General features: G+C 60.1%; 201 protein-coding genes, 1 tRNA gene, 5 pseudogenes and 1 riboswitch (2 of these 208 only partly in view). Of the genes and pseudogenes, 113 read left to right on the forward strand and 94 right to left on the reverse strand.

Features of this window, described 5'->3' with window-relative positions; translation table 11 throughout:
- Together ACA062_RS30505 and ACA062_RS30510 are read right to left on the reverse strand one after the other, a co-directional pair.
- Positions 1-89, reverse strand: the beginning of a protein-coding gene (locus tag ACA062_RS30505) for a response regulator (RefSeq protein ID WP_497454288.1). 565 nt of this gene lie to the left of the window's left edge; 89 of the gene's 654 nt are visible here — the first part of the coding sequence; it begins with the start codon at positions 87-89; the stop codon falls past the left edge of the window.
- Between the two features lie 146 nt (positions 90-235).
- A complete protein-coding gene (locus ACA062_RS30510; protein WP_497454289.1) occupies positions 236-2,632 on the reverse strand; it encodes a PAS domain-containing sensor histidine kinase in 2,397 nt (798 codons plus the stop codon).
- Between the two features lie 70 nt (positions 2,633-2,702).
- Here ACA062_RS30510 and ACA062_RS30515 point away from each other — a divergent pair, with 70 nt between their 5' ends.
- Positions 2,703-3,695: an alpha/beta hydrolase family protein gene (locus ACA062_RS30515; RefSeq protein ID WP_497454290.1), complete on the forward strand. Its 993-nt coding sequence runs from the start codon at positions 2,703-2,705 to the stop codon at positions 3,693-3,695.
- A 137-nt stretch (positions 3,696-3,832) separates the two neighbouring features.
- On the opposite strand, the gene ACA062_RS30520 is transcribed toward ACA062_RS30515, so the two are convergent.
- From ACA062_RS30520 to ACA062_RS30530, 3 genes are read right to left on the reverse strand one after another with little or no spacing between them, the layout of a single operon-like run.
- Entirely contained in the window at positions 3,833-4,600 is a 768-nt protein-coding gene (locus ACA062_RS30520) for a DnaJ domain-containing protein (RefSeq protein WP_497454291.1), read from the reverse strand.
- 1 nt (position 4,601) lies between these two features.
- Positions 4,602-5,273 (reverse strand): N-acetylmuramate alpha-1-phosphate uridylyltransferase MurU, encoded by a 672-nt coding sequence (gene murU, locus ACA062_RS30525; protein ID WP_497454292.1) that lies wholly within the window; start codon positions 5,271-5,273, stop codon positions 4,602-4,604.
- On the reverse strand, positions 5,270-6,289 hold the full coding sequence (locus ACA062_RS30530) for an aminoglycoside phosphotransferase family protein (RefSeq protein ID WP_497454293.1): 1,020 nt from the start codon (positions 6,287-6,289) through the stop codon (positions 5,270-5,272). Before ACA062_RS30530 ends, murU begins: the two co-directional genes overlap by 4 nt.
- A 130-nt stretch (positions 6,290-6,419) precedes the next feature.
- On the opposite strand from ACA062_RS30530, the gene ACA062_RS30535 reads away from it, so the two are divergent.
- From ACA062_RS30535 to ACA062_RS30585, 11 genes are all read left to right on the forward strand, one after another.
- Positions 6,420-9,218 carry an LPS-assembly protein LptD gene (locus ACA062_RS30535; RefSeq protein ID WP_497454294.1) on the forward strand — a complete coding sequence of 933 codons (2,799 nt, stop codon included), beginning with the start codon at positions 6,420-6,422 and terminating at the stop codon, positions 9,216-9,218.
- Positions 9,199-10,515, forward strand: coding sequence for a peptidylprolyl isomerase SurA (surA, locus tag ACA062_RS30540; protein ID WP_497454295.1), 1,317 nt, complete (start codon positions 9,199-9,201; stop codon positions 10,513-10,515). The genes ACA062_RS30535 and surA overlap by 20 nt, the downstream gene beginning before the upstream one ends.
- The gene (gene pdxA / locus ACA062_RS30545; RefSeq protein ID WP_497454296.1) at positions 10,512-11,501 is read left to right on the forward strand and encodes a 4-hydroxythreonine-4-phosphate dehydrogenase PdxA; all 990 of its coding nucleotides are present in this window, start codon (positions 10,512-10,514) and stop codon (positions 11,499-11,501) included. The genes surA and pdxA overlap by 4 nt, the downstream gene beginning before the upstream one ends.
- Entirely contained in the window at positions 11,498-12,316 is an 819-nt protein-coding gene (gene rsmA, locus ACA062_RS30550; protein WP_497454297.1) for a 16S rRNA (adenine(1518)-N(6)/adenine(1519)-N(6))-dimethyltransferase RsmA, read from the forward strand. Before pdxA ends, rsmA begins: the two co-directional genes overlap by 4 nt.
- A gap of 123 nt (positions 12,317-12,439) precedes the next feature.
- Positions 12,440-12,820, forward strand: coding sequence for a Co2+/Mg2+ efflux facilitator ApaG/CorD (apaG, locus tag ACA062_RS30555; RefSeq protein WP_497454298.1), 381 nt, complete (start codon positions 12,440-12,442; stop codon positions 12,818-12,820).
- Complete coding sequence (locus ACA062_RS30560) at positions 12,820-13,704, forward strand: symmetrical bis(5'-nucleosyl)-tetraphosphatase (RefSeq protein ID WP_497454299.1); 885 nt, start codon at positions 12,820-12,822, stop codon at positions 13,702-13,704. Before apaG ends, ACA062_RS30560 begins: the two co-directional genes overlap by 1 nt.
- 33 nt (positions 13,705-13,737) lie before the next feature.
- Complete coding sequence (glpE, locus tag ACA062_RS30565) at positions 13,738-14,067, forward strand: thiosulfate sulfurtransferase GlpE (protein WP_497454300.1); 330 nt, start codon at positions 13,738-13,740, stop codon at positions 14,065-14,067.
- A gap of 297 nt (positions 14,068-14,364) precedes the next feature.
- The gene (locus tag ACA062_RS30570) at positions 14,365-16,287 is read left to right on the forward strand and encodes a PrkA family serine protein kinase (protein WP_045059965.1); all 1,923 of its coding nucleotides are present in this window, start codon (positions 14,365-14,367) and stop codon (positions 16,285-16,287) included.
- Between the two features lie 201 nt (positions 16,288-16,488).
- Entirely contained in the window at positions 16,489-17,760 is a 1,272-nt protein-coding gene (locus ACA062_RS30575) for a YeaH/YhbH family protein (protein ID WP_128873970.1), read from the forward strand.
- Positions 17,757-19,319: a SpoVR family protein gene (locus ACA062_RS30580; protein ID WP_497454301.1), complete on the forward strand. Its 1,563-nt coding sequence runs from the start codon at positions 17,757-17,759 to the stop codon at positions 19,317-19,319. Before ACA062_RS30575 ends, ACA062_RS30580 begins: the two co-directional genes overlap by 4 nt.
- Positions 19,320-19,382: 63 nt before the next feature.
- Positions 19,383-20,612, forward strand: a complete 1,230-nt coding sequence (locus ACA062_RS30585; RefSeq protein ID WP_497454302.1) for a multifunctional CCA addition/repair protein — start codon at positions 19,383-19,385, stop codon at positions 20,610-20,612.
- A gap of 105 nt (positions 20,613-20,717) precedes the next feature.
- Here the strand turns inward: ACA062_RS30585 and folK are convergent, their stop codons facing one another.
- Positions 20,718-21,236: a 2-amino-4-hydroxy-6-hydroxymethyldihydropteridine diphosphokinase gene (gene folK, locus ACA062_RS30590; protein WP_497454303.1), complete on the reverse strand. Its 519-nt coding sequence runs from the start codon at positions 21,234-21,236 to the stop codon at positions 20,718-20,720.
- Positions 21,227-21,583, reverse strand: coding sequence for a dihydroneopterin aldolase (gene folB, locus ACA062_RS30595; protein ID WP_497454304.1), 357 nt, complete (start codon positions 21,581-21,583; stop codon positions 21,227-21,229). The genes folK and folB overlap by 10 nt, the downstream gene beginning before the upstream one ends.
- Positions 21,584-21,657: 74 nt before the next feature.
- Here folB and plsY point away from each other — a divergent pair, with 74 nt between their 5' ends.
- Positions 21,658-22,227 carry a glycerol-3-phosphate 1-O-acyltransferase PlsY gene (gene plsY, locus ACA062_RS30600; protein ID WP_150765319.1) on the forward strand — a complete coding sequence of 190 codons (570 nt, stop codon included), beginning with the start codon at positions 21,658-21,660 and terminating at the stop codon, positions 22,225-22,227.
- A 22-nt stretch (positions 22,228-22,249) separates the two neighbouring features.
- On the opposite strand, the gene tsaD is transcribed toward plsY, so the two are convergent.
- Entirely contained in the window at positions 22,250-23,275 is a 1,026-nt protein-coding gene (gene tsaD, locus ACA062_RS30605) for a tRNA (adenosine(37)-N6)-threonylcarbamoyltransferase complex transferase subunit TsaD (protein ID WP_497454305.1), read from the reverse strand.
- A 199-nt stretch (positions 23,276-23,474) separates the two neighbouring features.
- On the opposite strand from tsaD, the gene rpsU reads away from it, so the two are divergent.
- The 5 genes from rpsU (at position 23,475) to ACA062_RS30630 (ending at position 32,018) form a co-directional block, all read left to right on the forward strand.
- Positions 23,475-23,690: a 30S ribosomal protein S21 gene (rpsU, locus tag ACA062_RS30610; protein WP_002551877.1), complete on the forward strand. Its 216-nt coding sequence runs from the start codon at positions 23,475-23,477 to the stop codon at positions 23,688-23,690.
- Between the two features lie 481 nt (positions 23,691-24,171).
- Positions 24,172-26,139: a DNA primase gene (dnaG, locus tag ACA062_RS30615; protein WP_497454306.1), complete on the forward strand. Its 1,968-nt coding sequence runs from the start codon at positions 24,172-24,174 to the stop codon at positions 26,137-26,139.
- Positions 26,140-26,206: 67 nt separating this feature from the next.
- Positions 26,207-28,057 (forward strand): RNA polymerase sigma factor RpoD, encoded by a 1,851-nt coding sequence (gene rpoD, locus ACA062_RS30620; RefSeq protein ID WP_497454307.1) that lies wholly within the window; start codon positions 26,207-26,209, stop codon positions 28,055-28,057.
- A gap of 122 nt (positions 28,058-28,179) precedes the next feature.
- Positions 28,180-31,926: a bifunctional diguanylate cyclase/phosphodiesterase gene (locus ACA062_RS30625; RefSeq protein ID WP_497454308.1), complete on the forward strand. Its 3,747-nt coding sequence runs from the start codon at positions 28,180-28,182 to the stop codon at positions 31,924-31,926.
- A gap of 15 nt (positions 31,927-31,941) precedes the next feature.
- Positions 31,942-32,018: transfer RNA gene (locus ACA062_RS30630), tRNA-Ile, on the forward strand.
- A gap of 72 nt (positions 32,019-32,090) precedes the next feature.
- On the opposite strand, the gene ACA062_RS30635 is transcribed toward ACA062_RS30630, so the two are convergent.
- Positions 32,091-32,396 (reverse strand): XRE family transcriptional regulator, encoded by a 306-nt coding sequence (locus ACA062_RS30635; RefSeq protein WP_497457515.1) that lies wholly within the window; start codon positions 32,394-32,396, stop codon positions 32,091-32,093.
- On the reverse strand, positions 32,389-32,754 hold the full coding sequence (locus ACA062_RS30640; RefSeq protein ID WP_497454309.1) for a type II toxin-antitoxin system RelE/ParE family toxin: 366 nt from the start codon (positions 32,752-32,754) through the stop codon (positions 32,389-32,391). The genes ACA062_RS30635 and ACA062_RS30640 overlap by 8 nt, the downstream gene beginning before the upstream one ends.
- 109 nt (positions 32,755-32,863) lie before the next feature.
- On the opposite strand from ACA062_RS30640, the pseudogene ACA062_RS30645 reads away from it, so the two are divergent.
- A pseudogene (locus ACA062_RS30645) lies at positions 32,864-32,956 on the forward strand (DUF3077 domain-containing protein); the annotation flags it as partial.
- An 81-nt stretch (positions 32,957-33,037) separates the two neighbouring features.
- On the opposite strand, the gene ACA062_RS30650 reads toward ACA062_RS30645, so the two are convergent.
- Positions 33,038-33,685 carry a peptidase M41 gene (locus ACA062_RS30650; protein ID WP_497454310.1) on the reverse strand — a complete coding sequence of 216 codons (648 nt, stop codon included), beginning with the start codon at positions 33,683-33,685 and terminating at the stop codon, positions 33,038-33,040.
- A gap of 148 nt (positions 33,686-33,833) precedes the next feature.
- Complete coding sequence (locus tag ACA062_RS30655; protein ID WP_497454311.1) at positions 33,834-36,188, reverse strand: glucose/quinate/shikimate family membrane-bound PQQ-dependent dehydrogenase; 2,355 nt, start codon at positions 36,186-36,188, stop codon at positions 33,834-33,836.
- Between the two features lie 175 nt (positions 36,189-36,363).
- Here ACA062_RS30655 and ACA062_RS30660 point away from each other — a divergent pair, with 175 nt between their 5' ends.
- The 10 genes from ACA062_RS30660 to ACA062_RS30705 all read left to right on the forward strand — a co-directional run bounded on the left by ACA062_RS30660 (position 36,364) and on the right by ACA062_RS30705 (position 47,385).
- On the forward strand, positions 36,364-36,825 hold the full coding sequence (locus ACA062_RS30660; protein WP_138969331.1) for an Lrp/AsnC family transcriptional regulator: 462 nt from the start codon (positions 36,364-36,366) through the stop codon (positions 36,823-36,825).
- Between the two features lie 231 nt (positions 36,826-37,056).
- Positions 37,057-38,739 (forward strand): flavin monoamine oxidase family protein, encoded by a 1,683-nt coding sequence (locus ACA062_RS30665; protein WP_497454312.1) that lies wholly within the window; start codon positions 37,057-37,059, stop codon positions 38,737-38,739.
- Between the two features lie 12 nt (positions 38,740-38,751).
- Positions 38,752-39,546: a carbon-nitrogen hydrolase family protein gene (locus ACA062_RS30670; RefSeq protein WP_497454313.1), complete on the forward strand. Its 795-nt coding sequence runs from the start codon at positions 38,752-38,754 to the stop codon at positions 39,544-39,546.
- A gap of 105 nt (positions 39,547-39,651) precedes the next feature.
- A complete protein-coding gene (gene pqqF, locus ACA062_RS30675) occupies positions 39,652-42,084 on the forward strand; it encodes a pyrroloquinoline quinone biosynthesis protein PqqF (RefSeq protein WP_497454314.1) in 2,433 nt (810 codons plus the stop codon).
- 156 nt (positions 42,085-42,240) lie between these two features.
- Entirely contained in the window at positions 42,241-42,315 is a 75-nt protein-coding gene (gene pqqA / locus ACA062_RS30680) for a pyrroloquinoline quinone precursor peptide PqqA (RefSeq protein ID WP_009045898.1), read from the forward strand.
- Positions 42,316-42,402: 87 nt separating this feature from the next.
- Positions 42,403-43,314, forward strand: coding sequence for a pyrroloquinoline quinone biosynthesis protein PqqB (gene pqqB / locus ACA062_RS30685; RefSeq protein ID WP_497454315.1), 912 nt, complete (start codon positions 42,403-42,405; stop codon positions 43,312-43,314).
- Between the two features lie 110 nt (positions 43,315-43,424).
- Complete coding sequence (gene pqqC / locus ACA062_RS30690; protein ID WP_150765304.1) at positions 43,425-44,177, forward strand: pyrroloquinoline-quinone synthase PqqC; 753 nt, start codon at positions 43,425-43,427, stop codon at positions 44,175-44,177.
- Positions 44,174-44,449 carry a pyrroloquinoline quinone biosynthesis peptide chaperone PqqD gene (pqqD, locus tag ACA062_RS30695; RefSeq protein WP_213940226.1) on the forward strand — a complete coding sequence of 92 codons (276 nt, stop codon included), beginning with the start codon at positions 44,174-44,176 and terminating at the stop codon, positions 44,447-44,449. Before pqqC ends, pqqD begins: the two co-directional genes overlap by 4 nt.
- 16 nt (positions 44,450-44,465) lie before the next feature.
- On the forward strand, positions 44,466-45,596 hold the full coding sequence (gene pqqE / locus ACA062_RS30700; RefSeq protein ID WP_497457516.1) for a pyrroloquinoline quinone biosynthesis protein PqqE: 1,131 nt from the start codon (positions 44,466-44,468) through the stop codon (positions 45,594-45,596).
- Positions 45,562-47,385: a S9 family peptidase gene (locus ACA062_RS30705; protein WP_497454316.1), complete on the forward strand. Its 1,824-nt coding sequence runs from the start codon at positions 45,562-45,564 to the stop codon at positions 47,383-47,385. The genes pqqE and ACA062_RS30705 overlap by 35 nt, the downstream gene beginning before the upstream one ends.
- 199 nt (positions 47,386-47,584) lie before the next feature.
- Here ACA062_RS30705 and ACA062_RS30710 read toward each other — a convergent pair whose 3' ends face one another.
- Positions 47,585-47,743, reverse strand: a complete 159-nt coding sequence (locus ACA062_RS30710) for a YqaE/Pmp3 family membrane protein (protein WP_007904205.1) — start codon at positions 47,741-47,743, stop codon at positions 47,585-47,587.
- A 204-nt stretch (positions 47,744-47,947) separates the two neighbouring features.
- Positions 47,948-49,231, reverse strand: coding sequence for an aspartate aminotransferase family protein (locus ACA062_RS30715; protein WP_497454317.1), 1,284 nt, complete (start codon positions 49,229-49,231; stop codon positions 47,948-47,950).
- A gap of 169 nt (positions 49,232-49,400) precedes the next feature.
- Here ACA062_RS30715 and ACA062_RS30720 point away from each other — a divergent pair, with 169 nt between their 5' ends.
- Complete coding sequence (locus ACA062_RS30720; protein ID WP_497454318.1) at positions 49,401-50,324, forward strand: LysR family transcriptional regulator; 924 nt, start codon at positions 49,401-49,403, stop codon at positions 50,322-50,324.
- 231 nt (positions 50,325-50,555) lie between these two features.
- Here ACA062_RS30720 and ACA062_RS30725 read toward each other — a convergent pair whose 3' ends face one another.
- From ACA062_RS30725 to bioB, 8 genes are all read right to left on the reverse strand, one after another.
- Entirely contained in the window at positions 50,556-52,334 is a 1,779-nt protein-coding gene (locus tag ACA062_RS30725; protein WP_497454319.1) for an acyl-CoA dehydrogenase C-terminal domain-containing protein, read from the reverse strand.
- A gap of 259 nt (positions 52,335-52,593) precedes the next feature.
- Positions 52,594-54,390, reverse strand: coding sequence for an acyl-CoA dehydrogenase C-terminal domain-containing protein (locus ACA062_RS30730; protein WP_497454320.1), 1,797 nt, complete (start codon positions 54,388-54,390; stop codon positions 52,594-52,596).
- Positions 54,391-54,655: 265 nt separating this feature from the next.
- Positions 54,656-56,461, reverse strand: coding sequence for a phenylacyl-CoA dehydrogenase (locus ACA062_RS30735; protein WP_497454321.1), 1,806 nt, complete (start codon positions 56,459-56,461; stop codon positions 54,656-54,658).
- A 551-nt stretch (positions 56,462-57,012) separates the two neighbouring features.
- On the reverse strand, positions 57,013-57,693 hold the full coding sequence (bioD, locus tag ACA062_RS30740) for a dethiobiotin synthase (RefSeq protein WP_497454322.1): 681 nt from the start codon (positions 57,691-57,693) through the stop codon (positions 57,013-57,015).
- Positions 57,690-58,502: a malonyl-ACP O-methyltransferase BioC gene (gene bioC / locus ACA062_RS30745; protein ID WP_497454323.1), complete on the reverse strand. Its 813-nt coding sequence runs from the start codon at positions 58,500-58,502 to the stop codon at positions 57,690-57,692. The genes bioD and bioC overlap by 4 nt, the downstream gene beginning before the upstream one ends.
- On the reverse strand, positions 58,495-59,226 hold the full coding sequence (locus ACA062_RS30750) for an alpha/beta fold hydrolase (RefSeq protein ID WP_497454324.1): 732 nt from the start codon (positions 59,224-59,226) through the stop codon (positions 58,495-58,497). The genes bioC and ACA062_RS30750 overlap by 8 nt, the downstream gene beginning before the upstream one ends.
- On the reverse strand, positions 59,219-60,397 hold the full coding sequence (gene bioF / locus ACA062_RS30755) for an 8-amino-7-oxononanoate synthase (RefSeq protein WP_497454325.1): 1,179 nt from the start codon (positions 60,395-60,397) through the stop codon (positions 59,219-59,221). Before bioF ends, ACA062_RS30750 begins: the two co-directional genes overlap by 8 nt.
- Before the next feature lie 172 nt (positions 60,398-60,569).
- Positions 60,570-61,625: a biotin synthase BioB gene (gene bioB, locus ACA062_RS30760; RefSeq protein ID WP_497454326.1), complete on the reverse strand. Its 1,056-nt coding sequence runs from the start codon at positions 61,623-61,625 to the stop codon at positions 60,570-60,572.
- A 92-nt stretch (positions 61,626-61,717) separates the two neighbouring features.
- On the opposite strand from bioB, the gene ACA062_RS30765 reads away from it, so the two are divergent.
- From ACA062_RS30765 to rarD, 8 genes are all read left to right on the forward strand, one after another.
- Positions 61,718-62,452 carry a ComF family protein gene (locus ACA062_RS30765; protein ID WP_497454327.1) on the forward strand — a complete coding sequence of 245 codons (735 nt, stop codon included), beginning with the start codon at positions 61,718-61,720 and terminating at the stop codon, positions 62,450-62,452.
- 190 nt (positions 62,453-62,642) lie between these two features.
- On the forward strand, positions 62,643-62,780 hold the full coding sequence (locus ACA062_RS30770; protein WP_497454328.1) for a hypothetical protein: 138 nt from the start codon (positions 62,643-62,645) through the stop codon (positions 62,778-62,780).
- A 62-nt stretch (positions 62,781-62,842) separates the two neighbouring features.
- Positions 62,843-63,340, forward strand: coding sequence for a glycine-rich domain-containing protein (locus tag ACA062_RS30775; protein WP_497454329.1), 498 nt, complete (start codon positions 62,843-62,845; stop codon positions 63,338-63,340).
- Positions 63,330-64,634: an MATE family efflux transporter gene (locus tag ACA062_RS30780; protein WP_497454330.1), complete on the forward strand. Its 1,305-nt coding sequence runs from the start codon at positions 63,330-63,332 to the stop codon at positions 64,632-64,634. Before ACA062_RS30775 ends, ACA062_RS30780 begins: the two co-directional genes overlap by 11 nt.
- Before the next feature lie 108 nt (positions 64,635-64,742).
- Positions 64,743-65,507, forward strand: a complete 765-nt coding sequence (locus ACA062_RS30785; protein WP_497454331.1) for a TOBE domain-containing protein — start codon at positions 64,743-64,745, stop codon at positions 65,505-65,507.
- A gap of 58 nt (positions 65,508-65,565) precedes the next feature.
- Positions 65,566-67,467, forward strand: a complete 1,902-nt coding sequence (locus tag ACA062_RS30790) for a PhoX family protein (RefSeq protein ID WP_497454332.1) — start codon at positions 65,566-65,568, stop codon at positions 67,465-67,467.
- A gap of 194 nt (positions 67,468-67,661) precedes the next feature.
- Positions 67,662-68,636 (forward strand): serine/threonine protein kinase, encoded by a 975-nt coding sequence (locus ACA062_RS30795; RefSeq protein ID WP_064680141.1) that lies wholly within the window; start codon positions 67,662-67,664, stop codon positions 68,634-68,636.
- A 186-nt stretch (positions 68,637-68,822) separates the two neighbouring features.
- Positions 68,823-69,710 (forward strand): EamA family transporter RarD, encoded by an 888-nt coding sequence (gene rarD / locus ACA062_RS30800; protein ID WP_497454333.1) that lies wholly within the window; start codon positions 68,823-68,825, stop codon positions 69,708-69,710.
- Positions 69,711-69,924: 214 nt separating this feature from the next.
- On the opposite strand, the gene ACA062_RS30805 is transcribed toward rarD, so the two are convergent.
- Positions 69,925-70,443 carry a glycine cleavage system transcriptional repressor gene (locus ACA062_RS30805; RefSeq protein WP_497454334.1) on the reverse strand — a complete coding sequence of 173 codons (519 nt, stop codon included), beginning with the start codon at positions 70,441-70,443 and terminating at the stop codon, positions 69,925-69,927.
- 559 nt (positions 70,444-71,002) lie between these two features.
- On the opposite strand from ACA062_RS30805, the gene ACA062_RS30810 reads away from it, so the two are divergent.
- Positions 71,003-73,180, forward strand: coding sequence for a malate synthase G (locus ACA062_RS30810; RefSeq protein ID WP_497454335.1), 2,178 nt, complete (start codon positions 71,003-71,005; stop codon positions 73,178-73,180).
- Positions 73,181-73,349: 169 nt separating this feature from the next.
- Here the strand turns inward: ACA062_RS30810 and ACA062_RS30815 are convergent, their stop codons facing one another.
- Positions 73,350-73,796 (reverse strand): response regulator, encoded by a 447-nt coding sequence (locus ACA062_RS30815; RefSeq protein ID WP_497454336.1) that lies wholly within the window; start codon positions 73,794-73,796, stop codon positions 73,350-73,352.
- Between the two features lie 251 nt (positions 73,797-74,047).
- On the opposite strand from ACA062_RS30815, the gene ACA062_RS30820 reads away from it, so the two are divergent.
- The 9 genes from ACA062_RS30820 to ACA062_RS30860 all read left to right on the forward strand — a co-directional run bounded on the left by ACA062_RS30820 (position 74,048) and on the right by ACA062_RS30860 (position 84,466).
- A complete protein-coding gene (locus tag ACA062_RS30820; RefSeq protein WP_497454337.1) occupies positions 74,048-75,988 on the forward strand; it encodes a putative nucleotidyltransferase substrate binding domain-containing protein in 1,941 nt (646 codons plus the stop codon).
- On the forward strand, positions 75,985-76,692 hold the full coding sequence (locus ACA062_RS30825; protein WP_497454338.1) for a 3'-5' exonuclease: 708 nt from the start codon (positions 75,985-75,987) through the stop codon (positions 76,690-76,692). The genes ACA062_RS30820 and ACA062_RS30825 overlap by 4 nt, the downstream gene beginning before the upstream one ends.
- A 251-nt stretch (positions 76,693-76,943) precedes the next feature.
- The gene (locus ACA062_RS30830) at positions 76,944-77,462 is read left to right on the forward strand and encodes an RNA polymerase sigma factor (RefSeq protein WP_497454339.1); all 519 of its coding nucleotides are present in this window, start codon (positions 76,944-76,946) and stop codon (positions 77,460-77,462) included.
- Entirely contained in the window at positions 77,459-78,430 is a 972-nt protein-coding gene (locus ACA062_RS30835) for a FecR domain-containing protein (RefSeq protein ID WP_497454340.1), read from the forward strand. Before ACA062_RS30830 ends, ACA062_RS30835 begins: the two co-directional genes overlap by 4 nt.
- A 217-nt stretch (positions 78,431-78,647) precedes the next feature.
- Positions 78,648-81,077 carry a TonB-dependent siderophore receptor gene (locus ACA062_RS30840; protein ID WP_497454341.1) on the forward strand — a complete coding sequence of 810 codons (2,430 nt, stop codon included), beginning with the start codon at positions 78,648-78,650 and terminating at the stop codon, positions 81,075-81,077.
- 72 nt (positions 81,078-81,149) lie between these two features.
- Positions 81,150-82,280 carry a PepSY-associated TM helix domain-containing protein gene (locus ACA062_RS30845; RefSeq protein ID WP_497454342.1) on the forward strand — a complete coding sequence of 377 codons (1,131 nt, stop codon included), beginning with the start codon at positions 81,150-81,152 and terminating at the stop codon, positions 82,278-82,280.
- Positions 82,277-82,456, forward strand: coding sequence for a hypothetical protein (locus tag ACA062_RS30850; protein ID WP_497454343.1), 180 nt, complete (start codon positions 82,277-82,279; stop codon positions 82,454-82,456). The genes ACA062_RS30845 and ACA062_RS30850 overlap by 4 nt, the downstream gene beginning before the upstream one ends.
- 262 nt (positions 82,457-82,718) lie before the next feature.
- Positions 82,719-83,348 (forward strand): glutathione S-transferase, encoded by a 630-nt coding sequence (locus ACA062_RS30855; protein ID WP_497454344.1) that lies wholly within the window; start codon positions 82,719-82,721, stop codon positions 83,346-83,348.
- Positions 83,349-83,452: 104 nt separating this feature from the next.
- Positions 83,453-84,466 (forward strand): RHS repeat-associated core domain-containing protein, encoded by a 1,014-nt coding sequence (locus tag ACA062_RS30860; protein ID WP_497454345.1) that lies wholly within the window; start codon positions 83,453-83,455, stop codon positions 84,464-84,466.
- A gap of 261 nt (positions 84,467-84,727) precedes the next feature.
- Here ACA062_RS30860 and ACA062_RS30865 read toward each other — a convergent pair whose 3' ends face one another.
- From ACA062_RS30865 to creB, 4 genes and pseudogenes are all read right to left on the reverse strand, one after another.
- Complete coding sequence (locus tag ACA062_RS30865; RefSeq protein WP_497454346.1) at positions 84,728-85,090, reverse strand: DUF6124 family protein; 363 nt, start codon at positions 85,088-85,090, stop codon at positions 84,728-84,730.
- A 616-nt stretch (positions 85,091-85,706) separates the two neighbouring features.
- Positions 85,707-87,077 carry a cell envelope integrity protein CreD gene (gene creD, locus ACA062_RS30870; protein WP_497454347.1) on the reverse strand — a complete coding sequence of 457 codons (1,371 nt, stop codon included), beginning with the start codon at positions 87,075-87,077 and terminating at the stop codon, positions 85,707-85,709.
- A gap of 203 nt (positions 87,078-87,280) precedes the next feature.
- A pseudogene (gene creC / locus ACA062_RS30875) lies at positions 87,281-88,698 on the reverse strand (two-component system sensor histidine kinase CreC).
- Positions 88,698-89,378: a two-component system response regulator CreB gene (gene creB / locus ACA062_RS30880; RefSeq protein WP_497454348.1), complete on the reverse strand. Its 681-nt coding sequence runs from the start codon at positions 89,376-89,378 to the stop codon at positions 88,698-88,700. The pseudogene creC and the gene creB overlap by 1 nt, the downstream one beginning before the upstream one ends.
- A gap of 170 nt (positions 89,379-89,548) precedes the next feature.
- Here creB and ACA062_RS30885 point away from each other — a divergent pair, with 170 nt between their 5' ends.
- Positions 89,549-90,391, forward strand: coding sequence for an RHS repeat-associated core domain-containing protein (locus ACA062_RS30885; protein WP_497454349.1), 843 nt, complete (start codon positions 89,549-89,551; stop codon positions 90,389-90,391).
- An 82-nt stretch (positions 90,392-90,473) separates the two neighbouring features.
- On the opposite strand, the gene rloA2 is transcribed toward ACA062_RS30885, so the two are convergent.
- The gene (rloA2, locus tag ACA062_RS30890) at positions 90,474-90,980 is read right to left on the reverse strand and encodes a retropepsin-like aspartic peptidase RloA2 (RefSeq protein WP_497454350.1); all 507 of its coding nucleotides are present in this window, start codon (positions 90,978-90,980) and stop codon (positions 90,474-90,476) included.
- Positions 90,981-91,209: 229 nt separating this feature from the next.
- Here rloA2 and yihG point away from each other — a divergent pair, with 229 nt between their 5' ends.
- Positions 91,210-92,097 (forward strand): 1-acylglycerol-3-phosphate O-acyltransferase, YihG family, encoded by an 888-nt coding sequence (gene yihG / locus ACA062_RS30895; protein WP_497454351.1) that lies wholly within the window; start codon positions 91,210-91,212, stop codon positions 92,095-92,097.
- Position 92,098: 1 nt separating this feature from the next.
- Here the strand turns inward: yihG and ACA062_RS30900 are convergent, their stop codons facing one another.
- The 8 genes from ACA062_RS30900 to glyA form a co-directional block, all read right to left on the reverse strand.
- Positions 92,099-92,653 carry a DUF2780 domain-containing protein gene (locus tag ACA062_RS30900; RefSeq protein WP_497454352.1) on the reverse strand — a complete coding sequence of 185 codons (555 nt, stop codon included), beginning with the start codon at positions 92,651-92,653 and terminating at the stop codon, positions 92,099-92,101.
- A 305-nt stretch (positions 92,654-92,958) separates the two neighbouring features.
- Positions 92,959-94,158 (reverse strand): formaldehyde dehydrogenase, glutathione-independent, encoded by a 1,200-nt coding sequence (gene fdhA, locus ACA062_RS30905; RefSeq protein WP_007947729.1) that lies wholly within the window; start codon positions 94,156-94,158, stop codon positions 92,959-92,961.
- A gap of 220 nt (positions 94,159-94,378) precedes the next feature.
- Complete coding sequence (gene purU, locus ACA062_RS30910; protein ID WP_064680161.1) at positions 94,379-95,236, reverse strand: formyltetrahydrofolate deformylase; 858 nt, start codon at positions 95,234-95,236, stop codon at positions 94,379-94,381.
- Between the two features lie 140 nt (positions 95,237-95,376).
- Positions 95,377-96,009, reverse strand: coding sequence for a sarcosine oxidase subunit gamma (locus tag ACA062_RS30915; protein ID WP_497454353.1), 633 nt, complete (start codon positions 96,007-96,009; stop codon positions 95,377-95,379).
- A 133-nt stretch (positions 96,010-96,142) separates the two neighbouring features.
- Entirely contained in the window at positions 96,143-99,160 is a 3,018-nt protein-coding gene (locus ACA062_RS30920; protein WP_497454354.1) for a sarcosine oxidase subunit alpha, read from the reverse strand.
- Complete coding sequence (locus tag ACA062_RS30925; RefSeq protein WP_008147095.1) at positions 99,157-99,486, reverse strand: sarcosine oxidase subunit delta; 330 nt, start codon at positions 99,484-99,486, stop codon at positions 99,157-99,159. The genes ACA062_RS30920 and ACA062_RS30925 overlap by 4 nt, the downstream gene beginning before the upstream one ends.
- A gap of 14 nt (positions 99,487-99,500) precedes the next feature.
- Entirely contained in the window at positions 99,501-100,751 is a 1,251-nt protein-coding gene (locus ACA062_RS30930; protein ID WP_007947735.1) for a sarcosine oxidase subunit beta, read from the reverse strand.
- Between the two features lie 23 nt (positions 100,752-100,774).
- Positions 100,775-102,028: a serine hydroxymethyltransferase gene (glyA, locus tag ACA062_RS30935; protein ID WP_497454355.1), complete on the reverse strand. Its 1,254-nt coding sequence runs from the start codon at positions 102,026-102,028 to the stop codon at positions 100,775-100,777.
- Positions 102,029-102,508: 480 nt separating this feature from the next.
- On the opposite strand from glyA, the gene ACA062_RS30940 reads away from it, so the two are divergent.
- Together ACA062_RS30940 and ACA062_RS30945 are read left to right on the forward strand one after the other, a co-directional pair.
- Complete coding sequence (locus ACA062_RS30940) at positions 102,509-104,704, forward strand: hypothetical protein (protein ID WP_497454356.1); 2,196 nt, start codon at positions 102,509-102,511, stop codon at positions 104,702-104,704.
- 24 nt (positions 104,705-104,728) lie between these two features.
- Entirely contained in the window at positions 104,729-105,760 is a 1,032-nt protein-coding gene (locus tag ACA062_RS30945; RefSeq protein ID WP_497454357.1) for an NAD(P)/FAD-dependent oxidoreductase, read from the forward strand.
- A 29-nt stretch (positions 105,761-105,789) separates the two neighbouring features.
- Here ACA062_RS30945 and ACA062_RS30950 read toward each other — a convergent pair whose 3' ends face one another.
- Complete coding sequence (locus ACA062_RS30950; protein WP_497454358.1) at positions 105,790-106,506, reverse strand: TraX family protein; 717 nt, start codon at positions 106,504-106,506, stop codon at positions 105,790-105,792.
- 123 nt (positions 106,507-106,629) lie between these two features.
- On the opposite strand from ACA062_RS30950, the gene ACA062_RS30955 reads away from it, so the two are divergent.
- Both ACA062_RS30955 and ACA062_RS30960 read left to right on the forward strand, forming a co-directional pair.
- Positions 106,630-107,670 (forward strand): threonine aldolase family protein, encoded by a 1,041-nt coding sequence (locus ACA062_RS30955; protein WP_368993001.1) that lies wholly within the window; start codon positions 106,630-106,632, stop codon positions 107,668-107,670.
- Between the two features lie 290 nt (positions 107,671-107,960).
- Positions 107,961-108,152, forward strand: a complete 192-nt coding sequence (locus ACA062_RS30960; RefSeq protein ID WP_497454359.1) for a hypothetical protein — start codon at positions 107,961-107,963, stop codon at positions 108,150-108,152.
- An 83-nt stretch (positions 108,153-108,235) separates the two neighbouring features.
- On the opposite strand, the gene gbcB is transcribed toward ACA062_RS30960, so the two are convergent.
- The gene (gene gbcB / locus ACA062_RS30965; protein WP_497454360.1) at positions 108,236-109,336 is read right to left on the reverse strand and encodes a glycine betaine monooxygenase reductase subunit; all 1,101 of its coding nucleotides are present in this window, start codon (positions 109,334-109,336) and stop codon (positions 108,236-108,238) included.
- 281 nt (positions 109,337-109,617) lie between these two features.
- Between gbcB and gbca the strand changes: the two genes are divergently transcribed.
- Positions 109,618-110,913 carry a glycine betaine monooxygenase oxygenase subunit gene (gbca, locus tag ACA062_RS30970; RefSeq protein ID WP_497454361.1) on the forward strand — a complete coding sequence of 432 codons (1,296 nt, stop codon included), beginning with the start codon at positions 109,618-109,620 and terminating at the stop codon, positions 110,911-110,913.
- A 123-nt stretch (positions 110,914-111,036) separates the two neighbouring features.
- On the opposite strand, the pseudogene ACA062_RS30975 reads toward gbca, so the two are convergent.
- The 9 genes and pseudogenes from ACA062_RS30975 to ACA062_RS31015 all read right to left on the reverse strand — a co-directional run.
- Positions 111,037-111,165, reverse strand: a pseudogene (locus ACA062_RS30975) (metallophosphoesterase); the annotation flags it as partial.
- Positions 111,166-111,895: 730 nt separating this feature from the next.
- Entirely contained in the window at positions 111,896-112,789 is an 894-nt protein-coding gene (locus ACA062_RS30980; protein ID WP_497454362.1) for an RHS repeat-associated core domain-containing protein, read from the reverse strand.
- A gap of 194 nt (positions 112,790-112,983) precedes the next feature.
- Complete coding sequence (locus ACA062_RS30985; RefSeq protein WP_497454363.1) at positions 112,984-113,550, reverse strand: GNAT family N-acetyltransferase; 567 nt, start codon at positions 113,548-113,550, stop codon at positions 112,984-112,986.
- A gap of 114 nt (positions 113,551-113,664) precedes the next feature.
- A complete protein-coding gene (gene etfB, locus ACA062_RS30990) occupies positions 113,665-114,435 on the reverse strand; it encodes an electron transfer flavoprotein subunit beta (RefSeq protein ID WP_150765263.1) in 771 nt (256 codons plus the stop codon).
- 15 nt (positions 114,436-114,450) lie between these two features.
- Positions 114,451-115,671, reverse strand: coding sequence for an electron transfer flavoprotein subunit alpha (gene etfA, locus ACA062_RS30995; protein WP_497454364.1), 1,221 nt, complete (start codon positions 115,669-115,671; stop codon positions 114,451-114,453).
- Positions 115,671-117,623 carry a dimethylglycine demethylation protein DgcB gene (gene dgcB / locus ACA062_RS31000; protein WP_497454365.1) on the reverse strand — a complete coding sequence of 651 codons (1,953 nt, stop codon included), beginning with the start codon at positions 117,621-117,623 and terminating at the stop codon, positions 115,671-115,673. The genes etfA and dgcB overlap by 1 nt, the downstream gene beginning before the upstream one ends.
- A 165-nt stretch (positions 117,624-117,788) precedes the next feature.
- The gene (gene dgcA / locus ACA062_RS31005; protein WP_497454366.1) at positions 117,789-119,849 is read right to left on the reverse strand and encodes a dimethylglycine demethylation protein DgcA; all 2,061 of its coding nucleotides are present in this window, start codon (positions 119,847-119,849) and stop codon (positions 117,789-117,791) included.
- 15 nt (positions 119,850-119,864) lie between these two features.
- Entirely contained in the window at positions 119,865-120,395 is a 531-nt protein-coding gene (locus ACA062_RS31010; protein ID WP_497454367.1) for a DUF5943 domain-containing protein, read from the reverse strand.
- 78 nt (positions 120,396-120,473) lie between these two features.
- Entirely contained in the window at positions 120,474-121,451 is a 978-nt protein-coding gene (locus tag ACA062_RS31015; RefSeq protein WP_008033250.1) for a dipeptidase, read from the reverse strand.
- 237 nt (positions 121,452-121,688) lie between these two features.
- Between ACA062_RS31015 and ACA062_RS31020 the strand changes: the two genes are divergently transcribed.
- The 3 genes and pseudogenes from ACA062_RS31020 (at position 121,689) to ACA062_RS31030 (ending at position 122,780) form a co-directional block, all read left to right on the forward strand.
- The gene (locus tag ACA062_RS31020; protein WP_497454368.1) at positions 121,689-122,090 is read left to right on the forward strand and encodes a lysozyme inhibitor LprI family protein; all 402 of its coding nucleotides are present in this window, start codon (positions 121,689-121,691) and stop codon (positions 122,088-122,090) included.
- Positions 122,091-122,100: 10 nt separating this feature from the next.
- Positions 122,101-122,331 (forward strand): annotated as a pseudogene (locus ACA062_RS31025) (helix-turn-helix domain-containing protein); the annotation flags it as partial.
- A 32-nt stretch (positions 122,332-122,363) separates the two neighbouring features.
- The gene (locus tag ACA062_RS31030; protein ID WP_497454369.1) at positions 122,364-122,780 is read left to right on the forward strand and encodes a DUF3010 family protein; all 417 of its coding nucleotides are present in this window, start codon (positions 122,364-122,366) and stop codon (positions 122,778-122,780) included.
- A gap of 111 nt (positions 122,781-122,891) precedes the next feature.
- Here ACA062_RS31030 and ACA062_RS31035 read toward each other — a convergent pair whose 3' ends face one another.
- Positions 122,892-123,839 carry a GlxA family transcriptional regulator gene (locus ACA062_RS31035; RefSeq protein WP_497454370.1) on the reverse strand — a complete coding sequence of 316 codons (948 nt, stop codon included), beginning with the start codon at positions 123,837-123,839 and terminating at the stop codon, positions 122,892-122,894.
- Between the two features lie 207 nt (positions 123,840-124,046).
- On the opposite strand from ACA062_RS31035, the gene choX reads away from it, so the two are divergent.
- The 6 genes from choX to ACA062_RS31065 all read left to right on the forward strand — a co-directional run bounded on the left by choX (position 124,047) and on the right by ACA062_RS31065 (position 129,534).
- The gene (gene choX / locus ACA062_RS31040; protein ID WP_497454371.1) at positions 124,047-124,991 is read left to right on the forward strand and encodes a choline ABC transporter substrate-binding protein; all 945 of its coding nucleotides are present in this window, start codon (positions 124,047-124,049) and stop codon (positions 124,989-124,991) included.
- Between the two features lie 74 nt (positions 124,992-125,065).
- Positions 125,066-125,953 (forward strand): 3-dehydrocarnitine:acetyl-CoA trimethylamine transferase CdhC, encoded by an 888-nt coding sequence (gene cdhC / locus ACA062_RS31045; RefSeq protein ID WP_497454372.1) that lies wholly within the window; start codon positions 125,066-125,068, stop codon positions 125,951-125,953.
- 138 nt (positions 125,954-126,091) lie between these two features.
- A complete protein-coding gene (locus tag ACA062_RS31050; protein ID WP_497454373.1) occupies positions 126,092-127,057 on the forward strand; it encodes an L-carnitine dehydrogenase in 966 nt (321 codons plus the stop codon).
- Between the two features lie 153 nt (positions 127,058-127,210).
- The gene (locus ACA062_RS31055; protein ID WP_497454374.1) at positions 127,211-127,687 is read left to right on the forward strand and encodes a thioesterase family protein; all 477 of its coding nucleotides are present in this window, start codon (positions 127,211-127,213) and stop codon (positions 127,685-127,687) included.
- 25 nt (positions 127,688-127,712) lie between these two features.
- The gene (locus ACA062_RS31060; protein ID WP_497454375.1) at positions 127,713-128,876 is read left to right on the forward strand and encodes a gamma-butyrobetaine dioxygenase; all 1,164 of its coding nucleotides are present in this window, start codon (positions 127,713-127,715) and stop codon (positions 128,874-128,876) included.
- 394 nt (positions 128,877-129,270) lie between these two features.
- On the forward strand, positions 129,271-129,534 hold the full coding sequence (locus ACA062_RS31065) for a hypothetical protein (protein WP_038981102.1): 264 nt from the start codon (positions 129,271-129,273) through the stop codon (positions 129,532-129,534).
- 114 nt (positions 129,535-129,648) lie between these two features.
- Here the strand turns inward: ACA062_RS31065 and gbdR are convergent, their stop codons facing one another.
- Positions 129,649-130,752, reverse strand: coding sequence for a choline metabolism transcriptional regulator GbdR (gene gbdR, locus ACA062_RS31070; protein ID WP_497454376.1), 1,104 nt, complete (start codon positions 130,750-130,752; stop codon positions 129,649-129,651).
- Positions 130,753-131,276: 524 nt separating this feature from the next.
- Positions 131,277-132,653, reverse strand: a complete 1,377-nt coding sequence (locus ACA062_RS31075) for an L-serine ammonia-lyase (RefSeq protein ID WP_497454377.1) — start codon at positions 132,651-132,653, stop codon at positions 131,277-131,279.
- 435 nt (positions 132,654-133,088) lie between these two features.
- On the opposite strand from ACA062_RS31075, the gene ACA062_RS31080 reads away from it, so the two are divergent.
- From ACA062_RS31080 to ACA062_RS31140, 13 genes are all read left to right on the forward strand, one after another.
- A complete protein-coding gene (locus ACA062_RS31080; RefSeq protein WP_497454378.1) occupies positions 133,089-134,039 on the forward strand; it encodes a choline ABC transporter substrate-binding protein in 951 nt (316 codons plus the stop codon).
- 77 nt (positions 134,040-134,116) lie between these two features.
- Positions 134,117-134,962 (forward strand): choline ABC transporter permease subunit, encoded by an 846-nt coding sequence (gene choW, locus ACA062_RS31085; protein WP_497454379.1) that lies wholly within the window; start codon positions 134,117-134,119, stop codon positions 134,960-134,962.
- A complete protein-coding gene (gene choV, locus ACA062_RS31090; RefSeq protein ID WP_283181978.1) occupies positions 134,959-136,137 on the forward strand; it encodes a choline ABC transporter ATP-binding protein in 1,179 nt (392 codons plus the stop codon). Before choW ends, choV begins: the two co-directional genes overlap by 4 nt.
- 182 nt (positions 136,138-136,319) lie before the next feature.
- Positions 136,320-136,913 carry a transcriptional regulator BetI gene (betI, locus tag ACA062_RS31095; protein ID WP_497454380.1) on the forward strand — a complete coding sequence of 198 codons (594 nt, stop codon included), beginning with the start codon at positions 136,320-136,322 and terminating at the stop codon, positions 136,911-136,913.
- A gap of 111 nt (positions 136,914-137,024) precedes the next feature.
- A complete protein-coding gene (gene betB / locus ACA062_RS31100) occupies positions 137,025-138,497 on the forward strand; it encodes a betaine-aldehyde dehydrogenase (RefSeq protein ID WP_497454381.1) in 1,473 nt (490 codons plus the stop codon).
- A 176-nt stretch (positions 138,498-138,673) separates the two neighbouring features.
- Complete coding sequence (betA, locus tag ACA062_RS31105) at positions 138,674-140,377, forward strand: choline dehydrogenase (protein WP_497454382.1); 1,704 nt, start codon at positions 138,674-138,676, stop codon at positions 140,375-140,377.
- A 274-nt stretch (positions 140,378-140,651) separates the two neighbouring features.
- The gene (locus ACA062_RS31110; RefSeq protein WP_497454383.1) at positions 140,652-142,094 is read left to right on the forward strand and encodes a TldD/PmbA family protein; all 1,443 of its coding nucleotides are present in this window, start codon (positions 140,652-140,654) and stop codon (positions 142,092-142,094) included.
- Positions 142,094-143,431: a TldD/PmbA family protein gene (locus tag ACA062_RS31115; protein ID WP_497454384.1), complete on the forward strand. Its 1,338-nt coding sequence runs from the start codon at positions 142,094-142,096 to the stop codon at positions 143,429-143,431. Before ACA062_RS31110 ends, ACA062_RS31115 begins: the two co-directional genes overlap by 1 nt.
- Before the next feature lie 145 nt (positions 143,432-143,576).
- Positions 143,577-145,004, forward strand: a complete 1,428-nt coding sequence (gene mdtD, locus ACA062_RS31120; RefSeq protein ID WP_497454385.1) for a multidrug transporter subunit MdtD — start codon at positions 143,577-143,579, stop codon at positions 145,002-145,004.
- A 262-nt stretch (positions 145,005-145,266) separates the two neighbouring features.
- Positions 145,267-146,604 carry an ATP-dependent RNA helicase DbpA gene (dbpA, locus tag ACA062_RS31125; protein ID WP_497457517.1) on the forward strand — a complete coding sequence of 446 codons (1,338 nt, stop codon included), beginning with the start codon at positions 145,267-145,269 and terminating at the stop codon, positions 146,602-146,604.
- Positions 146,605-146,751: 147 nt separating this feature from the next.
- A complete protein-coding gene (locus ACA062_RS31130; protein ID WP_497454386.1) occupies positions 146,752-147,930 on the forward strand; it encodes a BaiN/RdsA family NAD(P)/FAD-dependent oxidoreductase in 1,179 nt (392 codons plus the stop codon).
- A 239-nt stretch (positions 147,931-148,169) separates the two neighbouring features.
- Positions 148,170-150,353: a YccS family putative transporter gene (gene yccS / locus ACA062_RS31135; protein WP_497454387.1), complete on the forward strand. Its 2,184-nt coding sequence runs from the start codon at positions 148,170-148,172 to the stop codon at positions 150,351-150,353.
- Positions 150,354-150,463: 110 nt separating this feature from the next.
- Positions 150,464-150,916, forward strand: a complete 453-nt coding sequence (locus ACA062_RS31140; RefSeq protein WP_497454388.1) for a GNAT family N-acetyltransferase — start codon at positions 150,464-150,466, stop codon at positions 150,914-150,916.
- Between the two features lie 105 nt (positions 150,917-151,021).
- Here ACA062_RS31140 and ACA062_RS31145 read toward each other — a convergent pair whose 3' ends face one another.
- The 3 genes from ACA062_RS31145 to ACA062_RS31155 all read right to left on the reverse strand — a co-directional run bounded on the left by ACA062_RS31145 (position 151,022) and on the right by ACA062_RS31155 (position 154,083).
- Positions 151,022-151,318: a winged helix-turn-helix domain-containing protein gene (locus ACA062_RS31145; protein ID WP_128874078.1), complete on the reverse strand. Its 297-nt coding sequence runs from the start codon at positions 151,316-151,318 to the stop codon at positions 151,022-151,024.
- A 104-nt stretch (positions 151,319-151,422) separates the two neighbouring features.
- Positions 151,423-151,914, reverse strand: a complete 492-nt coding sequence (locus tag ACA062_RS31150) for a M48 metallopeptidase family protein (RefSeq protein ID WP_497454389.1) — start codon at positions 151,912-151,914, stop codon at positions 151,423-151,425.
- A gap of 45 nt (positions 151,915-151,959) precedes the next feature.
- The gene (locus ACA062_RS31155) at positions 151,960-154,083 is read right to left on the reverse strand and encodes a putative bifunctional diguanylate cyclase/phosphodiesterase (protein WP_497454390.1); all 2,124 of its coding nucleotides are present in this window, start codon (positions 154,081-154,083) and stop codon (positions 151,960-151,962) included.
- Positions 154,084-154,407: 324 nt separating this feature from the next.
- Between ACA062_RS31155 and ACA062_RS31160 the strand changes: the two genes are divergently transcribed.
- A complete protein-coding gene (locus ACA062_RS31160; protein WP_497454391.1) occupies positions 154,408-155,076 on the forward strand; it encodes a polysaccharide lyase family 7 protein in 669 nt (222 codons plus the stop codon).
- A 145-nt stretch (positions 155,077-155,221) separates the two neighbouring features.
- Here ACA062_RS31160 and ACA062_RS31165 read toward each other — a convergent pair whose 3' ends face one another.
- The 7 genes from ACA062_RS31165 to tkt all read right to left on the reverse strand — a co-directional run bounded on the left by ACA062_RS31165 (position 155,222) and on the right by tkt (position 162,485).
- On the reverse strand, positions 155,222-155,629 hold the full coding sequence (locus ACA062_RS31165) for a hypothetical protein (RefSeq protein ID WP_497454392.1): 408 nt from the start codon (positions 155,627-155,629) through the stop codon (positions 155,222-155,224).
- 487 nt (positions 155,630-156,116) lie between these two features.
- Positions 156,117-157,181, reverse strand: coding sequence for a class II fructose-bisphosphate aldolase (fba, locus tag ACA062_RS31170; protein ID WP_497454393.1), 1,065 nt, complete (start codon positions 157,179-157,181; stop codon positions 156,117-156,119).
- 288 nt (positions 157,182-157,469) lie between these two features.
- Positions 157,470-157,802 carry an MliC family protein gene (locus tag ACA062_RS31175; RefSeq protein WP_497454394.1) on the reverse strand — a complete coding sequence of 111 codons (333 nt, stop codon included), beginning with the start codon at positions 157,800-157,802 and terminating at the stop codon, positions 157,470-157,472.
- Between the two features lie 56 nt (positions 157,803-157,858).
- Complete coding sequence (locus ACA062_RS31180; RefSeq protein ID WP_497454395.1) at positions 157,859-158,080, reverse strand: hypothetical protein; 222 nt, start codon at positions 158,078-158,080, stop codon at positions 157,859-157,861.
- A 34-nt stretch (positions 158,081-158,114) separates the two neighbouring features.
- Complete coding sequence (locus tag ACA062_RS31185; protein WP_497454396.1) at positions 158,115-159,278, reverse strand: phosphoglycerate kinase; 1,164 nt, start codon at positions 159,276-159,278, stop codon at positions 158,115-158,117.
- A 16-nt stretch (positions 159,279-159,294) separates the two neighbouring features.
- Positions 159,295-160,347, reverse strand: coding sequence for an erythrose-4-phosphate dehydrogenase (gene epd, locus ACA062_RS31190; RefSeq protein ID WP_497454397.1), 1,053 nt, complete (start codon positions 160,345-160,347; stop codon positions 159,295-159,297).
- A gap of 140 nt (positions 160,348-160,487) precedes the next feature.
- Positions 160,488-162,485 (reverse strand): transketolase, encoded by a 1,998-nt coding sequence (gene tkt / locus ACA062_RS31195; protein ID WP_497454398.1) that lies wholly within the window; start codon positions 162,483-162,485, stop codon positions 160,488-160,490.
- A gap of 273 nt (positions 162,486-162,758) precedes the next feature.
- On the opposite strand from tkt, the gene ACA062_RS31200 reads away from it, so the two are divergent.
- The 4 genes from ACA062_RS31200 (at position 162,759) to ACA062_RS31215 (ending at position 167,379) form a co-directional block, all read left to right on the forward strand.
- Positions 162,759-163,754 carry an ArsR/SmtB family transcription factor gene (locus ACA062_RS31200; RefSeq protein WP_497454399.1) on the forward strand — a complete coding sequence of 332 codons (996 nt, stop codon included), beginning with the start codon at positions 162,759-162,761 and terminating at the stop codon, positions 163,752-163,754.
- 18 nt (positions 163,755-163,772) lie between these two features.
- Positions 163,773-164,963, forward strand: a complete 1,191-nt coding sequence (gene metK / locus ACA062_RS31205; protein WP_064680209.1) for a methionine adenosyltransferase — start codon at positions 163,773-163,775, stop codon at positions 164,961-164,963.
- A 243-nt stretch (positions 164,964-165,206) separates the two neighbouring features.
- Positions 165,207-166,886, forward strand: a complete 1,680-nt coding sequence (gene ligB, locus ACA062_RS31210; protein WP_497454400.1) for an NAD-dependent DNA ligase LigB — start codon at positions 165,207-165,209, stop codon at positions 166,884-166,886.
- 97 nt (positions 166,887-166,983) lie between these two features.
- Complete coding sequence (locus ACA062_RS31215; protein WP_128874089.1) at positions 166,984-167,379, forward strand: DUF1090 domain-containing protein; 396 nt, start codon at positions 166,984-166,986, stop codon at positions 167,377-167,379.
- Between the two features lie 187 nt (positions 167,380-167,566).
- On the opposite strand, the gene ACA062_RS31220 is transcribed toward ACA062_RS31215, so the two are convergent.
- Positions 167,567-168,016 carry a c-type cytochrome gene (locus tag ACA062_RS31220; protein WP_128874090.1) on the reverse strand — a complete coding sequence of 150 codons (450 nt, stop codon included), beginning with the start codon at positions 168,014-168,016 and terminating at the stop codon, positions 167,567-167,569.
- A 128-nt stretch (positions 168,017-168,144) separates the two neighbouring features.
- Between ACA062_RS31220 and mltA the strand changes: the two genes are divergently transcribed.
- Positions 168,145-169,317: a murein transglycosylase A gene (gene mltA / locus ACA062_RS31225; protein ID WP_497454401.1), complete on the forward strand. Its 1,173-nt coding sequence runs from the start codon at positions 168,145-168,147 to the stop codon at positions 169,315-169,317.
- A 106-nt stretch (positions 169,318-169,423) separates the two neighbouring features.
- On the opposite strand, the gene ACA062_RS31230 is transcribed toward mltA, so the two are convergent.
- Together ACA062_RS31230 and ACA062_RS31235 are read right to left on the reverse strand one after the other, a co-directional pair.
- Positions 169,424-169,807 (reverse strand): MAPEG family protein, encoded by a 384-nt coding sequence (locus tag ACA062_RS31230; RefSeq protein ID WP_497454402.1) that lies wholly within the window; start codon positions 169,805-169,807, stop codon positions 169,424-169,426.
- Between the two features lie 56 nt (positions 169,808-169,863).
- A complete protein-coding gene (locus ACA062_RS31235) occupies positions 169,864-170,697 on the reverse strand; it encodes an EamA family transporter (protein WP_497454403.1) in 834 nt (277 codons plus the stop codon).
- 326 nt (positions 170,698-171,023) lie between these two features.
- On the opposite strand from ACA062_RS31235, the gene ACA062_RS31240 reads away from it, so the two are divergent.
- On the forward strand, positions 171,024-172,193 hold the full coding sequence (locus tag ACA062_RS31240; protein WP_497454404.1) for an MFS transporter: 1,170 nt from the start codon (positions 171,024-171,026) through the stop codon (positions 172,191-172,193).
- 183 nt (positions 172,194-172,376) lie between these two features.
- Positions 172,377-173,642 (forward strand): cation:proton antiporter, encoded by a 1,266-nt coding sequence (locus tag ACA062_RS31245; protein ID WP_497454405.1) that lies wholly within the window; start codon positions 172,377-172,379, stop codon positions 173,640-173,642.
- Here ACA062_RS31245 and ACA062_RS31250 read toward each other — a convergent pair whose 3' ends face one another.
- Together ACA062_RS31250 and ACA062_RS31255 are read right to left on the reverse strand one after the other, a co-directional pair.
- A complete protein-coding gene (locus ACA062_RS31250) occupies positions 173,643-174,530 on the reverse strand; it encodes a formate/nitrite transporter family protein (protein WP_497454406.1) in 888 nt (295 codons plus the stop codon).
- Positions 174,531-174,710: 180 nt separating this feature from the next.
- Positions 174,711-175,115 carry an acyl-CoA thioesterase gene (locus tag ACA062_RS31255; RefSeq protein ID WP_497454407.1) on the reverse strand — a complete coding sequence of 135 codons (405 nt, stop codon included), beginning with the start codon at positions 175,113-175,115 and terminating at the stop codon, positions 174,711-174,713.
- A 198-nt stretch (positions 175,116-175,313) separates the two neighbouring features.
- Positions 175,314-175,412, forward strand: a riboswitch (S-adenosyl-L-homocysteine riboswitch).
- 23 nt (positions 175,413-175,435) lie between these two features.
- Here ACA062_RS31255 and ahcY point away from each other — a divergent pair.
- The 5 genes from ahcY to rhlE2 all read left to right on the forward strand — a co-directional run bounded on the left by ahcY (position 175,436) and on the right by rhlE2 (position 182,011).
- Entirely contained in the window at positions 175,436-176,845 is a 1,410-nt protein-coding gene (gene ahcY / locus ACA062_RS31260) for an adenosylhomocysteinase (protein ID WP_497454408.1), read from the forward strand.
- Between the two features lie 154 nt (positions 176,846-176,999).
- A complete protein-coding gene (gene metF / locus ACA062_RS31265; RefSeq protein WP_497454409.1) occupies positions 177,000-177,845 on the forward strand; it encodes a methylenetetrahydrofolate reductase [NAD(P)H] in 846 nt (281 codons plus the stop codon).
- 75 nt (positions 177,846-177,920) lie between these two features.
- Complete coding sequence (locus ACA062_RS31270) at positions 177,921-179,000, forward strand: hypothetical protein (RefSeq protein ID WP_497454410.1); 1,080 nt, start codon at positions 177,921-177,923, stop codon at positions 178,998-179,000.
- Between the two features lie 87 nt (positions 179,001-179,087).
- Positions 179,088-179,903 carry a substrate-binding periplasmic protein gene (locus ACA062_RS31275; RefSeq protein ID WP_497454411.1) on the forward strand — a complete coding sequence of 272 codons (816 nt, stop codon included), beginning with the start codon at positions 179,088-179,090 and terminating at the stop codon, positions 179,901-179,903.
- Positions 179,904-180,124: 221 nt separating this feature from the next.
- Positions 180,125-182,011 (forward strand): RNA helicase RhlE2, encoded by a 1,887-nt coding sequence (gene rhlE2, locus ACA062_RS31280; RefSeq protein ID WP_497454412.1) that lies wholly within the window; start codon positions 180,125-180,127, stop codon positions 182,009-182,011.
- A gap of 276 nt (positions 182,012-182,287) precedes the next feature.
- Here rhlE2 and ACA062_RS31285 read toward each other — a convergent pair whose 3' ends face one another.
- Positions 182,288-182,872, reverse strand: coding sequence for a YceI family protein (locus ACA062_RS31285; RefSeq protein ID WP_497454413.1), 585 nt, complete (start codon positions 182,870-182,872; stop codon positions 182,288-182,290).
- A 32-nt stretch (positions 182,873-182,904) separates the two neighbouring features.
- On the reverse strand, positions 182,905-183,456 hold the full coding sequence (locus tag ACA062_RS31290; RefSeq protein ID WP_497454414.1) for a cytochrome b: 552 nt from the start codon (positions 183,454-183,456) through the stop codon (positions 182,905-182,907).
- A gap of 874 nt (positions 183,457-184,330) precedes the next feature.
- Between ACA062_RS31290 and llpB the strand changes: the two genes are divergently transcribed.
- A complete protein-coding gene (llpB, locus tag ACA062_RS31295) occupies positions 184,331-184,843 on the forward strand; it encodes a lectin-like bacteriocin LlpB (RefSeq protein WP_497454415.1) in 513 nt (170 codons plus the stop codon).
- A gap of 363 nt (positions 184,844-185,206) precedes the next feature.
- Here the strand turns inward: llpB and ACA062_RS31300 are convergent, their stop codons facing one another.
- Positions 185,207-186,958: a flavin monoamine oxidase family protein gene (locus tag ACA062_RS31300; protein WP_497454416.1), complete on the reverse strand. Its 1,752-nt coding sequence runs from the start codon at positions 186,956-186,958 to the stop codon at positions 185,207-185,209.
- Between the two features lie 222 nt (positions 186,959-187,180).
- Here ACA062_RS31300 and ACA062_RS31305 point away from each other — a divergent pair, with 222 nt between their 5' ends.
- Entirely contained in the window at positions 187,181-188,587 is a 1,407-nt protein-coding gene (locus ACA062_RS31305) for an adenosylmethionine--8-amino-7-oxononanoate transaminase (protein ID WP_497454417.1), read from the forward strand.
- Between the two features lie 194 nt (positions 188,588-188,781).
- Positions 188,782-189,501, forward strand: coding sequence for a 16S rRNA (uracil(1498)-N(3))-methyltransferase (locus ACA062_RS31310; protein WP_497454418.1), 720 nt, complete (start codon positions 188,782-188,784; stop codon positions 189,499-189,501).
- A gap of 91 nt (positions 189,502-189,592) precedes the next feature.
- Here the strand turns inward: ACA062_RS31310 and trhA are convergent, their stop codons facing one another.
- Positions 189,593-190,210 (reverse strand): PAQR family membrane homeostasis protein TrhA, encoded by a 618-nt coding sequence (gene trhA / locus ACA062_RS31315; RefSeq protein WP_497454419.1) that lies wholly within the window; start codon positions 190,208-190,210, stop codon positions 189,593-189,595.
- A gap of 258 nt (positions 190,211-190,468) precedes the next feature.
- Here trhA and ACA062_RS31320 point away from each other — a divergent pair, with 258 nt between their 5' ends.
- Positions 190,469-191,383 carry a LysR family transcriptional regulator gene (locus ACA062_RS31320; protein WP_497454420.1) on the forward strand — a complete coding sequence of 305 codons (915 nt, stop codon included), beginning with the start codon at positions 190,469-190,471 and terminating at the stop codon, positions 191,381-191,383.
- Positions 191,384-191,524: 141 nt separating this feature from the next.
- Here the strand turns inward: ACA062_RS31320 and madM are convergent, their stop codons facing one another.
- From madM to pilG, 15 genes are all read right to left on the reverse strand, one after another.
- The gene (madM, locus tag ACA062_RS31325) at positions 191,525-192,289 is read right to left on the reverse strand and encodes a malonate transporter subunit MadM (RefSeq protein ID WP_497454421.1); all 765 of its coding nucleotides are present in this window, start codon (positions 192,287-192,289) and stop codon (positions 191,525-191,527) included.
- Between the two features lies 1 nt (position 192,290).
- Positions 192,291-192,707, reverse strand: a complete 417-nt coding sequence (gene madL / locus ACA062_RS31330; protein WP_497454422.1) for a malonate transporter subunit MadL — start codon at positions 192,705-192,707, stop codon at positions 192,291-192,293.
- Between the two features lie 64 nt (positions 192,708-192,771).
- Positions 192,772-193,683, reverse strand: coding sequence for a malonate decarboxylase subunit epsilon (gene mdcH / locus ACA062_RS31335; protein ID WP_497454423.1), 912 nt, complete (start codon positions 193,681-193,683; stop codon positions 192,772-192,774).
- Positions 193,680-194,300 (reverse strand): malonate decarboxylase holo-ACP synthase, encoded by a 621-nt coding sequence (locus tag ACA062_RS31340; RefSeq protein WP_497454424.1) that lies wholly within the window; start codon positions 194,298-194,300, stop codon positions 193,680-193,682. Before ACA062_RS31340 ends, mdcH begins: the two co-directional genes overlap by 4 nt.
- Positions 194,294-195,097 (reverse strand): biotin-independent malonate decarboxylase subunit gamma, encoded by an 804-nt coding sequence (gene mdcE / locus ACA062_RS31345; RefSeq protein ID WP_497454425.1) that lies wholly within the window; start codon positions 195,095-195,097, stop codon positions 194,294-194,296. Before mdcE ends, ACA062_RS31340 begins: the two co-directional genes overlap by 7 nt.
- A complete protein-coding gene (locus ACA062_RS31350) occupies positions 195,094-195,957 on the reverse strand; it encodes a biotin-independent malonate decarboxylase subunit beta (RefSeq protein WP_497454426.1) in 864 nt (287 codons plus the stop codon). The genes mdcE and ACA062_RS31350 overlap by 4 nt, the downstream gene beginning before the upstream one ends.
- Positions 195,950-196,249, reverse strand: a complete 300-nt coding sequence (locus ACA062_RS31355) for a malonate decarboxylase subunit delta (protein WP_497454427.1) — start codon at positions 196,247-196,249, stop codon at positions 195,950-195,952. The genes ACA062_RS31350 and ACA062_RS31355 overlap by 8 nt, the downstream gene beginning before the upstream one ends.
- On the reverse strand, positions 196,249-197,124 hold the full coding sequence (locus ACA062_RS31360) for a triphosphoribosyl-dephospho-CoA synthase (RefSeq protein WP_497454428.1): 876 nt from the start codon (positions 197,122-197,124) through the stop codon (positions 196,249-196,251). Before ACA062_RS31360 ends, ACA062_RS31355 begins: the two co-directional genes overlap by 1 nt.
- Entirely contained in the window at positions 197,124-198,794 is a 1,671-nt protein-coding gene (gene mdcA, locus ACA062_RS31365; protein ID WP_497454429.1) for a malonate decarboxylase subunit alpha, read from the reverse strand. The genes ACA062_RS31360 and mdcA overlap by 1 nt, the downstream gene beginning before the upstream one ends.
- A gap of 293 nt (positions 198,795-199,087) precedes the next feature.
- Positions 199,088-199,546: a chemotaxis protein CheW gene (locus ACA062_RS31370; protein ID WP_497454430.1), complete on the reverse strand. Its 459-nt coding sequence runs from the start codon at positions 199,544-199,546 to the stop codon at positions 199,088-199,090.
- Positions 199,539-205,304: an Hpt domain-containing protein gene (locus ACA062_RS31375; RefSeq protein WP_497454431.1), complete on the reverse strand. Its 5,766-nt coding sequence runs from the start codon at positions 205,302-205,304 to the stop codon at positions 199,539-199,541. The genes ACA062_RS31370 and ACA062_RS31375 overlap by 8 nt, the downstream gene beginning before the upstream one ends.
- A gap of 49 nt (positions 205,305-205,353) precedes the next feature.
- Positions 205,354-207,411, reverse strand: a complete 2,058-nt coding sequence (locus ACA062_RS31380; protein WP_497454432.1) for a methyl-accepting chemotaxis protein — start codon at positions 207,409-207,411, stop codon at positions 205,354-205,356.
- A gap of 148 nt (positions 207,412-207,559) precedes the next feature.
- A complete protein-coding gene (locus ACA062_RS31385) occupies positions 207,560-208,093 on the reverse strand; it encodes a chemotaxis protein CheW (protein WP_497454433.1) in 534 nt (177 codons plus the stop codon).
- A gap of 10 nt (positions 208,094-208,103) precedes the next feature.
- Positions 208,104-208,469: a twitching motility response regulator PilH gene (gene pilH / locus ACA062_RS31390; protein WP_007897961.1), complete on the reverse strand. Its 366-nt coding sequence runs from the start codon at positions 208,467-208,469 to the stop codon at positions 208,104-208,106.
- 56 nt (positions 208,470-208,525) lie between these two features.
- Complete coding sequence (gene pilG / locus ACA062_RS31395; RefSeq protein WP_128870706.1) at positions 208,526-208,930, reverse strand: twitching motility response regulator PilG; 405 nt, start codon at positions 208,928-208,930, stop codon at positions 208,526-208,528.
- A gap of 366 nt (positions 208,931-209,296) precedes the next feature.
- Here pilG and gshB point away from each other — a divergent pair, with 366 nt between their 5' ends.
- The 7 genes from gshB to ACA062_RS31430 all read left to right on the forward strand — a co-directional run bounded on the left by gshB (position 209,297) and on the right by ACA062_RS31430 (position 215,387).
- Positions 209,297-210,268 carry a glutathione synthase gene (gene gshB / locus ACA062_RS31400; protein WP_497454434.1) on the forward strand — a complete coding sequence of 324 codons (972 nt, stop codon included), beginning with the start codon at positions 209,297-209,299 and terminating at the stop codon, positions 210,266-210,268.
- Positions 210,269-210,374: 106 nt separating this feature from the next.
- Positions 210,375-211,274 carry an energy transducer TonB gene (locus ACA062_RS31405; protein ID WP_497454435.1) on the forward strand — a complete coding sequence of 300 codons (900 nt, stop codon included), beginning with the start codon at positions 210,375-210,377 and terminating at the stop codon, positions 211,272-211,274.
- 191 nt (positions 211,275-211,465) lie between these two features.
- The gene (locus ACA062_RS31410) at positions 211,466-212,038 is read left to right on the forward strand and encodes a YqgE/AlgH family protein (RefSeq protein WP_497454436.1); all 573 of its coding nucleotides are present in this window, start codon (positions 211,466-211,468) and stop codon (positions 212,036-212,038) included.
- Positions 212,038-212,475: a Holliday junction resolvase RuvX gene (gene ruvX / locus ACA062_RS31415; RefSeq protein WP_005792259.1), complete on the forward strand. Its 438-nt coding sequence runs from the start codon at positions 212,038-212,040 to the stop codon at positions 212,473-212,475. The genes ACA062_RS31410 and ruvX overlap by 1 nt, the downstream gene beginning before the upstream one ends.
- Before the next feature lie 108 nt (positions 212,476-212,583).
- Positions 212,584-213,087, forward strand: coding sequence for a bifunctional pyr operon transcriptional regulator/uracil phosphoribosyltransferase PyrR (gene pyrR / locus ACA062_RS31420; RefSeq protein WP_128870702.1), 504 nt, complete (start codon positions 212,584-212,586; stop codon positions 213,085-213,087).
- A 27-nt stretch (positions 213,088-213,114) separates the two neighbouring features.
- Complete coding sequence (locus ACA062_RS31425) at positions 213,115-214,119, forward strand: aspartate carbamoyltransferase catalytic subunit (protein WP_150798557.1); 1,005 nt, start codon at positions 213,115-213,117, stop codon at positions 214,117-214,119.
- On the forward strand, positions 214,116-215,387 hold the full coding sequence (locus ACA062_RS31430; RefSeq protein WP_497454437.1) for a dihydroorotase: 1,272 nt from the start codon (positions 214,116-214,118) through the stop codon (positions 215,385-215,387). Before ACA062_RS31425 ends, ACA062_RS31430 begins: the two co-directional genes overlap by 4 nt.
- A 108-nt stretch (positions 215,388-215,495) precedes the next feature.
- On the opposite strand, the gene ACA062_RS31435 is transcribed toward ACA062_RS31430, so the two are convergent.
- Positions 215,496-215,927, reverse strand: coding sequence for an NINE protein (locus tag ACA062_RS31435; protein WP_150798559.1), 432 nt, complete (start codon positions 215,925-215,927; stop codon positions 215,496-215,498).
- A gap of 251 nt (positions 215,928-216,178) precedes the next feature.
- Here ACA062_RS31435 and ACA062_RS31440 point away from each other — a divergent pair, with 251 nt between their 5' ends.
- A complete protein-coding gene (locus ACA062_RS31440) occupies positions 216,179-216,814 on the forward strand; it encodes a C40 family peptidase (protein WP_497457518.1) in 636 nt (211 codons plus the stop codon).
- Between the two features lie 140 nt (positions 216,815-216,954).
- On the opposite strand, the gene ACA062_RS31445 is transcribed toward ACA062_RS31440, so the two are convergent.
- A complete protein-coding gene (locus ACA062_RS31445) occupies positions 216,955-217,989 on the reverse strand; it encodes a type IV pilus twitching motility protein PilT (protein WP_128873521.1) in 1,035 nt (344 codons plus the stop codon).
- A 57-nt stretch (positions 217,990-218,046) separates the two neighbouring features.
- Here ACA062_RS31445 and ACA062_RS31450 point away from each other — a divergent pair, with 57 nt between their 5' ends.
- From ACA062_RS31450 to ACA062_RS31495, 10 genes and pseudogenes are all read left to right on the forward strand, one after another.
- A complete protein-coding gene (locus tag ACA062_RS31450; RefSeq protein WP_497454438.1) occupies positions 218,047-218,733 on the forward strand; it encodes a YggS family pyridoxal phosphate-dependent enzyme in 687 nt (228 codons plus the stop codon).
- Positions 218,734-218,768: 35 nt separating this feature from the next.
- Positions 218,769-219,587, forward strand: coding sequence for a pyrroline-5-carboxylate reductase (proC, locus tag ACA062_RS31455; protein ID WP_497454439.1), 819 nt, complete (start codon positions 218,769-218,771; stop codon positions 219,585-219,587).
- Positions 219,588-219,611: 24 nt separating this feature from the next.
- A complete protein-coding gene (locus ACA062_RS31460) occupies positions 219,612-220,199 on the forward strand; it encodes a YggT family protein (protein WP_497454440.1) in 588 nt (195 codons plus the stop codon).
- Positions 220,200-220,203: 4 nt separating this feature from the next.
- Positions 220,204-220,305 (forward strand): annotated as a pseudogene (locus ACA062_RS31465) (YggU family protein); the annotation flags it as partial.
- Positions 220,306-220,503: 198 nt separating this feature from the next.
- Complete coding sequence (gene metX, locus ACA062_RS31470) at positions 220,504-221,643, forward strand: homoserine O-succinyltransferase MetX (protein ID WP_497454441.1); 1,140 nt, start codon at positions 220,504-220,506, stop codon at positions 221,641-221,643.
- Between the two features lie 7 nt (positions 221,644-221,650).
- On the forward strand, positions 221,651-222,271 hold the full coding sequence (metW, locus tag ACA062_RS31475; protein WP_497454442.1) for a methionine biosynthesis protein MetW: 621 nt from the start codon (positions 221,651-221,653) through the stop codon (positions 222,269-222,271).
- Between the two features lie 26 nt (positions 222,272-222,297).
- On the forward strand, positions 222,298-222,732 hold the full coding sequence (locus ACA062_RS31480; protein WP_497454443.1) for a DUF4426 domain-containing protein: 435 nt from the start codon (positions 222,298-222,300) through the stop codon (positions 222,730-222,732).
- A complete protein-coding gene (gene rdgB / locus ACA062_RS31485) occupies positions 222,729-223,325 on the forward strand; it encodes an RdgB/HAM1 family non-canonical purine NTP pyrophosphatase (protein ID WP_497454444.1) in 597 nt (198 codons plus the stop codon). The genes ACA062_RS31480 and rdgB overlap by 4 nt, the downstream gene beginning before the upstream one ends.
- Before the next feature lie 68 nt (positions 223,326-223,393).
- Positions 223,394-224,527 carry a radical SAM family heme chaperone HemW gene (gene hemW / locus ACA062_RS31490; protein ID WP_497457519.1) on the forward strand — a complete coding sequence of 378 codons (1,134 nt, stop codon included), beginning with the start codon at positions 223,394-223,396 and terminating at the stop codon, positions 224,525-224,527.
- 9 nt (positions 224,528-224,536) lie between these two features.
- Complete coding sequence (locus ACA062_RS31495; protein ID WP_497454445.1) at positions 224,537-224,860, forward strand: DUF3392 domain-containing protein; 324 nt, start codon at positions 224,537-224,539, stop codon at positions 224,858-224,860.
- 128 nt (positions 224,861-224,988) lie between these two features.
- Here ACA062_RS31495 and trmB read toward each other — a convergent pair whose 3' ends face one another.
- The 4 genes from trmB to ACA062_RS31515 all read right to left on the reverse strand — a co-directional run bounded on the left by trmB (position 224,989) and on the right by ACA062_RS31515 (position 227,333).
- Entirely contained in the window at positions 224,989-225,714 is a 726-nt protein-coding gene (gene trmB, locus ACA062_RS31500; protein WP_149416361.1) for a tRNA (guanosine(46)-N7)-methyltransferase TrmB, read from the reverse strand.
- 9 nt (positions 225,715-225,723) lie between these two features.
- Positions 225,724-226,518, reverse strand: a complete 795-nt coding sequence (locus ACA062_RS31505) for a thiazole synthase (RefSeq protein WP_008068101.1) — start codon at positions 226,516-226,518, stop codon at positions 225,724-225,726.
- A gap of 60 nt (positions 226,519-226,578) precedes the next feature.
- Entirely contained in the window at positions 226,579-226,779 is a 201-nt protein-coding gene (gene thiS, locus ACA062_RS31510; protein ID WP_007897898.1) for a sulfur carrier protein ThiS, read from the reverse strand.
- 182 nt (positions 226,780-226,961) lie between these two features.
- Positions 226,962-227,333, reverse strand: a complete 372-nt coding sequence (locus tag ACA062_RS31515) for a DUF423 domain-containing protein (protein WP_497454446.1) — start codon at positions 227,331-227,333, stop codon at positions 226,962-226,964.
- A 74-nt stretch (positions 227,334-227,407) separates the two neighbouring features.
- On the opposite strand from ACA062_RS31515, the gene mtgA reads away from it, so the two are divergent.
- Positions 227,408-228,130, forward strand: a complete 723-nt coding sequence (gene mtgA / locus ACA062_RS31520; RefSeq protein WP_497454447.1) for a monofunctional biosynthetic peptidoglycan transglycosylase — start codon at positions 227,408-227,410, stop codon at positions 228,128-228,130.
- 173 nt (positions 228,131-228,303) lie between these two features.
- Here mtgA and rpoH read toward each other — a convergent pair whose 3' ends face one another.
- The 3 genes from rpoH to ftsE all read right to left on the reverse strand — a co-directional run.
- Complete coding sequence (gene rpoH, locus ACA062_RS31525; protein ID WP_007897890.1) at positions 228,304-229,158, reverse strand: RNA polymerase sigma factor RpoH; 855 nt, start codon at positions 229,156-229,158, stop codon at positions 228,304-228,306.
- Positions 229,159-229,271: 113 nt separating this feature from the next.
- Positions 229,272-230,294, reverse strand: coding sequence for a permease-like cell division protein FtsX (gene ftsX / locus ACA062_RS31530; RefSeq protein WP_497454448.1), 1,023 nt, complete (start codon positions 230,292-230,294; stop codon positions 229,272-229,274).
- Positions 230,291-230,686: the 3' portion of a cell division ATP-binding protein FtsE gene (gene ftsE, locus ACA062_RS31535; RefSeq protein ID WP_064680267.1), read on the reverse strand. Its footprint extends 276 nt past the window's final position; the window shows 396 of its 672 coding nt (coding positions 277-672); its start codon lies beyond the right edge, outside the window; the stop codon is at positions 230,291-230,293. Before ftsE ends, ftsX begins: the two co-directional genes overlap by 4 nt.

Raw genomic sequence — 230,686 nt, forward strand, 5'->3', positions numbered from 1 at the left:
CCGATCAACTGCTTGATGCCTTCGCGGACGATGGTGTGGTCTTCGGCTACCAGTACACGGATCACGTTCTTCTCCAGATTCAAGATCATTCGTCGGAACGCCGCCCGGAGCAGGCTCGCTCCCACATTGGACTTCGGTGTTCCAGAGATTTGTGCACTTACCGAACCCCTGTGGGAGCGACGGTGCGACGATTCGACCTGCTCGCGAAGACGTCGGCACAGACACCACTTTATCTTCAGGCTTCACCCACCGGCACTCGCACACTCAAGGTCGTGCCTTCCCCCGGCTCACTTTCAAGCGACAGTTGACCGCCCATGATCAACACCCGCTCGCGCATGCCGACCACACCAAAGGATGTCGACCTGCCGGTGGCGGGGACGAATCCTACGCCATCATCACTGACCGTCAGGCACAACTCGTCGCCTTCCAGCGCCAATGTCAGCTCGACAGTATGCGCCCGGGCATGGCGCATGACATTGGTCAGCGCTTCCTGAAGGATCCGGAACAAGCCAATCGCCTTGGCATCACTGAGCACTGGCAGATTGTCCGGCACCTGCACCAGACACGGAATCTGCGTACGCGCCTCGAAACGGCGGGCCTGCCATTCGATGGCCGATGCAATCCCGGCATCGAGAATCGGTGGGCGCAGCGCCGTCGCCACATCGCGCACCAGTTGGAACAACTGAGCGATCAAGCGCTTCATGCTGTTCAAGCGTTCGTTCAGACCGGGATCGAGCTGGGCGTAGGCCAGTTCGCACATGGACGTTTCCAGCTTCAACACGGTCAACATCTGACCCAGCTCGTCATGAACTTCCCGGGCGATGTGCGCCTTTTCCTCCTCCCGCACACTCTCCAGGTGAGCGGACAACTCACGCAATTGTCCCCGGGAGCTGGCCAGTTCCAGCTCGATGCGCTTGCTCTCGCTGATGTCCCAGACAATGCCGTCCCAGACATAGGCACCGTCTTCGAGCCGGCGGGTAATGGCCTTGATCTCCGCCCAGCGTTGCTCGCCCGAACGGGTGAGAATCCGTCCTTGCCACGACCAGTCGCTGTCGGTGTCCAGCGCATGGTCCTGAGTCTGGTGATAGCTGGCCTTATCGTCCGGATGCACCAGACTGCGCAAGCCTTTGTCGCGATGAGCCAGGACGGTCGGCGAGTAACCTACCAGGCTCTCGCTGCCTTCACTGATGTAGGCAAAGTCGATCTGCCCGGTGACCGGCGCACGCTCCAGCCGGAAGACCAGTCCCGGAACATTGGCGGCGATCCCTTGCAGTCGCGCTTCGCTTTCCTGCAGCGCAGCCAGGGCGCGGCGACGTTCGGTGACATCATTGAGGTAAACCACCAGGTATTCGCCGTCGCGAAAACGCAGGAAGCTCAACGAAACATCCGCTGGCAGAATGCTGCCATCGGCGCGCACGCAGTGGGTCTCGAAACTTTGCGGGCCCTCTTCACTGGCCCGGGCGCGCTTCCACAGGTTCAACCAGCGGTCCATGTGCAGACCCGGCTCAAAGTCGATCAACGGTCTGTCGATGATCCCGCCTGCCGGATAGCCCAACATGGTCTCGGCCGCGTGGTTGGCGTAGCGCACACGGCTGTCCCAGTTGACCCAGAGAATGCCGACGGTGCTCTGGTCGATGGAAAACTGCGTAAGGCGCAAGGCTTCTTCGCTGGCAGTACGCAGGGCAATGTCTTCCCGCGCCGCCAATAACCGTTGCTCCAGACTGTGCTGCTGCCGACGTTGCCAGAACACGATGGCCATGCTGCTCAGCATCAGCACGGTCAACAGCAGAGACAGGTTTTGCCAGAAACCCGGCGATTCGGTCAGCCGCGGGTACTTGGGTTGCAGCCATTGACTGTGCAACTGTTCCAGATCCTTGGCCGGGATCGCCCGCAATGCGCTTTCGACGATACCGGCCAGCTCCGGCCAGTCCCGGCGCGTGGCCACCCGCAGCAGTTGCGGCAGGCCAATGTCACCGACCACGACCAGCGCGGCGAACTCGGGCTCGACGGACAGGCGTCCCAGCTGGGCTTCATCGACCACGGCGTAACTGGCTTGCTGATTCGTCAACAGTTGCAGTGCCTGGCGCTCGATCGGTACGCCCTGGAGGTTCAAATGCGGATAATTGCCGCGCAGGTAATCGGCCGTGGCGCTGGGCATGCGCACGGCGACGCGGGTCTGACTGTCGAGTTTTTCCAGCTCCACTGTGCCGGTGCTTTTCTGGTCGCTGACCACCAGCTGCGGTACCCGCATGTACGGATCGGAAAACTGCCAGAGACGCAGACCGCCAGGGGTTTGACTCAGCCCTGGAGCGATATCGATTGCCCCTTCACGCGCAGCGGCTTCCAACTGCGCAAGGTCGGAAAAGTGCCGCCATCTCAGTTCAACCTTGAGTGATTTGGCCAGCCATTGCATCAGCTCGACGTTAATCCCCGACAGGCGCTGCAAGCGGCGATCGTATTGGGCGTAAGGCACTTGCAGCAACAGTCCGACGCGCAATTCACGATGCTCGGCCAGCCATTGCTGCTGGTCCGTGGACAATGGCGTGACGTGCGCTGGAGGCGCGGACGCCGCCCAGCTCAGCGAGGGGAACCACAAACAGCCGATAACCCAAAGGCAGCGAAAACGCATCATAGAAGTCCCACACTGACAAATACTGACCAACCCATTAGGCTGCAGAATCACTTCTGGCCTGGACTATCCGATGCTCCCTGTCTACCGCCTGGCATTGCCAGCATTGTGCCTGTCGCTGATCCTGCCTTGGGCCTTTTCCGTCGAGGCGGCCGATCAGGCTTCCGGTGCCGCGGGAAAAACCGCAGAAAAACCGCTTGAGCGCCCGCCGTTGCCAGAGCGAAGCCAGGAAGACGCGACCGCCCTTGAGCGACAGGTCCCGGTCCAGGAACAGCAACAACTGCAAGCCGGCGCCGATACCTTTCTGGCCCTGTGGAAACCGGCCAATACCGCCAGCCCCAAAGGCGCGGTGATTATCATCCCGGGCGCTGGCGAAACCGTTGACTGGCCGCAAGCAATCGCTCCATTGCGGCGCACATTGCCGGATGCCGGGTGGAGCAGCCTGAGTATCACCTTGCCGGACCCGCAAAGCGATGCCATTGCGCCACGTATCGCTGAAATGCCGCCAACGCTCAAAGCGCCCGAGACCGGCAGCAAGGATGCCACCACCGCCGCGCCCATCGAGCAGGCCGTTGGCGGCGAAGCGGAGGTGGCGGACAAGGCGATCGTCGAAACCACCGAGGAACGGGCCGGGGCTGACGCCGAACGAATCTTCGCCCGCATCGACGCGGCCATTGCCTACGCCGAACAGCAAAGCGCCCGCAGTATCGTTGTCTTGGGTCATGGCACCGGTGCTTACTGGACCGCGCGCTACCTGAGCGAAAAACAGCCCCCGCAGGTCGAAAAACTGGTGATGGTCGCCGCCCGGACGCCAGTTAGCGCGAAACCCGGACTGGCTGAACTCACACCCACATTGAAGCTGCCGACTGCAGACATTTTCTACAGGGATAAGCCGGTGGATCGCAACGCGGCGCTGGAACGTTTGCAGGCGAGCAAACGTTTGAAGGCTTCGGGTTTCAGCCAGGTGTCGCTCAAGGCCTTGCCGGGTGACACCAAGGCTGAGCAAGAGCAATTGGTCCGTCGGGTTCGGGGGTGGTTGAATCCTCAGCCTGCGGAAAACCGATAGACCGAGTCGCCCTCATCGCGGGCAAGCCCGCTCCCACATTGATCTCGGTCGTCCACAGCTTCTGTGTCCCTGAAGATCTAATGTGGGAGCGGGCTTGCTCGCGAAGGCGGCATTACAGACAACAAAACCCTTTCCTTCTAGCGAAAATCCCGCCGCTCACGAATCAATGTGTAGGCCGTATGCAGTTCACGGGTTTTGTCGGTCGCCTCGCGAACCTGCAACGCCGTCGCACCACTGCCGGCGATCTTGTCCGGATGATGGCGGCTGAGCAGGCGTCGATACGCGCGCTTGATCTGCGCCGGCTCGCTGGTGGCGGACACGCCCAATAGCCGCAAAGCCTCTTGATAGGTCACGGCGCCGCTGATCGACGGACGCTTCTGCGGTTCATAGTCGTTGGCCAACGCTTGCACCTGTTGCCGGGTCCAGCCCAGCCAATGACCCCACTGGGCTACCAGCTCAAGCTCACCCACACCGGCGCGGCCATCGGCCCAGATCATCCGCCAACACGCACGCAAGACGCCTTCGGCGGCATGGGGTTGAGCACTCAAGCGGCGCATATGACCGCGCAACCGGTCATGCCCCGACTTCCCGCGATTGAACGCCGCAATTGCACGTCGCTGTGCCGATTCGGTCATTTCCAGCGAGCGCATCTCCTGGCGCGCCTGCTGGATGTGGCCATCCACCACCCGCCCATCGCACTTGGCCAGCCGTCCCAACAACACGAACAACAGTTCATCGTTGCGCAGCGTCGGCCGGCCGCCGAACTTTTCTCGCACATCCGCCCAGCTCTGCAGTTGCAGGCGCCGATCCAGCGCCTGGCCCAGCAAAGCGCCGAGCATGGCCCCCGGAATGCTGGCAATGGCATAGCCCGCTCCGGCTCCGATCAGAGTCCCTGGCCACAGCATCTCAGCGTCTCGCTTCTATCAGAGTGTCCACTTCAGCCAGACGCTCGTGTGTGCCGACATCTACCCAGACTCCGTTCAGGTGCTCGCCGGACACTTGCCCGTCTGCCATGGCGGTGCGCAGCAGCGGCGCAAGCTTGAAAGCCCCTGCCGCGCAACCGGCGAACAGCTGCGGGTGCAGCACCGCGACGCCGCTGTAGGTCAGGGTGGCAGAGCCCGACAGACCGTCACGCACCTGTCCGTCGATCAGATTGAAGTCCCCGGCCGGGTGATGGGCCGGATTATCGGCCAGCACCAGATGAGCCAGCCCGGCAATGGGCCGATGCAACAGGCTGAAGTCGTAATCAGTCCAGATGTCACCGTTGACCACTAAAAAGGCTTCATTCCCCAGCAATGGCAACGCGCGGAAGATCCCGCCGCCGGTTTCGAGCGGCTCACCTTCCGGCGAGTATTGAATACTCACGCCATACTGCGAGCCGTCGCTCAGGTAGTCTTCGATCTGCTGGCCGAGCCAGGCGTGATTGATCACGATCTCGGTAAAACCCGCGGCGGCCAGCGCGCGCAGGTGATACTCGATCAGCGGCACCCCGCCGGCGCGAACCAGCGGTTTTGGCGTGGTCAGGGTCAACGGGCGCATGCGCTCGCCTTTGCCTGCCGCCAGAATCATCGCCTTCATGCATTCGCTCCAGCGCGCAGACTGGCCAGCAATACACCCAGCTCAGCCAATTCGGGACGGCGCGCGACCACGGCTTCCATGTACGCAAAGAAGCGCGGCACATCCCCCAGGTAACGCGGCTTGCCGTCGCGGTGGCAGATCCGGGCGAAGATGCCGATCACTTTCAAGTGGCGTTGCACACCCATCAGGTCGCTGGCGCGCAGGAAATCCTCGACGTCGGGCTGAACCGGGATCCCGAGATCGCCCGCCTGCCGCCAGTAATCTTCCAGCCAGCCGCGTACACGCTCCTCGGGCCAGCTGAGGAACGCATCCTTGAACAGGCAGGTCACGTCGTAAGTCACCGGGCCATAGACCGCATCCTGGAAATCGAGCACCCCCGGATTCGGCTCACTGAGCATCAGGTTGCGCGGCATGTAATCGCGATGCACCAGGACCTTGGGCTGGGCCAGGGCGCTATCGATCAATAACTCGCTGACCTGCTGCCAGAGCATTTGCTGAGCCGGGTCGAACTCGATACCCAGCTCGCACTTCACGTACCATTCGGGAAACAATTCCAGCTCGCGTCGCAACAAGGCCACGTCATAACTCGGCAGCGGTGCGACCATCGGCAACTGCTGAAAAGCCAGCAGCGCTTGCACGGCATCCTTGAACAAGTCGTCGGCATTTTCGCTGTCAATCACGTCCAGATAAGTCTTGTTGCCCAGGTCATTGAGCAACAGAAACCCACGTTCAAGGTCTTCGGCATAGATTTTCGGCACATTTATTCCGGATTTCGCCAGCAGAAAAGCAATATCCACGAAGGGTTTGCAGTTTTCCTTAGGGGGCGGAGCGTCCATCACAACAAAGCTTCTGCCCTCGCCTTCCCAGCGAAAGTAGCGCCGGAAACTCGCGTCGCTACTGGCTGCGGTCAACGTGGCCGGGGGCACGGCTCCCCAGCCTTGTTCTGCAAAGAGGATCGGCAACTGCTCATCGAGCCAAACTTTCAGGTGTTGCAAACGTACATCTTGGTCAGGCATTGCAAGGGTCTCCGACGGCGCTAGCCGTCAAGCGGGTCATGCTTTATTATCCAGCATCTTTTTCAGACCATCGAGAGGCGTGCGGCCCACACCGCGGGCAGATGGCACGCAGGAAGCCCGGACTAATAAGATGGCATTGAAATCCCCCGCGTTTCGTAAAAAATTTCCGTTGTTGGTGACCGGCAGTCTGCTGGCACTGCAACCGTTCGCCACTTCGTTCGTGGCCGCCGCGGAACAGTATGACTGCTCCGTCTCTGCTTCGGGTGCCTGGAACTGTGCACCGAAATCTCCAGCAGCTGCCTTGCCACCGCGCCCCGCCCATGAGGGCAGCCCTGTCAGCGCGGGTGGCGAGACGCCGGCTGACGGCAGTGTCAGTCAAGACACCGGTGCCAAGCCAGTACTGGTGACCGAAGCCAAGGGCCGCGGCCTGAAATCGCGTAGTGAAGACTACAGTCACCTCGACTGGGTTCCACGTGAGAACCTCACGGCAGCGCAACTGGCTGAAACCGGTCCTTACTGCGCGGGTTCCTATGTCGAACCGATTCGTCCTGGCATGAATGACAAGACGGATAAAAGTGACGCGCCAACCTTTATCGGCGCCAAAGCCTCTCGCTATAAGCAGGAGGAGCAGGTCGCTACCCTGGCCGGCGACGTGGTCATGCGTCAGGGCAGCATGCAGGTCGAAGCCGACGAAGCGAATCTCTACCAGGCCGAGAGCCGTGGCGAACTGAGCGGTAACGTGCGCGTTCGCGACAACGGCGCACTGATCGTCGGCGACCACGCCGATGTACAGCTCGACACCGGTGAAGCCAAGGTCGACAACGCCGAATACGTGATGCACAAATCGCGCATTCGCGGCAGCGCGCTGTACGCCAGACGCGCCGAAAACGCGATCATCCGCCTAAAGGATGGTACGTACACCACCTGCGAACCGAACAGCAACGCCTGGCAGCTCAAGGGCAACAACATCACCCTGAACCCGGCCACCGGCTTCGGCACCGCGACCAACGTGACACTGCGGGTCAAGGACATTCCGGTCCTGTACACGCCGTATATCTATTTCCCGATCGATGACCGTCGCCAGTCGGGCTTCCTGCCGCCGACCATCGGTACCGGCAGCGATACCGGCTTCTTGCTGGTCACCCCGTATTACTTCAACCTGGCACCGAACTACGATGCCACGTTGTACCCGCGCTACATGAGCAAGCGCGGCTTGTTGATGGAAGGCGAGTTCCGTTACCTGACCCCGTCCAGCGAAGGTCAGTTCGGCGCCGCGTACCTCAACGACGAGAATGACGATCGCAAGCTGCAGACCGACTACGAAAAAACCCGCTACATGTACAACTGGCAACACAAGGGCGGCCTCGACTCGCGCGTCTTCTCCCAGGTCGACTACACCAAAATCAGCGATCCGTATTACTTCCAGGATCTGCAGACTGACCAGATTGGCGTGAAAAGCTCTGATTACGTGAACCAGCAAGGTTCCGTCAGCTATCGCGGCGACAGTTACACCGCTCGCGTCAACGCCCAGGCTTATCAGCTGGCGACCGTCTCGAATATCACACCGTATGATCGTTTGCCGCAGATCACCTTCGATGGTGCGCTGCCCTACCATCCGGGCGGCCTGGACTTCTCGTATAACACCGAGCTCGTGAGGTTTGACCGGGATCTGAAAACCGGCAACTTCTCGGACGAAAACGGCAATTTAAGCCCGCGCCTGGACACCAACGTCCAAGGCCTGGCACGCGCCACTGGCGACCGTCTCAACCTGGCGCCAGCCGTGAGCCTGCCGCTGGACTGGACGTATGGTTTCGTGAAACCAACGCTCAAGTATCAGTACACGCAGTACCAGCTGGACCTGGACGGTACAGGCAAATCCGAGATTGCCGCGCAGAGCGCAGAACAGGACCGACTCAACGGCACCTTCGACAGCAACCAGAACCGTGGCGTGCCGATTGCCAGCATCGACAGCGGCCTGTACTTCGACCGCAACACCCAATGGTTCGGCAAAAACTACCGCCAGACCCTTGAGCCGCGCCTGTTTTACCTCTACGTTCCGGAAACGGATCAGGAAGACATTCCAGTCTTCGACACCAGCGAGTACACCTTCAATTACGCGTCGCTGTTCCGCGACAATCGTTTCTCCGGCTCCGACCGTGTCGGCGACGAGAACAAACTGTCGCTGGGCATCACCAACCGCTGGATTGAAGACAACGGTTTCGAACGTCAACGCATCAGCGTCGGCCAGGCTCTCTACTTCAAGGATCGCAAGGTCCAGCTGCCCGGCATCGATGCCAATACCCGCAAGGACGCACAGTCGGACGTTTCGCCTTACGCCCTGGAATACGAATACCGCTGGAACCGCGATTGGCGCACCACCGCCGATTACAACTGGGACCCGGACAGCCGCAGCCCTCGCTCGGGCAGCGCGATGTTCCACTACCAGCCTGAAGACAACCCGAACAAGGTTATCAACGCCGGCTATCGCTATCGCAATGACCAGGTCCGTTACGACCAGAACACCGGTCAATGGTCGGTGGGCGGCGGTGACTACGGCACTCCGGGTCAACCTGGCTACGTGAAGGACTACTACAAGATCCAGCAGCACGACTTCTCGGTGATGTGGCCGATCGTGCCGCAATGGAACCTGATCAGCCGCTGGCAATATGACTACAACCGCAACCGTACCCTGGAAGCCTTCGGTGGTTTCGAGTACGACAATTGCTGCTGGAAATTGCGCCTGATCAACCGTTACTGGGTCGACTATGACGAAACCAGTCAGGACGCGCCGGAAAACGAAAAAGGCGACCATGGCATCTTCCTCCAAATCGTTCTGAAGGGACTCGGCGGCCTCACCGGCTCTAAAGTAGAGAGCTTCCTCGACAAAGGCATCCAAGGTTATCGTGAACGTGAAGACCAAGCTTTCTGATTGTCTGCGCCCGCTAATGCTGGGCGCGCTGTTCCTGGGTACCGCGGCCAACGCCTCGGTACAGTCCATCGATAAAGTGGTGGCCATCGTCGACAACGACGTGGTCATGCAGAGCCAATTGGACCAACGGGTCCATGAAGTTCAGCAAACCATCGCCAAGCGCGGTGCTGCGGTACCGCCGGCCAACGTGCTGGATCAGCAGGTGCTCGAGCGTCTGATCGTCGAGAACCTGCAACTGCAGATCGGCGAACGCTCGGGGATCCGCATTACCGATGAAGAGCTGAACCAGGCTGTCGGCACCATTGCCCAGCGCAACAACATGTCCGTGGATCAGTTCCGCGCTGCCCTGACTCGCGACGGCCTGTCTTACGACGAAGCCCGTGACCAGATTCGCCGCGAAATGATCATCAGCCGTGTGCGTCAGCGTCGTGTGGCCGAGCGCATCCAGGTCTCCGAGCAAGAAGTGAAGAACTTCCTGGCGTCGGATCTGGGCAAAATGCAGCTGTCCGAAGAGTTCCGTCTGGCCAACATCCTGATTCCTACGCCGGAAAGCGCCAATTCCGACGCGATTCAGAATGCAGCCAATCAGGCCGACGCGGTCTACCAGCAGCTCAAGCAAGGCGCTGACTTCGGTCAACTGGCAATCGCCAAATCCGCCAGCGAAACCGCACTGGAAGGCGGGGACATGGGCTGGCGTAAAGCCGCTCAACTGCCACCTCCGTTCGATCGCCTGCTCAGCACCATGGCTGTCGGCGACATTACCCAACCGATGCGTACGCCGGGCGGCTTCATCATCCTGAAGATCCTCGACAAGCGTGGCGGCGAGACCCAGGTGCGTGACGAAGTGCATGTGCGTCATATCCTGGTCAAACCCAGCCCGATCCGCGACGAAGAAAAAACCAAGGCCCTGGCCCAGTCGCTCTACACCCGGATCGAAGCGGGAGAAGATTTCGGCGAACTGGCGAAAAACTTCTCGGAAGACCCGGGCTCCGCTCTTAACGGTGGTGACCTGAACTGGATCGACCCGAATGCATTGGTCCCTGAATTCCGCGAAGTGATGGCCAAGACCCCGCAAGGTCAGCTGTCCAAGCCATTCCAGACCCAATATGGCTGGCACGTCCTGGAAGTCCTGGGCCGCCGCGCCACCGACAGCACCAGTCAGGCCCGTGAACAGCAAGCGATGACCGTATTGCGTAACCGCAAATATGACGAAGAGCTGCAAACCTGGCTGCGTCAGATCCGTGACGAAGCGTACGTAGAGATCAAACTCCCTGGTGCAGACCAGGCAACGCAGTGAAACCCAAACGTTTCGCGCTGACACCCGGCGAACCGGCCGGCATAGGTCCTGACCTGTGCCTGCTGCTCGCGTCGCAAGCCCAGCCTCATCCCCTGATTGCCATTACCAGCCGCGACCTGCTCCTTGAGCGGGCCGCGCAGCTGGGCGTGGTGGTCGATCTACTGCCGGTTGCGCCGGACAGCTGGCCGGATGTACCTGCGCCGGCCAATAGCCTGTACGTCTGGGATACTCCGCTCAACGCCAGGGTCACGGCCGGGCAACTGGACAAGGCCAATGCGGCGTTCGTTCTGGAGACCCTCACCCGCGCTGGCCAGGGCTGCCTGGATGGGCATTTTGCCGGCATGATCACCGCCCCCGTCCACAAGGGCGTGATCAACGAATCCGGCATCGCTTTTTCCGGGCACACGGAGTTTCTCGCTGACCTGACCCAGACCGCGCAAGTGGTGATGATGCTCGCTACTCGCGGATTGCGTGTAGCGCTGGTCACCACTCACCTGCCCCTGCGCGAGATTGCCGACGCCATCACGCCGGAGCGCCTGGAACGGGTCACACGAATCCTGCATGCCGATCTGCAAGAAAAATTCGGCATCGCCCGGCCACGCATCCTGGTCTGCGGGCTCAACCCCCATGCCGGCGAAGGCGGACACCTGGGCCATGAAGAAATCGACATCATCGAACCCACATTAGAGCGCTTGCGCGGCGAGGGCATGGACCTTCGCGGCCCCCTCCCCGCCGACACTCTGTTTACCCCAAAATATCTGGAGCACTGCGATGCGGTGCTGGCGATGTACCACGACCAGGGCCTGCCCGTGCTGAAATACAAAGGTTTCGGCGCGGCAGTCAACGTGACCCTCGGCCTGCCGATCATTCGCACCTCGGTCGACCACGGCACCGCCCTGGATCTGGCCGGCAGCGGCAAGATTGACACCGGCAGCCTGCAAGTCGCCCTGGAAACCGCCTACCAGATGGCCGAGACCCGTTTATGACCGAGCATTACCAACACCGGGCGCGCAAGCGTTTCGGCCAGAACTTCCTGCATGATGCTGGCGTTATCGACCGAATCCTGCGCTCCATCCACGCCAAACCCGAAGACCGCCTGCTGGAAATCGGGCCGGGCCAGGGCGCGCTGACTCAAGGCCTGCTCAGCAGTGGTGCCCAGCTCGACGTGGTGGAACTGGACAAGGATCTGATCCCGATCCTCAACCAGCAATTTGCCGGCAAGAGCAACTTCAACCTGCACCAGGGCGACGCACTGAAGTTCGACTTCAACAGCCTTGGCGCGGCACCGAACAGTCTGCGAGTGGTCGGCAACCTGCCGTACAACATCTCTACGCCGCTGATTTTTCACCTCCTGCACAACGCCAGCCTGATCCGCGACATGCACTTCATGCTGCAAAAGGAAGTGGTCGAGCGCATGGCCGCAGGTCCGGGTGGTGGTGATTGGGGTCGGCTATCGATCATGGTTCAGTACCACTGCCGGGTCGAACACCTGTTCAACGTTGGCCCGGGGGCGTTCAATCCACCGCCGAAAGTCGACTCGGCCATCGTGCGCCTGGTGCCTCACGCGGTGCTGCCGCACCCGGCCAAGGATCACAAGCTGCTGGAACGCGTCGTGCGTGAAGCCTTCAATCAACGACGCAAGACCCTGCGCAACACCCTCAAGCTGCTGCTAAGCAATGCCGAAATCGAAGCTGCCGGTGTCGATGGCAGCCTGCGCCCCGAGCAACTCGACCTCGCCGCCTTCGTGCGCCTGGCCGACACGCTGAGCGAACAAGTCCTGAACAAGCCCAGCGCCGACTGACAGGCGATAAGCGTTATCGGGTAGGACACCAGCCTTCATGTCTGGTTTACTACCCGATACTTGGCCTAGACTGAGTTCCATCAGCTACGCCCCGCGTCCCGCTTCGTTTTTAAGGCCTCTTGCATGTCCGATCCTCGTTATCAGGTCGACGTCAGCGTCGTCACTCGCTATCTGGCAGAACAATCGCAACCCGAGCACTCCCGCTTTGCCTTTGCGTACACCATCACCGTGCACAATAACGGCGAGTTACCGGCCAAGCTGTTGTCGCGGCATTGGGTAATCACCGATGGCGACGGGCATGTCGAAGAAGTTCGCGGGGCAGGCGTGGTTGGCCAGCAACCGTTGATCGAGCCAGGCCATAACCACACCTACAGCAGTGGCACGGTCATGACCACCAAGGTCGGCACCATGCAGGGCACTTATCAAATGATTGCCGATGATGGTAAGCATTTCGACGCTGTCATCGCTCCATTCCGCCTGGCGGTGCCCGGAGCCCTGCACTGATGGCGACGTATGCCGTCGGCGACCTCCAAGGCTGCCTTGAGGCCCTGCAATGCCTGCTCAAGCAGGTTACCTTCGACCCAACGAAGGATCGCCTGTGGCTGGTGGGCGACCTGGTCAACCGTGGCCCTCAATCGCTCGAGACCCTGCGTTTTCTCTATGGCATCCGCGAGTCGCTGGTGTGCGTACTCGGCAACCACGACCTGCATTTGCTGGCCGCCGGGCAGAACATCGAACGCCTGAAGAAAGCCGACACCCTACGCGAAATCATCGAAGCACCTGATTGCGCCGAGCTGCTGGACTGGTTGCGCCAGCAAAAACTCATGCACTACGACGAACAACGAAATGTTGCGCTGGTGCATGCCGGCGTTCCGCCGCAATGGTCACTGCGCAAAGCCCTGAAGTGCGCTGCCGAGGTCGAGACCGCCCTGCGCGACGACAACCTGTTTCCAGCCTACCTCGATGGCATGTACGGCAACGATCCGGCGAAATGGGACAACGACCTCAAGGGGATCGCGCGCCTGCGAGTAATCACCAACTATTTCACCCGGATGCGCTTTTGCACCGCCGAGGGCAAGCTTGACCTCAAGAGCAAGGAAGGTCTCGATACTGCGCCGGCAGGGTACAAACCCTGGTTCCAGCACAAGGAACGCAAGACCAAGGGCCTGAAGATCATTTTCGGCCATTGGGCAGCACTCGAGGGTCAATGCAACGAGCCAGGGATTTCAGCCCTCGACACCGGCTGTGTCTGGGGCGGTGCCTTGACGCTCATGAATGTCGACAGCGGCGAACGCCTGTCTTGTAAATGCGACGCGCAGGGGCATGCCGCCGTGCCGCCAGTCGCCCCACGAATGACCGAACCATCGCCAGCCAGCGCCCCGCGCTAGACTGCGCTTTCAGCCGAGCCACAGGAGCCCGCCATGAGCGAATTCAAACGTATCCCCCCGGAACAGGCCCAGGCCCTGCGCGAACAAGGCGCAGTGGTGGTCGATGTTCGCGATCCGCAAACTTATGCCGCGCTGCACATCGCCGGCTCGAAGCATCTGGACAACGTTTCCATCTCGGATTTCATCCGTGCCGCCGACCTCGACGCACCGACCGTAGTGGTCTGCTATCACGGTAACTCCAGCCAGAGCGCCGCCGCTTACCTGATCAGCCAAGGCTTTTCCGACGTCTACAGCATGGATGGCGGATTCGAACTGTGGCGGTCGACTTATCCTGCGGAAACAGCGCAAGGCACTGCCGAATAATTTTTTTGTAATGCGCAAGGCCCCGGCCCCCGCGGGTTAGCGCGGTGGCAGACGAACGGTCTGCCACAACTAATTACGTATCTCGCCTTTACCTCCCAAATAAGCAACTATCCTTAAGCGCAGGCCATCCAAAACAGGGGAGAGCCGGTACACCGGCGCGCGGGTCATCGGGAGTAGCTTTCGGGGCGCTAAGCCTTGAAAGGGTTCTGGGGGGTAAACAGCAACTGCATATCCGGTTGCTGCCAGCATCGACTGACTGATCCGGCGTCGGCTCCACGTATCGAGCGAGGTGACGTCATGAGTATCTTTAGCCACTTCCAACAACGCTTCGAGTCCACACGCCAGGAAGAACTCTCGCTGCAAGAGTATCTTGAACTGTGCAAACAGGACCGCAGTGCCTACGTTTCCGCAGCCGAGCGTCTGTTGCTGGCCATCGGTGAACCGGAGCTGCTCGACACCTCGACCAACTCGAGACTGTCGCGAATCTTTTCCAACAAGGTGATCCGCCGCTATCCGGCCTTTGAAGACTTCCACGGGATGGAAGAATGCATTGACCAGATCGTGTCGTATTTCCGCCATGCCGCTCAGGGCCTGGAAGAAAAGAAACAGATCCTCTACCTGCTCGGCCCCGTCGGTGGCGGCAAATCGTCCCTGGCCGAGAAGCTCAAACAGCTGATCGAGAAAGTGCCCTTCTACGCGATCAAGGGCTCGCCGGTATTCGAATCGCCCCTGGGTCTGTTCAACGCCACTGAAGATGGCGCGATCCTCGAGGAAGACTTCGGCATTCCGCGGCGCTACCTCAACACCATCATGTCGCCATGGGCCACCAAGCGCCTGGCCGAATTCGGCGGGGACATCAGCCAGTTCCGCGTGGTGAAACTGTATCCGTCGATCCTGAACCAGATCGCGGTGGCCAAAACCGAACCGGGCGACGAGAACAACCAGGACATCTCGGCGCTGGTAGGCAAGGTCGATATCCGCAAGCTGGAAGAATTCCCGCAGAACGATGCGGACGCCTACAGCTACTCGGGCGCATTGTGCCGGGCCAACCAGGGCCTGATGGAATTCGTCGAAATGTTCAAGGCACCGATCAAGGTGCTGCACCCATTGCTGACCGCCACACAGGAAGGCAACTACAACAGTACCGAAGGTCTCGGCGCGATTCCGTTCACCGGGATCCTGCTGGCCCACTCCAACGAATCGGAATGGCACACCTTCCGCAACAACAAGAACAACGAAGCCTTCATCGACCGGATCTACATCGTCAAAGTGCCGTACTGCCTGCGGGTCAGCGACGAAGTGAAGATCTACGACAAGCTCCTGTTCAACAGTTCGCTGGCCAAGGCTCACTGCGCGCCTGACACCCTGAAGATGCTCGCCCAGTTCACCGTGCTCTCGCGCCTCAAGGAGCCGGAAAACTCCAATATCTACTCCAAGATGCGGGTGTATGACGGCGAGAACCTCAAGGACACCGATCCCAAGGCCAAGTCGATTCAGGAATACCGCGACAACGCCGGCGTCGACGAAGGCATGAACGGTCTGTCGACCCGCTTTGCGTTCAAGATCCTGTCGAAGGTGTTCAACTTCGATCCGCACGAAATTGCCGCCAACCCGGTGCATTTGCTCTACGTACTGGAACAACAGATCGAACAGGAACAGTTCCAGGCCGAAACCCGCGAACGCTACCTGCGCTTCCTCAAGGAGTACCTGGCACCGCGCTATATCGAATTCATCGGCAAGGAAATCCAGACGGCGTATCTCGAGTCTTACAGCGAGTACGGCCAGAACATCTTCGATCGCTATGTGCTGTATGCAGACTTCTGGATCCAGGACCAGGAATACCGCGATCCGGAAACCGGCGAAATCCTCAACCGCGTCGCGCTGAACGAAGAACTGGAGAAAATCGAAAAACCGGCCGGCATCAGCAATCCGAAGGATTTCCGCAACGAAATCGTCAACTTCGTGCTGCGCGCCCGGGCCAACAACAATGGCAAGAATCCGACCTGGCTCAGCTACGAAAAACTGCGGGTGGTCATCGAGAAGAAAATGTTCTCCAATACCGAGGACCTCCTGCCAGTCATCAGCTTCAACGCCAAGGCCAGTAAAGAGGACCAGCAGAAGCACAACGACTTCGTCACACGGATGGTCGAGCGGGGCTACACCGACAAACAGGTACGACTGCTGTCCGAGTGGTACCTGCGGGTCAGAAAATCACAGTAACCCGCTGCCGGTCAGACCGGTTGTCGTCAGCCAGAGGTCTGTGTACACATTTTCTGTTACACAGGCTTCTGGAAGGTGTTCGAAAGTCGGTAGCGAGGTTCAGGCAGTATCCAAAGCGCTTGGGGGAGCGTGAACATCCCTTGGCACGGTCGATGCTGCATAACCGCTCGCCCCTTTCAGGACAGCTTCTAAGGAGCAGTCATGAGCTATGTGATCGACCGACGTCTCAATGGCAAGAACAAGAGCACGGTGAACCGTCAGCGGTTTCTGCGGCGTTACCGTGATCACATCAAAAAGGCTGTCGAAGAGGCGGTCAGCCGGCGTTCCATTACCGATATGGAACACGGCGAACAAATCAGCATTCCCGGCCGCGATATCGACGAGCCGGTGCTTCACCATGGTCGCGGCGGCAAGCAGACCGTCGTGCACCCGGGCAACAAGGAATTCACCAGCGGCGAGCATATTGCCCGACCACCGGGAGGTGGCGGCGGCAGAGGCCCCGGCAAGGCCGGCAACTCGGGCGAAGGGATGGACGAGTTCGTCTTCCAGATCACCCAGGAGGAATTTCTCGAATTCATGTTCGAGGACCTCGAGCTGCCGAACCTGGTCAAACGCAACCTGACCGGCACCGATACCTTCAAGACCGTTCGTGCCGGTATCAGTAACGAAGGCAATCCGTCGCGGATCAACATTATCCGCACATTGCGCTCGGCCCATGCGCGCAGAATCGCCCTGTCCGGCAGCAGCCGGGCAAAATTGCGCGAAGCCAAGGAAGAACTTCTCCGACTCCAACGGGATGAACCGGACAACTTCGGCGATATTCAGGAAATAGAAGCGGAAATCGAAAAACTCAGTGCGCGCATCCATCGCATTCCGTTTCTCGACACCTTCGACCTCAAGTACAACCTGCTGATCAAACAACCCAACCCGAGTTCCAAGGCGGTCATGTTCTGCCTGATGGACGTATCCGGTTCCATGACCCAGGCGACCAAGGACATCGCCAAGCGATTCTTTATCCTGTTGTACCTGTTTCTCAAGCGCAACTACGACAAGATCGACGTCGTGTTCATCCGCCACCACACCAGCGCCAGGGAAGTGGATGAGGAAGAGTTTTTCTACTCCCGCGAAACCGGCGGCACCATCGTTTCCAGCGCCTTGAAACTGATGCAGGAAATCATGGCGGAACGCTATCCGAGCAACGAATGGAACATTTATGCCGCCCAGGCTTCCGATGGCGACAACTGGAACGACGACTCACCGATCTGCCGCGATATCCTGATCAACCAGATCATGCCGTTCGTGCAGTACTACACTTACGTTGAGATCACCCCACGCGAACACCAGGCCCTGTGGTTCGAATACGAACGCATCGCCGAAGCCTTCTCTGACACTTTTGCCCAGCAACAACTGGTCTCGGCCGGGGATATCTATCCGGTCTTCCGTGAACTCTTCCAGCGCAGGTTAGTGACATGACCGCCAAAGAGCAGAAGCGCCAACCCATATCCACCGGCTCCGAATGGACGTTCGAGCTGATCCAGGCCTACGACAAGGAAATCAGTCGCCTGGCGGCTCGTTATGCCCTGGATACGTACCCCAACCAGATCGAAGTGATCACCGCAGAGCAGATGATGGACGCCTACGCCTCTGTCGGCATGCCGCTGGGCTATCACCATTGGTCCTACGGCAAACACTTCCTCAGCACCGAGAAATCCTACAGTCGCGGCCAGATGGGGCTGGCCTACGAGATCGTGATCAACTCGGACCCGTGCATCGCCTATCTGATGGAAGAAAACACCATCTGCATGCAGGCACTGGTCGTCGCGCATGCCTGCTATGGGCATAACAGCTTCTTCAAGGGCAATTACCTGTTCCGCACCTGGACCGATGCCAGCTCGATCATCGATTACCTGGTGTTCGCCAAGCAGTACATCATGCGGTGCGAAGAGCGCCACGGCATCGACGCGGTAGAAGATTTACTCGATTCCTGCCATGCGCTGATGAACTACGGCGTTGACCGCTACAAACGTCCCTATCCGATTTCGGCCGAGGAAGAACGTCGCCGGCAAAAGGATCGGGAAGAACATCTGCAGAAGCAGATCAATGACCTGTGGCGCACCATTCCTAAAGGCGCGGACAAGTACAGCGACAAGGACGATGCGCGCTTCCCCGCCGAACCTCAGGAAAATATCCTCTACTTCATCGAAAAGCACGCACCCTTGCTGGAGCCCTGGCAGCGGGAAATCGTACGGATCGTGCGCAAGATCGCGCAGTATTTCTATCCACAACGCCAGACCCAGGTGATGAACGAAGGGTGGGCCACCTTCTGGCATTACACGCTGATGAACGACCTGTACGACGAAGGCCTGGTGACCGACGGCTTCATGATGGAGTTTCTGACGTCCCACACCAGCGTGGTCTATCAGCCCGGTTTCGATAGCCCCTACTACAACGGCATCAACCCCTACACCCTGGGCTTTGCCATGTACCGGGACATTCGGCGCATGTGTGAAAACCCTACCGAAGAGGATTACCGCTGGTTTCCGGAAATTGCCGGCACCGACTGGCTGTCAAGCATCAAGTTCGCCATGAGCAGCTTCAAGGATGAGAGTTTCATCCTGCAGTACCTGTCACCCAAGGTGATCCGCGACCTGAAGCTGTTTAGCATTCTCGATGACGACCAGAAAGAAGACCTGCTGGTCCCGGCGATTCACGACGAAGGAGGTTACCGCATCATCCGGGAAACCCTGGCGGCGCAGTACAACCTGGGCAATCGCGAACCCAACGTGCAGATCTACAGCATCGACCGGCGAGGCGACCGTTCCCTGACCTTGCGCCACCAGCAACACGACCGAAAACCGCTGGGCGAGTCCACAGAGGAAGTACTCAAGCACCTGCATCGCCTCTGGGGCTTCGACATTCACCTGGAAACATTGCAAGGCGACCAAGTGATGAAAACCCACCATGTTCCGCCCAGAGGCGAGCACAGCGAAGGAGAATACGGCCGGCTGGATCTGGCAGTCATCCATCTTTGATCCTGTTTCTGCCTCCGGAAGTTCGACGCAAAGGTTATTCTGTCGAGCTAACGGAGGTTTTTTATGCAGATTTATAAAGTCGGTGGCGCCGTTCGCGATCGCCTGCTGGGCAAACCTGTCACCGATATCGATTGGGTCGTGGTAGGCGCCACCACCGAAGAAATGCTCGCCAAGGGCTTTCGCCCGGTGGGCGCGGACTTCCCGGTGTTTCTTCATCCGAAAAGCGGTGAGGAATACGCCCTCGCCCGGACCGAACGCAAAAGCGGGCGCGGTTACGGCGGCTTCACCTTTCACGCCAGCCCTGAAGTCACCCTCGAAGAAGACTTGATCCGTCGCGATCTGACGATCAATGCCATGGCTGAAGACGATCAACAGCATTTGACCGACCCCTACCAGGGTCAGAAAGATCTTGAGGCGCGCCTTTTGCGCCACGTTTCCCCCGCGTTCTCCGAAGATCCACTCAGGGTTCTGCGTGTTGCCCGTTTTGCGGCGCGTTACGCCGAATTGGGTTTCACCGTTGCGCCCGAAACACTGGAACTGATGCGCCAACTCAGTGAGTCGGGCGAACTGCAAGCCTTGACCGCGGAGCGGAGCTGGAAGGAAATTTCTCGTGCACTGCTGGAAGATCAGCCGCAAGTGTTCATTGAGGTGCTGCGCGAGTGCGGCGCGCTCAAGGTGCTGATGCCGGAAGTCGACGCATTGTTCGGCGTACCGCAACCGCAAGCCCATCATCCGGAAATCGACACGGGCGTGCACACTCTGAGCGTGCTTGAGCAAGCAGCGCTGTACAAACAACCGCTGACGGTGCGCTGGGCTTGTCTCCTGCATGACCTGGGCAAAGGATTGACGCCTGAAGAAGAATGGCCCCGCCACATTGCCCATGAGCACAAGGGCTTGAAGTTGATCAAGGCAGTCAACGAACGCTTCAAGGCGCCGAGGGATTGCCAGGAACTGGCGCTGCTGGTGGGCGAATATCATACCCATGGCCATCGCGCCCTGGAGCTGAAAGCGTCGACCTTGCTGGAGTTGCTGCAGCGTTTCGACGTGTACCGTCGACCCCAGCGGTTTGAGGAATTTATCGCGGCGTGCGAGATGGACGCCCGTGGCCGCAAAGGGCTGGAGCAACGAAGTTATCCACAGGCCGATTATTTGCGCAGGGCGGCCACTGCGGCGCGCAGCGTGGCGGTTCAGCCGTTGCTGGAGAAGGGATTCAAGGGACCGGAGCTGGGCGAGGCGATCAAACGCGAACGCCTCAAGGCGCTGAAGGCTTACAAAGAAGCGGCGTCTGCCTGAAAACTATCGCGGGCAAGCCCGCTCCCACAGGTGCGAGTCGTTTGTTGATTATGTAAACGACGCTAACATGTGGGAGCGGGCTTGCCCGCGATGGCGTCATCCGCCTCACAACAAATTTAAAGGCGTCAGCTGCTGACCACGCCACTCAAACGCCACCGGCGCCAACACCTGATCAATCCGCGCCTCACTCCACAACGTCGCAAAGCTCTTGCCGACGCCCGGATGCACGCGATCCGGCGCAATCAGCGACAACGGCCACAACACAAAGGCATTTTTCAGAATCTCGGCCCGCGGCAGCATCAAGCCATCGAAGTTGCCCACCAGATCACCAAACAGCAGCACGTCGATGTCCAGCGGCAAACCCTTGCGGTCCGGCGCGTAACGGCCATTGTCCGCCTCGATGAATTTCAACCGACGGTCCAGCTCCATCAGCGGTAGATCGGTGTAGGCCGAGACCACGAAATTGAAAAACGGTCCGCTTTTGATCCCCACTGGCTGACTTTCGAATACCGCCGAGCAGCGTATATCCACCAGGAAACCCGCCAAGGCTTCCAAGCCAGCCTGCAAATGGGCTTCGCGCTCGATATTGCTGCCGAGCCCGAGATACACCTGAGTCAGCGACATCCGCGCTCGATCTCCACGCCCACACCACCCGTGGCAGCCGGGACTGCACTTGGCTTGGTCAGCTTCAGGCGCACCCAGGTGATATTGAACTCACTCATCAGGACTTCAACCAGGCGCTCGGCAAACGTCTCGACCAGCTGGAACTGCGCCTGCTCGGCAAATGCCTGGATGCGCGACGAAACGCTCGCGTAATCGAGCGCCAGGGTCAGGTCGTCACCGGCAGCGGCCGGGCGATTATCCCAGGCGAAGCTCAGATCAAGTCGCAAGCACTGTCGGATGCCTCGCTCCCAGTCGTAGGCACCAATCACGGTGTCGACTTCCAGGCCCTCGATAAACACTCTGTCCAAGCACTTTTCTCCGCTGCACGACAAGGGCGCAATGCGCCGTTAGAATCAGGGCGTCCTCGCCCGGAATAGTTAGCATGTTTTGGTTACTGGCGACCCTCGCCTACCTGCTCGGCTCTCTGTCCTTTGCCATTTTGCTCAGCCGCCTGACGGGTAACCCCGATCCGCGAATGAGTGGCTCGGGTAATGCCGGCGCCACCAACATGCTGCGCCTGGCCGGCAAAAAGCTCGCCACCCTGACCTTGCTCGGCGACCTCTGCAAGGGCCTGCTGCCCGTGCTGATCGCAGGTGTTGCGGGTCTTTCGCTGCAGGAACAGGCCTGGATCGGCATCTGTGCCGTCATCGGCCACCTGTTCCCGTTGTACTTCCGCTTTCGCGGCGGCAAGGGTGTCGCCACCGCTGCCGGAATGTTACTGGGCCTCTATCCGCCTGCAGCACTGCTGGCGGTCTGCGCCTGGCTGCTGACGTTCTACCTGACCCGCACCAGCTCACTCGCCGCATTGATCGCCACGCCGCTGACCCTGCCATTGCTGGCGTGGCAAGAGCCGGCAGCACTGCTGCCCATGAGCGCGCTCACAGGGCTGATCGTCTGGCGTCATCGCGGCAATCTACGCGACCTGTTTGCCGGGCGCGAACGGCATTTTTAATACCGCACGTGAATACCGCTCATCACAGCGCCGACAACTGCTCCATTGGCCAGCGCGCCTGAACGCTGATCGCCAGGCTTTCGTGCTGGCCAGCCTGCAAGCGCTGGCAACCGGCAAACGCAATCATCGCGCCATTATCCGTACAGAACTCCGGACGGGCATAAAACACATCGCCGCGCATGTCCCCGAGCATTTTCTCCAGAGAAGCGCGCAATGCCTTGTTGGCGCTGACGCCCCCAGCGATCACCAGGCGCTTCATACCCGCCTGCTTCAGGGCACGCTTGCACTTGATGGTCAAAGTCTCCACCACGGCCTGCTGGAACGCCAGCGAGATGTCGCAACGGGCTTGCTCGCTGTCGTCCCCGGCGCTGACGCATTGCTGCCAGGTGTTCAGGGCGAAGGTTTTCAAGCCGCTGAAGCTGAACGCCAGGCCGGGACGGTCACACATCGGACGCGGAAAAGTGAATCGTCCTGCAACCCCTTTCTCCGCCAGACGCGCGATTTCCGGGCCGCCTGGATAATTGAGACCCATCATCTTCGCGGTCTTGTCGAATGCTTCACCGGCAGCATCGTCGAGGGTCTCGCCCAACAACGTGTATTGGCCGATGCCGTCGACCTGAACCAGCTGCGTATGACCGCCCGACACCAACAAAGCGACGAACGGAAACTCCGGCGGTTGCGACTCCAGCATCGGCGCCAGCAAATGGCCTTCCATGTGGTGCACGCCCAAGGCTGGAATGCCCCAGGCAAAGGCCAGCGCCTGGGCGCAGGAAGCGCCCACCAATAGCGCACCGACCAGCCCGGGACCCGCGGTATAAGCGATCGCATCGATCTCGGTCGGCACGCAGTCAGCTTCCGCCAACACCTGACGAATCAAGGGCAGCATGCGTTTGACGTGGTCACGCGAAGCCAGCTCCGGCACCACACCGCCATAGGCTCGATGCAGGTCGATCTGACTGAACAGCGCGTCGGCCAGCAGGCCGCGTTCACTGTCGTAAAGTGCGACACCGGTTTCGTCGCAGGAGGTTTCTAATCCCAGTACTAGCATGGGTTTGCGCCTTGTTTAGGCTGAATTCGAAGGCGCGCATAATAGTCGCCACGTGAGGCCCCGACCAGCGGTTTTCGATCAGAGGCTTTGCATTCCGAGCGATGAGGGGTTAACATCCGCAACCCTTAAAAACCGACGTCTTCAAGTGCTCTTTTGCCACGAGGATGTTGACCCCGGTAATGAATGAAGGTAGCTCTGGATGCCAGCCGTCAAAGTAAAAGAGAACGAACCCTTCGACGTAGCTCTGCGTCGTTTCAAGCGCTCCTGCGAAAAAGCCGGTGTACTGGCTGAAGTTCGTAGCCGCGAATTCTACGAGAAGCCTACTTCTGAGCGTAAACGTAAAGCAGCAGCCGCTGTTAAGCGTCACGCCAAGAAAGTTCAGCGCGAACAGCGCCGCGCCGTTCGTCTGTACTAATACACAGACGTTCGTAGCAAGCTTCTGCCAAGCCCGGCCCTCAGCCGGGCTAATGGCATTTGCGTAATACGCTTGATGCTTCACCGTCAAAGCCGCAGACGCGACCGAGACAAACCTGCTTCACAGCGTCAGACCTGGCTCTTTTGCCAGCGGTGCACGTCTTTTCTGACGAGCCTTTCAAGGCTACTGACGAGCACACCCACTGATTCCTCTCACGACGATCAGCCCAAGGCACCTTCTTGCGTGCCCGCTTATGAGCGATCCGGGGCCATCGACTGGCCGCAGCGGATTTCAGCGCAATATTTTCAAATAGTCGAATACTGATTAGCACTAACGTCAGTGGATTTTCGGCGGATACACTTCCCGACAGCGATTACGCAGACGACACTGGTCGAGCCGTATATTTTGCGCGCCTCGAAAACGACCCGCATTCGACTGCCCTTTGTTTCGGGTCCATTTCAGCGCAGATGACGAGAACGCCATGGCCGGGCTAATTCCCCAGAGCTTCATTGACGACCTTCTGAACCGCACCGACATCGTCGATGTGGTCAGCTCGCGCCTGCAAATGAAAAAGGCCGGCAAGAACTACACCGCCTGCTGCCCTTTTCACAAGGAAAAAACCCCGTCCTTCAGCGTCAGCCCCGACAAACAGTTCTATTACTGCTTCGGCTGCGGCGCTGGCGGCAATGCCCTCGGCTTCATGATGGACCACGACAACCTGGATTTCGTCCAGGCTGTCGAAGAACTGGCCAAAGCCGCCGGCATGGAAATCCCCCGCGAAGAAAGCGGCCGCCCGCACAAACCGCGGCAGCCGACCGATTCGCCGCTGTACCCGCTGCTCACGGCTGCCGCCGACTTTTACCGTCAGGCCCTGAAAAGTCATCCAATGCGCAAAGCCGCCGTGGATTACTTGAAAGGTCGCGGGCTGACCGGCGAAATCGCCCGGGACTTCGGCCTCGGCTTCGCCCCGCCCGGCTGGGACAACCTGTTCAAGCACTTGAGCAGCGACACCCTGCAACAAAAAGCCATGGTCGATGCCGGCCTGCTGATCGAAAACGCCGAAACCGGCAAACGCTATGACCGCTTCCGCGATCGCGTAATGTTTCCGATCCGCGACAGTCGTGGGCGCATCATTGCTTTCGGCGGCCGGGTATTGGGCGACGACAAGCCGAAATACCTGAATTCACCGGAAACCCCGGTATTCCATAAAGGCCAGGAACTCTACGGCCTCTATGAAGCACGCAAGAACAACCGCAACCTCGACGAAATCATCGTCGTCGAAGGCTACATGGACGTTATCGCCCTGGCCCAGCAAGGCTTGCGCAATGCTGTAGCCACCTTGGGGACCGCCACCAGCGAAGAGCATTTGAAGCGACTGTTTCGCGTCGTGCCCAACGTGCTGTTCTGCTTCGACGGCGACCAGGCTGGCCGTAACGCCGCGTGGCGGGCGCTGGAGGCCACCCTTCCCTGCCTGCAAGACGGGCGTCGGGCGCGCTTCCTGTTCCTGCCAGAGGGCGAAGACCCGGATACCCTGGTCCGTTCCGAAGGCACCGACGCTTTCCGCGCGCGAATCAACCAGCATGCCCAGCCATTGGCGGATTATTTCTTCCAGCAGCTGATCGAGGAATCGGACCCGCGCTCACTCGAAGGCAAGGCCCACATGGCCACCCTCGCCGCGCCGCTGATCGACAAAGTCCCGGGCGCCAACCTGCGCATCCTGATGCGTCAGCGGCTGAGCGAAATCACCGGCCTTAGCGGTGAAGCGGTGAGCCAGCTGGTGCAAAGCGCCCCTCAGGAAGCGCCACCGGCGTACGACCCGGGCATCGATTACGACGCCATGCCGGATTACAGCGACTACCATCAGCCGCAGGCACAAGAGATGTATGTGCCGCAGCAGGAGTGGACGCCAAAGAAACCCGGCGCCGGCGGTAAAAAATGGGACAAGAAACCCTGGGACAAGAATGGCAAGCGCGGCGCTGATCGCGATCAACCGCGTGCTCCACGGGTGCCGGCCGCTGTAGAACCGCCAACCCTGGCTGCACTGCGAACGCTACTGCATCACCCGCAACTGGCCGAAAAAGTCGAGGATGCCGGGCACTTTGCCGCCGAAGATCACACCAATACACAATTGCTGGTGGCACTGCTCGAAGCCGTACAGAAGAATCCCAAGCTAAACTCATTTCAGTTGATCGCGCGTTGGCACGGTACCGAGCAAGGACGTTTGCTCAAGGCGCTGGCAGAAAAGGAATGGTTGATTGACGGAGATAACCTTGAACAACAGTTTTTCGACACCATTAATAGCTTGTCCGCCCGCCAACGCGAGCGAAACCTGGAACAACTGCTCAGGAAAGCACGTCAAAGTGAACTGACAGCCGAAGAGAAAAACCAACTGCGCGACCTTTTAAGTCGCAATGTTTCCGCATCAAGCCCGACCTCAACTGGCGCGTGAGGTCATAGCTCAGGTATAATCCTCGGCTTGTTTTTTGCCCGCCAAGACCTTCAGTGGATAGGGTGTTATGTCCGGAAAAGCGCAACAGCAGTCTCGTATCAAAGAGTTGATCACACTTGGTCGTGAGCAGGGCTACCTGACTTACGCGGAGGTCAACGACCACCTGCCGGAGGATATTTCAGATCCGGAACAGGTGGAAGACATCATCCGCATGATCAATGACATGGGGATCAACGTATTCGAGGTTGCGCCAGATAAGGATTCCCTTATGCTGGCCGACGCCGATACCGACGAAGCCGCGGCCGAAGAGGCAGCAGCAGCGTTGGCAGCGGTCGAGACCGACATTGGTCGCACCACCGACCCAGTGCGCATGTACATGCGTGAAATGGGTACGGTAGAGCTCCTCACACGTGAAGGCGAAATTGAAATCGCCAAGCGTATTGAAGAGGGCATCCGCGAAGTGATGGGCGCAATCGCGCACTTCCCTGGCACGGTTGACCATATTCTCTCCGAATACACTCGCGTCACCACCGAAGGTGGCCGCCTGTCCGACGTCCTGAGCGGTTATATCGACCCGGACGACGGCATTGCGCCGCCTGCAGCCGAAGTGCCACCGCCTGTCGATCCGAAAGCCGTGAAAGCGGATGACGACACCGACGACGATGACGCCGAAGCAACGACTGATGACGAAGAAGAAGCCGAAAGCGGTCCGGATCCGGTTATCGCAGCACAGCGTTTTGGCGCTGTCTCCGATCAGATGGAAATCACCCGCAAGGCGCTGAAAAAGCACGGTCGTGGCAACAAGCTGGCAATTGCCGAGCTGGTGCTGCTGGCTGAGCTGTTCATGCCGATCAAACTGGTTCCGAAGCAATTCGAAGGCCTGGTCGAGCGTGTTCGCAGTGCCCTGGATCGCCTGCGTCAGCAAGAGCGCGCGATCATGCAACTGTGCGTGCGTGATGCCCGCATGCCGCGTGCCGACTTCCTGCGCCAGTTCCCGGGCAATGAAGTCGACGAAAGCTGGTCCGACGCACTGGCCAAAGGCAAAAGCAAATACGCTGAAGCCATTGGTCGCCTGCAACCGGACATCATTCGTTGCCAGCAGAAGCTGACCGCGCTGCAAACCGAAACCGGTTTGACGATCGCCGAGATCAAGGACATCAACCGTCGCATGTCGATCGGTGAGGCCAAGGCCCGCCGCGCGAAGAAAGAGATGGTCGAAGCCAACTTGCGTCTGGTGATCTCCATCGCCAAGAAGTACACCAACCGTGGCCTGCAGTTCCTCGATCTGATCCAGGAAGGCAACATCGGTCTGATGAAAGCGGTAGACAAGTTCGAATACCGCCGCGGCTACAAATTCTCGACTTATGCCACCTGGTGGATCCGTCAGGCGATCACTCGCTCGATCGCCGACCAGGCCCGCACCATCCGTATTCCGGTGCACATGATCGAGACGATCAACAAGCTCAACCGTATTTCCCGGCAGATGTTGCAGGAAATGGGTCGCGAACCGACCCCGGAAGAGCTGGGCGAACGCATGGAAATGCCTGAGGACAAGATCCGCAAGGTATTGAAGATCGCTAAAGAGCCGATCTCCATGGAAACCCCGATCGGTGATGACGAAGACTCCCATCTGGGTGACTTCATCGAAGACTCGACCATGCAGTCGCCAATCGATGTTGCTACCGTTGAGAGCCTTAAAGAAGCGACTCGCGAAGTTCTGTCCGGCCTCACTGCCCGTGAAGCCAAGGTTCTGCGCATGCGCTTCGGTATCGACATGAATACCGACCACACCCTCGAGGAGGTTGGCAAGCAGTTCGACGTCACCCGTGAACGGATTCGTCAGATCGAAGCCAAGGCGCTGCGCAAGCTGCGCCACCCGACGAGAAGCGAGCATTTGCGCTCCTTCCTCGACGAGTGATCACAAAACCCCCGGCCCAGGCCGGGGGTTTTGCTTTATGCAGATAAAATTTTCCACGCTTCACTCCCGCCTGATTGCCCGTCTACACTCGACACATTCCCCCGTGCCGCAACGAGACCGCTATGCCCAGACTGCCGACCGTGCTTTTTTTGCTGTCGCTGATAACCTGGACCGCAACGGCTGGCGCGCTGACTCTGACCGACGAAGAACGTAGCTGGCTGGCGGCTCACCCAGACTTGCGCCTGGGCGTCGATGCATCCTGGCCGCCCTTCGAGTTTCGCGACGATCAAGGCCGCTACCAGGGCCTTGCAGCGGACTACATCAACATGATTCGGCAACGCCTGGCCATCAAGCTCACGCCCATCGAGCCGGTCAGCTGGACGGTTGTCCTCAAACAGGCCAAACAAGCGAAGCTGGACCTGCTGCCGGGCATCATGTCGACCCCGGAGCGCCAGAGTTACCTGTCGTTCACCCGTCCCTACCTGGACTTTCCGATTGTCATTCTTGCCCATGTCGGCGGTCCTCAGCCGCGTAAACTGGTAGACCTGTACGGCCTGAAAATCGCCGTAGTGGAAAATTACGCCCCCCATGAGCTGCTGCGCACGCACCACCCCGATCTGAACCTGGTGGCAATGCCCAATGTCAGCTCAGCCTTGCAGGCACTGGCCACCGATGAGGTGGACGCCGTGGTCGGTGATCTCGCCTCCAGCATCTGGAGCCTGCGCCAGCTCAAGCTCGACGGGCTTTATGTCAGCGGCGAGACACCCTATCGCTATCAACTGGCCATGGGCGTGCCCAAGGACAACAAGATGCTGGTGGGCATCCTGGACAAGGTCCTGGCCGATATGACCCCGGAAGAAATCAGCGCAATCCAGGAGCATTGGGTCGGCAACGTCCTCGATCATCGAACGTTCTGGTCCGATTTGCTGGTTTACGGCCTACCCGGATTACTGCTGTTGATCGGCGTGCTGGCGATGGTGATCCGGATCAACCGCCGGCTGAGTTCGGAAATCACCCGCCGGGTCGATCTGGAACAGGAACTGCGCAGCAGCGAATACCACTACCGCGGATTGGTAGAGAGCCTTTCGGCCATCGCCTGGGAAGCAAGGATCACCGACTTCACCTACAGCTACGTATCGCCCCATGCCGAGGATCTGCTCGGCTACCCCTTGTCGCACTGGCTGATTCCAGGCTTCTGGCGCAACATCATCCACCCCGCTGACCTGACCCGCGCCCAGACCTACTGCGATCAGGAAGTCCTGGCCAGGCGCGATCACACCCTCGATTACCGCGTCATCACCGCCGACGGCCGTTGCCTGTGGGTGCGAGACATCGTCAGCCTGATCGAGCACGGCCATGAACCGGTGATGCGCGGGCTGATGATCGACATCAGCGATGCCAAGCGCACCGAAGAAGCGTTGCGCCTGTCGGAACAGAAGTTCGCCTCGGTATTCCAGCAATGCCCGGACATTCTGGTCATCGCGCGGCTTTCGGACGGCTGTTTGCTGGAGGTTAACAAAGCGTTCGAAGAACAGATCGGCATCAGGGCTGAAGACGTCATCGGCCAGACCGCCTCCGACCTGAACATCTGGGGCATCCCCGGCGTCGGGCCGGGCTTGTTGCAGCGGTTGCAGGCCGGCAGCATTCGTAACCTGGAGATGCCCTTTCGCCGTAACAATGGCCAGGTGTTTACCGGCCTGATTTCCGCCGAACCGTTCGACCTCGACACCACCCCTGCGCTGGTGGTCGTCGTGCGCGATATCAGCCAACTCAAGGAAACCCAACAACAGCTGCAAACCTCCGAAGAGAAATTCGCCAAGGCTTTCCATGCCTCCCCGGACGGTTTGCTGCTGTCCCGGCAAAGCGATGGCTTGCTGCTGGAGGTCAACGAAGGGTTTAGTCGCATTACCGGCTTCAACAGCGCGATGTCCGTGGATCGCTCGGCGCTCGAGCTGGGGATCTGGGTCAACCTCAACGAACGCAAACAGATGCTCGACCTGCTGCACCGTGACGGCTTCGTCCGCGACTTCAGCTGCCATATCCGCCGCAGCGACGGCCAGATCCGCCTCTGCGAGGTGTCCAGCCGTCCGCTGCCGATCGGCGACGAAGATTGCATGCTGACCATCGCTCGAGACATCACCGAGCGGCACTTGATGCAGGAGAAGCTGCAACAGGCTGCCACCGTGTTCGAAAGCACCGCCGAAGGGGTGTTGATTACCGACATTCAACAACACATCAGTGCGGTCAACCGCGCGTTTACCGAAATCACCGGCTACAGCGAGAGCGAAGCCTTGGGCCACACCCCTCGCCTGCTCGCCTCGGGCCTGCACGACAGCGCGTTCTATGCAGCCATGTGGCATCAACTGACCGCCGAAGGGCATTGGCAGGGCGAAATTTCCAATCGGCGCAAGAACGGCGAACTCTACCCGAGCTGGCTGACCATCAGTGCGGTGCGCAACCGGGACAAATTCATCACCCACTTTGTGGCCGTATTCGCGGACATTTCCAGCCTCAAGCACGCCCAGGCCAAGCTCGACTACCAGGCGCACCACGACCCGCTGACCGGCCTGCCGAACCGCACCCTGTTCGAGAGCCGGCTGCTGACCGCGCTCAACAACCAACAGGAAAACGGTGGCCAGGGCGCCGTGCTGTTCCTCGACCTGGACCGCTTCAAACACATCAACGACAGCCTGGGGCACCCGGTCGGCGACCTGTTGCTCAAAGGCATCGCCGTGCGCCTCAAGGAACAGTTGCGCGACATCGATACCGTGGCGCGCCTGGGCGGCGACGAATTCATCATCCTGCTCCCCGGCCTGCAGCAACCCAGTGACGCCGACAACATCGCGACCAAGCTGCTCAATTGCTTCAGCGCCCCCTTCCAGGCCGGCGTGCACGAGTTTTTCATCAGCGCCAGCATTGGCACCAGCCTCTATCCCAAAGACGGCTGTGACGTCGCCACCCTGGTCAAGAACGCCGACGCGGCGATGTATCGCTCCAAAGCCAAGGGACGCAATCGGGTCGAAAGCTATACCCGCGACCTCACCGCCCAAGCCAGCGAGCGCGTCGCGCTGGAGCACGAACTGCGGCGCGCCATCGAACGCAATGAACTGTTCCTGCACTATCAGCCGAAGATCAGCCTGGACGACCATCGCCTGGTCGGCGCCGAAGCACTCATTCGCTGGCGCCACCCGACTTTCGGCGATGTGCCGCCGGAGCACTTCATCCCCCTGGCCGAAGAAAACGGCATGATCCTGCAAATCGGCGACTGGGTACTCGAGACCGCCTGCCGGCAGATGTACGAATGGAACCAGGTCTACGAATGCCTCGGCCCACTGTCGGTCAACCTCGCCGGCGCGCAACTGCGCCAGCCGAACCTGCTTGGCCGCATCGAACAATTGCTCAAGGACAACGGCCTCAGACCCGACCTCCTGCAACTGGAAATCACCGAAAACTTCATCATGAGCCAGGCCGAAGAAGCGCTGGCAGTGCTGCACCAACTCAAACACCTGGGCGTGCAACTGGCGATCGACGACTTCGGCACCGGCTACTCGTCCCTGAGCTACCTCAAACGCCTGCCGCTGGACATCCTCAAGATCGACCAGTCCTTCGTCCGCGGCCTGCCGGACGATCCCCACGATGCGGCCATCGTTCGCGCCATTATCGCCTTGGGGCGCAGCATGCAATTCACTGTGATTGCCGAGGGCGTCGAGACCCTCGCGCAGCAACAATTCCTCGCCGCGGAGGGCTGCGAACAGATCCAGGGCTACATCGTCAGCCTGCCCTTGCCACCGGCCGAATTCGCCGCGACGTTTCTTCGTACAGCCATAATGGATTTTTCGGATAGCACAGCCGAGAAACCATCGCTATAATCCGCGACCTACTGAGGGCCTATAGCTCAGTTGGTTAGAGCAGAGGACTCATAATCCTTTGGTCCACGGTTCAAGTCCGTGTGGGCCCACCAAACAAGAAAGCCGCGCAATGCGCGGCTTTTTCGTGTCTGGCTGGTCGGCTTTTGCAGAGGCGTTTTTGTCGCTCAGCTGGCAAAATTTTCGATCTTTACCTGCCCTTCGGGAAAGGTTGCGATGATTTCCAGTTCGCCGCCCATGGCGCGGATGTAGTTGCGTAGCGTGCTGATGTACATATCCGTGCGCCGCTCCATCCTGGAAATTGCCGCCTGATTGACATGTAGTGTCTTGGCCAGGGTGTCCTGGCTCAACGCCTGAGCCTGGCGCAACTCATGTAGCGGCATTTCCGCTCGCAGTTTCTGATACAGGACGTCGACACGCGCTTGAGACTCAGGAGAGCGCCCCGCTACCAAATCAGCAAATTTTTTAGCCATTGTCATTGCCCTCTTTCTTCAACGTTTCCAAGTGCTCGTCGTACAGACGTTCGGCCAGCGGTACATACTCCAGATACCAACGATCCTGACCGCTTTTGTCACCGCCGATCAGCAAAATCGCGCAGCGTCGTGGATCAAAGGCATACAGCACACGGTAAGGCCTGCCAGCGTGTTGCACTCGCAACTCACGCAGGTTGCCATGCCGCGAGCCCTTGATATCGCTGGTGTGCGGAAAACCCAAATGCGGTCCGTCATCGCCCAGCAACATGACCGTAACCTGGACTGAGTCCTGCTCTGCATCATTGAGGCGATCCCACCAGGCCTCGAACTCATCGGTATATTCAACGTCCCACTTCATACAAATATGCCACCAAAGGAATATAACCTCAAAGGAATAAATGTATGAGCGCCAGTGGCCGTCCGACTACCCTGATCCCAGTGACAATTGTTAACGATGATTTCGGCAGAAAGACACTGACTGCCATGCCTGGGCCGCGCACTATCTGACGGCGATGAGCAAAGCGGTGATCGATGATGTCGTGAAAGTGCTGACACGATGACCTGCCCGGACGACGGCGGGTCTGAAGAGTAGCGGCAGCTTCCAAGAGTGCGCCCCGATTTATCGGGGCTTCCCCCTCAGCTTAAGAAACAACACGTAACGATGGGATAGCCTGCACAGGCCGCAGCCGTTCGAGCATTTCCCCCGTCAACACAACCTCATACGTATCCCCCGCCCTACCCCATTGCTCCACCATGACCATGCCGTCCACCAACGCCAATGCCAATTCGGTAATCGTATCGGCCAACGCCTCCACGATTTCTTGAGTCCGCAGCCACACGCGATCAGTGATCTCCTTGAGCTCAGCCGTTATGCGGTCAGACGACGCGGGATCCGTATCGGGGTAGGCGATGTTGCGTAGCAGTTGCTGCAACTCCCTTACTTTTGCGTAATCCTGTTCCGCCCCAAGGCCTCCTTTGAGGATGGTTTTCGCTTTCAGTTTATCGACGAGTTTCCTGGGCGAAGGTGTTGAAGATAATGTCTGCCCCATGGCGCCAGCCAAGAGGACCATCATCCGGGCTTCCAAATACTCTTTCATCGCGTCGACCGACGAAATTGACCGCGCCAGGGTGATGGAAGCGCCCCCTTGATGCCTCAAGTCCATCGTCACTGTCAGGGTCACGCCGCCCGTTGCAAACCCAAAGGCCCGGGCCATGACGTAGTGCCCCATTTCGTGATGTGCAATCTGTAAAGCATGGTCCCGTACAGCGGGAGGCATCTTCTTCGTCATGTGCGTCACCTCGCATCCCTGGATTTCGCATTCGACTACGAGTGAAAGTCGCTGTCCATCCTGGCGTCCCGTTGATGACGTCAGGTCAGTTCGCACAGCCAAAAAAGCCGCGCAATTGCGCGGCTTTTTCGTTCCTTCTATTCAGCCTTTACTTCGGCAACGCGTACGCAATCACATAGTCCCCACGGTCGCTCGACTGACGCGCTCCGCCCACCGTGAGCAGGATGTACTGCTTGCCAGTTTTAGGCGAAACATAAGTCATCGGCCCTGACTGACTGCCCACGGGCAAACGCGACTTCCAGATCTCATTACCATTACCCGTATCGAAAGCACGCAGGTAGAAATCCTGAGTGCCCGCGAAGAACAACAGACCAGACTGGGTGGCCAGTGACGCGCCGAGAGTCGGCATGCCGATCGGGATCGGCAGGTGCATGCGGATGCCCAGCGGGCCGGTGTCCTGCACGGTGCCGACCGGCACCTGCCACATCAGCTTGTGGGTCTTGAGGTCGATGGCGGACATGGTGCCGAACGGTGGTTTCTGGCACGGAATGCCGGCCGCCGAGAGGAAGCGTTCGCGCATGGCGCCGAACGGTGTGCCTTCCTGCGGCACCACGCCCATTTCGATCCCGCTGGCCCCGGCGGCAATCTTGTCGCGCGGGATCATGTAGTTGGCCAGGCCCAGGCGCATGTCGTTGACGAACATGTAGTTCGTGTTCGGATCCACCGAGACGCTGCCCCAGTTCATGCCGCCCAGGGAACCCGGGAACTGCAAGGCACGGTCCATGCCCGGCGGGGTGTAGACGCCTTCGTGGCGCATGCCTTTGAACTGGATGCGGCACATCAACTGGTCAAAGGGCGTGGCGCCCCACATGTCGGATTCGGTGAGTGTCTGATTGCCGATGGACGGCATGTCCACCGAGAACGGCTGGGTCGGTGAGTAGCGTTCGCCAGGCACGTTGCCTTGTGGGACAGGGCGCTCTTCGACGCGGGCGATCGGCACGCCGGTTTCGCGGTTGAGCAGGAAGATCTCGCCCTGTTTGGTGACTTGCGCCAGGGCTGGCTGGGTGCCGCCCTTATCGTCAGGCACGTCGTACAGCAGCGGTTGGGCTGGCAGGTCGAAGTCCCACAGGTCGTGGTGAGTGGTCTGGAAATGCCAGCGCACCTGACCGGTCTTCACGTCGATGGCGACGATGGACGAATTCCATTTGTCATCGAGCGCCGTGCGCTGGCCGCCGAAGAAGTCCGGGGTGGCGTTGCCGGTTGGCAGGTAGACCAGACCGAGCCGGGCATCGTAGGACATGGCTGACCAGACGTTCGGTGTGCCACGGGTGTAGGTTTCGCCGGCTGGCGGACGCTTGGTGGTGTTCGGGTTGCCCGGATCCCAGGCCCACACCAGTTCACCGCTGCGCACGTCGTAGGCACGCACCACACCTGGCGGTTCGCCGGTGGAATAGTTATCGGCCACGCGGCCGCCGATGATCACGACATCCCCTGCCACCAGCGGGGTCGAGGTCTGCTGGTAATAACCAGGCTTCACTTCGCCCATGTCGGTGGTCAGGTCAACCGTGCCCTTGTTGCCAAACTCTTCACATGGCTGGCCGGTTTCGGCATTGAGCGCGATCAGGCGGGCATCGCCGGTCGGCAGAAACAGACGTTTCGTACAGGCAACAGGCTGGCTGTCCGAGGTCGCAGGCGTTTCGGAATAGCCCAGGCCACGGCAGCGCTGCCAGTTGGGCGCGGTACCTTGCGGATCGAACTTCCAGCGCTGGGCGCCGGTGTCGGCATCCAGGGCAAAGACTTTGCCGTAGGCGGTGCAGGTGTAGACCGTGTCGCCGATTTGCAGCGGGGTGTTCTGGTCTTCGGCACCAGCGCCGGTGCTTTGCGGAATGTCGCCGGTGCGGAAGGTCCAGGCCACCTGCAACTTGTCGATGTTGCCTTTGTTGATCTGGTCCAGCGCGGCAAAACGGTTGCCGGCAGTGGTGTTGCCCCAATGCGCCCAGTCTTTCTGCTCAGTGCCCGCAGCGACCGGCGTCACAGCGGGTTCACTGCTGGCCTTGACCACATGGGTCGGCACGAACATGTAGGCCAGCGTTGCAACGACGCCAACGCCCAGAATGCCCGCCAGACCGTAGGCGCCACGGCCTGCAGCCGCGCCGGAGGCACGCACCAGGGTCGGGTAGATCAACGCGACAACCAGCCCGATCACAGCGAAGGTCAGCACCCGCGAAACCAGCGGCCAGTACTCAAAACCGGCGTCCCATACCGCCCAGATCGCCGTCAGGATCAGCGCCAGGCCATACAGCCATGCACCCTGCGGTTTACGCCGGGCGATCATCAGCCCGGACACCAGCATCGCCAGGCCCATCAGCAGGAAGTACGCGCTGCCGCCGAGCGAAATCAGATAGCCACCGCCACCGGCCAAGCCAAGCCCGATCAAGGCGATCAGAACACCCAGCCCCAACAGCAGCCAGTTGCTGCCGCCGGCAGCCCCAGAATAATTCATGTCGAAAATTTTCCCCGTTTGTGACAAGCGCGGAATAATGTACGAACTGGTTACTTATGGCAAATTGTCGCAGGCAAAAATGGCATGAACGGTACTTAGCCTAGATCAAACATCCGGGTGACGAGATGTGCCTGTAACATGCTTGCCCATTGCTGTGTGCCGCTGGAGCCCGACCTTGCCTGACATCCGTCCACCCGCCCTTGACGAAATCGACCGCCAATTGATCGCGGCCCTGCAAATCAATGCCCGCGAAAGCGTGGCCATGCTCGCCCGGCAACTGGGGATTGCCCGCACGACCGTGACCTCGCGGCTGGCGCGACTGGAAAAGGCCAAAGTGATCACCGGTTACGGTGTGCGTTTGGGGCAGCGGCTGGTGGATGGCGGATTGCAGGCGTATGTCGGGATCACGGTGCAGCCACGATCCGGCAAGGAAGTGTTGCGTCGCCTCAGCGCCATGGCGCAGGTGCAGCAGTTGTGTGCGGTGAGTGGCGAATTTGATTATGTGGCGTGGTTGCGCACCGATTCGCCGGAGCAGCTGGATCAGTTGCTGGATCAGATTGGCAGTGTGGAGGGGGTGGAGAAGACGACGACTTCAATCATCTTGAGCAGCAAGATTGATCGGGGGCAGCCGGTTTGAGTTTCTGCCGGCAGAACTTCGGTGTCTGATCGGGCCTCTTCGCGGGCAAGCCCGCTCCCACAAGGACCGCGCCTTGTCATTCTGCATCGCACAGTCGTCGCAATGCGCAAATAACCTGCAAAACGACGACACTTTGCGTCTTATTAACGTGATCTACGCTCTCTAGAATGGCTGTCATCTTTTCCTATACTCAGATGCGCATTCCGCGTCGGGTCGCCAGCAAGGTCAGCCATGAACAACAACAATCGCCATCCTGCAGACGGTAAAAAACCAGTCACCGTTTTTGGTCCGGACTTTCCCTTCGCCTTCGACGACTGGATCGAACACCCGGCCGGCCTGGGCAGCATTCCTGCGCACAATCACGGTGCCGAAGTGGCGATTGTCGGCGCCGGTATCGCCGGCCTGGTGGCGGCTTACGAATTGATGAAGCTGGGCCTCAAGCCAGTCGTCTACGAAGCGTCGAAAATGGGCGGGCGCCTGCGTTCCCAGGCGTTCAACGGCGCCGAAGGCATCATTGCCGAACTCGGTGGCATGCGTTTCCCGGTGTCATCCACCGCGTTTTATCACTACGTCGATAAACTCGGCCTCCAGACCAAACCCTTCCCGAACCCGCTGACCCCAGCGTCGGGCAGCACCGTGATCGATCTGGAAGGCAAAACCCATTACGCCCAGAAGCTGGCGGATCTTCCTGCACTGTTCCAGGAAGTGGCCGACGCCTGGGCCGATGCCCTGGAAGCCGGTTCGCAGTTCTCCGATATCCAGCAGGCGATCCGCGATCGCGACGTGCCACGTCTCAAAGAGCTGTGGAACACCCTGGTGCCGTTGTGGGACGACCGCACCTTCTACGATTTCGTCGCCACCTCCGAAGCCTTCGCCAAGTTGTCGTTCCATCACCGCGAAGTATTCGGCCAGGTCGGTTTCGGCACCGGCGGCTGGGATTCGGACTTCCCCAACTCGATGCTGGAAATCTTCCGCGTGGTGATGACCAACTGCGACGATCACCAGCACCTGGTGGTCGGCGGAGTGGAACAAGTGCCGCTGGGTATCTGGCGTCATGTGCCGGAACGCTGCGTGCACTGGCCCGAGGGCACCAGCCTCAGTTCGTTGCACAGGGGCGCTCCGCGTTCCGGCGTGAAGAAAATTGCCCACGCAGCAAACGGCCGTTTTGCGGTTACCGACAACTACGGCGACACCCGCGAATACGCGGCGGTGCTGACCACCTGCCAGAGCTGGCTGTTGACCACCCAGATCGAGTGCGACGAAACCCTGTTCTCGCAAAAGATGTGGATGGCCCTGGACCGCACCCGCTACATGCAATCGTCGAAAACCTTCGTGATGGTCGATCGGCCGTTCTGGAAGGACAAGGACCCGGAAACCGGCCGCGACCTGATGAGCATGACCCTCACCGATCGCCTGACCCGCGGCACCTATCTTTTCGACAACGGCGACGACAAGCCGGGCGTGATTTGCCTGTCGTACTCATGGATGAGCGACGCGCTGAAAATGCTCCCGCACCCGGTGGAAAAACGCGTGAAGCTGGCGCTGGATGCCTTGAAGAAGATCTACCCGAAAGTCGACATTGCCGCACGGATCATCGGCGACCCGATCACCGTGTCCTGGGAAGCCGACCCGCACTTCCTCGGCGCTTTCAAAGGCGCCCTGCCCGGCCACTACCGCTACAATCAGCGGATGTACGCGCATTTCATGCAGGCCGACATGCCGGCCGAGCAGCGCGGTATTTTCATCGCCGGCGACGACGTTTCGTGGACGCCGGCCTGGGTCGAAGGCGCGGTGCAGACCTCGCTCAATGCGGTGTGGGGCATCATGAAACACTTTGGCGGTGAAACTCACGCCGAGAACCCGGGCCCAGGCGATGTGTTCAACGCGATCGGTCCGATCGCCCTGCCCGAGTAAGAGGAATCCGAAATGCGCGTAGCCCTTTACCAATGCCCACCCTTGCCCCTGGAGGTTGCCGGCAATTTGCAACGCCTGCATCAACTGGCGCTGGAGGCCAAGGGCGCCGACTTGCTGGTGCTGCCGGAGATGTTCCTGACCGGCTACAACATCGGCCTCGATGCGGTCAGCGTGCTGGCGGAGGTGTACAACGGGGAGTCGGCGCAGCAGATCGCGCGCATCGCCAAGACCGCGGGGATTGCCATTTTGTATGGCTATCCCGAGCGCACTGAAGACGGACAGATCTACAACGCCGTGCAATTGATCGACGCCCAGGGCGAACGCCTGTGCAACTACCGCAAGACGCATCTGTTCGGCGATCTCGATCGCTCGATGTTCAGCGCAGGCAAGGATGATTTCCCCCTGGTCGAGCTCAATGGCTGGAAGCTCGGCTTCTTGATCTGTTACGACCTGGAGTTTCCGGAAAACGCCCGGCGCCTGGCCCTGGCCGGTGCCGAGCTGATTCTGGTGCCCACGGCCAACATGATCCCCTACGACTTCATCGCCGATGTCACCGTGCGCGCGCGGGCCTTTGAAAACCAGTGTTATGTGGCCTATGCCAACTACTGCGGACAAGAAGGCGACATCCACTACTGCGGCCAGAGCAGTATCGCCGCGCCGAATGGCAGCCGCATTGCCCAGGCGGGCCTCGATGAGGCACTGATCGTCGGCGAGCTGGATCGCCAGTTGATGGTCGATTCCCGCGCCGCCAATCGCTACCTCCTCGACCGCCGCCCCGAGCTATACAGTGACCTGCACAAGCGCTGATCCACTTGAGGAATGTGCTCGATGAGTTTGCCCAGCCGTGTGGAAATTCATTGAGAACGCCCCCTGATCCGCTAGCATTAGCGCTTCTCTGTTCTGGAAGTGCTCATGCCTGCGCTGAATCACCCCCGCCTTCACACTGAAACCCTGGCCAACGGCCTGCGGGTGACGTTGCGTCATGCTCCCGATTTGAAGCGTTGCGCTGCGGCGTTGCGCGTCGCCGCGGGCAGCCATGATGTGCCGCTGGCCTGGCCTGGCCTGGCGCACTTTCTTGAACACCTGTTGTTCCTCGGTACCGAGCGTTTTCCTGCAGGCCAAGGCCTGATGGCCTACGTGCAAGGTCACGGCGGGCAGGTGAATGCGCGAACCAGTGAACGCTCGACCGACTTCTTTTTTGAATTGCCGCCTCAGGTGTTCAGCGGTGGGCTGCAGCGTCTGTCGGACATGCTCGCGCATCCGCGTATGAACCCGGACGATCAGCGGCGGGAACGGGAAGTGCTGCACGCAGAATTTGTCGCCTGGTCCCGGGATGCGACGGCCCGGCAGCAGTTTGCGCTGTTTGATGGCGTTTGCGCCGCTCACCCGTTGCGCGCGTTTCATGCGGGCAATCGCTACAGCCTGCCGCTGCCGCAGACTGAGTTCCAGCACGCACTGAAGGATTTCCATCAACGGTATTATCAGACCGGGCAGATGACGCTCAGCCTGGTGGGGCCGCAGAGTATCGATGAGTTGAAGTCGATGGCGCAAAGCGTTGGCGCTGTCCTTGCGGCAGGAAAAAAAGTCACGCAACAATCCCCTGTGCCGCTGATGGCGTCTTCAAGCAATAGTTATCAACAGGCCGGCGAGGGTCGGCTGGACCTGTTGTTTGCCTTCGAAGCGCTGCCCGATTCATCGGCCGAAGCCTTGGCATTCCTGTGCTATTGGTTGAACGCGGCAAAACCCGGGGGGCTGCTCGCGGTATTGCGCGCCGGCGGGATGGCCGACAGCCTGAAAGCCGCGCCGCTGTACCGGTTCGATGGGCAAGCGTTGCTGCACATCGAATTCACCTTGCCCAACCCAGCAGCCCACGCCGGGATCCGCGGGCAGTTACTGGACTGGCTGGGCTTTTTTGCCTCTGGCCAAGACTGGAGCGCATTGCGCGAAGAATACGCCGCCCTGTTGCGACGTCAGCAGCAAGTCAGCACAGCCCTGCAACTGGCCCGACTGGACAGCGAGCAGCTTGAGAGCGGTTTATCCGACCAGGGTGTCGTCGCCCTGAAGCAGATCCTCCAGCAAATGGGCGCTGTGGATAACTTCAGCCACCCATGGCAACTGCCGGCAGCCAATCCGTTTTTATGCACCGAACCTCAAGCGCCGAGCGCCGGACTGATCCGCGGCCAGACCAGCAAACACCGTGGTTTGCGAACCTTTGCCCAGGATCGCACGCGCAGTCGCCGCGAACACTCGCCGATGCACTTCAGCCAGGCATTGCCGGATAACACGGCGGAAGGCGCCGTATACCTGCGTTGGCGCCTGGATTCGAGGCCTAACAGCAAGCTTCAATCCGCACTGGAAAACCATCTGCAACCCTTGCGTGACGATGCTCGGCAGGCGGGTGTCGAGTTTTCTCTCAGCGCTTCGGGCAATGAATGGCTGTTGAAAATGACCGGTCTGCAAGAGCCGATGCCGGTAGTCCTCGAGCATGCGCTGAAAGAACTGACAAAGACTGATGTCGCTGTCTCACCAGCGACATCGACAAGCACCCCGCTGATGCCGATTCGACAGTTGCTCAAGGCACTGCCTGAGCACTGCCTTGCGCACACCCCTGACTCGGACGACTGGCAGCAACTGTGGGCGAATGCGCGCTGGGAGGGTCTGGCGACCGGCCTGTCCGCCCGGACCCAAGCGGCGATGGGCCTGGCCCTGAGCCGTGTACCGGGCAGCCCGGACAATCAACTGACGCCCCTGTCATCGATCTGCGCACAGCACCTCTGGCACTGCATCGACACCGGCTCCAGCGAGCACGCGTTATTGCTCTTCTGCCCGAGTGCAACCCGGCACATCGCCGACGAAGCCGCCTGGCGCTTGCTCGCTCACCTGTGCCAGACACCGTTCTACCAGCGCCTGCGGGTAGAGCTGCAACTGGGTTATGCCGTATTCAGCGGCCTGCGCCAGATTCATGGGCAGACCGGGCTGTTGTTCGGCGTGCAATCACCCAGCGTTGCGCCGGTGGACCTGCTGGGGCACATCGAACACTTCCTGAACGCCTTGCCGGGGCTGATCGATGGCATCGATGACGTGGCCTTCGTCGTCCAACGCCAAGCCTTGGCCGATCAGTTCGTCAGCACCGCGCTGCCCGTCACTCAGGCCGCCGAACTGTTGTGGCAGGGCAAGCTGGCCGGCCACTCGTCGGATTATCTGACCCAACTGCCCGAGGCGATTCTGAGGATTGACCGCCCAGCCCTGCTTGACGCCGCCCACCGACTGAACAAGGCAGACGGTGGCTGGCGCTGCCTGGCCAGCAGTCCGGGACCGAACGCGCCCTGGCAAGCGGCAAACTGATCATTACCGGTACTGCAATGAGCTTTCTCAGAGATTCGCGGCCAATCGTGCTGAAATTTTGAGTAACATAGCCGCCTAACTATCTGAACATCTCCGACGGAGGTGGGCTATATGTATAGGTACCAACTGTCTCAGCCACCTGAAAGGAGCACTCTAATGTCTTGGTCCAAACCTGCTTACACCGACCTGCGTATCGGCTTTGAAGTCACCATGTACTTCGCAAGCCGCTAAGTTCTGCCATTTTTGGTGGAGCATGATGTGCAACGCCTCGGTTCGCCGAGGCGTTTTTATTTTCAGCGCTGAAATGATGGAGCAGCCATGTTTGTCCAGATTCTAGGTTCCGCCGCTGGCGGCGGTTTTCCCCAGTGGAACTGCAATTGCGCGAACTGCGCAGGTTTTCGTAATGGCAGCCTGCGGGCCACGGCGCGAACCCAGTCGTCCATCGCGATTTCCGATGACGGTGTGAACTGGGTGCTGTGCAATGCCTCGCCAGACATCCGCGCCCAGCTCCAGAGCTTCGCGCCCATGCAGCCGGGCCGCGCCCTGCGCGATACCGGGATCAGCGCGGTCATCCTGATGGACAGCCAGATCGACCACACCACCGGCCTGCTCAGCCTGCGCGAAGGTTGCCCGCATCAGGTCTGGTGCACCGACATGGTCCACGAAGACCTGAGCACCGGCTTTCCGTTGTTCACCATGCTGACCCACTGGAATGGCGGGCTGAGCTGGAATCGCATCGAACTCGACCACAGCTTCACCATCCCGGCCTGTCCGAGCCTGCGCTTTACCCCGCTGCCCCTGCGCAGCGCCGCGCCGCCGTACTCGCCGCACCGCTTCGACCCGCACCCGGGCGACAACATCGGCCTGATCGTCGAGGACCTGAACACCGGCGGCAAGCTGTTCTACGCCCCGGGTCTGGGCAAGGTCGATGCGCCGCTGCTGGAAATCATGGCCGGCAGCGATTGCCTGCTGGTGGACGGCACCATGTGGGACGACGACGAAATGCAGCGTCGGGGCGTCGGTACGCGCACCGGCCGGGAAATGGGCCACCTGGCGCAGAACGGCCCCGGCGGCATGCTGGAAGTGCTGGAGCAACTGCCCAAGCCGCGCAAAGTGCTGATTCACATCAACAACACCAACCCGATACTCGATGAGGACTCGCCCGAGCTTGCGGAGCTGGGTCGGCGTAACGTTGAAGTGGCGTATGACGGCATGAGTATTGTGTTGTAACGGATGGCCCCTTCGCCGGCAAGCCAGCTCCTACAGACGGTGATCCCCTGTAGGAGCTGGCTTGCCAGCGAAGACGCCGCAAATCCAACGGTTGTGACCGGAGAACCGCAATGACTGACACCCCAATGTCCCCCGCCGAATTCGAAGCGGCGCTACGCGCCAAGGGCGCCTACTACCACATCTACCACCCCTATCACGTGGCGATGTATGAAGGCCGGGCGACCCGCGAGCAGATCCAGGGCTGGGTCGCCAACCGCTTTTACTATCAGGTGAACATTCCCCTGAAGGACGCCGCCATCCTCGCCAACTGCCCGGACCGCGAGATCCGCCGCGAGTGGATTCAGCGCCTGCTCGACCATGACGGCGCCCCCGGCGAAGACGGCGGCATCGAAGCCTGGCTGCGTCTGGGCCAGGCCGTCGGCCTCGACCCGGATCAGTTGCGCTCCCAGGAACTGGTGCTGCCCGGCGTGCGCTTCGCCGTGGACGCCTACGTCAACTTCGCCCGCCGGGCCAGTTGGCAAGAAGCTGCCAGCAGTTCGCTGACCGAACTGTTCGCGCCACAGATCCACCAATCGCGCCTCGATAGCTGGCCGCAGCATTACCCATGGATCGACCCGGCCGGCTATGAATATTTTCGCACCCGCCTGGGCCAGGCACGCCGGGATGTCGAACACGGTCTGGCGATCACCCTGCAGCATTACACCACTCGTGAAGGCCAGGAGCGCATGCTGGAAATTCTCCAGTTCAAACTGGACATTCTTTGGAGCATGCTCGATGCCATGAGCATGGCCTACGAACTGAACCGCCCGCCGTATCACAGCGTGACCGGGCAACGGGTCTGGCATAAAGGAATCACCTTATGAGTTTCGACCGTAGCAAGACCCCGACCTGGCGTACCGGCTATCGCTTCCAGTACGAACCGGCACAGAAAGGCCATGTGTTGCTCTATCCGGAAGGCATGATCAAACTCAATGAAAGCGCCGCGCTGATCGGTGGTTTGATCGACGGCGAGCGGGATGTCGCAGCGATCATTGCCGCACTGGACGCGCAATTCCCCGGCGTGCCCGAGCTCGGTGAAGACATCGAGCAATTCATGGAGGTCGCCCGTGCTCAGCACTGGATCGAACTTGCCTGATTCCGTTTCAGCCAAGTTGCCGCCCAAACCCGAGATCGGCCTGCCGCTGTGGCTGCTGGCCGAGCTGACGTATCGCTGCCCGCTGCAATGCCCGTACTGCTCCAACCCGCTGGATTTTGCCGAGCAAGGCAAGGAACTGAGCACCGAGCAGTGGATCAAGGTGTTCCGCGAAGCGCGGGAAATGGGCGCGGCGCAGTTGGGTTTTTCCGGGGGTGAACCGCTGGTGCGCCAGGACCTCGCCGAGCTGATCGCCGAGGCGCGCAAGCTGGGCTTCTACACCAACCTGATCACCTCGGGCATCGGTCTCACCGAGCAGAAAATCAGCGACTTCAAGAAGGCCGGCCTGGACCATATCCAGATCAGCTTCCAGGCCAGCGACGAGCAAGTGAACAACCTGCTGGCCGGTTCGAAAAAAGCCTTCGCGCAGAAACTGGACATGGCCCGTGCGGTGAAAGCCCACGGCTATCCGATGGTGTTGAACTTCGTCACCCACCGACACAACATCGACAAGATCGACCGCATCATCGAGCTGTGCATCGCCCTTGAAGCCGACTTCGTCGAACTCGCCACCTGCCAGTTTTACGGTTGGGCGCAGCTCAATCGGGTCGGCTTGTTGCCGACCAGGGAACAACTGGTCCGCGCCGAACGTGTCACCAATGAATACCGCGCAAAGCTTGCAGCCGAAGGGCATCCGTGCAAGCTGATTTTCGTCACCCCGGACTATTATGAAGAGCGCCCGAAAGCCTGCATGAACGGCTGGGGCAGCATTTTTCTGACCGTCACGCCGGACGGAACCGCCCTGCCTTGTCACGGCGCCCGACAGCTGCCGGTGCAATTTCCCAACGTGCGCGACCACAGCATGCAGCATATCTGGTACGACTCGTTCGGCTTCAACCGCTTTCGCGGTTACGACTGGATGCCCGAGCCGTGCCGCTCTTGCGATGAGAAAGAAAAAGACTTCGGCGGCTGCCGTTGCCAGGCGTTCATGCTCACCGGTGACGCGAGCAACGCCGACCCGGTGTGCAGCAAATCGCACCATCACGGCGTGATCCTCAAGGCCCGCGAAGAAGCCGAGCACGCGACCCAGACCATTGAACAACTGGCCTTTCGCAATGAACGAAATTCACGCCTCATCGCTAAAAGCTGAACCCTTCAGCGCCGCCAGAGCCGTCGCCGCCGGTGTCGACTTTGCCGAATTGCAACTCGGTCGGCATGGCCTGTTCTGGAACGAGTACCGCCCCGAAGATGCCGCGTGCCGCATCTGGCAGTGGCGCGACGACCACGCTCATTGCCTGACGCCGCCGGGTTTCAGTGTGCGCAGTCGGGTGTACGAATATGGCGGCGGGGCGTTTTGCCTGACCGATGACGGGATCGTTTTCGTCAACGAGGCCGACCAGCAGCTGTATCGACAGTCGCTCACCGGTGAGCCTGAGGCGCTGACGTCAAACGAGTGCCGCTACGGCAATCTGCAGTTCGCCGACGGGCGGGTGCTGGCGGTTGAAGAGAACCGTGACCGGCATCGTCTGGTCGCCATAAACCTGCTGGACGGGGCGCGACAGTTGCTGGCCGACGGTGCGGATTTTTACGCCTCACCGACCCTGAGCCCGGATGCTCGCCGCCTGGCCTGGATCGAATGGCGCCGCCCGGATCAGCCATGGACCGCGACTCGCCTGATGGTTGCCGAACGCCAGGGCGATGGCAGTTATGCGCAGCCGCGCTGCGTGGCCGGCGATGGCGTTCAGGAGTCGCTGCAACAGCCTCGGTTCGATGCCGGCGGCCGGCTGTTTTGTCTGACCGATCGCGGCGGCTACTGGCAGCCATGGATAGAGTCGGGCGATGGTCTGAGCCCTTTGCCCAGCGCCGCAGCTGACCATGGGCCAGCACCGTGGCAACTGGGCGGATGCACCTGGCTGCCACTGGGCGAAGGTCGCTATCTGGCAAGCTGGACCGAAGGCGGTTTTGGCCGGCTGGGATTGGGCGGTGACCACGGTGAGGAATTTACCGGCGACTACAGCCGCTTCCGCCATCTGGCCTTGGACGAGCAGTTCATTTACTGCATCGCCGCCTCGCCGATCAGCCCTGCGGCGGTGATTGCCATCGATCGCAGCACCCGCCAGGTCAAGGTGCTGGCCGGCGGTGTCGCGCCATTGCCTGCCGCACAGATCAGCCTGCCGCAAACCCTGTGCTATCCGAGCGGCTCAGGCCAAGCCCATGGCTTCTTCTACCCGGCGATGAGCGGGGAGGCGAAACCGCCCCTCGTGGTGTTCATCCACGGCGGCCCGACCTCGGCCTGCTACCCGATGCTCGACCCACGCATCCAGTACTGGGCACAACGCGGCTTCGCCGTGGCCGACCTCAATTACCGCGGCAGCAGCGGCTACGGCCGGGCTTATCGCCAGGCGCTGCATTTGAGCTGGGGCGATGTCGATGTCGAAGATGCTTGCGCGGTCGTCACCTATCTTGCCGAGCGCGGGCTGATCGACGGTGACAAGGCGTTTATTCGCGGTGGCAGCGCCGGCGGCTACACCACCCTTTGCGCATTGGCCTTCCACAAGGTCTTCCGCGCCGGCGCCAGCCTGTATGGCGTCAGCGATCCTGTTGCCCTCGGCCGTGCGACCCACAAGTTCGAAGGCGACTATCTGGATTGGTTGATCGGTGATCCGGTCGTGGATGCCGAACGTTACGCCGCGCGAACGCCGCTACTGCACGCGGGCAACATCAGTGTCCCGGTGATTTTCTTTCAGGGTGAACTGGATGCCGTGGTGGTGCCACAACAGACCCGCGACATGGTCGAGGCACTGCAGAAAAACGGCATACTGGTTGAAGCGCATTATTACGCGGACGAACGCCATGGTTTCCGCAAGGCCGGCAATCAGGCCCATGCGCTGGAGCAGGAGTGGTTGTTTTATCGGCGGGTGATGGCACTCGCGGACTGACATCCGGTGCCAAGTGCCGAAACGGTGGCGCCTCATTCGCGGGCAAGTCGAATCGTCGCACCGCCGCTCCCACAGGGTTTGTACTCCACAGATCCTGATCTGACCCCAAAAGTCAGGATTGGTGTCCAACTTTTGGGGTGCAGATCATCCTGTGGGAGCGGGCTTGCCCGCGAAGGCGATCTATCGAACGCTACAGACTTCAGCGCTTGGCGATGATGTACACCGCATGCACGATCCCCGGAATATAACCGCACAACGTCAGCAGAATATTCAGCCAGAACGCGCCAGCAAAACCGACCTGCAGGAACACACCCAGTGGCGGCAACAGAATGGCGATGATGATTCGAATAAAGTCCATGGGGCAGCTCCTGGTTGAGGTTGGCTCATGGGAGCCTACACCTTATCGACCCATACCGTTCGTCAGGGTTCAGTATCGTCACAATCCGAGCGTTAAAGCCCAATTTGTGCAGACAAAAAAAACGCCCCGCGCCAAAAGAAACAGGCGCGAGGCGATGCGTTATACCGCGAGACGGTTCGGTAATTCGTGCAGGATCGAGTCTGATCAGACCGCAATCCCTTTGCGGCACTGCAGTTGCGCGGTGCGCACACGGGAGAAGGCCCGCGCCAGGCGCAGGAGCATGTCGTCGATGTTGGCCTTGCTGACGGTGAGGGCCGGGGTAAAGCGCAGGCAATCGGCTTGCGGGGCGTTGAGCAGCAGCCCTTCGTAAAGCGCAGCTTTGACGACGTTGTCCGCCGAATCGTCAGACAACGTCAGTCCCCACAGCAGCCCCTGCCCGCGCAATTCGCCGTGGCCGTAGCGATGGGCCAATCGGGCCAGGCCTTCGCGCAGGTGCTGGCCGGTATCCCCGACATGCTCGAGAAAAGCCTTGTCCTGCACACTGTCGAGCACGGCAAGACCGGCAGCCGTCATCAGCGCATTGCCATGGTGAGTGCCCATCAGCTCGCCGATATCGAAACAGCAGGCCTTGCCCCGCGCCAGCAACGCCGCCAATGGCACGCCCCCGCCCAGGCCTTTGCCGAGGACGACGATATCGGCCCGCACTCCGTAGGACTGTTCGGCGAGCAGCGTGCCGCAGCGACCGACACCGGTCTGCACTTCGTCAAGGATCAGCAGGATCCCCAGTTCACGGCACAGCCGTTCGACCCCCTTGAGGTAATGCCCGGTGGCCGGCATCACCCCGGCTTCGCTCTGGATCGGCTCAAGCATGATTGCCACAGTCCGGGCATCTACGGCCGCATGCAGCGCCGCAAGATCATTGAACGGAACGTGACTGAAGCCTGGCAGTTGCGGCTCGAATCGATTGATCAAGCCGGAACTGTCCGACGCCGACATCGTCGCGAAACTACGCCCGTGGCAACCGTTATTGGCAACGATGATTCGCGAGGCACCACCGCGATGCCGCTGTCCCCATTTGCGTGCCAGCTTGATCGCCGCTTCGCAGGCTTCACTGCCACTGTTGAGCAGGTACGCCTGATCACTGCCGGTACTGGCGCACAAGCGCTGGGCGAGGTTGAGCATCCCGCGGTTATGCAGACCGAAACCTTGGTTGATCAGCGACCGGGCTTGCGCCGCTAGGGCATTGACCAGTGCCGAAGGGCTGTGCCCGAGGCTATTGGTGCCCACACCCTGTGAGAAATCCAGGTACGCGCGGTCTTCGCTGTCCCACAACCAGGAGCCCTGGCCGCGCACAAAAATCTGTTTCGGCCGCTCGACACTGGGCATCAGGCACTCACTGGTGAGGTTGTCGCCCTGGGACGGCGGGTGGTCGTCAACGGCCAAGTCATCAAGACTCGGTGGATTGCGCCGCAAGTTGAACAAATTCATCTGGTCAAACCTCGCGAGAGGTTTTTTGCCTTACCTATGTAAACACCATCGATATAAACGGTATTCATCGCGTTCTATGGCCCTGCAAGCCTTGTGAATGCGGTTAGACTAGGCTCAGACAAGGCGTTGAACCATTTCGATTTCACAGCATTTTCGATAAGCATTACTTATGGATTTCAAGCAACTGCGTTATTTCGTCGCGGTCTATGAAGAGGGCCATGTGGGCCGGGCCGCCGAGCGACTTTCAATCTCCCAGCCGGCGCTGTCCCAGCAGATTCGCCATCTCGAACAAAACCTTGATGTGAGCCTGTTCGAACGCAGCAGCAAACGTCTGCTGCCAACCCTGGCCGCCCACACGCTGTACAACCACGCGCTGCCGTTGCTTGATGGCCTGCAACGGGCGCGCGAAGCCTTGGGTAATTTCAAGGGACAAGCGCTACGCACCTTGGCTATCGGTGTGTTGCAGACCGTCCATACCAGCCTGGTACCACAGATGCTCGAGCGCGTGCGCAAGGCGCAGCCGCATCTGGTGGTGCAGATCTATGAACTGACGGGGCTGGAAATCGAGCGGCGGCTACTCAACGGTTCGCTGGATATCGGAATCAGCTACTTGCCGCCCCGTCAGCCCGGCCTGCACGGTGTGATGCTCTACGAAGACGAACTGACCCTGGTCATCCCGGCGGACCATCCATTGCGCGAATTCAAGAAAGTGTCCATGAGTCAGGCCGCCGAATTGCCGATGTTGCTGCTGGGTGAAGAGTTCCAGGTGCGACAGATCTGGCAAACGCAACTGGCCAGCCTGGGACGACGTCCGCAGGTGCAGGCCGAACTGAACAACATGGCGGGGATTCTCGACAGCCTGCCTCACACTCGGCTGGCGACTGTCCTTCCCGGACGCTCGCAGAAGGCGCTCGGGAATAACGAACTGCTATGGAAACCGCTGACTGAGCCGCGGGTGCCATTGAAAGTCGGGTTGGTGTGTCGGGACGTGCAGCGTCAACAAGCCTCGCTGGCGTTGTTGCGGACTTTGCTGGAAGAGGTGATGAACGGACCGGATGATCGCTTGAACAACTCGACCACCCTTAAGGGCTGAGCTAAACACTTTTCAATAGAGCAAAGAAAACCCCGCCGAAGCGGGGCTTTGCAGACTTTTCCCTGACATCCTTTTCACTCCGCCGTCCTGGCAGAATCCTACGTGTCCGTGTTGTTGCTTTGCGCTTCCTGCGCGACGTCCATAAGCAGTAGATTAACTGTGGATCCAATTTTCGACTATGGGAAAACAGCATCACGCCTTGTAAGAGATTGCTTACATGGCGTTACATCGTCAGAACTGGGCTGCATCCAGCAAAAACAGCGATTCGCTACCGGCCTGCACCGACGCGCTCAACGAATGAATACGCGGCAGCAAGCGCGCAAAATAGAACCGCGCCGTGCCCAGTTTGCTGGCGTAGAAATCGTCCTGCGCTTCTTTGCCCAAGGCCGCCTTGGCCATCAGTGCCCACATGTAGGCGTAGGCCACGTAACCGAAGGTTTGCAGGTACTCGACCGAGGCGGCGCCGATTTCGTTCGGGTTGTTTTTCGCCCGGTCGAGCAACCACGCGGTCAACTCGTCGAGGGTGGTCACCGCGTCGTTCAGCGGCTTGGTGAACTCGGCGAGGTCTGGGCTGGCGGTCGCGGTGAAATGGCGGATTTCGTCGGCGAACAGGTTGTAGAACGCCCCGCCCGTGCCGACGATCTTGCGGCCGACCAGGTCCAGCGCCTGAATGCCGTTGGTGCCTTCGTAGATCTGGGTGATGCGCACGTCGCGCACCAGTTGCTCCTGGCCCCACTCGCGGATGTAGCCGTGGCCGCCGAACACCTGCTGGCCGTGAATCGTGGTTTCCAGACCCAGGTCGGTCAGGAACGCCTTGGCTACCGGCGTCAGCAAGGCGACCAGGTCTTCCGCACGTTTGCGGGTGGTGGCGTCTTCGCTGAATTTGGCGGTGTCCAGTTGCATCGCCACGTAGGTGGAGAAGGCCCGGCCGCCTTCGTTCGAGGCTTTCATGGTCAGCAACATGCGACGCACGTCCGGGTGGACGATGATCGGGTCTGCGACCTTGTCCTTGTTCTGCGCGCCGGTCGGCGAACGGCTCTGCAGGCGATCGCGGGCGTATTCGACAGCGTTCTGGTACGAGCGCTCGCCTGTAGCCAGCCCTTGGATACCAACCCCCAGGCGCTCGTAGTTCATCATGGTGAACATCGCCGCCAACCCTTTGTTCGGCTCACCGACCAGGTAACCCACGGCTTCGTCGAAGTTCATCACGCAGGTCGCGGAGGCCTGGATGCCCATCTTGTGTTCGATCGAACCACAGTTGGCCGGGTTGCGCGCGCCCAGGCTGCCATCGGCATTGACCATGAACTTCGGCACCAGGAACAGCGAAATGCCTTTCGGGCCAGCGGGTGCGTCCGGCAGCTTGGCCAGCACCAGGTGGATGATGTTCTCGGTCAGGTCGTGTTCACCGCCGGTGATGAAGATCTTGGTGCCACTGACCTTGTAGGAACCGTCGGCCTGAGGCTCGGCCTTGGTGCGGATGATCCCCAGGTCGGTCCCGGCGTGCGGCTCGGTCAGGCACATGGAACCGGCCCAGACCCCGGCGTACATGTTCGGCAGGTAGGCGGCTTTCAGCTCGTCACTGGCGTGGGCATTGATCGACAGGCAAGCGCCAGCGGTCAGCATCGGATACAGGCCGAACGACAGGCTGGCGGAGTTGACCATTTCTTCGACTTGCGCCGAAACGGCCTTGGGCATGCCCATGCCACCGTAGGTGGGATCGCCACCGACACCGACCCAACCGCCTTCAGCGTAAGTCTGATAAGCCTGTGGGAAACCTGCCGGCGTGGTGACGGCACCGTCCGCCCAATGGCAGCCTTCTTCGTCAGCCGCACGGCTCAACGGCGCGATGCTTTTGCTGGTGACCTTGCCGGCTTCTTCGAGAATGGCTTCGACGGTTTCGGCATCCACGGTCTCGGCCAGCGCCGGCAGCTCGGCCCAGAGTTTCGTGACCTCGAACACTTCATTGAGGACGAAGCGCATATCGCGCAGGGGCGCTTTGTAGTCAGCCATGGCAAACCTCGCAAGATCTAAACAGTGAGTCGTAGGAATGTTGCTTTCGTTGAGGCCGAGTGTACCTCAACAACTTTTACGACACATAGGGTCAACTCGTGACTATTTTGTAATTTTTAGTCACTAGTTATCCAGAGATGAAAAAGCCCGCTGTAGGAGCAAGCTTGCTCGCGATGGTCGTTAACGATAACGCGTGTTTGCTGGCTAAACGCGGCGCTCTCAAGTCCATCGCGAGCAAGCTCGCTCCTACATTTTGTTCCTAAAGCGCAAACAACTCCGCCGGCAGATTCATCAGACAATCGCTCCCTGCCTCGATGGCGGCCCGATGAGCGGCGGTGCGTGGCAACAATCGCTTGAAGTAAAACTCACTGGTCGCCAGTTTGCCCCGACAGTAATCGGCATCGCCACTGCCGTCGTCGAGCTGCGCCTGAGCCACCAGCGCCATACGCAGCCATAGATAACCAAGGATGATGTAACCGCTGTACATCAGATAATCCACCGATGCAGCACCGACCTCATCCGGATTTTTCATCGCTGCCATGCCGACCCTGGTGGTCAATTCGCCCCATTGCTGATTCAGTCCGTCGAGCTGCGCCACATAACTGGCAAGCTGCGGATGCTCGGCGTTGGCGGCGCAGAACGTGTGGACGATTCTGGTGAATCCGCGCAATAGCTTGCCTTGGCTACCGAGCACCTTTCGTCCGAGCAGGTCCAGCGCCTGAATACCGTTGGTGCCCTCGTAAATAGGCGCAATCCGGCAGTCGCGGACCAACTGCTCCATCCCCCATTCACGAATGAAACCGTGACCGCCGAATACCTGCATGCCGTGGTTGGTCACCTCCAGGCCAGTGTCGGTCATGAAGGCTTTACAGATCGGCGTCAGGAACGCCAACACGTCTTCGGCCTCTTGGCGTGCGCCAGCGTCCGGGCTCAGATGCGCGGTATCCAGCCATTGCGCGGTGAAGTAGGTCAGCGCCCGATTGCCTTCGTTGAAGGCTTTCATGGTCAGCAACATCCGGCGCACATCTGGATGAACGATGATCGGGTCGGCGACTTTTTCCGGCGCTTTCGGGCCGGTCAGCGAGCGCATCTGCAGACGGTCGTTGGCATATTTGATGGCCCCCTGGAAACTGGCCTCCCCCAGGCACAGACCCTGCATCCCGGTGCCAAGGCGTGCATGGTTCATCATGGTGAACATGCAGTTCAGGCCCTTGTTCGGCTCACCGATCAAAAAGCCCTTGGCCCCGTCGAAGTTCAGCACGCAGGTGGCCGAGGCCTTGATCCCCATTTTGTGTTCGATCGACCCGCAGGACACCCCGTTGCGCTCGCCCGCCTCGCCTTGTGCATCGGGCAGGAACTTGGGCACGATGAACAGCGAAATGCCCTTGGTCCCGGCCGGCGCATCCGGCAGCTTCGCCAGCACCAGGTGAATGATGTTATCGCTCATGTCGTGCTCACCGGCGGAGATGAAAATCTTGCTGCCGGAGATCGCGTAACTGCCGTCGGTCGCGGGTACGGCGCGCGTCTTGATGATGCCCAGGTCAGTGCCGCAATGGGCTTCGGTCAGGCACATGGTGCCGGTCCATTGGCCGGCAGTGAGTTTGCTCAGGTAAGTCTGCTTTTGCGCTTGCGTACCGTGCGCGTGGATCGCCGACATCGCGCCGTGAGTCAGGCCGGGGTACATGCCCCAGGACGTATTGCTGGAGCCGACCATCTCACTGATGACCAGGCCCAGGGAGCTGGGCAAACCCTGGCCGCCGTAGGTCGGATCCGCTGCCAGACCATGCCACCCGCCTTCAACGTATTGTGCGAACGCCTGCTTGAACCCTGCAGGCGTCGTCACCACGCCGTTGTCGAAATGGCAGCCTTCTTCGTCACCGCTGCGGTTCAGCGGTGCGAGCACGTTCTCACAGAATTTCGCACCTTCTTCAAGGATCGCATTGACCATGTCCGGGCTGGCATCGGTGGCACCCAGCGCGGCGTAGTGGCGGTGAAAGTCGAACACGTGGTCGATCAGAAAGCGCATGTCGCGCAGGGGAGCTTTGTACTCAGGCATGGTTATTTCTCCGGCAGCAGATGGCTCAAACCTACTGCCGCCCACCAGGCCCCACAATCACTGTCCAGACGCTGAATGCGCGATCATCACTCAACCCGCAGCGGCGTTCATCGTGCTCTGGAGTGTGGGCCCGATTTTGCGACCGAAGCGGCGCATCTGATTCACCGCGCCGCCTGGTTCGCCAGCAAGCCGGCTCCTACACGCAGGCACAAAAAAGGCCGCTGCTCCCGAAGAAGCAGCGGCCTTGTGAAGAAGCGCGTGAGGCTTAGTAGCCCAGTGCGAAGTCTTCTTCTTTCATGTCCATCAGGTTGTTGGCGCCCGACAGCATGGTCACAACGTGAGTGCGGGTACGCGGCAGGATGCGCTGGAAGTAGAAACGTGCGGTCTGCAGCTTGGCGGTGTAGAACGCCTCTTCCGAGGTGCCGGCAGCCAGTTTTTCAGCTGCCAGGCGCGCCATGTCAGCCCAGAAGTAGGCCAGGCAGGCGTAACCGGAGTACATCAGGTAGTCCACCGACGCCGCGCCGACTTCTTCGCGGTCTTTCATGGCCGCCATACCGACCTTCATGGTCAGCTCGCCCCACTCTTTGTTCAGCGCCGCCAATGGCTCGACGAACTCTTTGACCGCTTCGTTGCCTTCGTTGGACTGGCAGAACTTGTGGACGATCCTGGTGAAGCCTTTCAGAGCCTCGCCTTGAGTCATCAGCACTTTACGGCCCAGCAGGTCGAGTGCCTGGATCCCGGTGGTGCCTTCGTACAGCATCGAAATGCGGCTGTCGCGAACGTTCTGCTCCATGCCCCACTCGGCGATGAAGCCGTGGCCGCCGTAGATCTGCACGCCGTGGTTGGCGGACTCGAAACCGACTTCAGTCATGAAGGCTTTGGCGATTGGCGTCATGAATGCCAGCAGCGCGTCGGCTTTCTTCTTCTCTTCTTCATCCACGCCGTACTTGACGATGTCGACTTGCTTGGCGGTGAAGTAAACCATCGCGCGGTTGCCTTCGGCGAACGCCTTCATGGTCAACAGCATGCGACGCACGTCCGGGTGCACGATGATCGGGTCAGCGGCTTTTTCCGGCGCTTTCGGGCCCGTCAGGGAGCGCATTTGCAGGCGGTCGCGAGCGTATTTCAGGCCGCCCTGGAAGCCGATCTCGGCGTGGGCCAGACCTTGCAGCGCGGTACCCAGGCGAGCGGTGTTCATAAAGGTGAACATGCAGTTCAAGCCTTTGTTCGCCGGGCCGATCAGGAAACCGGTGGCCGCGTCGAAGTTCATCACGCAGGTGGCGTTGCCGTGGATGCCCATCTTGTGTTCCAGGGAACCACAGGTCACGGCGTTACGAGCGCCGATCGAACCGTCACCATTCGGCATGAACTTCGGCACGATGAACAGGGAAATGCCTTTGGTGCCGGCCGGTGCGTCCGGCAGACGTGCCAGCACGATGTGGACGATGTTGTCGGCCATGTCGTGTTCGCCGGCCGAGATGAAGATCTTGGTGCCGGAGACTTTGTAGGAACCGTCGGCCTGAGGTTCGGCCTTGGTGCGCAGCATGCCCAGGTCGGTGCCGCAGTGCGGTTCGGTCAGGCACATGGTGCCGGTCCATTCGCCGGACACCAGTTTGGTCAGGTAAGCCTCTTGCTGCTCAGGCGTGCCGTGCTCGGAGATGGTGTTCATCGCGCCATGGGACAGGCCCGGGTACATGCCCCACGACCAGTTGGCCTCGCCGACCATTTCGCTGACCGCCAGGCCCAGAGACTCCGGCAGGCCCTGGCCGCCGTGCTCTACGTCGTGGGCCAGGCTTGGCCAGCCGCCTTCGACGAATTGCTTGTAGGCTTCCTTGAAGCCAGTCGGGGTTTTGACGCCGGACTCGCTCCAGGTGCAGCCTTCGGTGTCACCCACGCGGTTCAGCGGAGCCAGTACCTGCTCACAAAACTTGGCGCCTTCTTCGAGAATGGCATCAACCATGTCCGGAGTTGCGTCTGCACAAGCCGGAAGGCTCTGATAGTGCGCTTCGTAGCCGAGCAGTTCGTCACGAACGAAGCGAATATCACGCAAGGGGGCCTTGTAGTCAGGCATAGCGATAAACCTCTGCTGATGTAACCGGGAAATGAACGACCGCATTGATTTGTTGTGACGGTCAAACAGTTGTTTGAAACATACGTTTACCACCAAATCTTGTCAAGCGCCGATCTTTTGCCGTTCGTCATCACGCGACGCAATGGCGGGCGGGCAGCCACGCCGCAGCGTCGACGGGATCCATTGGCCATGAAGGAAAGATTAGGGGGCGTTCTCAATTAGTTTCCCCACCGCGTTGTCGCCTTAAAGCGGGCCAGGCAAGGCGCAGGCCGCTGGGAATGGTTGTTCCCTTTCCAAGGCCTGCAACGCAGCCTGGCCCGCTTTAAGGCACAACCCGAAGGGCCGGGCCTGCTGTTGTGCAGGGCTGCGTTGCTCGAAGCTTATTTGGAATGACCAAACCACGCTTCTCGCGCCTTGCCCTGCACAACAGCAGACCCGGCGCGGAGGGGAAACTAATTGAGAACGCCCCCTAGTTGAGGGATAAGGACTTACGCAGAAAAACGCCGCGAAGGGTCGCGGCGTTTGCAGGTGGGCTCAGCGAGGCGCGGCCCTCAGTCCAGCAGATCCAACTGAAGATGCTCGGCCACCGCTTCGGCCGTCACCGATTTGAGTTTCGGCACGCGTCCAAGGCACGGCGCCGGGATTCGCTCGGCGAGCGTCGCCAGGTTTTCTTCCAGGCGCGCGGTTTTCGAATCGATGATATTGGCCACCCAACCCGCCAATTGCAGACCGTCCCGCGCAATCGACTCGGCGGTCAGCAGCGCGTGATTGATGCAACCCAGGCGCACGCCAACCACCAGAATCACCGGCAGGTCCAGCGCCATCGCCAGATCCGACAGGTTGTCCTGGTCCGCCAGGGGCACGCGCCAGCCGCCGGCGCCTTCGATCAGGGTGAAGTCAGCCTGCAGGTCGAGGAGCTCGCGCATCGGCGTCAACAATGATTGCACGGTCAACGCCACGCCAGCCTCCCGCGCCGCCAGATGCGGCGCGATCGCCGGTTCGAATGCCACCGGGTTGACCTGGGCATAGGTCAAAGGCACCGAGCATTGCGCCATCAACGCCAGGGCGTCGGCATTGCGCAAGCCCTTGGGCGTGACATCGCAGCCGGAGGCCACCGGTTTGCCCGCCGCCGTGCTCAAGCCCGCCAATCGCGCGGCATGCAGCAGGCCTGCGGCAATGGTGGTCTTGCCGATATCGGTGTCAGTGCCGGTGATGAAATAGGCTGCACTCATAAGGGTTTCTCCAAAACGGCGTACACCACTTGATAAGTCGCCGGCAGACCTTCGGCCTGGCGAAACTGCTCATAGGCCTCGACCAAGCCGAGGATTCGCGCTCTGCCCGTCAAACCGCCGGGCCGACCGGGGTTCAGGTTGTGCGCACCCAGCGCCTTGAGTTCATGGGTCAGGCTGCGCACATCCGGGTAATGCAACACATGGGGACGGGTTTCCAGCTTCGCGACGGTCAATCCGCTGCCCGCGCAAAGCTGTTGATAAACCCCGAACTCACGGAAGCGATTGACGTGCACCATGCCGTCCACCTGACGCCAACTGTCTCGCAGTTCGTACAAGGTACCTACGCATAGACTAGCAAATGCGAAAATTCCGCCGGGTTTGAGCACTCGATGCGCTTCACTGAGCACCGCGGCGAAGCCTGCGCACCACTGCACCGCCAGGCTGGAGAAGATCAAATCGCAGGTCGAAGCCTGCAATGGCAGACGCTCGGCATCCCCGGCGATGAAATGCGTGGCCCCACCCAATGGCCGTGCGTGATTGAGCATGCCTTCGGCGATGTCCAGCGCCACGCCGTGGCAGGCAGGGAAACGCTCGTTCAACGCCCGACTGAAGTGTCCGGTGCCGCACCCCAGATCCAGCCAGCGACCCGGTACGAAGTCTTCCGGCAAGCGGTGCAACAACTGGTTGCCGACATCGCGCTGCAATTCGGCAACGCTGTCATAACTGGCCGCTGCGCGGGAAAAGGAGGCCGCCACCTGACGCTTGTCAGGCAAGCCGCCGGGCAGGTTGGGAAGGGATAAATCAGTCATCGCCGAACTCATGCAAAAAGGCCTGGATCGCCCCCGCCACACCGTGGGGGTCTTCCAGAAGAAACGCGTGGCCGGCCCGTTCAATCAGGCCGATTTCTACATCCGGCAGCAACCCCAGCAGGGCTTGCGCGGCTTCGGCCGGAACCAGCTCGTCGAGCCCGGCGAACAAGTGCAATTGCGGGCCGCGGAACGCTTGTAATGCCTGACGGGTATCCAGTTGAGCGAGCAACTCAAGGCCGCTCATCAGCACCTCTGCCGACGTGTGTGGCGCGCCACCGAGCAACAGCCGAGACAACCCGCGCGGGTCTTCGGCGCCTTGCGAGCAGAGCAGGGAAAAACGTTTCAAGGTCATGCGCGGATCTGCCTTGCAGCCGGCCAGAAACGCGTCGAAGGTCTCGCCGGGCATCGCACTCGGCCATTGCTCATGGGCGACAAACGAAGGGTTGCTCGCCAGAGTCAGCACGCCGCAGCAACGATCGCCGCGTCGGGCGGCTAGCTCTGAAGCGAGCATGCCGCCCAAGGACCAGCCGCCGAGCCAGACATCTTGCGGCACGGTCGAATCGAGTTCATCGAGCCAATCCTCAAGATCGCTCGACGCCAGTTCCGGCAACGGCTCGATCTCGACCCGCAGGTGTTCATCCAGCCCCTGCATTGCCGCCGCCAAGGGCTCCAGTGGTGAAATCCCGAGGCCCCAGCCGGGCAGCAGAATCAGACGATCACGCATGGCTTGGCTCCGGTCCCAGTTGTTGAAAACAATCGGCCAATCCATTCAACAATAGCTGCACTTGCGCCTCGCTGTGGGCAGCGCTCAAGGTCACGCGCAGTCGGGCGCTGCCGGCGGGCACGGTTGGCGGCCGAATCGCCGTCACCATCAGTCCGCGTTCGCGCAGCATCTGTGACAGTCGAACCGCACGCCCGGCATCGCCGATCATGATCGGCTGGATCGGCGTGAAGCTGTCCATCAATTCCAGGCCAATCTGCTCGGCACCCTGGCGGAACTGGCGGATCAGCGTGTTCAGATGCTCACGTCGCCAGTGTTCGCTGCGCAGCAGTTCCAGGCTTTTTAACGTCGCGCAGGCGAGGGCCGGTGGCTGGCTGGTGGTGTAGATGTACGGGCGGGCGAACTGGATCAGCGTCTCGATCAGCTCTTCGCTGCCGGCCACAAAAGCACCTGCCGTACCGAACGCCTTGCCGAGGGTGCCGACCAGTACCGGCACGTCGTCCTGGCTCATGCCGAAATGCTCGACGATCCCGCCGCCATTGGCACCCAGCGGACCAAAACCGTGGGCGTCATCGACCATCAGCCACGCGCCTTTGGCCTTGGCCTCCCGGGCCAGCGCCGGCAGGTCGGCGATGTCGCCGTCCATGCTGAACACGCCGTCGGTGACCACCAGCGTGTTACCGGTGGCCTTCTCGAGGCGATTGGCCAGACTCGCCGCGTCGTTATGCAGATAGCGATTGAAGCGCGCACCGGACAGCAGACCCGCGTCCAGCAACGAAGCGTGATTGAGGCGGTCTTCGAGCACCGTATCGCCCTGCCCCACCAGTGCGGTGACCGCGCCCAGGTTGGCCATGTAGCCGGTGGTAAACAACAGCGCACGCGGGCGACCGGTCAGGTCGGCCAGCGCTTCTTCCAGCGCATGATGCGGGCTGCTGTGGCCAATGACCAGGTGCGAAGCCCCGCCGCCGACGCCCCAGCGTGTCGCACCGGCGCGCCAGGCTTCGATCACTTGCGGGTGATTGGCCAGGCCCAGGTAATCGTTGTTACAGAACGCCAGCAACGGCTGCCCATCGACCACCACTTCCGGGCCTTGAGGGCTTTCGAGCAGCGGACGCTGGCGATAAAGGTTTTCGGCACGACGGGCAGCAAGGCGTGCGGCGAGATCGAAAGACATGCAGGCCTCGGGTGTCAGATCACATAAATCAAGGTAGACACAGATCCTTGTGGGAGCTGGCTTGCCTGCGATGACGCAGTCACATTCAACATAGATGTCGACTGAGAGGTCGCTATCGCGAGCAAGCTTGCTCCTACAGGGTTTTGCATTTGTTCAGCAAAATTGTGGGGGATTAAACAGCCGCGTTATAGAACTGCTCGCTGCTCTTCTGCTCCACCAAAGCCTGCTCGATCGCCGCCTGATGCACTTCGTCGGCGTGCTCTTCGCGCGCTTCCGGCAGGATCCCTAAGCGCCCGAACAGTTGCATGTCCTTGTCGGCCTGCGGGTTCGCGGTGGTCAGCAGTTTGTCACCGTAGAAAATCGAGTTGGCGCCGGCGAAGAACGCCAGGGCCTGCATCTGCTCGTTCATGGCTTCGCGGCCAGCGGACAGGCGCACGTGGGATTGCGGCATCAGGATACGGGCGACGGCGAGCATGCGGATGAAATCGAACGGGTCGATATCGTCGGCGTTTTCCAGCGGCGTGCCGGCCACCTTCACCAGCATGTTGATCGGGACCGACTCCGGATGCTCCGGCAGGTTGGCCAGCTGGATCAGCAGATTGGCGCGATCGTCCAGCGACTCACCCATGCCGAGGATGCCACCCGAGCAGATCTTCATCCCCGACTCACGCACATAGGCCAGGGTTTGCAGGCGCTCGCCGTAGGTACGGGTGGTGATGATGCTGCCGTAGAATTCCGGCGAGGTGTCGAGGTTGTGGTTGTAATAGTCGAGGCCAGCCTGGGCCAGCGCTTCGGTCTGGTCCTGATCCAGGCGACCGAGGGTCATGCAGGTTTCCAGGCCCATGGCTTTCACGCCTTTGACCATTTCCAGCACGTACGGCATGTCTTTGGCCGACGGATGTTTCCAGGCAGCGCCCATGCAGAAACGAGTCGACCCGATGGCCTTGGCGCGAGCGGCCTCTTCGAGGACCTTCTGCACTTCCATCAGCTTTTCTTTTTCCAGGCCGGTGTTGTAGTGACCGGACTGCGGACAATATTTGCAATCTTCCGGGCAGGCACCGGTCTTGATCGACAGCAGCGTCGAAACCTGGACCCGGTTGGCGTCGAAATGCGCGCGGTGCACCGTCTGCGCCTGGAACAACAGGTCGTTGAATGGCTGAACGAAGAGTGCTTTGACTTCAGCCAAAGACCAGTCATGACGCAGGTTTGCAGTGGTGCTGGCGCTCATGGGCGTTTCCTTTGTTTTATGCTTGGCAAGCGACTGGGAGATGGAATACCCACAGACGCGATACGGATGTTCGGCATATTTAAGGAAGACTTATGCGCTGTCAACCACAATACGATGGACCGGTTTACATCTGGTTAAAAAACACCCAATCATGTCTGCTGTGCGGCGAAGCGTCCGATGATGCGACACCTATTTGCACCGCCTGCGAAACCGACCTGCCCTGGCTGGGTGATCAATGCCTACACTGCGCGCTCCCCATGCCAATGTCAGGCCTTAGCTGCGCCCAGTGCTGCATACACCCACCGGCATTTAGCGAAGTCTTGGTGCCATGGCTTTACGACTTTCCTATCGACAGCTTGGTGTTGCGCTTCAAACACCAGAGCAAATGGCCTATGGGGCGCCTGTTGGCGCAAATGCTTGGGCAATTCTTGCAGCACCGTTTCGACGAAGGGTTGCCACGCCCCGACTGCCTGCTGCCCGTGCCCCTGGCCAGCAAACGTCTGCGTCAGCGCGGCTATAACCAGGCGGCCATGCTGGCCGACTGGCTGGGCGCGGCCTTAAATCTGCCGGTCAACGAAAAGTTATTAAAGAGAACCAAGGATACCCCCGCTCAGCAGGGCCTAAACGCCAAGGCCCGAAAGCACAACTTGCGCGGCGCATTTACCCTGCTCAACTCAGCGAAGGTCCAGGGCTGCCATGTGGCACTTATCGATGACGTACTCACCACCGCCTCCACCGCCGACGCCATCTCCCGCCTGTTGATCGAGGCCGGCGCGCGGCGGGTCGATGTGTATTGCTTGGCACGGACGGCGAAACCAGGGGATTGAGCGTCATGTGGCATTCGATGCTGAAGCGTTTTTAAATGCTGGTATTCATATAAAGATTTTTCCTACACCGCATTGCGAACAGTATGTAGTCAATTACTGATTTTCCGGCAAGGCATTGCACTCAAAGATTTACCACCTAATATCAATACGGCAACTTGAAGATATGCCTACTTAAATAAGGAAGAAATCTATGCACATCCAAGCAAATAAAAAACCCACGATTAAACCCGAACAAGAACTTTCAGCCGAAGCAAAAAAATTCCTGAGCAAACGCAATAACAATGGTGGTGGCGGTCATTGCCAAGGCGGTGGAGGCGGCAACTGGTAATAGCCCATTAAACAGCTGCCAGCCAAAATCTGGCAGCTCAAAAAACACAATCAGGATCCGCAATGAAAAGTCACTACAAAAATATAGCGGAAACTCTTCCACACAGCATGAAGTCTCCAACGGGATGCACTAACCATCCGACATTGGAAGAGGCGGTAATTCACATCAACCACATTGATTTTTCTTCTATCATTGAAAAGCTATGTTCGGCAGACAGTCTACTCTGCAGAAAATGGTCATCAATAGAAGCCGAAGTAGCCATTCAATATTATAAAAACTTCTTGTTTCTGAACAAAAAATATCTTGATGAATTTCCAGTGATTCCGCCAATGCTGGAAGTCGACGAAATTTGGCATCACCACATACTTGACACACGTCAATATATCAACGACTGCAACCAAATATTTGGCTATTACTTCCATCACTACCCTTACTTCGGAACGAGAAATCACTCCGATAAAGAAAATCTCGACACTGCTTTTGAACTTACCCAAAAGCTTCACGAAGCTGAGTTCGGAAGCAAAATGTCAAATATCTGGAGTCTCGAGCTTGAGCTATAGTGAGATAGTCAGGAAATCACTGCCGGCGTTTACGATGGGTCGCTTAACGCCCGCGATTGGAATTTCAACCGTTTTCCTGCTGATGGCCCATAAAAGCGCTGAGGATCTACCGGTTTTTTCTTACGTGCTTGCTGCCGCATCGGTAATATCAGCATTTTTCTCTTTAATACTGGCCACCGTTGGTAATAGAGCAGCGTCTCTAGCGCACTGTCCTGCGGCACAACGTGAAGTGTTTACCGGCGGCTTTACTCTCGCACTGATCATTGCAACAGTAACGTATTTTGCCTGTTTTTCAGCTATCTATTTCATCAGTAGAGCGGACGGACTCCAACATCTGGATAAAGATGCTTTCTGGACGCTCGTTGTTATCTACATAGCCTGTACTCCGTTGCTGGTGATCAATACTTTTTTACAGCTTTTCCTGGAGGCTACCGGACAGGCCTCAAGCTGCGCAAAAGTAAAAACTGCCACTACCTTATTGGGCTGTGTTTTACTAGTGGCACTCTTTGTAGTCATCAGTAGCGACGACTTCAAATACTATGCAATGTCCTACTTCCTAGTTAGCGAACTTCTTACTTTACTGTATCTAATCTACCTGACCAACGACCAACGTTACTGCTCTATGAGATCGGCAAAAAAAGTGTGTCGCTATTTCCTGGCTACAGGCCTTCCAATCGCAGCTGGATTGAGCGGGCAAAAAGTCTATTTTTATCTGCTGACTGAAAGGCTGGCGCGAATTGATACACAGCTAGTCGCCCAGCTATCCGTATTCATGACGGTGATTGGACTGCTAATCATCCCCTCGCTGGCCCTCAGCCAGATTCACAGCCTTGAAGTCAGTCGACAGGTTAAACAGTCCGCACAATACTATCGTGCCGGGCTGAGATGGATAATCGGGATGATGATACTAAGCGGTGTCATTCTGTATTTCTGTGCCGACTATGCATTTCTTGCCGTCGGAGGTTCCATCACCGATTACAGCATGAAGCTTTATTTCACGTTATTGATATTCCTCACCTGCAGTTCATTCCTGTCGCTGGCCATTGCCCACCTTCGGGCCCGGGGCGAGACCTTTATTCCGCAATTGTCGATTAATGCGATCATGCTGCTGATTTTGACTCCGACCCTCTACTATTTTCGATTCAACACTGCAGATATCGAGACGTTCTTGCTGCTTCAAAGTGCAGCGGCAGGCGCCGGTTTTCTATTATTGAATGCACGGATTTTATTTCTTCACCGGCGTGACGAAAAAACCAATTACACTTTATTGGCAACAGGGCACGGACAGCGGTGACGACTCAAGAGAGCAAGCGGCCTCCCACAGGCATTGCACCGGCAGGCCTCGCGTCAAGTGGATTTCCCTTACACTCGTCGCCAACGCCATTCATCAAAAGACCGCTCCATGCCCCTACCGACACTGCTGACCCAGCACATTGTCCGTCGTCCGCAGCGCATTGCCTTGCTGCAACACATTGCCGAACAGGGTTCGATCACCCGTGCCGCAAAAAGCGCAGGCCTGAGTTACAAGGCAGCGTGGGATGCCATCGACGAACTGAACAACCTCGCGCAGAAACCGCTGGTGGAGCGCAGTGTCGGCGGCAAAGGCGGCGGTGGCGCCAGACTGTCCAGCGAAGGCGAGCGCGTCTTGCGCCTCTATCAAAAGCTGCAAACGTTGCAGGCTCAGGTGCTGGAAGCTGCCGAAGATGCCAGCGACCTCGACCTGCTCGGTCGATTGATGCTCCGGACCAGCGCGCGCAATCAATTGCATGGCAAGGTCGTGGCGATCGCGGGCCAGGGTCGCAACGACTTGATTCGACTGGAACTGGCCGAAGGCTTGATCATCGATGCGCAGATCACCCACGACAGTACCCTGCGCCTGGAGCTGGAAAGCGGCATCGAAGTGGTGGCGCTGATCAAGGCCAGCTGGCTTGATTTGCTCGGCCTCGAGGACGATACAACGCCGGGAAACAATTGCCTGACAGGCATCATCGAAGAAATCCTCGACGCCGAAGACGGTCCCAGCGAAGTGCGCATCGGCTTGCCCAATGGCCAGACCCTGTGTGCGCTGGCCGAACCGCTGCACTTGCGGACCCGGGGCATGGCCAAGGATAAGGCGGTACGGGTGCAGTTCGCGCCCTCCAACGTTTTGCTCGGTACACCGCTCTGAAACATTAGCGTCACGATCGCTCTTTAAGGTGGCTGCAAAAACCCGCAGGGAGCCTGTTGTGAGCCTATTAGAAGAAAACCAGTCCACCGACCTCGAAACCATGGTCGGTCTCAGCCGTCGTGGCTTTATCAGCGCCGGCGCCCTGTGCGGTGCAGCGATGTTCCTCGGCGGCAATCTGCTGAGCCGCAGCGTGCTCGCTGCCAATGTCAGTGCAGGCACCGGCAAACTGTTGGGTTTCGACAGCATCCCCGCCGCCACCAGCGACACCATCAGCCTGCCGCCTGGCTATAAATCCTCGGTATTGATCAGCTGGGGCCAGCCGTTGCAGAAGGACGGCCCGGCGTTCGACCCGAGCGGCAACGGCACCGCCGAGCAACAGGAAGTCCAGTTCGGCGACAACAACGACGGCATGAGCCTGTTCGAGTTTCCCGCCGAGAAAGACCGGGCGTTGATGGCGATCAACAACGAGTACACCAACTATCGCTACCTCTACCCTCACGGCGGCATGCCGCAATCGGCCGACGATGTGCGCAAGGCCCTGGCCTGCGAAGGCGTATCGGTGATCGAGGTTCAGCGCAAGGACGGCCAGTGGCACTTCGTCCAAGGTTCGCGCTACAACCGGCGCATCCACGGTAACGCGCAGATCAGCCTGAGCGGGCCCGCCGCCGGCCACGCACTGGTGAAAACCAGCGCCGACCCCCAGGGCAAGAACGTCCTCGGCACCTTCCAGAACTGCGCCAATGGCAAGACACCCTGGGGCACTTACCTGACCTGCGAAGAGAATTTCACCGATTGCTTCGGCAGCAGCCATGCCGAGCAAAAATTCGATGCCGCGCAGAAACGCTACGGTGCGGTAGCGGCCAGCAAAGAGATCAACTGGCATCAGCACGACGAGCGTTTCGACCTGGCGAAGAACCCGAACGAGCTCAACCGTCATGGCTGGGTGGTGGAAATCGACCCGTTCGATCCGCAATCGACCCCGGTCAAACGTACCGCGCTGGGCCGCTTCAAACACGAAAACGCTGCCCTGGCCGAAACCAAAGACGGTCACGCCGTGGTGTACATGGGCGACGATGAACGCGGCGAATTCATCTACAAATTCGTCAGCCGCGACAAGATCAACCACCAAGACCCCAAGGCCAACCGCGACCTGCTGGACCATGGCACCCTGTACGTGGCGCGCTTCGACGCAGGCGACGGCAATGCCGATCACCCCAAGGGCCAGGGCGAATGGATCGAACTGACCCACGGTAAAAACGGCATCGACGCCAGCAGCGGTTTTGCCGATCAGGCCGAAGTGCTGATTCACGCACGCCTCGCCGCCAGCGTGGTGAAAGCTACGCGCATGGACCGCCCGGAATGGATCGTCGTCAGTCCCAGGGATGGCCAGGTCTATTGCACCCTCACCAACAACGCCAAGCGCGGCGAGGACGGCCAACCGGTGGGCGGGCCGAACCCGCGTGAGAAGAACGTCTACGGGCAGATTTTGCGCTGGCGCGCCGACCGTGACGATCACGGTGCCAAGACCTTTTCCTGGGATTTGTTCGTGGTTGCCGGCAACCCGGGCGTGCATGCCGGCACGCCGAAGGGCGGCTCGTCCAACATTACGCCGCAGAACATGTTCAACAGCCCGGATGGCCTGGGCTTCGACAACGCCGGGCGGCTGTGGATTCTGACGGATGGCGATTCGAGCAATGCGGGTGATTTTGCCGGCATGGGCAACAACCAGATGCTGTGTGCCGACCCGGTGACCGGGGAGATTCGGCGTTTCATGGTCGGGCCGGTGGGCTGTGAGGTGACGGGGATCAGCTTCTCGCCGGACCAGAAGACCTTGTTTGTCGGGATTCAGCATCCCGGGGAGAACGGGGGGTCGACATTCCCTGAGCATCTGCCCAATGGCAAGCCACGGTCTTCGGTGATGGCGATTTCACGGGAAGATGGCGGGATCGTCGGCGCCTGATCGATCGCCATCGCGAGCAAGGAATCTCCTGTGTGCCACAAATCCTGTGCACACCGCAGCCCCCTGTGGGAGCGGGCTTGCCCGCGATGGCGTCAAGTCAGACAACACTCATCGCAAGCCGTAACACTAAAGACGACCCGTCTGCGCTACCATGCTTGGCCGGACGCGGCAGCCTGCTGCGCGCAGGAGTCAGCATGGCCCACCCGTTTGCAACCCTCACCCCAGACCTCGTGCTCGATGCCGTCGAAAGCATCGGCTTTCTCAGCGACGCGCGCATCCTGGCGCTCAACAGCTACGAAAACCGTGTCTATCAGGTCGGTATCGAAGACTCCGAGCCGCTGATCGCCAAGTTCTACCGTCCGCAACGCTGGACCAACGAGGCGATTCTCGAAGAGCACCAGTTCACCTTCGAACTCGCCGAGTGCGACGTACCAGTGGTGGCGCCGATGATTCACAACGGTGCCAGCCTGCACGAACACAACGGTTTTCGCTTCACCCTGTTCCCCCGCCGTGGCGGCCGCGCACCGGAGCCAGGCAATCTCGACCAGCTGTATCGCCTCGGCCAACTGCTCGGTCGTTTGCATGCCGTGGGCGCGACCAAGCCGTTCGAACACCGTGAAGCCCTCGGCGTGAAAAACTTCGGTCACGACTCACTGACCACATTGCTCGAAGGCAATTTCGTCCCCAAAAGCCTGCTGCCGGCCTACGAGTCCGTGGCCCGCGACCTGCTCAAGCGGGTGGAAGAGGTCTACAAGGCGACGCCGCACCAGAACATCCGCATGCACGGCGATTGCCACCCCGGCAACATGATGTGTCGCGACGAGATGTTCCATATCGTCGACCTCGATGACTGTCGAATGGGCCCGGCGGTGCAGGACATTTGGATGATGCTCGCCGGCGATCGCCAGGAATGTCTCGGCCAGTTGTCGGAATTGATGGACGGCTACAACGAGTTCCACGACTTCGACCCGCGGGAACTGGCGCTGATCGAACCGCTGCGCGCCCTGCGCCTGATGCACTACAGCGCCTGGCTCGCCCGCCGCTGGGACGACCCCGCGTTCCCCCACAGCTTTCCGTGGTTTGGCAGCGAACGGTATTGGGGGGATCAGGTGTTGGCGTTGCGTGAGCAGCTTGCTGCGCTCAACGAAGAACCGTTAAAACTTTTCTGATTCACATGGATCTGTAGGAGCCGGCTTGCTGGCGAAAAACGATAACGCGGTTTTATCTGTCACACCGCGTCATCGTTCTTCGCTGGCAAGCCAGCTCCTACAGGGATCAGCACATCCATGGATCAGCACATCGAGAAAAATCTCCTTACAATCCCTCTTTGTTAGCTGCCTAAGCAAGGATTCTGCATGCAAGCCGCCAACCCGCGTCGCGGGTACATTCTGGGCCTGAGTGCCTACATCATCTGGGGATTGTTCCCGCTTTACTTCAAAGCCATCGCCAACGTGCCCGCCGTGGAGATCATCATCCACCGCGTGCTCTGGTCCGCCCTGTTCGGCGCCTTGCTGCTGATGGTCTGGAAACATCCGGGCTGGTGGCGCGAGTTGCGTGACAACCCGAAACGCCTGGCGATCCTGGCCCTGAGCGGCACGCTGATCGCGGCCAACTGGCTGACCTACGTCTGGGCGGTGAACAACGACCGCATGCTCGAAGCCAGCCTCGGTTACTACATCAACCCATTGGTGAATGTCCTCCTGGGCATGCTGATCCTCGGCGAACGGCTGCGACGCATGCAGTGGCTGGCCGTGGGTCTGGCGGCAGCCGGCGTTGCACAGCAGGTGTGGCAAGTCGGCAGCCTGCCGTGGGTGTCGCTGGTGCTGGCGGTGACCTTTGGCTTCTACGGATTGATTCGCAAACAGGCCCCCGTCAAGGCGCTGCCGGGCCTGGTGGTGGAAACCTGGATGCTGGTGCCGATTGCCGTCGCCTGGTTGCTGTTCAATCCAGCCGCGAGTAGCGCCCAGGCCGAATTCTGGACGACCTCCGAAGCCTGGTGGCTGGTGGCCGCCGGGCCGGTGACGTTGGTACCCCTGGTCTGTTTCAACGCCGCTGCACGGCATTTGCCCTACACGACGCTCGGATTTCTTCAATACCTGGCGCCGACGCTGGTGCTGTTGCAAGCGGTCCTACTGTTTGGTGAACAGCTGTCGTCGAGCACACTGCTGGCGTTCATCTTTATCTGGGCCGGCCTGGCGGTCTACAGCATCGATGCGTGGATAAGTCTGCGTCGCCGCAGCTGATCAAAAAACGCACAACCCTCCACAGGCCGCGTCCTTCGTGGCCTGCATCAATCCTTCCCAAGGTTATCCACAGCGTGATCCCCGCCGATTGTGCGCAACTTGTTGAAACTGATGGTTTTTTGATCAGATGCTGGAGAAGCCCGGTCGGCGTGGCCTGGCGGGCTGTCTCTACAGGTTATCCACAGGCAGGTGCACGTTTAAACTGGATAACCTTTCAAGCTTCACTGCGCAATACCAGTTCCACCATCAGGTCGTCGGCCAGGGTTTCCAGGCGCGACTGCAATACGTCCAGCGACAACGTCAACGGCACCGCAAGAATCGCTTCGGCGTGGAACAACGGCTCGCTGCTCATCGGCGCCGGACGTACTTCCGTCACCAGCTGCTCGAGGTTCACCCCCTGTTCGCTCAGCAAACGGGTAATGTCGCGGACGATCCCCGGTCGATCATTGCCCACCAGCTCCATCGCAATCGGTTTCCAGGTGCAGGATTGTTCGATGCCACTTTCGGCGATCAGCACCCGAATGCCATGGGCGGACAACGCCTGTAGGGCATCGACCAGTTCATCGTAGGCTTCGGCTGGCACGCCCACCCGAAGAATCCCGGCGAACTGCCCGGCCATGCGCGACATTCGGCTTTCCAGCCAGTTTCCGCCGTGCTCGGCTATGCACTGGGCGATGCGCTCGACCTGCCCAGGCTTGTCCGGAGCGATTACAGTGAGTACGAGGTGGTCCATGGCGCAGCCCTCTTTTGTTATAGAAAAAGAAGTATAGGCAAGGGTTGGTCCTGCGCTGAGTCGTCTGACGCCTTCGCGGGCAAGCCTCGCTCCTACGGGTTTTGTGCCGTTCACAAAATTGGCGACCGACACAAAACCCGTAGGAGCGAGGCTTGCCCGCGAATGGAGCACCACCAATGAACCTGCCGAAAACAAATCGTGTACAAGTTTTGATATTTAACTGGAACAATCCAATAGTTTTTTGAGAACATCCCGTTCCCCGACCTGACCGCAATGCGTCATAGGGTCGCAGAACGACGTAATTAGTCTGATTTTCACAAGCGCAATTCATCATGTAGTATGCCGCAGCGCGCACTACATAACGTGGATCGATGTCTGCCACAGGCGCCATCGCAACCCTGAAAGCCCCGTCAGCAAGGCCCCAAGCCGTTGATTGGTCAAAACCCAGCCGCCCGCATGGCATGTACTGGTAGACGAGTTTGTGGTTTAAATGGCCAGAGGCTTCATTGTTAAATTGAAGAGCTGAAAAGCGAAATAGCTGAGCAGAGTGAGGCAAGCAATGACTGAACACGTTCAAGTCGGTGGCCTGCAGGTCGCCAAAGTCCTGTTCGACTTCGTGAACAACGAAGCCATTCCCGGTACCGGCCTCACCGCCGATAAGTTCTGGGCCGGTGCCGACAAGGTCATTCATGACCTGGCGCCGAAGAACAAAGCCCTACTCGCCAAACGCGATGATTTCCAGGCTCGTATCGATGGCTGGCACCAATCCCGTGCCGGTCAACCGCATGACGCCGTGGCCTATAAAGCCTTCCTGCAAGACCTCGGTTATCTGCTGCCAGAAGCGGCCGATTTCCAGGTAACGACGCAAAACGTCGATGACGAAATCGCCCGCATGGCCGGTCCACAGCTGGTGGTTCCGGTCATGAACGCCCGGTTCGCGCTTAATGCCTCGAACGCCCGCTGGGGTTCGCTGTACGACGCGCTCTACGGCACCGACGCCATCAGCGAAGCTGACGGCGCGGAAAAAGGCAAAGGCTACAACAAGGTTCGTGGCGACAAGGTGATTGCCTTCGCCCGCGCCTTCCTCGACGAAGCGGCGCCATTGGCGGCTGGCACTCACGTCGATTCCACCGCCTACAAAATCGTTGACGGCAAACTGGTGGTCGCCCTTAAAGGCGGCAGCAACACCGGCCTGCGCAACGATGCGCAATTGATCGGTTTCCACGGCGATGCAGCGGCACCGACCGCGATCCTGCTGAAAAACAACGGCCTGCACTTCGAAATCCAGGTCGACGCCAGCACCCCGGTCGGCCAGACCGACGCCGCCGGCGTCAAAGACATCCTGATGGAAGCCGCGCTGACCACCATCATGGACTGCGAAGACTCGGTCGCCGCCGTCGATGCCGACGACAAGGTGGTGATCTACCGCAACTGGCTCGGCCTGATGAAGGGCGATCTGTCGGAAGAAGTGTCCAAAGGCGGTCAGACCTTTACCCGCACCATGAACGCCGACCGCACCTACACCGGCCTCGATGGCAAAGAACTGAGCCTGCACGGTCGTTCGCTGTTGTTCGTGCGTAATGTCGGTCACTTGATGACCATCGACGCGATCCTCGACAAAGACGGCAACGAAGTGCCGGAAGGCATCCTCGACGGTCTGCTGACCAGCCTCGCGGCCATCCACAGCCTCAACGGCAACAACTCGCGCAAGAACAGCCGCACCGGCTCGGTCTATATCGTCAAGCCGAAGATGCACGGCCCGGAAGAAGCCGCGTTCACCAACGAGCTGTTCGGTCGCATCGAAGAGGTGTTGGGCCTGCCGCGCAACACCCTGAAAGTCGGGATCATGGACGAGGAACGCCGTACCACGATCAACCTCAAGGCGTGCATCAAGGCGGCCAGCGAGCGCGTGGTGTTCATCAACACCGGTTTCCTCGACCGCACGGGCGATGAAATCCACACCTCCATGGAAGCCGGCCCGATGGTGCGCAAGGCGGACATGAAGGCCGAGAAGTGGATCGGCGCCTACGAAAACTGGAACGTCGATATCGGTTTGAGCACCGGCCTGCAAGGTCGCGCCCAGATCGGTAAAGGCATGTGGGCGATGCCGGACCTGATGGCGGCGATGCTGGAACAGAAAATCGCTCACCCGCTGGCCGGCGCCAACACCGCCTGGGTGCCTTCGCCTACCGCCGCGGCATTGCACGCGCTGCATTACCACAAGGTCGATGTGTTCGCCCGTCAGGCCGAACTGGCCAAACGTGCGCGCGCGTCGGTGGACGACATCCTGACCATCCCGCTGGCGGTGAACCCGCAGTGGACCGCGGAACAGATCAAGAACGAACTGGACAACAACGCCCAGGGCATTCTCGGTTACGTGGTGCGCTGGATCGACCAGGGCGTGGGTTGCTCGAAGGTGCCGGATATCAACGACGTCGGTCTGATGGAAGACCGTGCGACGCTGCGTATTTCCAGCCAGCACATCGCCAACTGGCTGCGCCACGGTATCGTCACGGAAGATCAGGTCATGGAAAGCCTCAAGCGCATGGCGCCGGTGGTTGACCGCCAGAACGCCAATGACCCGCTGTACCGCCCGCTGGCACCGGACTTCGACAGCAACGTCGCCTTCCAGGCGGCGGTCGAACTGGTGGTCGAAGGCAGCAAACAACCGAACGGCTACACCGAGCCGGTTCTGCACCGTCGTCGTCGCGAGTTCAAGGCTGCCAATGGCCTTTGAGTAAGCGTTAGCGCCGAACCAAAAAATGGCCCTGATCGAAAGATCGGGGCCTTTTTTGTTGGAGCAAGATCAAAAGATCGCAGCCTTCGGCAGCTCCTACAGGGGATCGCATTTCAATGTAGGAGCTGCCGAAGGCTGCGATCTTTTGATCTTTTGATCTTTTAGCAGCTCACAAATCCATTCCCAACTCATGCTTGACCAGCTCTAACAGCTTGCCGGTATCGACAGGCTTGAGCAAAAAGTCCACCACACTCAGGTGCATGGCGGCGATCGCGTCTTTCACGTCGGCGTCACCGGAAACGATGATGAACGGCATGGCCGCCCGTACCGATTCACGTACCTGGCGGATCAAGTCCAGGCCATCGACCTGTCCCATTCGCAGATCGGTGATCACCAGGCCAATCGACGGCTTCTCGCTCAACATCTTGAGTGCGGTTTCGCCACTGGCTGCGGTCATGCACCGAATGCCATCCAGGCCGAGAATCTCGGCCAGCAGCTCTCGTGCGTCTTTATCGTCGTCGACGATCAGCACCCGCTGCGGCGGCAAGTCAGGTTCGAGCATGACCGCACTCAGCGCTTCGCGCTCGGCGTCACTCAAAATATCGTGGTCGGACATGGCTTACTCTACATTCGGATTCAATCGCCTGACTCATTTGTCAGACATCACCAGCAAGACCTTCAATGTGCACTTCGTCGGAAAGTTGTGCTATAGCCAATGTAGGAGGCTTTTCCGATAGTTGCGTAGGACATTTCCTAATTTTATCAGCTGCATTTGCCTACCTAGACTTACGTCCAATGGGCACCCAGGCTGCGGGGGCCGACCATGGTTCAGTCATCCGACAACAACAATTCAAAAAGACTGCGGTAATGGTTATGAGTAAAGCGGACGCCTTCACACAGGCAGGGAAAACCGCGGTGTTGCAGAACATCCAGGGCACTTTGCAATTTCTTTCGCGCTTCCCGCCCTTCAATCAAATGGAACACGCCCACCTGGCGTACCTGGTCGAGCAATGTCAGCTGCGTTTTTATGCGCCCGGCGAGTGCATCATCAAGCCCGCCGATGGCCCGGTTGAGCATTTCTACATCGTCAAACAGGGCCGGGTCGTGGGTGAACGTCCCCACACGGCCAAGGGTGGGACTGAAACCACCTTTGAAATCACCACCGGCGAGTGTTTCCCCCTCGCCGCGCTGTTGGGCGAGCGTGCGACCCGCACCGAACACCTGGCCGCCGAAGACACCTTTTGCCTGCAACTGAACAAGCTCGCGTTCATCAAACTGTTCGCGCTGTCCAACGCGTTTCGCGACTTTGCCCTGCGCGGCGTCAGCAGCCTGCTGGATCAGGTCAACCAGCAAGTCCAGCAAAAAGCCGTGGAAACCCTGGGCACCCAGTACTCACTGAACACCCGGCTGGGTGATCTGGCCATGCGTCACCCAGTGACCTGCAGCCCCGCCACGCCATTGCGGGTCGCCGTGACGCTGATGCACGACCAGCAAGTCGGCAGCATCGTCATCGTCGACGAGCAGAAAGCCCCACTGGGCATTTTTACCCTGCGCGACCTGCGCCATGTCGTGGCCGACGGCACGGACGATTTCAATGAAGCCATCGAGCGCCACATGACCCAGGCGCCGTTTTTCCTGTCGCCGGACCACAGCGCCTTCGACGCGGCGATCGCCATGACCGAACGGCACATCGCCCACGTCTGCCTGGTCAAGGACCATCGCCTGTGCGGTGTCGTGTCCGAGCGGGATCTGTTTTCCCTGCAACGGGTCGATCTGGTGCATCTGGCACGGACCATCCGCAGTGCCCAGCGCGTGGAAAACCTGGTGGCGATGCGCGGCGAGATTGGCCAACTGGTGGAGCGCATGCTGGCCCACGGCGCGTCGTCGACCCAGATCACCCACATCATCACCCTGCTCAACGACCATACCGTGTGCCGGGTCATCGAATTGACCCTCGCCGAGAAAGGCGACCCCGGCATTGCGTTCAGCTGGCTGTGCTTCGGCAGCGAAGGCCGCCGCGAGCAGACGCTGCACACCGATCAGGACAACGGCATTCTGTTCGAGGCCCGGGACGCGGCCCATGCCGCCGAGATCCGCGGCAAGCTGTTGCCGATCGCCCAGCAGATCAACCAGAGCCTGGCGCTCTGCGGCTTTACCCTGTGCAAGGGCAACATCATGGCCGGTAATCCCGAGCTGTGTCTGTCCCGGGTCGAGTGGGCGCGGCGTTTCGCGGCGTTTATCCGCGAAGCAACGCCGGAGAACCTGCTGGGCTCGAGCATCTACTTCGACTTGCGCGTGGTCTGGGGTGACGAGCAGGGCTGTGAACAGTTGCGCCGGGGAATTCTCGACCAGGTCGACGACAACCGGTTGTTCCAGCGCATGCTGGCCGAAAATGCCCTGCGCAATCGTCCGCCCGTAGGGCGTTTCCGTGACTTCGTGCTGGCGCGCAAACATGGCGAGAAAGCCACGCTGGACCTGAAAATCCAGGGCCTGACCCCCTTCGTCGACGGTGCCCGCTTACTGGCACTGGCCCACGGGATCGAAACCAACAATACCCTGGAGCGCTTTCGCCAGCTGGTGGACAAAGAGGTCATTGAACGGCTGGACGGCGCGGCGTACGAAGAGGCTTATCACTTCATTCAGCAAACCCGCATGCAGCAACATCAGCTACAGACCCGGGAGAATTTGCCCCACTCCAACCGGGTCGACCCGGACAGTCTCAATCATCTGGATCGACGGATCCTGCGTGAATCCCTGCGCCAGGCTCAACGCCTGCAAAGCAGCCTGGCCCTGCGTTATCAGCTATGAGCCTGTTTTCATGGCTGCGCCCGTCAGGCCCGATGCTGTCCGGCGACCTTCAACTGCGCCTGCAACGCTTGCCGGCGGCGGCCGAGCCGGGTGAATGCAGCCTGCGCGAACAGCGTTGGGTGGTGCTCGACCTGGAAACCACCGGGCTGAACCTGAACAAGGATCGAGTATTGTCCATCGGCGCGGTGGTGATCGAGGATGGGGCAATCGACTTCAGCCAGCAATTCGAACGCACCTTGCAATGCAGCGAGCTCAAACTCGGCCCCAGCGTGTTGATTCACGGACTGAGCCCGAGCGCAATCGCCGCCGGCAGCGACCCGGCCCAAGCCTTGCTCGACTTCATGGAGTTTGTCGGTGACAGCCCCGTGCTGGCTTTTCATGCGCCGTTCGATCAACACATGCTCGGGCGCGCGTTGAAAGATCATCTGGGCTACAAGCTGCAACATCTGTTTATTGATGTTGCGGATATCGCGCCGCTCCTGTGTCCACAGGCGAATATTCGCGAGGCCGGGCTGGATGAGTGGATCGACTGGTTCAAGCTGGAGGTGTTCGAGCGGCACAACGCCAGTGCCGACGCGCTGGCCACTGCAGAACTGGCGCTGATCCTGTTCAGCCGGGCGCGGCAGCAGCAGATTCATAGTCCGCTGGATCTGCAGCAGCGGTTGAGGCAGTGGAAACGGCGGCAGCGCGCGCCGTCCTTTTAAATTTTGCGGCGCCTGTTCCGGCGCCATCGCGGGCAAGCCCGCTCCCACAGGGTTTTGTGTCGTTCAGGAAATTGGCGAACGACACAGAACCCTGTGGGAGCGTGGCTTGCCCGCGATGAACGATGACGCGGTCCAACTGAACGCCCGCCCACCAGAATCAACCGACCAGTGGCCAATTGCTTACCTCCCCCGCCTCTGCCACAATCGCGAACAATTCTCGTTAGTTAACACTTCCCAATCGGTGATACGGCGTGCCGTCAGTCCAAAGCCCCCAGAGTGAGCTCGTTGGTGCGTTGTATCGCGACCATCGCAGCTGGCTATTGGCCTGGCTGCGGCGCAACGTGGCCTGTCCACAACGGGCCGAAGACCTGAGCCAGGACACTTTCGTCCGCCTGCTGGGCCGTGATGAACTCAAGGAACCTCGTGAACCGCGGGCGTTTCTGGTGGCGATCGCCAAGGGCCTGCTGTTCGACTATTTCCGCCGCGCCGCGCTGGAACAGGCCTACCTGACCGAACTGATGCTGATCCCCGAAGCCGAACAACCTTCGGTGGAAGAGCAGCAATTGATCCTCGAAGATCTGAAAAACATCGACCGCCTGCTTGGCCAACTCTCGAGCAAGGCCCGGGCAGCGTTTCTCTATAACCGCCTCGACGGCCTCGGCCACGCGCAAATCGCCGAGCGCCTGGGCGTGTCGGTGTCGCGGGTGCGGCAATACCTGGCCCAGGGCATTCGTCAATGCTACATCGCACTATACGGTGAGCCGGCATGACCCCGGTCAGCTCCAAACCGGTGTCGGCGCAGGTGCTGGATGCCGCCATCGCCTGGCAACTGACCCTGGATGGCGGCAACCCGGTCGATCGCGAAGAATTCGCCAAATGGCATGCCGCCCACGAAGAACATGCCCGGGCCTGGCGCCAGCTGGGCATGCTCGATGCGCGTTTCAGCGCCGCCAGCGGCCCGGCCCGCACCGCGTTGCTGCAATCGCGCGAAAGCATTCGCCGACGGGTGCGCAAACTGGGCAGCGGCGTGGCGAGCGTCGTTGCCGTGATCGGCCTGGCGCTGTTCGCCGGTGATCGTTACCTGCCGCTCGACTATTGGCTGGCCGACCAGCGCACTGCTACTGGCGAGCAACGCACCCTGCGCCTGAGCGACGGTACGCTGGTCAACCTCAACACCCACAGTGCGGTGGACGTACGCTTCGATGAACAGCAGCGACTGATCATCCTGCGGGAAGGGGAAATCCTCGTCGAAACCGGCCATGGCGATGCCCGGCCGTTCATCGTCGAAACCCGCGAAGGCAGCATGCGCGCGCTGGGCACCCGGTTCCTGGTCAAGCGCGAGGAACAAGGCACGCGCCTGAGCGTGCTGCAATCGGCGGTGGCCGCCCATCCGCAATCAAGTCCTGAAGAACAGATTCTGCGCGAAGGCCAGCAAGTGCTGATGCGCAACAACGGCCTCGACCCGATCATCGCCCTCAACCTCGGTGCCGATGCCTGGACCCGCGGCATGCTGGTGGTGGACAACATGAGGCTGGAAGACTTGATCAAGGAACTTGGCCGTTATCGCCGAGGGTATCTGGGTGTTGCGCCCGAGATTGCCGACCTGCGAATCACCGGCAGTTTCCCGCTGCACGACACCGACCTGGCCTTGACCGCCCTGCTGCCGACCTTGCCGGTGCAGATCGAACAGCACACGCCGTGGTGGGTGACCGTGGCGAAGGCTGAAGCCAAGCCCTGACCCCTATGTATGGAACGCGGTCGATTGTAGGAGCTGGCTTGCCAGCGATGGTCGTTAACGATAACGCGTGCCTACAGGATAAAGAGCGGCGCTCTTGAGTCCTTCGCTGGCAAGCCAGCTCCTACGGTCGAAATTATTTTTCATCCACCCCTATCACTTTTACATTCTCGTTCGGCACCTAGGCAATTGAGAAATATTTCCATTCAGGAGCCGCCGTATGTCCCGCTCGCTAGACACCTTGTTGCGCCCCGGTTTGCTGGCAGTCGCCATTGCCCTCTGTGCCCCTCTGGCCTGCGGTCAACTGATCGCCGCCGAACAGGCGTCCAGCGTTCGCGCCTACAACCTGCCGGCCGCGCCACTGGCCGGCACGCTGAACCAGATCGCCAGCCAGGCGGGCCTGGCGCTGTCGCTGAATCCAGCCCTGGCGGCAGGCAAAACCTCGGCCCCGGTCCAAGGCCAGTTCGACGCCGCCGGCGCCCTGCGCGAAGCCCTGCGTGGCACCGGTCTGCAACTGGAACAGAGCAGCGCTGGCACCTATAGCCTGGTGGCCGTGCCCGAGGGTGTGATGGCGCTGCCGGAAACCGCCGTCATCGGTGTGCAAAACACTGAAAGCGCCTGGGGTCCGGTGGAAGGGTATCTGGCCACTCGCACCGCCGCCGGCACCAAGACCGACACCGCCCTGGTCGAAGCCCCGCGTTCGATTTCGGTCGCCACCCGTCAACAGATGGACGACCGCAAAGTGCAGAATATCGATGATGCCGTGCGCTACATGCCCGGTATCACCGCCAGCAGCTACGGCAGCGACACCCGCGCCGACTGGCTGCGGGTGCGCGGTTTCGAACCGATGCAATTCCTTGACGGCCTGCCGCTGCCCAAAGGCGTATACGCCAACCCGAAACAGGAAACCTGGAACCTCGATCGCCTCGCCCTGCTGCGCGGCCCGGCTTCATCGGTGTACGGCCAGACCCCTCCGGGCGGCTTGCTGGACATGGTCAGCCGCCGCCCCAGCGCCGAATCGAGCAACGAAATCCAGGTGCAATACGGCAGTGACAACCATCGCCAGATCAACTTCGCCAGCACCGGCAAGATCGACGAGGAAGGTCGGTTCCTCTACGGCCTGAGCGGCGTGATACGCGACAGCGGCACCCAGATCGACCACGTCGACAACAAGCGCTACAACATTGCGCCGAGCCTGACCTGGAATATCGACGACGACACCAAGTTCACCCTGCTCACTCAGTTCACCCGTGACGATACCGGGATCACCAGCCAGTTCCTGCCGGTGCAAGGCACAAAGATCCGTTCACCGCTCGGTGATATTTCCCATCACAAGAACCTGGGTGACCCGGACTGGGAATACTACGACCGCACTTACTACGCACTGGGCTACGCCTTTGAACATCGCCTGAACGATGTCTGGCAGTTCAAGCAAAACCTGCGCTACACCAAGTCAGACCTGTCCTTCCAGGCCCTCACTCCCGGTGCCTATCCCTTCACCCAGGTCGACGCCGAGGGCAACGTTGGCCGTTCGAGCACCAGCGTCGACGAGGACATCAGCCAGTTCGCCGTGGACAACAACTTCCAGGGCGATTTCGCCACGGGCGACGTCCGCCACACCCTGTTGATCGGCCTCGATCACCAGCGCACCAACACCAACTACACCTCGATTTTCGGTGACGGCCTGACCACCAACGTCAACAACCCGATCTACGGCCAGCCCATCGTTCGTCCTGCACGTTCAACGGCGTTCTACGACTACGATCAAAAAACCTACCAGACCGGCTTGTACGTCCAGGACCAGATGGCTTTGGACCAATGGCGCCTGACCCTGGGCGGGCGTGAAGATTGGGTCCACACCGGTACCAAATTCTTTAACAAAGGCGATGCCACCAACACCGAGCGGGACAAAAATTTCAGCGGCAACGCAGCGATCAGCTACGTGTTCGACAACGGCATCGTGCCCTACCTTTCCTACGCCGAATCGTTCCAGCCGACCGGCAACGCCACCGCCTCGCCAACCGATTCGATCAAGCCGACCGAAGGCAAGCAATGGGAACTGGGTATCAAGTACCAGCCGCCAGGCAGCAACACGTTGCTGACCGCTGCGGTGTACGACCTGACCCAGAAAAACGTCTCCGTCACCACAATCAACTCGGACAACGTTTCGATCACCAGCCAGACCGGTGAAGTGAAAGTCAAAGGCCTGGAACTTGAAGCGGTCTCCGACGTGACCGAGAACCTCAAGGTCATCGCCGCGTACACCCTGGCCAAGTCCGAAGTACAAGATGGCACTTTCAAGGGCAATCGCCTGCAACTGATGCCCAACCAACAAGCGTCGCTGTGGACCGATTACACCTGGCACAACGGCGTGCTGGACGGCTTCGGCGTCGGCGCCGGCGCGCGTTACACAGGCAATACCTACGGCGACCAGGGCAACACCTGGCTGGGCAAGGCCGACGCCTACACCGTGTTCGATGCGGCGGTCCATTACGACCTGGGGCGTCTGGACAACAGCCTCAAAGGCGCCTCCCTGGCACTCAACGCCACCAACTTGTTCGACAAGGACTACATCTCCACCTGCGACAGTTTCTATTGCTACTACGGCGACCAACGCAGTGTCGTCGCCAGTGCCACCTACAAGTGGTAATTGCTTGATCCGACACGCTCGATACCCAGGCCGTCCGTTGAGGACGGCTTTGGTATTTCTGAAGGCCATGAAATGAAAAGTAAAACAATTCGCCGCTGGTCCTTCGTCCACACCTGGACCAGCCTGATCTGCACCGTGTTCCTGCTGATGCTGGCACTGACCGGCCTGCCGCTGATCTTCCATCACGAGATCGACCACCTGTTGGGCGATGCCGCCGAGTTGAAGCAGATGCCGGCGGACACCCCGCAGCTGAATCTGCAGCAGTTGGTGCAGGCGGCGGAAAAACATCGTCCCGGCGAAGTCATGCAGTACTTCGGTTTCGAAGAAGACGAGCCCAACGCCGCGATCGCGATCATGGCGGCCACGGCCGGTACCGAGCCGAACTCGTCCCACACCTTCATGCTCGACGCCCGCACCGGTGAAGCGCTGGAGATGCCGTCGTCCAACGGTGGCTTCATGATGGTCATGCTGCGCCTGCACGTGGACATGTTCGCCGGCCTGCCGGGCAAGCTGCTGCTGGCGTTCATGGGGCTGCTGTTCGTGGTCGCGATCGTCTCCGGAACCGTGCTCTATCTGCCGTTCATGCGTCGCTTGAAATTCGCCACCGTGCGCCAGGACAAATCCACCCGCCTGCGCTGGCTCGACTTGCACAACCTGATCGGCGTGGTCACCCTGACCTGGGCGCTGGTGGTCGGCGTGACCGGCGTCATCAGCGCCTGCGCCGACCTGCTGATCGCCGCCTGGCGCAACGAAAGCCTCAGCGCAATGATCGCGCCATACCGCGACGCGCCACCACTGACACATCTGGCGCCTGCCACCCGCCTGCTCGAGATCGCCAAAGACGTCGCGCCCGGCATGCAACCGGACTTCATCGCCTTCCCCGGCACCCGGTTTTCCAGCGAACACCATTACGCGGTGTTCATGAAAGGCAGCACGCACCTGACTTCGCATCTGCTGACGCCCGTGCTGATCGACGCCAGTACCCTGCAAGTCACTGCCGTGGCCGAACGGCCGTGGTACATGGACGCCATGGGCATGTCGCAGCCGCTGCACTTCGGTGATTACGGCGGCATGCCGATGAAAATTCTCTGGGCGACCCTGGATATGCTGACCATCATCGTGCTCGGCAGCGGGGTTTACCTGTGGGTCGTGCGGCGCAAGGCTGCCAGACCTGTCCTTGAAAACGCGCAGGCTCAAGCATGAAGCCGCGGCAGTCGAACTTCTGGAAGGTCTTCGCCACCCCGACCGTCATCGCCCTGCTCAGCGGCGCGGGGTTGTTCGCCGCGTTGCTGGGCGATGGCGTGTGGGATGGGTTGAGCTGGCTGGGCCTGGGCGTTCCCGCGGTTCTCGCTTTGCGCGGGCTGCTGCAACGCCGCTGACGTTATATGGGCCGCCCCATCCCCCTGATGAAAGGGTTCCCCCGTCCCACCCTGTGATCGCCACAGGTACCTATCGGAGACCATAGATGTAGGAGCTGTCGAGTGAAACGAGGCTGCGATCTTTTGATCTTGATCTTGTCTTCGACGGGTAAAAGCAAGATCAAAAGATCGCAGCCTCGTTTCACTCGACAGCTCCTACAGGGTTCGACTCGCGAAAGTTACGCGCTATGCTGCCGACACCGCCCTTGACCGAGACGCCGCCATGTCCGCCCCAAGCATGACCCTCTACCACAACCCTTTATCGCCCTTCGTTCGCAAAGTGATGGTACTGCTCCACGAAACCGGCCAACAAAACCGCGTGGCCCTGCAAAACTGCGTGCTGACGCCAGTCGACCCGGACCTTGCACTTATCGACGACAACCCCCTGGGCAAAATCCCGGCCCTGCGCCTGGCCGACGGCAACGTCATCCATGACAGCCGGGTGATCCTCGACTACCTGGATCACCAGCACGTCGGCAACCCCCTGATCCCACGCGACGGCTCGGCCCGCTGGCGGCGCATGACCCTGGCCTCCATGGCCGACGGGATCATGGACGCTGCAGTACTGACCCGCTACGAAGTGGCCCTGCGCGCGCCGGAAAAACACTGGGACGAATGGCTGGACGGCCAACGCGACAAGATCCGCCGCACCCTGGCGCTGCTTGAGGAAGACGCGATTGCCGAGCTGACCAGCCATTTCGATGTGGCCGCCATCAGCGTGGCCTGTGCATTGGGTTATCTGGATCTGCGCCACCCGGATCTGGACTGGCGCGAGGCGAATCCAAAGTTGGCAGGATGGTATTTCGAGGTGAGCCAGCGGGCTTCGATGTTGGCGACGATGCCCAAGGTTTGACTTCAGAAAGGGCAAAACCCTAACAGTTCTGATAGTAGGCAACGACTGGAAAAGAAACGATGCTGAAGGCTCGGCCTTTTTGGACCTTGCATGGAGCTCAGTCAATGCCTACTTCAACTAGCGAAACACTCTTGGGTCGTTACCACTACGACCCACTCGATCGCCAGGTCGATTGCACGCCCTTCGACCAGGCTGCCATTCGGCGCTACTACTGCAAAACCCGCCTGTCCACCGAAATACAAGGCACGGAGCAACGCACAATCGTGCAGCACGAAGAACAGCTGTTGGCGCAGCAGCAGCGTGAGGGCGGCAAGGTGGCCGCCACGCTGTTGGCGACTGATCAACAACGTTCGGTATTGAATGCACTCGACTCGACCCCGCCTAATCCCATTGCTTACACGCCCTACGGTCATCGTCCGATGGAGAATGGTTTACTCAGCTTGCTCGGTTTCAATGGCGAGCGACCAGATCCGGTGACCGGGCATTATCATCTGGGAAATGGATATCGGCAGTTCAACCCGGTGTTGATGCGATTTAACAGCCCGGACAGTTGGAGTCCGTTTGGAGACGGAGGGTTGAACGCGTATATGTATTGCGCGGGGGAACCGATTAACCGCTACGATCCGGCAGGGCACAGTTGGATCAAGGGAACACTAAACCTTTTGGGCAGAACGCCAAGCGTGAACTCAGCAACAAAATCCATTGACAAAACAATTGCACTTACAAGCAAAAAACTAGCAAACGCCAACAAAAGTCTCACGAAAGCACAAAACAGTCTTAACCGCGAGCCTATGATTCAACGAAATCCCAAAGCCCCTGACTTTCGAAAAATCCACGCAGACCTTTTAAAAGAATCAAAACACATAAAAGAAAACAGCCCACCAGGAGGCTTTAATAATCTTGACGAAGCCTTCAACTATAATAAGGGCCAGATCATAATCGAAAAAATTGAACGTGTTTCAAACATAAAACTCGAAATTTCCAAACTTTCCCAATCAAACAACGACCTTCAGTTCACACAAAAAATTCTTTTAAATCTAAAAGCAAAACATCCAGAAACATTTAAAGAATGGAATACAAATCAAAATTTAATTAATGCTATAAGACAAAATATGTAGCCAAATGCCGCCAACGCGGGAGATTTTTTGGACACCTAAAACAAAACAAATATAAGAAAAAAGTAAGAAAAAAGAAGAAAAAAGGGACGAAGAAAAAAGGGACAGATTTATTAAAAATTGAAGGGCCAGATTTATTTACAGTCGAGCGCAAACAGCGGGACAGATTTTAACCAAATAAATCTGTCCTGCTTATTATTTTTTGCGCTCGCCTCCAATCCCCTGTGGGAGCGAGCTTGCTCGCGATGGCGGTATCACTGGCGCCTAATGACCTGGATCAGACCCCGCTTTCTTCATCCCCAGACAATCAATCGACCGATCAACCATGGCCTTGGCAATCTCCAGCAAATGCCAGACAGAAAACACCATGGCCCTGTCTGCGCCTTTGAGGTGATCGCCACATTGATAGGCAGTGACCGAGGCACAGCGCAGCAGGTCGGCGACATAGAGTTGGGTGTCTTCGAAACTCACATCATCACTGACGTTGTAGAACCGGAGTTCATCCGGTGCCGACGGTTGTTCGCCGGTCAGGTAGAAATCGATTGCACGGTAGAGTGCGGAGCGGTCTCTGAGGGGATCGTCGTTTCTATTTGAATTGGAGGGTGGATCGGGGACAGATTTTTTCATTGGTAAAACTCCTAGAGCTAATTGGAGCCAACCGATATCGCGACTAAACGAACAGGGGTGGCGGCTGCACGCAGGTTAGTCGACCGGTCTCCAGGCAACCCGGCGCACCCGAGGGTGCCCTGCGCACAGCCACCATAACTTTCAGGCAATGAAACACCTGGAATGAGGTGGCGCTGTGCGCCTAGAAAGATCCGGGCGACTAAACCCGATCACTGATGAGCAGTGACGGACGGAGATTAGGCACGGAATTCTGTCGGCGCAAGCGTGCGGAATAATCTAGGAAACGTCCTGCAAAGGGAAGAGATTGGCTCTGTAGGAAGGCTGTTTTTCCTGTAGGAAAACTTACTTTTTTACGAGAGAAATCCCCTGTGCGAAGCAACGACGGAACAGATTTATTTAACCCATAACCAGGCCGTCCCCCTCACGGCCCCCTTCGTGAACAAGCCCGCACACATTTCATCTATTGCGTATACAAACCTTGTGTTCACTAAAGATCCTTTGTGGGAGCGAGCTTGCTCGCAAAGGCACCACAACGGATCTGCTGGAAACAACATCGCAATCCGCGTCGCCAACGCTTCCCCCTCCCGCTGATCCTCTCGCAACCCCAGCGAACGGCTCATTCCACCGCCCCGATATCGAATTCCAGAGGCTTGGTCTTTTTCTGTCCAACCCCATACCAATCCAGTTTCCGCGTCAGCACCATAAACACACCCAGCAACCCGAACAGCAACAACGAGCCCATCAACAGCGCGTAATCCTCTGCACTCAACAAGCCATAGAGCAAGCCATACAACGCCGCCAGCCCGGCCGAAAAACTCAGCCCATGACGCACGCTGTGCAGCACGTGGCAGACATAGAACCCGATCAACAGCACACAGGCACCCGCCGACAACAGATACGCCAAGGCAAAACCTATGTGCTCGGACAGCGACAACAACAGCAGATAAAAGAACGCCAGGGCCACGCCAACCAGCGCATATTGCACCGGGTGCACCGCCAGGCTTTTCAGCACTTCAAAAAGGAAGAACTCGGCGAAAGTCAGGACGATGAATAACAGCGCGTATTTGATCGCCCGATCGCTTTTCAGGTACTGGTCCACCGGGTCGATGAAGCTCACGCCGAAGCTGCGGCCGCTGAAGGCTTCGCAGCCACTGCCAGACACGCAGCCGTTCAAGGCTTCCTGCAAGTTGGTGGAGAAAAACGAGGTTTGCCAATTGGCGGTGAACCCCTGGTCGGTGACTTCGCGCTGAGCCGGCAAGTAGTTGCCGATGAAGCTCGGATGCGGCCAGTTGGCGGCCAGCGATACCTTGCTGGTTTTGCCCACCGGAACGACTTGTAACTGACCGGTACCTTGCAGGCGCAGGTTGAAACCGAAGGTCAGTTCAGTCGGCTGCCTGGCGTCCAGGGCTGGCAGCGTTACGTGCACGCCCTCCCCCAACCAGCGAACCTGACTGCCTGGAATGAAGTCCAGACGTTGGCCGTCCAGTTCCAGTTTCAAGGCGTTCTCGATGCCGCGAATGTCGCTGATACCGACGGCAAGGAAAGGCTGATCGAACTGGTAATCGTTGAAGTCTTCCTTGATCCCCAATTGCGCCGGTAGCGAAAAATGCCCACTGATGCGATTGTCGGCGTGGAACAGCCGCGCTTCATAAATGCCCCGTTTACGCAATTCAGTCTGAACCTGGCCATCGAGTTCGAAGCGCTCTGGCAGGAAATACAGACGACCACGTTCTTCACCCATTTCCTGATAACGCTGGTTGGTTTTCTCGTTGAGTTTCCAGGTACGTACCACCTTGCGATACGGCACCACCATCAGCGGTCCGCTCAGTTGCTGGTTGTAACTGGAACTGCGGGCGATGTCTTCGAGCACGCCATCGCGCAGTTGCTGGCGGTCCTGGATCACGCCGCTGATCATCAGCAATGGGACGAGCAATAACAGTATCAGCAGGGCAATGGCCCCGAGTTTAAGGGTCAGGCTTCGGTTCATGGGACTCTCCCTGTTTGGATAGGGAGAGTCTGGTGTGGGTGTGTGGGGGTTTTATGTGGGGAATATGGAGACTGTGTGGAGACCGGGCCGGCCTCTTCGCGAGCAAGCCCGCTCCCACACTGGATTTGCGTGGTGAATATTTTTTGCAGTCACCTCAAGTCCCCTGTGGGAGCGGGCTTGCTCGCGAAGGGCGCGCCTCGGTACTAAGCCAGACGCAACCTGACTTCAACGCCGCCCTCGACATTGCCAATATTCATTTCTCCGCCATGCAGCTTCACCACTTCCTCAACAAAGTTAAGTCCTAACCCGGTGCTTTTACGTCCACTGTCCGGACGCGGCAGCGAGTAAAAACGTTCGCTCAAGCGCGGCAGCGCATAGTCGGGAATTGGCTCGGCCTGGTTGAACAGCCTGAATTCGATCTGGCCCCCAACCCGCTCGGCGCTGAATCGCAGCAAGCCCTGGAACGGAGTGAAATCCAGGGCGTTCTCCAGCAGATTGCCCAGCGCCTGACGCAACAGGAAAGGTTCGCCGAACAGCTCCAGATCCGTCGTGATCTGCTGCTCGACTCGCAACTGCTTGCCCTCGATCCGCGCCGCTTGCGCGCTCAACAACTCATCAACCAAAGCCGCCAACGGCACCCTCACCCGCTCCTCCAACCCCTGCCGCTGCTCCACCTGAGCCAGGCTCAACAAGCGCTCGATCAACTGCTGCATTCGCACACTTTCGCTGTCGATGTTGCCGACGAACCGTTGCCGCTGCGCTAACGGCATCTCACCTTGCAGCAGCTCCGCCGCGCCACGAATCGCCGCCAGCGGGCTTTTCAGTTCATGGGTCAGGGTGTGGACATAACGCTCCACATAAGCCTTGCCTTCAAGCTGGGTGCGCATCTGCTCCACCGCTGTCGCCAACTGCTCCAGCTCACCGCCACGATAGTGCGGCACCTCGACCCGCCGACCTTCACTGACCGCCTGCGCGTACACCGTCAACCGGCGCAACGCGGCGCTCAGCCACCACGACAACAGCGCGCCGAACAACAGGCCGAGACCGATCAGCCCGGCGCCGTACGCGAGCAATCGCCGTTCGGTGCGATCAACATAAGGCTGCAACGAGCTATTGGGTTTGGCCACGGTGACCACGCCGATGATCTGGCCGTTGTCGCGGATCGGCGCGCCAACGTGCATCACCGAGGAGGCGGGATCATCCGGATCGCTGCGGCTGGAGCGCGCACCGTATTCACCGCGCAGGGTCAGGTAGACGTCGTTCCAACGCGAGTAATCCTCCCCCACTGCCACCCCGCTGGAATCCAGTACCACAATGCCTTTGGCGTTGGTGACGTAGATGCGGTGGTTAACCTGATTCTTCGGCAAACCCCAAATGCTCGCCTTCGGTTGCCGCTCACCGTAGGCCTCGAGCAGTTGCGGCCAGCGGTTCTGATTGAGGGTACCGGCCTTGAAGTCATCACGCAGAATCTCGGCCATCAGGTTGGCAGTGTCGACCAAGGTTTCTTCGGTGGATTGGCGCACGCCGGGGCGGATCTCCTCCATGACGGTGTTGAGTACGAAGTAACCGGTCAGGCCGATAAACAGCACATAAACCAGGAAATCCGGATCCCCAGCGGCATCAGCTGCGCCCCGGGCTGTAGCTATAACCCAGGCCACGGTGGGTCTGGATTGGCTCGGCATCAGCCTTCACCAGGCGCAATTTGGCGCGCACGCTCTTGATATGGCTGTCGATGCTGCGCTCATAACCGGCATCTGCGGCGACACCCAGCGCATCGAGCAACTGCTCGCGGCTGAACACACGCTCGGGTTGCTCCAGCAGGCATTGCAGCAGACGAAATTCGTGACGGGTCAGGCTCAGCGACTGATTGCGATAGCTGATCTGCACGCGCTCGCTGTCGATGCGAAACAGCGCCGAAGAGGTTTCGCAAACGGCTCGTGGCGCCATGCGCTTGAGAATCGCCCTGACCCGCGCCGCCACTTCACGGGGACTGAACGGCTTGACTACGTAATCGTCCGCGCCGATTTCCAGACCCACAACGCGATCGATTTCCCCATCCCGGGCGCTGAGGAACATCACCGGCACTTCGCTGAACCGTCGCAGTTGCTTGCAGGTTTCGAAACCGCTGATGTCCGGGAGGCCGATATCGAGAATGATCAGATCCGCCGGGGTCTGGCGCTGATGTTCAAGCGCCGCCGCACCGAGGCTCAACCAGGTCGTGGTGAAGCCCTCACCCTGCAGGGCGAAAATCAGGGTGTCGGCAATGGCGGCTTCGTCTTCGACAATCAGGATATGGGGCATGGTGTTCGAGCCCGGCAATTGAGTGGGGGAACGTTGAACCAAGGTTGATGCGACGTCAATTCGCAGCGCAGGTTAGAGCCTCGTACCTATCAGTTCTGATAGTAGTCACAAACTGAAAACGGTCTGATGCTTAAGGTCCGACTTTATGGACCTTGCCAGGAGCTCCGCCGATGCCTACGCACACTCGCAAAACAATCCTGCTGGCCACCGATCAACAGCGCTCGGTACTGAACGCACTCGCATCGAACCGACCTCAGCCCATCGCCTACACACCCTACGGTCATCGCTCACCGGAAAACGGCTTGCTCAGCCTGCTCGGGTTCAACGGCGAACTGCCGGACCCGCTGACAGGGCATTATCATCTGGGGAATGGGTATCGGCAGTTCAATCCCGTTTTGATGAGGTTTAACAGTCCGGACAGTTGGAGTCCGTTTGGCGCGGGAGGGCTGAACGCTTATGCGTATTGCGGTGGAGATCCACGGAATCGTGTTGATCCAACAGGGCATTTTTGGGGGATTGGAGCATTCTTCAGACGGCTTTTTGGATTGAAGCCAAAGATCCCCAAGAGCTCCCCAGTATCAAACAAAGTCGCAATGGGTAGTACCAGCCGATTGAAAAGCAAGTCGTCACCATCAAAACTATCCAAGGAGGTTAAGATCGACATCAAAAAACTCACACAACAGGAAAACAACGCTCAAGCTTTCGAATTACAGAAAACCCAACAAACAAAGAGATGGCATGAACTAACTTCCCCTAACCATCCTCAGCGCACTACAGGCTCAGCAAACATTTCGTTACAATCGAGCGACAATATTTCCACTGGTCCACTTGGTCCAAACCAATATGAAACCTACCTTGACAACTCCTTGGGCAGTGCAAACAGCGCGCCCATCAATGAACTTTTGACTAATCACGCATGGCTAACTGAAACGCCTGGTCCATCTCGCCTGGCCGAAAAACAAAACTACACACTGAACAGAATTAGAAAAAACTTGGATAGACAGTTGAAATAGTCTCATTGCGTCCTAAAAAATGGCAAACCCAGTCTGCTCTGGGTTTACGCCATTTTGGCAAATTTTTTATTAACCAACAACCTTAGCAATCCGGCTTATCCGCCGTAAAGCGTCGAGCCGGATTAATCGCCGCGCCAAACTCACGCAACGCCTTAGCACCAATCAACAACGGATAATTAAAGCTACTGCGATCAGTCAAATTGACCTCAACCGTGCGCTTGACGTTGCCTAGACACAACTCCAGATCGACCACTGGCCGCTTGGTGGGCGCGACATCTTCGTCTTCATCCTCGCCTTCTTCGGAGCGGGTCTTGATCTTGCTGATCCGCGCAATCTTGTGCTCGTAGACCTTGTTGCTCGCATCCTTGGTGCCGAGGCGGAAGCGTACCCACTCGTCGCCATCGCGGGTGAAAATTTCGATATCCTTGGCCGACAGCGACGCGGTGAGGGCGCCGGTGTCCATTTTGGCCTTGAGCACTTCGCCGCCGATTTCCGGCAGCGCGATGTATTCGTAGCGCCCGTAGAGGGTCGGCTCGGCGGCCAGGATTGGCAGGGCCACCAGGGAGAGCAGTGCAAGGAGGGATTTCACGTAATGGGCTTCCTTGGGGAGTTGGGGCAATGGGGTTTTAGACCGTCGCCTTTGAATTCGTTCGGTGTCGTTGAAGATCAAAAGATCGCAGCCTGCGGCAGCTCCTACTTCGGGAGGGCGTACACCCTTGGGATCGTACCGCTGCCAAGGTGAAACATTCGTCACCCGATTTGGCCTCTTGGCCGAAGCTGCCTATCATGGCGCGCCAAAACGCTTTCAAGAGTTGCTTATGCGCCGCCTGCTCACCGGCTGTTTCGTTACCCTGTTGCTGTTGCTCAACACCCTGGTCCTGTTCGGGCCGCTGATGGTGTTTGCCTTGCTCAAACTGATCCTGCCCGGGCGTTTTCGCGATTTCGCCTCAGGGGCAGTGATGTGGATCGCAGAGACCTGGGCCGAAATCGACAAGCTGATTTTCCACCTGTGCATCCCCACCCGATGGGACATTCGCGGTGGCGATGACCTGCGCCGCGACACCTCGTACCTGGTGATCAGCAACCATCAATCCTGGGTTGATATCCCGGCGCTGATCCAGACGTTGAATCGGCGGACGCCGTTCTTCAAATTCTTCCTCAAGAAAGAATTGATCTGGGTGCCGTTCCTGGGACTGGCCTGGTGGGCGCTGGACTACCCATTCATGAAGCGCTATACCAAGGCGTTCCTGGCGAAGAACCCGGAGCTGGCCGGCAAGGATCTGCAGATCACCAAAGCCGCCTGCGAGCTGTTCAAGCGCCAGCCGGTGACGGTGGTCAACTACCTGGAAGGCACACGTTTTACTGCGGCGAAAAGCAGCCAGCAGCAATCACCCTTCATCCACCTGCTCAAACCCAAGGCGGGTGGCGTGGCTTTTGTGTTGGCGGCGCTGGGCGAACAGCTGGACGCCGTTCTTGATGTGACAGTGGTGTATCCGCAGCAGGAGATCCCAGGTTTTTGGGACTTGATCAGCGGCAGCGTGCCGAGGGTGATCATCGACATCAAGACCCGCGAACTGGACCCCGCGCTGTGGCAGGGCGATTACGAAAACGATCCGCTGTTTCGCGAAACCATCCAGAACTGGGTCAACCAGCTCTGGATCGAAAAGGACCAGCGCATCGACGCCTTGCGCGCCGAGCGCCGTTGAATCAGCTACTGGTGCCGGCGCCCCAGATTCCGCCCAGACTTTGCAGCAACGAACCGCCGACGCCCTGCTGACCGAAGTATTGCAGGATTAGCGGGGCAAACTGGCCGATCATGCCAGTGCCCATGCCCAAGGCGCTGAAGGCGTTGTTCAGGTCGTTGGTGTCCTTGACGGCGCCCAAGGCGTTGTCCAGGCCGGCCGCCTTGCCGGACGAACCCAGCAACCCGGCGAGGGCGCCCAGCTCACCACCGCCCGACAGCTTGTCGATCCCCGGTACGCTTTTGGCCAGCTCCGAATAGTCGGTCGAGCTCAACTGGTTCTTCGCCAAGCCCAGCATCGCACTGGTGCCGCCAACGGCCTGTTGTGGCGTCACGTTCAATTGACTGAGCGCACTCAGCAGGCCAGCCGTCTCCGACGACGGTGCGGCCGCTGCAGCGGTGTTATCGCCCTTCATGCCGGAAATGGCATTGGCAGCATCGTTCAGGCTGAACTGAGCAAAGACCGGGCTGGCCGCCAGGGTCATGAGCGATGCCAGTGCAAAACCGCGTGAAATCTTCATCCAGACATCCTCTTGTGCCATGAAAACCGCCTGTTAATAGACGGAAAAACTGCCGGTTTGACCGGGTATTCGTCGACATGTTCCTCGGCGCTGCGTCCATTTTTATCCCACTCACGCACCTGTGGCGAGGGAGCTTGCTCCCGCTCGGCGGCGCAGCCGTCGCGAAACAGATAGACGCGGTGTGTCCTATCAACATTTGGGGCCGCTTCGCAGCCCAACGGGAGCAAGCTCCCTCGCCACAGGATTGTTGTGTGGCGTAAACAAAACGGCGACCAGAAGGTCGCCGTTTTGTTTTGCGTGAAGCCTTACGCCGCACTAAACAACTTATGCGGATCAATCACAAACTTCTTCGGCACGCCCGCATCAAATTCGCCATACCCACGCGGCGCGTCATCCAGGCTGATCACCTCTACCCCGACAATGTCCGCAATATGAATGCGGTCCCACATGATCGCCTGCATCAGCTGGCGGTTGTACTTCATCACTGGCGTCTGGCCGGTGTGGAAGCTGTGGGATTTGGCCCAACCCAAGCCGAAGCGAATGCTCAGGCTGCCCATTTTCGCGGCGGCATCCACTGCACCTGGATCTTCGGTGACGTAGAGGCCAGGGATACCGATCTTGCCAGCCACCCGAACCACGCCCATCAACGAGTTGAGCACGGTGGCCGGGGCCTCGTGTTTTACACCGTCATGACCGTGACCACGCGCTTCGAAGCCTACGGCGTCGACGGCGCAATCTACTTCAGGTTCGCCCAGCAGGGCGGCGATCTGTTCGTGCAGTGGAGTGTCCAGGGACAGGTCGGCGATTTCGAAACCCTGGGCCTTGGCGTGCGCCAGGCGGACGGTGTTGACGTCACCGATGATCACCACCGCCGCGCCCAGCAGGCGAGCGGAAGCGGCAGCGGCCAGGCCGACGGGGCCGGCACCGGCGATGTATACGGTGCTGCCCGGGCCAACGCCGGCGGTCACTGCGCCGTGGTAACCGGTGGGCAGGATGTCGGAGAGGCAGGTCAGGTCACGGATTTTTTCCATGGCGCGATCGCGGTCGGGCAGTTTCAGCAGGTTGAAGTCGGCGTACGGCACCATCGCGTATTCGGCCTGGCCACCGGTCCAGTCCCCCATATCGACATAACCATAGGCACCGCCTGGACGGGCCGGGTTGACGCTGAGGCAGACGCCGGTGTGCATTTCCTTGCAGGAACGGCAGCGCCCGCAGGCCACGTTAAACGGAACGGACACCAGGTCGCCGATTTGCAGGTTTTCGACGTCGCTGCCCTTCTCGATCACTTCACCAGTGATTTCGTGACCCAGTACCAGGCCGGTCTGGGCGGTGGTACGACCGCGCACCATGTGCTGATCGGAACCACAGATGTTGGTTGAGACTACGCGCAGGATGACAGCGTGGTTAATCTTCCTGCCGCGCGGGTCCTGCATTTTGGGATAGTCGATTTTTTGTATTTCGACTTTGCCATTGCCGAGATACACCACACCACGATTGCCAGACATGCTTTCACCTCGATGTTGTTTTTATGTAGTCGCGTCGCCCGGGATCGGCGGCGCGTTGATTGCTCGGGTTATTGCTTGTGTGTCTTGTGTTGTTTGTTATGGCCTCATCGCGGGCAAGCCCGCTCCCACAGGTTCTTTTGTCGTTCACAAATGTCGGGCACACCTCAGCCCACTGTAGGAGCCGGCTTGCTGGCGATGGGCTGCGAAGCGGCCCCAAAATCTAAAGAACGACGGTCCTGTTAGCGTTCAAGAAAACCCTCCGTTCAATGTGATAACCCACGGCCCGCGCCAAGGTCAGCCCTTCGATATCCCGCCCCTTGGCGATCAGATCTTCGGGGTAATGACTGTGGTCCACGGCCTCCACGCCCTGGGCGATGATCGGGCCTTCGTCCAGGTCGTTGTTGATGTAGTGCGCCGTGGCGCCGACCAGTTTCACGCCCTTGTTGTAGGCCTGGTGATACGGCTTGGCGCCCTTGAAACCCGGCAGCAGGGAGTGATGAATGTTGATCGCCTTGCCGTCGAGTTTGCGGCACAGCTCTGGCGACAGGACCTGCATGTAACGAGCAAGAATGACCAGCTCGGCGCCGGACTCTTCGATCACTTGCCAGACCTGGCGCTCCTGGGACGGCTTGTCGTTCGGGTCCAGCGGGAAATGGTAGTAGGGAATCTGGTGCCAGTCGGCGAGCGGCTTGAGGTCCGGGTGATTGGAGACCACGGCGGCCACGTCCATGGACAACTGACCGATACGCTGGCGGTAGAGCAAGTCGTTGAGGCAGTGATCCGCCTTGGAGACCATGATCACCACTTTCGGCCGGTAGTTCGGCGCGGTCAGTTCGAAGATCATGCCGAAGGCTTGGCCACGTTCTTCAAGGCCTGCGCGGAACGACTGTTCGTCGAAGCCGTCGGGTTGACGGAACTCGACGCGAATGAAGAAACGGCCCGAGAGCCGATCATCAAAGGAGTGGTGTTCGGTGACGTAGCAGCCCTGCTCGAACAGAAAGCGGGTCACCGCGTCCACGGTGCCGAGGACGCTTGGGCAGTCGGCGGTCAGAATCCATGTGTCTGGGGCGCGGCTCATAGTGCGGTGACTCCTGTTGTTATGGGCAACCGCTGCGCGGTTGATCGCCAGCAAGCCGGCTCCTACAGTGGACCGTGTCGCCCCGATATTTCATGGTCGACATCCCCCCTGTAGGAGCTGGCTTGCCAGCGAAGGCGATCTCAAGCCTGGACACTAAGCCCGTATTCAGCGCTGGCATCCTGCAACCACAACCACCAGTAATCCGAGAAGCTGCGACGGATCAGCAGTTCCCAGGTGTCTTCGGCGGTGTGGCGGATCATCAGTTGCGACTTGGCAAACACCGTGCCCACCGCCTTGCCGACCGGGAAGCTGTTGGGGTGCACGTCGTAGCTGGTGGATTTCATCAGCACCTGGCGCACGTTCGGGCCGCTCAATTCGAGGAGCTGCTGGCCACCGCTGACGTTGACGATGGCGATGTGCAGGTCGCCCAGCGCTTCACGCAGCTTTTTCTCCACGGAGAATTCTTCGCCGGTCGGGACGATCAGCAACCATTCATCCGGCCCCATCCATTGCAGGCTGGTTTCACCTTTGACGATGACGGTCAGCGCACCTGGCAATTCAATGCCCAAGGCTTTGTGCACGCCAGCGGCGAAGACCGCATCGTGGCCGTCGCCACGAATGGTCAGGTGGCCGAGGAGTTTTTTCTCACGCACGATCACGCCGGCGCTTTTACGACCCTTGCCCACCAGGCTGGCGAGGTCGGCATGATGCAACGACGATTCGGCCTTGGCCCCAGTGGTTGGGCGTTGTTGGTACACATTAGCTGCGGTCATAAAGCACCTTTCCTGAATTCGTACGACACACCGTAGGAGCGAGGCTTGCCCGCGAAGGCAGCGACGCGGTTTATCTGAGGGACCGCGTTATCGTTCTTCGCGGGCAAGCCTCGCTCCTACGGGAGCTGTGGTGTTAGACGTTCTGGCGATCACCTTTTGGATCGAAGAACACCGAAGAAACGATTTCCGCCTCGATCACGCTGCCATCCGCCAGCGGTGCGAACACACGCTCACCGATACGCTTCAAGCCGCCTTTGACCACACCCATGGCAAACGAATAGCCCAGGGAGTTGTGCAGGTAGCTCGACGTCACGTGACCGACCATGCTCATCGGGATCGCCTGCTTGGTGTTGAACACCAGCTGTGCACCTTCAGGCAGCCACTTGGTCGGATCGATCGGCTTCAGGCCCACCAACTGCTTGCGTTGATCCCGCACGCAGTCTTCACGGTTCATGCCACGCTGACCGATCCAGGAGAACGGTTTGGTGCGACCGACACACCAGCCCATGTTCAGGTCGTCGGGTGTCATCGAGCCGTCAGTGTCCTGCCCGACGATGATGAAACCCTTCTCGGCCCGCAGCACGTGCATGGTTTCGGTGCCATAGGGCGTCAGGTTGTACTTCTTGCCAGCATCAACAATTTTCTCCAGGACACCCCTCGCATAGTCGGCCTGCACGTTGACTTCGTACGACAGCTCACCGGTAAACGAAATCCGGAATACCCGCGCCGGCACACCGCCGACCACGCCTTCTTTCCAGGTCATGAACGGGAAGGCTTCGTTGCTCAGGTCGATGTCGGTGACTTCGCCAAGCAGCTTGCGGCTGTTCGGCCCGGACAGGGTCATGGTTGCCCAGTGATCCGTCACGGACGTGAAGTACACCTTCAGGTCTGGCCATTCGGTCTGGTGGTAGATTTCCAGCCATTGCAGCACGCGTGCAGCGCCGCCGGTGGTGGTGGTCATCACGAAGTGGTTGTCGGCGAGACAGGCGGTTACGCCGTCGTCGAAGACCATGCCGTCTTCTTTGCACATCAGGCCGTAGCGCGCCTTGCCCACGTCGAGCTTGGTCCAGGCGTTGGTGTAGATGCGGTTCAGGAACTCACGGGAATCCGGGCCCTGGATGTCGATCTTGCCCAGGGTCGAAGCGTCCAGCAGGCCGACGCTGTCGCGCACGGCTTTGCATTCACGCTTGACCGCGGCGTGCAGGTCTTCACCGTTTTTCGGGAAGTACCATGGACGTTTCCACTGCCCGACGTCTTCGAATTCGGCGCCATTCTTCACGTGCCAGTGATGCAGTGCAGTGAAGCGTACCGGCTCGAAGATGTGCCCACAGTGACGACCGGCCACGGCGCCGAAGGTCACCGGTGTGTAGTTCGGACGGAACATGGTGGTGCCCATCTGCGGAATGGTCACGTTCAGCGACCGGGCGGCGATGGCCAGGCCGTTGACGTTGCCGAGCTTGCCCTGGTCAGTGCCGAAGCCCAGTGCGGTGTAGCGTTTGACGTGCTCGACCGACTCGAAGCCTTCGCGGGTCGCCAGTTCGATGCCGCCGGCGGTGACGTCGTTCTGGAAGTCGACGAATTGCTTCGGCGCACGCGCAGAGTTCTTTTCATGAGGCACCTGGAACAGCGCCAGCGTCGGCTCTTCGACACGGCTCAGGGCTTTGGGCAAGGTGCCTTCGACCACACTGAAACCGGCTTCGCTGGCCGCGCGAGCGCCACCCTCGAAACCATCGGCCAGGGAATCGCCAAGACCGTAGACACCGTTGATACCACCGACACACACGCGTTTCTGCGGTGCTTCGCCCGGTACGAAACCGAGGATGTCGTCGCGCCAGATCGGCTTGCCGCCCAGGTGCGATGCCAGGTGAACCACCGGGCTGTAACCGCCGGAGCTGGCGACCAGGTCGCATTCAAGCCATTCACCAGGACTGGTCACGGCGTGCGCCTTGACGTCGATCGCGGCAACGCGAGCAGCGGTCACGCGCTTGGTGCCACGGGCCTCGATCACGGCGCTGCCGGTCAGGATGCGAATGCCTTTGGCGCGAGCTTCTTCAACCAGGGCGCCGCGCGGATTGCTACGGGCATCGGCGATGGCCACCACTTGCAGGCTGGCGTCAAGCCAATCCAGGGCAACGCGGTAAGCGTGGTCGTTGTTGGTCGACAGCACCAGTTTTTTGCCCGGTGCCACGCCGTAGCGACGCAGGTAAGTCGACACCGCGCCGGCGAGCATGTTGCCCGGCACGTCGTTGTTGCCGTAAACCAGTGGACGCTCGTGAGCGCCGGCCGCCAGCACTACACGCTTGGCGCGAACGCGGTGGATGCGCTGACGGACCTGGCCAATCGGGGCGCGGTCGCCGAGGTGATCGGTCAGGCGCTCGTGAATGGTCAGGAAGTTATGGTCGTGGTAGCCGTTGACCGTGGCGCGCGGCAACAGCAGCACGTCCGGTGTGTCCTTGAGTTCCGCAATGACGCTGGCGACCCACTCGGTGGCAGGCTTGCCGTCGAGGCTTTCGCGGGAATCGAGCAGGCTGCCGCCGAACTCTTCCTGTTCATCGGCGAGAATCACCCGCGCGCCGCTGCGGGCAGCCGCCAGTGCAGCGGCCAGGCCAGCAGGGCCACCGCCGACGATCAGCACGTCACAGTGCTGGTTCATGTAGTCGTAGGTGTCCGGATCGTTCTCGGTCGGAGAGCGACCAAGGCCTGCGGCCTTGCGGATGTACTTCTCGTAAGTCATCCAGAACGATTGCGGGTACATGAAAGTTTTGTAGTAGAAGCCCGGCGGCATCAGCTTGCCGCCGACCTTGCCGAGAATCCCCATCATGTCGTTGTTCACGCTCGGCCAGCCGTTGGTGCTGGTGGCGACCAGGCCTTGATACAGCGCCTGTTGCGTGGCGCGCACGTTCGGAATCTGGGTGGCTTCGGTGGCGCCGATCTGCAGCACCGCGTTCGGCTCTTCGGCACCGGCGGCGAAGATGCCGCGGGGACGCGAATACTTGAAGCTGCGCCCGATGATATCCACACCGTTGGCAATCAGGGCGGCAGCCAGGGAGTCGCCTTCAAAGCCTTTGTAGTTCTGGCCGTTGAAGGTGAAGCTCAGCACTTTGTTGCGGTCGATCCGTCCGCCGTTGGACAGGCGATTGATCTGGCTCATACCTTCTCTCCCAGAGCCGTGGCGGCCGCTTTCGGGCTGTCGGTCTTGTCGGTAAATTGTGGCTTGGTGCCGATCTTGTAGGTTTCGAGAATCTCGTAGGTCACGGTGTCGCGCGTCGCGTTGAAGTATTGACGGCAGCCGGCGACGTGATCCCACAGTTCGTGGTGCAGACCGCGAGGGTTATCGCGGAAGAACATGTAGTCGCCCCACTCCTCGTCGGTGCAGTTGGTCGGGTCCAGTGGACGCGGGATATGCGCCTGGCCGGAAGCGTGGAATTCCTCTTCGGAGCGCAGTTCGCCACAGTGAGGACAGAAGATATGCAACATAGGGATTTCTCCTGTTAGTGGGCAACCGCAGCAGCGCCATGTTCATCGATCAACGCACCGTTGTGGAAACGGTCGATGGAGAAAGGTGCGGCCAATGGGTGCATTTCACCCTTGGCCAGGCTCGCGGCAAACACGTTGCCCGAACCAGGTGTAGCCTTGAAGCCGCCGGTGCCCCAACCGCAGTTGAAGAACATGTTCGGGACCGGGGTTTTCGAAATGATCGGGCAGGCGTCCGGCGTGGTGTCGACGATGCCGCCCCACTGCCGGTTCATGCGCACGCGGGACAGCACCGGGAACATCTCGACGATGGCCTGGATGGTGTGTTCGATCACCGGGTACGAACCACGCTGGCCGTAGCCGTTGTAGCCGTCGATACCGGCGCCGATCACCAGGTCGCCCTTGTCGGACTGGCTGATGTAACCGTGTACGGCGTTGGACATGATCACGCTGTCGATAATCGGCTTGATCGGCTCGGACACCAGCGCCTGCAGCGGGTGGGATTCGATCGGCAGGCGGAAACCGGCGAGCTTGGCCATGTGCCCGGAGTTACCGGCTGTCACTACACCGACGCGCTTGGCGCCGATGAAGCCCTTGTTGGTTTCAACGCCGATGCACACGCCGTTTTCCTTGCGGAAACCGATCACTTCGGTCTGCTGGATCAGGTCCACGCCCAAGGCGTCGGCGGCACGGGCAAAGCCCCAGGCCACGGCATCGTGACGGGCCACGCCGCCGCGACGCTGGACGGTGGCGCCCATCACCGGGTAGCGGGTGTTTTTCGAGCAGTCGAGGTACGGAATCTCGTCGGCAACCTGTTTTGCATCGAGCAGTTCGCCGTCCACGCCGTTGAGGCGGTTGGCGCTGACCCGTCGCTCGGAATCACGGATGTCCTGCAGGGTGTGGCACAGGTTGTAGACGCCGCGCTGGGAGAACATCACGTTGTAGTTCAGGTCCTGGGACAGGCCTTCCCACAGTTTCATCGCGTGTTCGTACAGGTGCGCCGATTCGTCCCACAGGTAGTTGGAGCGCACGATGGTGGTGTTGCGCGCGGTGTTACCGCCGCCCAGCCAGCCTTTCTCGACCACGGCCACGTTGGTGATGCCGTGCTCTTTGGCCAGGTAGTAGGCGGTCGCCAGACCATGCCCGCCACCGCCGACGATGACCACGTCATAGACCTTTTTAGGGGTCGGCGTGCGCCACATTTTCTGCCAGTTTTCGTGATGGCTGAGGGAGTGTTTGAAGAGGCCGAAGCCCGAGTACCGTTGCATAGTCATTTACTCCAAAACCGCGCTCAGCGATAAACCGGGAAGTCCGCGCACAGTGCCGACACTTGCTGGGCGACATTGGCCTCGACATCGGCGTCGCCGAGGTTGTCGAGGATGTCGCAGATCCAGCCGGCAAGCGTGACGCACTGGGTAACCTTGAAGCCGCGCGTGGTCACCGCCGGGGTGCCGATGCGCAGGCCGGAGGTCACGAACGGCGACTGTGGGTCGTTCGGCACGGCGTTCTTGTTCACAGTGATGTGGGCGCGACCGAGTGCTGCGTCCGCCTCTTTGCCGGTGAGGCCCTGACGGATCAGGCTGACCAGGAACAGGTGGTTATCGGTGCCGCCGGACACTACATCGTAGCCGCGTTTGATAAACACGCCGGCCATGGCCTGGGCGTTGTCGATCACTTGTTGTTGGTAGGCCTTGAAACCAGGTTCCAGCGCTTCCTTGAAGCACACCGCCTTACCGGCGATCACGTGCATCAGCGGGCCGCCCTGGCCGCCGGGGAACACGGCAGCGTTGAGTTTCTTTTCCAGCGCTTCGTTGGCCTTCGCCAGGATCAGGCCGCCACGTGGACCGCGCAGGGTCTTGTGGGTAGTGGTGGTGACCACGTCGGCGTACGGCAGCGGGTTCGGGTACAGGCCGGCAGCGACCAGCCCCGCCACGTGAGCCATATCAACAAAGAGATAAGCACCGACTTTGTCGGCGATCTGACGGAAGCGCGGGAAGTCCAGGGTCTTGGAGTACGCCGAGAACCCGGCGATGATCATTTTCGGCTGGTGCTCGACGGCCATGCGCTCGACTTCGTCGTAATCGATCAGGCCGGTGGCGGTGTCGATGCCGTATTGCACAGCGTTATAGAGCTTGCCGGAGAAGCTGACCTTGGCACCGTGGGTCAAGTGACCGCCGTGGGCCAGGCTCATGCCCAGCACGGTGTCCCCGGCCTGCAACAGCGCCAGGAATACCGCGGCGTTGGCCTGGCTGCCGGAGTGCGGCTGCACGTTGGCGTAATCGGCGCCGAACAGTTGCTTGGCGCGGTCGATGGCCAGTTGCTCGACCTTGTCGACGTGCTCGCAGCCACCGTAGTAGCGCTTGCCCGGATAGCCTTCGGCGTATTTGTTGGTCAGGCCACTGCCCTGCGCTTCCATCACGCGTTTGCTGGTGTAGTTCTCTGACGCGATCAGCTCGATGTGATCTTCCTGGCGTTGCTCCTCGGCATTCATCGCCGCCAGCAGTGCATCGTCGTAGCCTTTGATCTGGTCTTGCTTGCTGAACATCGCGTCTCTCCCAGCGGCGGTGGTGCGCCATTCGTCTCGGTGAGGCACGTACCTTTCGGCAGTGCCCTTTGATAGCGATGGTATGACTGGCGTAGACAGGTCAAATGCCTACGGACGCCACGCAAAGGTGCGTTTACGACATGGCCCTCACTGGCTACCCGCTCTCGGTGCAATGCAACAGACACGACTGGGTCATGACTGCCGTTGCTTGAACTTGAGGTAACGCCTGAAAACATGCGCAGCCAGAACCACAAACAAACCCGCAAGTCCTGAAAAACATCTTGCAAAATAATAAACATTTTATTCAAAACCAAACATAAACCCACAACTTTTAAACTTCCACCAAAAGCCCAACGCCAAATAACCTCTTACAAAAACGGCTTTTGCAAAAGTCACTGCCCGAGGTACCAATAGCACCCCAACACACAACTTACCGACAACCCCCCGTTTAACACTATTTTAATATCAGGAGATATGAGCATGGTATTGATCAATCAGGTAAAAGCTATTTTAAATCACCTGGCCTCGGCTGGCTGGCATAACTTGTTACTGCACCATGGCCTCGACATCCAGGCGCCCGACCTGGTGAACGAACTTCGCAAGCCGCTGCGAATAGACCGAACGATAGCCGGCTTTGAAGACTTTTCACTGAAAGGAACCCGTGGCATCGAACCCGGCAATCCCGCCCGAAGTCTGCTTTATCACACGCTGGCCTGCGCGAACGTCACGATTGATGCAGGAGGAAATCCTCTACAGGCTTACCCAACGGCTGCAGAGCTGGAAACTGTCCTGAACCTCGTTTACGGCATGGAGCCTCCCAGCCTTGAACAGCTGAAAGAACGCGCCCAAGGCGCACCGTTGGCCGTCGTTGTGTTCACCGCCGAATACCGCCCTGCCCCGGACACCGTCCACCAATCGCAGGCCGACCTGTGTTTTTCACGAACCGGCGTGTCTCGCGTGGGCACGACTCCTGCCTTGTACGATGCGCAACGCCGAGGTTTCTTGCCTTTCGTCGAGGACGATGATCATGCCATTCGCGTTTTACCCGCTCGTTTCAGCGCTTATGTCGCGGTCCAGCGCAAGGGAGACCGTTCAAGCTTCGGTCCTATGCGCTTTGACGCTAGCGACACGGCCCGTGACTTCTGGGTGCCCCTGCATAAACTGTTCAACGGCGAAGAATGCATTGCCGGACTGAAACTGGACCTTGAACTTCAGGCTCATCACAAAAACGAGAAGCTGCGCCGTATCCATTTGAATCTGGGAGCGAACTCGGGCTGGGGTGAGCCCGATATCAGTCGCCCGCCGTTCGTGATGACCGAAGGGCTGGCTGACTGGCTTGGAGAGGATGACCACGGCCCCGGATTACTCTCGGCCATACCGCGCAGGCACCTCGTCGAGGCCGCGTACTATCAGGGCAAGCCCCTGACGTTCAGAGTGCCCAACCAACCTGCACTGTTGGATTCGAGCATGGCCCTAAGCCCACACGCACCCACGTATGTCCACATCCGCCATAAAGTCGATGCCGCGGGCAATATCGTCAACCTCAACCAAAACCCTGACATGATGGCTGAGTTGCACGAGGGTCGCTTCAGTGCGTTGCACTATCTGGACTTCACGGGAGACGGATGGGTCAACGCCAGATGTACCGCCCTGGATACCATCATCCCGGAGCGCATCGCCGCTTACTCTTTGCTTTGTGCGCCGGATTTTTACCCATTGTGCAGCCAGCGTCATCTGAGCGAGTGGCTTGAAAGCATGCCCGCCGAGGTCGCACAAACGCTGTTCCCTGTGCCTCCTACATGCTTGTCAGACATCCGAATGCCCGCCAACGTGCAGTCGTTTGCTTCCACGTTCAATAGAACGGATGTCGGCATCACGGCCATTGTCGCTCAGCCTGACACACGCCTTGACGGCTCGACCGAAATCAAGCCCAAGGTCGCTTCAGCCAAGCGCGCGTCTTATCTGCCTGATGCCGCTGCGGGTGTTTTTGCACCCGGCTGGGATACCGGGTTGGACCATGAAGAAGGCGAATCAATCGAGCAGGCACACCTGGCCGCCTACACACTGGGCAGCCCTTTTCCGGAAGATGCGAAACTGTGCGCGGCCCTGAGTTCATATTGGCCCGCCGTATCACCCGACTCGGTACAAGTATTCGAGCCTTCGGACGGTCTCGACACCATCAAACCGATGCTTGATACCGAAATCGGTATAGAAGGGCCGCTGCCTTGGGACGGTATCGCGCCGCCAAGAAAATATATGAATAAGGGACAACCGCACATCGCATTTACATCGTCCCTTTATGGGGACTATACGCAAAGCGCCCTGGACGGAAAATTTTCTTTGGCGCTGACCGGGAAAGTTGATTCCCAGGAATATCAACAACGAGTCGACGCATTGAGACGCGTCAGGCTAACAATGGGAGAAAGTTACGAGGAATGGCGCATTGCATCCTTCAGAGTTGCTACGGACGACGACATTAAAACGGTGGAGGCCGACAAGGAACTGCATGTTCCATTAACCCAGCCAGCCTATCGATTCAAAATGGTTCGCTGTGAACCGGCGGCGTCAGAAGAGTTCGACAAAGTACATGTCACTGTGATCGATATCTACACTTTCCTGGTATGGCCGCAATTTATTCTGCGACGACAGGAAGCACGCCCTTGGCAACGTACCTGATCCTTGAACAGCGCCAGGAAAACCATGAACCACTATGACGTCATCGTCGTCGGGGCGGGCCCCGCGGGTTGCGCCTGTGCGATTCATTGCGCTCAACACGGCTTGAAGGTGGCCATCATCGAGCGCCATCCAGGTGTTCGCGAGCGACCGGGTGAAACCTTGCATCCTGGCATCGAACCCCTGCTGCGCCAGCTCGGCGTCGCGGAACAGGTGCTCGATGGGGGATTCATCAGGCCCTTGGGAAACTGGGTGACATGGCAGCATGAGCGCAGCTTCGTGCCGTTCGGTGGAGATGAAAATGGCCCCTGGCGCGGATTTCAGATTCCCCGCGCAACCTTGGATAGCCTCCTGCTGGAGAAGGCGACTGCATCCGGTGTCGTTATCATGCAACCCTGGCAAGCCAAGCGGGTCATTCTGCAAAGCAGTCGAATTATCGGCGTCCAGACCGATAAAGAGCCGCTGTTTTGCAGTCAACTGATCGATGCGAGTGGAGCGCATGCCTGGTTGACTCGTCAATTGGGCCTGACAGTGCATCGGCATTCTGCGCCGCTGATGGCGTTCTATGGCTATCTGCGCGCCAGCAGCAACGGGGACAGACCCACAGAGGGCATTTTCGCAGACGACATGGGTTGGTATTGGGTGGCTGATCTGGGCGAGGGCCTCTACAACTGGACACGACTTTACTTTTCCCAACCGGTCGACAAAGTGTCGACCGTTCCATTGCCTCTCGCCGGTTTTGAGCCCTCAGGGAAAGTACGCGGCGCCGATGTGACCTGGAAAATTTGCGCCCCATCGGCGGGTGATGGGTACTTCATCATTGGTGATGCCGCTGCCATGTTGGACCCTGGGGCCTCTCATGGCGTACTCAAGGCGCTGATGTCGGGAATAATGGCCGCGCATGGAGTCATCGAAGGGTGCGCCTCGCCAGCGAATCGGAATGCAATCTTCGGGCAATATCGCCATTGGCTACAGACCTGGTTTGAAACTGACACTCGGGCCATGCGCGAACTGTATCAAGCTCATCCATTTCCTCCGCCGTGGTCGTGCAGGTCGTAACGGTAACCTGCCTTGCTGCACTCAATCTTTCATCCGATGGCCTTTCGAACAGCCAGCAATAGTAGGAAATGCAATGGATAGAGCGCATACGCCCAACGTCGCATCGGTGGCGGCTTGAAATGCCCGGCATGTCGCAACAAGACCAGCCCCAGCAATGGCGCGATCAGACAAGCGGCCATGCCGAGGATGGCTGCACGGTTGCCGAACCGGGCCGAGTAATACAGCACCTCCCACTGATTGGCCGCCAGGCACACCAGCCCCGGCAACAAGCTGAAATACCAGGGCCGTCTGATTACCAGCAACATCACCAACGGCAACAACACGCCGAAAAAACCGAACATCAGTCGTTCCGGGAACAGCGCCGCCAACACCACGGCAGCGGCCGCCAGCAGTCGCGATTGCAATAGCGGTTGCTGCCAGCCACGCGCCACCACCAGGCCCAGTGCCAGCGTGGGTAATACATTGAAGGTGTCGGGATCAGGAATGAAAAGCCGGTAGGGAATCTCACTGATGGCGCTGAACAGCAGCAACCACCCCAGATAACGCCACTGGCCGTCGGTCGTGACGCTTGGGGCGCGCGACAGATTGGCCGCCATCGCCAGACAGAACCACGGGAACGCCAGCCTGCCTGGCACATACAGGACATCGACGGAATAACCGACATATCGCAGGTGATCGAGCACCATGCTCAATAGCGCCAGCCACTTCAGCAGATCCAGTGCCCCGTCCCGTTGAGTCATGTGCATAATTGCCCTGTATTTTTCTTACAGAAAGATCCCGTGTGCTCCCCGAACGACCTTCGGTAAAGTACGCACCATCATTGACCACGAAGCTCTTCATCATAAGAGTCTCGATCACGGAAGCCGGCCATGACCGACAAGAGCCAACAATTCGCCAGCGATAACTACTCCGGTATCTGCCCTGAAGCCTGGGCTGCCATGGAACAGGCCAACCACGGCCACCAGCGCGCGTATGGCGACGATGAATGGACCGCCCGAGCGGCCGATCAATTTCGCAAACTGTTCGAAACCGACTGCGAAGTGTTTTTCGCCTTCAACGGCACCGCCGCCAACTCCCTGGCCCTGTCGTCGCTGTGCCAGAGTTACCACAGCGTGATCTGTTCGGAAACCGCCCACGTCGAAACCGACGAATGCGGCGCACCGGAGTTCTTCTCAAACGGCTCAAAATTGCTCGTCGCCCGTACCGAAAACGGCAAGCTGACCCCGGAATCGATCCGCGAAATCGCCCTCAAGCGCCAGGACATCCACTACCCCAAACCTCGCGTGGTGACCCTGACCCAGGCCACTGAAGTCGGCAGCATCTACACTCCCGAAGAAATCCGTGCCATCAGCGCCACCTGCAAAGAACTGGGCCTGAACCTGCACATGGACGGCGCGCGCTTCTCCAATGCCTGCGCCTTCCTTGGCTGCTCACCCGCCGACCTGACCTGGAAGGCCGGTGTCGACGTGTTGTGCTTTGGCGGTACGAAAAACGGCATGGCGGTCGGCGAGGCCATCCTGTTCTTCAACCACAAACTGGCCGAAGACTTCGACTACCGCTGCAAACAGGCCGGCCAGCTGGCGTCCAAAATGCGCTTCCTCTCGGCCCCGTGGGTCGGGATCCTGGAAAACGACGCCTGGCTCAAATACGCGCGCCACGCCAACCACTGCGCCCAATTACTAGCGGAACTGGTCAGCGACATTCCGGGCGTGGAACTGATGTTCCCGGTACAGGCCAACGGCGTATTCCTGCAACTCTCGGAACCTGCGATCGCCGCGCTGACCGCCAAGGGCTGGCGCTTCTACACCTTTATCGGCAACGGTGGCGCCCGCTTCATGTGCTCGTGGGATACAGAAGAGGAGCGGGTACGGGAATTGGCGGCGGATATTCGCGAAGTCATGTCCCGCTAATCCTCCCGCCCGATCGTTCCCCTCTCGCCGGAACGATCAACCCTCCGCCGGCTTTAGCCGGCAGGAGGCACATCTATGACAGACCCTACCGCCTGCTTCGCCAGCAAGCCGGCGCCTACCTCCAATGGACGGGGCCGTTCGTCGACACTGGTACTTATGACAGTACCTTTTCGGCGTCTCGCTGGCGAAACTTCTGCTGACCTGAAAAGTGATTTACGTAGTCTTTCGGGAACAACGACCTGTCGAATGCCGGACAGAAAAAACTGTGTTCCATCAAAGAGTGCCTCACCATGAGTCAGCCAAGTACCGGTAATGTCCTGAAAAGCAAGGTCCATGACGCCGACACCATCGTCGATTGGGATGAATTCGTAAAACTGGCAAACGTCGGCGATACATACCGATCCGGCCCGACGGACCTCGTCATCAAAGAGAAGGTGTTTGAAGACACGAGAGACGGGTACAGAATCCTATTACTCTACTGATCGTTGACTAGCAGCGTCAGGACTCCGCGTCGTGGATGGATTGAAATCCCGACGCGGAATTGAATCGTTGCGCTGCCAGCAGGTCAGAATTCGATCCGTACGTCACCTTTGGGCACGCTGCAGCACGACAGGATGAACCCTTCGGCTTCGTCTTCCTCGGTGATCCCGCCGTTGTGATCCATTTCGACCTCGCCACCCAGCTTCAACACCTTGCACGTGCCGCAGATCCCCATACCGCACGCTTTCGGAATCAGCAGGCCCAGCTTGGCCGCTGCCGCGTGCACGGTTTCCCCCGGCGCCACACGAATGCTCTTGCCGGACGCAGTGAATTCCACCTGGTGCAAATCCGCCACGTCGATGTCCGGTGCATCCGCTGCGATTTCGGCCTGCTCCACCGCATCGGCGCGGGCTTCCGGCGGCGTCGCGCCGAAGGATTCTTCGTGATAACGCGACATGTCGAAACCGATGGTCTCGAGCATGCGTTTCACCGCGTTCATGTACGGGGTCGGGCCGCAGCAGAAGACTTCACGCTCAAGGAAGTCCGGCGCCATCAACTCGAGCATCTTCTGGTTCAGGTAACCGCGATAACCGGCCCATGGCTCACCCAGGCCATGCTTCTCGCAGATCAGGTGCAGGCTGAAGTTGTCGATCCGCGACGCCATGTGTTCCAGCTCGCGGTGGTAGATGATGTCTTTAGGCGAACGGGCGCTGTGGATAAACACCATGTCGACGTTGCCGTTGGTGTCGTAGAACCAGCGCGCCATGGACATGACCGGCGTGATGCCGACGCCACCACTGAGGTACAGCACTTTCGGCGCGGTGAAGTCCATGGCGTTGAACAGCCCGACCGGTCCGTGCACCGCCAGTTCCTGGCCTTCATGCAGGGTGTCGTGCAACCAGTTGGAGACCTTGCCGCCCGGCACGCGCTTGATGGTCACCGAAAAGCTGTACGGCACCGACGGCGAGCTGGAAATGGTGTAGGAGCGCATGATCGGCACGCCGTCGATTTCCAGCTCCAGGGTGACAAACTGCCCTGGCTTGAAGAAGAACAGGACCGGCTGGTCGGCCATAAAGCAGAAGGTGCGCACGTCCCAGGTTTCCTGGATGACTTTGACGCAACGGACGATGTGTCGACCATTGGCCCAGGTCTGGGTGGTTACCGGATTCAGGAAGCTGTTGGACATGCTGTTCTCCACCGCCGATGGTCGGCCTTATGTTGGCGATTCTGCGTATAGCGCGAATCACCCATTTACCTATCTGCGACATTCACATACTTATCGCGACCAGCCCCCAACTACCGGGGGTTGCGCGTCGGGAACAGATTGGGCCATGTCGCCCATGGATAAGGTTCCGGGCAGCGCCGGCCCCACACTCGCCCCAACAGATAAACGCTGTTTGTGTCTTGCGTAGCAACCGTATCAGCCACTTTCGCCGGCCACACAGAATGGCCATGAGGATCAAATCGATGGACGTCACCGCAAAAATCAGCCTGGGCGATCCGCTGGAACCCGCACGCAAGGCCACCGCGCAGATGCTGCAGGAGCGCGAGCGCACTTTCTCGCTGCCGCAGCCGTTTTACTCTGACGAGCGGCTGTTTGATATCGACATGCAGGAAATCTTCCAGAAAGAGTGGTTGATCGCCGGCATGACCTGCGAAATCCCGAGCAAGGGCAACTACCTGACCCTGCAAATCGGCAAGAACCCGATCATCGTGATCCGCGGCGCCGAGGGCGTGGTGCATGCGTTCCACAACGTCTGCCGCCACCGTGGTTCGCGGCTGTGCACCAGTGAAAAGGGCAAGGTCGCCAAGCTGGTCTGCCACTACCACCAGTGGACCTACGAGCTGGACGGTCGCCTGCTGTTCGCCGGTACCGAAATGGGCGCCGACTTCGACATGAAGCAATACGGCCTCAAACCGGTGAACGTGAAGACCGCCGGCGGCTACATCTTCATCAGCCTGTCGGAGAACCCGCCGGCCATCGATGACTTCCTGTCGACGCTGAACCATTACATGGAACCGTACGACATGGAGAACACCAAGGTGGCGATTACCACCACCTTGATGGAAAAGGCCAACTGGAAGCTTGTGCTGGAAAACAACCGCGAGTGCTACCACTGCAACGCCTCGCACCCGGAACTGCTGAAAACCCTGCTGGAATGGGACGACGTCACCGACCCGCGCGCGGACCAGGCCTTCAAGGATCACGTGGCCGCGTCTGCCGCTGCGTGGGAAGCCGAGAAGATTCCTTACGCCCACGCCAGCTTCGGCCTGCGTAACCGTATCGTGCGCATGCCGCTGCTCAAGGGCACCGTGTCGATGACCCTGGACGGCAAACAAGGCTGCGCCAAACTCATGGGCCGCATCAAGAACCCGGACCTGGGCTCGATGCGCATCCTGCACCTGCCGCATTCCTGGAACCACTGCATGGGCGACCACATCATCGTCTTCACCGTGTGGCCGATCAGCGCGCAGGAAACCATGGTCACCACCAAGTGGGTCGTGCACAAGGACGCGGTCGAAGGCGTGGACTACGACGTGGAGCGCATGCGCCAGGTCTGGGATGCGACCAACGACCAGGACCGTCGCCTGGCCGAAGAGAACCAGCGCGGGATCAACTCCACGGCGTACCAGCCTGGGCCTTATTCCAAGACCTATGAGTTTGGTGTGGTGAACTTTGTGGACTGGTACAGCGAGCGCTTGCTGAACAACCTTGGGGCTGAGCCTGCGCCGTACCTCAAAGGCGTTCCGGTTCAGGGCTAAGATCAAAAGCTTCGCGAGCAGGCTCGCTCCCACAGGGGATCGGTGGTGTTCACACATGTTGTGAACGACTTCAATCCCTGTGGGAGCGAGCTTGCTCGCGAAAGCGGCCTCACCTTCACCCCATCAGCTTGAAGACCACCGCACACTGCCATCCTCCCCAACAAACTCCTCAACAATGCTCTCCCCCACCAACCGCACCTTCATATAACCATTCAACACCCGATCCGGGTACGCCTCATCCCGCGAGTTCTCCCTGAACCGGATGTGGATAAGTGACGGCTGCCTTGTGCCGTGTGAGTGAAAATAGGTGACTGGTTGAAGTCGAGAGGGCCTTAGAACTGTATGAAATCTGATCTATTGCGTTCAGGCCTATGCGGAACGTGGCTTGCAGGGTTTGGCGAACAAGTTATCCACAACTCCACCCACAGCAAATGGGGACAAGTGTGCAATCGGTGAAAATTTTATTCACAGAATGCGAAGAAAATCCGTGACTTATCTGGAATCAGGGTTCCAACCGACAATTGGTTGTTTTTTGATCTGAATTCTACAAGCCACGTTTTACCTGGCCTCCAGAGGATGGCGAACACCTTATCCACAGAAGCGCCAACAGACTTTGGGGGCAACTATGGCTGAGCTGTGGAAAACCACAGAAACCCGTGATAAATCGGGGTTTGCGCAAGGTATTCAAGAATAAAACGCTGATTTGGCTGTTTTTTAATCAGATGCCTGAGAGACCCGGTTTATATGGCCTGTAGCTGACAGCAAACATCTTATCCACAGAAGCGCCAACAGAGATTGGGGGCAAGTATTGGTGCGCCAGCAAACTTATCCTCTGTAAAAAACCATGAAAAACCGGGAGTTAGGTTGGTTGTTTTTTATACGAAGGCTTGCAGGGCCTGAATTACATGGGGTTTAGCAAAGGGTGAACACGTTATCCACAGAAGCGCTAACAATGACTGTGGGTAAACACGATATAAAGCGGCTATGGCCTGCCTCCGGCAATTTGTCCCGAATCTCTTATAGTGCGATTCACCACCTCGACACCCTCCAAAGAGACGTCTGGAGGGGTGACTCTGTGCGGGACCTGACCTATAGGCCGCCTCAGGACCAGGTTGATGCCACTGACCTCCATGACTGTTTCACCCGCCACGCGCCATAGGGATTGCCCCGTCTCGCGAGCTCTTGCCAGCGTTGTCCGAGCCAGTTTTACGTTCGAGATGGCCCCACCAGAGAAGGTCAAGACCTGGCTGATCCCATTGCCCCCAACGGCAGCACGCTGCATCAGACCGGGTACAGCTGCGGATGTAGCAGCTGGAAGTCCTAGAGGACGAACTGCAAGTGCTGTGGTACCGCCATGAAAACTCAGTACGTTAGCCAACCGTGAACTAAAGGTTAATGTCTGGCGGGATACGATTGTATTGGCTGTCCTGATTGACGCGGCGCCTGCAAAGAGCGCACCCACAATAGTGCCGATAGCCTGCCCCACGGCGGAAACCCACCATGCACCGGAGGGATCGACCCGATTGATGGGAGAGCCGCCACAGTATGCATAGGCATTGCCCCCCCCCTTGCCAAACGGACTCAACCGGTCCGGGCTATGAAAGCGCATCAACACCGGGTTATACACACGGTGACCATTGCCCAGGTGGTACCAGCCCGTTGGCCGCTCCATGAGCTGGCCACTGAAGCCAAGGCTGCTTTGCGCTGCAAGCGGGCTGCTCTGGGAACCATAGGGGGTATAGGCAATACGATTCGGACCTGTGCGGTCGAGTTCCGCGAGGATGGTCTGTTGCAGATCCGGCGCCAGCAACAGGGTTCGCGAAAAGGCCACCGCGGGAGAGCGGGTAAGACCTCGGGTTTGACGATGAGCGGGCATCGACAGCGTCCTTTTGCTGACCTAATGGACCCGCAGTGTTACAGCAAATTCGCGGGTGGACCGGGCGATCACCCCGCTCAGCATAAGCGGGCATCACCTGTCCATCAACGTACCAAACCACCCGTAAAACCGACACTAGCAGTTCTGCTAGGGTCACCCGCAAACCCGACGAAGGAAAGCCGCAGACACCAACGCTACGGCCGATACATCAGATAGGCCTCACCCGTCACCCGAATCATCGGATGCGGCGTGATCTGGCAGGTATCGACGATACGAAAGCCATGTCGTTCATAAAACCGGCGGGCGCCGGTGTTCGCGGCGTAGTCGATCAGGCTCAAGCCATTGAGGCCGAGCTGGTTGGCACGGTCGTAGGCGTAGGCGAGGAATTGCTTGCCCAACCCCTGATTGCGCCAGCCCTCATGCAGCGCCAGGCTGGAAATGTAGAGGGTGTCGGGGATTTCCATGGTCGCGTATGGCGCCAGGACCGGGTCGGTCGTCGGTTGCGCCAGCGGATCGTGACGCATCACGTAACTGTGCATCATGCCAATGACCTGCCCGTCCGCTTCGGCGATCAGGCAGTTCTGGTAAGAAAATTCCACATCTTCACGAGCGTAGCGAATTGCGCCGACGTCCAGCAGATCCTGTCCGGGCTCTGCTATCTGGCTCCAGATGTAATCCGAACAGCCTTCAGAAGAAATCTGAAACAAGCGAGCAATCTCTCGCGCATCCGCGCGCACTGCCGAACGAAACTCAACGGCCATTGAACAGCACTCCATAAAAACAAAAGAGCGCCCGATTTAACGCGGGCGCTCATGGCGCGGCAATGCACCTGATGGATGGTTGTATATCCGGATGTTGCAACCTGAAGCCCAGCGTCAGCGAACCACGCCTTCTTCAATCAGCAACTTGAGAATGGCCTCAGCCCCCGCCTCGGGACTCAGCCCTTTGAGCACCTGCCCACCGCCGCCACTGGCCTTGGCCGTGGCCGCCTTCATCCGGTCCGCGCCGCTCTTGGCCTTGATCACCTTCAAGCGCTTGGGCCGTGGTTTGGCCGGTTGCAGTGTCGCAACAGCCAGTAACTCATCATCGACCACTTCAACTTCGTCGGCCTGCAGCACGCCACGCCGAGCCGGGCCGTAGGCGCTCTGCCGAGGCTTCGGCGCAGCGTTATCCACAGTGGCGAGAAACGGCAGCCGTACTTTCAACCGACGACGCTGACCCCGGGGCAAGGCTTGCAGCACCAGGGCCGAACTGCCATCAATGGACTCCACCTGAGCCAGCCCGACTACCAGCGGCCAGCCGAGGCTTTCGGCCAACAGGAATGGCAGCATGCCGGAGCCTTCGCCGGTTTCCGCCTGGCTGCCGGTCAATACGACCTGAGCGCCGGCGTCACGCAAATAGGCGGTCAATGCGGGCAGCGCATCGGCGCCTGAAGGTTGTTCCAGTACATGCAGCTGTTCCAGGCCCATGCCCAGATAGGCGCGCAGCGCCGGTTCGGCAACGTCGCCGGCATGCAGCACTTGCAAGTTATCCCCAGCCAGTTGCAGGCCCAGTTCCACCGCCCGCGCATCCTGCTCCGCGCGACGCGGCCGGCCGGAGGTCGGGTGGGCGCCGATGGACACCAGGCTGATGATTTTCGTGCTCATAACCCTTTCCTTCCCTTAAGCCGCATCGCGCTTGGCTTCGTTGCGGTATGCCGCTACCGCATCGATCAAGGCTTGAAGTATCTCGGCGCTCTCGCCGATCACCGACAGGTCGGCCCGTTTGATCATGTCGCAGCCCGGGTCGAGGTTGATCGCCACCACCTTGTCGCAGGCACCGATGCCTTGCAGGTGCTGGATCGCCCCGGAAATCCCCACGGCCACGTAGACCCGTGCAGTGACCCAGGTGCCGGACGCGCCGACCTGACGGTCGCGGGCCATGAAACCATCGTCCACCGCCACGCGGGACGCGCCTTCGGTGGCGCCAAGGGCGGCGGCGGTCTGGTGGAACAGATTCCAATCCTTGACCCCGTTGCCGCCGGAGAAAATGAATTCCGCTTCGGCCATCGGAATGGCTGCAGGGTCCACCGCCACCGCGCCCAGATCCTCGATGCGCGACAAACTGCGCGCGATGGCTGTGGATAACTCCACCGGCAACGCCTCATGCCGGGTTTCGCTGACTGGTTCGGCGCATTCGACGGCGGCCAGAATCAAGCGCGCCACCGGGCGTGCCAGATCTTGCAGACCGGCACCGGCGCGGCCGATGCATGCCTGATCCTTGACCTGCCAGACCCGCGTGGCCGGACGTTCGCCAAGGGCTGCAGCAAAGCGTCGACCCAACTCGCCGCCACCGGTGCGGCTGTCAGGCAGCAACCAGTGACGCGGGCTGAACTGGTTATCCACAGCCCGCAGGCCCTGGACCCGTTGTTCCGGTGCATAACCGCTGAACTCATCGCCATCGAGCACCAGCAAACGATCGACGCCCGCAGTGGCGAAAGCACTTTCCTTGTGTTCACCGAAGACCACGGCCAATACCGCGCCGTCCTTGCCGGCCAGCTGATGCGCCAGGCCGAGCAGGTCGCGGTCATGGCTGCTCAAGCGGCCACCGACCATGTCCGGCACCACGCTGATGTAGAACGCAGGTGCAGGCACCTGATGCAACGGCAATTGCACTTCAACCGCGGCCGAGCGTTTGCTCGCCCCGCCCTGCTGAGCGCCGCTGCGGTCGATGCGCTTGATGCCGTTGGGACCGATGAAACCGATGCCATGGGGATTCTTGCGGATGATGCCGTTAGGTCCCATCCAGCTGTGTTGCACCGGTTGCATCGCCGCATGCAGCGGATGCAGGCGGTTGCGGGCAATCCATTCGGCGCGTGGGTCGCGGCGGATAATGTCGCTCATCAGTGGGCCTCCGCAGGTTCTTCACGTTTGGCCGGCGCATTGGGTTTGCTCGGGGCGCCGTCTTCGAGCAAGGCATCGGCGACCAGTTCGGCGATGTCCTTGATCAGCGGACGGGGTTCGACCACGCCTTCGAGCATCGCGGTGCATTGTGGACAACCCACGGCCACCAGTTCGGCGCCGGTTTCGCGGATGTCTTCCATGCGCATGTCGGGAATTCGCTGCTTGCCTGGAATGTCGGTGATCGGCGCACCGCCGCCGCCGCCGCAGCAGCGCGAGCGGAAACCGGAGCGTTGCATCTCTTTCACTTCAATCCCGAGGGCACGCAGCACTTCACGCGGCGCCTCGTATTCGCCGTTGTAGCGACCGAGGTAGCACGGGTCGTGATAGGTCACGCTGCTGCCTTTGTGCTGGCCGAGACTCAGGGCGCCAGCGCCGATGATTTGCGCCATGTAGGTGCTGTGGTGCTGCACGAGGTAGTTGCCGTCGAAGGCGCCGTACTCGTTTTTCAGCACATGGAAGCTGTGCGGGTCGCAGGTGACGATGCGGTTGAAGCTGTACTTGGCCAGGGTCTGGATGTTGCGTTTGGCCAACAGCTGGAAGGTCGCTTCGTCGCCCAGGCGTCGGGCCACGTCACCGCTGTCGCGTTCTTCGAGGCCCAGCACGGCGAAGTCGACCTTGGCCGCTTTCAGTACTTTGACGAAGGCGCGCAGGGTGCGCTGGTTGCGCATGTCGAACGCACCGTCACCAACCCAGAACAGCACGTCGACCGATTTCTTCTCGCTGAGCAGGTTCAGGTTCAAGTCCGCCGCCCAGTTCATCCGCCCGCCCGGGGCGAAGCCGCCCGGGTTGTCGGTGGCGATCAGGTTTTCCAGGACTTCGGCGCCCTTGTTCGGGGTCGCGCCTTTTTCCAGGGTCAGATAGCGGCGCATGTCGACGATGGCATCGACGTGCTCGATCATCATCGGGCATTCCTCGACGCAGGCACGGCAAGTGGTGCAAGACCACAGGGTTTCGGCGTCCACCAGACCGTTGACGATCGGTTGATGCGGGTTACCGGCATGTTCGCCAATGGCTTTGCCGGGATACGGGCTGCCGGCGAATTTGGCGTCGGTGCCACCGGCCAGTCCGACCACCATGTCCTGAATCAATTTTTTCGGGTTCAGCGGCTGGCCGGCGGCGAATGCCGGGCACGCGGCTTCGCATTTACCGCACTGCACGCAGGCGTCGAAGCCGAGCAGTTGGTTCCAGGTGAAATCCTTGGGTTTCTCCACGCCCAGCGGCGCGGTCGGGTCGTTCAGGTCCAGCGGTTTCAAGCCGGTTGAACGGCCACCGCCAAAACGTTCTGCGCGACGGTGCCAGGCCAGGTGCAATGCACCGGCGAAGGCGTGCTTCATCGGCCCGCCCCAGGTCATGCCGAAGAATAATTCCGAGACGCCCCACAGCACACCGACACCGAGGATCGCTGCCACTACCCAGCCGCCGAAGTTTTCCGGAAGGATGCCGGCGACCGGCAGGGTCAACAGGAAGAAGCTCGCCGAGAATGCCAACAGGCTTTTCGGCAGACGCATCCATGGCCCTTTGGACAGGCGAGCCGGTGGGTTGCGACGACGCAGGAACATGAAAATCGCGCCGACGAACATCACCGCCGAGGCAATCAACAGGGCAAAACCGAGAATGCGGCTGTGCAGGCCAAAACCGTGAACCAGTATTGCCAGCACAATGGACGCCACCGCACCACCGGCTGTGGCCACGTGGGTGTTGGCAATGTATTTGTCCCGCGCGACGACGTGGTGCAAGTCGACCATGTAGCGCTTGGGCATGGCGAACAGGCCGCCGATCAGGTCGACTTTCGAAGCCCGGCCCCGGCGCCACATAGCCACCCGCCGCAACGCGCCCAGGACAGCCAGGCCCAGGGCAGCGAACAACAGGATTGGAAGAAGGGTGTTCAACATAGGTGTTGCTCCCAAAGACCTCGGGGTCTTGCAGGTCGAGATGCCTGACTCGGTTCCTGTGGGAGCGGGCTTGCCCGCGAAAGCGGTGGGTCAGTCGACATCAATGCCGGCAGACAGATTGCATTCGCGGGCAAGCCCGCTCCCACAGGGTTATGTGCAAGCCCGTTAGAAATCCTTACAGAGCCGCAACGCGTCGTAGATCGCCGCGTGTATGTTGCGTTGCGCCACGCAGTCGCCGATGCGGAACAGCAGGTAGCCGTCACCGCTCTGTTCCAGGCAGGGTTGCGGCTTGATCGCGAACAGGGCTTCGACGTCGATCTGGCCCTTGTTGCGTGAGCCTTCCTTCATCGCGTAGTAGATCTCTTCGTCCGGGCGCACGCCGTTTTCGACGACCACCTGGTCCACCACCCGCTCCTCTTTGGCGCCGGTGTATTCGTTTTCCAGTACCGCGATCAGCTTGTCGCCTTCGCGATAGACCTTCTCCAGCATCATGTCGCCGGTCATGATCACTTCTTTCGGATACATGCTGCGGTAGTAGGTCGGGAACGATGTGCCGCCTATCGCCACGCCGGGCTTGATGTCGTCGGTGACAATCTCGACCTGGCTGCCCTTGTCGGCGAGGAAATCGGCGGTCGACATGCCGGTGAACTCGCAAATGGTGTCGTAGACCAGCACGTTCTTGCCTGGTGCAACCTTGCCATCGAGGATGTCCCAGCTGCTGACCACCAGGCCTTCAGCCGCGCCCCAATGCTCGTTCTGCTCGAGGAAGGGATGACCGCCGACGGCGAGCACCACCACGTCCGGACGCAGGTCGAGAATGGTCGGCGCATCGGCCGCCACGCCCAGGCGCAGGTCGACTTTCAAGCGCGCCAGTTCCAGCTGATACCAGCGCGTGATACCGGCGATCTGGTCCCGTTGCGGTGCTTTCGACGCGGTGGTGATCTGCCCGCCGATGAATTCCTTTTTCTCGAACAAGGTCACGTCGTGGCCACGCTCGGCGGCCACACGCGCGGCTTCCATCCCGGCAGGACCCGCGCCGACCACCACGACCTTGCGTTTCACGCCCGTGGTCTTTTCGATGATGTGCGGCAGGCCCATGTACTCGCGGGATGTCGCGGCGTTCTGGATGCACAACACATCCAGGCCCTGGTATTGCCGGTCGATGCAGTAGTTGGCGCCGACGCATTGTTTGATCTGGTCGATCTGGCCCATTTTGATCTTGGCGATCAGGTGCGGGTCGGCGATGTGGGCGCGGGTCATGCCGACCATGTCGACATAACCGCCCTCCAGGATACGGGTCGCCTGGTTCGGGTCCTTGATGTTCTGCGCGTGCAACACCGGCGCCTTGACCACCTCCTTGATACCGGCTGCCAGGTGCAGGAACGGCTCCGGTGGATAACTCATGTTCGGGATCACGTTGGCCAGGGTGTTGTGGGTGTCGCAACCCGAACCCACGACGCCGATGAAGTCCAGCATCCCGGTATCGTCGTAATACTTGGCGATCTGTTTCATGTCCTCGTGGGACAAGCCGTCCGGGTGGAATTCGTCACCGCACAGACGGATGCCGACGCAGAAATCCGGCCCGACTTCGGCGCGCACGGCCTTGAGCACTTCCAGGCCGAACCGCATGCGATTCTCGAAACTGCCGCCCCATTCATCGGTACGTTTGTTGACCCGCGGGCTCCAGAACTGGTCGATCATGTGCTGGTGCACGGCGGACAGTTCGACGCCGTCGAGGCCACCGGCCTTGGCGCGGCGTGCCGCTTGCGCGTAGTTGCCGATCACCCGCCAGATCTCTTCCGGCTCGATGGTTTTACAAGTAGCACGGTGCACCGGCTCGCGCACGCCCGACGGCGACATCAGCGTCGGCCAGTTAAAGCCGTCCCAGCGTGACCGACGGCCCATGTGGGTAATCTGGATCATGATCTTGGCGCCGTGCTTGTGCATGGCGTCGGCGAGATTCTGGAAGTGCGGAATGATGCGGTCGGTGGAGAGGTTCACCGAACTCCACCACTCCTGCGGGCTGTCGATGGCCACCACGGAGGAACCGCCGCAAATCGCCAGGCCGATCCCGCCCTTGGCTTTCTCTTCGTAATACTTGACGTACCGGTCGGTGGTCATGCCGCCGTCGGTCGCGTAGACCTCGGCGTGCGCGGTGCTGAGCACGCGGTTGCGGATGGTCAGTTTGCCGATCTGGATCGGCTGGAACATTGCTTCGAAAGCCATGGCGGGATCCTCGTCTTACAACGGCTTGACGGTGAACAAACCGTCGTCGTGGCCTTCTTCGGAGCCACCGTAGACTTGTTCGGCAACCGTGCGGATCTGGCTGCCGCGGGCTTGCAGGATCTGGTCCATGGCCCCGGCAAACCAGCCCGTGAACATGTAGTCGACCTTGCGTCCGACCTTGCCGTACACGTAGACGAACGCGGAGTGCTCGAGCTTGACGCTGGCGGTGCCTTTGTCGAGGTCGATGTCCTGGATCTTGAACAGGCCCCAGCCGCGTTGCGACAGGCGCTTCATGTAGTGCTCGAACACCGCGACGCCTTCCAGGCCATGGCATTCGGCTTCTTTTTCACACCAGTGCCAGGCGGACTTGTAGCCGGCCTTGTAGAGGATGTCGGCGTAGGCGTCGGCGCCCAGCACTTCCTCGATGCCTATGTGGTTGTTGACGAAGAAGTGGCGCGGTACGTACAGCATCGGCAGGGCGTCGGAGGTCCAGACACCCGTTTCGCTGTCGACTTCGATGGGTAATTGCGGGGCGATCTTGGCCATGGAAACTTAACTCCAGAAAAATTTTGGTGTTGCCTGCGGCGCGGATGGCCGCAGGTAAGGATTCAGAAGTGCGGCGGCTTATTCGCCCCAGACGTCCTTGAGGACATTGACCCAGTTCTCGCCCATGATCTTGCGCACCACGCGCTCGGAATGGCCGCGTTTGAGCAGGGTTTCGGTCAGGTTCGGGAACTCGCCGACGGTGCGGATGCCCAGCGGGTTGATGATCTTGCCGAAGCTGGTCAGACGGCGGGCGTAGCCCTTGTCATGGGTCAGGTATTCGAAGAAGTCCTGGCCATGGCCCTGGGTGAAGTCGGTGCCGATGCCGATGGCGTCTTCGCCGACGATGTTCATGGTGTATTCGATGGCTTCGGCGTAATCGTCGATGGTCGAATCGATGCCCTTGGCCAGGAACGGCGCGAACATGGTCACGCCGACGAAACCGCCGTGGTCGGCAATGAACTTCAGCTCTTCATCGGACTTGTTGCGCGGGTGGATTTTCAGGCCCGACGGCAGGCAATGGGAGTAGCAGACCGGTTTCTTCGATTCGAGGATGACTTCCTCGGACGTCTTGGAACCGACGTGGGACAGGTCGCACATGACCCCGACGCGGTTCATCTCGGCGACGATCTCGCGACCGAAGCCTGACAGGCCGCCATCGCGCTCGTAGCAACCGGTACCGACCAGGTTCTGGGTGTTGTAGCACATCTGCACAATACCCACGCCCAGCTGCTTGAACACCTCGACATAGCCGATCTGGTCTTCGAAGGCGTGGGCATTCTGGAAGCCGAAGAGGATGCCGGTCTTGCCCTGCTCCTTGGCCTTGCGGATGTCGGCGGTGGTGCGCACCGGAATCACCAGGTCGCTGTTCTCGCGGATCAGCTTCTGGCTGGCGGCGATGTTGTTGACGGTGGCCTGGAAGCCCTCCCACACCGACACGGTGCAGTTGGCCGCGGTCAGACCGCCCTTGCGCATGTCTTCAAACAGCTCGCGGTTCCACTTGGCAATAATCAGCCCGTCAATAACGATGCTGTCGGCGTGCAATTCGGCTGGGCTCATCAGGCTGTCCCCTATTGGCGATTCATGCGCCGAATCGTGTGCCGGCGCTTTGGGGCCAGCATATGCCTCGGTGCCTTGGCAGCCGGGTGCAAAAACGACAGGGGAATTGCCGAAAGCGTCAATCCGCGACAAAGGGCCGTCCACCGGCCGGATAAGCCACCTGTTCAAGCCCGTCGGCTTGCGCCAGAATCCGTTGCATCACTGGATTTTTTCACTGGATTTAGGGGCGGCGACGCAATGAAATCGATCTTTCTGGCTTTAGCACTGATAGCGACCGGCGCGCAGGCGGCTGAAGAGGCCGACGACAACCCCTGCGACGCCGTCGAAAACGACATTCAGACCCTCGAGTGCTCGGCCTACAGCAGAACCACTGCCGAAGACCTGCTGAGCGAAAACTACAAAAGCCTGACCGAGCGCATGCAGATGCGCTACGGCAAGAACCCGGCGCAACTGACCGACATCACCACCAAGCTCAAGGCGGCCCAGCAACAGTGGCTGAAAACCCGGGACACCGATTGCGCAGTCGAGGCGTTTCCGGCGACCAGCGGTAGCAAGGCGTTCACCATTGCGCAGAATGATTGCGTGGCGCGGATGAGTGATGAACGGTCGGAGTTTTTGGAGTCGATCGGGCAGGAGTAAGAACATAAGTATGGAGAATGATTTGATCCCGCACGAAGTAGTCAGCCTTATCATCGACGGCGCACCCCCGATCAGGGCCTGGCGCGAACACCTGAACCTTACACAGGACGAAGTGGCCAAACGCATGGGCATCTCCCAGCCGGCTTTCGCCCAGCAAGAAACCGTCGCCAAGCCTCGCAAGGCGACACGTGAGAAAATTGCCGCGGCGTTTGGCATCACCGCCAACCAACTAGAGCTGTAAGCTCAACTCCAGCATCAGGAAAAGGGATTGAAATGAACATCTGCGGCATCGAAATCAAAGGCAGCGAAGCGATTATCGCAGTGGCTTCCCTCGACGGTCAGGTGCTGAGCCATGCCGCCCTGGGCACCAAGAAAATCGCCCTCGACGATGACGACGAGGCGGCGAACGTCAAAGTGTTTGCTGCTCAAGTGGCGTCGTTTGTGCGCGAGCATTCCATCGATCGGATCGCGATCAAGAAACGCAGCAAGAAAGGCGAATTTGCCGGTGGGCCGACCACGTTCAAGATCGAAGGGGTTTTCCAGTTGCTGGAGAATTGCGAGGTGACGCTGCTGTCGCCGCAGACGATCAATGCGCAGAACAAGAAGTTTGATTTTGCGCTGCCGACGACGTTGAACAAGTATCAGCATGAGGCTTACAAGGCGGCGTGTTCAGCGCTGATGAAGCAGTAACGACGCAGATCTGTAGGAGCTGGCTTGCCAGCGAAGGCGGCGTGTCAGTCGACACATGTATTGGCTGATAGACCGTCTTCGCTGGCAAGCCAGCTCCTACAGGGATTAGCGTCATGCTTTTTGGCGTTGTCGTCGGTCTTCCCGCGGGCACCGCGCAAACCGCGCCCGATAACTGCGGGTGAAATACGACGGCGACTCAAACCCGCACGCGATACTCACCTCCAGCACGCTCATGTCGGTCTGACGCAATAACTGCCGGGCCTTTTCCAGCCGCAAGCGCAGGTAGAAGTTGCTCGGCGTGTCATTCAGATGTAGGCGAAACAACCGCTCCAACTGCCGCCGCGTCACCTTGATCGATTCCGCCAGTTCCAGCGTGCTCATCGGCGGTTCGCTGTGCTGTTCCATTTCGCCAATAACGTGAACGAGTTTCTTGTTGCTGATGCCATAACGCGTGGCGACTTCCATGCGCTGGTGGTCTTTGCGTGGGCGGATGCGACCGAGCACGAATTGTTCGCTGACCTGGATCGCCAGTTCCGGGCCGTGGGCCTGGGCGATGAGGTCGAGCATCAGGTCGATGGAAGCGGTGCCGCCCGCGCTGGTGATACGGCGCCGGTCGATCTCGAACAGCTCCTGGGTAACGCTGAGCTGCGGGTAGGACTCCTTGAAGGCGTCGATGGCTTCCCAGTGCAAGGTCAGGCGATGGCCGTCGAGCAGGCCGGCCTCGGCGAGGACGAAGCTGCCGGTGTCGATGGCGCCGAGGGTCACGCCTTCGTTGTCCAGTCGGCGCAGCCAGTGCTCCAGTGCCGGGGTGGCGAACTTCAGGGGTTCGAAGCCGGCGACCACCAATAGCGTTGCACCTTTTTTCAGCGGTTCCAGCGCGGCGTCGGCGTTGACCGACATGCCGTTGCTGGCCAATACCGCGCCACCGTCGGCGCTCAGCACATGCCAGCGATACAGCTCGCCACGAAAGCGATTGGCGACCCGCAGCGGCTCGATGGCCGAGATAAAACCGATGGCCGAAAAACCCGGCATCAACAAAAAGTAGAAATCCTGGGACATGGAGCGCACTCGACTGGCAGGTAACGAGAGGCGGGAAGCGTGTCGACGTTGATACGCCAGTTGCACGCGGCATTCAAGAGCACAGGTCGCTGCAGTGCAAGAGCTGGTCGCCGCAGTGCGCTTTCATGGGGGCTTAGCTGCGTAACTTGGCATCACCGGCGCATGAAGATGCCGGAACCCACAATAACGTCTGCCGAGGAACCCGACATGAAACGACTGATCAGCAGCTGTGTTCTTGCACTCAGCGGTACCGCTTTCTTGAGCGCCAGTGTCATGGCGGCCGAACCCGCATCGTGCCAGAACGTGCGCATGGGCGTCGTGAACTGGACCGACGTGATCGCCACCAGCGCCATGACCCAGGTGCTGCTCGACGGCCTCGGCTACAACACCAAACAAACCAGCGCATCCCAGCAAATCATCTTCGCCGGGATCCGCGACCAGCGCCTGGACCTGTTCCTGGGCTACTGGAACCCGTTGATGACCCAGACCATCACGCCTTTCGTCCAGGCCAATCAAGTCAAGGTTCTGGAAGCGCCCAGCCTGAAAGATGCCCGTGCCACCCTCGCTGTTCCGACTTACCTCGCCGACAAGGGCCTGAAAACCTTTGCCGACATCGCCAGGTTCCAGAAAGAGCTGGGCGGCAAGATCTACGGCATCGAGCCTGGCTCCGGCGCCAACACCCAGATCAAGGCGATGATCGCCAAGAATCAGTTTGGCCTCGGCAAGTTCCAGCTGGTCGAGTCCAGTGAGGCCGGCATGCTCGCCGCGGTGGATCGCGCCGTGCGGCGCAAGGAAGCGGTGGTGTTCTTCGGTTGGGCGCCACACCCGATGAACGTCAACGTGCAGATGACTTACCTCACTGGCAGCGAAGACGCCCTGGGCCCGAACGAAGGCATGGCCACGGTCTGGACCGTTACCTCGCCGACATACGCCGAACAGTGCCCGAACATTGGTCGTTTACTGAGCAACCTGACCTACACCGCCGAAGACGAGAGCCGGATGATGCAGCCGTTGCTGGAGCACAAGGACGCTTTCGAATCGGCCAGGCAATGGTTGAAGGATCACCCGCAAGACAAACAACGCTGGCTCGAAGGCGTGACCACCTTCGATGGCAAACCGGCGGCTGAAAACCTGAAATTGACCACCCAATAAACCCGATTGAACCACCGATTCGCAGCCTGACCGGGCTGCGGACGGAATCATCACGCCTGCAAGGAACCCCCCTCATGAACCACGACGTCATCATCACCTGCGCACTCACCGGTGCTGGCGACACGACCGCCAGAAGCCCACACGTGCCGGTCACCCCGAAACAAATCGCCGCGGCCGCCGTGGAAGCCGCCAAGGCCGGTGCCACCGTGGTTCACTGCCACGTTCGCGACCCGCAAACCGGCAAATTCAGCCGCGACGTGGCGCTGTATCGCGAAGTGATGGAGCGCATCCGCGAGGCGGACGTCGACATCATCGTCAACCTCACCGCCGGCATGGGCGGCGACCTGGAAATCGGTGCCGGCGAGAACCCGATGGAGTTCGGCCCCAATACCGACCTGGTCGGCCCGCTGACCCGTCTGGCCCACGTCGAAGCATTGCTGCCGGAAATCTGCACCCTCGATTGCGGCACCCTGAACTTCGGCGACGGCGACACCATCTACGTGTCCACCCCGGCCCAGCTGCGCGCTGGCGCCAAACGCATTCAAGAGCTGGGCGTGAAGGCCGAGCTGGAAATCTTCGACACCGGTCACCTGTGGTTTGCCAAGCAGATGATCAAGGAAGGCCTGCTTGATAACCCGCTGTTCCAGCTGTGCCTGGGCATTCCGTGGGGCGCCCCGGCGGACACCACCACCATGAAAGCCATGGTCGACAACCTGCCGGCAGACGCGGTCTGGGCCGGGTTCGGCATCGGTCGCATGCAAATGCCGATGGCCGCACAAGCCGTGTTGCTGGGCGGCAACGTACGGGTCGGCCTGGAAGACAACCTGTGGCTGGACAAAGGCGTACTGGCGACCAACGGCCAACTGGTCGAACGCGCCAGCGAAATCCTCAGCCGCCTCGGCGCCCGGGTGCTGACGCCGGCTGAAGGTCGGGCAAAAATGGGCCTGACCAAGCGCGGCTAAACCACACATACCCCCTGTAGGAGCCGGCTTGCCGGCGAAGAGGCCAGGACATCCGCCGCAATGTTTGGCGGTGCTGAAATCGCCTTCGCCGGCAAGCCGGCTCCTACAGGGGATCACCGAATTCTTTAGGACGTCGCCATGACCTTTATCACCGAAATCAAAACCTTCGCCGCCCTCGGCAGCGGTGTCATCGGCAGCGGCTGGGTCTCCCGTGCCCTCGCCCACGGCCTCGACGTGGTGGCCTGGGACCCGGCGCCCGGCGCCGAGGCGGCCCTGCGCAAACGCGTCGCCAATGCCTGGGGCGCGCTGGAAAAACAAGGCCTGGCACCCGGAGCATCACAGGATCGCTTGCGCTTTGTCGCCACCATTGAAGAATGCGTGCGCGATGCGGATTTCATTCAGGAAAGCGCTCCGGAACGTCTGGACCTGAAACTGGAACTGCACAGCAAAATCAGCGCGGCGGCCAAGCCAAATGCTCTGATCGGTTCCAGCACCTCCGGCCTGCTGCCGAGTGAATTCTACGAGAGCTCGACCCACCCGGAACGCTGCGTGGTCGGGCACCCGTTCAACCCGGTTTATCTGTTGCCGTTGGTGGAAGTGGTGGGTGGCAAAAACACTGCCCCTGAAGCCGTGCAGGCAGCCATGAAAGTTTACGAATCCTTAGGGATGCGTCCGCTGCATGTGCGCAAGGAAGTACCGGGCTTTATCGCCGACCGCTTGCTCGAGGCGCTGTGGCGTGAGGCCCTGCACCTGGTCAACGACGGCGTGGCGACCACCGGTGAAATCGACGATGCGATTCGTTTTGGCGCCGGTCTGCGCTGGTCGTTCATGGGTACATTCCTGACTTACACCCTGGCCGGAGGCGATGCAGGCATGCGCCACTTCATGGCGCAGTTCGGCCCGGCATTGCAGTTGCCGTGGACGTACCTGCAGGCGCCGGAGCTGACTGACAAGTTGATCGACGATGTGGTGGACGGGACCAGTGACCAGTTGGGCACGCACAGCATTTCGGCGCTGGAGCGCTATCGTGATGATTGCCTGCTGGCGGTGCTGGAGGCGGTGAAGACCACCAAAGAGAAGCATGGGATGGCGTTCAGCGAGTAATTAGCCAGCAGGACCGGCCCCTTCGCGGGCAAGCCCGCTCCCACAGGGATTGGCTGTGTGGCATAGATTGTATTCACACCTCAAGTCACTGTGGGAGCGGGCTTGCCCGCGAAAGCGTCAGTCCAGTCACCACCCATATCGGAACAGAAAAACATGCCCACCCTCACCACCTACCAAACCACAATCATCCCCGACTGGGTCGACTACAACGGCCACCTGCGCGATGCCTTCTACCTGCTGATCTTCAGCTACGCCACCGACGCGCTGATGGATCGGCTGGGCATGGACAGCAACAACCGCGAAGCCAGCGGCAACTCGCTGTTCACCCTCGAACTGCACCTCAACTACCTGCACGAAGTGAAGCTCGATGCCGAGGTCGAAGTGCATACCCAAATCATCGGCCACGACAGCAAACGCCTGCACCTCTACCACAGCCTGCACCTGGTGGGCGATGACAAGGAACTGGCGGGCAATGAGCAAATGCTGCTGCACGTCGACCTCGCCGGGCCGCGATCCGCGCCTTTCAGTGCAGAGACCTTGAGCAAACTGCAAGCCATCGTCGCCGAGCAGGCCGACTTGCCCGCCCCCGCCTGCATTGGCCGCGTGATCGCACTGCCCCCGGCAAAATAACCACTACCGAACAAGGAGATCGCCATTGAACACTGCCGCCGCTTTTGCCGACTTCCGTACCTATCCGTTGATCAGCGCGCTGGCTTGCGTGCAGACCCTGGCAGATCGCGTCCTGGTGAAATGGGCCGATGACCGCGTCAGCCCCTTTCATCACCAATGGCTGCGGGACAACTGCCCGTGCCCGCTCTGCGTGTACACGGTGACTCGCGAGCAGGTACTGGAAATCGTCGATGTCGAAGACGATCTGATGCCTGCAGAGACGAGCGTCGATGCTGAAGGTTGCCTCTGCGTCGCATGGCAGGACGGCCACCGCAGTCGCTTCGATCCGGGCTGGCTACGAGCCCACGCCTATGACGATGAGTCCCGCACCGAGCGCCGTGCCGGAAAACCGCAGGCCAGGCTTTGGAACAGCGATTTGCAGTTGCCGGTGTTCGACTACCAGGCGCTGATGAACGACAACGACGCCTTGTTGCAATGGCTGCTGGCGTTGCGCGACATCGGCCTGACCCAGGTCCGTGGCGTGCCCACCGAGCCCGGCTCGTTGAAGCTGATCGCCCAGCGGATTTCCTTCATCCGCGAGAGCAATTTCGGTGTGTTATTCAACGTGCAATCCAAGGCCGATGCCGACAGCAATGCCTACACCGCCTTCAACCTGCCGCTGCACAGCGACCTGCCGACCCGGGAGCTGCAACCGGGGCTGCAATTTCTGCACTGCCTGGTGAATGACGCCGATGGCGGCGAGAGTATTTTTGTCGACGGTTTTGCCATCGCCGAAGCGTTGCGCCAGGAAGACCCCGAAGCGTTTCAAGCCTTGTGTGAAATTCCCGTGGAGTTTCGCAACAAGGATCGTCATAGCGACTACCGCCGTCTCGCGCCGATCATCGCTTTGGACGCTTTGGGACAGGTGTCGGAGATCCGCATGGCGAACTTCCTGCGCGGCCCGTTCGATGCGTCGGCGGAACAGATGCCCAAGCTGTATCGTGCTTACCGGCGCTTTATTGCCATGACCCGCGAGCCTCGATTCCGGTTGATGCAAAGGCTCAACCCCGGGGAGCTGTGGTGTTTCGACAACCGCCGTACCCTCCACGCCCGCAATGCCTTCGACCCGGCCACTGGCGCCCGGCATTTCCAGGGTTGCTATGTTGACCGGGATGAATTGTTGTCGCGAATCCTCGTGTTGCAACGCTAAACCGCGTCATCGTTCATCGCGGGCAAGCCACGCTCCCACAGGTTTCGTGTCGTTCGCCAAGTCCGCGCACCCCCGATCCTGTGGGAGCGGGCTTGCCCGCGATGGCGCCCGCACAGGCAACACAAAACCTCTGGATTCACAGGCAAAAAAAACCCCGATCAAGCCGTGACAGGATCGGGGCAGAGGTGGGTACTGTTGAGGAGCCGTTGCGCGAGGGTGACCAAACCTTCGTGAAGCCAGCTGAATCCAGTGTGCCCCCTCCTCTCTCTGGCAAGTTAGCCGAAAACGACATGTTCATAGTCATTGCGGCCATTGCGACAAATCGCCCTTGCCGCCAATCCGCGCCCCAACCAGAATCGAGCCAAGACAACGTTCCCTGAAGAAGGATTGCGTCATGATGCACGCCGATTTGATTGACCAGGAAGACCTGTTGGGCCAGCTGAAGTCGTTGGGTTTTCAAGTACCGAGCGGCTCCACTGCCGAGCAGGCTTGCGAGTGTGCGGTGCGAGGCTTGAACGATGAACGGGCGATGACACTGCGGACCATGGTCAAGCAGATGTACACCAGCAGCGCGACCATCCTGCCGGCGGTGCGCCAGGCTATCGACAAGCAATTGCTGCCGGCATTGGCGCAGTACCAGCAAAGCCGTAGCGCCTGATAAATCGCCATCGCGGGCAAGCCCGCTCCCACAGTAGTCTGCGTCGTTTCCACAATTGATACATCGACACAGAATCTGTGGGAGCGGGCTTGCCCGCGATACAGGCGCCTCGGTCTACAGCCTTACGCTAGCAAACGTCGACTCATTGCGCGCCTGACTCAACGCCGACAACGGCCCGGACAACGGCGACAGCACCAGTGCTTGCGGCAGTGGCATCATCGCCACTTGCTGCGCGGTGTTGGAACCGACGCGTTCGTCACGCGGCGGAATGCCGAAGTATTCGCGATAGCACTTGGAGAAGTGCGGCGTAGACACAAAGCCGCACACCGATGCCACTTCGATGATCGACATCGGCGTTTGCTTGAGCAACTGCCGAGCGCGGATCAGGCGCAGTTTCAGGTAGTAACGCGACGGCGAGCAGTGCAGGTACTTCTGGAACAGCCGCTCCAGCTGACGACGCGACACGGCGACATACACCGCCAGTTCGTCGAGGTCGATCGGCTCTTCCAGGTTGGCCTCCATCAGCGCGACGATTTCCTGCAGTTTCGGCTGGTTGGTGCCGAGCATGTGCTTGAGCGGCACACGCTGATGATCCTGCTCGTTGCGGATGCGCTCGTAGACAAACATTTCCGAGATTGCGGCCGACAGCTCACGCCCGTGATCGCGGCTGATCAGGTGCAGCATCATGTCCAGCGGTGCGGTGCCACCAGAACTGGTGAAACGGTTACGGTCGAGGGTGAACAGACGAGTACTCATGGCTACACGCGGGAAAGCTTCCTGCATCGAGGCCAGGCATTCCCAGTGCACGCTGCAGTCGAAGCCGTCCAGCAGACCGGCGCACGCCAGGGCCCAGCTGCCGGTGCACACCGCGCCGAGACGGCGGGACTGACGCGCCTGGCTTTGCAGCCACGACACGTGTTCGCGGGTAACCGTGCGTTGAATGCCGATACCGCCGCAGACAATGATGGTGTCCAGGGCGGGCGCTTTGTGCATGGAGCAATCGGGGGTGATCTGCAGACCGTCACTGGCCCAGACCTGACCGCCGTCGACGGTGATCGTGGTCCAGCGATACAGCTCGCGACCGGACAATTGGTTGGCCATGCGCAGGGGTTCCACTGCGGAGGCCAGAGAAATAAGCGTGAAATTGTCCAGCAGCAGAAAGCCGATGGATTGAGGCGCACGGTTCTGGGGTTGAGCCCCGGAGTTGAACGTCGTCATCGCAGAATCTCCTCACACAAAGCGGGTGATGGCCTCAGGCGGAGGCTCTTGTTATGGCCATCGTTCTCGCGTGGGAGACGGGCTTTGTAATGACAGAGCAATTGCCATGCCTAAAATTGAATGCGCGTTCAATAACTCCTGAAAACGACGTCGTGATGTGTCTGTATAAGCCGCGCTGCGAGTGGGGGTTATAAGTGCCATTATCGGCGAAAGGCGCTCTGCCCCGTTGGGCGTGAGCAAATCGGTAGCACTTGTGGGAACAGGGCTACGGCGACCTGGTGAAGAGTGTCACCACAAGCACAGGTGACAGGCGGTAATGGCCAACGTGGATCCGTGATCCAGGTGAAGTCGCTTATCTGTAAGCGACGCGCCAAAACGTGGCGCGTTTTGAATCGGGTGTTCATTTAGTGCGCAGTTTTGACTGGTCTGGCGCCTTCGCGGGCAAGCCTCGCGCCTACAGGTTTTGTATTGCCCTTGTAGGAGCGAGGCTTGCCCGCGAACGAAGGCGACGCGGTCTTACTGAATCAACACTCCACCGCGCTAACCGCCAACCCCCCCCGCGATGTCTCTTTATATTTGTCATGCATATCCGCCCCGGTATCACGCATCGTGCGGATCACCCGGTCCAGCGAGATAAAGTGCTGACCGTCGCCCCGCAGCGCCATCTGTGCCGCGTTGATCGCCTTCACCGCCGCAATCGCATTGCGCTCGATGCAGGGCACCTGCACCAGTCCACCCACCGGATCACAGGTCAGCCCGAGGTTGTGCTCCAGGCCGATTTCCGCCGCATTGCACAATTGCTCCGGGGTGGCACCGAGGATCTCGGCCAGTCCAGCCGCCGCCATGGCGCAAGCCGATCCAACCTCACCCTGGCAACCGACTTCCGCACCGGAAATCGAAGCGTTCTTTTTGCACAGAATCCCCACCGCTGCCGCACTGAGGAAATAGTCGACCACGTTGGCGTCAGTCACCGCCTCGCTGAACTTCATAAAGTAATGCAGGACCGCCGGAATGATTCCCGCCGCGCCGTTGGTCGGTGCCGTGACCATGCGCCCGCCCGCGGCGTTTTCTTCATTGACCGCCAGGGCGAACAGGTTGACCCACTCCATGGCGCTCAGCGTCGAGCCAATCACGTTGGGCTTGTTCAACTCCTGCAGGCTACGGTGCAGCCTGGCCGCGCGCCGACGCACATTCAGGCCGCCGGGCAGGATGCCTTCGTGCTTGAGGCCCTGTTCGACGCAATCTTGCATCGCGCGCCAGAGCGTCATCAGGCCGGCACGGATTTCTTCTTCGCTGCGCCAGACCTTCTCGTTGGCCATCATCAATTCGGCAACACGCAGGTTGTGCTGCTTGCAGAGACTGAGCAGCTCGACGGCGCTGGAGAAATCGTACGGCAACACCGTGCGATCCAGGTCCACCACACCGCTGCTGGCTTGTGCTTCATCGACGACAAACCCGCCACCGATGGAATAGTAGGTGTCGCGATGCAGCTCACCGTCATCGCCCTCGGCAACCAGGGTCATGGCGTTGGGGTGGAATGGCAGGTTTTCGTCGATCAGGCGCATGTCCCGGGCCCAGATGAACGACACCGGCAAACGCCCATCAAGCAACAGCGTGTCGGTTTCGCGCAGGGTGGCGATGCGCAGGCCGATCTGCGACGGATCGATCGCGTCCGGCCACTCGCCCATCAGCCCCATGATCACCGCGTTATCGCTGCCGTGACCGATGCCGGTGGCCGACAGCGACCCATACAGCTGAACCTCGACGCGCCGCACTTGCTCCAAAAGCCCCTGCTCACGCACACCTTGCACGAACAACGCCGCGGCCCGCATGGGCCCCACGGTGTGCGAACTGGAAGGGCCAATACCGATTTTGAACAGGTCGAAAACGCTGATAGCCATTACTGCCAAACTCCTGGATGTGCCAACTCCAGACGCAAAAGCGCCTGGTGACGGAGCTGCTACGCTCAAGCTGCAATCCGCCGGTATGGCTGCATCATCAGGCTTTTACCGGGTCATTCGACGTCTGACACCGACGTACTCTTGTCCACAAACGCCGCGTGCGTTTTACGCGATGTTTTCGCCGTTTTTTTGCGGTTCAGAACCGCGAACAGGGCTGAAAAAAGCTGTAAGCGACGTCACCGACACTGGATGCGACCCTCCCTGTACTGGTTACGACGCACCCTGTAGGCGTCAGATTTTCACTGGTACATGATCGTATCGACTCGATTGCAAGGCGCCGTGGTAGAGATGTCTCCAAAACGCCATCCAACCGCAACCTATAAGTGCGGTGGTCCAGTCGGAACACTGCCAAAAAAAACACCAAGGAGTCCATTCATGAAAGGTTCCCCGCCGTTGTTGTTGGCCGCCATGCTGAGTCTGCCGTTTCTGGCGCAAGCCGCCGAACCGGCTCAGTGTAAAACCGTAAACTTCTCCGATGTCGGCTGGACTGACATTACCGTGACTACCGCCACCACCAGCGTCGTGCTCGATGCCCTGGGCTACAAGACCAAGACCACGATGATTTCCGTGCCGGTGACCTACAAGTCCCTGGCCGATGGCAAGAACATGGACGTCTTCCTGGGTAACTGGATGCCGACCATGGAAAACGACATCAAGGCCTACCGCGATGCTGGCACCGTGGACACCCTGCGCGCCAACCTGGAAAACGCAAAATACACACTCGCCGTCCCCGAAGAGTTGTATAACAAGGGTCTGAAAGATTTCGCCGACATCGCCAAGTTCAAGAAAGAACTCGACGGCAAGATCTACGGCATCGAACCGGGCAACGATGGCAACCGCCTGATTCAGAGCATGATCGACAAGAACGCCTTCGGCTTGAAAGACGCCGGCTTCAAGGTGGTCGAATCCAGCGAGGCAGGCATGCTCTCGCAAGTCGATCGCGCCCAGCGCCGCAACACCGCCGTGGTGTTCCTGGGCTGGGAACCGCACCCGATGAACACGCGTTTCAAGATGAAGTACCTGACCGGCGGCGACGATTTCTTCGGCCCGAACTTCGGTCAGGCGACCATCTTCACCAACACCCGCAAGGGCTACGCCCAGGAATGCAGCAACGTGGGTCAGCTGCTGAAAAACCTGGCGTTCACCCTCGACATGGAAAGCACGCTGATGGGCAACGTCCTGGACGACAAAATGAAGCCTGACGCGGCCGCCAAGGCCTGGCTGAAAAAGAATCCACAGGTGCTCGATACCTGGCTCGCTGGCGTGACCACCATTGACGGTAAACCAGGCCTGGAGGCCGTGAAAGCCAAGCTCGCGCAGCCTTGAATTAGGAAGCATCGCTTACGCCGGACGGTTTCGGCCGTCCGGGCTGTTAATTTCCTTGCATGCGGACGTTCACTACCATGCTGATTGATCAGAAAATACCTTTAGGCCAGTACATCGCAGGTTTCGTTGAATGGTTGACGCAAAACGGCGCCAGCACCTTCGACGCCATCGCCCTGTCACTGGAAACGATGATCCACGGCGTGACTTTTGCGCTGACCTGGTTCAACCCGCTGGCATTGATCGGCCTCATCGCGCTACTGGCACACTTTATTCAACGCAAGTGGGGCCTGACCGTTTTTGTCATCGCCTCCTTCCTGCTGATCCTCAACCTGGGGTACTGGCAAGAAACCATGGAAACCCTTGCCCAGGTGTTGTTCGCCACCCTGGTCTGCGTGGTCATCGGCGTGCCGTTAGGCATCGTCGCCGCGCATAAACCGATGTTTTACACACTGATGCGGCCGGTACTCGATCTGATGCAGACCGTGCCGACCTTCGTGTACCTCATTCCTACCCTGACCCTCTTCGGTCTGGGTGTGGTCCCGGGCCTGATCTCCACGGTGGTGTTCGCGATTGCCGCGCCCATTCGCCTGACCTACCTGGGTATCCGTGATGTTCCCGCAGAATTGATGGACGCCGGCAAAGCCTTTGGCTGCTCGCGCCGTCAGCTGCTCGCGCGCATCGAACTGCCCTACGCCATGCCAAGCATCGCGGCCGGTATCACCCAGTGCATCATGCTGTCGTTGTCGATGGTGGTGATCGCGGCACTGGTGGGCGCCGACGGCCTGGGCAAACCCGTGGTCAACGCACTGAACACTGCTGATATCGCCCTGGGCTTCGAAGCGGGCCTGGCGATCGTTTTGCTGGCGATCATGCTCGACCGTATCTGCAAACAACCCGACGCTAAAGTAGGGGGTGACGCATGAGCATTATTCGCTTCGAAGACGTCGACGTAATCTTCTCCAAAGACCCGCGCGAGGCGCTCAAACTCCTCGATCAGGGCATGACCCGCGACCAGATCCTGAAAAAGACCGGGCAGATTGTCGGCGTCGAAAAGGCCAGCCTGGACGTCGAGAAGGGTGAAATCTGCGTGCTGATGGGCCTGTCCGGCTCTGGCAAATCCAGCTTGCTGCGTTGCATCAATGGCCTCAACACCGTCAGCCGTGGCAAGTTGTTTGTCGAGCACGAAGGCAAGCAGATCGACATCGCGTCCTGCACCCCGGCGGAACTGAAAATGATGCGCACCAAGCGCATTGCGATGGTGTTCCAGAAGTTCGCCCTGATGCCGTGGCTGACCGTTCGCGAGAACATCAGTTTTGGTCTGGAAATGCAGGGACGTCCGGAGAAGGAACGCAAAAAGCTGGTCGATGAGAAACTCGAACTGGTGGGCCTGACCCAGTGGCGCAACAAGAAGCCCGACGAGCTTTCCGGCGGCATGCAACAACGTGTGGGCCTGGCCCGTGCGCTGGCAATGGATGCCGACATCCTGCTGATGGACGAACCGTTCTCGGCCCTCGATCCGCTGATCCGCCAGGGTCTGCAGGACGAACTGCTGGAGCTGCAAAGCAAGCTGAACAAAACCATCGTGTTCGTGAGCCACGACCTCGATGAAGCACTGAAGCTGGGCAGCCGTATCGCAATCATGAAAGACGGTCGGATCGTCCAGTACAGCAAGCCGGAAGAAATCGTCCTCAATCCTGCGGACGACTACGTCCGCACCTTCGTCGCCCACACCAATCCGCTGAACGTGCTGTGCGGGCGCAGCCTGATGCGCACCCTGGACAACTGCAAGCGCATCAACGGTTCGGTGTGCCTCGATCCAGGTGGCGATTCGTGGCTGGACCTGGCCGAAGGCAACACCATCAAAGGCGCACGCCAGAACGGCGCAAGCCTGGACCTGCAGAACTGGATTCCCGGGCAAGCGGTTGAAGGCTTGGGTCGTCGACCAACACTGGTGGACTCCAACATCGGCATGCGCGACGCGCTGCAGATTCGTTACCAGACCGGCAACAAGCTGGTGCTGCACGATAACAACAAGGTGGTGGGGATTCTGGGTGACAGCGAGCTGTACCACGCACTGCTCGGCAAGAACCTGGGGTAAGGCAACACACCCAAAAACGCCGCGAAAAGATCGCGGCGTTTTTGTTTGAGCGCCATGTTGAAAGCGACGACTTGTCGTCGGACTTATTTTTTGTTGATTGAACGTTCAATCAAAACAAAATAGACTGGACGTCAATCCGAGACCTTTTACGTCCGCCGGTAAGGCCTAAGGAGATGTGCAAGATGCCCAAGGTCGGTATGCAACCCATCCGCCGTCAGCAGTTGATCCAAGCCACGCTGCAGGCGGTGGATCAGGTCGGAATGGGGGACGCCAGCATTGCGCTGATCGCCCGTTTGGCCGGTGTCTCGAATGGCATCATCAGTCACTACTTTCAGGACAAGAACGGCCTGATCGCCGCCACGGCGCAGTACCTGATGAGTGTCCTCAGCGTGAACGTCACCGCGCGCCGTCAGGCCCTGGAGGACAGCAGCCCGCGGGCCCACCTCCAGGTGATTATCGAAGGCAACTTCGACGCCAGCCAGGTCAATGGCCCGGCAATGAAAACCTGGCTGGCCTTCTGGGCCACCAGCATGCACCACCCGTCACTGCACAGGTTGCAGCGGATCAACGATCACCGTCTGTATTCCAACCTGTGCTGCCAGTTCCGCCGTGTATTGCCGCTCGATGACGCGCGCAGTGCAGCTCGAGGCCTGGCAGCCCTCATTGACGGTTTGTGGTTGCGCGGCGCCCTGTCGGGCGATGCTTTCGACACTGAGCAGGCGCACCGCATCGCTTACGAATACATGGATTTCCAATTGGCCAAGCAGGTGAGCTAGAGCGCACATAAAACGCTCAGCCCCTGAACCGTCACTGACCAGCATCGCCAACGTTATACGGCACGCCCCAGTGGTTAACGCCAACCAAACTTATGCACTTGCGAGGACTTTATGGCCCGTTTCGAACTGCAAAAACTCTACATCGATGGCGGCTACAGTGACGCCAGCAGCGACGCCACCTTCGAAGCCATCAACCCGGCTAACGGTGAAGTCCTCGCAACTGTTCAGCGTGCGACCAAGGACGACGTCGAGCGCGCGGTGGTCAGCGCCGAAAAGGGTCAGAAAATCTGGGCCGCGATGACCGCCATGGAGCGTTCGCGCATCCTGCGCCGTGCCGTGGACATCTTGCGCGAGCGCAACGATGAACTGGCCGCCCTGGAAACCCTGGACACTGGCAAGTCGTACTCCGAAACCAAGTACGTCGACATCGTCACCGGTGCTGACGTGCTGGAGTACTACGCAGGCCTGGTGCCGGCCATTGAAGGCGAGCAGATCCCGCTGCGCACCACGTCCTTCGTCTACACCCGTCGCGAGCCGCTGGGCGTCGTGGCCGGCATCGGCGCATGGAACTACCCGATTCAGATCGCCCTGTGGAAATCCGCGCCAGCCCTGGCGGCCGGTAACGCGATGATCTTCAAGCCAAGCGAAGTCACGTCCCTGACCACCCTGAAACTGGCCGAGATCTACACCGAAGCCGGCGTTCCGGCGGGCGTGTTCAACGTCCTGACCGGCAGCGGCCGTGAAGTCGGCACCTGGCTGACCGAGCATCCGCGCATCGAAAAAATATCCTTCACCGGCGGCACCGACACCGGCAAGAAGGTCATGGCCAGCGCTTCCGCCTCGTCGCTGAAAGACGTGACCATGGAACTGGGCGGCAAATCCCCGCTGATCATCTTCGACGACGCCGACCTCGATCGCGCCGCCGACACCGCGATGATGGCCAACTTCTACAGCTCCGGCCAGGTCTGCACCAACGGCACTCGCGTGTTCGTGCCGAGCCACCTGAAAGCGGCTTTCGAAGCCAAGATTGCCGAGCGTGTCGCGCGCATCCGCATCGGCAACCCGGAAGACGAGAACACCAACTTCGGCCCGCTGGTCAGCTTTGCCCACATGGAAAGCGTGCTGGGTTACATCGCCAAAGGTAAGGAAGAAGGCGCTCGCCTGCTGTGCGGCGGCACTCGCCTGACCGAAGGCGAATTTGCCAAGGGCGCGTTCGTCGCGCCGACCGTATTCAGCGACTGCACCGACGAGATGACTATCGTGCGCGAAGAAATTTTCGGCCCGGTGATGAGCATCCTGACTTACGAGACCGAAGAAGAAGTGATCCGTCGTGCCAACGACACCGACTTCGGCCTGGCGGCTGGCGTCATCACCAAGGACCTGAACCGCGCTCACCGCGTGATTCATCAACTGGAAGCCGGTATCTGCTGGATCAACGCCTGGGGCGAGTCCGACGCGAAGATGCCGGTCGGCGGCTACAAGCAGTCGGGCGTGGGCCGTGAGAACGGCATCAGTTCGCTGAACAACTTCACACGCATCAAATCGGTACAGGTCGAACTGGGCGATTACGCCTCGGTGTTCTAACACCCAGTTTTGTATTGCCCGTGAGGCCGCCTTCGCTGGCAAGCCAGCTCCTACAGATTTGGCGTCGTTCGCCAAATCTGTGGCTACCCCGACCCTGTAGGAGCCGGCTTGCCGGCGATCGAGTGCGCAGCACTCGCCATGGCCTGACCTGACCAACTTCAATGAGGGTGCATTCAATGTCCCAAGAATTCGACTACATCATCATCGGTGCCGGCTCGGCCGGTAACACCCTGGCGACCCGTCTGACTGAAGACGAAGGCGTCACCGTCCTGCTGCTCGAAGCCGGTGGCCCGGACTACCGTCTGGACTTCCGCACACAAATGCCGGCCGCCCTGGCGTTCCCGCTGCAAGGCCGTCGCTACAACTGGGCGTACGAAACCGACCCGGAGCCACACATGGACGGTCGCCGGATGGAATGCGGTCGCGGCAAGGGCCTGGGCGGTTCTTCGCTGATCAACGGCATGTGCTACATCCGCGGCAACGCGATGGACTACGACAACTGGGCCAAGCTTCCAGGTCTTGAAGACTGGGACTACCTCAACTGCCTGCCGTATTTCCGCAAGGCGGAAGCCCGCGACATCGGCCCGAACGACTACCACGGTGGCGACGGTCCGGTCAGCGTGACCACACCGAAAGCCGGCAACAACCCACTGTTCCACGCGATGGTTGAAGCAGGCGTGCAGGCCGGTTACCCGCGCACCGAAGACTTGAACGGCTACCAGCAGGAAGGTTTCGGCCCGATGGACCGTACCGTGACGCCGAACGGCCGTCGCGCCAGCACCGCTCGCGGTTACCTGGACGTCGCCAAAAAGCGTTCGACCCTGACCATCGTCACCCACGCCCTGACCGACAAGATCCTGTTCGAAGGCAAACGTGCGGTCGGCGTGCGCTACCTGATCGGCGCCGCGCAAGAGCGTATTGAAGCCCGCGCCCGCAAGGAAGTGCTGCTGTGCTCCGGCGCCATCGCGTCGCCGCAGATCCTGCAACGTTCCGGCGTCGGCCCCGCCGAGCTGCTGAACAAGCTCGACATCCCGGTGGTCCACGACCTGCCGGGCGTCGGTGAAAACCTGCAGGATCATCTCGAGTTGTACCTGCAATACGCTTGCACCCAGCCGGTCTCGCTGTACCCGTCGCTGCTCTGGTACAACCAGCCGGCCATCGGTGCCGAGTGGCTGTTCAACGGCACCGGTATCGGCGCCAGCAACCAGTTCGAAGCCGGCGGTTTCATCCGCTCCCGTCCGGAATTCGATTGGCCGAATATTCAGTACCACTTCCTGCCGGTCGCGATTAACTACAACGGCAGCAACGGGGTGAAAGAGCACGGTTTCCAGGCGCACATGGGTTCCATGCGCTCGCCGAGCCGCGGTCGCATCCAGGCCAAATCCAAGGATCCGCGCGAATATCCGAGCATCCTGTTCAATTACATGGCCACCGAGCAGGACTGGCAGGAATTCCGCGACGGCATCCGCCTGACCCGGGAAATCATGCAGCAGCCTGCACTCGACGCCTTCCGTGGCCGCGAAATCAGCCCGGGCATCGAGGTGCAAACCGATGAGCAGCTCGACACGTTCATCCGCGAACACGCCGAAACCGCGTTCCACCCGTCCTGCTCGTGCAAGATGGGCACCGATGACATGGCCGTGGTCGATGGCGAAGGTCGTGTGCATGGCATGCAGGGCCTGCGTGTGGTCGATGCCTCGATCATGCCGATCATCACCACCGGCAACCTGAATGCGCCGACGATCATGATCGCCGAGAAAATCGCCGACAAGATCCGGGGTCGCCAGCCGTTGCCGCGCAGCAAGGCTGATTACTATGTCGCCGGTGATGCACCGGTGCGTGGCAAGCCAATGCGGGATGTGCGCCTGACTGCTCAGTAAGGCTTAACACCGAGGTGAACCCATCGCGGGCAAGCCCGCTCCCACAGGTTCCGGGGTTGGATTACAAATGTGTGATCCGCCCAAAAAACCTGTGGGAGCGGGCTTGCCCGCGAAGGGGCCCGAGCAATCAACACACATCCTCCCGGCACACCCAGGCAATCCCTCCCGACACCGCTCCACCCTTGAACTCCCCCCCGCCCAGGCCTAATCTAGCGCCACGCAATCGTTTCACCCCCCTCGCAACACCGATGCTCCATACCAAGGAGGTCCACGAATGTTTGATATCCACCCCCAGCTCAAGCAGCGCTTTGCTGCCTTGCGCACGGGCGCTGAATTCTTTTCGCTGCGCTATGTGCGCGAGTCCGGCCAGTACCTGTCGGTGCGCAAGAACGTCGCCGAGCCTCCGAGCCTGAGTCGTGACGAAGGCGCGATGCTGACCGTACGGGTCAACGGCGTGGAGACCTATGCCGCGACCAACGACCTGTCCCAATCCGGTCTGCAAGCCGCGCTGGAGAAAGCCGAGCAACACGCCCGCCGACTCAAGCCCCACGCCCTGCTCGACCTGCGCGAACAAGCCGTTTCCAGTGACCGCGCCGATTACTTCTCGCCAAACCTCGACCAGCCCTTCCCGTCCCTGAGCGATTGCTACCAACTGCTCGGCGCCGAATCCGCCGCCGTGCCCAAGGACGAGCGACTGGTGAACTGGCAGGTGAGCATCGGCATCACTGACGTCGAGCAGATCTACCTCAACAGCGCCGGCGCCGAACTGCGTCAGGCACAGCGTTTCGTCTATCCGAGCCTGGAAGTCACTGCTTACGACGGTAGCGACAGCCAGACCCGCACCCTCGGCCGCGAGAACTTCGGCCAACAGGGTGGGTTTGATGTGATCAGCCGCTGCGGCCTGGTGGGTGCCGGTCCGAAAATCGCTGATCAGGCGCTGCAATTGCTACTGGCGCCGAACACACCACAAGGTCCGCGCGACCTGTTGTTGATGCCGGATCAGATGATGCTGCAGATCCACGAATCCATCGGTCACCCCTTGGAGCTGGACCGCATCCTCGGCGACGAGCGCAATTATGCCGGCACCAGTTTCGTCAAGGCACAAGACTTCGGCAGCCTGCAATATGGCTCCGAACTGCTGAACGTGACCTTCGATCCGGACATCCCTGAACAGCTCGCCAGTTACGGTCATGACGACGACGGCACCGCCGCCAGTAAGCAATTCCTGATTAAAGAAGGTTTACTGCTGCGTCCACTGGGCGGCGCCCTTTCTCAATTCCGGGCCGGCATGAATGGCGTCGCCAACAGCCGCGCCTGTGGCTGGAACCGTCCGCCGATCGACCGCATGGCCAACCTGAACATCGAGCCTGGCGATCAACCGCTGGAGCAACTGATCGGCGGGATCGAGAACGGCATCCTGATGAGCACCAACCGTTCCTGGTCCATCGACGATGCGCGCAACAAGTTCCAGTTCGGTTGTGAGTGGGGCCAGTTGATCGAAAACGGCGAACTCAAGGGCGTGGTGAAAAACCCCAACTACCGGGCGATTTCCGCGCAGCTCTGGAAAAGCCTCAGCGCCGTCGGCGACGCCAGCACCGTCAAGGTCCTCGGCACTCCGAACTGCGGCAAGGGTGAACCGAATCAGGTGATCCGCGTCGGCCATGCGTCGCCGGCCTGCGTGTTCAGCAAAGTTGATGTGTTTGGGGGAGACGCCTGATGAGTACGTCCAACAATCAGGCCGAAGCGTTCAAGGCCTTGGTCCACTGGTTGCGCGATGCCGTGCGCGAACCGGAACAATTCACCCTCAGCTACGCCGCCGAGTCGTCGGCCTTCGTGCGTTTCAACCACGCCAAGGTGCGTCAGGCCGGTCAGGTGCAGCAAGCGAGCGTCGGCTTCAAGCTGATCGACGATGGGCGCCACGCCGACCTGAACATTACCCTCTCCGGTGATGCGCAAGTCGATGTTCAGCGCCTGGCCGAAGGCCTGCAACAGTTGCGCGACACCTTGCCGCTGCTGCCGCAGGACCCGTACCTGCTGCTCAACCACACCGGCTGGCAGAGCAAGAATGTGCAGGACCATCCGCTGCCGGACACCGCGCAAGTGGTCGCGCAAATCACCCAGGCGGCGCAAGGACTGGACTTGGTGGGTTTCTACGCCGCCGGCCCGATCAGTCGCGGTTTCGCCAGTTCCTCGGGCGCGTTTGGCTGGCATCAGGCCAACAGCTTCAACTTTGACTTCAGCCTGTTCCACGAAAATGGCCAGGCGGTGAAAGCCAGCTACGCCGGGCATGACTGGAACAGCGAAGGGTTCGCCAGACGTTTTGCGCAAGCGCGCGAGCAGCTGGCGTTTCTGGGCAGGCCGCAACGCACCCTGGCGCCGGGTCAGTACCGCGCCTACCTGGCGCCGGCAGCCATGGGTGAAATCATGGATATGCTGGGTTGGGGCGGTTTCTCGGCGCAGTCGATTGCCAGCAAAAACAGTCCGCTGCAAAAGCTTTACGCGGGCGACAGTTCGTTCAGCGCGCTGGTGTCGCTCGAGGAGAAGGTCAGCGGTTCTTTGAGCCCGGCGTTTTCCGGCGAAGGCTATCCGCGCAGCGATCTCGGGTTGATCGTCAATGGCAAGGCCGGCGCGCAAATGGTCAGTTCCCGCAGCGCTGCCGAATACGGCCTGACGGCCAATGGCGCCAGCGGCGGTGAAATGCCGAGCGCGTTGAACATGGCGGCCGGAGGATTGCCTGATGCAGAGATTCTCAAGCAGCTGGGCACCGGGTTGTACATCAGCAACCTCTGGTACCTGAACTACTCGGACCAGCCGGCGGCACGCCTGACCGGCATGACGCGGTTTGCGACCTTCTGGGTCGAGAACGGCGAGATCCAGGCACCGGTGAGCACCATGCGCTTTGATGACAGTGCTTACAGTTTGCTCGGTTCGCAGCTGGAAGCGTTGACCGAGGAGCGCGAGTTGTTGCTGTCGGCCAGTACTTACAGTCAGCGGGCCACGGCCTCGGCGTTGTTGCCGGGTGCGCTGATCAGCCGCCTTACGCTAACCCTGTAACCCCGCAAAACCCCCGTAGGAGCTGGCTTGCCAGCGAAGGGGCCGTCACATTCAACATCATTGTTGCCTGACAGTCCGCCTTCGCTGGCAAGCCAGCTCCTACAGGGGGTCGGTGAAACGCAGATACTCCCTGACAAGAGGCCCCATGCCCAACCGCCAACCTCTCGATGCTGTCACGGCCCGCTGGGTGCCGTGGGTTGTTGCCATCGCGTTCTTCATGCAGTCCCTCGACGGGACCATCCTCAATACCGCCCTGCCCGCCATGGCTCGGGACCTGGCGGAGAATCCGCTGCGCATGCAAGGCGTGATCATCGCCTACATGCTCACCGTTGCCTTGCTGATCCCGGCCTCGGGCTGGATCGCCGACCGCTTCGGCACCAAGAAAATCTTCTTCGGCGCGATCCTGCTGTTCAGCATCGGCTCCTTGCTCTGCGCCCTGTCGAACACCTTGAGCATGCTGATCGGCGCCCGGGTGATTCAGGGCCTCGGCGGTGCACTGATGCTGCCGGTCGGGCGCCTGGTGGTGCTGCGCGCCTACCCGCGCTCGGAGCTGGTGCGGATCATGGGCTTTATCACCATTCCCGGTCTGCTCGGCCCCTTGCTCGGCCCGACGATGGGCGGCTGGATGGTGGAATACCTGACCTGGCACTGGATCTTCCTGATCAATCTGCCGGTGGGCGCCGTCGGTTGCTACGCCGTGTGGAAGTTCATCCCTGATCTGCGCGGCACCGAGCGCACCCGTTTCGACAGCCTGGGGTTTTTGCTGTTTGGCGCGGCGATGGTGCTGATCACCATCGCCATGGAGGGACTCGGCGAACTGCACCTGCCGCACTTGCGTGTAATGTTGCTGCTGTTCGGCGGCATGGCGTGCCTGGCTGCGTACTGGCTGCGGGCCGGGCACATCGAGAATCCACTGTTCGCGCCCTCGCTGTTCAAGACCCGGACGTTTGCCGTGGGCATTCTCGGCAACCTGTTCGCCCGTCTGGGCAGCGGCGCGTTGCCGTTCCTCGTGCCGTTGCTGCTGCAAGTGGCGCTGGGTTATTCGCCCTCCCAGGCCGGGATGAGCATGTTGCCGCTGGCGGCTGCCGCGATGGTCGCCAAGTCGGTGGCGCGGCCGCTGATCGAGCGTCTGGGCTATCGCATCGTGCTGACCGGTAACACCCTGGCGCTGGGGCTGATGCTGGCGAGCATGGGCCTGGTCAGCGAGCAGACACCCTATTGGCTGTTGCTGGGGATGCTGGCGATTCTCGGTGCCATCAACTCGCTGCAGTTCACCGCGATGAATACCGTGACCCTGATTGACCTCGACGACGCCAGCGCCAGCAGCGGTAACAGCTTGCTGTCGGTGGTCGCGCAATTGTCCCTGAGCCTGGGCGTTGCCTGCGCCGGTGCCTTGCTCGGCGGGTTCACCGCAGAGGTCGGAAACGACGGCGTAGACACAGTTCTAGGGGCGTTCCAGTTGACCTTCGTGACCGTCGGAATCATGGCGATGCTCGCTGCGACGATCTTTTCACAGCTCTCAAAGGAAGACGGACGGCGCGTCAGGAGTCCGGAAGAACACATAGAGCCTTAGTTTCCAAACGATAAGTGCCTGCGCTCGACCATGCTGCGTTGAAAACAGGCTCGAAATGCTCATTGGCTAAAGCCAAGTCGAGTGCGACCCCAGCCGTTTCTCGCCTGTTTTCGCCTTGCCTGGTCTTCGCTCGGCGACTTCTCGTCTGGAAACTACGGGCGAATGGCCATGGGACTGATACACTGCGCGACATTTTGTTTTGCAGGCCAGTCCCGTGACCACCATCGCCACCGCTTTTAATACTTTGCCGCTGTCCGCCGCCATGCTGGCTAACCTCGACTCCCTCGGTTATGCCCAGATGACGCCGATCCAGGCGCAAAGCTTGCCGGTGATCCTCAAGGGGATGGACCTGATCGCGCAAGCCAAGACCGGCAGCGGCAAGACCGCCGCCTTCGGCATCGGCCTGCTGAACCCGATCAATCCGCGCTTCTTCGGTTGCCAGGCACTGGTTATCTGTCCGACCCGTGAGCTGGCTGACCAGGTCGCCAAGGAAATCCGTCGCCTGGCCCGCGCCGAAGACAACATCAAGGTCCTGACCCTGTGCGGCGGCGTGTCGTTCGGTCCGCAGATCGGCTCTCTGGAGCACGGCGCGCACATCATCGTCGGTACCCCGGGCCGCCTTCAGCAGCATTTGCGCAAAGGTTCGCTGGTGCTCCATGGCCTGAACACGCTGATCCTCGACGAAGCCGACCGCATGCTCGACATGGGCTTCTACGACTCCATCGAAGAAATCATTGCCCAGACCCCAGAGCGTCGCCAGACCCTGCTGTTCTCCGCCACGTACCCAACGGGTATCAAGCAGTTGGCGGCGAAATTCATGCGCACCCCTCAGATCGTGAAGGCCGAGGCGTTCCACGACGACACGCAGATCGAGCAGCGTTTCTACGAGATCTCCCCGGAAGAGCGCATGGACGCCGTGGTCAAAGTCCTCGCGCATCATCGTCCGGCCTCCTGTGTAGCCTTCTGCTTCACCAAGCAGCAGGTTCAGGAAACCGTCGATCACCTGAGCTCCAAAGGCATCTCCGCCGTCGGCCTGCACGGCGATCTGGAACAGCGTGACCGTGACCAGGTGCTTGCCATGTTCGCTAACCGCAGTACCTCGGTACTGGTTGCCACCGACGTCGCCGCTCGCGGCCTGGACATCGATGCGCTGGACATGGTGATCAACGTCGAACTGGCCCGTGACTCGGAAATCCATATCCACCGTGTTGGCCGTACTGGCCGCGCCGGTGAGAAAGGCATTGCGATCAGCCTCGTTGCACCATCCGAAGCCCACCGCGCCCAAGCCATCGAGCAACTGCAGAAGTCGCCGTTGAGCTGGGATCAGTTGGACAACCTCAAATCCCAGGGCGGCGCACCGCTGCTGCCGGTGATGAGCACACTGGTCATCGGCGCGGGCCGTAAAGACAAGGTGCGTCCGGGTGACATTCTAGGTGCACTGACGGGCGATGCCGGGATTCCGGGTGCCCAGGTGGGCAAGATTGCGATCTTCGATTTCCAGGCATTCGTAGCCGTGGAGCGCGGGATAGCCAAGCAGGCCCTGCAGCGCCTGAACGACGGCAAGATCAAGGGCCGCTCGCTGCGCGTGCGCATCCTGTAAAACCGTACCGCCCCCCTGTAGGAGCGAGGCTTGCCCGCGAAGAACGATAACTCGGTCTACCTGATGCACCGTGTAATCGTTCTTCGCGGGCAAGCCTCGCTCCTACAGGATCTGGGTTAGCCCTGAGATCTGTGTGAGGACACCGTTTTGCGCTCTACCGAAGTCGTGATCATTGGCGCTGGCGCCGCAGGATTGATGTGTGCGCTGACCGCCGCCGGGCGTGGGCGCAAGGTGATGTTGCTCGATCATGCGAACAAGGCCGGCAAGAAAATCCTGATGTCGGGCGGTGGCCGTTGCAATTTCACCAACATGTACACTGAACCGGGCAATTTTCTCTCGCAAAACGAGCACTTCTGCAAATCCGCCCTGGCGCGCTATACCCAGTGGGATTTCATCGGCATGGTCGCCAAACACGGCGTGCCATACCACGAGAAAAAACTCGGCCAGCTGTTCTGCGATAACAAATCCAGTGACATCCTCGAGATGCTGCTCGGCGAGTGCGATCAGGTCGGCGTGAGCCTGCATCTGGACACTTCGATCCAGACCATCGAGAAACTCGAACGGGGTTACCTGCTGGACACCACGCTGGGCCAGATCACCTGCGAATCGTTGGTGATCGCCACGGGCGGCCTGTCGATTCCGACCCTGGGCGCAACCGGTTTCGGCTATCAAGTGGCCAGACAATTCGGCCACGATTTGCTCCCGACACGCGCAGGTTTGGTGCCGTTCACCATCACCGATCAGCTCAAGGAGCTTTGCACCGAGCTGTCCGGCACGTCGGTGGATTGCCTGGTGAGCTGCAACGACCAGAGCTTTCGCGAGAACATCCTGTTCACCCACCGCGGCCTCAGCGGCCCGGCGATTTTGCAGATTTCCTCGTTCTGGGAGTCCGGCGACACGGTGCAGATCAACCTGCTGCCGGATCACGACGTGCCGAGCTGGTTGCAACAGCAACAAGCCGAACGCCCGAACAGCGAACTGAAAACCCTGCTCGGTGAACTCTTCACCAAGAAGATGGCCAACCTGCTGGCGGACAACTGGTTCGTCTCCAAGCCGATGAAACAGTACACCCACGCGGAAATTGCCGACATCGCAGAAAAACTGGCGAGCTGGAAAGTCGTGCCGGCCGGCACCGAAGGGTATCGCACGGCGGAAGTGACCCTGGGCGGCGTCGACACCCGTGAGGTTTCGTCCAAGACCATGGAATCGCTGAAAAGCCCTGGCCTTTACTTCATCGGCGAAGTGCTCGACGTGACCGGGCACCTGGGCGGCTTCAACTTCCAGTGGGCCTGGGCCTCCGGCTATGCCGCCGCGCAGTACGTCTGATCACACCGCCCCCTGTAGGAGCTGGCTTGCCAGCGAAGGGGCCGGCAAATTCAACATCGTTGTTGCCTGACAGTCCGCCTTCGCTGGCAAGCCAGCTCCTACAGGGGGATCGCATTTCAAATGCTGGAATGGTTCGAAGAGAAGGAACATATTTTGCTGTCAGATGTGATCGGCGCCATTGCGTCGACGTCATTACTGGCTCAATTTAGCGTCATTGCCTCGGAAGGCCTTCGCACTTCATGTCATCGACCCCGTTCAGTCAGTCTCTGCGTCGCCTCTGGGCGCTGGATAAATTCAGCTACAGCGTGCGGGTGTTCATCGCCCTGACCGGCAGCATGGCGCTGTGTTGGTATCAGGATGAAATGGCGCTGCTGATCCCGTTGTTCCTGGGCATCATCGCCAGCGCCCTGGCCGAGACCGACGACAGTTGGCAAGGCCGCCTCAACGCCCTGGCCGTGACGCTGGTGTGTTTCAGCGTCGCCGCCCTCTCCGTCGAACTGCTCTTCCCCTACCCCGTCGTCTTTGTCATCGCCCTCGCACTGGCCAGTTTCGGCCTGACCATGCTGGGCGCCTTGGGCGAACGCTATGGTGCGATTGCGTCGGCAACGCTGATCCTGTCGGTCTACACCATGATCGGTGTCGAACAGCGTGGCGGTGCGGTCACTGACTTCTGGCACGAACCGGTGCTGCTGGTGGCCGGTGCGGCCTGGTATGGTTTGCTCTCGGTGCTGTGGCAGGCGATGTTCTCCAACCAGCCGGTGCAGCAGAGCCTGGCGCGATTGTTCCGTGAATTGGGTTATTACCTGAAGCTGAAATCGTCGCTGTTCGAGCCGATCCGGCAGATGGACGTCGAAGCACAGCGTTTGGAGCTGGCCCAGCAGAACGGCCGAGTGGTGGCCGCATTGAACGCCGCCAAGGAAATCATCCTGCACCGGGTCGGCAATGGTCGACCAGGGTCGAAAGTCAGCCGTTACCTGAAACTGTACTTCCTCGCCCAGGACATCCACGAGCGCGCCAGTTCCTCACACTACCCTTACAACGCCCTGGCCGATGCCTTCTTCCACAGCGATGTGCTGTTCCGCTGCCAGCGCCTGCTGCGCCAGCAAGGCAAAGCCTGCCGCGCGTTGGCCGAGTCGATCCAGATGCGCCAGCCATTCATTTATGACGCAAGTTTCGCCCAAGCCCTGAGCGACCTGCATGCCTCCCTCGAACACCTGCGCAACCAGAGCAACCCGGCCTGGCGCGGCCTGTTGCGGTCATTGCGCGCACTGGCGGCCAACCTCGGCACCCTGGACCGCTTGCTCAGCGATGCCAGCAACCCCGATGCGCTGGCCGATGCCACCGACAGCAGCCTGCTCGACCGTTCGCCACACAGCCTCAAGGATGTGTGGATACGCTTGCGCACCCAGCTGACACCGACCTCGCTGCTGTTCCGCCACGCCCTGCGGTTGCCCCTGGCCTTGAGCATCGGCTACGGCATGGTGCATTTGATCCACCCGTCCCAGGGGTACTGGATCATCCTCACCACGCTCTTTGTCTGTCAGCCGAACTACGGCGCGACAAGACTCAAGCTGGGTCAGCGGATCATCGGCACCGGCATCGGCCTGACTGTGGCCTGGGCGCTATTCGATCTGTTCCCCAACCCCTTGATCCAGTCGTGTTTCGCGATCGCAGCCGGGGTGGTGTTCTTTATCAGCCGCACCACCCGCTACACCCTGGCGACGGCTGCAATCACCCTGATGGTGTTGTTCTGCTTCAACCAGGTCGGGGACGGCTACGGGCTGTTCCTGCCGCGACTGTTCGATACCTTGCTCGGCAGCCTGATCGCCGGACTGGCGGTGTTCCTGTTCCTGCCGGACTGGCAGGGTCGACGCCTGAACAAAGTGCTGGCCAACACCCTGACCTGCAACAGCGTTTATCTGCGCCAGATCATGCAGCAATACGCCGTCGGCAAAAGCGACGACCTGGCGTATCGCCTGGCCCGACGCAATGCCCACAACGCCGACGCCGCGCTGTCGACCACGTTGGCGAACATGCTGATGGAGCCGGGGCATTTCCGTAAGGAAGCGGATGTCGGGTTTCGGTTTCTGGTGCTGTCGCACACCTTGCTCAGCTATTTGTCAGGTCTGGGCGCGCATCGCGAAACCCAGCTACCCCCGGACGTGCGCGAGCATTTGATCGAGGGTGCAGGGGTGAGACTGGCGGCCAGCATCGATGAAATCGCCCAAGGCCTGGCGAGCAAACGGCCGATTGCAATTCAGAGCGATGAGGAAGAGGCACTGGCCAATGAGCTGGAACACATGCCGGATGAGATCGATGAAGGGCAGCGGTTGGTGCAGACACAGTTGGGGTTGATTTGCCGGCAGTTGGGGCCGTTACGCACGTTGGCGGCGCATTTGATCAAGGATAAGGATGAGGATTGAGCCGTCGAAATGACGAGTGACATTTGGCCTTTGCCACAGATGCATTCGTCATAAAGACATCTTTGGCCCGGGCGTTTAGTATCGGAGCGAGTTGATCAAGGAATGGGACGATGACAATCGATTGGGTCTGCAAACACCACAGTGACCTGGGCAAAGAGCAGCTGTACGCCATTCTGCAGTTGCGTGCGCAGGTGTTCGTTGTCGAGCAGAAATGCGTCTACCAGGACGTGGACGGCCAGGATCTGGAAGGCGACACCTGCCATTTGATGGCGTGGGACGGTGATCGGCTGGTGGCGTACCTGCGGCTGCTTGACCCGGAGCTACAGGGTGGCGATGTGGTGATCGGACGGGTGATTACCGCACCAGAGGCGCGTGGCAAGGGATTGGGTCATGAGTTGATCAATCAGGCATTGAAGCAGGCTGAAAAGCGCTGGCCTGAAGTACCGATCTATCTGTCGGCCCAGTCGCATTTGCAGGGTTACTACGGGCGGTACGGGTTTGAGGTGGCGGGGGAGGAATTTTTGGAGGATGACATTCCGCATATCGGGATGCGTCGTCCCTGAAGGCCCCTTCGCTGGCAAGCCAGCTCCTACATGGGACATGTGTGCGCCGTAGATCCACTGTAGGAGCTGGCTTGCCAGCGAAGGCGTCAGCACAGGCGCCGAATATCAGGGGTAGTCCAACACCGCCTTGATCTGCCGCAAATGACGCTCGATCCACCCCCGGTCAATCGCCCCCCACTCGCGAATCCGATAACGCCCGGCATGATTGCGCGCGCCTTCTTCCTGTTCGAACTCGCAAACAATATCCAGATCTGCCAGCGCCGCGATGGTGTCCTGGGCCGTGCGCCGGGGCATCCCGGTCACGTCGGTCAACGCCGGGACGCTGCTCGCCAGGCCACTGTCGATCAGGTACGCCACATACAACCGGCGGTAGAAGCTGCTCTTGGTCTTGCTGACATCCATCCCTGCGCTCCGCATTATTCAGAAGATCAAAAGATCGCAGCCCTGTAGGAGCTGCCGAAGGCTCGGGCCGCGTTCGGACGATCTTTTGATCTTGATCTTGATCTTTATTGCATATCCCGCCAAGTCAGGTACACCCTCAAGTCAAACTCCACCTGGTGATACCCCGGCAACATGTGTTCGCACAACTTGTAGAACGCCTTGTTGTGATCCGACTCCTTGAAATGCGCCAGCTCATGCACCACGATCATTTTCAGAAACTGCGAAGGTGCCTCCTTGAACAACGAGGCCACGCGAATTTCTTTCTTGGCCTTGAGCTTGCCGCCCTGCACCCGGGAGATCGTGGTGTGCAGGCCGAGGGCACGATGGGTCAGGTCCAGGCGGTTGTCGAACAAGACCTTGTCGATGACCGGGGCGTTACGCAAGAACGCCTGCTTCAAGTCCAACGCGTACGTATACAGCGCCTTGTCGCTCTGCACGTCGTGCTTTTGCGGGTAACGTTGGCTCAGGTAGTCATCCAGCCGACCTTCGGCGATCAGCTGGCGCACCTGGTCCTGCAATGCAGCGGGATAGGCCTGGAGGTATTTCAACACGGTCATCGGGACGGACAACATCAGAACGAACAGGTCGCCAGTGTAGCGAATTCAGCGGACCAGCGTGCTCCAGTCGAACGGCTGCACAAAATCGCCGACGTCCTCGGCCATCATCGGCCGCGCGACCAAAAACCCTTGTACGTACTCGCAGCCATTGGCGTGCAGCCACTCATATTGCGCAACGGTTTCTACGCCTTCGGCAACCACCAGCATTCCGTATTGCCTGCACAGGTCGATCACATTGCGCACCAGCGCCGCATCCCGTGAAGACGCCGGCAGCCGAGAGATCAAGTGCCGGTCGAGCTTAAGTGTATCCAGCTCCAGGTCGCGCAGATGAGACAGCGAACATGGCCCGGAACCAAAGTCATCCAAGGCCACCCGCACCCCCAGATTGCGCAGCAAGCGCAGCTGTTTGCGGGTTTCGTCGGGATTGTGCATCAAGGACTCTTCGGTGATTTCGACTTCCAGATGGCGTGCCTGCAAACCGTTGCGCTCCAGCACCTGGCGCAACTCGGAGACCAGATTGGGCATGCCGAACTGCGTGCCGCTCAAACTGACGCCCAGCACCAGATCCTCGGCAAACAAGGTTTCCCAGGCCTTGCGCTGGCCTGCCCCGCGCTGGTAGATCCAGCTGCCCAACCGACTGATCAACCGCGCCTCTTCCAGCAATGGCAAAAACAACCCTGGCGGCACATCGCCGACACTCGGATGGTGCCAGCGCAGCAGCGCTTCAAAGCCACGAATCTGTCCGCTGGCAATGGCCACCTGAGGTTGATACACCAGATTGAAATCACGGTTATCGATGGCCGTGCGCACACTTTCTTCGAGCATTGACCGCGAGCGTGCCCGGCCATTCATTTCGTGATCGTAGAAGCGATACTGCTGACGGCCGGCACGCTTGGCTTCATACATGGCGATGTCCGACGCTCGCAGCAAGCCGTCGAGATTGGCCCCGCAATCCGGGAAAGTGGCGATACCGATACTCGCGCCCAAGGCGATATCCAGGCCGTCGATCTGCTGACAGATCGACACACGCTCAATCAGCTTCTCGGCGATCTTTGCCGCTTGCTCGGGGAATTCCAAGTCCAGTAACGCCGTGAACTCGTCGCCGCCCATGCGCGCCAGAATGTCGAAAGATCGCAGACAGGCCTTCAACTGTTCGGAGACCCAGCGCAGCACCCGGTCACCGGCATCGTGACCAAGGGAGTCATTGACCCGCTTGAAGCCGTCGAGGTCCAGATACAGCAATACCCAGACACTGTCAGTACGCTCGCCACGCAGCAGAAGGTTTTCCACCGTCTGGTAGAAACCCCGACGATTGAGCAGCCCGGTCAGCGGGTCGGTGACCGCCTGATACTCCAGCTGCTGGTGCAAATGACACACGACCGACATGTCCAGCACCGTCACCACCATGGCCTGTTGCTCGGCGGGTAAAGGCGCGCAGGACAGCGCGACCGGCACTTGTTGACCGGGAGCCGTGCGCAGCAGTGCATCATGCAGGCGCAAGGTTTCACCACGCCTGTAACCGCGGAGCAATTCGGAATCGGCCCAGACCGGGATGTGTGGCTTTTGCAGGTAATCCAGAAACTCCTTGCCCTGCAGGTCTTGCACCGTGGCATTGAGCAGCCGCGACATGGCTGGATTGGCAAAGCGGATCAGCCCCTCCTCACCCACCACCAGGATGCCTTCGGCGGCGTTGTCCAAAACCGAGGCATTAAACGCGCGAGCGAGTTCCAGATCGTGGCTCAGGCGCTGCAATACGCGGCGATTGCGCTGATGCTCAAGCAGCGCCTGGACTTTCGGCTTGAGGATTTGCGGGTCGAACGGTTTGAACAGGTAATCCACCGCGCCACTGGCATAGCCCTTGATCACGGCGGCCTGGGACTGTTCGTTGGCGGTGAGGAAAATGATGGGCGTGTGGCAGGTACGCTGACTGCCGCGCATCAGGCGCGCGACTTCAAAGCCGTCCATGCCTGGCATCTGCACATCCAGCAGCACCAGGTCGACATCGTATTCGAGCAACAGGTCGAGGGCTTCGAAGCCCGAGGCAGCGGTCAAGATCTGCCAGTCCTGGCGCTGGAGCAGCGCGCGCATGCTGATCAGGTTTTCAGGGTAATCATCGACGATTAAAAGAATTGAGCTGGCTTCGGCTGGCGTCGCTTGCGCGCATTCCATGCTGCTTCTCTTTTTCGGGGCGGCAGGCCGGCTTCTCATGAAAGCCGGACCGGAACTAAGCCTTCACTCTAGACCGGGATCTGTGAAAGCAGAAGGTGTCAGTACGCCATCATTTAACCATTGCGTACATTTGCCGACTAACGGTCACCCCTACAAGCCCCTGAAACCGGGAAAGATGGCATTTCGACAGGATGTTGACGCCAACCATCTGCCAGACGGGCATTAACAAATCAGCCTTCTGCGATTATAAAGACCGCCTCCAAGGCGCGTGCTAGAGCATCTGGCACGTGCGTGCAGCAAAAAAAACGTGGAAGCTATTTGACTATGATCGATCTCGCAACCTGGAACCTGAGTGTTCCCGTCGGCAATCCGCCGTACACCGTTGACACTCCCAAACTGGTGAACGGCTTCAAGGATCAATACTTCCACTCCAATACCGGCACACTTTTTTTCTGGTCGCCGGTGACGGGTACCCGCACTGAAAACGCAAAATATCCTCGCACCGAATTGCGCGAAACCTATAGCAACGGAACCCTGCGCAACTGGCTCTACCCGGACGCCGACAACTCCCTGCGTGCCACGCTGGCCGTCAACCAGGTCCCCAGTTCCGGCAAGATCGTCATCGGCCAGATTCACGCTTATAAAAGCCAGAAGCCCCTGGTGAAGGTCGAGTACCAGTACAAGACCAGCACGAAGACGGGCAACATTGTCGCCAAAGTGCGCATGCGCCCCGATGACGGCGACGGCCGGGTGATCACCATCGCCACCGGCGTGAAGCTGGATCAGCCATTCTCCTACATGATTCACCTGAGCCCCCGCGGCGCATTGGGCATCAGTGCCGCGGGCTACCAGTGGGACACCGAAATCAGCAAGACCTGGAGCGTCAAGCCGCTGTACTTCAAGGCCGGGGTGTATGTACAGGACCACACCGGATACACCAGCGAAGGCGGGAAAGTGACGTTCAGCAAGCTGGATATTGATCACAATAAGTAACTGGATCGTATCAACCGCAAAAAATATCGCAGCTTTCCAGGCCATATGAAAATCTGGCCCCCAGCTGGCCAATAAAGAAAATGCCCGTATCTTGCGACACGGGCATTTTTTGCGCCTTGGGGTGCGCTGCTTACAGTCTTTACGCTTACTTGATACACATCAACATAAAACTCTGGGAACCATCCCCCGAAGGTCCCGACTTGCCGGCGAGCTGAGTAATCACAGTGACATGGCTTTGCTTCGGCATGGCGCCCAGCCTCGCCTGCCCATAAAAAATATCATCATTCGAACGGCTGTCCGTCAGAGAGACGGAACAGAAACCAGGAGCTTTCTGATACACGTCCGATTTGAAGTTGATTTTATAATTTGCGAAGTAATCCTTTTGAACATTGTATTCCACCCCGGTGATCCACTGAGGATTTTGCGCTAGCACCTTCCCTTCGCTACTTATCGACGCAGTATAAATAGTGGTATCAGCGCTGGCTGACGCCACACCCGTGGCGCAAATGGCCGCCAACAGACCTACAATTTTCAGAACTTTGTTAAATTCCATTTAGCGCATTCCTGATCCATTGATTTATAGGGCGCCTGCAATAAACACAGGTCACAAATCAATCTATGGCACTACAAAGCCAAGCGTCAATCATGATTACATCCAGAAAAACTATACACCAACGCTCTATGACTCTTTCCTACGAAACTCTTTAGATTCTCCTACACGCGTCACAAATCCTCCCACCCATCAGCCTTGATTTAAACCGGGTAACAGGCGTCGACTCCAATCCAAAGCGGCTGATTGATCAGTAAGCGTGCTTTGAAGCGAGCCAACTATATACCTCCATCGTTCAGGCTTTTAGTCATCCATAAAATTAATTTGAAGTTAAATATACGGTGTCGATGGGTCGCCAGCGCCTCTGTCATCGCGTCAGCAATCCGCTCAATGAATAGGGGACATTTCAAATACCTTTCGTCCGAGAATCTCCAGGCAAAAAAAAACCCGCATCGCTGCGAGTTTTTTAATACGGCTAAACGCTTAGGACTTAGTTGACCTTGGCGTTCAACTCACCCTTCAGGTAACGCTGATACATCCCTTCCAGCGAGATCGGCTTGATCTTCGAAGCATTACCGGCAGTACCGAAGGCTTCATAACGAGCGATACACACGTCGCGCATTGCAGTCACGGTCGCGCCGAAGAACTTGCGCGGGTCGAATTCGCTCGGGTTGGTGGCCATCAGGCGACGCATCGCACCGGTGGACGCCAGGCGCAGGTCGGTGTCGATGTTGACCTTGCGCACGCCGTGCTTGATGCCTTCGACGATTTCTTCAACCGGCACGCCGTAGGTTTCTTTGATGTCGCCGCCGTACTGGTTGATGATCGCCAGCCAATCTTGAGGCACCGAAGACGAACCGTGCATCACCAGGTGAGTGTTCGGGATGCGCTTGTGGATTTCCTTGATGCGGTCGATGGCCAGCACGTCGCCGGTCGGTGGCTTGGTAAACTTGTAGGCGCCGTGGCTGGTGCCGATGGCGATGGCCAGGGCGTCGACCTGCGTGCGCTTGACGAAGTCAGCGGCTTCTTCAGGGTCGGTCAGCATCTGGCTGTGATCCAGAACGCCTTCGGCGCCGATGCCGTCTTCTTCACCGGCCATACCGGTTTCCAGCGAACCCAGGCAACCCAACTCGCCTTCTACCGAAACGCCGCAGGCGTGAGCCAGGGCTACGGTTTGTTGGGTAACGCGGACGTTGTAGTCGTAGTCGGTCGGGGTCTTGCCGTCTTCGCCCAGGGAACCGTCCATCATCACCGAGCTGAAGCCCAGTTGGATGGAGCGCTGGCAGACGTCAGGGCTGGTGCCGTGGTCCTGGTGCATGCACACCGGGATGTGCGGGAATTCTTCGATCGCCGCCAGGATCAGGTGACGCAGGAACGGTGCGCCGGCGTATTTGCGAGCACCGGCCGACGCCTGGACGATCACCGGGGAGTCAGTCTTGTCAGCGGCTTCCATGATGGCGCGCATCTGCTCAAGGTTGTTGACGTTGAAGGCTGGAACGCCGTAGCCGTACTCGGCTGCGTGGTCCAGCATCTGGCGCATGCTGATAAGTGCCATTGTGTGTGTCTCTCCCGGTTTAGGGTCGTTAATCGTGTCAGCCTGCCGTAGCGACGGCGGCTATTCAAGTTATTGCAGATCGGGGGTTGGTCCGGGCTGCGAATTCGGTATTACCAAAATCTGAAGAACTACACAGAACCCCTGTGAACCCAATCCCTGTGGGAGCGAGCTTGCTCGCGATGAGGACCGCACATCCAACATTGATGTGACTGTCTTACCGCTATCGCGAGCAAGCTCGCTCCCACATTGGATGTGTTTCCACATCTGGATCTCTGTGAATCAATCGTCTTACTGCGCTTTACATCCGCGGCCGATCAAATCATTGGTGGCGACCCAGTACACCAGGCCTTCCTCACCTTTTATGTGAAACGCCAGCATGTCGTTGCTGTACAGCGAACCTTCGGCGCCCGGTTCAAGCTTCAAACGGTAGACCTGATCGGCACCACCCAGGCGAACGTCGACTTCCTTGCGGGCGGCGTCGGTGTAGCGCCAAAGCACCTTGGCCTGGCTGTCGCAGGTCCAGGTGGTCCAACTGTCCGTCGATTCGGCAGGCTTGAACAGGTTCAGACTGGAGCAACCTGCCAGCAGGGCCAGCGCCGTAATGGCGATAAAACCTTTCATCCATGTTCCTCGACTGACGGCGCACGCCGCCAGTCCTGAGTAAAGTGTCAGACCCGTCAAGGGCAACCATGTTCCTTGGCCGGGGTCTGGGTCTCGTATTTTTCCAGGCCATCAGGCCCGGAACGCTTGTTGATCACCGGGTTGGTTTCGGCCTGCCAGTCGGCCTGGTAGCAGCCTTTGTCCTGTTCAGGCGTCTCGGGCACCTTTGGGGCTTTCGGGTTACTCCCGCAAGCCGCCAGCATACCCGCAGCGATCAACAGCGCTAACGTCTTGACCATGTGAACACTCCTTTGCCTGGTCAAATGGGCAGTCTCAGGCCTTGGCCCGGCTTTCAAGCACTTCAACGGCCGGCAGCACCTTGCCTTCGACGAACTCGAGGAACGCGCCGCCACCGGTAGAAATGTAGGAGATTTGATCAGCTACGCCATATTTATCGATGGCTGCCAGGGTATCGCCGCCGCCCGCGATGGAGAACGCCGAGCTTTCTGCGATGGCCTGGGCCAGGACCTTGGTGCCGTTACCAAACTGATCGAATTCGAATACGCCCACCGGGCCGTTCCACAGGATGGTCTTGGACGACTTCAGCAGCTCGGCGAAATTCGCCGCGGTCTGTGGGCCGATGTCCAGGATCATGTCGTCTGCGGCCACGTCGGCAATCAGCTTGACGGTAGCAGTGGCGCTTTCTGCGAATTCCTTGGCCACGACAACGTCCACCGGCAGTGGCACGCTGACTTTGGCGGCGATTTCACGCGCGGTGTCGAGCAAGTCCGGCTCGTACAGGGACTTGCCAACCGGGTGACCGGCAGCTGCAAGGAAGGTGTTGGCAATGCCGCCGCCGACGATCAGTTGATTGCAGATCTGGCTCAGGCTGTTGAGTACGTCGAGTTTGGTCGAGACCTTGGAGCCGGCAACGATGGCCGCCATTGGCTGAGCCGGGGCACCCAGGGCCTTGCCCAGTGCATCCAGTTCGGCAGCCAGCAGAGGGCCGGCAGCGGCGACTTTGGCGAACTTGGCCACGCCGTGGGTCGAACCCTCGGCACGGTGAGCGGTGCCGAAGGCGTCCATCACGAACACGTCGCACAGGGCGGCGTATTGCTTGGCCAGTTCGTCGGCGTTCTTTTTCTCGCCCTTGTTGAAGCGCACGTTTTCAAACAGCACGATGTCGCCGGCCTTCACGTCAACGCCGCTCAGGTAATCGGCCACCAGCGGCACTTCACGACCCAGCGCCTTGCTCAGGTAGTCAGCGACTGGCTTGAGGCTGTTCTCGGCCGAGAACTCGCCTTCGGTCGGACGGCCAAGGTGCGAGCAGACCATTACCGCCGCGCCTTTTTCCAGGGCCAGCTTGATGGTCGGCAGCGAGGCCAGGATTCGCGCATCGCTGGTGACAACACCGTCCTTGACTGGGACGTTGAGGTCTTCGCGGATCAGTACGCGCTTACCTTGCAGATCGAGGTCGGTCATCTTCAACACGGTCATGGGTCGCATTCCTGAGTTACTTTTTTTTGGAAATAGCTGTGTGCAGATAGTGTTCTGCAACATCCAGCATTCGATTGGCAAAACCCCATTCGTTGTCGAACCAGGCCAGGATGTTCACCAGCCGTGGGCCGGAAACTCGGGTCTGACTGGCATCGACGATGGCCGAATGTGGGTCATGGTTGAAATCACAGCTTGCGTGGGGCAACTCGGTGTAGGCCAGAAGGCCTTTGAGCGGGCCGCTGGTGGCAGCCTCACGCAAAATCCGGTTGACCTCGGTGGCGTCGGTATCGCTCACGGTCTGCATTGTAATGTCGAGGCAAGACACGTTAACCGTCGGCACCCGCACGGCTTTGGCCTGAATTCTTCCGGCAAGTTCCGGCAATAGCCGTTCGATGCCTCGTGCCAGACCAGTGGACACCGGAATCACCGACTGGAACGCCGATCGGGTGCGGCGCAGGTCTTCGTGATGATAGGCGTCGATCACCGGCTGATCGTTCATCGCCGAGTGGATGGTGGTGATCGATACATATTCCAGACCAATGGCCTGATCCAGCAGGCGCAACAGCGGCACGCCGCAGTTGGTGGTGCAGGATGCATTGGACACCAGCAACTCGTCGCCGGTCAGGCAATCCTGGTTCACGCCATAGACGATGGTGGCGTCGACATCCGCCTCGCTGGCCATCGGCTGGGAAAACAGCACCCGCGGTGCGCCCGCGTCGAGGAAACGCTGGCCATCTTCACGGGTGTGGTAAGCGCCGGAGCACTCCAGCACCAGATCGACGCCCAGCGACGCCCAATCGATGCCTTCGGGAGTGGCGCTGCGCAGGACTTTCACGCAGTCGCCATTAATATGCAGACAATCGCCATCGACCTTCACTTCGCCGGGAAAGCGCCCGTGAGTGGAGTCGAAGCGTGTCAGGTATTCGATGCTGGCCATGTCAGCCAGATCGTTGATCGCGACAATTTCAAACCCGGCCTTATCGCCTCGCTCAAACAACGCACGCAAGACGCAACGACCAATCCGGCCGTAGCCGTTGAGTGCAACTTTGTAAGGACGCGGTTGAGGCATGGGGTTCTCGACGAAGCTTGGGAATGTAGTCGCCAGGTCTGCCGCCTTCGCGGGCAAGCCTCGCTCCTACGGATCACATTGACCTGTAGGAGCGAGGCTTGCCCGCGAAGACGTCAGCCCGGACAACGCAACTGTCAGATTTAGTCTTCCAGCAGCTCTTCAGCCTGACCCAGGATGTTTTCCAGGGTAAAGCCGAACTCTTCGAACAAGGCTGGCGCAGGCGCCGACTCGCCGTAGGTGGTCATGCCGATCACGCGGCCTTCCAGGCCCACGTACTTGTACCAGTAGTCCGCATGAGCCGCTTCGATCGCGATCCGGGCGCTGACCTGCAACGGCAGAACCGCTTGCTTGTAGCCGGCGTCCTGGGCATCGAACACGCTGGTGCACGGCATCGACACCACACGCACCTTGCGACCTTGTTCGGTCAGCTTGTCGTACGCCTGAACCGCCAGGCCGACTTCGGAACCGGTGGAGATCAGGATCAGCTCCGGCTCGCCGGCGCAGTCCTTCAACACGTAACCGCCACGCGCGATCTCTTCGATCTGAATCGCATTGCGGGTCTGGTGCTGCAGGTTCTGCCGGGAGAAGATCAAGGCCGAAGGACCGTCGTTACGTTCCAGGGCGAGCTTCCAGGCCACGGCCGATTCAACGGCATCGGCTGGACGCCAGGTGTCGAGGTTCGGCGTGCTGCGCAGGCTGGTCAGTTGCTCGATCGGCTGGTGAGTCGGGCCGTCTTCGCCCAGGCCGATGGAGTCGTGGGTGTAGACGAACACCACGCGCTTCTTCATCAGCGAGGCCATGCGTACCGCGTTGCGCGCGTATTCCATGAACATCAGGAAGGTCGCGCCGTAAGGCACCAGGCCGCCGTGCAGAGACACGCCGTTCATGATCGCGCTCATGCCGAACTCGCGAACGCCGTAGTACATGTAGTTGCCGCTGGCGTCTTCAGCGGTGACACCTTTGCAGCCTTTCCACAGGGTCAGGTTGGAACCGGCCAGGTCAGCCGAACCACCCAGCAATTCCGGCAACAGCGGGCCATAGGCATTCAATGCGTTCTGGCTGGCTTTACGGCTGGCGATGGTTTCGCCCTTGGCCGCCACTTCAGCGATGTAGGCCGAGGCTTTTTCCGCGAAGTCAGCCGGCAGTTCGCCGCTCAGACGACGCACCAGCTCGTTGGCCAGTTCAGGGAAGGCTGCGGAGTAGTCCGCGAAACGCTGATCCCATTCGGCTTCCGCCGCGCGACCGGCTTCCTTGGCGTCCCACTCGGCGTAGATATCGGCCGGGATTTCGAACGGGCCATGGTTCCATTTCAGCGCCGTGCGGGTCAGGGCGATTTCCGCGTCACCCAAGGGGGCGCCGTGGCAGTCTTCCTTGCCTTGCTTGTTCGGCGAACCGAAACCGATAGTGGTCTTGCAGCAGATCAGGGTCGGTTGCTCGCTTTTGCGCGCGGTCTCGATCGCGGTCTTGATTTCTTCCGGGTCGTGACCGTCGACGTTGCGGATCACCTGCCAGTTGTAGGCTTCGAAACGCTTGGGCGTGTCGTCGGTGAACCAGCCTTCGACTTCGCCATCGATGGAGATGCCGTTGTCATCATAGAAGGCGATCAGCTTGCCCAGGCCCAAGGTCCCGGCCAGGGAGCCGACTTCGTGGGAAATGCCTTCCATCATGCAGCCATCACCGAGGAACACGTAGGTGTGGTGATCGACAACGTTATGGCCCGGACGGTTGAACTGCGCCGCCAGGACTTTTTCTGCCAAGGCGAAACCCACGGCATTGGCCAGGCCCTGGCCCAGCGGACCAGTGGTGGTTTCCACGCCAGGGGTGTAGCCGAGTTCCGGGTGACCCGGGGTGCGGCTGTGCAGCTGGCGGAAGTTTTTCAGGTCATCGATCGACAGGTCGTAGCCGGTCAGGTGCAGCAGCGAGTAGATCAACATCGAGCCGTGACCGTTGGACAGCACGAAGCGGTCACGGTCGGCGAACGATGGATTGCTCGGGTTGTGCTTGAGGTAGTCACGCCAAAGTACTTCGGCGATATCCGCCATACCCATAGGGGCACCGGGATGGCCGCTGTTGGCTTTTTGCACGGCATCCATGCTGAGGGCACGAATGGCGTTGGCACGCTCACGACGGCTGGGCATCGCTGTTCTCCTGCGGGTTCTGAATCGAGAGTGAATAAAACGAAACGGAAAAAAGGCGAGCATTTTCCCTCACCGACACGCCCCGGGGCAATGACAGAAAGTCATCTGAAGGTGTTTTTCCGGTGGATAAATCCGCATTCGCCTGGTGAAACCTTTCCGCTGACGATTTGTAGAGTGAACCTTTCTCCGAGAAGTGCCATCTATCGAGCAATATCAAAACTTTTTGATATTGCCCTTGCGATGCATTCTGAGCGTCACTAGACTGCTGGCCCTATGAATTTACACGCGCGCTCCATTCAACATGACCCTTGCGATGGGCTGTCGGCCCTGTGCAAGGCCGGTGGCGATCCTCTGCGCCTGACGGTATTGCGCGCGCTGGCCAATGACTCGTTTGGCGTACTGGAACTGGCGCAGATCTTCGGCATCGGCCAATCGGGCATGAGCCATCACCTCAAGGTGTTGGCCCAGGCCGACCTGGTGGCGACCCGCCGTGAGGGCAATGCGATTTTCTACCGTCGCGCCCTGCCCCACACCGACCTGCCGGGCGGCAAGCTGCATGCCGCGCTGCTGGAGGAAGTGGATAACCTGAGCTTGCCTGCCGACGTGCAGTCGCGCATCGCCCAGGTCCATGGACAACGAGCCGCGGCCAGCCAGGACTTTTTCTCACGGGTAGCGGAGAAGTTTCGCGCCCAGCAAGACTTGATCGCCGGCCTGTCGCAATACCGCGAAAGCGTGGTGGCATTGCTCGACAAGCTGAGTTTCAACCCAGGCGCCACGGCCATTGAAGTCGGCCCCGGCGACGGCGCCTTTCTGCCGGAACTGGCGCGCCGCTTCACCGGGGTCACGGCGCTGGACAACAGCCCGGCCATGCTCGAACTGGCGCGCCAGGTCTGCGAGCGCGAGTCCCTGCTCAACGTCAGCCTGCAACTGGCCGATGCATTGAATGGTGTGAGCCTCAAGGCCGATTGCGTTGTACTGAACATGGTGCTGCACCACTTTGCCGCGCCGGCCGATGCGCTCAAGCACATGGCCAGCCTGCTGCACCCCGGCGGCAGCCTGTTGGTGACCGAGTTATGTAGCCACAACCAGAGTTGGGCCAGGGAGGCCTGCGGTGATCTCTGGTTGGGGTTTGAACAGGACGATCTCGCCCGTTGGGCCACCGCCGCGGGACTCGTTCCCGGGGAAAGCCTCTATGTAGGCTTACGTAATGGTTTCCAGATTCAGGTCCGCCACTTTCAGCGACCGACTGGCGACACTCACCATCGGTAAATTCAGGAAAAAATCGAGATGAGCGAATACTCCCTCTTCACCTCCGAGTCCGTGTCTGAAGGGCATCCGGACAAAATCGCCGACCAGATTTCCGATGCAGTGCTGGACGCCATCATTGCTGAAGACAAGTTCGCCCGCGTGGCGTGCGAAACCCTGGTGAAAACCGGCGTTGCAATCATTGCCGGTGAAGTCACCACCTCGGCCTGGGTTGACCTGGAGCAGATCGTTCGTGACGTCATCACCGACATCGGCTACACCAGCTCCGACGTCGGGTTCGACGGTGCGACCTGCGGCGTGATGAACATCATCGGCAAGCAGTCTCCCGACATCAATCAGGGCGTCGACCGTGCCAAGCCTGAAGATCAGGGCGCCGGTGACCAGGGCCTGATGTTCGGCTACGCCAGCAACGAAACCGACGTGCTGATGCCAGCACCGATCACCTTCTCTCACCAGTTGGTACAGCGTCAGGCCGAAGCCCGTAAATCCGGCCTGCTGCCGTGGTTGCGTCCGGACGCCAAGTCCCAGGTCACCTGCCGTTACGAAAACGGCAAGGTGGTGGGCATCGACGCGGTCGTGCTGTCGACCCAGCACAACCCTGAAGTGTCGTACAAAGACCTGCGCGAAGGCGTGATGGAGCTGATCGTCAAGCACGTGTTGCCTGCTGAACTGCTGCACAAGGACACCCAGTTCCATATCAACCCGACCGGCCAGTTCATCATCGGTGGCCCGGTAGGCGACTGCGGCCTGACCGGTCGCAAGATCATCGTCGACACCTACGGCGGCATGGCTCGCCACGGTGGCGGTGCGTTCTCCGGCAAGGATCCGTCGAAGGTTGACCGCTCGGCCGCCTACGCCGGTCGTTACGTGGCCAAGAACATCGTTGCTGCCGGCCTGGCCGAGCGTTGCGAGATTCAGGTTTCCTACGCCATCGGTGTGGCCCAGCCAACGTCGATCTCGTTGAACACCTTCGGCACCGGCAAGATCAGCGATGAGAAAATCATCAACCTGGTCCGCGAAGTGTTCGACCTGCGTCCCTACGCAATCACCACCATGCTCGACCTGCTGCACCCGATGTACCAGGAAACCGCTGCGTACGGCCACTTCGGTCGCACTCCGGATACCAAGACCGTGGGTGACGATACGTTCACCACCTTCACCTGGGAAAAAACCGATCGCGTCGACGCCCTGCGTTCGGCTGCCGGTCTGTAAGACCTCCCTGGCAGTTCAAAAAACCCCGCCCGGTTCGCCGTGCGGGGTTTTTTATTGGAAGACAGATCAAAAGATCGCAGCCTTCGGCAGCTCCTACAGACGTACGCCGAACCTTCGTAGGAGCTGCCGAAGGCTGCGATCTTTTGATCTTCATTTCTCGAAACACACTGAAAAACACCTGTGATCAAAAAGCCTGAAAACGGGCTAGCCTAGAAAGCACCCCAATGAGCAAGGACGCTCAAGATGCTCCCCTGCCTGCGCCCGTTTGTTGCCTTCATCCTGACCTGTGCATGCCTGACCACCTACGCCGCCGAATGCCCGGACTGGCCACCCACTCGTGCTCAGGCCGAAATCAGCGCATTGCAAAAACAGATCGACCAATGGGACGACAGCTATCATCGGGACGGCCGCTCATTGGTCGCCGACGAACTCTACGACCAGGCCCGTGTGCGACTGAGCGAATGGCGCGAATGCTTCGCCGCCGGCCCCTCCCCCGAACCAGTGCGCACGGCAGGTGGCCCCGTTGCTCACCCCATCGCCCAAACCGGCCTGGGAAAACTGCATGACAGTCGCGCCGTCGAAGCCTGGCTGAAAGGTCGCAACGATGTCTGGATTCAGCCCAAGGTCGACGGCGTGGCGGTGACACTGATCTACCGCAAAGGCCTGCTGGCCCAGGTGATCAGTCGCGGCGACGGGCTCACTGGCCAGGACTGGACCACCCCGGCGCGCCAGATTGCCGGCATCCCCCAGCAATTGACACAACCACTGGATCTGCTGGTGCAAGGCGAACTCTACTGGCGTGTGACCGAGCATGTACAAGCCCAGGCCGGCAGTCTCAATGCCCGCGGCACCGTGGCCGGTTTGATGGCCCGCAAGGTACTGAGTGCCGAGCACGCTGCCGGGGTCGGCCTGTTTGTCTGGGACTGGCCCCAAGGGCCGGCCAGTTTGACCGCCCGCATGGCAGCACTGGATGAATTGGGGTTCTCGAGCACTGCGCCCTACAGTCAGCCGATCAACGCATTCGCCGATGCTGAACGCTGGCGCAATCACTGGTATCGCTCCCCCCTGCCCTTTGCCAGCGATGGCATCGTCCTGCGCCAGGAGCAACGTCCACCCGCCGAACGCTGGCAGGCCAAGGCACCTTATTGGATCGTCGCCTGGAAATATCCTGTTGCCCAGGCGCTGGCCGAGGTGCGCAGGGTCGACTTCAAGATCGGCCGGACCGGGCGCATCACGCCGGTGCTGGAACTGACGCCGCTGAGGCTCGATGACCGGCAGGTCAAGCGAGTCAGTGTGAGCTCTCTGCAACGCTGGGAAGCAATGGACATCCGACCCGGTGATCAGGTCGCCATCAGCCTGGCGGGCCTGACCATTCCCAGGCTCGATGGTGTCGTCCTGCGCAGTACCGAACGCACTGAATTGAATGTGCCGCGGGCAGCGGACTTTCATCCGCTCAGTTGTTGGCAGCCGACACCGGGGTGCGAAAGTCAATTTCTTGCACGCCTGGCCTGGCTCAGTGGTAACCAGGGGCTGGCCTTGCCCCATGTCGGTACGGGCACCTGGGAGAAACTTCTCGAAACAGGCCACCTGAACGGACTGCTGGATTGGTTAACCCTCGATGCCCAAGAGCTTGCTAACATTGACGGCTTCGGCGAGCGCAGCAGTGCGCGCCTGTTGAACAGTTTCAGCATCGCCCGGCAACGTCCGTTCGTCCGCTGGCTCAAAGCCCTGGGCATGCCGCCGACCGGCCAGGCACGCCTCGCTGCTTCATGGCAGCTACTGGCGCAACGCAACACCGAACAATGGCAGGCCGAAACCGGTATCGGTCCGGGACGCGCGGCGCAATTGAGCGCATTTTTCCGCGACCCGCAGGTCCTGGCCTTGAGTGAAACTTTACGTGTAGCGGGGATTGACGGTTTCTAGCGGCCGTTGACGCCCGTCTACCTCGGAACCCAATGGTGCCGGCGGACTCAAACGACCCATCGCCACATCGACCCGATTGCCTTCCCATGGAGCTTTTATGAAATTTCTTTCACCCCTCGCCCTGTTGACCCTATGCAGTGTGATGGCCGCTCCGCTGATGGCCGCCGAAGAAGCTCCGGGCCTGACCGGGTGCGCCGCCAAGAAGCAGGGCATCATCAACCAGATCGAACTGGCCAAATCTCGCGGCAACGCCGATCAACAGGCTGGCCTTGAAACGGCTCTGAGCGAAGTCACCGCCCATTGCACCGAGGCATCCCTGAAGAAAGAGCGGGAGAACAAAGTGCTCGACGCCAAGCACGAAGTGAGCAAACGTCAGGCCGACCTCGACAAGGCGATGAAGAAGGGCGATGCCGAGAAAATCAACAAGCGCAAAGACAAACTCGCCGAGTCCCGCAAGGAGTTGCAGGAAGCGCTCGACGAACTGGATAAGTGAACCTGTAGGCGCCGGGCTTGCCCTGTAGGAGCTGGCTTGCCAGCGAAGCTTTTGGCGGCCTCGAGGCCCCCTTCGCTGGCAAGTCGGATCGCCGCACCGCAGCTCCTACAGTTGACCGCATTCTCTGTGGGAGCGGCGGTACGGCGATCCGACTTGCCCGCGATTACGTCAGTTAGAGCACCACAAATCAGTGATCCCGAAATTCTTTATGGCAAGCACTGCAGGCATCTTCGACTTTCTGCACGGCCGGCCCCAGGTTGCTGGCCTTGTAGGGCTGGACCTTGCTGGCAATCACCAGGTCACCGGTGGCGGCTTCAAGGCTGCGGGCCAATTCCTGGAAGCGTGCCTGCTGCTGCCAGACATCGTCCTTTGCGCTGGTGTGATCTTCTTCGCGCACCTGCGGGAAATGTTTCCACGGCTCGCGGGACAGCGCATCAAGTTTCACCGCCCCATCAGCGAATCGCCCGCCGTCGAACGCAATACGTCCACGCAACATGCCGCCAAGGTCTTCACTGGTCTTGAGCATTTGCTTGAAGATCGCCTTGCGCTGGCCCAGCGGCGAGTTGGGGTCCACACCGCCGCACGCGGACAAGGTCAGGCAGGCCAGCAATACAATGGAAAGTCTTTTAAAAGTCATGGTGGCTTCAGGTCACTGGAAACGGCGGCCAGTATCCTCGCGTCACCCGCAAACACCAATAGCCCTATTATCAATACGGGTTGCATGAGCGCAGCGAGCACTCAGGCAACCGGCAAAGGAATTACTCCATGAACAGCCGTTACAAGGCATGGCGTCACAGCCTGGCCTGGACCCTTCCAATGGTGGCCGTGCTGGCGGGCTGCACCGGCGGCGAACCCGACAAACCGAAAACACACGCCCTGGCGACCTACTCCAGCGCCACATGGGAAGCGCTTCCCGTGGTGTCCGACAATGACCTGGTGGCCGGCTTCGGTTCGTGGCGCAGCGCATGTACCCGACTCAAGGCCGACCCGGTCTGGGGTTCGACCTGCGCCGCTGCCGCCAGCGTGCCACAAACCGCTGGCGAGATTCGCGGGTTCCTCAAGCAGAACCTCGATGTCTATGGCCTGCGCGCGGCCAATGACAACCCCAACGGCCTGATCACCGGCTACTACGAACCGGTCTATCCAGGCAGCCTGACCCAGACCGACGTGGCGAATATCCCGGTGTACGGCGTACCCGAAGACATGATCATCGTCTCCCTGGACAGCCTCTACCCGGAGTTGAAGGGTAAACGCCTGCGCGGCCGGCTCGAAGGACGCGTGCTCAAGCCCTACGACGATGCGGCCACGATCGAGACCAAAGGGGTCAAGGCACCGGTCGTTGCCTGGCTGACTGATCCGATGAACCTGCAATTCCTGCAGATCCAGGGATCGGGACGCATCCAGCTCGACAGTGGCCGGCAGTTGCGCATTGCGTATGCCGACCAGAATGGTCATCCCTATCGGCCCATCGGCCGTTGGCTCGTAGAACAGGGCGAGCTGAAGAAAGAAGACGTGACCATGGGCGCCATCAGCACCTGGGCCAAGGCCAACCCGACGCGCATTCCCGAACTGCTCGGCAGCAACCCCAGCTACGTGTTCTTCACCCGCAACCCGGACAGTAATGAAGGGCCTCGCGGCTCGCTGAACGTACCGCTGACCGCCGGCTACAGCGCGGCAGTGGATCGTAAAGTGATTCCGTTGGGCAGTCTGTTGTGGTTATCGACCACTAAACCGGACGGTTCGGCACTGGTTCGTCCGGTGGCGGCTCAGGACACCGGCGGCGCGATCGCGGGTGAAGTCCGGGCGGATCTGTTCTGGGGCACCGGCGAGGCGGCCGGGCAGCTGGCCGGCGACATGAAACAGCAGGGGCAGATCTGGATGCTTTGGCCCAAAGGCGCGGCGTTGCCGCAAGTGCCGCAGGTGGCTGACAAGCTTTAAAAGCAAAGATCGCAGCCTTCGGCAACTCCTGCCAGGATCATTGTTCATCCGCGATATGGCGGTGAACGGTAGGAGCTGCCGCAGGCTGCGATCTTTTGATCTGCCTCTAAACCGACACCACAAAAAAGCTGACGATCAACCCCATCCCCACAAACCACACCAACGACCGCAAAATCGCCCAGTCCGCCAGGTAGCAAATGATGTACAGCAGCCGGCTGGTGATGAACAACACCGCCAACACATCGATCGTCACCAGTTCGGCATTTTCGGCCAGGTACGCCACGATCACGGCCGCGGCGAACGCCGGGGTCACTTCGAAACCGTTCAGTTGCGCCGCATGGGCACGCCGGCCCAATCCGTTTAGCGACTCGAGAAAATCCCGGGGATCATGGTTGTCTTTCAACCCGAACCCGCCACTGATCTTGGCCACGCCCGTGCACAGGTAAGGCAGGAAAATCGCGATCAAAATGCACCAAAAAGCAACCGTCATAAAGCCATCCCTTCTTCAAGTTTCAAGCGTCGATGCTTTCGTCGACAGTGAGCCAGTCAAAACTTCATCACCAGCAAGCCGATCAACACCAGCCCACAGGCTAAGAGCCGCGGCCCGCCGAAAGGTTCTTTCAGGTAACGCATGCCGAACAGCACCACCAGAATCACACTGATCTCGCGCAATGCCGCCGCTTCGGCAATCGAGCCCAGTTGCATCGCCCACAGCACCAGAGCGTAGCTGAACAACACGCAAAACCCGACCGACAGCCCCAGTCGCCACTGTTCCCGCCAGAACAACATGAACGCCGGCCGCTTGCGCACCAACGCCAGCAATGGGAATGGCCAGGCGCTGAGTAACGTCACCCAGACCAGGTAGTCCAGTGGATGGGACCAGCGCCGCAAAGCCTGGCCATCGATGAAGGTGTAGCAGCCGATGCACAGGCCGATCAACGCCACCACCGGCAGCATCGACCACGGCAACCGTGCGCCGCCACCACCCTGCCATAGCAGGCAAAGCATGCCGAGCGGGATCAGCAGGATGCCGAAGATCTGCTGGTTCGTCAGCACTTCGCCAGCAAATATCAGCGTCAGCGCCAGCACCACCAAGGGCGACAAGCCGCGCATCAGCGGATAAACAAGCCCGAGGTCGCCTACCCGATAAGCCTGGATCAGCAAGTACCGATAGAGCAATTCGAACGCCGCCGATGCCAGGATCCACGGCCAGATTTCCCGGGGTGGCCATTCCACGAATGGCAGCATCAGCGCGACGAAGAGCATCGCCACACTGTCCATGCAGGCGACCACCAACAGGCGTTCGGCACTGAATTTGATCAGGGTATTCCACGCCGCATGCAACAGCGCCGCCACTAACACCAAAACCGTTGCAAGCACGGCACACTCCTTTTGTTGTCCCGCCCCCTGTAGGAGCGAGCTTGCTCGCGATGGTCGTCAACGATAACGCGTGTTTTCTGTTAAAACGCGGTGCCCTGACGTTTTTCGTCGGAACGCCGCCCGGAGCAAGCTCGCTCCTACAGGAGCCGGCAGAGAATTGATTCGCCATATGTCCGCAGCTGTTTATACTGCAAGCGACCACGCCGCACTCAGTTGCGCACAGACTAATTCCAATAATTCCTGCCACCGCCCGCTCTCGTCGAGAACGGTCATCGGCATGCGTATGCCTGATCAAAGCGTCAAGACTACCGACAGAGACCTTGCGCATGCCACTCGCCTTGTTTGCCCTCGCTGTTGCCGCGTTCGGCATCGGCACCACTGAATTCGTCATCATGGGCTTGTTGCCCGACGTCGCCCGGGACCTTGCCGTGAGCATTCCCCACGCCGGCCTGCTGATCACCGGCTATGCCCTGGGCGTGGTGTTCGGCGCACCGATCCTCGCGGTCGGCACCGCCAATATGCCGCGCAAAGCGACGCTGCTGGGCATGACGCTGATGTTCATCCTGGGCAATATCCTCTGCGCCCTGGCCCCGAACTACGCCACGCTGATGGCCGCGCGCGTGGTCACAGCGCTGTGCCATGGCGCCTTCTTCGGCATCGGCTCGGTCGTCGCGGCCGGATTGGTGGCACCGAACAAACGCGCCCAGGCGATTGCCATGATGTTTACCGGCCTGACCCTGGCCAACGTGCTCGGCGTGCCCTTGGGCACCGCGCTCGGACAATACGCCGGCTGGCGTTCGACCTTCTGGGCAGTGTCGGTGATCGGCGTGATTGCGGCGATCGCGCAGTGGGTCTGGCTGCCGAAAGACATCACGATGGACAAGGCCAACCTGGCCAGTGAGTTCAAAGTGCTGGGCAAGGTCAATGTGTTGCTGGCACTGGGCATGAGCGTGCTGGCGTCGACCAGCCTGTTCAGCGTGTTTACTTATATCGCCCCCATCCTTCAGGACATCACCGGCGTCAGCCCTCACGGGGTGACGATCATGCTGCTGTTGTTCGGGGTCGGTCTGACGGCGGGCAGTATGCTCGGCGGGCGGCTGGCGGACAGTCGTTTGCTGCCATCACTGGTGGGTATGGCGCTGGCGGTAGTCGTGGTCCTGGCGGCTTTCAGCCAGACCAGCCATTCAGTCATTCCAGCGGCGATCACCCTGGTGTTGTGGGGAATTTTCGCGTTTGCGCTGTGCCCGATTCTGCAACTGCTGATCATCGATCAGGCGCATGAGGCGCCGAACCTTGGCTCGACGCTGAATCAGAGTGCATTCAATCTGGGTAATGCGGCGGGCGCATGGATTGGCGGGTTGGTGGTGGCCAGTGGCGCAGATCTGGCGGACTTGCCGTGGACGGGAGCGCTGGTCAGCGGCTTGACGGTGCTGACAGCGCTTTTGTTCATCTACTTGCAACGTCGCGGCGCGGCTGCGGTCAATGTGTCCGGCTGAATAACTGCATCGCTGCTGACACTGCTTTCGCGAGCAAGCTCGCTCCCACATTGGATCTCGGTCGTTCACAAGCTTTGTATTCACTGAAGATAAACTGTGGGAGCGAGACCGGCTTGCCGGCGAAGAAGATCACACGGTGCAACTGCAAAAAAAACCAATCCACCTCCCATCCAAGGACCCCGGATGCTTGAACTTGTCGCTGCGTTTATCTGCCTCACCACGCTGCTCACCTATGTGAATTTCCGCTTCATCGGCCTGCCCCCGACCATCGGCGTCATGGTCACGGCGCTGATGTTCTCCCTGCTGCTGCAAGGCCTGAGCTTACTCGGCTACCCCGGACTGGAAGAGCGTATCCAGCAACTGATCGGCCAGATCGATTTCGGCGATCTGCTGATGAACTGGATGCTGTCCTTCCTGCTGTTCGCCGGCGCCCTGCACGTCAACTTGAATGACCTGCGCAGCTACCGCTGGCCGATCGGCCTGCTGGCGACTTTCGGTGTGTTGATTGCCACCGCCGTGATCGGCAGCCTGGCTTATTACATTTTTGCCCTGTTTGGCTGGCACGTCAGCTTTCTCTATTGCCTGCTGTTCGGTGCGCTGATCTCCCCCACCGATCCGATCGCGGTGCTCGGTGTGCTACGGACCGCCAATGCGTCCAAGCCACTGAAAACCACCATCGTCGGCGAGTCGCTGTTCAACGATGGCACCGCAGTCGTGGTGTTCACCGTGCTGCTCGGTATCGCACAACTGGGCGAAACCCCGACCCTCGGCGCCACCGCCATGCTGTTCGCCCACGAGGCGCTTGGCGGCGTGCTGTTCGGCGGGCTGATCGGTTATCTGGTGTACCTGATGATCAAGAGCATCGAGCAGCACCAGATCGAGGTCATGCTGACCCTGGCGCTGGTGATCGGTGGCTCGGCCATGGCTTCGGAGCTGCACGTTTCGGCCCCGATCGCGATGGTCGTCGCCGGCCTGATCATCGGTAACCTGGGCCGCAACCTGGCGATGAACGACATGACCCGCAAGTACCTGGACGGCTTCTGGGAGCTGCTCGACGACATGCTCAACGCGCTGCTGTTCGCCCTGATCGGCATGGAGCTGTTGCTGCTACCGTTCAACTGGTTGCACGTGCTGGCGGCGAGTTTGCTGGCCTTGGCGATTCTGCTATCGCGCCTGCTGACCGTGGCGCCGGCCATCGTATTGCTGCGACGCTGGCGCACCGTGCCGCGCGGAACGATCCGGATCCTGACCTGGGGTGGTTTGCGTGGCGGTGTTTCGGTGGCGCTGGCACTGGCCCTGCCGCTGGGTCCTGAGCGCGATTTGCTGCTGAGCATCACTTACATCGTGGTGCTGTCGTCGATCCTGTTGCAGGGCTTGAGCATCGGCAAGCTGGTCAAACATGTCACCCGTGATGAGCCTGCGCCAGTGGCACAGGCCGGGCATCACTGATTACTTCCTGGTCTTCTGCGGGTCAGGTTCCTCGCCTTGATCTGCAGATTCCTTCGGCGGCCCGCTCTCACTGCGAATCTGCGCGTGGCTGATCAGCGCGAAGATAAAGCTGCCGCCGATGATGTTGCCCGCCAATGTCGGCCCGGCGAATATCAGCCAGAAATCCTTCCACGGCAACTCGCCGGCAAACACCAGATACGACACCTCGGCCGAACCGACCACGATGTGGGTGAAGTCGCCCAGCGCCATCAGGTAGGTGATTAGGATGATGATCCACATCTTGGCGCTCTCCATGGACGGGATCATCCAGACCATGGTCGCAATCATCCAGCCCGACACGATGCCCTTGGCGAACATCTGGCTGGCATCGTTCTCCATGATCTTGCGGCCGATATCGAGGAAGGCCAGGTCGGTCTTGCTGTCGAAAATCGGCAGGTGCAGCATCACATACGCCACCAGTATCGTGCCGCACAGGTTGCCCACCAGCACCACCGACCACAGACGCAGCAATCGCCCGAAATTGTTCAGTGAGGGTTTGGTCATGACCGGCAGCACAGCCGTCAGGGTGTTCTCGGTGAACAATTGCTGACGAGCGAGAATCACCGCCAGGAAGCCTGCGCAGTAACCGAAACTGGCAATCACCTTGAAGCCTTCGCCGTCCGGCAGGCGGGAGTTGAGCAGGCCCATGGCCATCAGCGACAGCCCCATTGTCAGGCCGGCAGCCAGGGCCGACCACCACAAGGCGGCGACACTGCGCTCGAGCTCCAGGTCGCCCTGGGTGCGGATGATTTCGTGCAGCACCGCGGCGCGCGGTGGCTGGCTCTTGTCGACGTCCTTTTTCTCTTGCGCCGACAGGTTCGGGGTCTTGCCGTCTTTTTGCGTGTCCATATAGCTCCGGAGCCGGTGGCGTGTCATGTAGGTACGACATGCGCGGCTCGGTGCTGTTCACTGCTCGTACAAACAAACCGGATTCTGTAGGAGCCGGCTTGCTGGCGATGGCAACGACTCGGTTTCGAGCGGTGACGCTTATGACGCCTTCGCTGGCAAGCCAGCTCCTACGGACTCGCATTACTCGTCCTTGTCCATGTCCTTAAACTGATCTTTAACGTACTTGATCTCGGTCTGGCCGTGCGGCGCGGGCAAGCCATCTTCACCCAGATTGACGAAGACAATCTTATCCACCGTCAGGATGCTTTTGCGGGTGATCTTGTTCCGCACTTCGCACTTGAGGGTGATCGAGGTGCGACCGAACTCGGTGGCCGTGATGCCCAGTTCGATGATGTCGCCCTGGCGCGAGGCGCTGACGAAGTTGATTTCGGAAATGTACTTGGTGACCACGCGCTGATTGCCCAGCTGGACGATCGCGTAGATCGCCGCTTCTTCGTCGAGCCAGCGCAACAGGCTGCCGCCGAACAGCGTGCCATTGGGGTTGAGGTCTTCGGGTTTTACCCATTTGCGGGTGTGGAAATTCATGTTCACTCCTGACCGTCTTGCCGATTGATGCCGGCCATCATGGCAGAGCCCGGGCCAGAGCTCTATTGAGCATCGACTATGGCCTCGATTACCGTTCGGACATTGACCAACAGAAACGCTTTGGAAGATAAGAATAGCCCGCTATAATCGCCCCCGTTTCAAAACGGTAACGTTCCATTGCTACCGTTTTCCCGCCACCTGTCCGAGGGGCGCTGCAGCAGGTTCGACCTGTCAGGCTCGGATGGGGCGTTGCCTGGCCACGGCCAGACACTAAACGCACAACGGCGCCCATTCGCATACATTACGAATGGAGGCTCATCATGAGCGCTGTTATCACGCCTGCAGATTTTAACGATTACAAAGTCGCCGACATGTCCCTGGCTGCCTGGGGCCGTCGCGAAACCATCATCGCCGAATCCGAAATGCCAGCCTTGATGGGTCTGCGCCGCAAGTACTCCGGCGAGCAGCCGCTCAAGGGCGCGAAGATCCTCGGCTGCATCCACATGACTATCCAGACTGCCGTGCTGATCGAAACCCTGGTTGCCCTGGGTGCCGAAGTGCGTTGGTCGTCCTGCAACATCTTCTCGACCCAGGACCAGGCCGCTGCCGCTATCGCCGCTGCCGGCATCCCGGTTTTCGCCTGGAAAGGCGAGACTGAAGCCGAGTACGAGTGGTGCCTGGAGCAAACCATCCTCAAGGATGGCGCACCTTGGGACGCCAACATGATCCTCGACGACGGCGGCGACCTGACCGAGCTGCTGCACAAGAAATACCCGGCGATCCTGGACCGCGTCCACGGCGTGACCGAAGAAACCACCACCGGCGTTCACCGCCTGCTGGACATGCTGGCCAAGGGCGAGCTGAAAATCCCGGCCATCAACGTCAACGACTCGGTGACCAAGAGCAAGAACGACAACAAGTACGGTTGCCGTCACAGCCTGAACGACGCGATCAAGCGCGGTACCGACCACCTGTTGTCCGGCAAGCAAGCGCTGGTCATCGGTTACGGTGACGTGGGCAAGGGCTCCGCTCAGTCCCTGCGTCAGGAAGGCATGATCGTCAAGGTCTCCGAAGTCGACCCGATCTGCGCCATGCAAGCCTGCATGGACGGTTACGAGCTGGTTTCGCCGTTCATCGACGGTATCAACAACGGCACCGAAGCCAGCATCGACAAAGCGCTGCTGGGCAAGATCGACCTGATCGTGACCACCACCGGCAACGTCAATGTTTGCGATGCGAACATGCTCAAAGCCCTGAAGAAGCGCGCCGTTGTCTGCAACATCGGCCACTTCGACAACGAAATCGACACCGCTTTCATGCGCAAGAACTGGGCATGGGAAGAAGTGAAGCCGCAGGTTCACAAGATCCACCGTACCGGTCCTGGCGCCTTCGACGCCCAGAACGACGATTACCTGATCCTGCTGGCCGAAGGTCGTCTGGTTAACCTGGGTAACGCCACCGGTCACCCAAGCCGCATCATGGACGGTTCGTTTGCCAACCAGGTGCTGGCGCAGATCTTCCTGTTCGGCCAGAAGTACGCCGACCTGTCGCCAGCCCAGAAAGCCGAGCGCCTGACCGTTGAAGTACTGCCAAAGAAACTCGACGAAGAAGTGGCCCTGGAAATGGTCCGCGGTTTCGGCGGCGTTGTGACTCAACTGACCAAGACTCAGGCCGACTACATCGGTGTGACCGTCGAAGGCCCGTTCAAGCCGCACGCTTACCGCTACTGATCAGACCTGCTCGGCTCCCTGTAGGAGCGAAGCTTGCTCGCGAACGCTTCACCGCGGTGTGTCTGAAACACCGCGGTGCCTGCTTCGCGAGCAAGCTTCGCTCCTACGGAGAGCACGGCTCCTGCAAGGCTCACGCGTTTCCAAGGATATGACCATGTCCCAAGACCGTCGCTACAGCTTCGAGTTCTTCCCTACTAAGACCGATGCTGGGCATGAAAAGCTGCTCGCCACTGCTCGTCAGCTGGCCACGTACAACCCTGATTTCTTCTCCTGCACCTACGGCGCTGGTGGTTCGACCCGTGATCGAACGCTCAACACCGTGTTGCAACTTGAAAGCGAAGTCAAAGTGCCTGCCGCACCGCATCTGTCTTGCGTTGGCGACAGCAAGGACGACCTGCGCGGCCTGCTGAAGCAATACAAGGCTGCCGGCATCACCCGTATCGTCGCCCTGCGCGGTGACCTGCCTTCGGGCATGGGCATGGCCAGCGGTGAAATGCGCCACGCCAATGACCTGGTTGAATTCATTCGTGAAGAAACCGGCGATCACTTCCACATCGAAGTCGCCGCTTACCCGGAAATGCACCCGCAAGCGCGCAATTTCGAAGACGATATCGCCAACTTCGTGCGCAAGGCCAACGCCGGCGCCGACAGTGCGATCACCCAGTACTTCTTCAACGCCGACAGCTACTTCTACTTCGTCGAGCGTGTACGGGCGCTGGGCGTGGACATCCCGATCGTGCCGGGCATCATGCCGATCACCAACTACAGCAAGCTCGCACGTTTCTCCGACGCCTGCGGTGCGGAAATCCCGCGCTGGATCCGCAAGCAGCTGGAAGCCTATGGTGACGACACCGCAAGCATTCAGCGTTTCGGCGAGCAGGTCATCACGCAAATGTGTGAACGTTTATTGCAGGGCGGGGCACCGGGGCTGCATTTCTATACTCTTAACCAGGCCGAGGCGAGCCTGGCCGTGTGGAACAACTTGAAGCTACCGCGCTGACAGTGACCACGTCGTACCCAAAGGCCCTCTTCTGAGGGTCTTTTACATTCAACAGCCCATGGAATGTTGTTTCCCATGACTGAGCCATCCCCACCGCGCCCGCAACTGGTTTACCTGGCTTTCGGCGCCGAGACCTACCATCAGGAAGCGTTGTTCAGCATCGCCAGCGCCCTGGCCTGGCTGCGTGAGACGCCCCACGCAGAGCTCGACATCCAGGTATTCAGCGACAATCCCCAGCCCTACGCGCGACTGCCGGTACGCGTGCGCATGCTCGACGAGGCTACCCGCCAACGCTGGAACGCACCCCACGATTATCATTTTCGAGCCAAGCATGTCGCCTTGCGCAGGGTGCTCGAAGAGTCGCCAGTCGCCCTGCTGATCGACACCGACACGTTCTTTCATCGCTCACCGGTCGAATTGTTCGATCGCGTGCAACCCGGCACCCTGCTGTGCAACGACTACTACACCCGATACGGCACCAATAAAGAAAATGTGCTCTACAGTGCACTGTCGACCACGCTCAGGGACAGAGGCCTGGCAGACGATCAGATGATGCTGCTCAACTCCGGCGTGATCGGTCTGCATCAGCAGGACGCTCAAGTGCTTGACCACTCCATTGCCCTGATCGACGAATTGTTTCCCATGACACGCGGGGCTTATACCCTTGAGGAGTTCTGCCTGTCGGTCGCGGCCTATCGCAGGATGCAGGTCAAAAAGTGCCCGGACCTGATCCATCACTACTGGAGCCGCAAGCAACTGTTCAGGGCCAAGGTCAAAGCCTGGGTTGCCAAACACGCCAGGCACCCGACCAGTCAGGCGGCACTGGATGACACTCGCCGGGTGACGATGCACCTGCCGCGACCGCCTCGGACCCAGCGAATGCTCTACAAGCTCATCACCCTGGCATTGCCCGCCCATCTGCGTCAGTTCATCCGCGAAATCCTCTACGGCTGCTATGAACACCCCAACGAGTTCGACCAGGCTTGCGGACCGGTGTGGTGGGAAAAGGCATTGCAGAACCAGGAAGAACGCCTGGGCAAGCCGGTCACTCAGCACTTGCTCGAACGCTGGTTCGACAGGGAACTGGTACGGCTGATCCTGGGCAGCCGATGCAAAGCCATCCACGACCACTTGCTCAATTCATCTTACAAATAGAGACCTTGCGCACAATTCCCTGACAGTCAGCGTTAAACAGGCATGCCAGCGCTTCTCATTAAGCCTTGAGAGTACTAACCTCAGGCCATGCCCCTTATCTCCCAGTTGCTGACAGTCATGCTTTTTACTTGCCTGAGCTTTACTGCCCGGGGCGAGAAACTGCGCATTGTCACCGAACCCTGGGCGCCTTACGTGTATGAAGAAAATGGCAAAGCCCTGGGCCTGGACTACGAAACCACGGCAATTGTCTTCAAGCGCCTGGGGATAGAAGTCGACTGGCAGTTCCTGCCGTGGAAACGCTGCCTGTCCATGCTCGAACAAGGTCAGGCGGACGGCGCGCTGGATATCTTCCACAGCGAAGAACGCGACGCGACCCTCCTCTACCCCGGCGAACCCCTCTCGGAAGTCGAGTTCGTGATGTTCTATGCCAACGCACGGCCCCATCCGTTTCGGACCCTGGAAGAATTGCGTGGCCTGACCGTCGGCACCTCGCCGGGTTATCTGTACAGCGAGGATTTTCGCGAATCGTCGCTATTCACCCGGGAACCGGCGCCGAGTCATGAAGCCAACTTCGGCAAACTGGTGCGCGGGCGGATCGATCTGCTGATTACTGACCGCCGGGTCGGCCAGCATTTGCTCGACGAGCTGAACATTCGCGACAAGATCACCGAAAACCCGGTCGTCATCAGCCAGCAAAGCCAGTTCCTGGCGGTGCGTCGCAACGCGGGCATGGACTTGCTGGTACAGCGCTTCGGCGCCGAGCTCAAGCGCTTCAAGCGCGAACCCGCCTACGCGGAATTGAGCGCCCGCTATAGTGCCAACCCGGCAACGGGCGCGAAGGCCGCCGGGGCCGCGGTCATGACCCGCAAAACCGTTGAGCAGCAGGAAAGCGGCGCGCAGTGATTGCTCTGTTATACTCCGGCCTTCCCGCCAGGCTCACGCCCGGACGCTCGGACTCGTTCAAGGCATCTCGATCCCGCTACAGCGCAGCTTTCAGCCCGCGCGAGCGCTCCAGATGAGCCTTCGAGGCCCAGCAGGACCGGACGGGATTGCGTCCCCTTAAACGCCATTCGCGCCAGGCAAGACTCCCATTGGGCCAAGCCCTAACTAGAACAGGATTACTCATGTCCTTTGCTTCCCTCGGTCTCTCCGAGGCTTTAGTCCGCGCCATCGAGGCAGCGGGCTATACCGAGCCTACTCCGGTGCAACAGCGGGCCATTCCCGCCGTGTTGCAAGGTCGCGACCTGATGGTCGCGGCACAGACAGGTACTGGTAAAACCGGCGGCTTCGCCCTTCCGATCCTGGAGCGGTTGTTCCCCAACGGTCATCCGGACAAGTCCCAACGCCACGGCCCGCGTCAACCGCGCGTCCTGGTCCTGACCCCTACTCGCGAACTCGCGGCTCAAGTGCACGAAAGCTTCAAGGTCTATGCCCGTGACCTGAAGTTCGTCAGTGCCTGCATCTTCGGCGGCGTTGGCATGAACCCGCAGGTTCAGGCCATGTCCCGCGGTGTCGACGTGCTGGTGGCCTGCCCTGGCCGTCTGCTCGACCTCGCCGGCCAAGGCAGCGTCGATTTGTCCCACGTGGAAATCCTCGTGCTGGACGAAGCCGACCGCATGCTCGACATGGGCTTTGTCCATGACGTGAAAAAGGTCCTGGCCCGTCTGCCGAGCAAACGTCAGAACCTGTTGTTCTCGGCGACCTTCTCCAAAGACATCACCGACCTCGCCGGCAAGCTGCTGCACAACCCGGAACGCATCGAAGTCACGCCGCCGAACACCACGGTCGAGCGTATCGAACAGCGCGTATTCCGTCTGCCTGCCAACCACAAGCGTTCGCTGCTGGCGCACCTGATCACCGCCGGCGCCTGGGAACAGGTCCTGGTGTTCACCCGCACCAAGCACGGCGCCAACCGCCTGGCCGAATACCTGGACAAACACGGTCTCACCGCCGTCGCCATCCACGGTAACAAGAGCCAGAACGCCCGCACCAAAGCCCTGGCCGACTTCAAGGCCGGTGAAGTGCGCATCCTGGTCGCCACCGACATCGCGGCTCGCGGCCTGGACATCGACCAGTTGCCCCACGTGGTCAACTTCGAACTGCCGAACGTCGACGAAGACTATGTGCACCGTATCGGCCGTACTGGCCGTGCCGGTCGTTCGGGCGAGGCGATCTCGCTCGTCGCTCCGGACGAAGAAAAGCTGCTGAAAAGCATCGAGCGCATGACCAAGCAGAAGATTGCCGACGGCAACCTGATGGGCTTCGACTCCAGCGCTGTAGAAGCCGAAAAACCAGAAGTCCGCGAGCGTCCGGATGTGCGTAACCCGCGCAACCCACGTGGCCCGCGCGGCGACGGTCCGAACGGCACTGGCGGTGGCGGCGGTCGTAAAGACAAGGGCAAGGACAAGGGCGGCAAGGAAAAACCGGCGGCCACTGGCCGCGGCGAGCGTCCGGCCCGTGAACACAAGCCACGCGAAGGCACCCCGGCCCGCGAACAGCAGCGTCCGGCCCCTCGCGCCGCCGCTGATCGTGCTCCGGACGAGTTCCTGGACGACGATGTCGATAACTTCGGTAACCGCGTCGACTACGTGCCACAGGCCAAGCCTGCTCAGGGCCGTGGTCGCCGTCCGGGTGCTCCGGCACAGGGCGCGGCAGCTGGCACTGGCACTGGCACTGGCGCTCCGCGCGGCGGCAAGCCACAAGGTCGCCCGAGCGGTCCGCGCAGCAGCGACGGCGCTACCACCGGTACGCCACCGGCCAAGCGCAGCGGCCCGCGCAATGGCGCTCCACGTGACGGCCAGGCCCGTCGCGAAGAGTCCCGCAACCGCCGCCCAGCCCGCAGCGACGATCAGCCGCTTTCGGAACCGGCCGTGCAAAACCCCCGCGGTCCGGCACCGAAGATCATTCACAAGGAGTCGAAAACCGATCGTTTCCCGACACCTGAACAACTTGATCAACTGCCAGGCCGTCCGCGTGGTGAGAAACCAGCGTTGCTGACCCGCAACCGCTGATATATCGCTGCAATAAAAAATGCCCCGGATCTCGCGATCCGGGGCATTTTTGTTTTCCGGGATAGGCAAAAATCCTCAACTGACCAAAGAATCCCTGTGGGAGCGAGCTTGCTCGCGATGACGTACTGTCAGTCACATCCATTCTGAGTGTGATGACCCCATCGCGAGCAAGCTCGCTCCCACAGGGGACTTGTGGTGTGACTGAAGTTTATGTTCGGCAATAAAAAAACGCCCCCGATCGCGAGATCGGGGGCGTTTTTGTGTCAGGCGCGAATATTACTTCGCTTTGACACCTTCAAACGAAACATACAGCTCGACCGCATCGGACGTTGGGCCCAGGTCTTTCTGCTTGCCGAAGTCCGAACGCTTGATGCTGGTGGTACCTTCGAAGCCAGCACGGTAGCCGCCCCATGGATCCTTGCCTTCACCCAGGAAAGTGGCCTTGACCACGACTGGCTTGGTCACGCCAAGGATGGTCAGGTCGCCAGTCACGTCGGCAGTGTCTTTGCCAGCGGCGTTTTTGCCGGTGGATTTGACGCTGGTGGAGACGAACTTGGCTTTAGACCCGTTCAGGAAGTCTTTACTGGCGATGTGCTTGTCGCGCTCGGCATGGTTGGTGAACACGCTGGCGGTATTCACGTTGAACTCGATCTTGCTGTCTTCCGGCTTGGCCGCGTCGAAGCTGAACTTGCCGTCGATATCCTTGAAGGTACCGGTGATGTAGCTGTAGCCCAGGTGGCTGATCTTGAAGTCGACGAAGGCGTGCTGGCCTTCCTTGTCGACAACGTAGTCAGCAGCCATTACGTTTGCGGACAGCAGAGCAGAACCGATTGCCAGAGCGGCGAGGGTCTTTTTCAACATGCTTTCTATTCCTTTGGAGTCGAGGTTGAACTTCAAGCTTTGCGGCCCAGCATTCGCATCAGGGTCGCATCACGATCGATAAAGTGGTGCTTCAATGCTGCCAACGCATGGAGACCGGAAAAAATTACCAGCACCCATGCCAGATAGAAATGAATCACACCGGCGGTGTCTGCCTGGTCCGGTAGTCCGGACACCAGAGCAGGAACTTCGAACAGGCCAAACACCGGAATCCCGACACCGTCTGCGGTGGAAATCAGGTAACCGGCAATCATCACGGCAAACAGGCTGAGGTAGAGGAACCCATGGCCGAACGTGGCGCCAATGCGCGTCATTCGGCTGTAGCTTTGCAGTGCCGGCGGCGGTGGGCTGATAAAGCGCCATAGCACCCGTAGAACCATGACGGCAAACAGCACCAGACCAATGCTCTTGTGCAGGTCCGGCGCGTCTTTGCGCCAGGTGCTGTAGTAGTCGAGACCGACCATCCACAAGCCCAACGCAAACAGACCGAAGACCGCCAGCGCCACACCCCAGTGCATGAACACGCTGATCCAACCGTAGCGCGAAGAAGAGTTACGTAGCTGCATTGCCCAAATCCTGTGAGAACTGCGACCAAGACTATCGAGTTATCTATCGATTTAAAGCGGAAAATTTCGCTTTGAAATATCGAGAAATACGATCAAGAGTCTGAGATAGGTGAGTTAAGGAAAGATTAAAGACAATTTTGTGGCTGGATGTGAAAACTAATCCACCCCTCAAACCGGCCCGCCGTAGCGAGGGAGCTTGCTCTTGCTGGGCTGCAAGCGGCCCCAATTCAGCTGGACCGCATCCGAACGGGGCGGTGCGGCGTGCCGACAAGCCCCCTCGCCACAGGTTACGGCGTTTACTTTATTCCTTTCCTTAAGACGAAAAAACGCGGCATCACTGCCGCGTTTCGCTGATTCCATGGCTTGTTGCGCCTTGATTACCTACTCATTCAAGAGCTTTTGAAGAGTGGTGGCGGCTGCAAGCAATCAGGCTTGTACGGGTCCATCTGGCATTTGTGGGTCAGTTCAAGGCTGTGTCCTTGAAGAACTGGACGACCATCTACACAGCCAGATACGGCTATCAATATTATTATTGCTGCCAGTGCTTTCATAATGCTCTCCAGTTTTTTTGAATATAGAGCTTAAGGTCAGGCGCTATCTATCATTTCGATCTGATTCCTTTGTGGGAAGCTTCTGATATATCGCTGAGGCGTGTAGGACCGGGACCAGTTTTTCCGCCGGGGTTTTGGCCGGCGCTTTTTTGGCAGGCTCAGTATTCACCGATCCAGAGAACTTCATCGCAGTCGATTCCATTTCTGTTACACGCAAACCTGCGATGAATATTTTTAAGACACGCAATACATATGTATGGCCATTTCCATATTTAAACTTGATTCAATGAGCGCTCAATCCTTCATTGATTAAGGTGAAAAACATGGCTATTTCTTACACCCCATTTCAAGCAAGTGGCACCCCGGTTCTGCCTCCTAATCAAACGATGTCACCGGGACAGTATCTTATGTCCGAAAACGGGCGATTCCAATTGGTATTACAGGCTGATGGAAATTTGGTCATTACGGATGGCGGCGCTGTAGTCTGGGTTGCAGATGACAACCAGATTCATAGCAAAACTTTGTATCCGAAAAGAATGCGTGAGCCTTTGCAGTTTGTGATAAGCAACAGTGGTTTTCTTTATGATCCGTCAAGAAGGCGTTTATGGATTGCTGAAAGCACTCACAGCAGGGACAAATCGCTTTGGTACAACACCTGTATGACAATGCAAGATGATGGGAATGTGGTCATTTACGATCAGCGCACGGGAAATCTGTGTTGGGCCCGCTTTGGCTTCGTGCCTGGTCGGTTTGCAAAGGCAACGAATAAATTTCTCAAAGAACTACCAGACGGTACGAAGATTCACACATGGTATTTTTCATTGGGCCCACTCTAACTATAGAAAATCATGGCTGTGCGGATCTATCTGGCATTTGCGGGCCAATTCAACGCTATAATTTTTTGATCATTGGACGACCATCTATGCAGCCAGATACGGCTATCAATATTATTATTGCTGCCAGTGCTTTCATAATGTTCTCCAGTTTTTGAAGAACATAAAATTTAAGGTCAGGCGCTATCAATCATTTCTTTCTGATACTTTTGTGGGACGCATCTGATATATCGCCGAGGCGTGTAGGACCGGGACGTGGATGGTGCGACTCCAACGCACTGCGCAGGCAAAACCGGATGTTACATGCTTGATAAATGAGCAAAAAAAAGCGCGGCCCTTAAGCCGCGCTTTTTTTACGCCTGAACGTTACTGAGCCTTGGTCTCAGTGGTCGCCGCCGGTTTGGCCGCTGGCTTCTTCGCCAATTCAGCCTTTTTCGTCGGTGCCTTGGCCGGGGCTTTTTTTGCCTCGGTCTTGGCTGCCGGTTTCTTCGCCGGGGCTTTCTTGACAGGTTCGACCTTCACCGGCGCCACAGCTTTCGGCGCTTCAACCGGTGCTGGCGCAGGGGTCGGAGCTGGCGCTGGAGCCGGTGCCGGAGCAACCGGAGCTACTGGTTCAGGCGCCTTGACCGGTGCTGGCTTGTCATCCGAGCCACCAAACAGGTTGCTGAAGAAGTTGCCCTTCTTCGCCGCCACCGCGCCGGCTGCCACAGCGGTCGCCGCCGGAACCACCTTCGCAGGCTCGAAGGATTTGCCAGCCGCCAGGTCTTCAACTTGACTGGCCGCCCGCTGGCCGGTACGCAGCGCGCCTTCCAGCGTGCCCGGGTACAAGGTGTCCGTGTGTTCGCCAGCGAACGTTACACGCTGAATCGGACGCTCCCACAGGCGCCAGTACTTGCTGATCTGTCCCGGACCAAAGGCCAGGTAAGCGCCGCCCATCGACGGGTCGGTGCTGTAGCGACGGATTTCATAACCGGTGAACGAACCGCGCGCCTGTGGATAAAAAGCGTGCAGGCGGATCAATACCTGATCGGCCATCTGCTTGTCGCCGAAGGCCTGCATCACCCGCGCGTTGTCGCCGGACAGGTTGATCACCACGTTGGCGCCACCCTTCAGCGCCGGCTCGACCCACAACATGCCCAGACCGGTGTTGCTGTAGATTTCGCCGGACATACGCGCCTTGCTTTCCCACACCGGCGTCTTGAACTTCAGCAGGATCTGGTCGCGCCAGCCGTAGTTGGTACCCTTGATCGCGGCCATGTGCTGCGCATCCAGCGCCGGGGTCATCTGGATCTTGTTCAGGGCGCGCAACGGCACGGCCACGACGACGTAGTCAGCCTGATAACCGACGCTGCCGACTTTGACGGTCACGCCGTCCTTGTCCTGGATAATGGCCGAGACCGGAGCGCTGGTCTTGATGGTTTTCAGTTGTTTGACGAAGGCCTGGGCCAATACCGGGCTGCCACCGAGCAGGCGCGAAGCGCGCAGGTCACGGTCGGAGACGCCCCGATACACCCGGCTCTGCTGTGCGAAGTACAGCAGCGACAGGCGCGAAGGTTCGTCATAGCGGGTACGAATCTGCTGGTTCACCAGCTGACGGGCGGTCGCTGGCAACGTCAGTCGATCGAGCCAGTTGGAGACGTTGATCTGATCCAGGGCGTGCAACGTGTTGTTTGCCGCCGGATTCTGTGGATCTTCGATCGAACGCGCCAGATCGTCCAGGGTCTTCTCGTAGCGCTTGAGCGCTTCGGCCGTGGTCGGGTCCTTGGTGGCCAGATCGGCCGCGCTGTAATACACGCCGTCGATCAAATAGCCCGGCGTGCGCACGAACTCAGGGGCCGGCGTGATGCCCAGCTTGAAAGTCGAAACGTATTTGTTCAGCACCGGCTGAGTCTTGTCGTTGCCGATCCACTCGCTGGTCGCCATGCCCGAGCGGCCGCCCAGGCTCGGCTTGGCTTCCAGCAACGTGACCTGCCAGCCTTTGTTCTGCAGCTCATACGCAGCCGTGAGGCCCGCCAGGCCGCCGCCGATCACGATCGCCGTTTTATCCTTGGCCAGCGCAGACACGCTGAACAGCCCCAACATCACCAGCGCACAGGCGCGCAGCCAACCAGCAGACATTCAGAGAACTCCGAAAATACACAAGGAAATAGCGGTTTTACGAGTCAGACGACCCAAAGAACCGCGAAGAATACGTTAGCTATCAAAAGGCCGCCAGTGACGTCTTTCGTCCTATATAAAGTAGCTCAAACGGCGCAATGGGTTGTTCCGGGGACGCGCATTGCATAGGCTTGCGCGATTGTATGTCCGCAGATGTCACGGACCGCCTCGAGGAGACTGAACATGGGCTTGAATAATCAGTGGATGCAACGCGATCTCGCGGTGTTGTGGCATCCCTGCACCCAGATGAAAGATCACGAGCAACTGCCGCTGATCCCGATCAAGCGCGGTGAAGGCGTGTGGCTGGAAGACTTCGAGGGCAAACGTTACCTCGACGCCGTCAGCTCCTGGTGGGTCAACGTATTCGGCCACGCCAACCCGCGAATCAACCAGCGCATCAAGGACCAGGTCGATCAACTGGAACACGTGATCCTCGCCGGTTTCAGCCATCAGCCAGTGATCGAGCTGTCCGAGCGCCTGGTGAAGATGACGCCGGAGGGCCTGACGCGGTGCTTCTACGCCGATAACGGCTCATCCTGCATCGAAGTCGCGCTGAAAATGAGCTTTCACTATTGGCTCAACCGCGGCGCGCCTGCCAAGAAGCGCTTTGTCACCCTGACCAACAGCTACCACGGCGAAACCATGGCGGCGATGTCGGTGGGCGATGTGCCGCTGTTCACCGAGACCTACAAGGCGCTGCTGCTGGACACCATCAAGGTGCCGAGCCCGGATTGCTACCTTCGGCCGGAGGGCATGAGCTGGGAAGAACACTCGCGCAACATGTTTGCCGCAATGGAGCAGACCCTGGCCGAGAACCACGACACTGTCGCTGCGGTGATTGTCGAACCGCTGATCCAGGGCGCCGGTGGCATGCGCATGTACCATCCGGTGTACCTCAAATTGCTGCGCGAAGCCTGCGATCGCTATGGCGTGCACCTGATCCATGACGAAATCGCCGTCGGCTTCGGCCGCACCGGGACGATGTTCGCCTGCGAGCAGGCCGGCATCCGTCCGGACTTCCTCTGCCTGTCCAAGGCCCTGACCGGCGGTTACCTGCCGCTGGCGGCCTGCGTCACCACTGAAGATGTCTACAGCGCGTTCTACGACGACTACCCGACCCTACGCGCCTTCCTGCATTCCCACAGCTACACCGGCAACCCGCTGGCGTGCGCGGCGGCATTGGCGACGCTGGATATCTTCGAAGAAGACAACGTCATCGAGAACAACAAGGCGTTGGCCCAGCGCATGAAGTCCGCGACCGCGCACCTGGCCGATCACCCGAACGTGTCCGAAGTGCGTCAGACCGGCATGGTGCTGGCAATCGAGATGGTCAAGGACAAGGCCACCAAGGAAGCTTATCCGTGGCAGGAGCGGCGTGGTTTGAAGGTGTTCCAGCATGCGCTGGAGCGTGGTGCCTTGCTTCGACCGCTGGGCAGCGTGGTGTATTTCCTGCCACCCTACGTGATCACGCCGGAGCAGATCGATTTTCTGGCTGAAGTGGCCAGCGAAGGGATCGACATTGCTACCCGTGACAGCGTCAGCGTTTCGGTGCCGAAGGACTTTCATCCGGGTTTCCGTGATCCGGGTTGATTGATTTCATCCGCAATCCTGTGGGGACTGGAAGTCCGCTTTCGCTGCGGTGCGGCGATCCGACAAGCCAGCTCCTACAGGTGAGTGTCGTGCACAACATTTTCGGTAACCATAAATCCGTGTAGGAGCTGGCTTGCCAGCGATAAGGTCGGCACGACCTTCAGACGATCACACCTTTTTTCCAGAGAACCCGCATGAGACTGTCCCGCTTCTTTATCGACGCCCCCCTGAGCACCGGCGAGCACGAGCTGCCCGAGGCGCAGGCCCATTACATCAGCCGCGTGCTGCGCATGGCCGAGGGCGATGCGTTGCAACTGTTCGATGGCTCGGGCCACGAGTTTCGCGCCACACTGGTAGAGGTCGGCAAGAAGCGCGTGGTGGTGCAGATCGATGAAAGTTTCAGCGGACAAGTCGAGTCACCGCTGCAGATCCATCTCGGCCAGGGCCTGTCCCGTGGCGAGCGGATGGACTGGGCGATCCAGAAAGCCACCGAACTGGGCGTGACTGAAATCACCCCGATCTTCAGCGACCGCTGCGAAGTCCGGCTCAAGGACGAGCGCGCCGACAAGCGCCTGATGCACTGGCGCCAGGTTGCGATCAGCGCGTGCGAGCAGTGCGGGCGCTCACGGGTGCCGGTGATTCACCCGCCGCTGCTGTTGGCGGATTGGTTGAAACAGACCGAGGCAGAATTGAAGCTGGTGTTGCATCCGGTGGCCGAGCCGTTGGTCAGTCATGCGAAGCCTGCGACTTTGGCGTTTCTGATCGGGCCGGAGGGCGGGTTGTCGGATGCTGAGGTTGATCAGGCGCAGTCGGCCGGGTTCCATGCCGCCCGCCTCGGTCCTCGGGTGTTGCGCACCGAGACCGCGCCGGTGGTGGCATTGGCGGTGGCCCAGCAGCTTTGGGGTGATTTCTAAATCTTAAAAGATCGCAGCCTGCGGCAGCTCCTACATGAGATCGCATTCCCCTGTAGGAGCTGCCGAAGGCTGCGATCTTTTGATCTTCTGCTCACAAGACATAAAACATAATCGCCACAAAGTGCAGCACACTCCCGGCAATCACAAACAGATGCCAGATCCCATGCGCATGCCGCAGCCGATGGTCCAGGGCAAAAAAAACAATCCCCACGGTGTACAACACCCCACCCGACGCCAGCCAGGCAAACCCGGTGCTGCCCAGCGCCGAGAGCAGGGGCTTGACCGCCACCAGCACGATCCAGCCCATCACCGCATAGATCACGATCGACAGGATCCGCGCTTCCGAACGCGGCTTGATCTCTTGCAGGATGCCGATCAGCGCCAGCCCCCAGACAATGCCGAACAACGTCCAGCCCCAGGGCCCGCGCAGGGTCACCAGGCAGAACGGCGTGTAGCTGCCGGCGATCAGCAGGTAGATCGAAAAGTGATCGACCTTCTGCATGATTTCTTTCTTGCGTCCGCGCACGCTGTGGTAAACGGTCGACGCGCTGTAGAGCACGAGCAAGGTGAACCCATAGATCGCCACACTGACGATCTTCCACGGGCTGCCATCCATACCGGCGATCACCAGCATCCACACCACGCCGACACACGCCGCTACCGCGCCGACCAAATGCGTCCAGGCGTTCAATCTTTCCCCGTGATACATGTGTTGCTCACCTCGAAATTAGTTGCAACATCGCGCAAGGCTCAGGCCTTGAGACTAAAAGCGCAATGTTTCAGCACGCAAATCCCCCGTAGGAGCTGTCGAGTGAAACGAGGCTGCGATCTCTTGATCTTCAGCCTGTTCAAGGACACGGAAAATCAAGATCAAAAGATCGCAGCCTTCGGCAGCTCCTACAAAGGGCAGCAAGCGTGAGCCTCGGGAATTGGGCACAATCGAGCCATTCGAATAAGAGTCTGCATCATGCTGATCGACGAAGAGTTGACCCTGAAAAAACTCGAGGTGTTCCTGGCCTTCATGCGCACCGGCAACCTGGCACGGGCTGCCGCCGAATTGCAGACCAGCAATGTCAGCGTGCACCGGGCAATCCATTCCCTGGAAAACGCCCTGCGCTGCCCGCTGTTCAAGCACGAAGGCCGCAACCTGACACCGCTGGAAAGCGCTTATGTGCTGGAAGAGCGAGCGCAGAAGCTGATTCAGGACGTGCTCGAAAGCGTGCGCCTGACCCGCGAAGCCGCAGGGTTCTCTGCCGAGCGCTTCAAGCTCGGCTCGCTGTATTCGCTGACGGTGAAGACCGTGCCCCAATTGATCATGGGCCTGAAGATCCGGCGCAGCGAGCTCAACATCGACCTGATCCTCGGCTCGAACTTCGACCTGTTGTACAAGCTCAAGAACATGGAGGTCGATGCGATCCTGGTGTCCCTGGACGAGAGCATCAACGACCCGGATTGCGAGCAGATCCCGCTGTTTTCCGACGATATCTTTCTGGCCACACCGGCGGACTCGAAGTTCGCCCAACGAACCGAAGTGGATCTGGCCGAAGTGCGCGACGAGACGTTCATTACCCTGACCCAAGGCTTCGCCACGCATCAGGACGGGAAACGGGTCTTCCAGCAGGCGGGGTTCGAGCCCAAGGTGGCGATGCAGGTCAACGACATCTTCACCTTGCTGAGCATGGTCAGTTCGGGGGTGGGTTACGCGTTGTTGCCGGGCCGGATCGCGGCGGTGTATGAGAACCGGGTGAAGCTGATTCCGTTGCAGGAAAAGTATCGGTTGCAGCAACACATTGGCGTGGTGTTTCTGAAGGCCAAGGAGCGCGATCCGAATTTACTGGCGCTGTTGGCGGAGTGTCGGATGTATGCCAATCGCCAGCCTTAGGACCGCGCCGCTCCCATCGCGAGCAAGCTCGCTCCCACATTAGATCGCCATGTTGTTGAGGATGTGTGAATCACCACACATCCCCTGTGGGAGCGAGCTTGCTCGCGATGGCGTCGGTACAGGCAGCAACTATCTGGCGGGCTAGCCCATGATCCCGCGAACGATGAAGTACAACAACGAAGGCCCGAGCAAGCATCCCAGCCCGGTATGAAAGGTCGCGGTCAACGCGCCATAAGGCACCAACCGCCGATCCGTCGCCGCCAGCCCGGCCGTCACACCGCTCACCGTCCCGGCCAGCCCACCGAACACCATCGCCGAGCGCGGGTTATCAAGCCCCATCCAGCGCGCCGCCATCGGTGTACCCACCATCACAAAAATCGCCTTGATCAACCCGGTAGCAATCGACAGCGCCATCACATCCGAGCTGGCACCAATCGCCGCTCCGGTCACCGGCCCGACGATGTAGGTCACCGCGCCAGCACCGATGGTGGTCATGCTCACCGCATCGCGATAACCGAACGCCCAGGCAATGCTCGCCCCGACAATGAACGGCAGAATCGTGCCCAGCAGCAACGCAATCACACCGATCAATCCGGCTTTTTTCGCTTCGGTGGCCTGCACTTCAAAGGCCGTGGCCACGATCGCAAAGTCCCGCAGCATCGCACCGCCCATCAAACCGATACCGGAAAACAGGGTCAAATCCGCCAGACCTTTTTGCCCGCCGGTCAGGGTGCCGCCGACCCAGGCCAGCACCAGCCCGATCACGATGGCGATCGCCGAACCATGGATGCGTCCGAACGTCAGTCGCTTGGACAACACCACCGACACCCACATGATCACGCCAACAAAGGCAAACGCCGTCACCAGACCGTTATGTTCCAGCCCTTTCTCGATGAGATCCCACATATCAGCGGCCTCCAACGGGTGCGCCAACCGGCGTTATGTCTGCTGGCTCATCGGGCAAGGGTTCGCCTTTATGAGTACGGCTGATCAAGGCAATGGTGCAGCCGCAGATCACCACGGAGCCGATCGCTGCCAGCACCGCCACCGGACCGCCGTGCAAGGCGGTGACGACGTTCTGTTGCGCCGCCATCGCGACCACCACTGGAATGTACATCGCGCCCCAGAAGCCGACGCCCAGCTCGCAATCCCTGGTCATGCCGCCCCGTTTTTGCATCCACAACCGGGCACAGATCAGCAGGATCATCGCGATCCCGACGCCGCCGACGTTGGACTTCACACCTAGCAACACGCCGAGCATGTCACCCATGATCACCCCTGCCAGCGTACAGATCGCCAACAGCGCCACACCGTAAATAATCATTGTTGTAGTCCTCAAAGTGCATCGTCGAATGTTGTTTTTGTTGTTCGAAGGCCTGAGTCGTGTTCTAGGGTTGGCGGCTTCCCTCCTCACGCAACAACGCCTGCAAGGTATCGAGCCGCGCACCGTCGAAGGCAATCACGGTGCCCTGCTCGAACACCCGGCGCGCCAGCCCGGTGAGCACGGTACCGGGCGGCAATTCGATCTGTAGCCGTACACCGCGCTCGTAGGCGCTTTGTACCGTGCCCCGCCAATCCACCACGCGGCACATGTTGAAAGCCAGGTCATCGCGCAACGCCTCGATGTTGGTCACCGGCCGCGCGCGGCTGCCGCTCAGATAGCCCGGCGCTGGTGTTTTCAACTGCACGTTGGCGAAGGCTTCCGCCAGGGTTTTTGCGGGCGCATCCAACAGTGGACAATGTGACGGCACGCTCACGGCCAGACGTTTGGCCAGTCCCGCACCGCAGCCTTTTGCCAGCCCGGCCACCGCTTTCATGGCGCAGTCGCTGCCGGCGATGACCACTTGGTTGTCGGCGTTGATATTGGCCAGATAAACCGGCGTATCAGCGCTGTGAACCTGCGCCAGCAACCCTTCGACCATGGCCAGCTCCAGACCGATGATCGCGGTCATGCCGTAGCCCTGTGGATAAGCCTGCTGCATCAGTTCACCGCGCAGGCTGACCAGGTGCAGCGCATCGCTGAAACCCAAGGCACCGGCCACCACCGCCGCCGGATAGGCACCGATGGACAATCCGGCGACGTAATCCGCCGGCACCGACAACTGTCGTGAAGCTGCCACTCCAGCGATCAGCAGGCAAAGCTGAACCGCTCGAGTCGACTTCAAGGCTTGTGCACAATCCAGAAGCAATACGTCTTCGCCGAGGGCTTCACTCGCCTCGTCCACCGTTTCCCGAGGCAACTGATGGAGCATGCCCGGCTGCTGCGCGCCCTGACCGGGGAACACCAGCAGACTGCTCACGCTGCTTGCTCCCGGGAATTCCAGGGATCAATCACCAGGCAGGCCTGGCGCGCATTTTTCAGCAACACCCGACGTGCCGGGCTGGCCCATTCGCGCAAGGCGACAGCGCCGAAAGGCGTCTGCAACTGCATGTCCACCAGACACGCAGCGCTGTCGAGAAGACTCACCAGTGCCTGCGCCCGGGTACGGCTCAGCGGTTGCGGTGTGCGCAGGATCAGGTCGAGGTCGCTGTGCTCGTGCAATGCCGCAAAGCCGCTGGCCAACTCGAACCCGGCGCTGCCACTGACGCCCCAGACCCAACCACAGCCATCGAGCCGCGGACGCAGTAGATCAAGGGCACGCACGGCGGGTAACGCCCGATCAATCGAGACATGACAAAGCGCTTCCGGCTGCACCCGACGCTGGATCGCATCGATCGCCATCGACGTTGCATACCGCTGCTCGCGCAACCGCCCCCGCACCCCGACCGCGATTCGACCCGTTGCGCTCAACGCACGCCGAACCACCACCGGCTGACCCGCGCCGATCGACTCGGTCACCCACGACGGTGCGTCCGCTGGCAGCTGCTCCGGGGTCATCCCCCAGAGCAAGTCGTGGGCCAGAAACGTGCTCACCACTGCGCCCTCAACAGCTGCCGAACCTTGCTCGATGCCGCGCGGTTGCTCGCGCCCAAGCGGCTGCTCAGATCACGACCGGTGGCAGCGACATCGCCAATCGCCTGGCTCAGGCATTCAGTCACCCGGGTCAGATCTGCCGCGGTCGGCTGCTCGATCTGCTCCACCGACAGGGTCTCCCAGAGCAAACCCAGGCTGGCATAGCTGTCGATGTCATACGCCATCGGCGGCACGCTGGCGGCCAGGGCTTCGAGTTCTTCGACACTGCGCAAGGTCACCCGCGCCGCCGACGCCTTGCCCATCGCATGCACCATCACCCCCGGATCACGCAGGGCGATCAGCCGATTGGCCTGATAACCGTGAGCCAGAAACGCCCCGGACATGGCCTTGCCCACCAGCAAGCCGATCACGGCGTGGCCGGCCAGGCGCGCACGGGCATAACTGTCTGCCGCCCCGGCCAATGCCTGATGAATGCCGAGCGCTTCTTCGCGTCGGCCGTAAGCCTGACTGGGCACATCGACGATGGCGATCAAGGCGCGTTTGTGCGGTTGATCCAGATCGGCTGCGATCGCTTCATCCACAGCCTTGGCCAGGCCCCAACCTTCCAGCAGACCCACCTCGCCGTTGCGGGCGCGGACGAAGCGGTTATCGGGATCAGCGACCACGGCGATGAATCGAACGGATCGATCACCCAGAACACCATCGGCAACCTTCAAGGAAGCAGGCAAACCCTCGACCGGTTTCGCGCCTGCACTCAAGGCATTGAACCAGTGCAAGCCCCTCAGGGAATACGAACTCATGAGCGTTCTCCTTGATACAGATCGCGAACCGTCGCCGGCTCGATTTGCGGCTCGGCATCCAGGCGGGCCAACCGTTGCAGGAACAGTTCGGCCTGACGGCTGCGTTGTTGCTCAGGCAAGCCCTTTTGCAGCAACTGGCTGACGTGCGCCTGAATCTGCGCCACATCGTCGGCGACAAAACCATCGGCCAGGCCACTGGCAAATCGCTGCTCGCCACCGGTCAGGCTCCAGATGAACGGACGGTCGCGGGAGTCGTACTCCTCAAGCCCGGCTTCCTGTTCGATCACTTGCGGACCGTTCAGACCGAGCCGTGCTTCCTGAGTCACCAGCAAATAACTGCACAACCCGGCGGCAATCGACATCCCGCCGAAGCAACCGACACTGCCGGCTACGACGCCGATCACCGGCTGGTACTGGCGCAGATCGACAATCGCGGCATGAATATCGGCAATCGCCGCCAACCCGAGGTTGGCCTCCTGCAAGCGCACGCCGCCGGTTTCCAGGAGCAACACGGCGCGGGTGGGAATGCCGTTGCGGTTGTCTTCGGCGGCCAGTTCCAGTGCGCCGGCAATCTTCGCCCCGCCGACTTCACCGAGGCTGCCGCCCTGGAATGCACCTTCAATCGCGGCGATCACCACCGGCAAACCTGCGATGCTGCCCTTGGCGATCACCACGCCGTCATCGGCTTGCGGCACTACGCCCTGGCGCGAAAGCCACGGCGACATGACGCGTTGGAACGGGTCGAGCAACTCGCGGAAGGTGCCGGCGTCGAGCAGAGCCTTGGCTCGTTGCCGCGCGCCGAGTTCGACGAAGCTGCGTCTTTGCAGGTATGGCTGTAGAAGCGCTGCGCTGTCACTCATGGCCGATCTCCTCGAAGCCTTGTTCCAGACGCAAGCGCACCACACCCGGCGTCGCGCCGAAGTCATGGATGTCGATGGCCATCGCCGGTGGTGTCTGACCGTCGAACATCCGCGCGAACAGATGCTGCCAGCGTTGTTCGCTGCCGTTGACCGAGGTCTGCACCTGGATCGTCAGCTTGCCGGCCTGGCCCGGTTCGATCAGCACTTCCAGATCGCCCGAGCCGACACAGCCCACCACCGTACGACCGCGTGGCGGCTGCCCGGCGGCGAATTCAAAGGATAAGGTTTCCATCAGAAAGCTCCCTGGATGATGCTGTCGCCAGACTCGATACGGTCGAGGAACAGACAGGCTGCGAGCAAGTCCGCAGCGCCGCCAGGCGAAGCGTTCAACGCGATTAATTGTTGGTCCAGTTGATGCAAGCGGCGGCGGCCGGTGAGGCTGGCGCTGCCACCTGCGTCAAGCACCGCTTGGGCGCCGAGTTGCATGGTGTGCAAGCCCGTTTCGCCTGCGCGGTAGAGCACGCAGGTATCGGCCAGGCTGCTCATGATCGCCAGCAAGGCATCGAGCCGGGCGTTCTGTTCGCCATGGCCGGCAGCACGGCTGTGTTTGAGTTGCGGCAGCGCCCGTTGAATCACCGCCGGAAAACCCAGCTGCGCTTCTTCACGAGCACCGCGCGCGCCGTAACGTTGGGCGACTAGCGCGCCGTGGCTGAGCGGATGCGGCGCATAACGGTCGTCGAGTAATGCCAGGCGTGCGGCGCGTAAAGCAATCGCGCCTGGGGCAGTGGATTCGGGTTCCAGCGCGGCGGCAGTGACCAACAAGCCCAAGGCCCAGATCGCCCCGCGATGAGTATTCACGCCGCTGGTGGTGGCGAGCATCGCTTGCTCCCCTTCCCGACCGATCCGCCCGATGGCTTCACGCAGCGGCAAACCGACCTCGCCAAACTCGACGGCCGCTTGCGCCATTTCCTTGAACGCCGGCCACAGCGACAGCGCCGAAGCGTGCATCAGCCCCAGGTGCAAATCGGTATGAGCGCCATTGCCGCGACGGTCGACCAGCGCCGGTTTTGGCGACAGGTCGGCTTCGTCGATCAGCGCGTCCACCGCCAGGTCCGCCAGCCGTTCGGCCAGTGACAGAGGTTTGGGTTGCAGGTTGAATGCGTGCATTACCAGCTCCTGAATTTGGCGGGCGGGTTGTACAGGCCACCGGACCACTCGACCAGGTCGGCCACGCTTTTGGCGGCGAGCAATTCGCGGGTGGCGTCGGTGCGGCGGATGCCGAGGTCTTCGGGCAAGGCGATCAGGCCTTCACGGCGCATGCGCGCGGTGTCTTTCGGGTTGTGGCGCAGGCCGATGACCGTCACCCCGGCGACGGCGGCAATCATTGCCTGGCGTTCTTCAAGGGACCGAGCCTTGTACAGATAGGCGATGCCTTCTTCGGTCAGCAGGTGCGTGACGTCATCGCCGTAGATCATGATCGGCGCCAGCGGCATGCCGCTTTTCCTGGCCACCTCCACGGCGTCGAGGGTCTCGACGAAGGTCGGTTTGCCACCCTCCTGGAAGGTCTCGACCATTTGCACCACCAGTTTTTTGCCGCGTTCGAGCAATGCTTCGGGCGCATCGTCGTGACGCATGTCGAGCCAGGCCGGCGTGCCGTGGCGACGACCGCGCGGGTCGTGGCCCATGTTTGGCGCACCGCCGAAACCGGCCAGGCGGCCGCGGGTCACGGTGGAGGAATGCCCGTCACCATCGACTTGCAGGGTCGCGCCGATGAACAGGTCCACCGCGTATTGCCCCGCCAGTTGGCAGAACATCCGGTTGGAACGCAGGGAACCATCGCGACCGGTGAAGAATACGTCTGGCCTGGCCGCGATGTAGTTTTCCATCCCCAGTTCGGTGCCGAAGCAATGCACGCTTTCGACCCAGCCGCTTTCAATCGCGGGGATCAAGGTCGGGTGGGGGTTGAGGGTCCAGTTGCGGCAGATCTTGCCCTTCAGGCCGAGGGATTCACCGTAGGTGGGCAGGATCAGTTCGATGGCGGCGGTGTTGAAACCGATGCCGTGGTTGAGGGATTGCACCTTGTGCTTTTCGTAGATCCCGCGGATCGCCATCATCGCCATCAGCACGTGAACGGGCTTGATGTGCCGTGGATCACGGGTAAACAGCGGTTCGATGTAGAACGGCTTGTCGGCCACCACCACGAAGTCGACCCAGGATGCCGGAATGTCGACCCGCGGCAGTTCACTGACATCGTCCACCAACTGATTGACCTGGACGATGACAATGCCGTCGCTGAAGGCGGCGGGTTCGATCAATGCCGGGGTGTCTTCGGTGCTCGGGCCGGTGTAGATATTGCCGGCGCGGTCGGCCATGAAACCGGCCGAGAGGACGACGTTGGGAATCAGGTCCACCACCAGCCGCGCATAGAGTTCGATGTAGGTGTGGATCGCACCGATTTCCAGCAGGCCGTCTTCGAGCAACTGGCTGATGCGCAGGCTCTGGGTGCCGGCAAAGGAGAAGTCGAGCTTGCGGGCGATGCCGCGTTCGAACAGGTCCAGATGCTCGGCGCGACCGACACTGGGCATGATCATGTGCAGGTCGTGTAGCTTGCCAGGGTCAGCCTTGGCCAAGGAGCGCGAGAGGAAATCCGCCTGCTTCTGGTTGTTGCCCTCCAGCACCACACGGTCGCCGGGCAGGATCAATGCCTCCAGCGCCGCAACGATTTTATCGGTGGGCAACACCACACCGTCGGCCAGACCCCGCACCAGCGCAAGACGCCGCTGCTTTTCGCTGCGCCGCCGCGTCCATCGCGAGTCGGGGGATATTGTTGTTGTCATGACCACTCCACGGGTTCGCTGTCGTGGGAGTCACCTTAGGAGTGTTGGGTGGGGGCATCAATCAAGCACAGTGGTGGATCGTTACGGTCACCGTAATGGTCGATGCGAGATTTCTGTTACCCGTACTGGCCTCATCGCGGGCAAGCCCGCTCCCACAGGTTTTGTGGGTGACTCAGGATTCAAGCAACACACATAGGTTTTGTGAGTGACTGGAGGATTCAAGCAACACACAGACACTGTGGGAGCGGGCTTGCCCGCGATGAGGCCAGTGCACACACCGCAAAAAAACGGGATCAATTGACTAACCCCGCAACCACAAGTAAGTCCTCCAGCGCCAACAAATCCGGCACCTTCGCCACCTGCTCCCCTATTTGCACAGCCGCCTGTTCCAGCGCGCACAACGGCACATCCACAAAGCTCAACTGGCTGTCGAGCTTGTACGAGCGCGGAATCCCCTGCACCAGCAGCGCAATGAACCTCAGCTCAGGCCGCCCGCCAAGGGCATTGAGGATGACAATCCGCGCCCGCTCACCGATGACGATCTTGTTGCCACAGGCCGACTCGAAGCTGAGCAATGGAATCTGCCGGTTACGCCATGTCACCCGCCCCAGATACCACGGCGGCGAATCGAGATCGAGGGTTCCCGGTTGGTAATCGATCAGCTCGGCGACGGCGACGTTGGGCAAAATCAGGTGACGATCGGCCAGGGGCAACAGCAGTCCGGTGAGGTTGCTGGTGCGATGCTCAAGCATGGGTCTTGCTCCATAGGGCGATGCTGTCGAGCAGCACCGATTCCTGGTACGGCTTGCCGAGGTAGTCGTTGACGCCGATGGCCATGGCGCGGTCGCGGTGCTTCTGGCCGGTGCGCGAGGTGATCATGATGATTGGCAGGTGCCGCAAGCGTTCGTCCGCGCGCACCCGGGTCGCCACTTCGAAGCCGTCCATGCGCGGCATTTCGATGTCCAGCAGCATCAGGTCCGGCAGGTGTTCTTCAAGCAGCAACATGGCGTCGACGCCGTCCTTGGCGGTCAGCACGTTCATGCCGTGGCGCTCGAGCAAACGGCTGGTGACCTTGCGCACGGTGACCGAATCGTCGACCACCAGCACCAGCAACGGTTTGTGCGGCTCGGGTTCCGCGTCTTGAGCCAATGGTCGCTGCGGCACACGCGCCTGCATGGCGCGGATCGGGGCCAGCAGATCGACAATCAGCACCACCCGGCCATCGCCCAGGATCGTTGCCCCGGACAAACCCTGTACCGCTGCGAACTGCGGACCGAGGCTTTTCACCACGATCTCGCGAGTGCCGGCCATGGCGTCGACCTGCACGGCAACATGTCGCTCGTTGCATTGCACCAGCAAGACCGGCAGCGGCAGGCTCTGGCCCAGCAGTTTCGGGCGGGTGCTGGTCTTGAGCAATTCACCGAGGTAACACAGTTCATAGCGTTGCCCGGCGTATTGGTAGGTCGGCGGATCGAGCCGGTAATGCCCTTCGAGTTCGTTAGGCAACACGCGCACGATACCGTCGATGGTATTCAGCGGGATCGCGTATTGATCCTCCCCGCACTGCACCATCAGCGCGCGGTTGACCGATACGGTGAACGGCAGGCGAATCCGGAAGTGCACGCCCTGCCCAGGCACAGAGTCGATGCTCATCGTGCCGCCGAGTTGCCGGACCTCTTCGTGAACCACGTCCATACCGACGCCCCGCCCGGAAATCTGGGTGATTTTCTCGGCGGTGGAGAATCCCGGCTGCAGGATGAACTGCAGCACGTCGCGGTCGCTGATGTTGCTGTCCGGCGCCAGCAGGCCGCGCTTGATCGCCTTGCGCCGGACCGCGTCCAGCGGCACGCCGGCACCGTCGTCGCGGATGTCGAAAATGATGTCGCCGCCCTCACGCGACAGGTCGAGGGTTATCCGCCCCTGAGCCGGTTTACCGGCCGCGATACGCACCTCGGCGGACTCCAGCCCGTGGTCCACGGCATTGCGCAGCATGTGCTCCAGCGGCGCCGCCATGCGTTCGAGCACGTTGCGGTCCATCTCGCCTTCAGCGTTGCCGACGATGAACTCCACGTCCTTGCCCAGCTCGCTGGAGACCTGACGGACGATGCGTTTCAAGCGCGGCAGCATGCGCTCAAACGGCACCATACGCGTACGCATCAGGCCTTCCTGCAGCTCGGTGTTGATGCGGCCCTGCTGTTGCAGCAGGTTGTCCGCGTCCTGATTGCGCCGGTCGAGCGTTTCCTTGAGGTCGAGCAGGTCGGAGGCGGATTCGAACAGCGCCCGCGACAGTTGCTGCAACTGCGAATGACGGTCCATTTCCAGCGGATCGAATTCTTCGTAGCCCAGGCGTTCGGCGTCGACCTGCTGACGGCTGAGAATCCGCCCCTGGGTTTCGGTATCGAGGCGGCGCAACTGGTCGCGCATGCGCTCGATGGTGGTTTCCATCTCGCTCAGGGCCACGCGCGCATCGTTGACCTGTTGCTCGATCCGACCACGGAAGATTGAGGTTTCGCCGGCCAGGTTGACCAGGTCGTCGAGCAGTTCAGCCGAGACCTTGACCATGTCGACGCCGGCGTCAGGTGGCAGCGCGAGCGGCTCGGGCTTGTGCGTTGGGAGTGTTACAGCTGGCGCTTCAGGCACCGCTGGGTGGCTGAAATTCCTGATCGCGTCGATCAGTTGATCGGCCGCTGGCAACGGGTCCCCGGCGCGGGTCGCGTCGAGCATTTGCGCCAGGCGGTCATGACTGCTTTGCAGCAGCGCGAACAACGCGGGGGTGGCTTGCAGCACGCCAGCGGACAGGCCTTCGTAGAGAAACTCCAGCTCATGGGCGAGGTCGCCGATCGGGACGATCTCGACCATCCGCGCGCCCCCCTTGAGGGTGTGCAGATCGCGCAACAGGGTTTCCACTTCCTGACGATTGCTCGGTTCGGCTTGCCAGCGCACCAATGCCGCGCCAGAGTTTTCAATGATGTCGAAACCTTCCTCGAGGAAGATGTCCTGCAACTCGGGATCATGGGCGGCCGAGTCGTCGGCCGGCGCGGGCTCGACCCGCTCAAGGGTACGGGCATTGTCCTGACGGTATTGGCGTATGACGTCGATCAGTTCGCCCGGATCGGTCAATGGCTGTTGGTTTTGCAGTTGTTCAAGCAACTCGGCGAGTCGGTCATGGCTGTGTTGCAGCAGCTGCGCCAACGCTTCGCCGTGACTGAAACGGCGATCGACCAGGCCTTCGTAAAGGCTTTCCAACTCATGGGCCAGGTCACCGACGGGTTCGACGTCGGCCATACGCGCACCGCCCTTGAGGGTGTGCAGGTCACGCTGCAAGGACAACAGCGGCGCGGCGTTGTCCGGGTCACCCAGCCAGCGTTGCAGGGCCTGGCCGGCGCTGTCGAGGATATCCACCGCTTCTTCGAGGAAGATCGCGACGATCTCGTCATCCAACCCGACACGGTCCCCTGTAGGAGCTGGCTTGTCGGATCGCCGCACCGCAGCGAAGGTCGTTAACGATGACGCGTTTTCCCTGGATAAACGCGGCGCCTGTGAATCCTTCGCTGGCAAGTCGGATCGCCGCACCGCAGCTCCTACAGGGGATTGCGGGTGGTCGAATTCGGTTGCGGTCTGTGCCAGTTCTGCCGTAGCGCTGCCCAGCTCGCGAATGCTCAGGGTTCGGCTGCCGTCGCTACGGATCAGGCCCATGGCCGAGGGATCGAGACCCTCATCGAGCAAGCCGCGCAAGGCCTGGATCCGCTCCGGTTGCGGGCTGACTTCCTGGCCGGCGGCCAGTTCGTCGAGCATATTGATCAGTGCTTCGTGGGCACTTTGCGCCTCGTGAAAAAACCGCTCACTGACCGCCAGGCTGCTTTCCTCCACCGCGCCATAGAGGTCGAGCAAGGCTTCGCAGAGCTCATCCACCGGATGCAGATCGGCCAGGTGCGCGCCTTCGCCCAAGGTGGTCAATTCGTCCAGCAGTGCACTGAGTTCCTGCCGCTCGCCGGGATGTTGCTGCCAACGCCGCAGCAGGCTTTCGGCATCCAGCAGAATGTCCATGCCCTGGGCGAGAAAGTTGTTGATCAACTGCGGATCGCGCTTGATGCGCAGCCCGGCATTGGGTGCACTCAGTAGACTTTGCAGACGCTCGGCCAGTAACGCCTGGGTGCGCTCGATCAACGAGCGGGCACCGGGAATCCCGGCCAGCGGGTCGCGCTTGAGTTGACGCAGCCCGAGGCGGAACAGTCCTTCAGCCTCCAGCAACAGTTCGACTTCATCCAGATCCAGCGCAAGCAGGTGGGCCTTGTATTCCCTGGTCAATTGATCCAGCGGCGCTGCCAGCTCGGCAATTGGCAAAACGCCCGCCATGGAGGCGCTGCCTTTGAGGGTGTGCAAGGCCCGCTGCAACTCGTCGCTGGCCTGCAACGGCACCTGCTCGGCGGCCCGGTCGAGGAAGCGGTTGAGACTGCCCAAATGGGTTTCGGCTTCGTTGCGAAAAATCTCCAGCAACACCGGATCAAGCGCCGCAACATCCTGCGTGACCTCATCCGCCGGCGGTTCATCGCCCTTGGCCAGCGCATGGGCACGCGCGGCCAATTGATCGACATCATTGCGCTGGCGCTGGTCATTGGCGGCAATTTCGGCCACCCGCTCTTCGCTGGCCGGCGGCGGCAACAGGCTGCCGGGGGTGGTCAAGGCGGGCGGGTTGACGGCAGAGACGGGACTGGCCAGCACATCGGCCAGGGTCTGCAAGATGGCCGGATCGTCCAGTTCCTGATGATCGCGCATGACCCGTGCCTGCGTCGGACTGAGCACCTCTTCAAGCACCGGCATCTGTTGCTCGCTGGGGAAAAAACCGAGGGAGGCCAGACTCTTTTGCGCGACGTCGAGCAGATGTTCGCCCGGCGCTTCGGGATCGTCGCCAAGGCGTTCCAGGTAGTAATCGATGCTGGTCACGACGTCGGCCAGGCTGTCGAGTTCCTGCCAGCCGGGGTGATCCGGATCCAGCAACAGATGCTCGTGGATAAATTGGTTGCAGGTTTCGATCAGGCTCGCCGCGCGGCTCAACGCAATCATCGCCAGCGCGCCGCGTACCTGGGTCAGCAGAGCCGGCAATGGCTGCAGGTGCTGGCGATCCCAGTCGGCGTCGATGTAGTCGACGATCATGTCCTTGGCCTGTTGCAGGCAAATGCGTGCTTCCTTGATCACGATCTGGTGGATCTGCGTCAGGTCGGTGGTCGGCAGACGGCTTTCTTCCTGGCTTTGCGGCTCGACGGTGCCAACCATGCCGGCCAGGGTCGCTTCGACATAGAGCAAGGCGCCGGCGACGTCCATCAGGATCGCGTCATTGGGCTCGCGCTGGCCTTGGGCAAGGCTCAGTACCACCGCCAACTGATCGATGATGACCTTGCGTGGCTGGCCGAAACCGAGCACTGCCAGGGTATCGGCGATTTGCCGCAGCGGCGCCAACAAGCTGTCGAGGTCCGAGGTGTGCTGACGGTCGCTGCGCACGAACAGATCGAGGCGCTCCTTGACCCGCACCAGTTCTTCGCACAGCGCCGCCAGCACCGAGCGCATGGCGTCGCGGTCGGGGCCGGCCAGCCGTGCCCGTTCTTCATTGACCAGCGCACTGTCAGGCAGCGCATCGTCCAGTCCGTAGCGATCTTTCATGGTCAGCATCTGCCCGGTGGGGTGTTCGGCCTTGGCAATGTAAAACAGCAAACGCTTGAGCAACACCGGTGGCGCCGGCTGATTGATGCCGGGCATGCCCCGTTCGAGCAGCCGTTTGAGCGCCTGATCGGCCTCCTTGAACAGGCTTCGCAAGGCCGGGCTGTTGGCGATCGCGCCGCTGCGCATGCCTTCGACCAGCGCCGAGGCGACTTGCCACAACGGCCCCAGGGGCGCAGGGCCACACAGCCCTTCCAGGCGCGAAAACACCTGGGTCAGGTACCCGAGATTAGTCTCCTCATCCTGTTCGCGCAGCAATCCGGCCAGGGCCATCTGCAGCATCTGCCGCAGCTTGCGTAACACATCAGGTAAATCCGCCGGTTCCAGCAACGCCAGAGATTCCTCATCCAGTGGAGGCAGGTCCGGCAATTGCGGGATGAACAGGCTGGTTTCCGACAACAGGCTTTCGCCTCGGGCGGTGCGCAGATCGTTGATCAGCGGCAACATGACCAGCGGCAGGTCCCGACGGGCGCCTTGCACCCGGTCGAGGTAGATCGGCAGTTGCCCGAGGGCCTGCAGCAACAGATGGATCGCCTCCTCGCGGAGGCTGACACGGTCGCGCAGCAGGGCGCGGGTCAATTGCTCCATTTCGTCGGCGAACAGCGCCGCGCCGTAGAACTCGACCATCTGCAAGCTGCCATGAGCCTGATGGATGCACGCCAGGCATTCGCTCAGGGCGTGCGTCGCCTGTGGGTCATCCAGCAAGGTCACGATTGCCTGATGCGCCACTTTCAACGTTTCGGCAATCTCGCCCTTGACCCACTCGAGGGCCACATAGTCGTGCCGATCACCCATAACCACTCCAGTCCGCACCCCAATCAGGAATCATACGCCCCAGGGCGCTTCACACTTTATCAGCAGCCTGCGCTCGGGTGGCCGGCAAGGTGAAACCCGACACCGAGCGCCGCAGCTGACTGGCCATTTTCGCCAGGTTGCCGATGCTTTCGGCGGTGGCCGTGGAACCGGACGAGGTCTGCGTGGTGATCTGCTGGATCACGTTCATCGTCAGGGAAATCTGCCCGGCCGAAGACGTCTGTTGCTGCGCGGCGTTGGAAATACTCTGGATCAGCGCCGCAAGGGTCTTCGACACCCCTTCGATTTCTTCCAGGGCCACCCCGGCATCCTGCGCCAGACGCGCGCCGCGCACCACTTCGGTGGTGGTCTGCTCCATGGAAATCACGGCTTCGTTGGTGTCGGTCTGGATCGCCCGCACCAGGGTTTCGATCTGTCGCGTCGCGGCGGACGAACGTTCGGCCAGTCGTTGCACTTCGTCGGCCACCACGGCGAAACCGCGTCCGGCGTCACCGGCCAGGGATGCCTGGATCGCCGCATTCAGGGCGAGGATGTTGGTCTGGTCGGCAATGTCATCGATCAGGCTGACTATATCGCCGATTTCCTGGGAAGACTCACCCAATCGCTTGATACGCTTGGCGGTGTCCTGAATCTGCTCGCGAATATTGTCCATGCCGCGGATCGTGTTATGCACCACCTCGTTGCCCTTGTTGGCGATTTCCACCGAACGCTCGGCCACCGCCGAAGATTCGGCCGCGTTGGCCGAGACCTGATCGATGGACTCAGCCATGTCGTTGATCGCCGTCGACGCTTCGGCAATCTGCTGGGCCTGATGTTCCGAGGCCTGCGCCAGGTGCATGGCGGTGGCCTGGGTTTCCTGCACGGCGGCGGCAACCTGGCCGGCCGTGAGGTTGATCGTCGCCACCAGGTCCCGCAGCTGATCGACGGAGTAGTTGATCGAGTCGGCGATGGTGCCGGTAAAGTCTTCGGTCACCGTAGCGGTCACGGTCAGGTCGCCATCGGCCAGGTCCTCGATTTCGTCCAGCAGCCGCATGATTGCGGTCTGGTTGCGCTCGTTCTTCTCGGCAGTCTCGCGCAACTGACGATTGGTTTCACGCACCATCACCAGCCCGATGAGGATGATCGACATCAGCGCCGCGAGGCCCAGTACATAGCCGCCAATGGTGTCGGTATTGCGCCCGCCGGCGAGGTTTTCGAACCCGGTGGCCAAGTGCGAGGCTTCGTCGAGCAGGGTTTGCGACAAGGTAAAAATGCTGCTGGCCGATTCCCGGACCTTGAACAGCTCCGGCGACGTTTCGAGGATTTCGTCCACCGAACCCGAGACGAATTCGAACAGTTCGGAAATCTCGATCAACCGGGCGCGGGCATCGCGGTCTTCGACCTGGCTCACCTTCAGCACCGGATTACCCTGGAGCATGCCAGTGAGCACCTGGCCGAATCGCGCGGCGTCGCGGCCAAACGCGTCGGCGGCCTGTTGCGAGCTTTCGTCTCCGGACAGCACGGTGTTCACCGCGCCGAGGATACGTTCAGCCAGCAGCGTCTGACGCTGGGCCATCGCCACCTGTGCGGCCGGAGCACCGCGCTGCAGGAGGATTTCGACGACCTTTTCGTATTCGACCTGCAGCTGCGGCACGGTTTCGGCCAGGGTGGCGGCGACCTGATGCAGGGACAGGACGGTCTGTTCGCTTGCGAGGATCGTGTCGGTGTTGTTCAGCAGACGCTCCCAATCCAGCTGCACGGCGCGCATTTCCGGGCGCACGGTAGACGGTGCCGGCGGCAGGCCGGTGGAGGGGTCGCCATTCTTCAAATAGCCCCAACGCCGGGCAAAATCATTGCGCGCGTCGCTGAGCAGTTTGAACGCCGCCGCCTTGCCCGCCGCGGCTTCGGTGGCGTTCTTGGCGATGCGCTGGGACAGCACGCGCAGCTCGCCGGCGTGACCGATGTACTGCTTGTCGTACGTGGCCTGGGTATTGAGGTAAGCGAAGTGGGCGAACAGCAGCATGATGAAGACGATCAGCGCGATGAACAGCGCGATGATCTGTGAGCGGCTGCGCGAGCCTTCCGGCTTGCCTGTTTTTGCTTTTGTCATCGGTCCTCGCCTGTCCTGCCCAATTTACTTGACGCCCCCTGTAGGAGCGAGGCTTGCCCGCGAAGAACGATGACGCGGTGTGCCTGAAAAAACCGCGCCGTCTGCTTCGCGGGCAAGTCGGATCGCCGCACCGCTCGCTCCTACAGGGTTATGCGGCGACGTTCAGGAAACTTTGCGACTGCACCAACGCAAACGGACTGAACACCTGCCAGCTCTGCTCGCGCTGAAAACAGCCGGTGACGAACGCCGAAATCGGCCCGTGCCCACTGTCGGCCGGCTCCAGGCTGTCCTGGGCGAAGTGCTGCAAGCCGAAGACTTCATCGACCATCAACCCGGCGAACATATCGCCATGCTCGACCACCAGCACCCGCCGCTGCTTGCGCAGAGGCGACAGTTCATGACCGAAGAAGCCACACACATCCATGATCGGCAGCAATCGCCCGCGCAAGTTGGCAACGCCCCTGACCCAAGGCTTGACGCCTGGCAGCTGGGTGAACCGCGGCTCGTGCAACACTTCGCTGATTTCACCCATGGGCGCGACGTACCAGCGCTCGCCCAGGCGAAAACCGATACCGCTCCAGCTGTCCTGTCGGAACGGCTGGGACGGTAGATCCGCCGCCAGCAGACGACAACGCCGATCGATCTGCAGCAGCAGTTCGAAGGCGGTCAGCGACTCGGTCATGGCAGGGCTATCAACCGGCCAGCACGTTGTTCAGGGTCTTGATCAGGGTGTCTTCGTCGACCGGTTTGGTCAGGTAGTCCTTGGCGCCCTGACGCGTGCCCCAGACCTTGTCGGTTTCCTGATCCTTGGTGGTGATGATGATCACCGGAATGTGTCCGGTTTCCGGGTCTTTGGTCAGCTGACGGGTCGCCTGAAAACCGTTGAGGCCGGGCATGACGATGTCCATCAGCACCGCGTCGGGTTTTTCCTGGCGGGCCAGGGCCACGCCGTCGGCGCCGTTTTCGGCTTTCAACACTTCATGACCGTGCTTTTCCAGCATGCCGGTCAGTTTGTACATTTCGGTCGGCGAATCATCGACGATCAGAATACGTGCCATGGTCTTCCCCATTCTTGTCGACACCGGGCCCGCTGGCCGAGCGTCACTGTGGTGTCTTACTGCGGCAAAACGGCGGCGAAGCCCGGAACATGGGCCTGGATCGCGTTCAGCAGTTCTTCCTTGCTGAAAGGTTTGGTCAAAAACTGGTCGGAGCCGACGATGCGCCCCTTGGCCTTGTCGAACAGCCCGTCCTTGGACGACAGCATAATCACCGGTGTGGATTTGAACGCGCTGTTGTTCTTGATCAAGGCGCAGGTCTGATAACCGTCCAGACGCGGCATCATGATGTCGACAAAGATGATGCCGGGGTGATTATCGACAATCTTGGCCAGGGCATCGAAACCATCGATGGCCGTGATGACCTCACAACCCACATTCCTCAATAGCGTTTCGGCGGTGCGGCGAATCGTCTTCGAATCGTCGATCACCATGACCTTCAAGGCGCTGGAATGCTGTTCCATAAGTGCTCTACCGTCGCCTTTGCGAATAAAATTGTCCATGTGCGCCCACCGGAGGCTTGAAACCCTTGATGTTCAAGGCCCCACACGATATGGCAGCCTTTTTAGCACAGTCTCCAACTCCAATCTATCGGGGGACTGGCGCGGCGGTTTTTCCTTGACCCGGAACACACTCAGCGCCACTCTGACGCCACTTTTATACGGTCCTTTGGATTGATTTTTTTGTAGGAGCGAGGCTTGCCCGCGAAGCAGGCGGCACGGTTTTGCAGGCACACCGCGTCATCGTTCTTCGCGGGCAAGTCGGATCGCCGCACCGCTCGCTCCTACAGAAGATCGCCATAACCCCACAATTTTTTCGAGGAAAAACCCATGAGCGTTCGCGTCGGGATTGTCATGGATCCTATTGCCGGCATCTCCTATAAAAAGGATAGCTCGCTGGCCATGCTGCTGGCCGCGCAGAAGCGCGGCTGGGAACTGTTCTATATGGAACAGCGGGATTTGTACCAGGCCGAAGGCGAAGCGCGGGCGCGGATGCGTCCATTGAAAGTCTTCGCCAACCCGGAAAAATGGTTCGAACTGGACGCCGAGCAGGATTCGCTGCTGAGCGATCTGGACGTGATCCTGATGCGCAAGGACCCGCCGTTCGACATGGAGTTCGTCTACTCCACGTACCTGCTGGAGCAGGCCGAGCGCGCTGGCGTACTGGTGGTCAACAAGCCGCAAAGCCTGCGCGACTGCAACGAGAAACTGTTCGCCACGCTGTTCCCGCAGTGCACACCGCCGACCATCGTCAGCCGTCGCCCGGACGTATTGCGTGAGTTCGCCGATCACCACGGCGACGTGATCCTCAAGCCGCTGGATGGCATGGGCGGATCGTCGATCTTCCGCCACACCGCCGGCCACCCGAACCTGTCGGTGATCCTCGAAACCCTGACCCTGCATGGCAATCAGCAGATCATGATCCAGGGTTACCTGCCGGCGATCGTCGATGGCGACAAGCGCATCCTGATGATCGATGGCGAACCGGTGGATTACTGCCTGGCGCGCATCCCGGCGGCGGGCGAAACCCGGGGCAACCTGGCCGCCGGTGGGCGTGGCGAAGCGCGTCCGCTGACCGAGAAAGACCGCTGGATCGCCGCCCAAGTCGGCCCGACCCTGCGCGAGAAAGGCCTGCTGTTCGTCGGTCTCGATGTGATCGGCGAGCACCTGACGGAAATCAACGTCACCAGCCCGACCTGCATTCGCGAGATTGATAATGCGTTCGGCACCGACATCGGTGGTCTGCTGATGGATGCCATTGAGAAGAAGCTCCAAGCTGCAAGCCTCAAGCCGCAAGTTTGAAGCACGCGGCATACAGCTTGTCGCTCGAAGCTTGTCGCTTGAAGCTAAAAACCAACATTGCGTTATCATGCCGGGCCCGTAAAAACGCGATGTTGGTTTTTTTGTCATGACGCTTCCGTCCGATCTGCCCGCTGAACTCGCCCATCGTGGTGTGCGCCCGGTCGATCGCCTCGGTTTTACCCTGTTCCTCGCGGCGCTGATTCACCTGGCCTTGCTCTTGGGTATCGGCTTTACGATGGTCGAACCCAAGCAGATCAGCAAAACCCTGGAAATCACCCTCGCCACCTTCAAAAGCGAAAAAAAGCCGGAAAAAGCCGATTTCCTTGCCCAGGAAAACCAGCAAGGCAGCGGCACCCTGGATAAAAAGGCGATCCCCAAGACCACCGAGGTCGCGCCGTTCCAGGACAACAAGGTGAAGAAAGTCACGCCACCGCCGGCGGCCAAGCCTGAAGTACAGCAAGCCCCGGCCAAGGCAGCCGTGACGACCGTCGCGCCCAAACCGAAAAAAGCCCCGGCCAAAACCGCAGAGCCCAAGACCGACACCAAACCCAAGGTGGCGGCGCCGACGTTCGACAGTGAACAGCTGTCCAGCGACATCGCCAGCCTCGAAGCGGAACTGGCCAACGAACAACAGCTGTACGCCAAGCGCCCGCGTATCCACCGCCTGAGCGCCGCCTCGACCATGCGTGACAAGGGCGCCTGGTACAAGGACGAATGGCGCAAGAAGGTCGAACGCATCGGCAACCTCAATTACCCGGACGAGGCCCGGCGCAAACAGATTTACGGCAATTTGCGCCTGATGGTCTCGATCAACCGCGACGGCTCGCTGTATGAAGTGTTGGTGCTGGAGTCGTCCGGGCAACCGCTGCTGGACCAGGCAGCGCAGCGCATTGTGCGGCTTGCAGCGCCGTTTTCGCCGTTTACCGGGGACTTGTCGGACATCGACCGGCTGGAAATCATCCGCACCTGGAAATTCGCCCGCGGCGACCGGTTGTCCAGTAATTAACCCCAACGCATAGCCCTGTGGGAGCGGGCTTGCCCGCGATAGCGGTCTGTCTGACACATCAATTTTGACTGTACCGCCATCATCGCGGGCAAGCCCGCTCCCACAGGGTATAGGGTGTTTGCTGGAATTCGGGGTATTTCCTGTGCATCCCCGGCTTGTCAGTTCGCCCCTCCAACGCCACACTAGTGCTCATGAAGAACGTCAGCCCCAGCTACCTCAAGCATCACTTCCTGATCGCCATGCCTCACATGGCCGACCCGAACTTTGCGCACACCTTGACCTACATCGTCGAGCACACGGCCAATGGAGCCATGGGGCTGGTGGTCAACCGTCCGCAAGACCTGAACCTGGCCGATATCCTCGAGCAATTGCGCCCCGACATCGAACCGCCAGCCCTCTGCCAGCATGTGCCGATCTTTATCGGCGGGCCGGTGCAGACCGATCGCGGTTTTGTCCTGCATCCGTCGGGGAAAACCTTTCAGGCGACCGTTGATCTGGAAGGCGAGTTGTCGCTGTCGACCTCCCAGGACGTGCTGTTCGCCATCGCCGACGGCGTCGGCCCCGCGAAAAGCGTCATCACCCTGGGCTACGCCGGCTGGGAAGCCGGGCAACTGGAGGCCGAACTGGCCGACAATGCCTGGCTGACCTGCCCGTTCAACGCCGACATCCTGTTCAATACCAGCAGTGAATTGCGCCTGGAAGCGGCGGCCAGACATCTGGGCGTCAATCTCAGCCTGCTGACCAGCCAGGCGGGGCACGCTTGATGGCCCTGCGGTTGATTCTGGGTTTCGATTACGGCACTAAACAGATCGGCGTCGCGGTCGGCCAGGTGATTACCGGACAGGCCCGCGAGCTGTGCACCTTGAAGGCACAGAACGGCATTCCCGACTGGAATCAGGTCGAAGCGCTGATCAAGGAGTGGAAACCCGATGCCGTGGTGGTCGGCCTGCCATTGAACATGGACGGCACACCGAGCGACATGTGCCTGCGGGCGGAAAAATTCGCCCGGCGCCTGAATGGCCGTTACAACCTGCCCTTCTATACCCACGACGAACGCCTGACCACCTTTGAAGCCAAGGGCGAGCGGCGTGATCGCGGCGGGCAAAAGGGCAGTTACCGCGACAACCCGGTCGACGCCATCGCCGCCGCCCTGCTGCTGCAAGGCTGGCTCGACGAAAACACCGCGCTGTTCGAATCCTGACCGCAACAGATCCTGATGAGCCGCTGCGCGTCTCTTTTAGCTACAACCCGAGCCCCGCGCACGCGCTATACCCCAAAAGCTGGGCTCGGGCCGAAGAAGGAGCAAACCATGAGCCTGCCTAATCCCGGCGAACTGATCAGCCAGATGGCGATTCGCCTCAAGGACCACCTGGAACACCGTGGCATCAGCGAACCGCGTTACATCGGCATTCGTACCGGCGGCATCTGGGTCGCCCAAGCGCTGCTCGACGAACTGGGCAGCGACTCGCCCTTGGGCACGCTGGACGTTTCCTTCTACCGTGACGATTTCAGCCAGAACGGCCTGCACCCGCAAGTGCGCCCGTCAGCCCTGCCCTTCGAGATCGAAGGCCAGCATCTGGTGCTGATCGACGACGTGCTGATGAGTGGCCGGACCATCCGCGCCGCCCTGAATGAACTCTTCGACTACGGCCGCCCGGCCAGTGTGACGCTGGTCTGCCTGCTGGACCTGGACGCCGGCGAGTTGCCAATTCGGCCGGACGTAGTGGGTGCGACCCTGTCGCTGGCAGCCCACGAGCGCGTGAAACTGTCCGGTCCGGAGCTCAAGCTCGAACTGCAAGACCTCGCCTTTTAATTCGCCCTATTGAGAGTCCCCCTCGCGATGACGCCTCTAGAAACCAAGCGCCCGCTGCAGCTCAATGATCAGGGCCAGCTGCGCCACTTCCTCTCGCTCGACGGTCTGCGCCGCGAGTTGCTGACGGAAATCCTCGACACCGCGGACTCGTTCCTCGAAGTCGGCGCCCGGGCGGTGAAAAAAGTCCCGTTGCTGCGTGGCAAGACCGTGTGTAACGTGTTCTTCGAGAACTCCACCCGCACCCGCACCACCTTTGAACTGGCGGCCCAGCGGCTGTCGGCCGACGTGATCACCCTCAACGTGTCCACATCGTCGGCGAGCAAGGGGGAAACCCTGCTCGATACCCTGCGCAACCTGGAAGCCATGGCCGCCGACATGTTCGTCGTGCGTCACGGTGACTCCGGCGCGGCCCACTTCATTGCCGAGCACGTCTGCCCACAAGTGGCGATCATCAATGGCGGCGACGGCCGACATGCCCACCCGACCCAGGGCATGCTCGACATGCTCACTATCCGTCGGCACAAAGGCAGCTTCGAAAACCTTTCGGTGGCCATCGTCGGCGACATCCTGCATTCGCGGGTAGCGCGCTCGAACATGCTGGCCCTCAAAACCCTCGGCTGCCCGGACATCCGCGTGATCGCGCCGAAAACCCTGCTGCCGATCGGCGTCGAGCAATACGGGGTGAAGGTCTACACCGACATGACCGAAGGCCTGAAAGATGTCGACGTGGTGATCATGCTGCGCCTGCAGCGCGAACGCATGACCGGCGGCCTCCTGCCGAGCGAAGGCGAGTTCTACCGCCTGTTCGGCCTGACCACTGCGCGCCTGGCCGGCGCCAAACCGGATGCCATCGTCATGCATCCGGGGCCGATCAACCGTGGGGTGGAGATTGAGTCCGCCGTGGCGGACGGTCCGCACTCGGTCATCCTCAACCAAGTGACCTATGGCATCGCCATTCGTATGGCTGTGCTGTCCATGGCCATGAGCGGGCAGACTGCCCAGCGCCAATTCGAGCAGGAGAACGCCCAGTGAAGCTCAGCATTCTCGGCGCCCGCGTTATCGATCCAAGCAGCGGCCTGGATCAAGTGACTGATATCCACGTTGAAGCCTGCAAGATCGTCGCCATTGGCGCTGCACCGGCCGGTTTTGTCGCCGTCGACACCCTCGACGCCCAGGGCCTGGTGGCCGCGCCTGGCCTGGTTGACCTGAACGTCGCCCTGCGCGAACCGGGTTACAGCCGCAAAGGTTCGATCATCAGCGAAACCCGCGCCGCCGCAGCCGGCGGCGTGACCAGCCTGTGCTGCCCACCGCAGACCAAACCGGTGCTGGACACCTCGGCCGTGGCCGAACTGATCCTCGATCGCGCCCGCGAGGCCGGCAATACCAAGGTGTTTCCGATCGGCGCCCTGAGCAAAGGCCTGGACGGTGAGCAGCTGGCAGAGCTCGTGGCATTGCGCGATGCCGGCTGCGTGGCTTTCGGCAATGGCCTGGAGAGCTTCCGCAACACCCGCACCTTGTGCCGGGCGCTGGAATACGCCGCGACCTTCGACCTGACGGTGATTTTCAACTCCCAGGACCATGATCTGGCCGAAGGTGGCCTGGCCCATGATGGCCCGACCGCCAGTTTTCTCGGTTTGCCGGGCATTCCCGAAACTGCCGAGACCGTGGCCCTGGCCCGGGACCTGTTGCTGGTCGAGCAAAGCGGCGTACGCGCGCACTTCAGCCAGCTCACCAGCGCCCGCGGCGTCGCCCTGATTGCCCAGGCCCAGGCGCGCGGCCTGCCGGTAACGGCCGACGTCGCGCTGTACCAGCTGATCCTGACCGACGAAGCACTGATCGACTTCAGCAGCCTCTATCACGTCCAGCCGCCGCTGCGCACCCGCGCCGACCGCGATGGCCTGCGTGAAGCGGTGAAGACGGGCGTGATCTCAGCTATTTCCAGCCATCATCAGCCCCATGAGCGCGATGCGAAGCTGGCGCCATTCGGTGCCACCGAACCGGGCATCAGCAGCGTTGAGTTATTGCTGCCACTGGCGATGACGTTGGTGGAAGACGGTTTGCTGGACCTGCCAACGTTACTGGCGCGCCTCAGCGCCGGACCTGCCGAGGCCTTGCGCCTGCCGGCGGGCAAGTTGGCGGTGGGCGGGGCGGCAGATATCGTACTGTTCGACCCTGCGGCCTCGACCGTGGCCGGCGAAACCTGGCGGTCCAAGGGTGAGAACTGCCCGTTCATGGGGCACAGCTTGCCGGGTGTGGTGAGGTACACCCTGGTGGATGGGCGCATCACTCACCAGGCTTAAAACCGCGTCGCTCCAATCGCGGGCAAGCCCGCTCCCACAGGTCTATTGGTTGACCGCAAGATTTGCGGACAAAACCAATCCTGTGGGAGCGGGCTTGCCCGCGATCGCTTACTGGAAGGCGCCTCTGTTCTGCGCGTTGCGAATCGACACCTGATCATTCAGCGTCCAGAAGTCATACAGCACCCCCAGAAAGAACAACCCGCCCGTCACCAGGTACAGCAACCCGCTGATCCATTTCCCCTGATACATCCGGTGCACGCCGAATACCCCAAGAAACGTCAGCAGAATCCAGGCGACGTTGTATTCGATAGGCCCGGCGGTAAAGCGCAAGTCCGCTTCACGGTCCATGGCCGGGATCAGAAACAGATCGATCAGCCAGCCGATACCCAGCAAACCGAAAGTGAAGAACCAGATCGTCCCGGTCACCGGCTTGCCGTAATAGAAGCGGTGAGCCCCGGTAAAACCGAGAATCCAGAGCAGGTAGCCGATCACTTTGCTGTGGGTGTCCTGATGCGGAACGGGGTGTTGATAGGTGTTCATGGAGGACCTCGATTCACACGATAGATAAATATTCTTTAAATCTTTGTGACTTTTTTACAGGTGGCCGACGCATGGCATCCGGCCACGTCATTCAGCGCCAAAGCCTTGTTCGCAAAAGACTTATTGCCAAAACCAGCGTCAACTTTTTGCTTATTTGGTTCCGTTGCGACCAGGCGGAATCGACCAACGGACTTAAAAAAGACCAAAAAGCTGTTATAAAGTTGCGCGTTCACCCATATGAGCCTTGCCTAATGCGTCCATTTTTCAAGACATGGCTAACCATTTGCCTATTATTGCCCCTGGCCGCCCACGCCACCAACCGTGAGCAACGTCTTCCAAACGTTAATGGTTACACCCCGAAATCCCATGTATCTGTTCCTTCGAGCAAGTACAAGAAAGCAGGACCACGTTCCCCTTACCTGAACAGCAGCAAGACCAGCAAGAACACGAGCAGCCTGGTTCCGCCAATGGCGAGCAAGGAAAGCAGCAATGTACTGAGCCGCGCCGTCAACGTGCTCGGTACTCCGTACCGTTGGGGCGGCAGCAGCCCAAGCAAAGGTTTCGATTGCAGTGGCCTGGTGAAATACGCGTTCAACGACGCCACGTTTGACCTGCCGCGCACGTCGAACGCCATGGCCAGCGGTCATGGCGAGAAAGTCGATCGCAAGGATCTGAAGCCTGGCGACCTGATTTTCTTCAACATCAAGAGTCGCAGGGTCAATCATGTTGCCATCTACCTGGGCAACGACCGCTTTATCCACGCGCCTCGCCGTGGCAAATCGGTCAGCATCGATACCCTGAAGAAACCGTATTGGGAAAAACACTACGTGGTTGCCAAGCGGGTACTGCCGAAAGAGCAGAACACCCTACAGGTGGTTCAGCGTTGATTTGAAGCAAGATCAAAAGATCGTCCGAACGCGGCCCGAGCCTTCGGCAGCTCCTACAGAATGTACGCCATTCCAATGTAGGAGCTGCCGAAGGCTCGGGCCGCGTTCGGACGATCTTTTGCTTTAAAGCGTTCAAGCGTTCAAAAACTATCCGGTGACCGCGCTTTCTCCCGCGCATGCTCCCGGCTGATCAAGCCCTTGTTCACCAGATCCTTCAAGCACATGTCCAGGGTCTGCATCCCGATTGATCCCCCGGTCTGAATCGACGAGTACATCTGCGCCACCTTGTCTTCGCGGATCAGGTTACGAATCGCCGATGTGCCCAGCATGATTTCGTGGGCGGCTATTCGCCCGCCACCGATCTTTTTCACCAGGGCCTGGGAAACCACCGCCAGTAGCGACTCGGACAGCATCGAACGCACCATCGATTTCTCATCCCCCGGAAACACATCCACAATCCTGTCGATGGTTTTCGCCGCCGAGGTGGTGTGCAGCGTGCCAAACACCAGGTGACCGGTCTCGGCGGCCGTCAGCGCGAGGCGGATGGTTTCCAGATCGCGCATCTCCCCCACCAGAATCACGTCCGGATCCTCCCGTAGCGCCGAGCGCAGGGCTGTGGCGAAGCTGCGGGTATCGCGATGGACTTCGCGCTGGTTGATCAGGCATTTGCGCGATTCGTGGACGAACTCGATCGGGTCTTCGACGGTAAGAATGTGATGGTGGCGATGGTTGTTCAGGTAATCGATCATGGCCGCCAGGGTGGTGGACTTGCCGGAGCCGGTCGGACCGGTCACCAGCACCAGGCCACGGGAAGATTCTGTAATCTTGCGAAACACTTCCCCCATCCCCAGGTCCTCCATGCTCAGCACCTTGGACGGAATGGTCCGAAACACCGCGCCAGCACCGCGGTTCTGATTGAACACGTTGACGCGAAAACGCGCGACACCGGGCACCTCAAAGGAAAAATCGGCCTCCAGGTGTTTTTCAAACTCCACCCGCTGGACATCGTTCATGACGTCGTAGATCAACTCATGGACCTGCTTGGCGTCCAGTGCCGGCAGATTGATGCGCCGCACATCGCCATCGACGCGAATCATCGGTGGCAGGCCGGCAGACAGGTGCAGGTCGGACGCGCCCTGTTTTGCGCTGAAGGCCAGCAGCTCAGTGATATCCATAGCGTTCCTCAATTCCAGTAGAATGCCGCGACCCTCAGACCCGCTGGCGCCTTTTGAATGTCCACGATAGCAGACAACATCGCTCAGGTTAGTTCACGCATCCACGCCGCGGCTGTCGCCGCCCATCGTGACGAAAACAGCGTCCAGTTGCTGGCCGTGAGCAAAACCAAGCCCGCGCAAGCGGTGCGCGAAGCCCATGCTGCCGGGATCCGCGACTTTGGCGAAAACTACCTGCAGGAGGCCTTGGGCAAACAGCTCGAATTGGCCGACCTGCCCTTGATCTGGCACTTCATCGGCCCCATTCAATCGAACAAGACTCGCGCTATCGCCGAGCACTTCGCCTGGGTGCACTCCGTGGATCGTTTGAAAATCGCACAACGCCTGTCCGAACAACGTCCCGCCGATTTGCCGCCACTGAACATCTGCATCCAGGTCAATGTCAGCGGTGAAGCGAGTAAATCCGGCTGCACCCCGGCCGATCTGCCCGCCCTGGCCAACGCCATCAGTCAATTGCCACGCCTGAAGTTGCGCGGGTTGATGGCGATTCCCGAGCCGACTGAAGATCGCGCCGCCCAGGACGCTGCTTTTGCTGCCGTACAAAGCCTGCAAGCCGGTCTCAATCTGCAGCTCGACACACTTTCCATGGGTATGAGCCACGACCTTGAGTCGGCCATCGCCATGGGCGCCACCTGGGTCCGTATCGGTACGGCCCTGTTCGGCGCCCGCGACTACGGTCAACCGTGAACAATGGCTGACACCCCTCTCTATAAGGACCTGACATGAGCAAGACTCGTATTGCCTTTATCGGTGCCGGCAACATGGCCGCCAGCCTGATCGGCGGCCTGCGCGCCAAAGGTCTGGAAACGGCGCACATCCGCGCTAGCGATCCAGGCGCTGAAACCCGCGCCAAAGTGAATGCTGAACACGGCATCGAAGTCTTCGCCGACAACGCCGAAGCCATCCAGGGCGCCGACGTCGTCGTACTGGCGGTCAAACCCCAGGCGATGAAAGCCGTCTGCGAAGCCATCCGCCCAAGCCTGCAACCGAATCAACTGGTGGTGTCGATCGCTGCGGGCATCACCTGCGCCAGCATGAACAACTGGCTCGGCGCCCAGCCGATCGTGCGTTGCATGCCCAACACCCCGGCGCTGCTGCGTCAGGGCGTAAGCGGTTTGTACGCAACGGCCGAAGTGAACGCCGAACAACGCCAGCAGGCGCAAGAGCTGTTATCCGCCGTCGGCATCGCGCTGTGGCTGGACGAAGAGCAGCAACTGGACGCAGTCACCGCCGTCTCTGGCAGCGGCCCGGCGTACTTCTTCCTGCTGATCGAGGCCATGACCGCTGCCGGCGTAAAGCTCGGCCTGCCAGCGGATATCGCCGCACAACTGACCCTGCAAACGGCATTGGGCGCCGCGCACATGGCAGTCGCCAGTGACGTCGATGCCGCCGAACTGCGTCGTCGCGTGACATCGCCTGCGGGCACCACGGAAGCTGCGATCAAGTCGTTCCAGGCCGGGGGGTTCGAAGCCCTGGTAGAAAAAGCACTCGGCGCCGCTGCTCACCGCTCGGCCGAGCTGGCTGAGCAACTCGGTCGCTAATCAGCTCTTACAAAGGAATCAAAGATGCTCGGACTCAATGACGCTGCCATTTTCATCATTAAAACCCTAGGCAGCCTGTACCTGCTGATTGTGCTGATGCGCTTCATCCTGCAACTGGTCAGGGCGAACTTCTATAACCCGCTCTGCCAGTTCATTGTCAAAGCCACTCAACCGCTGCTCAAGCCTCTGCGCCGGGTGATCCCGAGCATGTTCGGGCTGGACATGTCGTCGCTGGTACTGGCGTTGATCATTCAGATGCTGTTGATCGCGGTCATCCTGCTGCTCAAAGGCTTCATGGTCGACTGGCTGTTTTTGGTGCCATGGGCACTGATCGCGCTCTTCTCGCTGTTTTTGAATATTATTTTCTACGCGATGATCATCAGCGTGATCCTGTCCTGGGTTGCACCGGGCAGCCACAATCCGGGCGCTGAACTGGTCGCTCAGATCACAGAACCGGTACTCGCTCCGTTCCGCCGGATCATTCCGAACCTGGGTGGTCTGGATATCTCGCCGATCTTCGCGTTTATCGTGATCCAGCTGCTGCAAAGCTGGCTGATCCCGCGCCTTGCGTACTTCGCCCTGATGCCCAACGGGCTGCTCGGGCTGATCTGATCCGGTGAGCTTGATCAGTGGTGAGTTGAATCGGCAGAAGCGGGGGCGGATTTGTTCGCCGAAGAAGCTGCCGGATTTGCCGGATCTGGTGAGTCCGGCAGGTTGACCGCGTCATCGTTCTTCGCGGGCAAGTCGGGTCGCCGCATCGCTCGCTCCTACAGGATTTATGCGATCCCTGTAGGAGCGAGGCTTGCCCGCGAAGGCCGCGCCTCGATTTGACATGAAACAATCAGGCCCGGCCTTTGCTTGCCGCTAACCCCACCGGTCTTTAGACTTACGCCTCATTTCAACGAGAGCAGGGTCGATGCCAGCTGCCTTCCCCCCCGATTCTGTTGGTCTGGTGACGCCGCGAGTGGCGCACTTCAGCGAACCCCTGGCCCTGGCCTGCGGCCGTTCGCTCCCGGCTTATGACCTGATTTACGAGACCTACGGCACGCTGAACGCCACGGCGAGCAACGCCGTGCTGATCTGCCACGCCTTGTCCGGCCACCATCACGCCGCCGGTTTCCACAGCCCCGACGACCGCAAACCCGGTTGGTGGGACAGCTGCATCGGCCCCGGCAAACCGATCGACACCAACACATTCTTCGTGGTCAGCCTGAACAACCTCGGCGGCTGCAACGGCTCCACCGGCCCGAGCAGCATCAACCCGGAGACCGGCAAGCCGTTCGGTGCCGACTTCCCGGTACTGACCGTGGAAGACTGGGTGCACAGCCAGGCGCGCTTGTCCGACCTGCTCGGCATCCGCCAGTGGGCCGCCGTGATTGGCGGCAGCCTCGGCGGCATGCAGGCGCTGCAGTGGACCATCACTTATCCGGACCGCGTGCGGCACTGCCTGGCCATCGCCTCGGCACCCAAGCTGTCGGCACAGAACATCGCGTTCAATGAAGTGGCGCGCCAGGCGATCCTCACCGACCCCGAATTTCACGGCGGCTCCTTCCAGGAAGCAGGTGTGATCCCCAAGCGCGGGTTGATGCTGGCGCGGATGGTCGGGCACATCACCTACCTGTCCGACGACTCCATGGGCGAGAAATTCGGCCGCGGCCTGAAGAGCGAAAAGCTCAACTACGACTTCCACAGCGTCGAGTTCCAGGTCGAAAGCTACCTGCGTTATCAGGGCGAAGAATTCTCCGGGCGTTTCGACGCCAACACGTACCTGCTGATGACCAAGGCGCTGGACTACTTCGATCCGGCAGCGAACTTCGACGATGACCTGGCGAAAACCTTCGCCGGCGCCACCGCCAGATTCTGCGTGATGTCGTTCACCACCGACTGGCGCTTCTCCCCGGCCCGCTCGCGGGAATTGGTGGACGCGCTGATGGCGGCCAAGAAAGACGTCTGCTACCTGGAGATCGACGCTCCGCAGGGCCATGACGCCTTCCTGATTCCGATCCCGCGCTACCTGCAGGCGTTCAGCAACTACATGAAACGTATATCGCTTTGAGGAACACATGAGAGCCGATCTGGAAATCATCCAGGAATGGATCCCCGCCGGCAGCCGCGTGCTCGACCTCGGCTGCGGTGACGGCGAGCTGCTGACCTGGCTGCGGGACAACAAGCAGGTCACCGGCTATGGCCTGGAAAACGACCCGGACAACATCGCCGAGTGCGTGGCCAAGGGCATCAACGTCATCGAGCAGGACCTGGACAAGGGCCTGGGCAACTTTGCCAGCAACAGCTTCGACGTCGTGGTCATGACCCAGGCGCTGCAAGCGGTGCATTACCCGGACAGGATCCTCGAGGAAATGCTGCGCGTCGGTCGTCAATGCATCATCACGTTCCCCAACTTCGGTCACTGGCGCTGCCGCTGGTACCTGGCGAGCAAGGGCCGGATGCCGGTGTCCGACTTTCTGCCCTACACCTGGTACAACACGCCGAACATCCACTTCTGCACCTTCGCTGACTTTGAAGCCTTGTGCCGCGAACGTGAAGCCAAGGTCATTGATCGGCTGGCTGTGGATCAACAGCATCGGCACGGGTGGGCCAGTAAGCTATGGCCTAATCTGTTAGGTGAGATCGGTATTTACCGCGTCAGCAGCCCCGGGCTGCAAGACCACAAGGTCGCGGTCTGAACAGCGACACTACGAGGAGAACGAACATGGGTCGTCTAGCGCTGTTTTTACTCACTGCCTGCCTGAGCGTCACCGCCATGGCCGCCGACGTCATCAAGGGTGAGCGTCAGGAAACATTTGGCGACGTGACGGTGCACTACAACACCTTCAACTCCACCTTCCTGACACCGGACATCGCCAAGGCGGCCGGGCTCACGCGAAGCAAAAACCAGGGTGTGATCAACGTCTCCGTACTCAAGGATGGCAAGCCTCTGACCGCTGAAGTCAACGGCACGGTCAAAGACCTCACCAGCCAAAGCGTCTCGTTGAAATTCAAACAGATCACCGAACAGGGCGCTGTCTACTACATCGCGCAATATCCAGTCGATCAGCAGGAAACCCGTACCTTCCAGATCAACGTGAAGAACGGCGATAAAACCAACACCATCAATTTCAACCAAGAGCTCTTCCCCGGCGAATGATCAACTTCACGCAACTCGTACTGGCCAGCCACAACGCCGGCAAACTCAAGGAACTCCAGGCCATGCTCGGCGAGTCGGTGCAATTGCGCTCGATCGGCGAGTTCAGCAGCGTCGAGCCTGAAGAAACCGGCCTGTCGTTCGTCGAAAACGCTATCCTCAAGGCCCGCAATGCCGCGCGCATCTCCGGCCTGCCGGCGCTGGCCGACGATTCGGGGCTGGCGGTGGATTTCCTCGGCGGTGCGCCAGGGATCTATTCGGCACGTTATGCCGACGGCCTGGGCGATGCGGCGAACAACGCCAAACTGCTCGACGCCTTGAAAGACGTGCCCGAAGCCGAGCGCGGTGCCCAGTTCGTCTGTGTGCTGGCGCTGGTGCGTCATGCCGAAGATCCGTTGCCAATTCTCTGCGAAGGCCTGTGGCACGGGCGTATCCTGCCTGCAGCCAGTGGCGAACACGGTTTTGGTTACGATCCGCTGTTCTGGGTGCCGGAGCGCGATTGCTCCAGTGCAGAGCTGAGCCCGAGCGAAAAAAACCTCATCAGCCACCGCGCCCGTGCAATGGATCTGCTGCGCCAGCGTTTGGGCTTGAAATGACCCGTGACTCGTCCGCGTCACCGCTGATCTTCGGCGGTGCCGCACAATCGCCACGGGCTGCGCTGCCAATGCTGCCGCCCTTGGCGTTGTACATCCACATCCCGTGGTGTGTGCGCAAATGCCCTTATTGCGACTTCAACTCCCACACCGCCAGCCCCGTGCTGCCGGAAGAAGAGTATGTGGACGCGCTGCTGGCCGATCTCGATCAAGACCTGCACGCCGTCTACGGCCGTGAGCTGAGCTCGATCTTTTTTGGTGGCGGTACGCCCAGCCTGTTCAGCGCCGAGGCGTTGGGCCGCTTGCTTAAAGGCGTCGAGCAACGCATTCCGTTTGCCAGTGACATCGAAATCACCCTGGAAGCCAATCCCGGGACGTTCGAGCAGGAAAAGTTCGTCGCCTACCGAAAACTGGGGATCAATCGCCTGTCGATCGGCATCCAGAGCTTTCAGGAAGAAAAACTCAAGGCCCTGGGACGGATTCACAACGGCGATGAAGCCGTGCGTGCCGCCGGCATGGCCCGTCAGGCGGGCTTCGACAACTTCAACCTGGACCTGATGCACGGGTTGCCCGATCAGTCCCTGGACGACGCCCTGGACGACCTGCGCCAGGCCATTGCCCTGAAGCCGACCCACTTGTCCTGGTATCAGCTGACGCTGGAGCCGAACACAGTGTTCTGGAACCAGCCACCGACGCTGCCGGAAGACGACACCTTGTGGGACATCCAGGAAGCCGGTCAGGCCCTGCTGGCCGAGCACGGTTATGCGCAATACGAAGTCTCGGCCTATGCCCAACCCGGGCGTGCGGCGCGGCACAACCTCAATTACTGGAGTTTCGGCGATTTCATCGGCATCGGCGCCGGCGCCCACGGCAAGCTCAGCCATCCGGACGGACGCATCGTGCGTACCTGGAAGACGCGCCTGCCGAAGGACTACCTCAATCCGGCCAAAAGCTTCAAGGCCGGGGAGAAAGCCCTGACTAATGAAGAGCTGCCGTTCGAATTCCTGATGAACGCCCTGCGCCTGACCGAAGGCGTCGAATCGCGCCTGTACCCAGAACGCACCGGTCTGACGCTGGAAAGCCTTGCCGAGAGCCGCCGGGGCGCCGAACAAAGTGGCTTGTTGCAGGTCGAACCGTCACGTCTGGCGGCCACCGAGCGCGGCCAACTTTTTCTCAACGACTTGTTGCAGACATTTCTGACATAAGGAAATCGAATGGATTTGGTACTCGACCTGCTCGCCACGGCGTCCCGCTGGAGTCGCAGCAATCTCTCGGAAATCGCCTTGGCCTTGGTGGGTTGTCTGCTGGTGCTGTTTGGTGCGGATATCAAAGGCTGGGTCGATCAACGCCTGGGCAGCATCGCCGGCGCCTTGCGCGTGCCATTGATGGCCCTGGTGTGCATGGTCGGCAGCGGCGTGGCGCTGATCTACGCCACACCGTGGATCATCAAAGGCCTGGGCCAGTTCAACAACTACAGCCTGGCGCCGGTGTTGTTGGTGGTACTGGTGTTGATCGGCGTCGTCGCAGACCGCCGCTGAATCTGAGCATATACAAAACATTGTGGGAGCGGGCTTGCCCGCGATGAGGCCATAACATTCAACATCTATGTTGACTGTCAGACCGCTATCGCGGGCAAGCCCGCTCCCACAGGTTTTTGTATTACCGTTTAGGACTGTTTCTCGAACTTCAGGTCCCACACACCATGCCCAAGCCGTTCGCCGCGGCGTTCGAACTTGGTGATCGGGCGCTCGGCCGGGCGCGGGACGCACTTGCCGTCTTCGGCCAGGTTGCGATAACCCGGCGCGACATTCATCACTTCCAGCATGTACTCGGCATAGGGTTCCCAGTCGGTGGCCATGTGCAGCACCCCGCCGACCTTCAACTTGCTGCGCACCAGCTCAGCGAACGACGCCTGAACGATACGACGCTTGTGGTGGCGGCTCTTGTGCCACGGGTCCGGGAAAAACAGCATCAGGCGATCAAGGCTGTTGTCGGCCACGCAACGGTTGAGCACTTCGATCGCATCGCAATCGTAGACCCGCAGATTGGTCAGGCCCTGGGTCAGCACGCCATTGAGCAGCGCGCCAACACCCGGACGGTGCACTTCCACACCAATGAAATCCTGTTCCGGCGAGGCTGCGGCCATTTCCAGCAGCGAATGGCCCATGCCGAAACCGATTTCCAGCGAGCGCGGCGCCGAACGGCCGAACACCTGATCGAAGTCCACCGGCGCATCGGCCAACGGCAGCACGAACAGCGGCGTGCCCTGGTCCAGACCGCGTTGCTGGCCTTCGGTCATGCGCCCGGCGCGCATCACGAAACTCTTGATGCGGCGGTGTTGGCGTTCGTCGCCTTCTTCCGTCTGGATAGGCGTGTCGTTTGATTCAGTCATCAATGGCTCTTACTTGATCAGACCATCCAGCGGCGAGGAGGCGCTGGCATAGAGTTTTTTCGGCATGCGGCCGGCGAGGTAGGCCAGGCGGCCCGCGACGATCGCGTGTTTCATGGCTTCAGCCATCATGATCGGCTGCTGGGCATGGGCGATGGCCGAGTTCATCAGCACCGCTTCGCAGCCCAGTTCCATGGCGATGGTGGCGTCGGAGGCGGTACCGACACCGGCATCCACCAGTACGGGAATCTTGGCTTCTTCGAGGATGATCTGCAGGTTGTACGGGTTGCAGATCCCCAGGCCCGTGCCGATCAGGCCGGCCAGCGGCATCACCGCGATAACGCCGATTTCCGCCAGTTGACGGGCGATGATCGGGTCATCGCTGGTGTAGACCATCACGTCGAAACCTTCCTTGACCAGCACTTCGGCGGCCTTGAGGGTTTCGATCACGTTGGGGAACAGGGTTTTCTGGTCTGCCAGCACTTCCAGCTTCACCAGGTTGTGGCCGCCGAGCAGCTCACGGGCCAGGCGGCAAGTGCGCACAGCCTCGGTCGCGTCGAAGCAACCGGCGGTGTTCGGCAGGAAGGTGTAGCGATCCGGCGACAGGACTTCAAGCAGGTTCGGTTCGCCCGGGTTCTGGCCGAGGTTGGTGCGGCGCACGGCGAAGGTGACGATCTCGGCACCCGAGGCTTCGATGGCCAGGCGGGTTTCTTCCATGTCGCGGTACTTGCCGGTACCTACCAGCAAACGCGACTGGTAGGTACGACCGGCCAGGACGAAGGGCTTGTCGCTACGAACGATGCTCATGGGAAATCCTCTGTAGGGGTGAGGTTCTTGCAGAATTCTGTGCCCTTGCGGGCAGCGCGGCTAGCCGCCGCCGATGGCGTGCACCACTTCGACCGAATCGCCGTCGTTCAGCGTGGTTTCAGCATGCTGGCTGCGCGGGACGATATCCAGATTGAGTTCGACCGCCACCCGGCGCCCGGTCAGCTCCAGACGGGTCAGCAGGGCCGCAACGGTTTCACCGTCGGGCAGTTCAAGGGATTCGCCGTTCAATTGAATGCGCATACCGAATGGCCGCCATCATTTTTAGGGGCTGGCATTCTAGCCCGATCAGTCTTGGCGACCCAAGCCATTCGTCTTGAAATCGGCCCCTGCCTTTGTAGGAGCTGGCTTGCCAGCGAAGGCGGCCTAAAGAATTGCACAAGATTCAAAGGCCCCTTCCCCGGCAAGCCGGCTCCTACAGGGGGTCAGGCCAACCGCCAGGCGGCAAGGCCCAGACAGAACCAGCCAACCAGGAATGCCAGGCCGCCAAAGGGCGTGATGATGCCCAGCTTGCTGATGCCGGTCATCGTCAACAGGTACAGGCTACCGGAAAACAGCAGGATGCCGATGGCAAAGGACGCCCCGGCCCAGCCGATCAAGCGACCGGGGATCTGCGTGGCCAGCAGCGCTACACCCAACAGCGCCAGGGTGTGCACCAACTGGTAGGTGACGCCGGTGTGGAAGATCGCCAGGTATTCGGGCGTCAGACGGCTTTTCAAGCCGTGAGCGGCGAACGCGCCAAGGGCAACGCCGGTGAAGCCGAAGAAAGCGGCCAGCATTAGAAAGCCACGCAGCATGAAGAACTCCAGTCAGACTCGATCCACAGGGTCTGTATAATGGCCCGCTCGACGGGTTCGGCCAAGCCATCTCTATGCTGCGTTTATTCTTACGACGATTCATGAAGGCCCTGCTCTGGTTCGCGGGCGGCAGCGTATTGCTGGTCTTGATTTTTCGCGTGGTGCCACCGCCAGGGACCACGCTGATGGTCGAGCGCAAGATCGAATCCTGGATCGACGGCGAGCCGATTGACCTGCAACGCACCTGGAAGCCCTGGGATGAAATCTCCGACGACCTGAAAGTCGCGGTGATTGCGGGCGAGGATCAGAAATTCCCGGAGCATTGGGGTTTTGACTTCGGTGCGATTCAGAAAGCATTGGCCCACAACGAGCTCGGCGGCACTATTCGGGGTGCCAGCACCCTGAGCCAGCAGGTTTCGAAAAACCTGTTCCTGTGGTCCGGCCGCAGCTGGCTGCGCAAAGGTCTGGAAGCCTGGTTTACCGGGTTGATCGAAGTGCTGTGGCCCAAGCAGCGGATTCTTGAGGTGTACCTCAACAGCGTCGAGTGGGATGAAGGGGTGTTTGGCGCTGAAGCGGCGGCTCGGCATCACTTTGGCGTCGGCGCCCGGTCATTGTCGCGGCAGCAAGCGAGTTTGCTGGCAGCGGTGTTGCCTAATCCACGGGTTTGGAGCGCGAGTCATCCGACCAACTATGTCGCACGGAGGGCTGGGTGGATTCGGCAGCAAATGAGTCAGTTGGGCGGTGATAGCTATCTTGTAGGGCTGAACGATTCGCGGCGTGCGCCTTGGTCTCAATGAATTGACGCGATCCCTGTAGGAGCGAGGCTTGCCCGCGAAGGCGTCGTGTCAGTCATGACGATGGCGGCTGATACGACGCCTTCGCGGGCAAGCCTCGCTCCTACAGGGGACGACGCGAAAAAAAACGCCCCGATCATCTCTGATCGGGGCGTTTTTTATTGCCGGTGTGCAGGTTATGCCGCGATCGACAACTTGAGCTTGTTCATCGCGCTCTTCTCGAGCTGACGAATACGCTCGGCCGACACGTTGTACTTCTGCGCCAGGTCGTGCAGCGTGGCTTTTTCTTCTGCCAGCCAGCGCTGGTAGAGGATGTCACGGCTGCGGTCGTCCAGCACTTCCAGCGCTTCGTGCAGGTTGTGGTTGGAGTTGTCGCTCCAGTCGGCATCTTCCAGTTGACGGGCCGGGTCGTACCGGTGGTCTTCCAGGTAGTTGGCCGGCGACTGGAATGCACTGTCGTCGTCCGCTTCCGCGGCCGGGTCGAAGGCCATGTCATGGCCGGTCAGGCGACTTTCCATCTCGCGCACTTCCCGCGGCTCTACGCCAAGGCTTTCCGCCACACGGTGGACTTCCTCGTTGTTCAGCCACGCCAGACGTTTTTTCTGGCTGCGCAGGTTGAAGAACAGCTTGCGCTGGGCCTTGGTGGTCGCGACTTTCACGATGCGCCAGTTGCGCAGGATGAACTCGTGGATTTCCGCCTTGATCCAGTGCACCGCAAAGGACACCAGGCGCACACCCATTTCCGGGTTGAAGCGCTTCACGGCCTTCATCAGGCCGACGTTGCCTTCCTGGATCAGGTCAGCCTGAGCCAGACCGTAGCCGGAATAGCTACGGGCGATATGTACAACAAAACGCAGGTGGGCGAGCACCATCTGCCGAGCCGCCCCCAAATCCTGCTCATAATAGAGACTCTCGGCCAGTTCACGCTCCTGCTCCGGCGTCAGCAATGGAATGCTGTTTACCGTGTGCACATAGGCCTCCAGGTTCGCACCCGGGACCAGAGCATATGCAGGTTGCAAAGAATTGGTCATACGAAAAAACCTCCGTCTTACATAACTCGTGCAGTTCAGCACTGCGAAAATTGACCGGAAACCGAAAGACAAGTTCCCATAAACGCTGAAAGGTCAATACGAGCAAAATGATATTACTTTGGCGCAAGCTCCCTCAGGTGGCGTGCGACTGCAATCCATGCACCGATATACCCCAACAGCACCGCGCCAAGCAAGAGCGACAGACCGTCGGCAACCGGCACGCCGGCCAGTGCGAAATCACTGCCGTACAATCCGGCCAGCCCGACTACCGCGTCGTTCAGCCAGTCCAGGCCGAACGCCAGTAAGCCCCATGAAAGAATCCCCGCACCAAAGCCATAAAGCGCCCCCATATACAGAAAGGGCCTGCGCACATAGCTGTCAGTGCCGCCCACGAGTTTAATCACTTCTATCTCTGTGCGGCGGTTTTCAATATGAAGACGAATGGTATTGCCTATCACCAAAAGTAATGCAGAAACCAGAAGCACGGTCAGACCGAAGACAAAACGGTCACCCAGCTTGAGAATCGCCGCCAAACGCTCGACCCAGACTAGATCAAGTTGCGCCTGCTGTACCTTCGGCAACTCGGAAAGTTTTTGTCTCAATGCTTCAAGGGCAGGCTTGTCGACCTCATTCGGAGTCACCAGAACCACGCCAGGCAGCGGGTTTTCCGGCAGTTCCTTGAGTGCTTCACCCAGACCGGACTGCTGCTGGAACTCTTCCAGCGCCTGATCGCGGCCGACATAGTCGGCCTCCGCGACACCGGGCATGCCCTTGATCTGCTCGCGCAACGCCTCGCCCTCGGTCGGGCTGGCGTCGATTTGCAGATAGAGGGAAATCTGCGCCGCACGCTGCCAGGAACCGCCGAGGCGCTCGACGTTACCTAGCAAAAGTGACAGGCCCATGGGCAGACTGAGGGCAACCGCCATCACCATGCAGGTGAAAAAGCTGCCGACCGGCTGCTTGCCCAGGCGCCGTAAACTATCCACCATGCTGGCACGATGGCTTTCGATCCAGGCGCGCAGCAGCGTGGCGAAATCCGGACCATCGTCATCGTCGCGTTTTTTCTTCTGCGGCTGCGGATCGGCACCCTTGGGCGCTACGCGCTCGGACACCTTGGGACTGCGTGTCGCACTCATACGGCCGCCTCCCCGTCGCCGATCAATCGGCCGCGTTGCAAGGTCAGCATGCGGTGACGCATGCGCGCGATCAGCGCCAGGTCGTGACTGGCGATCAGTACGCTGGTGCCCAGGCGGTTGATATCTTCGAAGACGCCCATGATTTCGGCTGCCAGGCGCGGGTCGAGGTTACCGGTCGGTTCGTCCGCCAGCAGCAGGGCCGGGCGGTGGACGATGGCACGGGCGATGCCGACGCGCTGTTGCTGACCGGTAGACAGATCGCCCGGGTACAGATCGGTCTTGTCCGACAGCGCCACGCGCTCCAGGGCCGAGTCCACACGCTTGACGATCTCCGCCTTGGACAGGCCAAGAATCTGCAACGGCAACGCGACGTTGTTGAACACCGTACGATC

It is taken from the genome of Pseudomonas sp. LBUM1679 (assembly GCF_059695565.1).

Excerpts from the sequence above, each read along its gene's own strand:
- ACA062_RS31145 (WP_128874078.1), bottom strand. The coding sequence starts at position 151,318 with ATGGATGTCAGCAAGACCAAGAGCAGCTTCTACCGCCGGTTGTATGTG.
- ACA062_RS31055 (WP_497454374.1), top strand. The coding sequence starts at position 127,211 with ATGCCCACCCTCACCACCTACCAAACCACAATCATCCCCGACTGGGTC.
- ACA062_RS31175 (WP_497454394.1), bottom strand. The coding sequence starts at position 157,802 with ATGAAAGGTTTTATCGCCATTACGGCGCTGGCCCTGCTGGCAGGTTGC.
- creD (WP_497454347.1), bottom strand. The coding sequence starts at position 87,077 with ATGAACCGAAGCCTGACCCTTAAACTCGGGGCCATTGCCCTGCTGATA.
- rdgB (WP_497454444.1), top strand. The coding sequence starts at position 222,729 with ATGATCAACTTCACGCAACTCGTACTGGCCAGCCACAACGCCGGCAAA.
- ACA062_RS31290 (WP_497454414.1), bottom strand. The coding sequence starts at position 183,456 with ATGCAGCTACGTAACTCTTCTTCGCGCTACGGTTGGATCAGCGTGTTC.
- ACA062_RS30855 (WP_497454344.1), top strand. The coding sequence starts at position 82,719 with ATGTCCGCCCCAAGCATGACCCTCTACCACAACCCTTTATCGCCCTTC.
- llpB (WP_497454415.1), top strand. The coding sequence starts at position 184,331 with ATGGCTATTTCTTACACCCCATTTCAAGCAAGTGGCACCCCGGTTCTG.
- pilH (WP_007897961.1), bottom strand. The coding sequence starts at position 208,469 with ATGGCACGTATTCTGATCGTCGATGATTCGCCGACCGAAATGTACAAA.
- pqqF (WP_497454314.1), top strand. The coding sequence starts at position 39,652 with ATGCCTGCGCTGAATCACCCCCGCCTTCACACTGAAACCCTGGCCAAC.
- ACA062_RS31230 (WP_497454402.1), bottom strand. The coding sequence starts at position 169,807 with ATGACGGTTGCTTTTTGGTGCATTTTGATCGCGATTTTCCTGCCTTAC.
- ACA062_RS30820 (WP_497454337.1), top strand. The coding sequence starts at position 74,048 with ATGGTTATGAGTAAAGCGGACGCCTTCACACAGGCAGGGAAAACCGCG.
- ACA062_RS30915 (WP_497454353.1), bottom strand. The coding sequence starts at position 96,009 with ATGACCGCAGCTAATGTGTACCAACAACGCCCAACCACTGGGGCCAAG.
- proC (WP_497454439.1), top strand. The coding sequence starts at position 218,769 with ATGAGCAAGACTCGTATTGCCTTTATCGGTGCCGGCAACATGGCCGCC.
- madM (WP_497454421.1), bottom strand. The coding sequence starts at position 192,289 with ATGTGGGATCTCATCGAGAAAGGGCTGGAACATAACGGTCTGGTGACG.
- plsY (WP_150765319.1), top strand. The coding sequence starts at position 21,658 with ATGTTTTGGTTACTGGCGACCCTCGCCTACCTGCTCGGCTCTCTGTCC.
- fba (WP_497454393.1), bottom strand. The coding sequence starts at position 157,181 with ATGGCACTTATCAGCATGCGCCAGATGCTGGACCACGCAGCCGAGTAC.
- ACA062_RS30955 (WP_368993001.1), top strand. The coding sequence starts at position 106,630 with ATGACCGACAAGAGCCAACAATTCGCCAGCGATAACTACTCCGGTATC.
- ACA062_RS30815 (WP_497454336.1), bottom strand. The coding sequence starts at position 73,796 with ATGTCCGACCACGATATTTTGAGTGACGCCGAGCGCGAAGCGCTGAGT.
- ACA062_RS31050 (WP_497454373.1), top strand. The coding sequence starts at position 126,092 with ATGACCTTTATCACCGAAATCAAAACCTTCGCCGCCCTCGGCAGCGGT.
- ACA062_RS31255 (WP_497454407.1), bottom strand. The coding sequence starts at position 175,115 with ATGAATTTCCACACCCGCAAATGGGTAAAACCCGAAGACCTCAACCCC.
- ACA062_RS31185 (WP_497454396.1), bottom strand. The coding sequence starts at position 159,278 with ATGACCGTGTTGAAGATGACCGACCTCGATCTGCAAGGTAAGCGCGTA.
- metF (WP_497454409.1), top strand. The coding sequence starts at position 177,000 with ATGTCCCAAGACCGTCGCTACAGCTTCGAGTTCTTCCCTACTAAGACC.
- gbdR (WP_497454376.1), bottom strand. The coding sequence starts at position 130,752 with ATGACGACGTTCAACTCCGGGGCTCAACCCCAGAACCGTGCGCCTCAA.
- ACA062_RS30710 (WP_007904205.1), bottom strand. The coding sequence starts at position 47,743 with ATGGACTTTATTCGAATCATCATCGCCATTCTGTTGCCGCCACTGGGT.
- ACA062_RS31180 (WP_497454395.1), bottom strand. The coding sequence starts at position 158,080 with ATGGTCAAGACGTTAGCGCTGTTGATCGCTGCGGGTATGCTGGCGGCT.
- dgcA (WP_497454366.1), bottom strand. The coding sequence starts at position 119,849 with ATGGCTTTCGAAGCAATGTTCCAGCCGATCCAGATCGGCAAACTGACC.
- ACA062_RS31310 (WP_497454418.1), top strand. The coding sequence starts at position 188,782 with ATGAGACTGTCCCGCTTCTTTATCGACGCCCCCCTGAGCACCGGCGAG.
- ACA062_RS31435 (WP_150798559.1), bottom strand. The coding sequence starts at position 215,927 with ATGAACACCTATCAACACCCCGTTCCGCATCAGGACACCCACAGCAAA.
- pqqB (WP_497454315.1), top strand. The coding sequence starts at position 42,403 with ATGTTTGTCCAGATTCTAGGTTCCGCCGCTGGCGGCGGTTTTCCCCAG.
- ACA062_RS31305 (WP_497454417.1), top strand. The coding sequence starts at position 187,181 with ATGGGCTTGAATAATCAGTGGATGCAACGCGATCTCGCGGTGTTGTGG.
- ACA062_RS31065 (WP_038981102.1), top strand. The coding sequence starts at position 129,271 with ATGATGCACGCCGATTTGATTGACCAGGAAGACCTGTTGGGCCAGCTG.
- ACA062_RS31360 (WP_497454428.1), bottom strand. The coding sequence starts at position 197,124 with ATGCACGCATTCAACCTGCAACCCAAACCTCTGTCACTGGCCGAACGG.
- ACA062_RS31035 (WP_497454370.1), bottom strand. The coding sequence starts at position 123,839 with ATGTCCCAGGATTTCTACTTTTTGTTGATGCCGGGTTTTTCGGCCATC.
- ACA062_RS30535 (WP_497454294.1), top strand. The coding sequence starts at position 6,420 with ATGGCATTGAAATCCCCCGCGTTTCGTAAAAAATTTCCGTTGTTGGTG.
- folK (WP_497454303.1), bottom strand. The coding sequence starts at position 21,236 with ATGTCGCTGACTCAGGTGTATCTCGGGCTCGGCAGCAATATCGAGCGC.
- apaG (WP_497454298.1), top strand. The coding sequence starts at position 12,440 with ATGTCCGATCCTCGTTATCAGGTCGACGTCAGCGTCGTCACTCGCTAT.
- trmB (WP_149416361.1), bottom strand. The coding sequence starts at position 225,714 with ATGACTGAATCAAACGACACGCCTATCCAGACGGAAGAAGGCGACGAA.
- ahcY (WP_497454408.1), top strand. The coding sequence starts at position 175,436 with ATGAGCGCTGTTATCACGCCTGCAGATTTTAACGATTACAAAGTCGCC.
- ACA062_RS31505 (WP_008068101.1), bottom strand. The coding sequence starts at position 226,518 with ATGAGCATCGTTCGTAGCGACAAGCCCTTCGTCCTGGCCGGTCGTACC.
- ACA062_RS31010 (WP_497454367.1), bottom strand. The coding sequence starts at position 120,395 with ATGGCCAAGATCGCCCCGCAATTACCCATCGAAGTCGACAGCGAAACG.
- ACA062_RS30865 (WP_497454346.1), bottom strand. The coding sequence starts at position 85,090 with ATGAAAAAATCTGTCCCCGATCCACCCTCCAATTCAAATAGAAACGAC.
- ACA062_RS31385 (WP_497454433.1), bottom strand. The coding sequence starts at position 208,093 with ATGACCGAGTCGCTGACCGCCTTCGAACTGCTGCTGCAGATCGATCGG.
- ACA062_RS31215 (WP_128874089.1), top strand. The coding sequence starts at position 166,984 with ATGAAATTTCTTTCACCCCTCGCCCTGTTGACCCTATGCAGTGTGATG.
- ACA062_RS31200 (WP_497454399.1), top strand. The coding sequence starts at position 162,759 with ATGAATTTACACGCGCGCTCCATTCAACATGACCCTTGCGATGGGCTG.
- pyrR (WP_128870702.1), top strand. The coding sequence starts at position 212,584 with ATGAGCCTGCCTAATCCCGGCGAACTGATCAGCCAGATGGCGATTCGC.
- etfB (WP_150765263.1), bottom strand. The coding sequence starts at position 114,435 with ATGAGCACGAAAATCATCAGCCTGGTGTCCATCGGCGCCCACCCGACC.
- ACA062_RS30845 (WP_497454342.1), top strand. The coding sequence starts at position 81,150 with ATGAAAAGTAAAACAATTCGCCGCTGGTCCTTCGTCCACACCTGGACC.
- ACA062_RS31275 (WP_497454411.1), top strand. The coding sequence starts at position 179,088 with ATGCCCCTTATCTCCCAGTTGCTGACAGTCATGCTTTTTACTTGCCTG.
- gshB (WP_497454434.1), top strand. The coding sequence starts at position 209,297 with ATGAGCGTTCGCGTCGGGATTGTCATGGATCCTATTGCCGGCATCTCC.
- ruvX (WP_005792259.1), top strand. The coding sequence starts at position 212,038 with ATGGCCCTGCGGTTGATTCTGGGTTTCGATTACGGCACTAAACAGATC.
- dbpA (WP_497457517.1), top strand. The coding sequence starts at position 145,267 with ATGCTGGCTAACCTCGACTCCCTCGGTTATGCCCAGATGACGCCGATC.
- ACA062_RS31250 (WP_497454406.1), bottom strand. The coding sequence starts at position 174,530 with ATGGACACGCAAAAAGACGGCAAGACCCCGAACCTGTCGGCGCAAGAG.
- ACA062_RS31380 (WP_497454432.1), bottom strand. The coding sequence starts at position 207,411 with ATGACAAAAGCAAAAACAGGCAAGCCGGAAGGCTCGCGCAGCCGCTCA.
- ACA062_RS30810 (WP_497454335.1), top strand. The coding sequence starts at position 71,003 with ATGACTGAACACGTTCAAGTCGGTGGCCTGCAGGTCGCCAAAGTCCTG.
- ACA062_RS30580 (WP_497454301.1), top strand. The coding sequence starts at position 17,757 with ATGACCGCCAAAGAGCAGAAGCGCCAACCCATATCCACCGGCTCCGAA.
- ACA062_RS31320 (WP_497454420.1), top strand. The coding sequence starts at position 190,469 with ATGCTGATCGACGAAGAGTTGACCCTGAAAAAACTCGAGGTGTTCCTG.
- ACA062_RS31075 (WP_497454377.1), bottom strand. The coding sequence starts at position 132,653 with ATGGCTATCAGCGTTTTCGACCTGTTCAAAATCGGTATTGGCCCTTCC.
- ACA062_RS30775 (WP_497454329.1), top strand. The coding sequence starts at position 62,843 with ATGAAAAGTCACTACAAAAATATAGCGGAAACTCTTCCACACAGCATG.
- ACA062_RS30785 (WP_497454331.1), top strand. The coding sequence starts at position 64,743 with ATGCCCCTACCGACACTGCTGACCCAGCACATTGTCCGTCGTCCGCAG.
- ACA062_RS30920 (WP_497454354.1), bottom strand. The coding sequence starts at position 99,160 with ATGAGCCAGATCAATCGCCTGTCCAACGGCGGACGGATCGACCGCAAC.
- ACA062_RS30885 (WP_497454349.1), top strand. The coding sequence starts at position 89,549 with ATGCCTACGCACACTCGCAAAACAATCCTGCTGGCCACCGATCAACAG.
- ACA062_RS30900 (WP_497454352.1), bottom strand. The coding sequence starts at position 92,653 with ATGAAGATTTCACGCGGTTTTGCACTGGCATCGCTCATGACCCTGGCG.
- epd (WP_497454397.1), bottom strand. The coding sequence starts at position 160,347 with ATGCCTCAACCGCGTCCTTACAAAGTTGCACTCAACGGCTACGGCCGG.
- mdtD (WP_497454385.1), top strand. The coding sequence starts at position 143,577 with ATGCCCAACCGCCAACCTCTCGATGCTGTCACGGCCCGCTGGGTGCCG.
- ACA062_RS30515 (WP_497454290.1), top strand. The coding sequence starts at position 2,703 with ATGCTCCCTGTCTACCGCCTGGCATTGCCAGCATTGTGCCTGTCGCTG.
- ACA062_RS31355 (WP_497454427.1), bottom strand. The coding sequence starts at position 196,249 with ATGGAAACCTTATCCTTTGAATTCGCCGCCGGGCAGCCGCCACGCGGT.
- ACA062_RS31460 (WP_497454440.1), top strand. The coding sequence starts at position 219,612 with ATGCTCGGACTCAATGACGCTGCCATTTTCATCATTAAAACCCTAGGC.
- ACA062_RS31020 (WP_497454368.1), top strand. The coding sequence starts at position 121,689 with ATGAAATCGATCTTTCTGGCTTTAGCACTGATAGCGACCGGCGCGCAG.
- ACA062_RS31160 (WP_497454391.1), top strand. The coding sequence starts at position 154,408 with ATGATCGATCTCGCAACCTGGAACCTGAGTGTTCCCGTCGGCAATCCG.
- gbcB (WP_497454360.1), bottom strand. The coding sequence starts at position 109,336 with ATGTCCAACAGCTTCCTGAATCCGGTAACCACCCAGACCTGGGCCAAT.
- ACA062_RS30930 (WP_007947735.1), bottom strand. The coding sequence starts at position 100,751 with ATGCAACGGTACTCGGGCTTCGGCCTCTTCAAACACTCCCTCAGCCAT.
- creB (WP_497454348.1), bottom strand. The coding sequence starts at position 89,378 with ATGCCCCATATCCTGATTGTCGAAGACGAAGCCGCCATTGCCGACACC.
- purU (WP_064680161.1), bottom strand. The coding sequence starts at position 95,236 with ATGAGCCGCGCCCCAGACACATGGATTCTGACCGCCGACTGCCCAAGC.
- ACA062_RS31515 (WP_497454446.1), bottom strand. The coding sequence starts at position 227,333 with ATGCTGCGTGGCTTTCTAATGCTGGCCGCTTTCTTCGGCTTCACCGGC.
- choX (WP_497454371.1), top strand. The coding sequence starts at position 124,047 with ATGAAACGACTGATCAGCAGCTGTGTTCTTGCACTCAGCGGTACCGCT.
- gbca (WP_497454361.1), top strand. The coding sequence starts at position 109,618 with ATGGACGTCACCGCAAAAATCAGCCTGGGCGATCCGCTGGAACCCGCA.
- ACA062_RS31350 (WP_497454426.1), bottom strand. The coding sequence starts at position 195,957 with ATGAGTGACAGCGCAGCGCTTCTACAGCCATACCTGCAAAGACGCAGC.
- murU (WP_497454292.1), bottom strand. The coding sequence starts at position 5,273 with ATGAAGGCGATGATTCTGGCGGCAGGCAAAGGCGAGCGCATGCGCCCG.
- mdcE (WP_497454425.1), bottom strand. The coding sequence starts at position 195,097 with ATGAGTTCGTATTCCCTGAGGGGCTTGCACTGGTTCAATGCCTTGAGT.
- mltA (WP_497454401.1), top strand. The coding sequence starts at position 168,145 with ATGAACAGCCGTTACAAGGCATGGCGTCACAGCCTGGCCTGGACCCTT.
- betI (WP_497454380.1), top strand. The coding sequence starts at position 136,320 with ATGCCCAAGGTCGGTATGCAACCCATCCGCCGTCAGCAGTTGATCCAA.
- ACA062_RS31375 (WP_497454431.1), bottom strand. The coding sequence starts at position 205,304 with ATGGGTGATCGGCACGACTATGTGGCCCTCGAGTGGGTCAAGGGCGAG.
- ACA062_RS30795 (WP_064680141.1), top strand. The coding sequence starts at position 67,662 with ATGGCCCACCCGTTTGCAACCCTCACCCCAGACCTCGTGCTCGATGCC.
- ACA062_RS30670 (WP_497454313.1), top strand. The coding sequence starts at position 38,752 with ATGCGCGTAGCCCTTTACCAATGCCCACCCTTGCCCCTGGAGGTTGCC.
- ACA062_RS30945 (WP_497454357.1), top strand. The coding sequence starts at position 104,729 with ATGAACCACTATGACGTCATCGTCGTCGGGGCGGGCCCCGCGGGTTGC.
- etfA (WP_497454364.1), bottom strand. The coding sequence starts at position 115,671 with ATGAGCGACATTATCCGCCGCGACCCACGCGCCGAATGGATTGCCCGC.
- bioB (WP_497454326.1), bottom strand. The coding sequence starts at position 61,625 with ATGAGCGCCAGCACCACTGCAAACCTGCGTCATGACTGGTCTTTGGCT.
- ACA062_RS31155 (WP_497454390.1), bottom strand. The coding sequence starts at position 154,083 with ATGGAATGCGCGCAAGCGACGCCAGCCGAAGCCAGCTCAATTCTTTTA.
- glpE (WP_497454300.1), top strand. The coding sequence starts at position 13,738 with ATGAGCGAATTCAAACGTATCCCCCCGGAACAGGCCCAGGCCCTGCGC.
- ACA062_RS30655 (WP_497454311.1), bottom strand. The coding sequence starts at position 36,188 with ATGAATTATTCTGGGGCTGCCGGCGGCAGCAACTGGCTGCTGTTGGGG.
- ACA062_RS30530 (WP_497454293.1), bottom strand. The coding sequence starts at position 6,289 with ATGCCTGACCAAGATGTACGTTTGCAACACCTGAAAGTTTGGCTCGAT.
- ACA062_RS30860 (WP_497454345.1), top strand. The coding sequence starts at position 83,453 with ATGCCTACTTCAACTAGCGAAACACTCTTGGGTCGTTACCACTACGAC.
- ACA062_RS30585 (WP_497454302.1), top strand. The coding sequence starts at position 19,383 with ATGCAGATTTATAAAGTCGGTGGCGCCGTTCGCGATCGCCTGCTGGGC.
- rarD (WP_497454333.1), top strand. The coding sequence starts at position 68,823 with ATGCAAGCCGCCAACCCGCGTCGCGGGTACATTCTGGGCCTGAGTGCC.
- ACA062_RS31140 (WP_497454388.1), top strand. The coding sequence starts at position 150,464 with ATGACAATCGATTGGGTCTGCAAACACCACAGTGACCTGGGCAAAGAG.
- dnaG (WP_497454306.1), top strand. The coding sequence starts at position 24,172 with ATGGCCGGGCTAATTCCCCAGAGCTTCATTGACGACCTTCTGAACCGC.
- ACA062_RS30575 (WP_128873970.1), top strand. The coding sequence starts at position 16,489 with ATGAGCTATGTGATCGACCGACGTCTCAATGGCAAGAACAAGAGCACG.
- ACA062_RS30625 (WP_497454308.1), top strand. The coding sequence starts at position 28,180 with ATGCCCAGACTGCCGACCGTGCTTTTTTTGCTGTCGCTGATAACCTGG.
- bioF (WP_497454325.1), bottom strand. The coding sequence starts at position 60,397 with ATGTCTTTCGATCTCGCCGCACGCCTTGCTGCCCGTCGTGCCGAAAAC.
- ACA062_RS30635 (WP_497457515.1), bottom strand. The coding sequence starts at position 32,396 with ATGGCTAAAAAATTTGCTGATTTGGTAGCGGGGCGCTCTCCTGAGTCT.
- ACA062_RS31440 (WP_497457518.1), top strand. The coding sequence starts at position 216,179 with ATGCGTCCATTTTTCAAGACATGGCTAACCATTTGCCTATTATTGCCC.
- ACA062_RS31445 (WP_128873521.1), bottom strand. The coding sequence starts at position 217,989 with ATGGATATCACTGAGCTGCTGGCCTTCAGCGCAAAACAGGGCGCGTCC.
- ACA062_RS30730 (WP_497454320.1), bottom strand. The coding sequence starts at position 54,390 with ATGCCTGAGTACAAAGCTCCCCTGCGCGACATGCGCTTTCTGATCGAC.
- ACA062_RS30840 (WP_497454341.1), top strand. The coding sequence starts at position 78,648 with ATGTCCCGCTCGCTAGACACCTTGTTGCGCCCCGGTTTGCTGGCAGTC.
- pqqD (WP_213940226.1), top strand. The coding sequence starts at position 44,174 with ATGAGTTTCGACCGTAGCAAGACCCCGACCTGGCGTACCGGCTATCGC.
- ACA062_RS30570 (WP_045059965.1), top strand. The coding sequence starts at position 14,365 with ATGAGTATCTTTAGCCACTTCCAACAACGCTTCGAGTCCACACGCCAG.
- ACA062_RS31220 (WP_128874090.1), bottom strand. The coding sequence starts at position 168,016 with ATGACTTTTAAAAGACTTTCCATTGTATTGCTGGCCTGCCTGACCTTG.
- ACA062_RS30640 (WP_497454309.1), bottom strand. The coding sequence starts at position 32,754 with ATGAAGTGGGACGTTGAATATACCGATGAGTTCGAGGCCTGGTGGGAT.
- cdhC (WP_497454372.1), top strand. The coding sequence starts at position 125,066 with ATGAACCACGACGTCATCATCACCTGCGCACTCACCGGTGCTGGCGAC.
- ACA062_RS30950 (WP_497454358.1), bottom strand. The coding sequence starts at position 106,506 with ATGCACATGACTCAACGGGACGGGGCACTGGATCTGCTGAAGTGGCTG.
- ftsX (WP_497454448.1), bottom strand. The coding sequence starts at position 230,294 with ATGAGTGCGACACGCAGTCCCAAGGTGTCCGAGCGCGTAGCGCCCAAG.
- ACA062_RS30805 (WP_497454334.1), bottom strand. The coding sequence starts at position 70,443 with ATGGACCACCTCGTACTCACTGTAATCGCTCCGGACAAGCCTGGGCAG.
- ACA062_RS30960 (WP_497454359.1), top strand. The coding sequence starts at position 107,961 with ATGAGTCAGCCAAGTACCGGTAATGTCCTGAAAAGCAAGGTCCATGAC.
- ACA062_RS30980 (WP_497454362.1), bottom strand. The coding sequence starts at position 112,789 with ATGCCCGCTCATCGTCAAACCCGAGGTCTTACCCGCTCTCCCGCGGTG.
- ACA062_RS30705 (WP_497454316.1), top strand. The coding sequence starts at position 45,562 with ATGAACGAAATTCACGCCTCATCGCTAAAAGCTGAACCCTTCAGCGCC.
- rpoD (WP_497454307.1), top strand. The coding sequence starts at position 26,207 with ATGTCCGGAAAAGCGCAACAGCAGTCTCGTATCAAAGAGTTGATCACA.
- choW (WP_497454379.1), top strand. The coding sequence starts at position 134,117 with ATGCTGATTGATCAGAAAATACCTTTAGGCCAGTACATCGCAGGTTTC.
- ACA062_RS30850 (WP_497454343.1), top strand. The coding sequence starts at position 82,277 with ATGAAGCCGCGGCAGTCGAACTTCTGGAAGGTCTTCGCCACCCCGACC.
- ligB (WP_497454400.1), top strand. The coding sequence starts at position 165,207 with ATGCTCCCCTGCCTGCGCCCGTTTGTTGCCTTCATCCTGACCTGTGCA.
- tsaD (WP_497454305.1), bottom strand. The coding sequence starts at position 23,275 with ATGCTAGTACTGGGATTAGAAACCTCCTGCGACGAAACCGGTGTCGCA.
- pqqC (WP_150765304.1), top strand. The coding sequence starts at position 43,425 with ATGACTGACACCCCAATGTCCCCCGCCGAATTCGAAGCGGCGCTACGC.
- ACA062_RS30720 (WP_497454318.1), top strand. The coding sequence starts at position 49,401 with ATGGATTTCAAGCAACTGCGTTATTTCGTCGCGGTCTATGAAGAGGGC.
- ACA062_RS31300 (WP_497454416.1), bottom strand. The coding sequence starts at position 186,958 with ATGTCTGCTGGTTGGCTGCGCGCCTGTGCGCTGGTGATGTTGGGGCTG.
- ACA062_RS30510 (WP_497454289.1), bottom strand. The coding sequence starts at position 2,632 with ATGATGCGTTTTCGCTGCCTTTGGGTTATCGGCTGTTTGTGGTTCCCC.
- fdhA (WP_007947729.1), bottom strand. The coding sequence starts at position 94,158 with ATGTCTGGCAATCGTGGTGTGGTGTATCTCGGCAATGGCAAAGTCGAA.
- ACA062_RS30725 (WP_497454319.1), bottom strand. The coding sequence starts at position 52,334 with ATGGCTGACTACAAAGCGCCCCTGCGCGATATGCGCTTCGTCCTCAAT.
- metK (WP_064680209.1), top strand. The coding sequence starts at position 163,773 with ATGAGCGAATACTCCCTCTTCACCTCCGAGTCCGTGTCTGAAGGGCAT.
- yihG (WP_497454351.1), top strand. The coding sequence starts at position 91,210 with ATGCGCCGCCTGCTCACCGGCTGTTTCGTTACCCTGTTGCTGTTGCTC.
- ACA062_RS30750 (WP_497454324.1), bottom strand. The coding sequence starts at position 59,226 with ATGCGTGATCGTCTGATTCTGCTGCCCGGCTGGGGCCTCGGGATTTCA.
- pilG (WP_128870706.1), bottom strand. The coding sequence starts at position 208,930 with ATGGAACAGCATTCCAGCGCCTTGAAGGTCATGGTGATCGACGATTCG.
- ACA062_RS31165 (WP_497454392.1), bottom strand. The coding sequence starts at position 155,629 with ATGGAATTTAACAAAGTTCTGAAAATTGTAGGTCTGTTGGCGGCCATT.
- ACA062_RS31450 (WP_497454438.1), top strand. The coding sequence starts at position 218,047 with ATGTCCACGATAGCAGACAACATCGCTCAGGTTAGTTCACGCATCCAC.
- rsmA (WP_497454297.1), top strand. The coding sequence starts at position 11,498 with ATGACCGAGCATTACCAACACCGGGCGCGCAAGCGTTTCGGCCAGAAC.
- ACA062_RS30735 (WP_497454321.1), bottom strand. The coding sequence starts at position 56,461 with ATGCCTGACTACAAGGCCCCCTTGCGTGATATTCGCTTCGTTCGTGAC.
- ACA062_RS30925 (WP_008147095.1), bottom strand. The coding sequence starts at position 99,486 with ATGTTGCATATCTTCTGTCCTCACTGTGGCGAACTGCGCTCCGAAGAG.
- madL (WP_497454422.1), bottom strand. The coding sequence starts at position 192,707 with ATGATTATTTACGGTGTGGCGCTGTTGGCGATCTGTACGCTGGCAGGG.
- thiS (WP_007897898.1), bottom strand. The coding sequence starts at position 226,779 with ATGCGCATTCAATTGAACGGCGAATCCCTTGAACTGCCCGACGGTGAA.
- ACA062_RS30825 (WP_497454338.1), top strand. The coding sequence starts at position 75,985 with ATGAGCCTGTTTTCATGGCTGCGCCCGTCAGGCCCGATGCTGTCCGGC.
- ACA062_RS30770 (WP_497454328.1), top strand. The coding sequence starts at position 62,643 with ATGCACATCCAAGCAAATAAAAAACCCACGATTAAACCCGAACAAGAA.
- metW (WP_497454442.1), top strand. The coding sequence starts at position 221,651 with ATGAGAGCCGATCTGGAAATCATCCAGGAATGGATCCCCGCCGGCAGC.
- ACA062_RS31015 (WP_008033250.1), bottom strand. The coding sequence starts at position 121,451 with ATGAGCCCAGCCGAATTGCACGCCGACAGCATCGTTATTGACGGGCTG.
- ACA062_RS31240 (WP_497454404.1), top strand. The coding sequence starts at position 171,024 with ATGCCACTCGCCTTGTTTGCCCTCGCTGTTGCCGCGTTCGGCATCGGC.
- ACA062_RS31425 (WP_150798557.1), top strand. The coding sequence starts at position 213,115 with ATGACGCCTCTAGAAACCAAGCGCCCGCTGCAGCTCAATGATCAGGGC.
- ACA062_RS31150 (WP_497454389.1), bottom strand. The coding sequence starts at position 151,914 with ATGACCGTGTTGAAATACCTCCAGGCCTATCCCGCTGCATTGCAGGAC.
- ACA062_RS30715 (WP_497454317.1), bottom strand. The coding sequence starts at position 49,231 with ATGAATTTGTTCAACTTGCGGCGCAATCCACCGAGTCTTGATGACTTG.
- ACA062_RS30650 (WP_497454310.1), bottom strand. The coding sequence starts at position 33,685 with ATGACGAAGAAGATGCCTCCCGCTGTACGGGACCATGCTTTACAGATT.
- choV (WP_283181978.1), top strand. The coding sequence starts at position 134,959 with ATGAGCATTATTCGCTTCGAAGACGTCGACGTAATCTTCTCCAAAGAC.
- ACA062_RS31370 (WP_497454430.1), bottom strand. The coding sequence starts at position 199,546 with ATGCTTGAGCATCGCACCAGCAACCTCACCGGACTGCTGTTGCCCCTG.
- ACA062_RS30520 (WP_497454291.1), bottom strand. The coding sequence starts at position 4,600 with ATGCTGTGGCCAGGGACTCTGATCGGAGCCGGAGCGGGCTATGCCATT.
- rpsU (WP_002551877.1), top strand. The coding sequence starts at position 23,475 with ATGCCAGCCGTCAAAGTAAAAGAGAACGAACCCTTCGACGTAGCTCTG.
- bioD (WP_497454322.1), bottom strand. The coding sequence starts at position 57,693 with ATGAGTGCAGCCTATTTCATCACCGGCACTGACACCGATATCGGCAAG.
- ACA062_RS30940 (WP_497454356.1), top strand. The coding sequence starts at position 102,509 with ATGGTATTGATCAATCAGGTAAAAGCTATTTTAAATCACCTGGCCTCG.
- ACA062_RS31030 (WP_497454369.1), top strand. The coding sequence starts at position 122,364 with ATGAACATCTGCGGCATCGAAATCAAAGGCAGCGAAGCGATTATCGCA.
- yccS (WP_497454387.1), top strand. The coding sequence starts at position 148,170 with ATGTCATCGACCCCGTTCAGTCAGTCTCTGCGTCGCCTCTGGGCGCTG.
- dgcB (WP_497454365.1), bottom strand. The coding sequence starts at position 117,623 with ATGTTGAACACCCTTCTTCCAATCCTGTTGTTCGCTGCCCTGGGCCTG.
- ACA062_RS30835 (WP_497454340.1), top strand. The coding sequence starts at position 77,459 with ATGACCCCGGTCAGCTCCAAACCGGTGTCGGCGCAGGTGCTGGATGCC.
- ACA062_RS31410 (WP_497454436.1), top strand. The coding sequence starts at position 211,466 with ATGAAGAACGTCAGCCCCAGCTACCTCAAGCATCACTTCCTGATCGCC.
- ACA062_RS31285 (WP_497454413.1), bottom strand. The coding sequence starts at position 182,872 with ATGTTGAAAAAGACCCTCGCCGCTCTGGCAATCGGTTCTGCTCTGCTG.
- rpoH (WP_007897890.1), bottom strand. The coding sequence starts at position 229,158 with ATGACCAATTCTTTGCAACCTGCATATGCTCTGGTCCCGGGTGCGAAC.
- ACA062_RS31270 (WP_497454410.1), top strand. The coding sequence starts at position 177,921 with ATGACTGAGCCATCCCCACCGCGCCCGCAACTGGTTTACCTGGCTTTC.
- ACA062_RS30665 (WP_497454312.1), top strand. The coding sequence starts at position 37,057 with ATGAACAACAACAATCGCCATCCTGCAGACGGTAAAAAACCAGTCACC.
- ACA062_RS31115 (WP_497454384.1), top strand. The coding sequence starts at position 142,094 with ATGAGTACGTCCAACAATCAGGCCGAAGCGTTCAAGGCCTTGGTCCAC.
- mdcA (WP_497454429.1), bottom strand. The coding sequence starts at position 198,794 with ATGACAACAACAATATCCCCCGACTCGCGATGGACGCGGCGGCGCAGC.
- ACA062_RS31495 (WP_497454445.1), top strand. The coding sequence starts at position 224,537 with ATGGATTTGGTACTCGACCTGCTCGCCACGGCGTCCCGCTGGAGTCGC.
- betA (WP_497454382.1), top strand. The coding sequence starts at position 138,674 with ATGTCCCAAGAATTCGACTACATCATCATCGGTGCCGGCTCGGCCGGT.
- metX (WP_497454441.1), top strand. The coding sequence starts at position 220,504 with ATGCCAGCTGCCTTCCCCCCCGATTCTGTTGGTCTGGTGACGCCGCGA.
- ACA062_RS31405 (WP_497454435.1), top strand. The coding sequence starts at position 210,375 with ATGACGCTTCCGTCCGATCTGCCCGCTGAACTCGCCCATCGTGGTGTG.
- ACA062_RS31110 (WP_497454383.1), top strand. The coding sequence starts at position 140,652 with ATGTTTGATATCCACCCCCAGCTCAAGCAGCGCTTTGCTGCCTTGCGC.
- hemW (WP_497457519.1), top strand. The coding sequence starts at position 223,394 with ATGCTGCCGCCCTTGGCGTTGTACATCCACATCCCGTGGTGTGTGCGC.
- ACA062_RS30985 (WP_497454363.1), bottom strand. The coding sequence starts at position 113,550 with ATGGCCGTTGAGTTTCGTTCGGCAGTGCGCGCGGATGCGCGAGAGATT.
- tkt (WP_497454398.1), bottom strand. The coding sequence starts at position 162,485 with ATGCCCAGCCGTCGTGAGCGTGCCAACGCCATTCGTGCCCTCAGCATG.
- glyA (WP_497454355.1), bottom strand. The coding sequence starts at position 102,028 with ATGTTCAGCAAGCAAGACCAGATCAAAGGCTACGACGATGCACTGCTG.
- ACA062_RS31480 (WP_497454443.1), top strand. The coding sequence starts at position 222,298 with ATGGGTCGTCTAGCGCTGTTTTTACTCACTGCCTGCCTGAGCGTCACC.
- rhlE2 (WP_497454412.1), top strand. The coding sequence starts at position 180,125 with ATGTCCTTTGCTTCCCTCGGTCTCTCCGAGGCTTTAGTCCGCGCCATC.
- bioC (WP_497454323.1), bottom strand. The coding sequence starts at position 58,502 with ATGACTGATTTATCCCTTCCCAACCTGCCCGGCGGCTTGCCTGACAAG.
- ACA062_RS31245 (WP_497454405.1), top strand. The coding sequence starts at position 172,377 with ATGCTTGAACTTGTCGCTGCGTTTATCTGCCTCACCACGCTGCTCACC.
- ACA062_RS30560 (WP_497454299.1), top strand. The coding sequence starts at position 12,820 with ATGGCGACGTATGCCGTCGGCGACCTCCAAGGCTGCCTTGAGGCCCTG.
- mtgA (WP_497454447.1), top strand. The coding sequence starts at position 227,408 with ATGCTGCGTTTATTCTTACGACGATTCATGAAGGCCCTGCTCTGGTTC.
- trhA (WP_497454419.1), bottom strand. The coding sequence starts at position 190,210 with ATGTATCACGGGGAAAGATTGAACGCCTGGACGCATTTGGTCGGCGCG.
- betB (WP_497454381.1), top strand. The coding sequence starts at position 137,025 with ATGGCCCGTTTCGAACTGCAAAAACTCTACATCGATGGCGGCTACAGT.
- ACA062_RS31080 (WP_497454378.1), top strand. The coding sequence starts at position 133,089 with ATGAAAGGTTCCCCGCCGTTGTTGTTGGCCGCCATGCTGAGTCTGCCG.
- ACA062_RS30765 (WP_497454327.1), top strand. The coding sequence starts at position 61,718 with ATGCGCTGTCAACCACAATACGATGGACCGGTTTACATCTGGTTAAAA.